Here is a 221,636-nt window from a genome sequence, read left to right on the forward strand (position 1 = left end):
GCGTGGTCAATATGTTTCCCCACACGTCGCACGTGGAGTCGATTGCGGTATTCGACCGCGACTGACCGCGCCGTGCGCCAAAAGAAAAAGCCGGCCTTGGCCGTAATGCCGTTCAGTTAAGTCTGAACGGCATTTTTCTTTGCAGGGGTTGTAAACAAGGTGTCGAGCTGTTAACTTGCCGTTCCGATGCTATCGGAACAAGTCCACGCCACCCTTGAGCTTAGTGAGCCGGCCAGTTTTGCCCGGCTCAGCGAGCACCTGCCGATGGCTTGGATTGAGCAAGCGCTGGCAGCCTCGGGGACAGCGTCCGTTCGCCGGCGCCGACTGCCAGCAGAGCAGGTGGTCTGGCTGGTCATCGCGCTGGCGCTCTATCGGCACCAATCGATTCCCGATGTGCTGGAGACGCTGGACCTGGCACTGCCCAACGATGCCAACGCCTGTGTCAGCAAGAGCGGGATCGCCCAAGCCCGCGAGCGGCTTGGAGACAAGCCTCTGTTGTGGCTGTTCGAGCAGACCGCACGGGCGTGGGTGGCTCAGGATGCTGCGCACTACAAATGGAAGGGCTTGGCGCTTTACGCCATGGATGGGACCACCTTCCGCACTGCCGATAGCCCTGAGAATCGCCTCCACTTTGGCGCGCAGAGCTACGCCAGCGGCAAGGTCGCCAGCTATCCACAAGTCCGCGGGGTCTCGCTCACGGCTGTTCCCACCCATCTTGTTGCCGATATCGCCTTTGGCTGCTATGGGCGCAACGAGATGCTCTATGCCAAGGAGCTCATTGAGCGGATCCCGGATCATTCGTTAACGATCTTTGACAAGGGCTTTCTGGCCGCAGAGATCCTGTGGGGCTTGCGCATGGGCGGCAGCGAGCGCCACTTCCTGATCCCCGCTAAGAAGAATCTGCAGTGGGAGTTGCTCTCAGGCAACGAGGGCGATGGCATCGTCCAGATGAAGGTCTCGCCTCAGGCTCGCCGCAAGAATCCTGCCTTGCCAGAGACTTGGACAGCTCGCGCGATCCGGGACGAGGACTCAGACCGCGTCCTGTTGACCTCGTTGACAGACCGTCGGCGCTTCAAGGCAGCCGACATCATTGGGTGCTACAAGCGCCGTTGGGAAATCGAAACCAGCTATCGGCCCCCGTGAAGTCAAAGCCCTGCCTAAGCGCTACACCGTCCGGTTCCTCAGAAAGGACCTTAACTGAACGGCATTACGGCCTTGGCCGGCTTTTTTCATGCCGCGGCGTTTGCCGTCATTCCCGGCTGCCGCCGAAGATGCCCAGCAGCGCCAGCAGGTTGGCGAAGACGTTGTACACGTCGAGGTAGATCGCCAGCGTGGCGGTGATGTAGTTGGTCTCGCCGCCGTTCACCACGCGCTGTACATCGAACAGGATGTAAGCCGAGAAGATACCGATCGCGATCACCGACACCGTGATCATCAGCGACGGCAGCTGCAGCCAGATATTGGCAACGCTGGCCAGGATCAGCAGGATCAGGCCGACGAACAGGAACTTGCCCAGGCCGGAAAAATCGCGCTTGCTGACGGTGGCGATGGTCGCCATCGCGCCGAACACTGCCGCCGTGCCGCCAAAGGCGTACATGATCAGCGCCGGTCCGTTGGAAAACGCCAGCGTTGCGCTGATCAGGCGCGACAGCATCAGTCCCATGAAGAACGTGAATGCCAGCAACAGCACCACGCCCATGCTGCTGTTCTTGGTTTTCTCGATGGCGAAGAAGAACCCGAACGCGATGGCCAGGAACAGGATTAGCGACAGGCCGGGGCTGCCCGCCATGAAGCTGAAGCCGGTGGCCACGCCGACCCATGCACCCAGCACGGTGGGGATCATCGAAAGGGCCAGCAGCCAGTAAGTGTTGCGCAAGACCCGGTTGCGAACGACGACGTCAGTGACGGTCGACGCACTGTTGCCGAAACCGTAGGTATTCAGCTTGTTATCCATGGTGACTCCTGTCTCGAAACGGTGAGGCGCCGGGCCTGTCCGAAATAAAGAGAATTTTCGGATCGACCGCGGACGGAACCATCGTCAATGTGGCATCTGGTTGGCCGAATTGCAAGGGCGGGGTAATCCCGCAGGCACCCGCGCCCCTGTTTCGGCCTGTTCCGTGCTGCCTTCGTTTGACGGACGCCGGGGCGCCACGTTCCAGACATGACGAGGATGTAATGTGCAGCCAGTGCTACTTGCGGCCAGGATGTGGCTTTTGACCGGTGACACCCGCGCCAGAGCGGCCCAGACCCTCGAAAGGGTCATCGTCTTCGTGCTAGAATTGCACGTTTAATCCATTTGTAACCCCTTCATTTTTCGGAGTTTTTCATGGCGATCGAACGCACCCTGTCGATTATCAAGCCGGATGCCGTGGCCAAGAACGTCATCGGCCAGATCTACGCCCGTTTCGAGGCCGCCGGCCTGAAGATCGTTGCTGCCAAGATGGTGCACCTGTCGCGCGGTGAAGCCGAGCAGTTCTATGCTGTGCACAAGGAGCGTCCGTTCTTCAAGGATCTGGTCGACTTCATGGTTTCCGGTCCGGTCATGATCCAGGCCCTGGAAGGCGATAACGCCATCGCCAAGAACCGTGACCTGATGGGCGCCACCGACCCGAAGAAGGCCGAGAAGGGCACCATCCGCGCCGACTTCGCCGACAGCATCGACGCCAACGCCGTGCACGGCTCGGACGCCGCCGAAACCGCTGCCGTGGAAGTTTCCTTCTTCTTCCCGAGCATGAACGTCTACAGCCGCTAATTGGCTGCTGACTGAACTGAAGCCGAGTTTGCCGTCATGAACGATCTCGTCAACCTGCTCGACCTCGACGCGGACGCGCTCACCGCCTATTGCGGCGAGCTCGGCGAGAAGCCGTTCCGTGCGCGGCAACTGCAACGCTGGATCCACCACTACGGTGCCAGCCGTTTCGACGCCATGTCGGATCTCGCCAAGTCGCTGCGCGAAAAGCTCTCGACCCGGGCCGAGATCCGCGCGCCTGCCGCCATCACCGACAACCTGTCGGCCGACGGCACGCGCAAGTGGCTGCTCGACGTCGGTGAGGGCAATGCGGTGGAAACGGTGTACATCCCCGAGGAAACGCGCGGCACGCTGTGCGTCTCCTCGCAGGCGGGCTGCGCGGTCAACTGCCGCTTCTGCTCGACCGGCAAGCAGGGCTTTTCGCGCAACCTGACCACGGGCGAAATCATTGGCCAGCTGTGGATGGCGGAGTTTGCCATGCGCGAGCAGCTGGGCCGAGGCCCCAAGGACGACCGCGTCATCTCCAACGTGGTGATGATGGGCATGGGCGAGCCGCTGCTGAACTACGATGCCGTGGTGCCGGCCATGCGGCTGATGCTGGACGACAACGCCTACGGCCTGTCGCGCCGCCGCGTGACCCTGTCCACTTCCGGCGTGGTGCCGATGATGGACCGGCTGTCCAAGGACCTGCCGGTGGCGCTCGCCGTGTCGCTGCACGCGTCCAACGACGCCTTGCGCGACGTGCTGGTGCCGCTGAACAAGAAATACCCGCTGGCCGAACTGATGGCGGCATGCCGCCGCTACCTGGAATTCGCGCCGCGCGATTTCATTACTTTCGAATACTGCATGCTGGACGGCGTCAACGATGGCGTCGAGCATGCGCGGGAACTGCTGAAGCTTGTCGCCGACGTGCCGTGCAAGTTCAACCTGATCCCGTTCAACCCGTTCCCCGAATCGGGCCTGAAGCGTTCCAACAACGAGCAGATCCGGCGCTTCGCGCAGGTGCTGATGGACGCGGGCATCGTGACCACCATCCGCAAGACGCGCGGCGACGATATCGACGCCGCCTGCGGACAGCTGGCCGGGGAAGTGAAGGACCGTACCCGCCTGGCCGAGCGCGGCAAGTTCGGCAAGATCACGCCACTGGTGCCGGTCAACAGCGCCGGCCAGCCTCGGGAGGCTCGCCCTGCATGATCCGTCTGATCGCTGCGGCCCTGTTCGGGCTGCTGATGTTGTCCGGCTGCCAGCTGCCGCACTCGCCGGCTCAGGATCTCCAGACCGCTTCCGACCAGACCGATGCAAGGCGCCGCGCCGGCATCCGGCTGCAGCTGGCCACCAACTATCTCGAAGCCGGCCAGAATGCGGTCGCGCTTGACGAGATCAAGCAGGCGATCGCCATCGATCCGTCGCTCGCGGATGCCTACCATGTGCGCGCGCTGATCTACATGAATATGAACGAGCAGGCGCTGGCCGACGACAGCTTCCGCACCGCGGTATCGATGCGCGGCAACGACGGCGACCTGCTCAACAACTATGGCTGGTTCCTGTGCCAGTCGGGCCGCTATGGCGAGGCCGTGCCGATGCTGCAGCGCGCCGTGTCGGCGCCGTCGGCCGGTGGTCCGGTGAAACCGCTGATCAGCCTGGGTGCGTGCGAGCTGCGTCGCGGCAACAGCGCCGATGCGGAAAAGAATCTGAAGGCCGCACTAGGCTACGACCGCAACAATCCGGTGGCAAACACCAATCTGGCGCTGGTCTACTACCGGCGCGGCGATTTCGCGCAGGCCCGGCAGTATGCCCAGCGCGTCAACAGCAGCCAATTTGCCAGTGCGCAATCCCTCTGGCTGGGAGCGCGCATTGCACACCGCCAGGGCGATGGCCGCACGCAGGATGCGCTGGTCGCGCAGCTGCGCAGCCGCTTCCCCGATTCGCGTGAGTTGACCGCATACGAACAAGGAGCATGGGATGAGTGAGCACGACCGCGCCGCAGGCCAGGCCGTACCGACGCAATACGTCGGCGGTGGCGCGCACGAAGGAGAACGCGAAGCCGCAGCGCGCGAGATTGGCGCGGCACTGGCGCGCGAGCGCGAAGCGCAGCGGCTGTCGGTGGAAGATGTCAGCGCACGCCTGAAAGTGGCGGCGCCAAAGCTGCGCGCGATCGAAGCCGGCGACCTGCAGTCGCTGCCCGACGTCACTTTCGCCAAGGGCGTGATGCGGGCCTACGCGCGCATGCTGCATGTCGATATCGACGCGCTGCTGGCGCGCTTCCAGCCTCCGGTGGCACCGGTCAACGAAATCGCGCGCCAGCGCGAGGGCAGCCTCAATGCGGCGTTCGACGACCGCAAGCGCTTCCGCAGCGGCGGAGCTGGCGGCCGCTGGGTCTGGCTGGCGCTGGTGGCGGTGGTGCTGGCCGCCGGTGGCTGGTTCGGCCTGGACCATATCCGCCAGTGGATCGAGACCCGCAGCAGCGCGACCGAGACTGCCGTGACGGAAGAACATGCCGCCGCGCAACCGACCGAGCCCGGCACGGTGACCGCAGCGCTGCCGCCGGTAATGGCCGCCGCCGACTCGCCGGCGCCCTCGGCCGAAACCACGCCGGTCAGCGCCGCGGTCGCGACTGCCGCGCCGGCGTCGGCCGTGGCTGCCGTGCCAGTTGTAGCGCCCATTGTTGCGCCGGCCGCAGCAACGCCCGCGCCGGTGCCCGCAGCGCCTGCGGGCGCCGGCGAACTGCAGATCCGCTTCGCCGCCGACACCTGGTATGAAGTCCGCGACAGCAGCGGCAAGATCGTGCTGGGCGGCACGGCCAAGGCCGGCCAGGCCGTGGCCGGCGGCGGCAAGGCCCCGTACAAGGTGGTGATCGGCAACGTCAAGGGTGTCGAGTCGATGACGCGCAACGGCGAGCCGGTCGACCTGAAGGCAGCCAACCGCAACAACGTGGCGCGCCTGACGCTGCCCTGATCCGGGCCGGCGAAAGGTGCGGCGCAGTGCGTCTTTGCAAGGTGGTAATGCTATGAACCAACAGCTCTGTCTCCCGGTCCTGCCCGGCTCGCTGCCGCGCCGCCAGACGCGCCAGGCGCGCGTCGTGTGGGGCGATAACGTGGTGACCATCGGCGGCGATGCGCCGGTGCGCGTGCAGTCGATGACCAACACGGACACGGTCGACGCCATCGGCACGGCGATCCAGGTGAAGGACCTGGCGCGCGCGGGTTCGGAAATCGTGCGCATCACGGTGAACACGCCCGAGGCCGCCGCCGCGGTGCCGTCGATCCGTGAGCAGCTCGACCGCATGGGCGTCGACGTGCCGCTGGTGGGCGACTTCCACTACAACGGCCACAAGCTGCTGCAGGACTATCCGGCCTGCGCCGAGGCGCTGTCCAAGTACCGCATCAACCCGGGCAACGTGGGGCAGGGCGCCAAGCGCGACACGCAGTTCGCGCAGATGATCGAGATGGCGTGCCGCTACAACAAGCCGGTGCGCATTGGCGTGAACTGGGGCAGCCTGGACCAGGACCTGCTGGCGCGCATCATGGACGAGAACGCGTCGCGCGCCGAGCCTTGGCCGGCGCAGAGCGTGATGATCGAGGCGCTGATCACCTCGGCGATCGATTCGGCGAAAAAGGCTGAAGAGATCGGCCTGCCGGGCAGCCAGATCATCCTGTCGTGCAAGGTATCGCAGGTGCAGGAGCTGATCGCGGTCTACCGCGAACTGGCGCGCCGCTGCGACTATGCGCTGCACCTGGGCCTGACCGAGGCCGGCATGGGCAGCAAGGGCATCGTCGCCTCCACGGCGGCGCTGTCGGTGCTGCTGCAGGAAGGCATCGGCGACACGGTCCGCATCTCGCTGACGCCGGAACCCGGCGCGCCGCGCGAGAAGGAAGTGTATGTGGGGCAGGAAATCCTGCAGACCATGGGCCTGCGCAACTTCACCCCGATGGTGATTGCATGCCCGGGATGTGGCCGCACCACCAGCACGGTGTTCCAGGAGCTCGCGGCAAGCATCCAGACGTACCTGCGCGAGCAGATGCCGCATTGGAAAACCGCCTATCCGGGCGTCGAGGAAATGGATGTGGCCGTGATGGGCTGCATCGTCAACGGCCCGGGCGAGAGCAAGCACGCCAATATCGGCATTTCGCTGCCGGGCTCGGGCGAGTCGCCCGCGGCGCCGGTGTTCGTCGACGGCGTCAAGGTAAAGACGCTGCGCGGCGAGCGCATTGCCGAGGAATTTCAGGCGATCGTCGACGAGTACGTTCGCACGCATTACGGCCCGGGTGCTGCACGGGCCGATAAAGAAGTGGCAGCCTGAGCCGCACCGGCCAGGCCCCAGAAGCTGACAAGAACAGAATGACGCAATCCGACAACGCAGCCGCCGCCGGCGCTGCCAAGACTGAACCGAAGGCTGAACTGAAAGCCGAGCAGAAGGTGAAGCCCGCCAAGGCGCTGCAGGGCGTGAAGGGCATGAACGACATGCTTCCGGCCGACGCGCCGCTGTGGGAGCATTTCGAGAATGCCGCCCGCGCCATGTTGCGCGCCTACGGCTACCAGCAGCTGCGCACGCCGATCGTCGAGCACACGCAGCTGTTCGTGCGCGGCATCGGCGAGGTGACCGACATCGTCGAGAAGGAGATGTACTCCTTCACCGATGCGCTCAACGGCGAGCAGCTGACGTTGCGTCCCGAAGGGACCGCCGCCGCCGTGCGCGCGACCATCGAGCACAACCTTCTGTACGACGGCCCCAAGCGCCTGTGGTACACCGGCCCGATGTTCCGCCACGAGCGCCCGCAGCGCGGCCGCTATCGCCAGTTCCACCAGCTGGGCGCCGAGGCGCTGGGCTTTGCCGGTCCGGACGTCGACGCCGAGATCATCCTGATGTGCCAGCGCCTGTGGGACGACCTGGGCCTGGTCGGCGTGCGCCTGGAGATCAATTCGCTGGGGCAGGCCAATGAGCGTGCCGCCCACCGCGAGGAGCTGATCAAGTACCTGGAGGGCTTCCAGGACATCCTGGACGATGACAGCAAGCGCCGCCTGTACACCAACCCGCTGCGCGTGCTGGATACCAAGAATCCGGCGCTGCAGGAAATGGCCGCCAATGCGCCCAAGCTGATCGACTTCCTGGGCGAAGAGTCGCTGGCTCACTTCGAGGGCGTGCAGCGCCTGCTCAAGGCCAACAACATCCCCTTCAAGATCAATCCGCGCCTGGTGCGCGGGCTGGACTACTACAACCTGACGGTGTTCGAGTGGATCACCGACAAGCTCGGCGCGCAGGGCACCATCGCCGGCGGCGGCCGCTATGACCCGCTGATCGCGCAGATGGGCGGCAAGCCGGCACCGGCTTGCGGCTGGGCCATGGGCGTCGAGCGCATCATCGAGCTGATCCGCGAAGAGGGCGTGGTGCCCGACGCCGCGGGTTGCGATGTCTACCTCGTGCACCAGGGCGAAGCCGCCGCGCAGCAGGCGATGGTCGCGGCCGAGCGGCTGCGCGACGCCGGCCTGGACGTGGTGCTCCACGCCAGCCCCGACGGCAAGGGCGGCAGCTTTAAGTCGCAGATGAAGCGCGCCGACGCAAGCGGCGCGGCCTATGCCGTTATCATTGGCGACGACGAAGTGGCCGCTGGCGTGGTCCAGGTCAAGGAACTTCGCCAGCGCGATCAGGCCGAAGGCGGTGGGCAACAGGCCACCGTGCAGGCCGAGGGCCTGGTCGACTACCTGATCGACGCCATGGTCGGCGCCAGCGAATAAGCGCGCCCGCCGCACCGTCATCCAAGACGCCCGTATCCAACCAACGCAGGTGATTGCCTCGACATGGCTTACGATCTAGAAGAACAGGAACAGCTTGAGAATCTGAAGGCCTGGTGGCGCCAGTACGGCAATGCGCTGACCTGGGTGGTCATCGCCGCGCTGCTGGCGTTTGCCGGCTGGAACGGCTGGAAGTACTGGGAGCGCAAGCAGGCCGGCGAGGCCGCGGTGCTGTACGAGCAGGTGCTCAAGGCCGCCGAGGCACGCGATGTCGAACGCATCAAGCGTGCGGCAACCGACCTCGAGGACAAGTACGGGCGTACCGCCTATGGCCAGATGAGCGCACTGGTCGCCGGCCGCGTGTTGTATGACGCGGGCGACCTGGCCGCGGCCAAGACCCAGCTGCAGTGGGCCATCGACCACGGCGACGAAGAATACGCGCATCTGGCGCGGGTGCGCCTGGCCGGCGTGCTGCTCGACGAAAAGGCTTATGACAAAGGCCTGGCGTTGCTGAAGGACGAACCGCCGGCAGCGTTCATGTCGCTGTATGCCGACCGCCGCGGCGACCTGCTCGCCGCGCAGGACAAGCGCGACGACGCGCGCGCCGCCTATCGCAAGGCGCTGGACAAGCTGGGCGAGGCCGAGCCGGCCACGCGCCAGATCATCCAGTTCAAGCTCGATGCGCTGGGCGCGGCCTGATGCGGCCGCGCGCGCTTTATAGCATCACGCAAAACCAGGACCGTAACCTTATGACGTCAGTGCTTTCCCGTGCCGTACACCGCCAGCGCGCCCGCGCCGTGACCCGTGCGCTGGTGGCGGCTGCCTGCCTGGCCGCGCTGGGCGGCTGCTCGCTGTTCAGCAAGGAAAACAAGCACCCGCCCGCCGAACTCAAGCCGGTCTCGGCCACGCTGACCGTGCGCCAGGCGTGGAAGGCCGATGTGGGCAAGAGCGGCCCGTATTCGATGCAGCCCGCCGCGGCGGGCAACAATGTCTATGTGTCGTCCAACAACGGCAACGTGATGGCGCTGGAAGGCGCCTCCGGGCGCGTGCTGTGGAAGGCCAAGACCGACCTGGACCTGACCTCCGGCCCGGGCAGCGATGGCTCGGTGACCGCGGTCGCCGGCGAGAAGGGCGCGATCTACGCCTTCGACGCCAGCGGCAAGCAGATCTGGAAGAAGCAGGTCAACGGCGAGGTGCTGTCCGCGCCGCTGGTCGGCAACGGCCTGGTGGTGGTGCGCACCACCGACACGCGCGTGTTCGGCCTCGACGCCGGGACCGGCGAGCGCCGCTGGATCTACCAGCGCTCGCAGACGCCGCTGAACCTGCGTGCCGCGATGGGGATGGTGTTTGCCGGTGACGGCATCGTGATGGGCTTTCCCGGCGGCAAGCTGGGCGTGCTGACGCCGGGCAACGGCGTGCTGCGTTGGGAAAGCACGATCTCCTATCCCAAGGGCGTATCCGAGATCGAGCGCCTGAACGATGTCACCGGCCAGCCGATGATCAGCGGCCGCCAGGTCTGCGCCACCACCTTCCAGGGACGCGTGGCCTGCCTTGAGCTGGCCAGCGGCCAGCCACAGTGGGGCAAGGATTTCTCGTCGCCGAGCGGCCCCGCGCAGGATGACAATGCCATCTATGCCAGCGACGAGCAGTCGGTGGTGCATGCCTTCGACCGCCAGAACGGCACCGAGCGCTGGAAGAACGACCAGATGCGCAACCGCCGCCTGGGTGCGCCGCTGGCACTGGGCCGCTCGGTGGTGATGGGCGACTTCGAAGGCTATGTCCACTTCCTGTCGCGCGAGGACGGCCAGGTCGTCGCCCGCATGAAGACCGATGGCAGCGCCATCACCGCCGCGCCGGTGGTGGCGGGGCAGACGCTGGTGATCCAGACCCGCGACGGCGACGTCTTCGGGTTCCAGCCGGGCTGACCAGCAAGCAGTGCGCGCTGCCGTACACCTGTCGGTACGGTGCGCGCCGAATCCGGTAGCATGATCCCTGGTCGTGCGGCAAATTGCGCAGCGGGTTGCTGACCGGCGCCGCGCCCCGACAGGACAAGCGGCAAGGGCGCCCACGGGTGCGCGTGCCGTCGGATCCATTGACTCCGGAGTAACCGGGGGGCGGCAGGTGCCGGCCCCCGTTTCCGTTTATTGCATGAAACCAGTTATCGCACTTGTCGGCCGTCCCAATGTGGGGAAGTCGACGCTATTCAACCGCATGACCCGCTCGCGCGACGCCCTCGTCGCCGACCTGCCGGGCCTGACGCGCGACCGCCACTATGGCGAGGGCCGCGTCGGCGAGCGTCCGTTCATCGCCATCGACACCGGCGGCTTCGAGCCGGTGGTCAAGGAAGGCATCGTCGCCGAGATGGCCAAGCAGACCAAGCAGGCGGTGGTCGAGGCCGACGTGGTGATCTTTATCGTCGACGGCCGCCTCGGCCTGGCGCCGCAGGACCGCGCCATTGCCGACTACCTGCGCAAGACCGGCCGGCGCATCATGCTGGCGGTGAACAAGGCCGAGGGCATGAAGTACACCTCGGTTGCCGCGGATTTCTACGAGCTCGGCATGGGCGATCCGTACGCGATCTCCGCTGCCCACGGCGACGGCGTGCGCGAGCTGGTCGACGAAGCGATCGAGCTGGCGGTGCAGGAGCGCCCGGAACTGGCCGCCGAAGAGCCCGTGGACGGCAAGGGCGTCAAGATCGCCATCGTCGGGCGCCCCAATGTGGGGAAGTCCACGCTGGTCAATACGCTGATCGGCGAGGAGCGCGTGATCGCGTTCGACATGCCAGGCACGACCCGCGACGCCATCTACGTGGAATTCGAACGCGGCGGCAAGCCTTATACGCTGATCGACACGGCGGGCCTGCGCCGGCGCGGCAAGGTGTTCGAGGCGATTGAAAAATTTTCAGTGGTCAAGACGCTGCAATCGATCGCCGATGCCAACGTCGTGATCCTGCTGCTGGATGCGCAACAGGACATCTCCGACCAGGACGCGCATATCGCGGGCTTTATCGTTGAATCCGGCCGCGCGCTGGTGGTCGGCGTCAATAAATGGGACGGGCTGGACGGCCATACCCGCGACCGCATCAAGCACGACCTCGAGCGCAAGCTGCAATTCCTGAATTTCGCGAATTTCCACTTTGTGTCGGCGCGCGAGCGCACCGGCATCGGCGCGCTGATGCGTTCCGTCGACGACGCCTATGCCGCGGCCATGGTCAAGCTGCCGACGCCGCAGCTGACGCGCGTGCTGCAGGAAGCGGTCGAATTCCAGCAGCCCAAGCGCGTCGGCGCATCGCGTCCCAAGCTGCGCTATGCGCACCAGGGGGGCTCGAATCCGCCGATCATCGTGATCCATGGCAACGCGCTGTCAGGGGTTGCGGAGACCTATCGGCGGTATCTGGAAAACCGTTTCCGTGCGGCCTTCAAGCTCAAGGGCACCCCCCTGCGCATCGAATTCCGTACGAACAAAAATCCGTACGCGGACTCGAAGGATTGAGTCCGGAATCGGATCCTTGGCGGGGCCAGTTTTCGTTTGCGTTCGTTTGGAACTGCGGCTAAATTCACGGTAGCAGGGGGTTCCCTGTGCATTGACGCCGACTTGGTACCGTTTTTGATCTTTTTTCTGGCGCGTTTTTGCGCCGCTTGACTTGAACCGGGGAGTTCCATCCCCATCATTCACCACTAAACCTATAAATTTGGAGTGTGCCATGAGCAACAAAGGGCAACTGCTACAAGACCCGTTCCTGAACGCGCTGCGCAAAGAGCACGTGCCGGTGTCCATCTACCTCGTCAATGGCATCAAGCTGCAAGGCAATATCGAATCGTTCGATCAGTACGTCGTGCTGCTGCGTAACACTGTGACGCAGATGGTTTACAAGCATGCGATTTCCACCGTCGTTCCGGCGCGCGCGGTCAATTTCCGCGTGGATGATTCCTCCGAGAACTGATCTGCCTCACGGCCGCGGCAACCCGCGGTCGCGGACCCAAGGCATCGGCCTGGCGCCCTTCAGGGTTGCACCGGTGCCCGGTACCGGTGCGCCAGCGCGGCCGGTGCCTGCCGGACCGGCCGCGCATCTCGCCGCCGTGGCTTCCCGCCCGGTGCGGGCAGCCATCCCGGCCGGGGACAGGGCAGGGCGGGACTTCCGCCGGCCATCCCTGGAAACCATCGGAAAGCGTTCCGCTATTCCTTGCTATTCCTCTCGCTACCGCTAATTCCCAGCGCATTCGCGCCATCCCTTGGATCCCAGAGCTACTTCCAACACTGCCCCGTCGCGCGCCATCCTCGTCGGCGTCGATTTCGGCAAGCATGATTTCGAGGAAAGCCTCAGCGAGCTCGCCTTGCTGACCTCCACCGCCGGCTCGCTGCCGGTGCATACGCTGACGGGCCGCCGCTCGCGGCCGGATCCGGCGCTGTTTATCGGCTCGGGCAAGGCCGAGGAACTGAAGGAAGCCGCCGACGCGCTCGATGCCGACGTGGTCGTGTTCAACCACGCACTCAGCCCGGCGCAGCAGCGTAACCTCGAGCGCTTCCTGAACCGCCACGTGATCGACCGTACCGGCCTGATCCTGGACATCTTCGGGCAGCGCGCGCAGAGCCACGTCGGCAAGGTGCAGGTCGAGCTGGCGCAGGTGACGTACCGCGCCTCGCGGCTGGTGCGCGCGTGGAGCCACCTGGAGCGGCAGAAGGGCGGTATCGGCATGCGCGGCGGCCCCGGCGAGCGCCAGCTCGAGCTGGACCGGCGCATGCTGGACGACCGTGCCAAGCGGCTCAGGGCGGACCTTTCGCGGCTGCAGCGCCAGCACAGCACGCAGCGGCGCGCACGCGCGCGCAACGACACGCTCAGCATTTCGCTGGTGGGCTATACCAATGCCGGCAAGTCGACGCTGTTCAACGCGCTGACCAAGGCGCGCGCCTATGCCGCCGACCAGCTGTTCGCCACGCTCGATACCACCTCGCGGCGGCTGTTCCTGGACGGGCTGGGCAACGTGGTGCTGAGCGACACGGTCGGATTTATCCGCGACCTGCCCACGCAGCTGGTGGCGGCGTTCCGTGCCACGCTCGAGGAAACGGTCCATGCCGACCTGCTGCTCCATGTGGTCGATGCATCTAGTCCGGTGCGCCATGAGCAGATCGAACAGGTCAACCGCGTGCTGGCCGAGATCGACGCGTCCGACATCCCGCAGATCGTGGTGATGAACAAGATCGATGCGGCGCCCGAGTTGCTGGACCAGGGCCCGCGCACCGAGCGCGATGAAGACGGCATTCCCACCCGGGTGTTCCTGAGCGCGCGCGAAGGGATCGGCCTGGATGCGCTGCGCGAAGCGGTGGTCGAGGTGGCCCAGTGGCTGGCCAGCCGCCCGCCGGAGCCCGCGCCCTACGACCAGAGGCTGGGCGACGCCCATCTGTATGAGGGCAACGGCGACAGCGGCGATCTGGCAGGCGATGGCGCCGACGACGACCAGCTGGGGGCCAGGCCCTGAGCCGGGCCAGCGCGGAGTCTTGCGCGGCTCAGGTGCCGCAGTGGTGCCGCAGCGGCGCATCTGCGGCCCGATTCGGAGCGCCTTTCCACGGATTGGTCGCGATTTGGGTAAATGTGGCGCAGATGACTGCTAGAATCCCCCTGTTACAAACTTCCCCGGACCCGTGCACTTCATGCCCCAGTTTCCCCGGAATGCTGATTCGAGCCTGACACCAGGCAGCCGCTTCGCGCCACGCGCGGGCTGGCAGCGCCTGCGCGCCATCTTCTCGCTGAACGATCCGCGCTGGGGTCGCAATGGTGACGACGACGACAAGAAGGACGGCCGCGACGACAACCGCCAGCAGAACCAGCGCCCGCAGCAGGATGGCGGCCCGCCGGATCTGGACGAACTGTGGCGCGACTTCAACCGCCGCCTGAACGGCCTGCTCGGCCGCAAGGAAAACGGCGGTGGCGGCAACCAGGGATTCGGCGGCCCGCGCACCCCGGGCAAGGGCTCGGGCGTGGGCGTCGGCGTGATCGTGGCCGCGGTGGTCGGCATCTGGCTGGCCAGCGGCTTCTTCATGGTGCAGGAAGGCCAGACCGCCGTGATCCTGCAGTTCGGCAAGTTCAAGTATTCGGCCGGTCCCGGCATCAACTGGCGGCTGCCCTGGCCGATCCAGTCGGCCGAGGTTGTCAACCTGTCGGCGGTGCGCTCGGTCGAAGTGGGCCGTTCCACCTCGATCAAGGACAGCAACCTGAAAGACTCGTCGATGCTGACGCAGGACGAGAACATCATCGACGTGCGCTTCACCGTGCAGTACGTCATCCAGGACGCGACCGAGTTCCTGTTCTTCAACAAGACCGACCGCGGCGGCGACGAGGAGCTGGTGACCCAGGCCGCCGAGACCTCGGTGCGCGAGATCGTCGGCCGCAACAAGATGGATGCGGTGCTGTACGAGAACCGCGAGCAGATCGCGCAGGGGCTGGCCAAGTCGATCCAGGCCATCCTGTCGGCCTACAAGACTGGCATCCGCGTGCTGTCGGTCAACGTGCAGAGCGTGCAGCCGCCCGAGCAGGTGCAGGCCGCGTTCGATGACGTCAACAAGGCCAGCCAGGACCGCGAGCGCGCGATCAGCGAAGGCCAGGCCTATGCCAATGACATCATCCCCCGCGCCAAGGGTACCGCGGCGCGCCTGATGGAAGAGGCCGAAGCCTACCGCTCGCGCGTGGTGGCGCAGGCCGAGGGCGATGCCTCGCGCTTCCGCTCGGTGCAGGCCGAATACGCCAAGGCGCCGCAGGTGACGCGCGACCGGATCTATCTCGAAACCATGCAGCAGATCTACACCAATTCGACCAAGGTGCTGGTGGACGCGCGCCAGGGCAACAATCTTCTTTACCTGCCGCTGGACAAGCTGATGGCACAAGCTGGCGACGGCCGAGCGGCCACCCCTGGCCAGCCGGGAGCCGGCACGCCGGCGCCGGCTCCCGAGACTTCGCCGGATACCCGGTCGCGCGAATCGCTGCGCAACCGTGACCGCGACTCGCGCTGAGGAGACCCGTCATGAACCGACTGATTTCCTTCGCGATCGGCTTTTTCATCCTGCTGGCCGTGCTGTCGTCGATGCTGTTCGTGGTCGACCAGCGCCAGTACGCCGTGGTGTTCGCCTTCGGCGAGATCAAGCAGGTGGTGCGCGAGCCCGGCCTGCATTTCAAGCTGCCGCCGCCGTTCCAGAACGTGGTCTTCATGGACCGCCGCCTGCAGACCATCGACGTGGCCGCCAACGAGCGCTTCCTGACCGCCGAGAAGAAGAGCATGGTGGTGGACTGGTTCGTCAAGTGGCGCATCACCGATCCGCGCAAGTTCTTCGTCGCCTTCGGCGGCAACCTGCGCGGCGCCCAGGACCGCATGACCCAGCGTATCGATGCCGTGGCGCGCGAGGAGTTCGGCAGGCGCACCGTGGCCGACGTGGTCGCGGGCGAGCGCGAGCAGGTGATGCAGGCCATCCGCAGCGGCATGGTCGAATACGCCAAGTCGGTGGGTGTCGAGATCCTGGACGTGCGCCTGAAGCGCGTCGACCTGCTGCCGGCGATCAGCGAATCGGTGTACCGCCGCATGGAGGCCGAGCGCAAGCGCGTGGCCAACGAGCTGCGCTCCACCGGCGCCGCCGAGGGCGAAAAGATCCGCGCCGACGCCGACCGCCAGCGCGAAGTGGTGCTGGCCGAGGCCTATCGCGATGCCCAGGTGATCAAGGGCAACGGCGATGCCAAGGCGTCGCAGATCTACGGCGATGCCTTTGGCCGCGACCCGCAGTTCGCGCAGTTCTGGCGCAGCATGGAAGCGTATCGCAACACCTTCCGCGACAAGCGCGACGTGCTGGTGCTGGAGCCCAATTCCGAGTTCTTCCGCTATATGCGTTCCAGCGGCGGCGCCGCGGCGGCCGCGTCCGGCGGGTCCGGAGGCAAGCGCTAGAACGTCCGCTTGTCCGTGTGGCGAATTGACAAAACCCCGGCTTGCCGGGGTTTTGTCCGGCTGGAGCCATCATTGCCGAGTGATGGACCGGGCGCGCGGAGAGGCAGGGCTGCGGCAACAATGTGCCCGGGCGTGGCCCGGCACCGCGGGCGCGGAGCCCGCGGGGTAACCGAATGACCGAGAAGAGATTCACCATGTCCAACCATTGGCTGCTACCAGAAAACATTGCCGACGTGCTGCCGTCGGAAGCGCGCAAGATCGAAGAACTGCGTCGCCGCATGCTGGACCTGTTCCGCACCTACGGCTACGAGCTGGTCATGCCGCCGATGCTGGAATACCTGGAGTCGCTGCTGACCGGCACCGGGCATGACCTGGACCTGCGCACGCTCAAGCTGGTGGACCAGCTGTCGGGCCGCACCATGGGCCTGCGCGCCGATATCACGCCGCAGGTGGCGCGCATCGACGCCCACCTGCTGAACCGGCCAGGCGTGACGCGCCTGTGCTATGCCGGCAACGTGCTGCATGCGCGGCCGGCGGGCTTCCATGCCACGCGCGAGCCGATCCAGATCGGTGCCGAAATCTACGGCCACGCCGGCCTCGAAGCCGACGTCGAGATCCAGGAGCTGATGCTGGCTGCGCTGCAGGCTGCGGGCCTGTCGGAGATCCGCATCGACCTGTGCCACGCCGGCATCCTGGAAGCGCTGCTGGCCGGACTGCCGTCGATCCGCAAGATCGAGGACGCACTCTTTGCTGCGCTCGAGACCAAGGACGTGCCCGCGCTGCGCGAGCTGACCGTGGGCATGCCGCAGACCGAACGCGATGCGCTGCTGGCGCTGCCGACGCTGTACGGCGGGGTCGAAGTGCTGGACCGCGCCCGCGCCACGCTGCCGCCGAGCCCGGCGATCGGCCGCGCGCTGGACGAACTGGCCGCGCTGGCGGTGCAGGTGCGTGGCGCCAGCGTCAATATCGACCTGTCGGACCTGCGCGGTTACCACTATCACAGCGGTGTGATGTTCGCCGCCTATGTGGCGGGCCTGCCCAACTACGTGGCCCGCGGCGGGCGCTATGACAAGGTGGGCGAAGCCTTCGGCCGCGCCCGCCCGGCGACGGGCTTTTCGCTCGACCTGCGCGAAGTGGCGTCGCTGTCACCGGTGGAAGTGCGCGCCCAGGCGATTTTCGCGCCCTGGGATGCGGATCCGGCACTGCGTGCCGCGATTTCCGCGCTGCGTGCCGCTGGCGAGATCGTGATCCAGTCGTTGCCGGGCCATACTCACGAGCTCGACGAATTCAACTGTGATCGCCAGCTGGTGCGCCAGGATTCCGGCTGGGCCGTGGTGCCGCGCTGACGCCGGGCGAGCAATCCCGCCCAAAAATCGGGAATCGCCCTGCAACAAGAGTAGAATACGTTTTTAACCTATTGACCAAAGCAATATGTCCGCATCCGCAGTAGGCCAGGGACGCAATGTCGTCGTGATCGGCACCCAGTGGGGTGACGAAGGCAAAGGAAAAATCGTCGATTGGCTTACCGACCATGCAAAGGGCGTGGTGCGGTTCCAGGGAGGCCACAACGCTGGCCACACCCTGATCATCGGCGGCAAGAAGACCATTCTCCGCCTGATCCCGTCGGGCATCATGCGCGAAGGCACGATCTGCTACATCGGCAACGGTGTGGTGCTGTCGCCCGAGGCGCTGTTCCGTGAAATCGAAGAACTCGAAGCCGCCGGCCTGCAGGTGCAGAGCCGCCTGCGCATCTCCGAGGCGGCAACGCTGATCCTGCCGTACCACGTTGCCATCGACAAGGCGCGCGAAGCCCGTCGCGGCGCGGCCAAGATCGGCACCACCGGCCGCGGCATCGGCCCGGCATATGAGGACAAGGTTGCCCGCCGCGCGCTGCGTGTGCAGGACCTGTTCGATCCCGAGCAGTTTGCCGAGCGCCTGCGCGAGAACCTGGACTACCACAACTTCATGCTGACCCAGTACCTGGGCGCCGAAGCGGTGGACTTCCAGCAGACGCTGGACGATGCGCTGGCCTTCGCGCCGCGCCTGGCCCCGATGGTGGCCGACGTCTCGGCCGAGCTGTACGCGGTCAACGCCGCCGGTGGCAACCTGATGTTCGAAGGCGCGCAAGGCACGCTGCTCGACGTCGACCACGGCACCTATCCGTTCGTGACCTCGAGCAACTGCGTGGCCGGTGCGGCCGCCGCGGGTGCCGGCGTCGGTCCGGGCCGCCTGAACTACATCCTGGGCATCACCAAGGCCTATTGCACGCGCGTGGGCTCGGGCCCGTTCCCCAGCGAGCTGTACGACAACGACAACCCGCAGCGCCAGGACCAGGTCGGCGTGCGCCTGGCCAACGTCGGCAAGGAATTCGGTTCGGTCACCGGCCGTCCGCGCCGCACCGGCTGGCTCGATGCGGCCGCGCTCAAGCGCTCGGTGCAGATCAACGGCGTGTCGGGTCTGTGCCTGACCAAGCTGGACGTGCTCGATGGCCTGGACAGCATCAAGCTGTGCGTCGGCTACAAGCTCGACGGCACGACTGTCGACATCCTGCCGCGCGGCTCCGACGCCGTGGCGCGCTGCGAGCCGGTCTATGAAGAGTTCCCGGGCTGGAACGAATCGACCTTCGGCGTGAAGTCGTGGGACGCGCTGCCGGAGGCGGCCCGCGTCTACCTGAAGCGCGTGGAAGAAGTGGTGGGCATCCCGATCGACATGATCTCGACCGGCCCGGACCGCGACGAGACCATCCTGCTGCGTCACCCGTACAAGGCCTGACCCGGCAACCAGAAGCACGACGTAGTGCCGCGGCGTCACGAACGCCGCGGCCTGAAACAGACCATCGGCCCGCGCAAGCGGGCCGAGCCTTATTTGCCATCCGGGCCATCCGGGCCAACGGGCCACGAAGATATCTAGAGCAAAACGATGAACCTGCCAACCAACGATGAAGAGAACCTGTGGGTCTCGTGGGACGAATACCACCGCCTGATCGCACGCCTGTCGCTGAACGTGCATGAGTCTGGCTGGAAGTTCGACAAGATCCTGTGCCTGGCGCGCGGCGGCCTGCGCGTGGGCGACCAGATGTCGCGCATCTTCGACGTGCCGCTGGCGATCCTGGCTACCAGCAGCTATCGCGAGGCGGCTGGCACGCAGCAGGGCGACCTGGATATCGCGCAATACATCACAATGACGCGCGGCGAGCTGTCGGGCAAGATCCTGCTGGTCGACGACCTGGTCGATTCGGGCATCACGCTGGAACGCGTGGGCCGCCACCTGAAGGAGCGCTATCCGGCGGTGACCGAGGTGCGCTCGGCGGTGCTGTGGTACAAGGCCTGCTCGAAGATCGAGCCGGACTATCACGTGACCTTCCTGCCGTCGAACCCCTGGATCCACCAGCCGTTCGAAGAGTACGACACGCTGCGTCCCCACAACCTGGGCGCCTGGCTCAAGCGCGGCAAGCGCGCCAGCCTGCTCGACGACGACGCGAGCGCCTGAGCGTCGTCCCGCTTCATCTGTGCCCGCGGCGCCCGCCGCGCGGCACGGGAACCGGTGGCGTCGGTAGCCGGCCGTGCCCGCGGAATGCCGGAATCGCCACTGAAGCTGTTACACTCCTCGGCATTGCCGGACCGATGTGGTTCGGTTGCCGCGCAAGGCAATTGTGCGCGGTTCCAAGGGCGGGAGAAAACCCGTACGCTGATGTATGACACCGCGGCAAGTTGCCGCCAAGCAAGGAGTGGAAGTTGCCGGATCTGGTACGCCAACAAAGCGCCGAAAACAAAAAACCCGCAGGGCTCGAAAGCGCTGCGGGTTTCCCGGTGATCTGGTGCCCAGGAGAGGACTCGAACCTCCACAGTGTTGCCACCGCTAGGACCTGAACCTAGTGCGTCTACCAATTCCGCCACCTGGGCAGGTGTCGAAACAACCGAAGCGCTCATTATAGAGAGCGCGAGAATTTTGTCAAATAGTTTCCAGAAAAAATTGAATCAGAACAACTATCCGATCCCCAGCCGGGAAGAAATCCTGGGCGTGCTGAGAACGTCGGGATCTCCGCAGTCGGCAGGCGATATCGCCAAGGCCCTGTCGGTCACGCGCAAGGAGCATGACGGCTTCCAGAAGCGCCTGGCAGCGATGGAACGCGACGGCCAGATCGAACTGAACCGCAAGGGCCGCTATGAACTGGCCCACCAGCCCAACTTCGTCACCGGCCGCGTGCAGGGCCACCGCGACGGCTTCGGCTTCCTGATCCGCGACGATGGCGAGGACGATATCTTCCTGCCCGAGCGCGAACTGCAGAAGGCCATGCACAACGACCGCGCGCAAGTGCGCGTGGTGGGCTACGACCGCCGCGGCCGGCCCGAGGGCCAGATCGTCGAGATCATCGAGCGCGCCAACCGCTACGTGATCGGGCGGCTACTCAGCGAGGGCGGCGTGCTGGTGGTCGCACCGGAAGACAAGCGCATCAGCCAGGACATCCTGATTCCGCCCAAGGCGCAGGGTAAGGCCCGCGTGGGGCAGGTGGTCAGCGTCGAGCTGATCGAATATCCCGACCGCTATGTGCAGCCGGTGGGCCGCGTGGTGGAGATCCTCGGCGAGATCGACGATCCCGGCATGGAGATCGAGATCGCGGTGCGCAAGTATGGCGTGCCGCATGCCTTCTCGCCGACCGCGGCCAAGGAAGCCGCCGCGTTGCCGGACGAAGTACGCCAGGCCGACCTGGACCACCGCATCGACCTGCGTGACATTCCGCTGGTGACCATCGACGGCGAAGACGCGCGCGACTTCGACGACGCGGTCTACTGCGAGCCGGTCAAGATCGGCCGTGCCAAGGGCTGGCGCCTGATCGTGGCGATCGCCGATGTGTCGCACTACGTGCGCCCCGGCACGCCGCTGGATGCCGATGCGCTGGACCGCGCCACCTCGGTCTACTTCCCCCGCCGCGTGATTCCGATGCTGCCGGAGAAGCTGTCCAACGGGCTGTGCTCGCTCAATCCCAACGTCGACCGGCTGTGCATGGTCTGCGATGCGGTGCTCACGGCCAAGGGCGAACTCAAGGGCTACCAGTTCTATCCCGCGGTGATGCACTCGACCGCGCGCCTGACCTACAACGAGGTCTGGTCGGTCCTGTCCAACACCAAGGGTCCCGAGGCGCACAAGCGCGCCGAACTGGTGCCGCACCTGCAGAACCTGTACGAGCTGTTCCAGGTCCTGCTGAAGGCGCGGCGCGAGCGCGGCGCGATCGACTTCGACACCACCGAGACCTATATCGTCTGCAATGCGCAGGGCAAGATCGAACAGATCCTGCCGCGCACCCGCAACGATGCGCACCGGCTGATCGAGGAATGCATGCTGACCGCCAACGTGTGCGCGGCGGATTTCCTCGAGCGCTTCAAGCACCCGGCGCTGTACCGCATCCACGCCGGCCCCAGCGAAGAGAAGCTGAAGAACCTGCGCGAGTTCCTGAAGACCGCCGGCCTGTCGCTGGGCGGCGGCGACAAGCCGCAGGCGTCCGACTATGCCGAGGTGATGGACAAGATCAAGTCCCGCCCCGATGCGCCGATGCTGCAGACCATGCTGCTGCGCTCGATGCAGCAGGCGGTGTACAGCCCAGACAATATCGGCCACTTCGGCCTGGCGTACGGGGCCTACGCGCACTTCACCAGCCCGATCCGCCGCTATCCCGACCTGCTGGTGCACCGCGCCATCAAGGCGGTGCTGGCGCATACCAAGTACCAGCCGGCGTTTGCCCACGGCACCGAGCTGAATACCGCGATCTCGCCTAAGGCGCGCCGCCTGCAGGCCAAGGACGCCGAGCAGAAGGCGGAGCTCGCCGCGGCGCGCGCCAAGCGCAACGAGGCGATCTGGGACGAGCTCGGCCTGCATTGCTCGGCCAACGAGCGCCGTGCCGACGAGGCTTCGCGCGATGTCGAGGCCTGGCTCAAGTGCTACTTCATGCGCGACAAGCTGGGCAGCGATTTTGCCGGCACCGTCAGCGCCGTGACGTCGTTCGGCATCTTCGTGCAGCTCGACGAGCTGTATGTCGAAGGGCTGGTGCACGTGACCGAACTGGGCAGCGATTACTTCCAGTACGACGAGGCGCGCAACGAACTGCGCGGCGAGCGCACCGGCATCCGCTATCGCCTGACCGACCGCGTGCGCGTGCAGGTCTCTCGTGTGGACCTCGATGCTCGCAAGATCGACTTCCGCCTGGTGCAGGAACCGTCGGCCAAGACCTTGCGTGCGCGCGCAACCGGTGCCGACACCCAGCCGCGCGTCCCGGCCGCCCATGCGGTGCCGGCGCGCAAGAAGGGGCGCCAGCTGGCGGCGCTGCTGGGCGGTTCGTCCAAGCCGGAAGAGTCGTTCGACGAGACGCTCGACCGCGTGATCGAGGAGCAGCCGGTGTTCGAAGCGGTGATCACTCCGCTCAAGCCGCACGTCAGGACCGGCGGCAAGCCGGCCAAGCGCGCGGCCAAGCCCAAGCCCGCGCACCTGGAGAAGCCGCGCAAGCCGGCGTCGAAGTCGCGTCCCGCCAAGACGGCCGGCAAGTCTGCCGCCAAGCGCACCCCGCGCAAGCGTTAAGGCGAGCCAGGACGATTAAAGGCGCAAGTCAGGGCCAACCGCCGTCCCCGCCCGCGCGGGGACGGCGCACGGGCGAGTACAATCGCGCCCATGGCTAAACAAAAACTCCTGATCGGCTTCCACGCCGTGACCGCGCGCCTGCGGCAAGATCCCAAGGGCGTGTCGGATATCTACATCGAATCCGCCCGCCGCGACCGGCGCATGCAAGACTTCGTCCGCCTGGCCGAAAGCCTGGGCGTGCGCTTGCACCCCGTCGATGCCGAGCGCCTGCGCGGCATGGCCGGCACCGACCGGCACCAGGGCGTGGTGGCGCGCGCCGAGGACGTCGCGCTGGCACTGAACCTGGACGAACTGCTGGATGGCATCGAAGGCACGCCTCTGCTGCTGGTGCTCGACGGCGTCACCGACCCGCACAACCTTGGCGCCTGCCTGCGCGTGGCCGACGGCGCCGGCGCGCACGCGGTGATCGCGCCCAAGGACCGCAGCGTCGGACTCAATGCAACCGTGGCCAAGGTGGCCAGCGGCGCGGCCGAGACCGTGCCGTATATCACCGTGACCAACCTCGCGCGCACGCTGCGCGAGCTGCAGGAGCGCGGCATCTGGGTGATCGGCACCGCCGACGGTACCGAGAAATCCCTCTACGACATCGACTTCAAGGGCCCGACCGCGATCGTGATGGGCGCCGAAGGCGAGGGCATGCGCCGGCTGACGCGCGAGACCTGCGATGAACTGGTCGGCATCCCGATGGCCGGCGGCGTCGAGAGCCTCAACGTCTCGGTGGCCAGCGGCGTCTGCCTGTACGAAGCGGTGCGCCAGCGGCGCCTGCCGCGCTGAAGCCATGGTGGCCGATCCGCTACGTTCCACCTCTGAGCCCTGGCCGGGGATGGAAGAGGCGCGTCGGCTGATCGCGCAGGCGCGCCGCATCTTCGTGCTGACCGGTGCCGGCATTTCGGCCGAGTCGGGCGTGCCGACCTTCCGCGAAGCGATGACTGGCCTGTGGGAACGGTTCAATCCGGAGGAGCTCGCCAGCGAAGAGGCTTACCGGCGCCAGCCCGAACTGGTGTGGGAGTGGTATCTGCACCGGCGCGCGCTCGTGGCGGCCGCGCATCCCAATCCGGCGCACCACGCGCTGGTGGCGCTGGCCGCGCAGAAGACCGTCACGCTGGTGACGCAGAACGTCGACGGCCTGCACCAGCGTGCCGGCAGCCAGCATGTGATCGAACTGCATGGCAACCTGTTTGCCAACAAATGGCTGGACGGGTGCGGGCGCTGCGAGGAAGCCAGCGCGGTGCCCGGCATGCCGCCGCGCTGCCATTTGTGCGGGGCACTGATGCGCCCGGGCGTGGTGTGGTTCGGCGAAGACCTGCCGCGCGTGGCGCGCTTTCGCGCCGAGCATGCGGCGGAGACTTCGGACCTGTGCCTGGTGGTGGGGACGTCGGGACTGGTTTATCCGGCTGCCGCGCTGCCGGGGCTGGCGAAGGAGCACGGCGCGCCCGTCATCGTGATCAACCCGCTGCCGTCCGCGCTGGACCAGACCGCGGACCTGGTGGTGCCGGCAGCGGCAGGCGCCTTGCTGCCGCTGCTGTGGCCGCAACCGGGGGTGGAGCCGGACTGAGCCGGCCCCGCCGGCTTATTTGGCAATCTCGCCGATCAGCTTTTCCAGCTTGACTGCATCCGCCGCGAACAGGCGGATGCCTTCGGCCAGCTTCTCGGTGGCCATTGCGTCTTCATTCAGCTGCCAGCGGAACGACGGCTCGTCCGCCGTGATGCGGGCGATATTGGCGGCCTGGGCCTGGTCGACCGACAGCTTGCGCTCTGGCGCACCCTGACCGGCGGCCAGCTGCTCCAGCAGTTCCGGGCTGATGGTCAGCAGGTCGCAGCCGGCCAGCGACAGGATCTGCGCGGTGCTGCGGAAGCTCGCGCCCATCACCTCGGTCGGGTAGCCGAACTTCTTGTAGTAGTCATAGATCTGGCGCACCGAGCGCACGCCGGGATCGTTGTCGCCGCCGTTGGCGACCGGGTCCCACTGCTCGCCGGCCTGCTTCTTGTACCAGTCGAAGATGCGGCCGACGAAGGGCGAGATCAGCTGTGCGCCGGCCTCGGCGCAGGCCACCGCCTGCACCAGCGAGAACAGCAGCGTCATGTTGCAGCGGATGCCGTCGCGCTGCAGGATCTCGGCCGCGCGGATGCCTTCCCAGGTCGAGGCGATCTTGATCAGCACGCGCTCGCGCGCGATGCCGCGCTGCTCGTACAGCTGGATCAGGTGGCGGGCCTTGTTGACGGTGGCGGTGGTGTCAAAGGACAGGCGCGCGTCGACTTCGGTCGAGACGCGGCCCGGCACGATCGCCAGGATCTCGCAGCCGAAGGCGATCAGCACTTCGTCCATCACCGCATCGACGCCGCCGTTGCCATGGTGATCCTGCACCGCCTTTTCCAGCAAGTGCCGGTATTCGGGCTTCTGCACGGCCTTCAGGATCAGCGAGGGGTTCGTGGTCGCGTCCTGCGGGGTGTATTGCTTCATCAGCTGGAAGTCGCCGGTGTCGGCCACTACCGTGGTGAACTGCCTGAGTTGTTCGAGCTGGTTCATGTCGCTTAGTCGTTGGCGCTGAATTGGCGCTGAATCGTTGGCGATTCGGTTTGCGGTGGCAGGGCGGCAAGCACCGGCCCCGGCCAATCCATTGTACCGCCGGTGACGGGGGATGCCGCTCAATCCGCTACACTATGCGTTTCCTCCACCGCAATCTGGCTGTTGTCATGACTCAGGATGAACTCAAGGCGTTGGTGGCGCAGGCCGCCGCCGACTATGTGAAGCAGGAAGTTCCCGAAGGTGCCGTGCTGGGCGTGGGCACCGGCTCCACCGCGAACCTCTTCATTGATGCCGTGGCGGCGTTCAAGGAGCGCTTCGCGGGTGCCGTGTCGAGCTCCGAGGCTTCCACGCGCCGCCTGCAGCAGCACGGGTTCAAGGTGCTCGACCTGAACGAGGTCGACGAGATCCCCGTGTACGTCGACGGCGCCGACGAGATCGATGCCAGCGGCGCCATGATCAAGGGCGGGGGCGGCGCGCTGACGCGCGAGAAGATCGTTGCCTCGGTGGCGAAGCGCTTTGTCTGCATCGCCGACGGCAGCAAGCTGGTCGGCACCATGGGAGCCTTCCCGCTGCCGGTCGAGGTGATTCCGATGGCACGTGCGGCAGTCGCGCGCAAGCTGCAGGCGCTGGGCGGCCAGCCGAAGCTGCGCATGACCAAGGAAGGCGGCATCTACAAGACCGACAACGGCAATGTGATTCTGGACGTCGCCGGCCTGAAGATCGACGATCCGCGCGGGCTGGAGCAGACCGTCAACCAGGTGCCGGGCGTGGTCACCGTGGGCCTGTTCGCGCTGCGTGGCGCGGACGTGCTGCTGCTTGGCACCGGCGACGGTGTGCAGCGCACGGACTACTGATCCGGCTGGCCGGCCCGTCAGCGGCCAGACGACAAAGGGGCGCCTCGGGCACCCCTTTGTCGTCTGATGCGGTCCGGAATCAGGACTGCGGCGGCACGTAGCCCTGGGCCTGATCGGCGCCTTCGCCGAAGAAGTATTTTTCGGTCTGCTTGATCAGGTACTGGCGCGCACGCGTGTCGGCCATATTCAGGCGGTTCTCGTTGATCAGCATGGTCTGGTGCTTGAGCCAGCCGGCCCACGCTTCCTTCGACACGCTCTGCCAGATCTTCTTGCCCAGCTCGCCGGGCAGCGGCGGGAAGTCGAGGCCTTCGGCTTCCTTGTTCAGCTTGATGCAATGGACCATGCGGGCCATGGGGGACTCCTTGTACGTTCGTTAGACTGGGCTCAGGGCGCTGGCGCTATTGTAGCCAAGCAGGGCGGCTGGCCGCGGCGCGGCGGCCATTGACCCTACGCCGTCACAGTTTTTTCATCAGCACCATCGACTTGCGCTGCCAGTTATAGAGCTTGCGCTTGTCTTCTGGCAGGTCGTCCACATTGGCGTGGACGAAGCCGCGCTTGAGGAACCAGTGCTCGGTGCGCGTGGTGAGCACGAACAGGCGCTCCAGGCCGAGCGCGCGGGCGCGGCGCTCGATGCGCTTGAGCAGGCGCTCGCCGTCGCCTGTGCCCTGGGCTTCAGCGGAGACCGTCAGGCAAGCCATCTCGCCCATGTTCTCGCGCGGGTAGTCATAGAGCGCGGCGCAGCCGAACAGCACGCCATCGTGCTCGATCACCGAGAAATTGGCGATATCGCGCTCGATCAGGTGGCGTCCGCGCGGCACCAGGGTGCCGTCCGCTTCCAGCGGCGCGATCAGCTGCAGGATGCCGCCGACGTCGTCCAGCGTGGCTTCGCGCAGGCTTTCGAGGTCGGTATCGGACAGCATGGTGCCGACGCCATCGTGCAGGAACAGTTCCAGCAGTACCGACCCGTCCAGCGCGTAGGGGATCAGGTGCGCGCGCGGCACGCCGCCCTTGAGCGCCTTGACCAGGTGGCGCAGGTAGTCGGCCACGTCGTGCGGCAGGTGGTTGTTCTGCAGGCGCTCCACGGCCGTGCGCAGCGACATTTCCGGCATCAGCTTGCCGACCGGGTCGGGCACGCCCGGCACCTCGGTGATAAAGATCAGCTTGTCGGCCTTGAGCGCGGTGGCGGTGGCGCTGGCCACGTCCTCCATCGACAGGTTGAAGGCCTGGCCGGTCGGCGAGAAGCCCAGCGGCGACAGCAGCACCACCTTGCCGTGCGACAGCGACATGCGCACCGACTCGGCGTCGATCTTGCGCACCAGCCCGGTGTGCTGGTAGTCGGTGCCGTTGACGATGCCGACCGGGCGCGCGGTGACGAAGTTGCCGGAAATCACCGACAGCTGCGCACCGGCCATCGGCGTATTGGGCAGGCCCTGGCTGAAGGCGGCCTCGATGTCAAGGCGCAGTTCGCCGGCGGCTTCCTTGGCGCATTCGAGCGCGGCGTTGTCGGTGATGCGCACGCCGTCGACGAATTGAGACTCGACATGGCGCAGTGCCAGTTGCTCTTCCACTTGCGGGCGCGAGCCGTGCACCAGCACGATCTGCATGCCCATCGCGTGCAGCAGCGCGACGTCGTTGACCAGCGCGTTGAGCACGCCCGACTTGACCAGTTCGCCCGCGAATGCGATCACGAAGGTCTTGCCGCGGAAGGCATGGATATACGGCGCCACCATGCGCAGCCAGTCGACGAACTGCTGGTGATCGGGGCCGCCGCGTTCGATGGCGTCGGCAGCCGCCGGCGCCGGTGCGGTGGCGGGCGTGGTGGAAGTCGGGGCGGGCGGGGGGAGTTCGGCCGTGGCGGGCGGCTCCGCCGCCATAGCGGCTGCCGTGTCGGAAGGGGTCGCCGGCTGCGGCGTATCGGTTCTGGCGTTCATCCCGCGGATTATAATCCCGGCCAATGTCAGAACAACGCCCCTTCAAGGCTGTAAAGCCCGCCAGGCCAGGTCAACCCGCCGCCCCGCAGATGCCGGCCGGTGCCGGCCAGTCCACGCCATCCAATCTGTCCCGGCCGCCTAAAGGGCAGACCGCGGGCCAGACCGCGGGCCAGACCGCGGGGCAGACCCGAGGGCAGGCCCAGCGCCCGGTCCGGCCGCCGGCCGGACGCCCGGACCCCGCTGCCGCCCGTCCGGCCGACGCATCCGGCCAGCGCCAGCCGCGAGGCTTGCGCCAGGAGCGCGCGCCGCGTGCGCCACAGCCACCGCGCGCGGTCAACCCGCTGCCGCCGATCACGTTCCCCGAGGCCCTGCCGGTCTCAGCCCGCCGCGACGAGATCGCCGCGGCGCTGCTGGCCAACCAGGTCGTGATCGTGTCGGGCGAGACCGGCTCGGGCAAGACCACGCAGCTGCCCAAGATCTGCCTGTCGATCGGGCGCGGGCCGGGGCGCGAGGGCGGGGGGCTGATCGGCCACACCCAGCCGCGCCGCATCGCCGCCACCTCCACCGCCAAGCGCATCGCGCAGGAGCTGGGGTCGCCGGTGGGCGAGCATGTCGGCTACCAGGTGCGCTTCAACGACACCATGTCGGCGGGCGCGTCGGTCAAGCTGATGACCGACGGCATCCTGCTGGCCGAGACGCAGAACGACCCGCTGCTGCGCGCCTACGACACCCTCATCATCGACGAGGCGCACGAGCGCAGCCTGAACATCGACTTCCTGATCGGCTACCTGCGCCAGATCCTGCCGAAGCGGCCTGACCTGAAGGTGATCATCACCTCGGCCACCATCGATGCGCAGCGCTTTGCCGAGCATTTCACGCTCAACGGCAAGCCCGCGCCGGTGATCGAGGTCAGCGGCCGGCTGTACCCCGTGGAAGTGCGCTACCGCCCGGTTACCGACGACGCGCCGCCGGGCGCCGCGCCGCGCAGCGCGCAGGCGCGCGAGCGCGACCTGTACGACGGCATCGTCGATGCCGTCGATGAGCTGTGCCGCGTCGGCCCGGGCGACGTGCTGGTGTTCCTGCCGGGCGAGCGCGAGATCCGCGAGGCCGCCGAGGCGCTGCGCAAGCACCATCCGCCGCATACCGAGATCCTGCCGCTGTTCGCGCGGCTGTCGGTGCAGGAGCAGGAGCGGGTGTTCAAGCCGTCCAACACGCGCCGCATCGTGCTGGCGACCAACGTCGCCGAAACTTCGCTGACGGTGCCGGGCATCCGCTACGTGGTCGATACCGGGATGGCGCGCGTCAAGCGCTATTCGTACCGCAACAAGGTCGAACAGCTGCAGGTCGAGTCGATCTCGCAGGCCGCCGCCAACCAGCGCGCCGGCCGTTGCGGCCGCGTGGCCAACGGCGTGTGCATCCGGCTGTACGAAGAGTCGGATTTCACCGGTCGCCCGCGCTTTACCGATCCGGAAATCCTGCGCTCGTCGCTGGCGGCGGTGATCCTGCGCATGAAGGCGCTGCGGCTGACCGATATCGAGTCGTTCCCGTTTATCGAACCGCCGCTGGGCCGCGCGGTCGCCGACGGCTACCAGCTGCTGCAGGAGCTGGGCGCGGTCGACGACGGCAACCAGCTCACGCCGACGGGGCGGCAGCTGGCCAAGCTGCCGCTGGACCCGCGCGTGGGCCGCATGATCCTGGCCGCGCGCGAGCACCAGTGCCTGCGCGAGGTGCTGATCATCGCCAGCGCGCTGTCGGTGCAGGACCCGCGCGACCGCCCGCAGGAGGCGCAGGAAGCCGCCGACCAGGCGCACCGCAAGTTCATGGACGAGAGGTCCGAGTTCCTGGGCTGGGTCAAGCTGTGGAAGTGGTTCGAGGAGGCGGTCACGCACAAGAAGTCGAACCGCCAGCTGCAGGACCAGTGCCGCGCCAGCTTCCTGTCGCACCTGCGCCTGCGCGAATGGCGCGACGTGCATTCGCAGCTGCTGACCACGGTGACCGAGCAGGGCTGGCGCCTGAACGAAAGCGAGCCGACCTACGAGCAGGTGCACAAGGCGCTGCTGACTGGCCTGCTCGGCAACGTCGGCGTGCGTATCGAGGACGGCGACGGCAAGGGCCGCGAGTACCTGGGCGCGCGTGGCATCAAGTTCCACCTGTGGCCGGGCTCGCTGATCGCGCGCAAGGTCGGCCGCTGGATCGTGGCGGCCGAGCTGGTCGAGACCAGCCGCCTGTTCGCGCGCACGCTGGCGCGGATCGAGCCGGAATGGCTGGAGCAGATCGGCGGCCACCTGCTCAAGGTGAGCTGGAGCGATCCGCACTGGGAAAAGAAGGCCGGCCAGGTGTTGGCGCTGGAACGGGCCACGCTGTACGGCCTGGTGGTCTACCAGCACCGCCGCGTCCACTACGGGCCGATGAACCCGCAGGAAGCGCGCGAGCTCTTTATCCGCCGCGCGCTGGTCGAGGGCGAATTCGATACGCGCCTGCCGTTCTTCGCGCACAACCAGCGCCTGGTGCGGGAGATCGAAAACCTGGAGCACAAGTCGCGCCGGCAGGACGTGCTGGTCGACGACGAGCTGATCTACGCCTTCTACGATCGCGCCATCCCGGCGGAGATCAACCAGCAGACCACCTTCGAACAGTGGTACCAGGCCGAAAGCGCCAAGGACCGCAAGCTGCTCTACCTCAACCGCGACGAGCTGATGCGGCACGAGGCGGCCGGCATCACCACCGACCTGTTTCCCAAGACCATGAACGTGGCTGGGGTGGACATGGGGCTGACGTACCACTTCGAGCCCGGCAGCCACCGCGACGGCGTGACGCTGACCGTGCCGTTGTACGCGCTCAACCAGGTGCGGCAGGAGCGTGCCGACTGGCTGGTCCCCGGCATGATCAAGGAAAAGGTCCACCTGCTGCTGAAGTCGCTGCCGCAGAAGCTGCGCCGCCATTGCGTTCCATTGCCGGACTTTGCCGCCGGCTTTGTCTCGCGCCAGCGGTTCGGCGAGGGCGAGCTGCTGGACGTGCTGATCGCCGATATCCGCGGCGAGACCGGCACCATGGTCAAGCGCGCCGACTTCAAGCTGGAAACGCTGCCGGCACACCATGCGATGAACTTCAAGGTCATCGACGAGCACGGCCGCCAGCTCGACATGGGCCGCAACCTGGCGCAACTGCGCGCCGAGCTGGGCGGCCAGGCGCAGCAGTCGTTCCAGCGCGTTGCAGCGCAGGCGGCCGCGCAAGCCGGCTCGCCCGACCAGGCCGCGCAGCTGCCGGCGGCCGAGCCCGGCCAGTACGAGAACCTGACCGGCTGGACCTTCGGCGAGCTGCCCGAGCTGCTGGAGATCCGCAAGGGCAGCCAGACGCTGTTCGGCTACCCGGCGCTGGTCGACCGCGGCACGCACTGCGACGTCGAGGTCTTCGACGATCCGCAGGAAGCCGCGCGCATCCACCACCTGGGGCTGCGCCGGCTGTTCGCGCTGCAACTGCGCGAGCAGGTCAAGTTCATCGAGAAGAACATCCCCGGGCTGCAGCAGATGGCGATGCAGTACATGACGCTGGGTACGCAGGAAATGCTGCGCGACCAGATCGTGATGCTGGCGCTGGAACGCGCCTGCATGCAGTCGCCGCTGCCGCGCAACGAGGCAGAGTTCAACGCCCGCAAGGACGAGGGCCGCACGCGGCTGTCGCTGCTGGCGCAGGAGATCGCACGGCTTGCCGGCGCGATCCTTGCCGAATACGCCGGGCTGCCGCGCAAGCTGCTGCAGGCCAAGCCGTTCGCCGCCGCCTACGCCGACATGGAAGCGCAGCTCGGCCGGCTGGTGGGCAAGCGCTTTATCGATGAGACGCCGTACACGCAACTGGTCCACTTCCCGCGCTACCTGAAGGGCATCGCCATGCGCATCGACAAGCTCAAGGGCGATCCGGCGCGCGATACCCAGCGCATTCAGGAGATGGCGCCGCTGCTGCAGCAATGGCAGCGCGCCGAAAAGCAACTGCGCACGCAAGGCCGTGGCGGCGAGGACGCGCGGCTGGAAGAGTTCCGCTGGATGCTGGAGGAGCTGCGCATCGCGCTGTTCGCGCAGGAGCTGCGCACGCCGGTGCCAATGTCGGTGAAGCGGCTGCAGAAGGTTTGGGAATCGATGCAGCGCTGAGGCTCGGGCGCCGGTACGGCCGCAAATGGTCGTGCCGGCGCAACAATCTGCCAAATTCTTGTTCGCCGTCAGCCGCGACGTCAGCGGAATTAGCCGCCCAAACGTTAGAATCGCCGATTCAGTTCTTCTTGTAGCGGGTCTTATGTTTGCATTGCGTCGGTTGGTGGCTGGTAGGATCACGGTGGGCGCGCTCGCGCTGGGCCTGATGGCCGCGCCGGCATCGGCGGAAGTGGTGGTGATCCTCAATTCGGGTGATGCAACCGTCACGCTGATCGACAAGGATACGCAGAAGGTGCTGGAGACCTTTCCGATCGGCAAGGAGCCGCACCACCTGATCGCGACGCCCGATGAAAAGTCGCTGATCGTCGCCAACGCGGTCGGCAATGACCTGGTGTTCCTGGACCCGGCGACCGGCAAGGTGCAGCAGCGTGTTCCCAATATCGACGACCCCTACCAGATCGGCTTTTCGCCCGACCAGAAGTGGTTTGTCGCCACCGGCAACCGGCTCGACCGGGTCGATGTCTACCGCTGGGACGGCAAGGCGCTGAAGCTGGCCAAGCAATACCCGCTGGCCAAGACGCCAAGCCATATCGCCTTTACCGCCGACAGCCGCATCGCCTTTATCACGCTGCAGGACTCGAATGAGGTCGTGGCGATCGACCTGATCACGCAGAACGTGTTGTGGCGCATGGAGGCCGGCTCCGCGCCGGCCGGCATCTGGCTGACGCCGGACCAGAAATACCTGCTGGTCGGCATGACCGGTGCGGACTATATTGCCGTGATCGACTGGCGCACCCGCACCGTGGTCAAGCAGATCCAGACCGGCAAGGGCGCGCATAACTTCCGCGCGGTGGGCGACAAGCGCCACCTGTTCCTGAGCAATCGCGTGACCGGAAGCATCAGCATCATCGACCAGCAGACGCTGGCCAAGATCGGCGACATCACGGGTCTGCCACCCGGGCCGGACGACATGGAGCTGACCGCCGACGGCAAGACCTTGTGGGTGACGTTCCGCTGGGCGCGCTCGGTCGGGCTGATCGACGTGCCGAGCCGCAAGCTGGTCAAGACCGTGCGCGTCGGCCGCTCGCCGCACGGCATCTACTTCCGCACGCGCGCGCCGCTGTACTAGACGGGGCGGGGCAGGATCATGCGCGATACCAGGGCTTCGCGTTTCGGACGGTTCGGACGCCTGGGACGATTCAGACGATTCGGCAGGATGCTGGCCGGGCTCGCGCTTGCCTGCGCCTTGCCCTCTGCGCTGCATGCGGCGGATGCAACCGGGGCCGCGGCAAAAGCCTGCCCGGCCGGCACGCTCTACCTGACCTTCGATACCGGCAGCATGAGCCAGGCCCAGCTGATCGCCGACGCGCTGCGCCGCCACAGGATCCGCGCGACCTTCTTCCTGGCCAATGAACCCACGGTGCGGCAGGACAGCTCGCTCGACCCGTCATGGGCGCCGTACTGGAAGGCGTTGGCCGCTGATGGCCATGCCTTCGGCACGCATACCTTCGACCATGTTTACCTGCGCGGCGTGCGTGCGGGCCAGGTGACCATGCGGCCGCAGTTCGGCGCGCAGGCCGGCAAGGACACGGTGATGGATGCTGCCGGCTTCTGCCGCGAACTGCGCCGCAGCGCCGACGCCTTCCGTGACATGACCGGTGCCGAGATGATGCCGATCTGGCGCGCCCCGGGCGGCCGCACCGCGCCGCAGACGCTGCAATGGGCCGAGCAGTGCGGCTTCCGCCATGTCGGCTGGGCGCCGGCCGGCTTCCTGGGCGATGAGCTGGCGTCGGATCGCTACCCGAATGCCATGCTGCTCGAGCGCGCGCTCGACAGGCTGCGCGATGGCGACATCACCATGGCGCACCTGGGCATCTGGTCGCGCAAGGACCCGTGGGCGCCGGGCGTGCTGGAGCCGCTGCTGTCCGGGCTGGAGCGCAAGGGCTTCTGCTTCGCGACGCTGCGCGAGCACCCGGCCTACCGCGACTGGATCGCCCGGCATGCCATCGGAGAACAGGAGGGCAGGCGGTAATGTGGGAGTCGCTCAACGGCTGGATCGGACAGGTCGAAGGCACGCTGTTCCAGGACGTGGTGCTGCCGGTGGTCTATGACCTCGGGTTTGGCCGCTATGCCGAAGAGGCCTTCACCGGCACCGAGTGGCTGCTGGTGGGGCTGGTGCAAATCGCGGCGATGTTCCTGATCCTGGGCCCGCTGGAAAAATGGCGTCCGGTCGAGCCGGTGGCCGACCGCGCGGCGATCCGCACCGACATGCTGTACACGGCGATCCACCGCCTCGGGCTGTTCCGCCTCGCCATGTTCTTCCTGCTGGCGCCGCTGACGGATTCGCTCGAAGGGCATCTGCGCCTGATGGGCTGGCACCGGGTCAATGTCGAGGACTGGTGGCCGGGCGTGACCTCGGTGCCGCTGGTCAGCTTCTTCGTCTACCTGCTGCTGTTCGACCTGCTCGACTACTGGTACCACCGCCTGTCGCATACGTTCCGCTGGTGGTGGCATTTGCATGCGGTGCACCACAGCCAGCGCCAGATGACGCTGTGGAGCGACAACCGCAACCACCTGCTGGACGACATGCTGCGCGACCTGGTGTTTGCGCTGGTGGCACTGGGCGTGGGTGTCGAGCCGTCGCAGTATGTGCTGCTGGTGGCGCTGTCGCAGCTGCTGCAGAGCCTGCAGCATGCCAATGTGCGGCTGCATTTCGGCGCCATCGGCGAACGCCTGCTGATCTCGCCGCGCTTCCACCGCACCCACCATGCCGTGGGCATCGGCCATGAAGCCGACGGCGCCCCGGCACGGCTGGGCGGCTGCAACTACGGCGTGATCTTTCCCTGGTGGGACATGCTGTTCGGCACCGCGGTCTTCACCGAGACCTATCACCCCACCGGTATCCGCGACCAGCTGCCGCCGCCGCTGGGCAAGGGCCACGACTACGGGGCTGGCTTCCTCGCCCACCAGTGGTACGGCATCAAGCGCCTGCTGCGGCTGCGCTGAAGCGATCCTCTACTGCCGGCGCGGCAGTCCGCGTGGCCGCGGCAAGTGGCGTATGCTAGTGTTCCGGTTTGCCGCCGGCCCCGGCGCCGGCTCGAATGCCGGCTCGAATGTCGGCTGTTTCCGCCTTCCACTGCATAATCGCCGAATTCACGCTCGGCCCCACGCTGCATGAACGATATCTTCCGCTCGTTTGGCCGCGCGCTCGTCAGCCAGCTGCATCCCCGCATGCTGCTGCTGACCGTGCTGCCTTTCGTCCTGGCCACGCTCTTCTGGGGCGGGCTGCTCTGGTGGGGCTGGGATCCCATCATGACCGCCACGCGCGGTTTTCTCGAAACCTCGGTGCTGACCAGCTGGATCTACAGCGCACTGGACTGGCTCAGCCTGCAATCGATGCGGGCCGTGGTGGCGCCGCTGTTCGTCGCCGCGCTGGTGGTGCCGCTGGTGATCGCATCGATGCTGATGTTTATCGGCGTGTTCTCGGTGCCAGCCGTGGTGCGCCACCTCGAGCGCAGCTACCCGGACTTGTCCAAGGCCCACGGCGGCAGCGTGCTCGGCAGCGTGTTCCAGTCCCTGGGCAGCACCGTCGTGTTCCTGTTGCTGGTGCTGGTGACGCTGCCGCTATGGCTGGTGCCGCCGTTCTTCGCGCTGATCCCGCCGGTGCTGTGGGGCTGGCTGACCTACCGGGTGATGACCTATGACGCGCTGTCCGACCACGCCAGCGCGGAAGAGCGCAAGACGCTGATGCGGCGCCATCGCACGCCGCTGCTGGTGATCGGCGTGGCGGTGGGTCTGCTGGGCTCGGCGCCGACACTGCTGTGGGTGTCGTCCGCGGCGGTGATCTTCCTGTTCCCGTTCGTGCTGGCGGGCACGCTGTGGCTGTACGTGCTGATCTTTATCTTTTCGGCGCTGTGGTTCGGCCACTTCTGCCTGCGCGCGCTGGCGCAGCTGCGCGCCGAACGTGCTGCAGATCGCGCACCGCCGCCGGCACAGCAGCCGACCGGTCCGTCCGCGGGCGGCGACATCATCGACCTGGCGCCCTCCGACGTGCGGCGCATCGAACATTCCTGAAGCGAGGGCAACATGGGTTTCGGCCTGATCATCATCGGCGACGAGATTCTGTCGGGGCGGCGCGAAGACAAGCATCTGCGCCGCACCATCGAACTGCTGGGCGCGCGCGGCCTGGCGCTGGACTGGGCGCAGTATGTCGGCGACGACCGCGGCCGCATCACCGCCACGCTCAAGCGCACCTTCGCCGGCACTGACGTGGTGTTCTGCACCGGCGGCATCGGCGCAACGCCTGACGACCATACGCGCCAGTGCGCTGCCGCGGCGCTGGGCGTGCCGCTGCAGCTGCATCCCGAGGCGCGCGAGCAGATCGCGCTGCGCATTGCGGAGACCGCAGGCGGCGATCCCGTCAAGGCCGACCTGAGCCAGCCGGAAAACCAGCACCGGTTCAAGATGGGCGAGTTTCCCGAAGGCGCGCGCATCATCCCCAACAGCTACAACCGCATCCCGGGCTTCTCCGTGGGACATCACCACTTCATGCCCGGCTTCCCGGTGATGGCATGGCCGATGATGGAGTGGGTGCTCGACCATGAGTACGCGCACCTGTTCCACCAGGTGCAGCACCAGGAACGCGCCTTCTATGTGTTCGAGGCGCCCGAGTCCACGCTGACCCCGCTGATGGAGACAGTAGAAGCCGCCTTTGCCGGCATCCGCGTGTTCAGCCTGCCTTCGGTCGGCGACGTGCAGCGCGGCGACCGCTTCGCACGCCGGCACATCGACCTGGGCGTCAAGGGGCCGGCCGACCTGGTGCCGCCCGCCTATGCCATGCTGCTGGACGGGGTGCGCGCGATGGGGTTTGAAGTCGTCGAGCAGCCGGCGCGGGAATCGGCGCAGGCCTGAGCGTTCGCAATAGCGGACCAACAAAAAGGGGGGGCAGCCTACGCTGCCCCTTTCGTCATTCCGGCGCGGCGGCGCTCAGGCGCCGTGCCACGGCAGGCCGCGCACGCACCAGCCTTCGACCGTCTTGCGGTGGTGATGCTCGTCGCGATTGCCCTCGAAGCCTTCCAGCACGTCCATGGCGAAGTGGTAGCCGGCTTCGGTCGCCACGCGCGCGGCATGCTTGGAGCGCGCCGCGCTGCGGCACAGGAACAGCACCGGCACGTCGGCCGGCACGCGCGCCTTCAGTTCCTCGATGAAGCGGGCGTTCTGCGCGCCGCCCGGGTACGCCATCCATTCGACATGGGCGAACTGCGCGTCGGGCACATCGACGCCGCCGACCCAGTCCAGCTCGGCCTGCGTGCGCACGTCGACCAGCACCGCCGCGGGATCGTTCTGCAGGAGGGCATAGGCTTCCTGCGGCGACAGCGCGCCGAAGTACGGGAGCTGGTTCTGTTGCTGGCGCTGCTGGGCGGCCTGGAGAAGATCGTCTCGGGTGGTCATCTGCGTGACAAATGAAATGGATGAAATTGAGGGCGCGAAGGCCGTAACCCGGTATTCTATAGCGCCGCGGCAACCCGGCGGCCGTAACACGCACCGCGCTGGCTGTATGGCATCACGACCGGGCACGCTATGACCGATTTTGGTGCCACTGCACTAATGCGGTGCGATTACTTGCTCATTGCACCATTGTGGTGTTTTATTGGTGGGCGGAACCCGAGTGTGCATGTCGATGGTGCGCCACCCCGGCGCTTTCTGGCACGGCCCTCCGGATCGCGCCTACCCCGCGACGGTGCGCGGTTCGCCGGAGTTGCACATTTTTCGGGCCGGGAAAAGCAGTGGGGCGTTTGCTTGGCATGCTTTCTGCTAACATTCCCCCGTCCTTTCGTGGCGAGGTCGGCAAGCGCGGCGACATGCAGCGGCGCCGCCGGCGACAGGCCCAAGAATTGGCTTTCACAGACATTTGCCGAATACCCAGGAGATTGGCATGGCCCACAGCGTTGCAGACGTGATGAAGCTGGTGAAGGAAAACGACGTCAAGTTCGTCGACTTCCGTTTCACCGATACCAAAGGCAAGGAGCAACACGTGTCCGTGCCCGTGTCGCACTTCGATGAAGACAAGTTCGAAAGCGGCCACGCTTTCGACGGCTCGTCGATCGCCGGCTGGAAGGGTATCGAGGCTTCGGACATGCTGCTGATGCCGGATTCGAACACGGCTCACATCGACCCGTTCTATGAAGAGCCGACGCTGGTGCTGTCGTGCGACGTGATCGAGCCGTCGGATGGCAAGGGCTATGACCGCGACCCGCGTTCGATCGCCAAGCGCGCCGAAGCCTACCTGAAGAGCACCGGCCTGGGCGACACCGCCTTCTTCGGTCCGGAACCCGAGTTCTTCATCTTCGACGGTGTGACCTGGAACGTCGACATGCAAGGCTGCTTCGTGAAGATCCATTCCGAAGAAGCCCCGTGGTCGTCGGGCAAGGAGTTCGAGCACGGCAACGCCGGCCACCGTCCGGGCAAGAAGGGCGGCTACTTCCCGGTCGCCCCGATCGACACGTTCCAGGACATGCGTTCGGAAATGTGCCTGATCCTGGAATCGCTGGGCATCCCCGTTGAAGTCCACCACCACGAAGTGGCTGGCCAGGGCCAGAACGAAATCGGCACCAGGTTCAGCACGCTGGTGCAGCGCGCCGACTGGACCCAGCTGCAGAAGTACGTGATCCAGAACGTCGCTCACACCTACGGCAAGACCGCCACGTTCATGCCGAAGCCGGTCGTCGGCGACAACGGCTCGGGCATGCACGTGCACCAGTCCGTGTGGAAGGACGGCCAGAACCTGTTCGCCGGCAACGGCTACGCCGGCCTGTCGGAATTCGCGCTGTACTACATCGGCGGCATCATCAAGCACGCCCGCGCGCTGAACGCCATCACCAACCCGGGCACGAACTCGTACAAGCGCCTGGTGCCGGGCTTCGAAGCCCCGGTCAAGCTGGCCTACTCGGCCCGCAACCGTTCGGCTTCGATCCGTATCCCGTATGTGGCCAACCCGAAGGGCCGCCGCATCGAGACCCGCTTCCCGGATCCGCTGATGAACCCGTACCTGGGCTTCTCGGCGCTGCTGATGGCCGGCCTGGACGGCGTGATGAACAAGATCCACCCGGGCGAAGCCGCCGACAAGAACCTGTACGACCTGCCGCCGGAAGAGGATGCAAAGATCCCGACCGTCTGCTCGAGCCTGGATCAGTCGCTGGAGTACCTGGACAACGACCGCGAGTTCCTGACCCGCGGCGGCGTGTTCTCGAACTCGATGATCGATGCGTACATCGAACTGAAGATGGAAGAAGTCACGCGTTTCCGCATGACCACGCACCCGGTCGAGTTCGAGATGTACTACTCGCTGTAAGCGGCCCTTGCCCGGGAATGACGCAGGTTGTGACCGGGCAACAGTTGCACCAGAAAGGGGCGGCTTCGGCTGTCCCTTTTTGCTTTGCTCGCTAGAATGGGGAATCCGATCCCATCCCGATCCATCCCTGTTCACACCTAACGCCATGTCCATGGACGCTTCTTCGCGCAAGGCCAGCCGGGCCGCGTCGCCGCACCAATTTCGTGTTCGATTCCCTGTTCTGGTGAGTGCCGTGGCATTGACACTGGGTGCCTGGGCCGGGCTGTCGCAGGCGCAGTCGTCTTCCGACGTCTACGTTTGCACCGGACCCAACGGCGTACCCGAGTATCGCAACGGCAGCGCCGGCAAGGGATGCAAGAAGCTGAGCCTGCCCGATGTGGTGACCGTGCCGGGCGGGCGAAGCGCGCCGGCGCCGGCGGCGGCCAAGGGCGGTGCTGCCACGGCCGGCAACGCCAGCTTCCCGCGCGTGGACAGTGCCACGCAGCGCAGCCGCGACAGCGAGCGCCGTACCGTGCTCACGCAGGAACTGCAGAGCGAAGAGGCCAAGCTGCAGGCGCTGCGCGCCGAATACAACAACGGCCAGCCCGAGCGCCAGGGCAATGAGCGCAACTATCAGAAATACCTGGATCGCACCGCGGCGCTGCGCGACGACATCGCGCGCAGCGAGGCCAACGCGGCATCGCTGCGGCGCGAGCTTGGCAACCTGAAGGATTAAGTCTTATGCGTCGCCTGATTCGAGGTGTGTCGCGCAAGGTCGGTGGTGCCGACAGCGCCCGTGGCGAGACCGCCGCGCCGGACCTCGTGCAATCGGGCGGCAGCGCCCAGGTGTTGCCCATGGGCGTGGTGGCCTTCCATGCCGGCCTCGACGTGGTGGCCAACCCGGTGCTGCTGGTGCGGCAGCCCGGCCTGCGCGTGGTCTACGCCAACCCCGCCGCCGAGGCGACCTTCGGCGTGTCGCGCCGGGGCATGGTGGAGCTGTCGCTGCCGGACCTGTTCGGCCACTCGGACGAGCTGCACAGCATGCTCGACACCGTGGTCGCGCGCCAGTTCGACGTGCGCCGGCAGGACCTGGTGCTGCACCCGCCGCTGCAGGAACCCATCCATGCGCACGTAGTGATCGCCGCATTGGAAGCGTCCGGCGACACCGTGGTGGTGGAAATCCTCCCCAACGAGCAGAAGGTGCGCAGCGACCGCGAGGAGCGCATCCTCGACCTGACCTCGGCCAACAAGGAACTGATCCGCAACCTGGCGCACGAGATCAAGAACCCGCTTGGCGGCATCCGCGGCGCCGCGCAGCTGCTGGAGTTCGAGCTGCCGGAGCGCTCGCTGCGCGAATACACGCAGGTCATCATCAAGGAGTCGGACCGGCTGCAGACGCTGGTGGACCGGCTGCTGGAGCCGCACCGCCATCCGCATATCGTATCGAGCCTGAATATCCACGAGGTGCTGGAGCGCGTGCGCTCGGTGGTGCTGGCCGAATTCCCGAACGGGCTCGATATCGTGCGCGACTACGATGCCAGCCTGCCCGAGCTGCAGGGCGACATGGAGCAGCTGATCCAGGCGGTGCTCAACATCGTGCACAACGCCGCGCAGGCGCTGGCCGACCGCATTGCGCGCGGCGATGCGCAGATCGTGCTGCGCACGCGCGTGGCGCGCCAGGTCACCATCGCCAAGCGCCTGTTCAAGCTGGCATTGGACTTGCATGTGATCGACAACGGCCCGGGAATCCCCGAAGACATTCGCGAGCGCATTTTCTATCCGCTGGTATCGGGTAGGGATGGCGGCAGCGGTCTCGGTCTCACACTCGCTCAAACCTTCGTGCAGCAGCACGAGGGCTTGATCGAATGCGAGAGCCGGCCGGGCTGTACCGACTTCCGCATCCTGCTGCCGTTGCACTAGCTGTCCGCGAGCGATCGCGCCGCAGTGCCGGGTATGTGGAAGACCAAATGACACCGAGCAGACAAGCGACGCACATGAAGCCGATCTGGATAGTCGACGACGATCAATCAATCCGCTGGGTCCTGGAAAAGGCCCTTGCCCGTGAAAGCCTGCTCTCGCGCAGCTTCACCAATGTGCGAGACGTGCTGGCCGCGCTGGAAGAAGACCAGCCGCAGGTGCTGATTTCCGATATCCGCATGCCCGGCGGCTCCGGGCTGGATCTGCTGCAGGCCATCAAGGCGCGGCACCCGGGGCTGCCGGTCATCGTGATGACCGCCTACTCGGACCTGGACAGCGCCGTGGCGGCGTTCCAGGGCGGCGCCTTCGAATACCTGGCCAAGCCGTTCGATGTCGACAAGGCGGTCGAGCTGATCCGCCGTGCGCTCGAAGAAAGCCTGCGCGAAGAGGAGATGGACGACCGGCTGGTCGATGCGCCGGAGATCCTCGGCCAGGCGCCGGCGATGCAGGATGTGTTCCGCGCCATCGGGCGGCTGTCGCAGTCGAATGTCACGGTGATGATCACCGGCGAGTCGGGCACCGGCAAGGAACTGGTTGCGCGCGCGCTTCACAAGCACAGCCCGCGTGCCAACGGCCCGTTCATCGCGCTCAATACCGCGGCCATTCCCAAGGACCTGCTCGAATCCGAACTGTTCGGCCACGAGCGCGGCGCCTTCACCGGTGCGCAGACCATGCGCCGCGGCCGCTTCGAACAGGCCGAGGGCGGCACGCTGTTCCTCGATGAAATCGGCGACATGCCGTTCGATTTGCAGACCCGCCTGCTGCGCGTGCTGTCCGACGGCAACTTCTATCGCGTCGGCGGCCACAACCCGTTGCGCGCCAATGTGCGGGTCATCGCCGCGACGCACCAGAACCTGGAGCTGCGCGTCAAGGAAGGCCTGTTCCGCGAGGACTTGTTCCACCGCCTGAACGTGATCCGGCTGCGCTTGCCGCCGCTGCGCGAACGGCCCGAGGACATCACGCTGCTGGCGCGCCATTTCCTGCAGAAGAGCGCCAAGGAACTGGGCGTCGAGCCCAAGCGCATGTCGGACGAGGCGCTGGCCTATGTCAGCACGCTGCCGTTCCCCGGCAACGTGCGCCAGCTCGAGAACCTGTGCAACTGGCTGACGGTGATGGCACCGGCGCAGACCATCGAGGTCAAGGACCTGCCGCGCGAAATGCTGGAGGCTGGCGTCAGCGAGCCGATCAATGCGCCGCGGCCCGAGCGCGTGGTCGAGGCGCGTGCCGCCGAGTACGAAGCCGGTCATGAGCTGGCCGACTACGGCGGCTTTGCCATGCCGGTGGCGGAGGCGGATACGGCGACCGTGGTGCGGCCGGCGCCGGCTGTCAGCGCCGCGCCGGCCGGCACTGCCGCCGGCTGGGAGCACCTGCTGGCCGGCGAAGCGCGCGCCATGCTCGAGGCCGGGCAGCCGGAGGTCATGGATGTGCTGACACGCCGGTTCGAGAAGGCGGTGCTGGAGGCCGCGCTGGGTGTCACACGCGGGCGTAGGGTCGAGGCCGCGACGCGACTGGGCATCGGGCGAAATACCATTACGCGCAAGCTGCAGGAATTGGGATTCGACTGAGCGGGCAGAGCGGAAAAAAACGGCCGGGCATGTGCCCGGCCGTTTTGCTTTTTGCCTTGCCAGATCTCAGCCGCGCGCCTGCACCAGCCGCTGCGCCATCTCGGCGAAACCTTCGCCACCCGCCGCCGCAGTGATGAAGGCCGGCGGCACCGGCAACTGCGGCAGGATATCCCGCACATTGGCCACTCCGACCGACAGCGGAAAATGCGCGAACATGCTGGCATCGTTGGCTGAATCGCCGATAAACAGCCATTCATCGCGGCAAGCATCCAGATCTTCTCCGAGCAGTTCCGCCACGCACAGCTTGCTCATCGAGAGCTTGTCATGCTCTCCGAACCAGCCGTTGACATGGATGGAGCTGACCGTGGCAGTCATGCCGGCCTCGCGCATCAAGGCGGCAATGCGTGCCACCGCTTCCTGCGGCAGTGGCGGCACGTCTTCGGCATGATCGATCGCCAGGTCGGCGGCGTGCCAGGCCTGGTCCGACGCCAGCGCGCAGCCCGGCACCTCAAGCAGGATGCGCTGGCCAAGCGCATCGATGCGCTCGAGGTTGCGCGTCCGGGTGGCCGCATCGTCCAGGAAGCGGGTATGCAGCCGGCCATCGCGCAGGTGCGAATAGAAGGCACCGTTCTCGCCGATGATCGCGTCCACCGGCCACAGCCGGGTCAGGATCTCGGCCCACGCAATGCAGCGCCCCGTTACCGGGATGACGTGCAGGCCAGCCTGGCGCAGGCCGTCCAGCGCCAGATAAGTGGAAGCGGGCAGCCGCCCGTCGGTCGTCAGCGTGCCGTCGATATCGGTCAGCACGCCGCGCACGCGCTGCAGCACGGAATTAGAGAGCTTGTTCAGGGATTGCATGGCGGGCCATTGTAACCGTCGTCCTGCCGTCTTCGTCGGCTAACTCGCTTATTGCACCGCAAAACGGCGGAGATCCGTGAAGTTGCTGATTTGCTTGCCCGGGTGCGACCGGCGTAACATGCCGCTGTCACAAAAGAATCACATGCGGTCGGACTTTTCCTACCGCACAAAACAGACAGACCAAGGAGAGCATCGATGTCCGTATCCCGTACCGCGCTCAAACTTGCCGTGCTTGCCGCCCTGACCGGGGCCGGCAGCGCGCAGGCCGCCGTTGAAATCCAGTGGTGGCACGCCATGCAAGGCGCCCTGAACGACAAGGTGAACGAGATCGCCAACAAGTTCAACGCCAGCCAGTCCGACTACAAGGTGGTGCCAGTTAACAAGGGCAACTACGACGAAACCATGGCGGCCGGCATCGCCGCCTTCCGTGCCGGCGGCGCGCCGGCCATCCTGCAAGTGTTCGAAGTCGGCACCGCCACCATGATGAGCGCCAAGGGCGCGATCAAGCCGGTGTCGACGGTCATGAAGGACGCCGGCGAGAAATTCGACCAGAAGGCCTACATCCCGGCAGTGGCGGGTTACTACACCTCGTCCAAGGGCGAGATGCTGTCGTTCCCGTTCAACAGTTCGACCACGGTCTTCTACTACAACAAAGATGCCTTCAAGAAGGCCGGCCTGGACCCGGAGAAGGCGCCCAAGACCTGGCCGGAGGTGATGCAGTACTCGGCCAAGCTGAAGGCATCGGGCAGCAACTGCGCGTACACCACCGACTGGCAGGGCTGGGTCCACCTGGAAAGCTTCTCGGCCTGGCACAACACGCTGTATGCCACCAAGAATAACGGCTTCGGCGGCACCGACACGCGCCTGGTCTTCAACAGCCCGCTGCACGTCAAGCACATCACCAACCTGCAGGACATGGTGAAGAAGGGCTACTTCAGCTATGGCGGCCGCAAGGCGGAATCGCAGGCCAAGTTCTATAACGGCGAGTGCGCGATGTTTACCGGCTCGTCGGCCTCGCTGGCCAATATCCGCAAGAACGCCAAGTTCGCGTTCGCGGTGGCCCAGCTGCCGTACTACCCGGACGTGCAGGGCGCCCCGCAGAACACCATCATCGGCGGCGCTTCGCTGTGGGTGATGGGCGGCAAGAAGCCGGACGAGTACAAGGGCGTGGCCAAGTTCTTCAACTTCCTGTCGCGTCCGGAGATCCAGTCGGACTGGCACCAGGCCACCGGCTATCTGCCGGTAACGATGGCCGCCTACGAGATGACCAAGAAGTCCGGCTACTACGACAAAAACCCGGGTGCCGATGTGTCGGTGCAGCAGATGGTGGTCAAGACCACCGACAAGTCGCGCGGCGTGCGCCTGGGCAACATGGTGCAGATCCGTACCGTGGTGGACGAGGAACTGGAAGCCGTCTGGGCCGGCAAGAAGGAGCCCAAGGCAGCGCTGGACTCGGCTGTGGCCCGTGGCAACGATCTGCTGGAGCGCTTCCAGAAGACCGCGCGCGAATAAGCGCGGGCTGACAGCAAGCTGATAGGAAAGGGCGGGCGGCGGCGAAACCTCCGCCCGCTTGCATTGTGGCCGGCCGCATCCGGCCGTACCTGGAACGATGCCGCGACCCGCGGCATCCGCCGGAATCCGTTCATGGAAAAACGCGTTGTTTTCCGCTCGCCGTGGCTGCCGTATCTGCTGGTCTTGCCGCAGATCGCGATCACGCTGATCTTCTTTTTCCTGCCCGCGGGGCAGGCGCTGTATCAATCGATGCTGCAACAGGATGCCTTCGGCATCAACCTGGAGTTTGTTGGCCTCGATAACTTCCGCATGCTGTGGAACGACCCGCTGTATGTGGAGTCATTCCAGACCACTGCGATCTTCGCCATCGGCGTCACCGTGGTGGGCCTGACCACCGCGCTGGCGCTGGCCTATTTTGCCGATCGCGTGATCCGCGCCGCGGTCGGCTACAAGACCTTGCTGATCTGGCCGTATGCGGTCGCGCCGGCGGTGGCGGGCGTGCTGTGGATGTTCATGTTCAACCCGACGCTGGGCGTGGTCTCGTACGCACTGCGCAAGATGGGCGTGGAATGGAATTTCCTGCTCAACGGCAACCAGGCGCTGCTGCTGGTGGTGCTGGCCGCGGCATGGAAGCAGATCAGCTACAACTTCCTGTTCTTCCTGGCCGGGCTGCAGAGCATCCCGCGCTCGCTGATCGAGGCCGCGGCCATCGACGGCGCCGGGCCGTGGCGCCGCTTCTGGTCGATCATCTTCCCGCTGCTGTCGCCGACCACTTTTTTCCTGATGGTGATCAACGTGGTCTACGCCTTCTTCGATACCTTCGCCATCATCGACGCGGTCACGCATGGCGGCCCGTTCAACTCGACCAACACGCTGGTGTACAAGGTTTTCCATGACGGCTTCCGCGGCATGGATATTGGTGGCTCGGCCGCGCAGTCGGTGGTGCTGATGGTGATCGTGATCGCGCTGACCGTGGTGCAGTTCCGCTACGTGGAACGCAAGGTCCAGTACTGACGGAGGCAGCCATGGTAGAACGACGTCCTTTCCTTGATTTCCTGACCCACGCGGTGCTGATTCTCGGCATCGTGGTGGTGGTGTTCCCGGTGTACCTGACCTTCGTCGCGTCGACGCTGACTGCGGAAGAAGTGCTGGACGCGCCGATGACGCTGATCCCGGGCAGCCACCTGATCGAGAACTATCGCACCGTGCTGTTCCAGGGCGTGGGCGAGGCCGCATCGCCGGTCTCGACCATGATGAAGAACAGCCTGATCATGGCGCTCGGCATTGCGCTGGGCAAGATCGCGATCTCGATCATCTCGGCCTTTGCCATCGTCTATTTCAAGTTCCCGCTGCGCAAGACCTTCTTCTGGCTGATCTTCATCACGCTGATGCTGCCGGTCGAGGTGCGGATCCTGCCGACCTACAAGGTCGTGTCGGACCTTGGGCTGCTCGACAGCTACTTCGGGTTGACCATTCCGATCATCGCGTCGGCGACCGCGACCTTCCTGTTCCGCCAGTTCTTCCTGACCATTCCCGATGAACTGGCGGAAGCCGCGCGCATCGACGGCGCGGGGCCACTGCGCTTTTTCTGGGACGTGGTGCTGCCGCTGTCGCGCACCAGCATCGCCGCGCTGTTCGTGATCCAGTTCATCTACGGCTGGAACCAGTACCTGTGGCCGCTGCTGATCACCACGCAGAAGTCGATGACGCCGGTGGTGGTGGGCGTGACGCAGATGATCTCGCGCTCGGGCGATGCCGCCACCGACTGGAACCTGGTGATGGCCACGGTGATGCTGGCGATGATCCCGCCCGCGGTGGTGGTGGTGCTGATGCAGAAGTGGTTCGTCAAGGGCCTGGTCGAAACCGAAAAATAAGCGGAACAACAAGGCGTGGCGCGCCACCCGCGCGCGCGCAGGACAACAGCAATGGCAAAACTGTCGCTTCGCAACGTTCAGAAAACCTACGCCGGCGGTACCCAGGTGGTGCACGGCATCGACATGGAAATCGCCGACGGCGAGTTCATCGTCATCGTCGGCCCTTCGGGCTGCGGCAAGTCAACGCTGCTGCGCATGGTGGCGGGGCTGGAAACCATCACCGGGGGCGAGATCCATATCGGCGACAAGATCGTCAACAACCTGGAGCCGGCCGAGCGGGACATCGCCATGGTGTTCCAGAACTACGCGCTCTACCCGCACATGAGCGTGTACGACAACATGGCCTACGGCCTGAAGATCCGCGGCATGGCCAAGGCCGAGATCCAGCAGCGCGTGGAGCATGCCGCCGGCATCCTGGAGCTGTCGCCGCTGCTGGACCGCAAGCCGCGCCAGCTGTCGGGCGGGCAGCGCCAGCGCGTGGCCATGGGCCGTGCCATCGTGCGCGAGCCGGCGGTGTTCCTGTTCGACGAGCCGCTGTCCAACCTCGACGCCAAGCTGCGCGTGCAGATGCGGCTGGAACTGAAGGACCTGCATCGCCGCCTCGGCACCACCAGCCTGTACGTGACCCACGACCAGGTCGAGGCGATGACGCTGGCCGACCGCATGATGGTGCTCAACGCGGGCCGCGTGGAGCAGATCGGCACGCCGCTGCAAGTCTATTCGAAGCCGGCCAGCACCTTTGTTGCGGGCTTTATCGGTTCGCCGCCGATGAACCTGATCCCGGTGGTTCGCAACGGCGCGGGCAATGGTGGCGCGCAGATGCGGGTGGTGGCGAAGGAGGGCGCCGACAGCGCTCCCGCCACGCTCGGCCACCTGCCGATGGGACTGCACCTGCCCGAACAGGCGTTGCTGGGACTGCGGCCGGAACATATCGAGCCGTGCGCCGCGCACGAGGCCATCGCCGAGGTCGATGTGCGCGTGGTGGAGGCGCTCGGCGCCGACTCGTTCGCCTATGGTTCGCTCGGCGGCCAGCCGGTGGTGGTGCGGCTGGAGAGCCATGCGCGCGTGAGCGCAGGCGACCGCCTGCCTGTGACCTCGTCGCCTGACCACCTCCATTTCTTCGCGCCGGATACCGGCAAGCGCATCGAGGCCTGACATGCCAGCCATCGCAGACACCCAGTCCTGGCCGTACCCGCGCCATATCGCGCATCGCGGCGCGGGCAAGCTGGCGCCCGAGAACACGCTCGCCGCGTTCCGCCACGGCGCCGCCTTTGGGTACCGGATGTTCGAGTTCGACGTCAAGCTGACTGCCGACGACAAGCCGGTGCTGATGCACGACGCGACGCTCGACCGCACCACCAGCGGCAAGGGCAGGGTCGATGCGCTGACGCTTGGCGAGTTGGCGCTGCTCGATGCCGGCAGCTGGCACGGCCCGGCCTGGGCCGGAGAGCCGGTGCCGACGCTGGCCGCCATCGCCCGCTATACGCAGGCCAACGGCTTCCTGGCCAATATCGAGATCAAGCCGGTGCCCGGCACCGAAGCGCGCACCGGCGCGGCGGTCGCGCTAGATGCCGCGGCGCTGTGGGCTGGCGCTGCGGTGCCGCCGCTGCTGTCGTCGTTCTCGGAAGAGACACTGACTGCGGCAGCACGCGTGGCGCCAGACCTGCCGCGAGCGCTGCTGCTCGACAAGCTGCCGGCCGACTGGCTCGAGCGGTTGCGCCGGCTCGGCTGCGTGGCACTCGATGCGAATTACCGAGAGCTGGACGAGGGCGTCATTGCGTCCGCGCACGCGGCCGGCTACCGCGTCCTCAGCTATACCGTGAACGACCCGGCGAAGGCCGCGCAACTGCTGGGCTGGGGGCTGGACGGGCTGATCACCGATGCCGTCGACAAGATAGAGCCGCACGTCTGATTGTTGTGTGGCTGTTGCTAAAACGCCGATGGCGATGCGAGTTGTCGTGCGATGAAGTTCCGCATCGCGAAAAGTCCACATCCCGTTCAGGCAAACATGCTATTCTTACCGCCGTGAAGACTTAGGTCCTTCCCCGCACAACTTGCCCTTTCGGGCCTTGTGAGGAAGCCAGCACATGCGGCACCCCGGTGGCGCCGTTTGCGCAGGGTCCTCAGTTGGGCTCCCAAGAGTTGTTTGCAATCCGCTAACCGGTCAAGCCGTGTCGCGGAAGGTTGAATAACCCGCTGAACTCCGGCATACCCGGAGAATAGTGAGCGTCCCATGATGCAGCAGTACCAGAGCAGTTCGTACCTCTTCGGCGGTAACGCCCCGTATGTCGAAGAACTGTACGAAGCCTACCTCCAGAATCCCGCCTCGGTTCCCGACAACTGGCGTTCTTACTTCGACGCCATGCAGAACGTTCCTGCCGTCGACGGCACGAACGGCCGGGATGTCGCCCACGCTCCCATCGTTGCCTCGTTCGCCGAGCGCGCCAAAGCAGGCCCCATCAAGACCATCGTTGCCTCGGCCGATTCCGACATGGGCCGCAAGCGCGTCGCTGCCACCCAGCTGATCGCCGCCTACCGCAACATCGGTTCGCACTGGGCCGACCTGGACCCGCTCAAGCGCCAGGAGCGTCCGCCCCTGCCGGATCTGGACCCCGCGTTCTACGGTTTTTCCGAAGCTGACCTCGACATCGTCTTTAATGCCAGCAATACGTACTTTGGCAAGGAGTCGATGAGCCTGCGCGAGCTGCTGAACAACCTGCGCGAAACCTACTGCGGCACCATCGGCGCCGAATTCATGTACGTGAGCGACCAGGCGCAGAAGCGCTGGTGGCAGGAGCGCCTGGAAACCACGCGTTCCAAGCCGGTCTTCACGCTGGAGAAGAAGAAGCACATCCTCGACCGCCTGACCGCGGCCGAAGGCCTGGAGCGCTTCCTCCACACCAAGTACGTCGGCCAGAAGCGCTTCTCGCTGGAAGGCGGCGAAAGCTTCATCGCCGCGATGGACGAACTGATCCAGCGCGCCGGTACCAAGGGTGTGCAGGAAATCGTGATCGGCATGGCCCACCGCGGCCGCCTGAACGTGCTGGTCAACACGCTGGGCAAGATGCCGGCCGATCTGTTCGCCGAATTCGAAGGCAAGCACGTCGACGACCTGCCGGCCGGTGACGTCAAGTACCACAAGGGCTTCTCGAGCGATGTCTCGACCGAAGGCGGCCCGGTGCACCTGTCGCTGGCGTTCAACCCGTCGCACCTGGAAATCGTCAACCCGGTGGTGGAAGGCTCGGCCAAGGCCCGCCAGGAACGCCGCGGCGAAGTCGGCCACAAGGAAGTGCTGCCGGTGCAGGTGCACGGCGACGCCGCCTTTGCCGGCCAGGGCGTGGTCATGGAGACGCTGAATCTCGCGCAGACCCGCGGCTACGGCACGGGCGGCACGATGCACATCGTCATCAACAACCAGATCGGCTTCACCACCTCCGACCCGCGCGACGCCCGCTCGACGCTGTACTGCACGGACGTGGTCAAGATGATCGAGGCCCCGGTGCTGCACGTGAACGGCGACGATCCCGAAGCCGTGGTGTACGCCATGCAGCTGGCGGTTGATTTCCGCATGGAATTCAACAAGGACGTCGTGGTCGACATCATCTGCTTCCGCAAGCTGGGCCACAACGAGCAGGATACCCCGGCGGTCACGCAGCCGCTGATGTACAAGAAGATCAGCCAGCACCCCGGCACGCGCAAGGTGTACGCCGAGAAGCTGGCCGCGCAGAAGCTGGTCCCGGCCGAGTTTGGCGACGAGAAGGTCAAGGAATACCGCGCTGCGATGGACGCCGGCAAGCACACCGCCGACCCCGTCCTGTCGAACTTCAAGAACAAGTTCGCGGTGGACTGGATGCCGTTCCTGAACCGCAAGTGGACCGACGCCGCCGACACCGCGGTGCCGGTGACCGAACTGAAGCGCCTGGCCGAGCGCATCACCACCACGCCTGAGACGCTGAAGCTGCACCCGCTGGTGGAGAAGGTCGTCAAGGACCGCGCCAACATGGGCCGTGGCGACCAGCCGCTGGACTGGGGCATGGGTGAGCACCTGGCCTTCGCCTCGCTGGTGTCCTCGGGCTACCCGGTGCGCATCACCGGCCAGGACGCCGGCCGCGGCACCTTTACCCACCGCCACGCCGTGCTGCACGACCAGGCGCGCGAGCGCTGGGATGCCGGCTCGTACGTGCCGCTGCAGAACGTGTCGGAAAACCAGGCACCGTTCACGGTGATCGACTCGGTGCTGTCGGAAGAAGCCGTGCTCGGCTTCGAATACGGCTACTCCGCAGCCGAGCCGAACGCGCTGGTGATCTGGGAAGCCCAGTTCGGCGACTTCGTCAACGGCGCCCAGGTGGTGATCGACCAGTTCATCTCGTCGGGTGAAGTGAAGTGGGGCCGCGCCTCGGGCCTGACCCTGATGCTGCCGCACGGCTACGAAGGCCAGGGTCCGGAGCACAGCTCGGCTCGTATCGAACGTTTTCTGCAGCTCTGCGCGGACCACAACATGCAGGTCTGCCAGCCGACCACGCCGGCCCAGATCTTCCACCTGCTGCGCCGCCAGATGATCCGCCTGTTCCGCAAGCCGCTGGTGATCATGACGCCGAAGTCGCTGCTGCGTAACAAGGACGCCGTGTCGTCGCTGTCTGAACTGGCCAAGGGCCACTTCGAGACCGTGATTGCCGACCAGGAAGAACTGAACGCCAGCAAGGTCAAGCGCGTCATCATGTGCTCGGGCAAGGTCTACTACGACCTGGTCAACACGCGCAAGGAACGCGAGGCCAACGACACCGCGATTATCCGCCTGGAACAGCTGTATCCGTTCCCGCACAAGGCTGTTGCCGCGGAACTGAAGAAATATCCGAACGCCACCGAGATCGTGTGGTGCCAGGACGAGCCGCAGAACCAGGGTGCCTGGTTCTTCGTGCAGCACTACATCATGGAAAACATGACGGATGGCCAGAAGCTCGGTTATGCCGGTCGTCCCGCCTCGGCTTCGCCGGCGGTGGGCTACTACGCAAAGCACAACGAGCAACAGAAGGCTCTGCTGGAAGCTGCCTTCGCCAAGCTCAAGGGCTTTGTTCTGACCAAGTAATCAGAGGCAGCCACGGCGACGCGCGCAGTTGCGCCGTGGCTTGCCGATATAAAGACAACACGCATAACACGAGGAATTCACAACCATGGCTATTGTTGACGTCAAGGTTCCGCAGCTGTCCGAATCGGTCGCCGAAGCGACCATGCTCAACTGGAAGAAGAAGCCTGGCGAAGCCGTTGCCCAGGACGAGATCCTGATCGAGATCGAAACCGACAAGGTCGTGCTGGAAGTGCCGGCCCCGTCGGCAGGCGTCCTGTCGATCATCGTCAAGAACGACGGCGATACCGTCGTGGCCGATGAAATCATCGCCAAGATCGATACCGAAGCCACTGCTGGTGCCGCCGCCCCGGCTGCTGCCGCTCCGGCGCCCGCCGCCGCTGCCCCGGCACCGGCTGCTGCTGCTGCTGCCGCTCCTGCCGCCGCAGGCGGCGTGGCCATGCCGTCTGCTGCCAAGCTGATGGCCGAAGCCGGCCTGTCGGCTGGCCAGGTTGCCGGCACCGGCAAGGACGGCCGCATCACCAAGGGTGACGCGCTGGCTGCTGCTGCTGCTCCGGCCGCCAAGGCCGCCCCGGCTCCGGCCGCCGCCAAGCCGGCGCTGCAGCAGGTTTCGGCTCCGGTCGACTTCGCCGCACTGGGCGACCGCCCGGAAGAGCGCGTGCCGATGAGCCGCCTGCGCGCCCGTATCGCCGAGCGCCTGCTGCAGTCGCAAGCCACCAACGCCATCCTCACCACCTTCAATGAAGTCAATATGAAGCCGGTGATGGACCTGCGCAACAAGTACAAGGACCGCTTCGAGAAGGAACACGGCGTGAAGCTGGGCTTCATGTCGTTCTTCGTCAAGGCCGCGGTGCACGCGCTGAAGAAGTTCCCGCTGATCAATGCCTCGATCGACGGCAACGACATCGTCTACCACGGCTATTTCGACATCGGTATCGCCGTGGGCTCGCCGCGCGGCCTGGTGGTGCCCATCCTGCGCAATGCCGACCAGATGAGCCTGGCCGACATCGAGAAGAAGATCGCCGAGTTTGGCGTGAAGGCCCGTGACGGCAAGCTGTCGCTGGACGAGCTGAGCGGCGGGACCTTCTCGATCTCCAACGGTGGCGTGTTCGGTTCGATGCTGTCGACCCCGATCATCAACCCGCCGCAATCGGCCATCCTGGGCGTGCACGCCACCAAGGATCGCCCGGTGGTGGAAGACGGCCAGATCGTGATCCGCCCGATGAACTACCTGGCCATGTCCTACGACCACCGCATCATCGACGGCCGCGAAGCCGTGCTGGGCCTGGTCGCCATGAAGGACGCGCTGGAAGATCCGGCCCGCCTGCTGCTGGACCTGTAATCGACGGTCCCCCCTGCGCGCGTTGGTTCATGCCGGCGCGCGCGGTGCGCATCTCCAGAGTTGATCGCGCGCCGGCACACGCTGCCGGTGCCACAAAGGAATCCCCATGAGCAAACAATTCGACGTGCTGGTGATCGGCGCCGGCCCCGGCGGCTATATCGCCGCGATCCGCGCCGGCCAGCTCGGCCTGAACGTGGCCTGCTGCGAAGGCAACGCCTACGACGATCCCAAGAACGAGCCGCGCCTGGGCGGCACCTGCCTGAACGTGGGCTGCATCCCGTCAAAGGCACTGCTGGCTTCCTCGGAAGAATTCGAGAACGCCCAGCACCACCTGGCGGACCACGGCATCACCGTGGGCGACGTCAAGGTCGACGTGTCCAAGATGCTCAAGCGCAAGGACGATATCGTCGGCAAGATGACCAAGGGCATCGAGTTCCTGTTCCGCAAGAACAAGGTGACGCTGCTCAAGGGCTACGGCAAGTTCGTCGGCAAGACCGCCGAGGGCTTCCAGGTCGAGATCGCCGGTGAAGTCGTGACCGCCAAGCAGGTCATCATCGCCACCGGTTCGAAGGCCCGCCACCTGCCGGGCATCAAGGTCGACAACGACCTGGTCAGCGATAACGAGGGTGCGCTCAAGTTCCCCGCAGTGCCGAAGAAGCTGGGCGTGATCGGCGCCGGCGTGATCGGCCTGGAGCTGGGTTCGGTGTGGCGCCGCCTGGGCTCGGACGTGACCGTGCTGGAAGCGCTGCCCGCGTTCCTGGGCGCCGCCGACGAAGGCGTGGCCAAGGAAGCCCAGAAGCAGCTGACCAAGCAAGGCCTGAAGTTCAGCCTCGGCGTGAACGTGAGCGAAGTGACCACCGGCAAGAACGGCGTCACCGTCAAGTACACCGACAAGGACGGCGCCGCCCAGACCCTGGAAGTCGATCGCCTGATCGTGTCGGTCGGCCGCGTGCCCAACACCGACAACCTGGGCCTGGATGCTGTCGGCCTGGCCGCCGACCAGCGCGGTTTCATCGAGGTGGACGACCACTGCGCCACCAAGGTGCCGGGCCTGTGGGCCATCGGCGACGTGGTGCGCGGCCCGATGCTGGCGCACAAGGCCGAGGACGAAGGCGTGGCCGTGGCCGAGCGCATCGCCGGCCAGAAGCCGCATATCGACTACAACTGCGTGCCGTGGGTGATCTACACCTTCCCGGAAATCGCATGGGTCGGCAAGACCGAAGCCCAGCTCAAGGCAGAAGGCCGCGAGTTCAAGGCTGGCCAGTTCCCGTTCATGGCCAACGGCCGTGCGCTGGGCATGGGTCACGCCGATGGCTTCGTCAAGATGCTGGCCGACGCCAAGACCGACGAGATCCTGGGCGTGCACATCGTGGCTGCCAACGCGTCGGACCTGATCGCCGAAGCCGTGGTGGCGATGGAGTTCAAGGCCGCCAGCGAAGATATCGGCCGCGTCTGCCATCCGCACCCGTCGATGTCGGAAGTCATGCGTGAAGCCGCGCTGGCTGTCGACAAGCGTCAACTCAATATGTAAGGCGCATGCCTCGCATTGTTTGAGTACCGGCGCGCCGCACCAGCGGCGCGCCGTTTTCACTTGCGGCGCGTGCCGCGTGAGCCCCCAGCATGAACGTCACTGAGTACTACAAAAAGGAACTGAAGGAGCGCGGCTACACATCCGACGAGGCGCAGTTGCGTGCCGTGGCGCGGCTGCAGCAGTGCTACGACGAATGGGTGGCCTACAAGAGCCGCCGCAACAACGCGCTGAAGAAGCTGCTGGTCCGTCCCGACGTGCCCAAGGGCGTCTACATGTGGGGCGGGGTGGGGCGCGGCAAGTCTTTCCTGATGGACAGCTTCTATACCTGCGTGCCGGTGGTGCGCAAGACGCGGCTGCACTTCCACGAATTCATGCGCGAGGTCCATCGCCAGCTGGAAGAGCTGCGCGGCCGCCCGGACCCGCTGGATGAACTGGCCAGGCGCATCGCGCGCCGGTTCCGGCTGATCTGTTTCGACGAGTTCCATGTCAGCGACGTCGCCGACGCGATGATCCTGCACCGCCTGCTGCAGCAGCTGTTCGACAACGGCGTGCAGTTCGTGATGACTTCCAACTACCGGCCGGACCTGCTCTATACGGACGGCCTGCACCGCGACCGGGTGCTGCCTGCCATCGCGCTGATCCAGCAGAAGATGGACGTGCTCAACGTCGATGCCGGCATCGACTACCGCAAGCGCGCACTGGAACAGGTGCAGGCTTACCACACGCCGCTCGACGCCAGCGCGAACTCGGCGCTGCGCGATGCCTTCACGTCGATTGCCGGCGTGGCCGACGAGTCGCCGCTGCTGCATATCGAGCACCGCGAACTGCGCTCGCTGCGCAAGGCCAATGGCGTGGTGTGGTTCGACTTCGCCACGCTATGCGGCGGGCCGCGCTCGCAGAACGATTACCTGGAGCTGGCTTCGCAGTTCCATACCGTGATCCTGTCCGACGTGCCGCGCATGACGCCGCGCATGTCGTCGGAAGCACGGCGCTTTACCTGGCTGATCGACGTCTTCTACGACCACAAGGTCAAGCTGCTGATGTCGGCAGAAGTGCCGGCGGACGAACTCTACACAGAGGGGCAGATGGCCAACGAATTCCACCGGACCGTGTCGCGCATCATCGAGATGCAGTCGCGCGAGTACCTGGAATCCGAGCGCCGCACCATGGACACGTCGCTCACCTGAGCGTCGGCAAGCGTTGTATTTCGGCCCGGCGCGACGATAGCCGGGCCGCATTGACCTAAATCAAGGCCGATGCCGGGACCGCCCTATACCCTGCAGGGGGTAGAAAAAGGTCCCCATGTCGTCCCCAGCCACCATCCCTTCCGCCAGCGTGCTGGCCTTGCATGCAGCGTCCGCGGCGCCTGCCGCCAACGCTGGCACGGCCGCTGTTGGGGCGCAACTCGCATGCTTCCATTGCGGCCTGCCCGTCGCGCAGGCCGAGCCACTGGCTGCCGAACTGGACGGCGCCCGCCGGGTCTTCTGCTGTGGCGGCTGCCAGGCCCTGGCGCAGACCCTCCACGCAGCCGGATTTGCCCATCTATATGGTGACGAGGCCCGCTTTGCCCGTCCGATCGACGACGCGGCGCGGCGCGAAGCCGAGCCGATCTGGGGCGCCTATGACACCCCCGAATTGCGCACCCAGTTCGTGCGCCCGCTCGACAACGGCCGCGCCGAGATCACGCTGGCGCCGGAGAACATCCGCTGCGCCGCCTGCGCCTGGCTGATCGAGCAGCACCTGACGCGCCAGCCCGGCGTGGAATCCGCGGTTGCCAATGTCGCCACCCGCCGCGTGGTGGTGCGCTGGCGCGAAGGCACGCAGTCCGTGGCCGGATTGCTGGCCGCGCTCGCCGGCATCGGCTACATGGCGTGGCCGTTCGAGGTCTCGCGCACCGACCAGCAGGACCGTCGCGCGCGCCGCAGCCTGCTGATGCGCATGGCCGTGGCCATGCTCGGCATGATGCAGGTAATGATGTACGCATGGCCGATCTACACGCACGAGGCCACCATCGACCCCGGCCAGTTGCAGCTGATGCGCTGGGCCAGTTTTGCGCTGACGTTGCCGGTGGTCTTCTATTCCGCATCGCCGATCTTTGGCGGCGCCTGGCGCAGCCTGCGCCAGCGCCATATGGGCATGGACGTGCCGGTCGCCATCGGCGTGGGCGCGGGATTTATCGCCAGTGCGCTCGCCACCGTGCGCGGCATCGGCGAGGTCTATTTCGATTCGGTGACGATGTTCGTCGCCTTCCTGCTGCTGGCGCGCTACCTCGAACTGCGGGTGCGCCAGGCATCGCGCAGCGGTGCCGAGATGCTCGCGCGCCAGCTTCCCGCCACCTGCGAGCGGCTTGCCGGAATAGGGGCCACGGGTGAACGCATCCCGGTGGCACGTTTGCGCCAGGGCGACCTGATCCGCGTGAAGGCGGGCGAGATCGTTCCCGCCGACGGGACCGTCGTCGCCGGCGCCAGCGAACTGGACGAGTCCATGCTGACCGGCGAAAGCCGGCCGGTGCGCCGCCGTGCCGGTGAAACCGTGCTGGCCGGCTGCTTCAACACCGCCAGCCCGCTGGAGCTGCGCGTGTCGCGCGTGGGCGCCGGCACACGGCTGGCCGAGATCGTGGCGGTGCTCGACCGCGCACTGGCGGAGAAGCCCCGCCTGGCCACGCTGGCCGACCGTGTCGCCGGCTGGTTCGTGGCGACGCTGCTGGTGCTGGCGGCGCTGACCGGGCTGGTGTGGGGGCTGTGGATCGATCCGTCACGCGCGCTGCTGGTGACGATCGCCGTGCTGGTGGTCAGCTGTCCGTGCGCGCTGTCGCTGGCCACGCCGGCCGCGCTGGCCGCCGCGGGCGCCGCGCTGTCGCGGCGCGGCGTACTGCTGACGCGCGGCCATGCGCTGGAGACGCTGGCGCGCGTGACCGATGTGGTGCTGGACAAGACCGGCACGCTGACTGAAGGACGCTTTGCCGTGGCGGCAGTGCAGCCGCTGGCCGACCTGAGCGAGGCGCAATGCCTTGCACTGGCCGCGGCGATGGAGCGCGGCGGCGAGCACCCCATCGCACGCGCACTGCTCGCGGCCGTGCCCGATGGAGGGGGCCATGCCGTGGCGGTCACCGGCATCCGCAACGTGCCCGGACAGGGCCTTGAAGCCACGGTCGACGGACGCCGCCTGCGGCTCGGCCGGCTGGATTTCGCGCGCGGGCTCGTTAGCGGCGGCTCATCCGTGCCAGTGCCGGCGGTTGCGGGCCCGGCCCATCCCGGCGCCACGGTCGTGTGGCTGGCGGCACAGGACGGCGTGCTCGCCAGCTTCGTGCTGGCCGATGTCGAGCGCGCGCAGACGTCCGCGCTGCTGGCGCGGCTCGGTGCGCTGGGCGTGCGCTGCCACCTCGTCTCCGGCGATAACGCCGCGGCCGTGCGCTGGTGGGCAGAGCACTTCGGCATCGGCCATGCCGCCGGCGAAGTGACACCCGAGGGCAAGCGCGACTACGTCGCGCGGCTGCAGCAGGGCGGGGCGGTAGTGCTGGCCGTGGGCGACGGCATCAACGACGCCCCGGTGCTGGCGCAGGCGCAGGTCTCGATCGCGATCGGCAGCGGCGCGCCGCTGGCGCAGGCCGGCGCCGACGCCGTGCTGACACACGGCGGCATCGACGAGATCGCAACCGCGCTGGCGGTGTCGCGCAAGGCGCGGCGCGTGGTGCGGCAGAACCTGGGCTGGTCCTTTTTCTACAACGTGGTGGCGATCCCGCTGGCGGCGACCGGGCTGGTGATGGCATGGATGGCCGGTATCGGCATGTCACTGTCGTCGCTGCTGGTGGTGGCCAACGCCTGGCGTCTGCTGCGCGCCGGCCGCAAGTCGGTCTAGGAGCCTCATGGAAACGCTTTACCTGCTCGTGCCGATGAGCCTGGTACTCGTCGTCGTGATCGCCGCCGCGCTGTGGTGGGCATTGCATGCGGGCCAGTACGACGATCTCGACCGGCCCGCGGAATCGATCCTGCTGGACAACGACAAGCCTTGATGCGCGCATGTCCTGGGATGACATCGGTCTGGGACCGGGGCGCGCCGCGAGGTTCATTGCCGGTCCTGAGCGACTTGATAAAGATCAACACACCGGTGGCGGGGTTTTTCTAAAGTCACAACGTCAGTAGGTTTTTTCTCTTCTCTAAGCTTTGGGGGTCTGAATGGATGTCACTGCCGCGTCTTCACGCGTCGACACCTTCAATTACGGCGTCGTAAGACAGTTCGCTGTCATGACGGTAGTCTGGGGGATCGTCGGCATGGCCGTCGGCGTGCTGCTGGCAGCACAGCTGATCTGGCCTGAACTCAACTTCAACACGCCCTGGCTGTCGTTCGGCCGCCTGCGGCCGCTGCATACCAATGCGGTGATCTTTGCCTTCGGCGGCAGCGCGCTGTTCGCGACCTCGTACTACGTGGTCCAGCGCACCTGCCAGGCCCGCCTGTTCTGCGGCCCGCTCGCGGCGTTCACGTTCTGGGGCTGGCAACTGGTTATCGTCGCCGCGGCCATCACGCTGCCGCTGGGCATTACCTCCTCGAAGGAATACGCCGAACTGGAATGGCCGATCGACCTGCTGATCACCGCGGTCTGGGTGGCCTATGCGATCGTGTTCTTCGGCACCATCGTCAAGCGCAAGACACGGCATATTTATGTCGCCAACTGGTTCTTCGGCGCCTACATCCTGACCATCGCGCTGTTGCACATCGTCAACAACATTGAGATGCCGGTGTCGCTGTGGAAGTCCTACTCGGCCTATGCCGGCGTGCAGGACGCAATGATCCAGTGGTGGTATGGCCATAACGCGGTGGGCTTCTTCCTGACCACCAGCTTCCTCGGGATGATGTACTACTTCATTCCCAAGCAGGCCGAGCGTCCGATCTATTCATACCGCCTGTCCATCGTCCACTTCTGGGCGTTGAACTTCACCTACATGTGGGCCGGCCCGCACCACCTGCAGTACACCGCGCTGCCAGACTGGGCGCAGTCGCTCGGCATGGTGTTCTCGCTGATTCTGCTGGCGCCGTCGTGGGGCGGCATGATCAACGGCATCATGACCCTGTCGGGCGCCTGGCACAAGCTGCGCACCGACCCGATACTGAAGTTCCTGGTGGTGGCGCTGTCGTTCTATGGCATGTCCACGTTCGAAGGCTCGATGATGTCGATCAAGACCGTCAATGCGCTGTCGCACTACACGGACTGGACCATCGGCCACGTGCACTCCGGCGCGCTGGGCTGGGTCGCAATGATCTCGATTGGTTCGCTCTACTACCTGATCCCGCGGCTGTTCGGCGAGAAGCAGATGTACAGCGTGCGCCTGATCGAATGGCACTTCTGGATCGCGACCATCGGCGTGGTGCTGTATATCGCCTCGATGTGGATCGCCGGCGTGATGGAAGGCCTGATGTGGCGCGCCACGCAGCCTGACGGCACGCTGACCTATGCCTTCGTCGAAGCGGTCAAGGCCAAGTACCCGTTCTACCTGATCCGTTTGCTGGGTGGCATCTGTTTCCTCTCCGGCATGCTGCTGATGGCCTACAACGTCGCCAAGACCATCGTCGGCAAGCGTGCCGTGGATGCGCCGATCCCGGCCAGCATCCCGGCCTCCGCACACTGATCATTCCAGGATAGAAAGATGTCGGAAAAACAAAGATTCTTTTCCCACGAAACGCTGGAGAAGAACATCGGCTGGCTGATCATCTGCACGATCCTCGTGGTCAGCATCGCGGGTCTGGTGCAGATCGTGCCGCTGTTCTTCCAGCACTCCACGACCAAGCCGGATCCGGGTATCACGCCGTATTCGCCGCTGCGGCTGATGGGCCGGGATATCTATATCCGCGAAGGCTGCGTCGGCTGCCACTCGCAGCAGGTGCGGACACTGCAGGCCGAAACCGAGCGTTACGGCCATTTCTCCACCGCGGGCGAGGCCGTCTACGATCACCCGTTCCTGTGGGGCTCGAAGCGTACCGGTCCCGACCTGGCACGCGTCGGCGGCCGCTACTCGGACGACTGGCAACGCATCCACCTGCGCAACCCGCGTGACGTGGTGCCCGAGTCGGTGATGCCTTCCTACCCGTGGCTGGAGAAGGCCGCGCTGCCGACCAACGATATCCAGGCGCGCATGCGGGCGCTGGCGAAGCTGGGCGTGCCATACACCGAGGCCGACATCGCCAAGGCGCCGGACGAGCTCCAGGGCAAGACCGAGGAAGACGCGCTGGTGGCTTACCTCCAGGCTCTGGGCACCAACCGCCGCAATGTCCGCGTGGACACCGCTGCAGCAGTTGCACCGGCGAAGGAGTAAGCCATGGCCATGATCACCGCTATTGCGACCGTCGTGTCGATGGTCGTCTTCCTTGGCATCTGCTGGTGGGCGTGGTCGGCCGGCCGGCAGGCCGCCAACCGGGAATCCGCCATGCTGCCGTTCGCGCTGCCTGACGAAACCACGACAACATCGAGCCGGAACACCTAGCCATGAGCGATTTCTTTTCCGATTTCTGGAGTTACTACATTGCCGCGATCGCGCTCGTCGGCATCGTCTGGTGCGTATGGCTGCTGTTCTCGCAACGCAAGATCACCAAGACCGCCAGCGGGGGCGACGACACCGGCCACGTCTGGGACGACGACCTGCGCGAACTGAACAACCCGCTGCCGCGCTGGTGGATGTGGATGTTCCTGCTGGCCTGTATCTTCGGCCTGGTCTACCTCGTGTTGTATCCGGGTCTGGGCAAGTACTCAGGCGTGCTGAAGTTCTCGACGCAGGGCGAACTGGCCGCGCATCGTGCCGCGCAGGAGCAGATGCAGAACGAGATCTATGCCAAGTACCTGAAGATGGATGTCAAGCAGGTGGCTGGAGATCCGCAGGCGCGCGAAATTGGCCAGCGGCTGTTCCTGAACTACTGCGCGCAATGCCATGGTTCGGATGCGCGCGGCAGCCGCGGCTTTCCCAACCTGACGGACGGCGACTGGCTGTATGGCGGCGAACCCGAGACCATCCAGCAGACCATTGCCAAGGGCCGCAATGGCGTGATGCCGCCGTTCGCATCCACCATCGACGGCAAGCTGGCAGGCGACGTGGCGCAGTATGTCCGCTCGCTGTCGGGGCTGTCTTCGGATCCCATCCGCGCCTCGCGTGGCGAGAGCACTTTCAAGTCGACCTGCGCGGCTTGCCACGGTGCCGGCGGCAAGGGCAACCAGGCACTGGGCGCGCCGAACCTGTCCGATAACGTGTGGCTGTATGGCAGTTCGGAAGGCAGCATCGTCGACGCCATCCTGAAGGGGCATAACAACCATATGCCGGCACATGAAGAGATCCTGACGCCAGAGCGGATCCGCATGCTGACGGCCTATGTCTGGGGTCTGTCGAATACCGGCGGGGGTGCCGGCCAATGACAGGCGACTCATCTGAGCGGGCGCGGGCCGCCCGCAGGAGAAACCATCCATGAACGCACCCGGGACCGAAGAAATGGCCCGGGCGGCCGACCGCCAGCGGTCGGCCGCTGCGCCTGCCGAGACCTCGGATGAAACGCTGTACGAGGTCCGCCGCAAGATCTATCCGCGCTCCGTTACGGGCGCTTTCTCCAGTTGGCGCGTCTGGCTGGTCCTCTTCACGCAGCTGATCTACTACGGCACGCCCTGGCTCCAGTGGAACGGACGCCAGGCCGTGCTGTTCGACCTTGGCGAACGCAAGTTCTACATCTTCGGGCTGGTGTTGTGGCCTCAGGATGTCATCTATCTCGCCGTGCTGCTGGTCATCTCGGCGCTGGCGCTGTTCCTGTTCACGGCGATCGCCGGGCGGCTGTTCTGCGGTTACGCCTGTCCACAGACGGTCTATACCGAGATCTTCATGTGGATCGAGCGGCGGATCGAAGGCGACCGGATCGCCCGCATCCGTCTCGACGGCGACCCCTGGAGCCTGCGCAAACTGCGTATCAAGGCCACCAAGCACTTCCTGTGGGTACTGATCGCGCTGTGGACCGGCTTCACCTTCATCGGCTACTTCGCGCCGATCCGTGAGCTGGGTGGCGAGCTGGCGAGCCTGTCGCTGGGCCCGTGGCAGACGTTCTGGATGCTGTTCTATGCGTTCGCCACCTGGGGCAACGCTGGCTTCATGCGCGAGCAGGTGTGCAAGTACATGTGCCCGTATGCGCGTTTCCAGAGCGTGATGGTCGACCGCGACACCTACGTCGTGACCTACGACGTCGGCCGGGGCGAGCCGCGCGGCAGCCGTTCGCGCAAGACCGACCATCGCCAGGCGGGCCTGGGCGATTGCGTCAACTGCAGCATCTGCGTGCAGGTGTGCCCGACCGGCATCGATATCCGCGATGGCCTGCAGTATGAATGCATCGGCTGCGGCGCGTGCATCGACGCCTGCAACCAGGTCATGGACAAGATGTCCTACCCGCGCGGGCTGATCCGATACACCTCGGAGAATGCCATGCGCAAGGCGCTGTCCGCGGCAGCATCGCGCAAGCGCCTGCTGCGTCCGCGTGTCATCATCTATTCCGTGATCTGGGTCGCGCTGCTCGCTGGCTTTGTGGCTTCGATCGCGCTGCGCACGCCGCTGAAGGTGGACATCATCCGCGACCGCGGCGCGCTGGGCCGGGAGGTCGAAGGCCGCTGGATCGAGAATGTGTATCGCCTGCAGCTGATCAACACGACCGAGGGGCCGATGCATATCAGCGTGCGAGCCGACAGCGACGAGCTGAAGCACCTGACGGTCGAATATGACAAGCAGGCCGAATCGCTGGCGCCGACCTCGAACCGGCTGTTGCCGATCCGCATACGCGTGCCGATCGAAGACGCGGCGCAGGGTACGCACAAGATCAGCGTGACGGTGACCAGCGAAGGATCGGAGCAGGGCAACGCCGAGATCCGGCAGAGCACCAGCTTTATCGTGCCGCGCGACCTGTGACGCCAGGCGCTCGGTGCAGAACTCAAGGGGGCATGATGAATCAGCAAGGCAATCCGTGGTGGAAAGAGCCGTGGCCGTGGCTGTTGATGAGCGGCCCGCTGGTCGCGATGGTGGCGTGCGGCGTCACCATCTGGCTTGCGTCGGCGCATCCTGACGTGCCGGTGCAGGGCGCAGCGCGCCATGGACTGGTGGTCGAGAAGGCCGAGGCGGTGCGGCCTCAGCCGAGCGCAGCGAGGCAGCCATGAGGTTGCGCTGGCTGATGTGGGTCTTGTGGCCCGGGTTCCTGATGGCGGGCTTCGCCACCGCGACGGTGTTCTCGGTCGTGGACCCCGGTGATCTGAAGTTCTTCGGGCATCCGATCGAGGCGTCGCGCGAATCGATCTACACGATGAGCTTCCTGCTAGCGTGGATCTTCTGCGCGCTGTCCAGCGGGTTGACGCTGTACACGATGCCGACGCGGCTCAGCGATACCGACGAGTTGGAGTGAATGCCGATGCCTGCGCCGCCCCGCGCGGCGCAGGCGCAAAGCGGCGGGTGGTGGGAAGGGTCAGCAGCTACGGCTGTAGAGCTGCTTGATGCCGGCGAGATCCACCAGCTTGACGTGGCGCTGGCGAATCTGGATCAGGCCGGCCTCAGCGAAACGCGAGAACAGGCGGCTGACGGTTTCCAGCTTCAGGCCCAGGTAGCTGCCGATTTCCTCGCGGCTCATGCGCATCACGAATTCGGTCGACGAGTAGCCGCGCGCCGACAGGCGCTCAGACAGGTTGATCAGGAAAGCGGCCAGGCGTTCTTCGGCGCGCATCGAACCGAGTGTCACCAGCATCATCTGGTCGTGCGTGATTTCCTTGCCCATCAGCCGCAGGAACTGATGCTGCAGCGAAGGCAGGTCTGCAGACAGCGTCTGCAGGTCCCCAAGGCGGACTACACAGACCTCGGTATCTTCCAGCGCGGTGGCGTCCGAGGCATGCTGCATCTCACCGAGGCCGTCGAGGCCGACGATTTCGCCTGGCAGGTGGAAACCGGTAATCTGTGAACGGCCGTCTTCGGTCGTGACATGGGTCTTCAGCGTGCCGAAGCGAACGGCGTAAACCGCGGTGAGGGGATCGCCCATGCGATACAAGGTCTCACCCTTATGGACCCGGATGCGTTCCTGCACCAGCGTGTCCATCTTGGTGAGGTCTTGCTGGGACATGCCAACCGGAAGGCACAGTTGCCCCATCGCGCAAGTGGAGCAACGAGGCGACATCTCAGTGATTGGAATGGAGGTGAGCAATTGGAACCTGCAAGAGTGGATGCGAGGGCGCGACCCCGCCATTTTACCGTGCGATGTGATGAGGCAGGGAGTCAGATTTGCCATTTGGTGTGCTAATTAGCGTTTTTATGCTGGCATTGCTGGGCGGCGTGCACTGCGCGGCAATGTGTGGCGGCATCGCACTGGCGGTTGAACAGCCGCGTGGCGGCGTCGCGGCCCTGACCTTCGTGCGTAGCCGCGCTGCCTGGGCCGGCGAGTTGCTGGCAATGCACCTGGGCAGGATTTCGACCTATGTGCTGCTTGGCGCGCTGTTGGGCGCGATTGGCGCCGGCGCGTGGAAGCAGGACTACCTGCCGTTGCAGCGCTGGTTGTTTGGTGCCGGCAGTGCCATGCTGCTGTGGTCGGGCTGGCGCGTGCTGCGCGGCAATGCCTTTACCGTCGCGTGGCTCGAGCGGCTGGCGGTGCGGGCAGGCAGCGTGCTGGCGCGGCAGCTTGGGCGGCTGGGCGGCGGCGCCATGCCCACCTTCGTGCGTGCGCATGGGGGGCTTGCCAGGCGCTATGGTGTTGGCCTGGCGTGGGGGCTGGTGCCGTGCGGCATGGTCTATGGAGCGCTGACGCTGGCGCTGCTCGCCGGCAATGCCGGTTCCGGTGCGCTGGTGATGGGTGTGTTTGGCATCGGTACGCTGCCCAACCTGCTGGTGCTGTCGGGGCTGTCCGGCTACCTGCGCAGCCTGTCGCGGCGGCGCGCGGTGCGCGTGGGCGCGGGCGTGGCGGTCATGGTGTTCGGGGCCCTTGGTCTGGCGCGCGCGGTGTTGTTGCCACATTCGCTGGCAGAGCAGGGTTTCTGCCTGGTCTTTTGAGACGTATGCGGCGCTCGGCGCGTCGGATGGTGGTTGCGGGCGAGGGCGGGAATGCCATACAATCGCCAGCATTGCGGTATCGCGCGGTGTTTTGTAAGCAGCGGCGAGCAGCGCCAGCGGCCTTCCTGCCAGAAGGTGCGCCCAGGGCGGCGGGGAGTGTTGGTAGTTCGATTCCTGGCCCGTCCCGCGGTCCATCCGGTTCAAATGATCTGGTTCAAAAGCCCGGCTGGCACTGCGGTGTTGGAGATGCCGGCCTTGCTCCCGATACCCGTTTTTCTTGCGTCCGAGGCGTTCAGTTCGCCGACAGCGGCGTCCGTTGTGCGGACGCGCCACGCAAGAGGTTCGCTGACCGGCCCATGGCGGCATGCGAACGATCTCCTGCCGGAGTGACCCGGCAACTCGATGCAAAGAAAGGGAAGTGCACGGCTTGGATGCAGCAGGCATCCGGGTGAGCTGCGCAATGAGATGGCGATGGCATTGGCATCGCTGTATCCAAAATCTCCGGTGCCCCGGATCCGTCCGGGAGCAGGTGCAAAGACAGGCTGCACACCATCAACATGAATACCCAAGAGGCGAAGATCGTCCTCGAGACGGCGCTGATCTGCGCGCAGGAGCCTTTGCGCGTCAATGATCTGCGACGGTTGTTCGCCGACGACGTCGGCGCGGACACCGTCCGCGTGCTGCTGGAGGAACTGCGCCAGGACTGGCGCCCGCGCGGCGTGGAGCTTGTGTCGCTGGCCAGCGGCTGGCGCTTCCAGAGCCGCCCCGAGATGCGTGAATACCTTGATCGCCTGAATCCGGAAAAGCCGCCGAAATACTCGCGCGCCGTGATGGAGACGCTGGCGATCATCGCTTATCGCCAGCCGGTGACGCGTGGCGATATCGAGGAAATCCGCGGCGTGACGGTCAGCACGGAAGTCATCAAGAAGCTGGAAGACCGCAGCTGGATCGAGGTGATCGGGCACCGCGACGTGCCGGGGCGTCCGGCCCTGTATGCCACCACCAAGGCGTTCCTGGACGACCTCGGGCTGCGCACGCTGGACGAGCTGCCCCCGCTCGAGGATGCCCAGGCGCAGGCGCAGGCAACGCTGCTGGACCAGCAGGCCATCGATTTCGAGGCGCTGGCGGCAGGCAAGCCTGGCAGTGCCGATGAAGAGGCGTTTGCCGAGCCGGCCCGGCCCGAGGCATCCGCCGCAGGCGAGCCCGAAGCCACGGACGCCGGCCAGGCGTCCGCCGACGGCGCAGTCGCCAACGGATTCGACCTGCAGCCGCACCAGCATGGGGCGGAGGAACTGGGTGCCGAAGGCGAACCAACCGAGCTGGGCAATCCTGCCGATTCCGATCCGGACGGGGCACGGGCTGAACTGCCGGAAGACGGCGCCTCGCCGCACCCGAGCGAGCACGACGAACGCGTGCCGAACTGAACAACATGCAACATCCGATAGTGAATATCTTGTCTGATTCCGTTGAGCAAGACACCCGCCATGCGGGCGCACCCGCCGATTCCGGCGCCGCCGAACCCGGATCGGGCAGCGAAGCCGCGCCCCGCCGCAAGGGGCTGCGCCGCGGGCTGAGGAACCTGGTGGCGTCGCGCCGCCAGGCCACGCAAGATCGCGATGCCGGCCGCGCCGAAGGCGCCGAGGCCGGTATGCCCGGCGACGCCGCGGAAGCGGCCCCGGCGCCAGCGGCGGCCGGCGGGCGCGGTGCCCAGCGCGGCCGCGGCAAGCGCAAGCCGGCTCAGGGCGATGGCGGCCAGTCGGCGCAGGCCCCGGCCGACAAGGCGCACAAGGCGCACAAGGCTGAAAGCGGCGAGAAAGCCGAAAGAGCCGAGAGGGCGGACAAGGGTGAGCAGGCGCCCCGCAAGCGCAAGCCGAACCCGCGCAGCGGCAAGTCAGCCGCTCCGGCCGAGGGCCAGGGCGCTGCCGGCCGGCAGCCGCAGGGCCGCCGCAAGGAGGGTGCCAAGCCGCAGGGCCAGCGCAAGGGCCAGGGCCAGGGTGGTGGCGACAAGGCCGCGGCCAGCAGCGAGGACCTGTTCCGCTTCGTGATTTCCGAGCAGTACGACAAGGAAGACACGGTCATCCCGCGCACCAAGGCGAAGCCGGTGCGTGAGCTGTCGGCCGAGGACGACGCCCCGAAGCTGCACAAGGTGCTGGCCGAAGGCGGCCTGGGCTCGCGCCGCGAAATGGAAGAGCTGATCCTGCAGGGACGGGTCTCGGTCAACGGGCTGCCGGCGCATATCGGCCAGCGCATCCTGCCGGCCGACCAGGTGCGCGTCAACGGCAAGCTGATTCACCGCAAGGTCTCGACCAAGCCGCCGCGCGTGCTGCTGTACCACAAGCCGGCCGGCGAAATCGTCAGCCAGTCGGACCCGGAAGGCCGTCCGACCGTGTTCGACAGCCTGCCGCGCATCAAGTCCGGCAAGTGGGTCGCCATTGGCCGGCTGGACTTCAATACCGAGGGCCTGCTGATCTTCACCACCTCGGGCGATATCGCCAACCGCTTCATGCACCCGCGCTACGGCGTCGAACGTGAATACGCGGTGCGCACGCTGGGCGAGCTGGCCGAAGCCGACCGCCAGCGCCTGCTGCACGGCATCAAGCTGGACGACGGCGAGGCCAACTTCCTGCGCATCGCGGACGGCGGCGGCGAGGGCGTCAACCAGTGGTACCACGTGGCGCTGACCGAAGGCCGCAACCGCGAAGTGCGGCGCATGTTCGAGGCGGTCGGCCTGACCGTGTCGCGCCTGATCCGTACGCGCTACGGGCAGTTCCTGCTTCCGCGCGGCCTCAAGCGCGGCCGCTGGCAGGAGGTCGAGCCCAATGACGTCAAGGCGCTGATGACCGCCGTCGGCCTGAAGGTGCCAGGCAAGGGCGAGCAGTCCGGCAAGGGCGCGACCAAGGTCGGGGGGCGCAAGCAGCGTACCGAAGCGGCGATTGCCGGCATGCCGATGCATACCGGCATGGACGGCCTGCCGCGCTACGAGCAGGGCGGTGCGCGGGGCGGCAGCCGCGGCGGCCAGCCGGATCCGATGAAGACGTCGATGGGCTACATCAGCCACGGCCCCACGCTGCTGACCTCGCACGCGGCCAACCTTGGCGGCGGCCGCGGCACCGGCGCGCGCCAGGCGCGTGGTGGCGGTGGCGCCGGGCTTGGCGGGCAAGGCAAGCCGCAGCGTCGTGGCGGCGGCGAGGCGAACGGAAACGTCATGCCGAAGGCGGCGAAGGCAGGCGGAAATCGCGGCCAGCGTGGCGGCGGCGGCGGTGGTGGCAATCGCGGAGGCAGCCGCGGGGGCAATCGCGGCGGCAATCGCTGAGTGCCTGATGCCGCGCACGGCGGGGTGACGACCCGCCGGCGCGGCGCGTAATCCGCGAGTATGTCTGGCTTTTGCCTTTTCGACATAATCCGCGTATAATTCAAGTCTATTCAAAAAGCCATCCTCGCCGAGGGTGGGCGAATGATGGGCATTGCGCCCATTTTTTTTTGGTTCGCCCGAATTCGGTCCCGCGCCCCGGCGCGTGCGGGATGGCGGACAGGCAGCACTGCAGCAGGGTCGTCCCGGACGGCAGCGGCGGGTTTGCCTGCCAACGGTGTTGATGGCCATTACTCGGGATAACAGTGCATCTGGCAGATTTGATCGAAACCACCCTTAACGGCATGGGATATGAGCTGGTTGAGCTCGAGCGTGCCCCGGCCGGATTGCTGCGTGTCTATATCGATCAGCCTGAAACCGGCATCGCCATCGAGGATTGTGAAAAGGTGAGCCGCCAGCTCACCCACGTGTTCACGGTCGAGAACGTCGACTACGAACGCCTCGAGGTCTCGTCGCCCGGACTGGACCGGCCGCTGAAGAAGCTGGCCGACTACGTCCGCTTTGCCGGCGCCGAGGCGCGCGTGACGCTGCGCCTGCCGGTGAACGGGCAGAAGAACTTCACGGGCATCCTGCGCGAACCGGCCGGCGAGGCTGGCGCGGAGAAGGTCGGCCTGGAGTTCGAGGGCAAGGATGGCCCGGCACTGCTGGAATTTGCCGTATCCGATGTCGACAAGGCACGCCTGGTGCCGGTATTCGACTTCAAAGGAAATCAAAGAAAAGGGAACAAGCAATGAGCCGCGAAGTTCTGTTGCTCGTCGATGCGCTTGCGCGTGAGAAGAACGTCGACAAGGATGTGGTATTCGGTGCCCTGGAGGCGGCGCTCGCCTCGGCCACCAAGAAGCGTTTCGAAGAAGACGTGGATATCCGGGTCGCGATCGATCGCGAGTCGGGCGAGCATGAAACCTTCCGCCGCTGGCTGGTCGTTCCCGACGAGCAGGGCCTGCAGGAGCCGGACAAGCAAATCCTTCTGTTCGAAGCCCGCGATGAGAACCCCAGCCTTGAGCTTGGCGACTACATCGAGCAGCAGATCGAGTCGGTCGAGTTCGGCCGTATCGGCGCGCAGGCCGCCAAGCAGGTGATCCTGCAGCGCATCCGCGACGCCGAGCGCGAGCAGATCCTGAACGACTACCTGGATCGCGGCGAGAAGATCATGACCGGCACGGTCAAGCGCGCCGACAAGAAGGGCCTGATCGTGGAATCCGGCCGCGTCGAAGCGCTGCTGGCCCGCGACCAGATCATCCCGAAGGAAAACCTGCGCACCGGCGATCGCGTGCGTGCCTATATCCTGAACGTGGACCGCGCCGCGCGCGGCCCGCAGATCGAGTTGTCGCGCACGGCCCCCGAGTTCCTGATCAAGCTCTTCGAAAACGAAGTGCCGGAAATGGAGCAGGGCCTGCTGGAAATCAAGGCCGCCGCGCGTGATCCGGGCGTGCGTGCCAAGATCGCGGTGGTGGCGCATGACAAGCGCATCGACCCGATCGGCACCTGCGTGGGCGTGCGCGGTACGCGCGTGACCGCGGTGCGCAACGAGATCGGCGGCGAGGCCGTGGATATCGTGCTGTGGTCGGAAGACCCGGCGCAGTTTGTGATCGGCGCACTGGCACCTGCGCAAGTGCAGTCGATCGTGGTCGATGAAGAGAAGCACAGCATGGACGTGGTGGTCGACGAGGAAAACCTCGCCGTCGCCATCGGCCGCAGTGGTCAGAACGTACGCCTGGCGTCCGAGCTGACCGGCTGGCAGATCAACATCATGACGCAGGAAGAATCGGCGCAGAAGCAGGCCGAAGAGAGCGATGTCGTGCGCAAGCTGTTCATGTCCAAGCTGGACGTGGATGAGGAAGTGGCAGACATCCTGATCGAGGAAGGCTTCTCCACGCTGGAAGAAGTGGCCTATGTCCCCATCAGTGAAATGATGGAGATCGAGGCCTTTGACGAAGACACCGTCAACGAGCTGCGCAACCGCGCGCGTGATGCGCTCCTGACGATGGAACTGGCCCGGGAAGAAAAGGTGGAAGAGGTGTCGCAGGATCTGCGCTCGCTCGACGGCCTGAACCCGGAACTGATCGGCAAGCTGGCCGAAGGTGATATCCACACGCGTGACGACCTGGCCGAACTGGCCGTCGACGAACTGGTCGAGATGACCGGCGTCACCGAGGAAGAAGCCAAGGCGCTGATCATGAAAGCACGGGAACATTGGTTCAACTGAGGGACACGGGGCCGGGCTGGCCAATACCAGCCCGGGCGCGCTTTCCGCATACGATTTGTCCCGACGAAGACACCAAGCATTGAAAGGGTTTGAATGGCAAGCACAACAGTTGCCCAACTGGCCGCAGAACTGAGTCGCAGCGCAGCTGCCCTGCTGGAACAATTGCAGGCGGCTGGGGTGGGCAAAGCTGCGCCAGAAGACATCATCACGGAATCGGATAAGACCAGGCTGCTGGACTATCTGAAGCGTTCGCACGGCCAGGCCGACGACAGCTCCCGGAAGAAGATCACGCTGACGAAGCGCGAGACGTCCGAGATCCGCCAGTCGGATGGCGCCGGCAAGACCCGCACGGTCCAGGTCGAAGTGCGCAAGAAGCGCGTCCTGATCAAGCGCGACGAAGCCCACCCCGAGGCGCACGCTGATACGGCCGAGGCTCAGCCCCCGGTTGTCGACACGGCCGAGCAGGCACGCCGCGAAGAGGAAGAACGACGCCAGGCCGAACTGCTGGCGCGCCAGGAAGCCGAAGCCAAGGCCGCCCGCGAGGCTGCCGAGCGCGAGGAAGCCGAGCGCCGTGCCCGCCAGGAAGCCCTGGAAGCGGAACAGCGCCGCCAGGCCGAACTCGCCGCCAAGAAGGCGGAGGAAGAGGCTGCGGCGTCGCGTGCCGTGACCGAGGCTGCGGAAGACTCCTCGCGCAAGAAGGCCGAGGACGAGAAGGCCCGTGTGGCCGCCGAGCGCGCCGAGGCCCAGAAGGCCGCCGACGAGGCCAAGGCTGCCGCCGACAAGGCCCGTGCCGAACAAGAGATTGCCGCACGCAAGCGCCGCGAGGCTGCCGAAGCCGAAGCCCGCGCCATCCAGCAGATGCTGAATGCGCCGGCTCGCGTGTTGAAGGCGCCGTCCGAGCGCAAGGCCGAAGAAAAGAAGGCCGAGCAGACCGGCACGCTGCACAAGCCGGTCAAGCCGGCTTCCGCGACCGCGACCGAAGCCAAGGCTGGCGACAAGAAGCCCGCCACCACGGCCACGACCACCACCACCGCCGACAAGAAGGGCAAGGTGGGTAAGCCTGGCACGTGGCAGGACGAAGGCAGCCGCAAGAAGGGCGGTGGCCTGAAGACGCGCGGCGATTCGTCGGGCGGCGTGGGCGGCTGGCGCGGTGGCCCGCGTGGCCGCGGCGGCCGTCAGCAGCAGCATGACGACAGCCGCAGCAGCTTCCAGGCGCCGACCGAACCGGTGGTGCGTGAAGTGCACGTGCCGGAAACCATCTCGGTGGCGGATCTCGCCCACAAGATGGCCGTGAAGGCGTCCGAGGTCATCAAGCAGATGATGAAGCTCGGCCAGATGGTGACGATCAACCAGGTGCTGGACCAGGAAACCGCCATGATCGTGGTGGAAGAAATGGGCCACAAGGCGTTCGCCGCCAAGCTGGACGATCCGGAAGCGCTGCTGGTGGTGGACGGTGAAGAGCACACCGACGCCGAACTGCTGCCGCGTCCGCCGGTGGTGACCGTGATGGGTCACGTCGACCACGGCAAGACCTCGCTGCTGGACTACATCCGCCGCACCAAGGTTGCCGCGGGCGAAGCCGGCGGCATTACGCAGCACATCGGTGCCTACCACGTGGAAACCGACCGCGGCGTGATCACCTTCCTGGACACCCCGGGTCACGAGGCCTTTACGGCCATGCGTGCCCGCGGTGCCAAGGCGACCGACATCGTGATCCTGGTGGTCGCGGCCGACGACGGCGTGATGCCGCAGACCAAGGAAGCGATTGCGCACGCCAAGGCTGCCGGCGTGCCCATCGTGGTGGCGATCAACAAGATCGACAAGCCCGAAGCCAACCCGGACCGCGTCAAGCAGGAACTGGTGGCCGAGCAGGTGGTGCCGGAAGAATACGGCGGCGATTCGCCGTTCGTGCCGGTGTCCGCCAAGGCCGGTACCGGTATCGAAGACCTGCTGGAGCAGGTGTCGCTGCAAGCTGAAGTGCTGGAACTGAAGGCGCCGGTCGACGCCCCGGCCAAGGGCCTGGTGGTGGAAGCCCAGCTCGACAAGGGCAAGGGCCCGATCGCTACCATCCTGGTCAGCAGCGGCACGCTCAAGCGTGGCGACGTGGTCCTGGCTGGCAGCGCCTATGGCCGCGTGCGTGCCATGCTGGACGAGAACGGCAAGCCGACCAAGGAAGCCGGCCCGTCGATCCCGGTGGAAATCCAGGGCCTGTCGGAAGTGCCTGCCGCCGGCGAGGAAGTGCTGGTGCTGCCGGACGAGCGCAAGGCGCGCGAAATCGCGCTGTTCCGCCAGGGCAAGTTCCGCGACGTGAAGCTGGCCAAGCAACAGGCCGCCAAGCTGGAGAACATGCTCGAGCAGATGACGGAAGGCGAAGTGCAAACGCTGCCGCTGATCGTCAAGGCCGACGTGCAGGGTTCGCAGGAAGCGCTGGTGCAATCGCTGCAGAAGCTGTCGACCGCCGAAGTGCGCGTGCAGATCGTGCACGGCGGCGTGGGTGGCATCTCCGAGTCCGACGTCAACCTGGCGACGGCCTCGAAGGCGGTCATCATCGGCTTCAACGTGCGTGCCGACGCTGGCGCGCGCAAGCTGGCCGAGCACAACGGCATCGATATCCGCTACTACAACATCATTTACGATGCGGTAGACGAGATCAAGGCGGCGATGTCGGGCATGCTGGCGCCGGAGAAGCGCGAGACCACGACCGGCACGGTCGAGGTGCGCCAGGTCTTCCGCGTGCCGAAGGTCGGTGCGGTGGCGGGCTGTATGGTCACCGACGGCGTGGTCAAGCGGAGTTCGCTGGTGCGCGTGCTGCGCAACAACGTGGTCATCTTCAGCGGCGAGCTCGATTCGCTGAAGCGCTTCAAGGACGACGTCAAGGAAGTGAAGCAAGGCTTCGAGTGCGGTCTGTCGATCAAGAACTTCAACGATGTTCAGGAAGGCGACCAGCTCGAAGTGTACGAAATCACCGAGGTGGCGCGTACGCTGTAAGCGTCGCAAGCAACGGCAGGCCTCGGCCTGCCGTTGTCATCTCAGCAGAACAGTATTGAATGGCCAAGAAAGGCAATATCTCCTCCCGCAACCTCCGCATCTCCGACCAGATCCAGAAGGACCTGGCCGAGATGATCCAGCGCGAGCTGCGCGACCCGCGCCTGGGCCTGGTCACGCTGCAGTCGGTCACGCTGACGCCGGACTATGCCCACGCCAAGGTGCACTTCACCGTGCTGGGTGCCGAGCCGGCGACGGCCGAAGCCATCCTCAACGAGAAGGCCGGCTTCCTGCACTCGCTGCTGTACAAGCGCCTGCACATCCATACCGTGCCGACGCTGCGCTTCCTGCACGACACCTCGGTCGAACACGCGATTGAGATGTCCAAGCTGATCAACGAAGCGAACGCCACGCGTTCGAAAGACGACTGAGCCGGTGCCCGTGCCGCCAGGCATGGGCAACGCGACCGCCAGGGTCGCACGCCGCGCCGCATCAGCGTCGCTCCTGTTTCCTCCGATGACCGATTCCAACGCCGCCCGTCCGCCGCGCCTGCCGCGCCGCGATGTCCATGGTGTGCTGCTGCTCGACAAGCCGCTGGGCCTGTCGTCCAACGATGCGCTGGTGCGCGCCAAGCGCCTGTTGCGCGCCAACAAGGCCGGGCATACCGGCACGCTTGATCCGCTGGCCACCGGCCTGCTGCCACTGTGCTTTGGCGAGGCCACCAAGTTTTCGCAGGACCTGCTGGAAGCGGACAAGACCTATGACGCCGTGGTGCGGCTGGGTGCGCGCTCCAGTACCGGCGACGCCGAGGGCGAGTTGCTCGATGTCCGTGAGGTGACCTGCGACCGCGCCGCGGTGGAGCAGGCGCTGGCGCGCTTTACCGGCGAGATCGAACAGGTGCCGCCGATGCATTCGGCGCTGAAGAAGGATGGCCGCCCGCTGTACGAGTACGCGCGCGCTGGGCAGACGGTCGAGCGCGCCGCGCGCCGCGTCACCATCCATGCGATCGAACTGCTGGGTTGCGCGCTGCCCCCGGCGTTCACCACGGCCGCGTTCACCATGCGCGTGACCTGCAGCAAGGGCACCTACATCCGCACGCTGGCCGAGGATATCGGCGAGGCGCTGGGCTGCGGCGCCCACCTGACCGGCCTGCGCCGCATTGCCGTGGGCGACCTGACGCTGGACGGCGCGGTGACGCTCGAGCAGATCGAGCAACAGGACGATGCCGCGCGGCCGGACATGCTGGCCCCCGTCGACGCCTTGCTGCAGAAAAGTCCGCCCGTGACGCTGGACGAAGCTGCCGCTGCGCGCTTCCTGCAGGGACAGCGCATTGCGCACCGGGACCTGCCCGATGGCACCGATATCGCGGAAGGCGTGCTGGCGCGCGTCTATGCCGGCGCGCCGGCGCGCCTGCTCGGCGTTGCTCGCATGCGCGAGGGAGCCTTGCGGCCGGAGCGGCTGGTCAAGCTGTAGGCGCCGCTCCTCGCCGGGAGCGGATCAGTCGAGCGTGATTTTTGCTGCCTTGATCACGTCGGCCCACATCTTGCGATCCTGCGCCAGGAACCCGGCGAAGTGCTCGGGCGTGCCGCCGACCGGCTCGGAGCCGAACTCCGCCATCTTCTTCTTCACTTCCGGATTCGCCAGCGCCTTCACCAGTGCCTGGTTGTAGCGGGCCACGATCGGCTTGGGCAGGTCCTTCGGGCCGAAGATCCCTTGCCAGGTCGGCATATTGAAATCCTTCAGGCCGCTCTCGGCCAGCGTCGGCACGTCGGGCAACAGCGGCGAGCGCTTGCTGCCGGTGACGGCGATGGCGCGGACCTTGCCGGACTTGGCCAGCGATGCCGCCGTGGTGATGTTGTCCACGGTCATGGCGATATGGCCGCCCATCAGGTCGGTGATCACCGGCGTGGCGCCCTTGTACGGCGCGTGGACCATGTCGACGCCGAGGCGGTGCAGCATGGTCTCGGCGATCAGGTGGTTGGACGTGCCGACGCCCGCCGTGCCATAGGTGACCTGCGGCGTCTTCTTCACGTACGCGGTGAAGTCGGCCATCGACCTGACCGGCAATGCCGGGTTGATGATCACTACGTTGGGCTGCGTCGCCAGCATGGCGATCGGCGTGAAATCGTCCGGCTTGTACGGCGTGCCCTTCGCGTTGAGCACATGCGTGACCGCCATCGCACCGGCCGCGCCCATGCCGATGGTGTAGCCATCAGCCGGCGCCTTGGCCAGCTTGTCGGCAGCGATGTTGCCGCCCGCGCCCGGGACGTTTTCCACCACCACCGGCACACCGAGGCTTTCGGACAACGGTCCCTGCACCAGCCGCGCCAGCAGGTCGGCAGAACCGCCCGGCGCGAAGCCCACCAGCAACCGCACCGGCTTCGACGGCTTCCACTCCTGTGCATGCGCGCCCGTGGCCGCTACCGCGCCCAGGCTCATGCACACCATGCCGCGCAGCAGCGGCCCCATCCACTTCGCCACCTTTTCCATCGTTACTTCCACTCCAGCAGTGTCACGGGCAATCTGTCAGCGGGCTTGCCCTTACCCGTAAGCCACATCACAGGCGGCTTCCGGCGCGGCCTTCCAGCACCTGGCCGAGCAGCCTGGCCACCATCCGGTTCGAGAGCAGCACCGGCGCGCCGGCATGGCGCGCGACTTCGGCCCGCATCGCCTCGGTGTAGCCCATGCAGTGCATCACCACCAGGTCGCAGCCGCGCAGCGTCTCGCCTGCCTGTGCGAAGCGCCCCGTGCCCATATCGGTATAAGGCGAGGCATGCGTGACGCGCAGTTCGCAGGACACCGCCTCGATCAGGTGAAAACTGTCGACCTGGCCTTCGAGCGGCAGCACGATGCCGAGCCGCTTGCATCCCTGGGCGAGCGCGACGGTCAGGTGGTCCACCACCTGCTGCGGCTCAATTACCAGCGTGCGCATCGGTGGCAGCGCGGTGCCCGTGCATAGCGGCACGAGTGCGTCGAAGCGGCCATCGTCCAGCGATGCCATCAGCCGCGCCAGCATCGCCTCGGCCACGGGCTTGCCCATCACGGCCTGCGAGCCGTCGCGCAGGCGGCTGGCAAAGCGGTATTCGCCAGCGGCCGGAGCGAGTGCGGCGATCTGGTCCGCGTCGAGGTCGTCGAGGATGCCGAATTCTTCCGCCGCCACCGGCAGTCCCAGGTCGGCCAGCATCTGCGGGACCACGTCGGTCCGCGGCGCCTGGCCGATGGTGACGAAGGCCACGCGCGGCAGCCGTTCGGCCGTGGCGGTCATGCAGCCACCCCGACGGTTTGCAGGTGCGCCAGCGAGCCGTAGCGCCGTTGCAGTTCGGCCCACTCGTCCACGTCGTAGAAGGCGCACTGGCCCTGGCCGAACAGCTTCGCGACCTCGATACAGAAGCGCGTGGCCACATCCAGGTCATGGGCATTGGTCACGCCGGTCGCGCAGCCAGGCACCGTGGTCTGCGCGGTCAGCGCCACGCCGACCACCGGCGCATCGGTGACGATGGCCGGCTGCATGATCGAATTGACGTGCCACAGCCCGTTCTCGTAGGGCGTGATGTCCTGCGTGGTCAGCGGCAGCACCACCGGCAGCTCGCCGCTGACCCAGCCGATCAGGTCCAGCATGCGTTCGGGCAGGCGCAGCAGCCAGCCCTCCTTGGCCACCGGCGTCAGCGCGACGCCGCGCCGGTTGACGAAGCGGTTGCCGCGCGTGGTGTCGACCGACAGGATCGCCGCCATTTGCGGATGGACCTCGTGCGACATCATCGTGCGCATGGCGAAGGGCGACTTCATCATTGGCACCGGCTGGTGCGGCCGCGTGGCGGCATGCGGGCAGATGTGGGTGTGGATGCGGACCGGGCCGGCCAGCACGTCGCCGCCGGCGGCCATGTCGGCCAGCTTTAGCGCGGTGGCGACCGCGACGATCGCACCGTCGGCATCGGACACCAGGCCGGTCACTGCCGGGCGCGCGCCCACGCCGCCAAGGCGGCCGACCACGCCCAGCGCGGGCGCGTCGGGGTTGCGGCCGGGCAGGGTGCAGGCGAGGAAGTCGGTGCAGAGGCCGTTCTCTTCCACGCGCGTCACCGTTACGTCGCTGATGCCGCGCGCGCGCAGCAAAGCGGCAACGGCTGCGCCGTCGACATTGGCTGCGGACAGCAGCTCGATCGATTCAATCACCTGCTTGATGGACATCTTGCTTGGGTTCCTTGCTTTCCTGTATTGCGATGGCTCAGATGGCAGCGGCGCAGGCCGGCACGGACAATGCGCCGGGGGCGACGTCTACGATCTCCTGGCCAAGGAACCAGCGTGCGCCATGCGCGCCGCCCATCTCCATGCGATCGCCCGATACGCGCACCCAGTTGCCTTCGGGCAAGCCCAGCACCGGCATCTGCGGCTGCAGCACCGTGAACTCGGCCAGCCGCTGGTCACGCGTTTCGCCGCGGAAGCCGGGCACCATCAGGTTGAAGTAGTGCGGGTTGATCTGGAATGGGACCAGCGCGAGCGCATCGAGGCCGCCGGGGTCGGCGACCGGCATGTCGTTGGTGGTGCGGATGGTCGGGCAAGCGACGTTGGTGCCGGCGCTCCAGCCGATATAGCGCGCCGCGCCCGCAGCCACCTGGCGCGCGATGACGGGCAGCAGGCCGCGTTCGCGCAGGCATTGGAGCAGGCGGAAGGTGTTGCCGCCACCGATGACGATCAGTTCGGCCGCTTCCACCGCCCACGCGCATTCGGCATCGGAGAGCCGGTGGGGCGAGTGCGCTTCGATGCCGGCCGGGGCCAGCGCGTCGCGCACCAGCGCTTCATAGGTGTCCCAGTCGCGCGTGACGCCGGCGAACGGGAGGAAGCAGGCGCGGGTGCGCCCGCCGGCCAGTTCGCGGAGCGCGTCGTGGGCATGGACGAGGTAGCCCGCGTCGCTGGTGGAGTTGCTGAGTAACAGGAGTTCCATGGGATTGAGCTGCCGGGATTGCTATTGCCCGGCGGTGTCGCCGGGATGAAGCCAGAGCGGATCGCCGATGCGCTGCCCGACCGGCGCCACTGCCTGCACCAGCGTTTCACGCAGCGCGTGGGCCTGGGCCTGGCTGACCTGCATCGCGGTGAACGACAGGCACAGGCCGCGCACATCTCCGGAAAGCGGATCGGCCAGCGTGGTGGCCACGGCGCCAATGCCCGGCATGCCTTCATTCACGGCGATCGCGCTGCGCTCGCGGCTGGCGCTTGCCACGCGCTCGGCCAGTTCGGCCACGGTAGCGGGGCAGCCAGCCGGCGCCTCGGGCAATTTGCGCGCGCCGGAAGTGCCATAGCGTGCGCTGAATTCGGCTTCCGGCAGGCGCGAGAGCAGGACGCGGCCCATCGCGGTGGTGAATGCCGGCCGGCGCGCGCCTGGCGGCGACAGCACTTGCACCGGGTTGCTGCCGTTCAGGCGCTGCAGCACCACGGTGTCGGTGCCGTCGAGCATCGACAGGTAGGCGGTGAAGCCGGTGGAGTCAGACAGCGCGGCCAGGATCGCCCGGCATTGCTCGTCGAACGGATGCGCCTGTGTCGCCGCCTGGGCGGCGCGGATCAGCAGTGTCCCGGGGCGGTAGCGCCGCGTCGATGGCTGCAGCTCCAGCAGCCGGTAGCGCACCATCTGCGCCAGCAGCCGCGAAGCCGAACTCTTGGCCAGGCCGAGTTCGTCAATGACGTCGTTGAACGTGACCTCGTGCCGGCCTTGTTCGAACATGGCCAGCACGCTTTCCACGCCCTCGAGAATGCTCACACCGTCGCTCCGTCTCTTTGGTTTTCCGTTTGGTTCCGTTTTTCGGAACCGTGGTTCGGTAAATCGGTTTGGAAATCATAGGACGGCCGAGGCCGGAATACAAGGGGTGCCGGTGGGTTCCGGCGAGAAGACAAAAAAGGGACGCTCGCAAGCGTCCCTTTGTCCCTAAGCAGGTGTATGCGTCAGTGTGCCGCCATCGCGTCCGCCGAACCGCCGCCGCCCTTGGCTGGCCGCGTGAGCCAGACAAAGCCGATCAGCACGAAGAACAGCATCCCCGAAATCCAGAAGATATCGTTGGCGCCCAGCATGGCTGCCTGCTGGCTGATGTTGCGCTCGATCACCCCCACGGCCTGCGCCTGGCTCATGCCCATCTGCGTCAGGTGGCTGAGCTGGCCCTGATAGGCCGGGTTGTACGGGTTCACCTGCTCGACCAGCTGCGCGTGGTGCAGCGCCGTGCGGTTTTCCCATACCGTGGTCGAGATCGAGGCGCCGATGCCGCCGAAGGTAATCCGCACGAAGTTCGACAAGCCCGATGCCGCCGGAATCTTCTCGGCCGGCTGTCCCGACAGGATGATCGACGTCAGCGGGATAAAGAACATCGCCATCGCCGCGCCCTGGATCAGCGTCGGCACCATCAGCGTCCAGGTATCGACCTGCGTGGTGAAGCCCGAACGCATCAGGCTGACGATGCCGAAGGTGATGAACGCGGCCGTTGCGACCCAGCGCGCATCCATCTTCGGCAGGTTGCGCCCGATCACCGGCGACAGCAGGATCGCGAAGATCCCCACCGGCGCCATCACGATGCCGGCATCCGTCGCCGTATAGCCGATGATGGTCTGCAGCCACAGCGGCAGGATTACCAGGTTGCCGAAGAACAGCCCATATGCCACCGAGATGGCGATCACCCCCGAGCTGAAGTTGCGGCCCTTGAACAGGCTGATGTCGACGATCGGATGCTTCTCATAGCTCTCCCATGCCAGGAAGAACAGGAAGCCGACAATGGCGACCAGCGTCAGCACCACGATCTCGGTGGAGTGGAACCAGTCCAGCTCCTTGCCCTTGTCGAGCATCAGCTGCATCGACCCCACCCAGATCACCAGCAGCGCCAGGCCGATGCGGTCGATCGGCAGCACCTTGGTCGGCGTCTCGCGGTCCTTGTAGATGGCCCAGGTGGCGTAGGCGGTGATGATCCCCACCGGCACGTTGATGTAGAAGATCCACGGCCACGTCATGTTGTCGGAGATCCAGCCGCCCAGCAGCGGGCCCATGATGGGCGCCACCAGCGTGGTCATGCCCCACAGCGCCAGCGCCATGGTGCTTTTCGCGGGTGGATAGCTCGACAGCAGCAGCGACTGCGACAGCGGGATCATCGGCCCCGCCACCGCCCCTTGCAGGACCCGCGCGGCCAGCAGCGTTTCCAGGTTGGGCGCGACGCCGCACAGCCACGACGCCAGCACGAACAGCAGGATCGACGTGATGAACAGCCGCACCGCACCGAAGCGCGTGGTCAGCCAGCCGGTCAGCGGCACCGAGATCGCATTGGCCACCGCGAACGAGGTGATGACCCAGGTGCCCTGGTTGGGCGCCACGCCGAGGTCGCCCGAGATTGCCGGGATCGACACGTTGGCGATCGACGAGTCCAGCACGTTCATGAACGTGGCCAGCGACAGCGCGATGGTGCCGATCACCAGCTTGCCGCCGGTCAGCGGCTGCGGCTGCTGCGGCGCCAGCGGCGCGGCAGGCCGCGCCGGCGAGCCGGCGCCGTGCTGCGCGGCGGTGATGGAGTTGGCCATGATCAGGTGCGGGCAGGCTTGGCGTTGGCGTTGTTGGCCGCGCTGGCGCCGTCGGTCCCATTGGTGGCGGGCAGGCTGACGGCGCGGCCGCCGTTGTTGGCGGTGATGATCTGGGCGATCAGCTGGTCGGCGTCCTGCGCCACCTTGTCATAGACGTCGGTCTGCATCGGCCTGGCCGGCGCGGCGTTGGCCATGGCGGCGCCTTCCTCGCGGCGCACGTCGACCTTCACCGTCATCGACAGGCCCACGCGCAGCGGGTGGTCCTTGAGCTGCTGCGGATCCAGCGCGATACGCACCGGCAGGCGCTGCACCACCTTGATCCAGTTGCCGGTGGCGTTCTGTGCCGGCAGCAGCGAGAAGGCGGAACCGGTACCGGCCGAGAAGCCCGCGACCTTGCCCTTGTACTCGACCTTGGAGCCGTACACGTCAGCCTCCAGCGTCACCGGCTGGCCGATGCGCATATGGGTGATCTGCACTTCCTTGAAGTTGGCGTCGACCCAGACCTGGTCCAGCGGCACCACCGCCATCAGCGGCGCGCCCGCGGCCACGCGCTGGCCCACCTGCACCGAGCGCTTGGCCACGTAGCCGGTCACCGGCGCCGGCATGGTCGAGCGCGCGAACGACAGGTAGGCCGAGCGCAGGTTGGCGGCGGCGCGCTGCACGTTAGGGTGCTTTTCCACGGTGGTCTGGTCGGTCAGCACCTTGTTCGAGGCCAGCTGCTCGCGCGCTGCCAGCAGCGCCGATTCGGCGGCCTTGACCGCCGCCTGCGCGTGCGAGATTTCTTCATTGGAGACCGCGCCCGAGCCGGCGATGGCCTGGCGGCGGCGCAGGTCTTCGCGCGCCTTGGCGACATCGGCCTCGCGCAGCGCCACATTGGCGGCGAGCGAGCCGTTGTTGACGTACAGCGTGCGCACCTCGCGCACGGCCTGCGCCAGCTGCGCCTCGGCCTGTTCCAGCGACACCTGGGTATCGGCGCGGTCCAGCTGGATCAGCGGCTGGCCGGCGGTGACGAGTTGCGTGTCGTCGGCGGCGATCGACACCACCGTACCGGCGACCAGCGGGGTCACCTGCACCACGTTGCCGGCGACGTAGGCATCGTCGGTGGTTTCGAAATGGCGGGCGTACATGCCCCAGTACACGCCGTAGCCGATGCCGGCGACAACGATCGCCGCGGTCAGCGACAGCAGCATGCGCTTGCGCTGGCCGTTGCCGTTGGGGGCCGGGGCTTGCTGGGGATTGCTGGTGCCGGCCGCTTGCTGGTTGTTGCTCATGATGTTCTCTGGTGAATCCTGTCTGCAATCACCGGGTGCGCGGATCAGCCGCGGGCGCCCGCCTGGGTCTTGTCCTGTTGCTGCGCCGTGCCGGCCTGGCTGTGGCCGGCGTGGCTCTCTTCGCCTTCGGCAGGTTCCTGGTAGCCGCCGCCGAGGGCCTTCATCAGGCCCATCTGCAAGTCGAGGCGGCGTGCCTGCAGGTCGGTCGCGAGCCGGCGCTGCTGCAGCACGTTGCTTTCCGCGTTCAGCACGGTCAGCTGCGTGCCCAGGCCCGCCTTGTAGCGCGTGGTCGCCAGTACGTAGGCGTGCTCGGCCAGGTCCAGTGCTTCGCGCTGGCTCTCGATCTGCTTGTCGACGCTGCGGATGCTGGTCATGGTGTCGGCGGTTTCGCGCAGCGCATCGACCAGCGCCTGGTTGTAGTTGGCCACGGCGATGTCATAGCCGGCATACTTGCCCTTCAGGTTGGCGCGCAGCCTGCCGCCCTCGAAGATCGGCAGACGGATGGTCGGGCCGATGCCGAAGGTGCGGCTGATGCCCATCAGCAGATTGGACGGGTCCAGCGCGGCCAGGCCGGCGAACGCTGTCAGGCTGACGTCGGGCAGGAATTCCTTCTTGGCGACATTGATGTCCTTGGATGCCGCTTCGACGCGCCAGCGCGCAGCCACCAGGTCGGGACGGCGGCCAAGCAGGCCGATGGTCAGGTCGTCGGGCAGGGTGGGTGTGGACTGGGCCAGCAGCACCGGCGGCTGGATCTGCAAGCCGCGGTCCGGGCCCTTGCCCAGCAGCGCGGCGAGCTGGTTGCGGGCCAGCGCGATCTCTTCGTCGACGCGCTGCAGGTCGGTCTGCGACGCGGCCACGGTGCCGCGTGCCTGCGTGGTCTCGACCTGCGTGTCCAGGCCGGCGGCCAGCCGCTGGCGCGACAGCTCGGTCAGGTCGCGGCGCTGCGCGATGGCGCGCTCGGCGACGTCGCGCTGGGCATACAGCGCGGCCAGGCGGGCGTAGTTGCGCGCGATCGAGGTCGCCAGGATCAGGCGCGAGGCCTGGCTTTCCGCCTCGGCGGCACGGTCGTCCGACAGCGCGGCTTCGAGCGCGTCGCGGTTCTTGCCCCAGAAGTCGAAGTCATAGGAGAGGCCGACCTGCAGCCGCGACTGGTTCTGCCACGAGCCGGCCAGCGGCGTGCCTTCGAACAGATCCTTCTCGGAGAAGCGCTGGCGGATCAGGCTGCCTTCGAACTCCACGTGCGGATATAGCGCGCTGCGGGTGGCATCGGCCATGGCGCGCGAAGCTTCCACACGCGCAAACGCAGCCTGCAGGCTGGGGTTGTCCTTGACCGCTTCATCAACCAGCGCGCTCAGCTGCGGGTCCTTGAACTGGTCTACCCAGTCCTGCGTGGGCCACTGGCCGTGTTCGCCGGGCAGGGTTTGCGAGCTGGCCATCGCGGCCGGCTCGGCCATGGTCTGCGTGCTGTGCGAATTGCCGAGCGCGGCGCAGCCGGCCAGCACCGCCGCGGCCACGACGGTGAATGCCAGCGTGCCCGCGCGGCGTGCCAGCTGGCGCGGGCGTGCCGACAGGGGGGCTTGTGAAGAGAGTGCTTGTTTCATGGTGTCGCTCCGTGTGCGGAGCCATGCTTTGTGACGGGTGGTGCGGTGTGGTCCGGCGTGCCGGACGGTCTGCCTTGCCGGGTTCCGGCCGGCATGCCGCTAGCCGCTGTTGTTATCGATGACCCGGCGCAGCATGGTCTTCAGCAACTGGAGTTCGTCGGCGGAAAACCCCCTGAAGTGCTGGGAAAGTACTTTGCAGAAGATGGTCGGCAGCCGGTCTGCCAGGGCCTGGCCCTGTTCGGTCAGCAACAGGTCGACAACGCGGCGGTCGTCGTCGCGGCGCTGGCGTTCGACCAGGCCGCGTTTTTCCATGCGGCTCAGCAGACGCGTAACCGAGCCCATGTCGGTGTTCAGTTCGCGCCCCAGGTCTGTGACGGTAGCGGCACGCCCGGTGGCAATCATGATCAGGCAGCTGGCCTGCGCATGCGTGATGTCCAGGCTGCTGACCTCCTGCTCGACGCTATGTGCCAGCGTGTTCTTCGCGCGTTGCAGCAGATAGCCGACGCTGTCGCACATCTGGTACTTGGCGGGATCGAACAGTGTGGTATCTGCTGCCGACGGTCCGGAGGTAGGGTCCTTTGACATCTTTGCCTTTGCAATCTTTGCTGAGGCAAATATATGTTCATGTTTAAGGATGCGCAAGAACGGAAATTCGTTATTTCGTTTTGTGAAATAATATTTGCTAAGGGAGTGACGGTTGAGTCAACGCATCTTGCGCCGCAACATGCTAGAATGTTGGGTTACCTCAGATTCTCCGACCCTCCTTGCGAGGGCCGCTCTTAGCGAGACGCAGCAATGACCCGCGCCATCCGAAACATCGCCATCATCGCCCACGTCGATCATGGCAAGACCACCCTGGTCGACCAGCTCCTGCGCCAGGCAGGCACCTTCCGCGACAACCAGCAAGTCGCCGAGCGGGTGATGGACTCGAACGACCTGGAAAAGGAACGCGGGATCACGATTCTCGCGAAGAACTGTGCCGTCGAATACAACGGCACCCATATCAACATCGTCGACACCCCGGGCCACGCCGACTTCGGCGGTGAAGTGGAGCGCGTGCTGTCGATGGTCGACGGCGTGCTGCTGCTGGTCGACGCGGTCGAGGGCCCGATGCCCCAGACCCGCTTCGTCACGCGCAAGGCGCTGGCGCTGGGCCTGAAGCCGATCGTGGTGGTCAACAAGATCGACCGTCCGGGCGCGCGCCCGGACTGGGTCATCAACCAGACCTTCGACCTGTTCGACAAGCTGGGTGCGACCGATGAGCAGCTCGACTTCCCGGTGATCTACGCATCGGGCCTGAACGGCTTTGCCGGCCTCACCGAAGACGTGCGCGACGGCGACATGAAGCCGCTGTTCGAGACCGTGCTGGACAAGGTGCCGGTGCGTGACGACGACCGGGACGGCCCCCTGCAGCTGCAGATCATTTCGCTGGACTACTCCAGCTACGTCGGCAAGATCGGCGTGGGCCGCATCTCGCGTGGCCGCGCCCGTCCGCTGCAGGACGTGGTGGTCAAGTTCGGCCCGGAAGGCAACCCGATCAAGGGCCGCATCAACCAGGTGCTGAAGTTCCAGGGCCTGGAGCGCGAGATCGTGCCCGAGGCCGAAGCCGGCGACATCGTGCTGATCAACGGCATCGAAGAACTGGGCATCGGCTGCACCGTGTGTGCGCCGGACGCCCAGGACGCGCTGCCGATGCTGAAGGTGGACGAGCCGACGCTGACCATGAACTTCTGCGTCAACACTTCGCCGCTGGCAGGCCGTGAAGGCAAGTTCGTGACCAGCCGCCAGCTGCGCGAGCGCCTTGACCGCGAACTGAAGTCGAACGTGGCGCTGCGCGTGGCCGATACCGGCGACGACACCGTCTTCGAAGTGTCGGGCCGCGGCGAACTGCACCTGACCATCCTGCTGGAAAACATGCGCCGCGAAGGCTACGAGCTGGCCGTGTCGCGTCCGCGCGTGGTGTTCAAGGAAATCGACGGCGTCAAGCACGAGCCGTACGAACTGCTGACCGTGGACGTCGAAGACAGCCACCAGGGCGGCGTGATGGAAGAGCTGGGCCGCCGCAAGGGCGAACTGCTCGACATGGCGTCGGACGGCAAGGGCCGTACCCGCCTGGAATACCGCATCCCGGCCCGCGGCCTGATCGGCTTCCAGGGCGAGTTCCTGACGCTGACGCGCGGCACCGGCCTGATCAGCCATATCTTCGACGACTACGCGCCGGTGCGCGAAGGCGGCCTGGGCGAGCGCCACAACGGCGTGCTGATCTCGCAGGACGACGGCGATGCGGTGGCCTACGCGCTGTGGAAGCTGCAGGACCGTGGCCGCATGTTCGTCAAGCCGGGCGATGCGCTGTACGAAGGCATGATCATCGGCATCCACAGCCGCGACAACGACCTGGTGGTCAACCCGATCAAGGGCAAGCAGCTGACCAACGTGCGCGCTTCGGGTACCGATGAAGCCGTGCGCCTGGTGCCGCCGATCCAGATGTCGCTCGAGTACGCGGTGGAATTCATCGCCGACGACGAACTGGTCGAGCTCACGCCGAAGAGCATCCGCCTGCGCAAGCGCCACCTGAAGGAGCATGAGCGCAAGCGTGCCGCACGCGAAGGCGCATAAGCGCTTTCGGTGTCAAAAAAACCGCGCTTTCGAGCGCGGTTTTTTTATTCCCGCCGCGTCACCAGATGCATCTGGCTCCTACGTTCCCGGAAGCACCTCCGTGGCAGACGCACGCGGGCTGCGCCATTCCGGCGGCTTCCACAGGTAGCGCAAATCCCGGTCGCGCCACGCATCCACGAACATGTCGCGCCATTCGTGGAAGGTCAGCGTCAGCGGATTGTGCGTGCGCACCTGCCGCGTGATGCCGTACACCGGCGCCTCCCGCTCGGGGACGAAGGTGCCGAAGAGCCTGTCCCATACCGTCAGCACGCCGGCGTAGTTGCGGTCGATGTACCGCGGGTTCCTGGCGTGATGCACGCGATGGACCGAAGGCGTATTGAACACCGATTCGATCCACGGCCGGCGCCGCCCCAGCCGCGTATGGACGAAGAACTGGAATGCCAGATTCAGGCCCACGGCCAGGATCACCCAGTCCGGCGTGAAGCCGATATACGCCAGCGGAATCCAGAACAGCCACATCCCGGACAGCGGATATGTCAGGCTCTGCCGGAACGCCGTCGAGAAATTCATGCCTTCCGACGAGTGATGCGTCACGTGCGACGCCCATAGCCAGCGCACGCGATGGCTGGCGCGGTGGAACCAGTAGTACAGGAAGTCCTGCAACAGCAGCAACAGCGCGAACGACCACGCCGTCTCCGGGACTGCATGCAATCCATGCCGGTAACACCAGCTATACACCGTCCGGATCATCAGCCAGAGGAAGAAGGCGTCCGAGGCCTGGTGCATTAGCGCGAGCGTCGCATTGGAGACGGTATTGCGCAGGCTGTACACCGACCGGTCGCGGCGTGCCCAGTACCAGGCCTCGCCGGCAATGGCCAACAGGAAGACCGGCGCAAACGCCAGCAGCACGAGTTCGGGATCGAGCGATTCGGTGGTCATCCCGCAAGTGTGCACATTTCATGCGGAATTGCTACGAGGAGTTCCTCCAAACATGCGCGATGACGCGGGTGAGCCGCATCGGGCGTATCCCCGCATTGCTGTACTGATGCGCAGTTGTGTCGCGCATTGGAAGGCAAGTAATCCGGGTTAAGGAACCGTTGTGCGCGCCGTAGATGAGCAGGGGGGCGGCATGCCACGTCCCCTGGTTTCGCAAACGCCTTCGCCCCGCATTTTTCGCCCTTCTAACCCCGGAGCTTCAATGTTCAAGAACACCACCATCGGAGCCAGATTGTGGTTCCTGACCATCGTTACCAACTTGTTGCTTCTGATTGTCGGTGCCGTCGGTTGGCTCGGCATGTCGCGCAGCAACGATGCCACGCGCCAGATCTATTCGCAGCAGCTGTCGGCAGCGGTGCATCTTGCCGAGGCGCGCTCGAACCAGCTGCTGGTGCGGGTGCTGCTCGACCAGGCCACCTTTGCCACGGACCCCGCCGACGCCAAGGCCCGCGCCGCGACCGCCGAGGGTTTTGCGCGCGATTCCGAGAAAGCATGGAAGGCCTACCTTGCGCTGCAGCGCCCGGCTGATGAGGAGAGAATGGTCGATGATGTCACCGCCAAGCGCGACGCACTGTTCAAGCAAGGTGTGGCACCCATGATCGCCGCGTTGCACGCGGCCGATCGCGATGCCGTGATGAAGTACGTGCTCGAGGAAATCCCCAGGCTCGACATCGCCTTCACCGCGGCCAATGCCGAACTCAACAAGCTGCAGCTGGCCAGCGCGAGGGAGGTCTACGAAGCGTCGCAGCACCGTTATCGCAACCTGTTCACGCTGTCGGTCATGGCACTGGTGCTCGGGCTGGCGTTCAGTACCGTGGTGGCGTGGCGCCTGCGCGGTTCGATCGTGCAGCCCCTCGATGTCGCCATCGCGCGCTTCGACAGGATCGCCGGCGGCGACCTGAGTGTCCAGGCAGCGGACGGCGGTGGCGTGCAGGCCGATGAGTCGGCGCGCAACGAAACCGCGCGCATGCTCGGCATGCTGGGCCGCATGCAATACAGCCTGGTGGCGATGGTGGGTGAAGTGCGCGGTGGTGCCGATGCCATTGCCTCGGCCAGCAAGCAGATCGCCAGCGGCAACGCCGACCTGTCGCAGCGTACCGAGCAACAGGCCGCATCGCTGGAAGAAACCGCATCGAGCATGGAAGAGCTGACCAGTACCGTGCGCCAGAATGCCGACAGCGCGCGTGAGGCGCGCACGCTGGCCACCGACGCCAGCGCGCTGGCAGAGCGGGGCAGCGAGGCGGTGTCGCGCGTGGTCGATACCATGCGTTCGATCGACGGCAGTTCGAGCAAGATCGTGGACATCATCGACGTGATCGAGAAGATCGCGTTCCAGACCAATATCCTCGCGCTCAATGCCGCCGTCGAAGCGGCGCGCGCCGGCGAGCACGGCCGCGGCTTCGCGGTGGTCGCGGGCGACGTGCGCGACCTGGCGCAGCGCTGCGCCGGCGCATCGAAGGAAATCCGCACGCTGATCGGCGCTTCGGTGGCGAACGTGCGCGAAGGAACGGGACTGGTCGACGATGCCGGCCGCGCCATGGAGGACATCGTCCACGCCGTGCGGCGCGTGAGCGGCATCATCGGCGATATCAGCGCGGCGTCGGACGAACAGTCGCACGGCATCGAGCAGGTCAACGTGGCGGTGTCGCAGATGGACAGCATGACCCAGCAGAACGCGGCGCTGGTCGAGCAGGCCGCCGCCGCGGCCGCTTCGCTGGAAGACCAGGCGCAGCGCCTGACGGCGCTGGTGGCGACGTTCAGGCTGGCCTGAACGCGGCCGCCGGCGGCGCACGCGCATGGCCCTTGCATGCGCCGCAAGCCGCCCACGGGGTACGCCTGCCGGTGCGACTGGCGTAAAATCGCCAGTTGCATTGGAGGAGCAAGACATGACTGAATTCGTCACGACCGAAGTCCACGGTGGCATCGGATACCTGACGCTGAATCGTCCGCAGGCGCTCAACGCACTGTCGCTGGACATGATCCGCGCCATGACCCAGGCGCTGCAGGCGTGGGCTTCGGCGCCCGAAGTGGTGGCGGTGGTGGTTGCCGGTGCCGGCGGCAAGGCATTCTGCGCTGGCGGCGATATCCGCTACTTCCACAAGGCGGCGCATGAAGGCGATCCGCTGCTCGACCAGTTCTTTGTCGAGGAATACGCGCTCAATTTCCTGATCCACCGCTACGCCAAGCCTTATATCGCGCTGATGGACGGCGTGGTGATGGGTGGCGGCATGGGTATTTCGCAAGGGGCCCGGCTGCGCCTGGTCACCGAGCGCACCAGGGTGGCCATGCCCGAGACCAATATCGGCCTGTTCCCCGATGTCGGCGGCGGCTGGTTCCTGGCACGCACGCCGGGCCATATCGGCGAATACCTGGGGCTGACCGGCACCGCGATCAGCGCGGCCGATGCGCTGTACGCAGGCCTGGCCGATGCCTACCTGCCGGGCAACCGGCTGGCCGAGCTGGTCGCTTCGCTGCGCGCGCAGCAGTTTGCCAGCGGCGAGGCCGTCGTCGCGCATATCGATGGCTTCACCGCACCGCACCGCGCAGACTGCCTGCCTGCGCAAAGCACGCTGGCTGGCCTGTCCGCACAGATCGACGCATTGTTCTCCGGCAATACCGCGCAGGACATCCTGGCGGCCGTCAGCGATGCGCCGGGCGACTGGGCCGCGCAGACCGCTGCCATGCTGCGCAGCCGCTCGCCGCTGATGCTGTGCGTGTCGCTGGAGCAGATCCGGCGCGCGCGCGGCATGTCGCTCGAAGATGAGCTGCGCATGGAACTGGACATGATGTACTACGTGTTCCGCAATGGCGACGGCGTCGAAGGCATCCGCGCCCTGGCGATCGACAAGGACCACAAGCCGCGCTGGCAGCATGCCCGGCTGGATGAGGTTGGCCGCGAGACGATCCAGTCGTTCTTCGACAGCCCGTGGCGTACGGAAGACCATCCGCTGGCCGCGCTGGGCAAGGGCGCCTGACCGCCCGTTCACATGGCCGGGCGGCCGTGCGCGCCGCTCGCTTCGCGGCGGACCAGTCGCGACTCGGGTAGAGTGGTGGCTGGACCGGCGCGGCTAGCCATGCCAGCCATGGCGCCCGCACCGTCCGCTTCAAGTGTCCACACAGACAAGGGAGCCGTGATGAGCAATCCTCGTGATGTCGTTGTACTGGTGGGAAGCCTGCGCAAGGAGTCGTATAACCGCAAGCTGGCCAAGGCGCTGATCGCGCAGGCGCCGGCACAACTCAAGCTGGAGATCGTCGAGATCGGCGACCTGCAGCTCTACAACCAGGACCTGGACGACAAGCCGCCGCAGACCTGGGTCGCATTCCGCGACCGTGTGCGTCGCGCCGATGCGGTGCTGTTCGTCACGCCCGAGTACAACCGCTCGGTCCCCGCACCGTTGAAGAACGCCATCGACGTGGGCTCGCGCCCCTATGGCAGCAGCGTCTGGGACGGCAAGCCCGGCGCCATCATCAGTGCCTCGCCGGGTGCCGTCGGCGGGTTTGGCGCAAATCATCACCTGCGGCAGTCGATGGTTTTCCTCAATGTTCCGGTCCTGCAGCAGCCCGAGGCCTATATCAGCGGTGTCGACAAACTGCTCGACGAGCAGGGCGGCATTGCCAACGAATCCACGCGGGGGTTCCTCGACAAGTTCCTGACCGCGTTCGCCACGTGGATCGACAAGACTGCTGCCACACGATGAGCCCCTGGGCCCGGCCGCGTCCGGGCATTACTGATCGTTCATGGTCAGGATCGTCGAGTAGATTCAGATTTCGCCGCGCCGGCTGCGACCTTCGTTGCAGCCTGGTCGTGGCGGCCTGCGTCTCAGGCGAAAGATCTGCCAGGGTGGTAAACTCGTGCGCCTCCCGAAAAGCCGCAATACTGCTGCGGCTGCATTGTGCGACGCCTCCGCCGCACGGGAATCGCCTCCACCGGGCGTTGTTGATATCTGCGAGTAGCATGAGGATTGGTCGCGCCGATCCGTTCCAAGATGACCCATTTTCAAGGTAAACCTGCCGCGGCAAGTCCGCGCCGCGTCTCCGTGGCGCCGATGATGGATTGGACTGACCGCCATTGCCGCACCTTCCATCGCCAGCTCAGCCGCCATGCCTGGCTGTACACCGAGATGGTGACCACCGGTGCGCTGCTGCATGGCGACGTGCCGCGCCACCTGGATTTCGATGCGGCCGAGCAGCCTGTCGCGCTGCAACTTGGCGGGAGCGAGCCGGCAGACCTGGCCGCGGCGGCGAAGTTGGGTGAGCAATGGGGCTACAAGGAGATCAACCTGAATTGCGGCTGCCCGTCCGAACGCGTGCAGCGCGGCGCTTTCGGCGCCTGCCTGATGGCGGAGCCCGAACTGGTTGCCGATTGCGTGAAGGCGATGCGCGATGCGGTCAGCATCCCGGTGACGGTAAAGCATCGCATCGGCATCGATACCATCGAGCACTACGATTTCGTGCGGGATTTTGTCGGCATGGTCGCGGAGGCGGGCTGCGACACATTTATCGTCCATGCGCGCAATGCCATCCTGAAAGGCCTGAGTCCAAAGGAAAACCGCGAGATCCCGCCGCTGCGCTATGAAGTGGCATACCAGCTGAAACAGGAATTTCCGCAGCTGGAGATCCTGATCAATGGCGGCATCGCCACCTATGACGAGATGGCTCGGCACCTGCAGCACGTCGATGGCGTGATGATTGGCCGCGAGGCCTACCACCAGCCCTATCTGCTGGCGGAAGTGGACGTACGCTTCTATGGCGACGCCGAGGCGGCAGTGCGATCGCGGCTGGATGTAGAACTATCGATGCAGGGTTACATCGGCGACATGGTCGAGCGCGGCGGGTACATGGGCGCCGCTACTCGGCATATGCTGGGGCTGTACCGCGGCGTTGCGGGAGGACGAGGCTGGCGCCGCGTGCTGTCCGATGCAAAGCGCATGCATGCCGCGCGCACTCGCGCCGATGTGGATGCACTGTTTGCAGAGGCGCGTACACACCTGCGTCCCCTGGCGTCACAGCCGCTGGCGGCATAGGGCGAGTCGCGCTGAGCGATCGAGCACCGGCCTGCTTTTGGGCGCTTGAATCGCTGCTCTAACACCGAATCGCCAAACTGTGCATGCCTCCCGGGAGCGTAGCGCACGCGACACTTGCAATGTCCGATCGCTCCGGAACTGGCGCCCGCAAAGGGATTCCCCTAATTCGCCGAGGCAGGGCACTTTTTTACACTGTGCCTGCCCTCGAATACAGGGCTTTCTTCAACTGATTATTCGGCCCGCTTCGGCGGGCTTTTTTTCGTCGGCGCGTCCGGCGCTCTTCGTTTACCCGAATGGTGCAATCCCCGGATGACAGTTACATTGCAACGGCCTTCAGGGCATTTGAGATCGCTAAAGTTAAGAGTCCGCGCTGCGGACTCTTTTTTTGGCCTTCTGCGGCCTTCTGCGATCGCGCCAGTCGAGCCGGTTTGACCGGACTGCATGAAAAAGAGTTCCATCGGTCATGCCGGCAGCGCTGGATCTATCGCGAAGTACGGCTGATGCCCACGTCCAGCGTTCCGTAGGCCGTAATTCCCGACTCCTGTCCATCGGCTCCGCCGGCCGCACAGCCCCCCAGGGCCGCGACCATCCCCAGCAGCAGCAAGACTCCCGCCAGACGTCCAAGCATCGTTGGCATGCTCCTTCCCCGCAATTCATCCTGAAGATGGTTGGGCCACTGCCAGTGCGCCAGGTTCCAGCGAATCATTGCAATAGCGAACCCCCGATGGGGCGGGCCGCCTGAGGGGAAGATCGAGGGGGGTCAATATCCCTCGGAGCAGAGTATCGCTGTGCGCACGACCGGCAAGAACCCTGCAGAGGTGGGGCTGTGCACGCCAAATCGCCTGTGGATTGGTGACTTACCGCAAAGGCCTCTCGCTGCCGCGCTCCGCGCCCATGTCTGGCGCCCTGGCCTGCGTGCTACGATTCTTCGCATCGCCACGGGCGAACGGACGGCAGCAAGCGTGGACAAAGGGAACGCAAACAACGAAGAGTCATTCGGCGAAGTGTTTGAGGACTTCAGGCTGGTCTGGGTCGCCGAACAACTGCAGGATGGCAAATGGACGGCGCGCTACTGCTGGCACCACGGCACCTCGGCAGCCGCGGCCAGGGCATTGCAGGAAGCCGTCCTCAACGGAAAGTCGCGCCGGTTGCTGGGCCACTTCGACACCGAGGCGGAGACCATTGCTGCAATCAAGGAGGCAGTGCTGCTGGAGGCCAAGTGGCAGCCGCGCAAGGCGTGATGCAAGCCCCGTAAAAAATTTGTGCGGGATACTAGCCATCTCGGAAAAGTGTTTGTATAATCTTGGTTTTCGTCGATCAGCGCTTCGCTGATGACCTCTACGGTGGCTGTAGCTCAGTTGGTAGAGTCCAGGATTGTGATTCCTGTCGTCGTGGGTTCGAGTCCCATCAGCCACCCCAAAAATTCTTTGCAAAACAGCCGCTTACAAAAGCGGCTGTTTTGCTTTCTGGACATCCATACAGTGGTCTGTTCCCGCCATATTCCCACGGTGGGAATAGCCTTCCAATCTCGCCCCGGTCTCATGTTACTTTTCCGTAACAATGAGGAGAGAACATGGCGGGCGCGAAGGACTGGCAGAAGCTCGAGCACTTGGTCGCGGAAATTCAAGCGCGGTTGGCGCCTGGTGCGAAGGTCACGCACAACGCTAAGTTCCCGGGCTATGAATCGGAGACGCTCCGCCTTGACGCTGCACGGCTCTAGAGTGCCTTGCGTCTGACCATTTTGCTCCGGTCGTAGACCCGCGCTGTAATTGCTGGGTAGGCGTGTAGATCGGGCAGGGTACCGCGCTCGGATTTATGCGTCCCTGTGTTGCGGGGTTGTCTCGATGATATTTCGCGGGTCCGGTCAGGCGGTGTACGGCCGCGGTTGGACTGTGGCCGCGACGTAGAGCGGATGCCTTGGACTGCCGTCATGGTTGAGTCCGAGGTGGTAAAGCAGGTTGCCGCGGCCGCACATGCGGACGATTCGCAGCACTTCCGCCGCACGCGCCGGTGCCGCTCTGTGCGATCCCCACGCGCAGATGACCGTCGAGCAGCCATCGATTGCATCCATGACAGCGCCGTCGTTGCGACCCGGCGGATCTCCGAGCGGATCCGGATGACTCAGCAGGCCATCCGGATCCGTCGATCGCAGTGGGAACAGGTTGACGACTTCGAGCCGGCCATACTTGCCGGCCAGCGCGCGCTGCAGGCACCTGGTGATGGTCGGGTCGCTGACGTGGTGGTCGGCCGTCGACGGGTTCAGCATGATGAAGCCGAGCGCTGGGCGGTTGTCGTCCCAGGCGCGCCAGAGGCGGTACCGGTACTGCTCGCAATCCGACAGGATGCATCCGCCCTCACCGTCCAGCGTGGTCTCGGTCAGTCGTTTCATAGCGGTTCCTGGGGGATTTGATCATGCTACGATCCTGAGACATTAGAAGTGGAGGCTGCCATGGAAGATGAGCTTTTTGCCACGGACACGCATGTGGCCCGGATAGCGGTTATGGAGACCGCTCCTGGACGGTTCAGAGGGTATGTGTATATCCGCCGTTTGGAAGAAGAGCCGGATGCAGAAGTGCCACACCAAACCGTGGAGGATTTCCCAACTAGAGATGAGGCGAAGGAAGCTGCGACATACCTGGCCACCAGGACGCTGAAAGAACTCGAGTTTTAAGTCTGTCGCTCGACCCTCCTGAACCCCACCACCCACACCGACGGATCGGGCGTCCCGCGCGCCGGCGCCGGTGATCGGGTCCGGCGAAGAGGGGATCCAGGACCAGTTCCTCCTCGACGTCGCCATTAACCCCGATGGCTGTGGCGATGCACGCCATGAACGATCATCAACGGGACACGATTTCTTACAACTGGGGGAGTCGCCCGTCGGTATTCTTGCGGCAAATTCGCCAACCGCAAACGCAGGTCACCATGAAACCCCCTCTCGTGCTCACCGTAGCTACGGCAGCACTTCTCACCGGCTGTGCTGTCGCTCCCTACGATGACGGCTACTACCACGGCGGATACTCGCGCCCATACTACGGCGGAGGTTACTCTGATTGGAGCGGCGCCAGGTACTACGGCGGTAATCGCAAATGGGATGGTGACTGGAATCGCGGCTGGGACCGGGACGAGAAACGCAGCAGGGGCCGCGATTGGAACGACGGTGACAACCGCAGTTGGAATCGTGGTGGAAATCAAGGCGAAAACCGCGGTGAGAAGCGTGGGTGGAATCGCGGCGATGAGCGAGCGGAGAATCGCGGCTCGGACCGCCGCGCCGAGCGTGGCGAAGACAGAAGCAGTGGCCGCGGCGGCAACCGCGCTGATGACCGTGGAGGAAATCGCGGGGGCGACGGCGGTAGAGGTCGAGGCGGAGATCGTGGCAACGATTGACAGGCCTGGAGCGCACAGAAGGTCGCGGATGTGGAAGCAAATTGCGCCGACTGCTCGCCAAAGGAACGCAAGATGAGGCAATCCAGCTTTCCGTACTTGGTCATGTTTGTTCCTGCTACGTTTGTAAGCGTGCCGGTCTCTGCCGGCTGTCACGCCTGGTTCTCACACGCGCGGCGCTCCGCTCTCAGGGGTTTAGTCGTCGCCTTTCTTCAGGCGCTCGAATTCCGCTCGAAGCTCATCCTGTTGCACCATGTCGGGCACGTACCTGACAGGTCTGCGGCGAGGTTCAAGGCTTCCACGGTCGTCGCCTGCTACAGTCCATGACCTGCGCGAAAGTCAGGGCGTCTTCCTGTGACAGTTGCAGGGCAATCTGATACGAGTAAAGGAGTTGAGCAGGTCATTTACGTCCGGATTGCGCATGCGCAGGCCGATGTCGCGCGACTCCTCGTCCGTGAGGGCCGGCACATCCAGAGGTAGCGCTTTGCTTGGCATGGGCCGTCAGCGCAGGGAAAAACGAATGGTGGTGTCGTCCAGCGCAGCCCAAGCACCGACGGCGAGCCACACCTCAAGGGGGTGATCGATGGCCCACGCCGGGAATTGTCCATCCCTCGTTGTGCGGCACGGCACAGCACTGGTTGACTCTGTTGTGTCGCAAACAGATCAGGGCACGTTTCTTAAATGAAACTTAGGCCTAAGGCTACCGTGACGATGAGGGTCTGCCAGGCGCACCATTGCATCCGGATTGGACCACCAATCTCCTGCTGTGCCTGATGTTGACCCCAAGCAGGTTGCAAGACGCAGGCCGGCCGTAAGGCCGATTTGACAATCGCCGGGGACACACTGTGAGTTCAACCAAAACCGTGCCTTGCTTACTATGCGCTGCACTCGCGCGACGCTGGCTTGACCGACAAGATCGCCTGCGCGGTAGTCAAATATACCGCTGCGCTGCCTGTGGCGGGAGATTCGCAGTTACTGGCGACGCTCTGGGTGCTATCGAGCAGGGGCGTTGGGATGTTCCTGAATTGAAGGCTGCGGTTCGGCAGAACATTGCTTCGGGCGCCCTGCCGCGCATCGAGGATGTTGAAGGTAGGCCCCGCTTGATCGCGGTCGGCCGCCAGGCATCCTGAACTCCGGCGCATGAATTGCGGTGCTATGAGCCAACGTATGTAGCGAAGCTACGGGCAGGCAAGCAGTGGGCGCCGATCGCTCTGAAGGCGCGTGCCGATTTGCGCGTTCTCTGTGGGTAGGCGAGGGGGCTCCGTTGCCTCGCAAACATTTCTTGCTCACCTCGGGCCGACACGCGTCGATGTCCTGCAGGGCGAGAACAGCGGCGCTGCTACCCATTGGCGGATCCCTCCTTCTGCCGTCGGGTGTATTCGCTGACCTCGCCGCTTGCACAGAATGGAGTGGGCCTTGGCTGCATAGGCCAAGGCCCGTTTGGGCTACCGAAATTCCCCCGTCAAAACAGATATGAGGCCTTGGCTGCATGGGCCCAAGGCTCTTACTACAGGTCCCCCGTTACATCATATGCCGCATCGCACAAGAGCTTCGTTATGAATTGTGATGCAGCGCACAATATTGTCGCGAGTCACTTTATGGCGCTCGTCGATCGCTTGCTCGGCGCGGTAAGCCGACCAGTAGAAGTGGGAATATCGGCCGTGCCATAAAAAGCCATTCTCCGCTGGACTACTGCGAAGAGACGGCCGAGAAGGGAGGAAATTCCGTTCGTGCGTTTTGCGCTGGCGGGTATGCGACCGAGTGCGGTGACCGAGCAGATGGACGAGGGCGATGAGGCTTGCCGTTGAAGCGGATGGGGCGTTCTTTCATCATGCTAGGATTCCTCTGAAACGATGGGAGCGCGCCATGTCGAGCCATGCCTTGGTCGAAGAAGGGGAGTATTTCTGCCACTGCACGGTCTGGAAGTCGAAATCTGGATCCTGGGAGGCATCGGTATTGTTCGAGCGCAGAATCGATCACGCAAACGAGTTTGTCCCAGGCTTGCGACACAAGATCAAAGCCACGTTCAATAGCGAGGAAGAGGCGATGGCTGAAGCAATTGCTTACGCAAAGGCTTGCGTCGAGAACACTAAGACCGGGCTGTAGCCTCATGCGGCCACTCCGAAGCATTTTGATTCCTTCGCCGACCAACTCGCCATCTCAGGCGCGTTGGCGCTTACCAGTGCCGCCGCCTTACACGCGCGGCGTTTCGGCCAGCTTCCTATGCAGGCGAACTGCACTTAGAGAATCGGAATAGACGGCGGCGCTGCGGCATGCTGCGGACGCTGCGCGAGCGGGACGACTTGGTCTTAAAGGGCTACGATGGGATAAGAGCTTTCGGCAATTCGCTCCATGAGACCTCACATCCCTCATTCCCATCATGCATACCGTACCGGTGATCCGAGGCACGGCTGGCGCCACTATTTGATCCTCGCGGCGGTGGTGCTCGGGCTGGGCCTACTCTTCCTGGCGTGGCCTGGCTAAACGCGCTTGCGCGGAGGGGATGGAGATCCCTGCGTCATCGTCTTGGACGCTCCTTTCAGTGCCAGCGACGCCCACAATCGATGTGGCTCCTGTACCATACGCGCCTTGCATTCCAAAGGGGTCGTATGTTCTTTCGAGCAGCGGTAATAGGGGCTGGCGTGGCAGTGGCCGCGATGATGGCCGGATGCGCCACCGGCACATCGGAGAAAGATATTCGTGCGCGTCCGCCGATGCGCTTGTTCACGCCGGCAAAAATGGCTGACGTTGCCAAATGCCTGCGCAACAATCTCGGCGACGAAGCCACGATGGTCAACCTGCCGGCACAGAACCAGATGGAAATCCGGATCGGACAGCCAAAGATCAGTGGCGAATTTGCGTATGCCTACCTGATCTCGCTGACCGCCAGGCCGGATGGCACGGCGGTCGAGTTGCGCAAGACTAATACATGGTTCCCGCAGATGACTCCGGAAGAACTGGAGACGGAAACCAAGGCGTGCGCGCGTAGCTGATCAGGCCAGCTTGCTAGTGGTTTCCAGTTCAAGCATCCTGCAGATCGCGGCCATGCTGCCTACCATGGTCCGGCGCTGCGCGCCCTGATAGACGCGCACGCCCTTGCACTGGCGGAAGGGCACCGGCTTGACCGGGCGGCGGGCGGCGACGTGGTGGGTTTGCGGCATGGTTGCACCTCTTTTTCAGGCAAAAGCGGGGTCAACACCCGGCAAGCCGGGCGGCGTCTGCAAAGCAATGGAAGCGGGTGGGTCCGCGCAGGCGAAGCGCCTGCCGTGACCGGCTAGAAGCCGGAGGATCGGATCAGGCCGACCGCGATGCCTTCCAGCGAAAACTCTTCGCGCCCCGGTTCAACGATGATGTTGGCGAAGTCCGGGTTTTCCGCGATCAGCTCGATATGGCCGCCGCGCCGTTGCAGGCGCTTGACCGTGACATCGTCGCCGAGTCGCGCCACCACGATCTTGCCGTTGGGCGCTTCGCTGGCCCGGCGCACGGCGAGCAGGTCGCCGTCGAGAATGCCGGCGTCGCGCATGCTCAGGCCGCGCACGCGCAGCAGGTAGTCGGGGCGTTCATCGAAGACCGAGGCGTCCACCTGGTATTGGCGGTCGATATGTTCGGCGGCAAGGATGGGACTGCCGGCTGCGACGCGGCCAACCAACGGCAGCGTCAGCTGCAAAACGTCGGGGATGGGTAGCGAGAACTGGTCCGGCATTTCCGAGTCGCTGCGCGAAACCTTCAGGCGGATGCCGCGCGAGGCGCCAGGCGTCAGCTCGATCACGCCTTTGCGGGCCAACGCGCGCAGGTGCTCTTCCGCGGCATTTGGCGAGGAAAAGCCAAATTCGGCAGCAATCTCGGCACGCGTCGGCGGGAAGCCGGTACGGCGGATCGTATTGCGGATCAGATCGAAAATCTGCTGCTGCCGGGGTGTCAGGGTCGCCATGGGATCGCCGTTCCGTGCGGGCGCGCTGGGCAGGGTTGGATGGGCTGCCCAACGGACTGGGCGGTCCCCGAAATCCTGCATCCGGCGGGCCGGGCACTGTATGTTTAAACAGTATGCTGTGATTTTATACAGTATCGGCGTCAGCGCAAGCAGAATTTTTGCTGGCGCGCGTGAACCGATCGGCCTCGGCGCGGGCCATTCCGGTGGAAGTCCGCCGTTACAATCGCGATTCCATCGCCCGGCGCATGTATTCCCTTCTGTTTCCTGAGCCCCAGCATCCATGACCCAATTGCCTCGCATCGTTGTATTGGCTACCGGCGGCACCATTGCCGGCGCTTCCGGCAACCCCGCCAGCAGCGCGCACTACCAGGCGGCCACCGTGCCCGTGTCGTCGTTGCTTGCGGCGGTGCCGGCGCTGCAGTCGGTGGCACGGATCGAAGCCGAGCAGGTGGCGCAGGTCGACAGCAAGGACATGACCTTTGCGCTGTGGGTCGCGCTGGCCGCTCGCGTCGAGCACTGGTCGGCGCAGGCGGATGTGGCGGGCATCGTGATCACGCACGGCACCGATACGCTGGAAGAAACGGCGATGGCGCTGCACCTGACCCAGGCGTGCCCGGTCCCGGTGGTGATGACGGCGGCGATGCGGCCGTCCACCTCGCTGTCGGCCGACGGGCCGCTCAACCTGCTCGACGCGGTACGGGTGGCGGCGTATCCGGATGCGCGCGGAAAGGGCGTGCTGGTGGTGCTGAACCAGCAGATCCATGCGGCGCGCGATGTTGCCAAGGCGCATACCTCGGCGGTGGATGCCTTCGTGTCCCAGTGCGGGCCGCTCGGGCTGGTGCAGGACGACTACGTGGGCTTTGCCCGCACGCCCCGGCAGGCATGGGCGATCGGTCCGATGCCGGGCGCATGGCCGGTGGTCGAGATCGTGGCGAGCTACGCGCAGCCGGGCCGGATCGCCGTCGATGCGCTGGTGCAGGCTGGCGTGGCGGGCCTGGTGGTGGCCGCCGCCGGCAATGGCTCGATACACGAAGTGCTGGCGGAGGCCCTGGTGGATGCCGCCGCCGCCGGAGTGGCGGTGGTGCGCAGTTCGCGCACCGGGGCAGGTCATGTGGCGATTCCGGCGCATCCCAGCCCGTCCGATGGCGTTTTTGTCTCCGCCTCGGACCTGAATCCGTATAAGGCGAGGGTACTGCTGGCATTGGCGCTTGCGGCGGATCCTGCGCTGGCACGGGATCCCGTGCGCCTGCAGGCCGCCTTTGCCAAAGCCTGAGCCAGCCTTGCCGCTTGCGCGCCCCGTTGGCGCCGGGCTATAATTTAAGGCTATTCAACCTTGCCGCACCGGACTCGTGACGCCCGGGTGGCTAATCCCAAAAGGAGCGTCAATGCGTCATTACGAAATCGTCTTCATCGTCCACCCGGACCAGAGCGAGCAAGTGCCGGCCATGATCGAGCGCTACAAGCAGCTCGTGACCTCGCAGAACGGCAACGTTCACCGCGTGGAAGACTGGGGCCGTCGCCAGATGGCCTACATGATCCAGAAGCTGGCCAAGGCTCACTACGTTTGCCTGAACATCGAATGCGGCAAGGACACGCTGGCTGAACTGGAACACGCCTTCAAGTTCAACGACGCCGTTCTGCGCCACCTGATCGTGCAGACCAAGAAGGCTGAAACCGCTCCTTCGCCGATGATGAAGGAAGTGCAGCGCGAAGAAGCCCGCAAGGCCGCGCAAACGACCACCGAAGGCCAGGCCGCCTGAGTGCGGACTGCGGTGCGCGCCCAGGCTGACCATGTCGGCCCTGGCGGCACGGATGGCAAACGGCAAGAGGCCCCGCGTTGAACCAACTTCGGCTTGCCGCCACTTTGGCGGAACGCGATGCCCTGCGCTATACCCCGGCCGGAGTGCCCGTCGTGAACTGCATCCTGCAGTACAGCGGCGAGACGGTCGAGGCGGAAACGCCACGGCAGGTTGAGTTTGCCATCGCGGCAATGGGGATCGGGCCGGTGGGTCAGCGGCTTGAGCGGTTACCGCTCGGCACGCTGCTCGACTGCGAAGGATTCCTCGCCCGCAAGCACCGCAACAGCAAGGCTCTCGTCTTTCACATCACCGGATGTAAAGCATTCGTAAAGGATTGAATCATGGCATTCGTCAAACGTGACAACAAGAACAAGAAGCGCTTCCAGCAACAGAACCCGCTGTTCAAGCGCAAGCGCTTCTGCCGCTTCACCGTGGCTGGCGTGGAACAGATCGACTACAAGGATCTGGACACCCTGAAGGACTTCATCGGCGACAACGGCAAGATCACGCCGGCCCGCCTGACCGGTACCAAGGCCCACTATCAGCGTCAGCTGGATACGGCGATCAAGCGTGCGCGTTTCCTCGCGCTGCTGCCGTACACCGACCTGCACAAGAACTGATAGGCCCTAGGTCCGTAACGGAGAAAACACGATGCAAGTCATTCTGCTGGAAAAAGTCATCAACCTGGGCAACCTGGGTGACATCGTCAAGGTGAAGGACGGTTACGCTCGTAACTTCCTGATCCCGTCGAAGAAGGCGCGCCGCGCCACGCAAACCGCGATCGCCGAATTCGAAGTCAAGCGCGCCGAGCTGGAAAAGGCCGCCGCCGAGAAGCTGGTCGCGGCGCAAGCCGAAGGCGAGAAGCTGAACGGCCTGACCGTCCAGGTCAGCCAGAAGTCGGGTGTGGACGGCCGTCTGTTCGGCTCGGTCACCAACGCCGACATCGCCGTGGCCCTGGAAGGCCAAGGCTTCAAGGTCGAGAAGGCTCAGGTTCGCCTGCCGAACGGCCCGCTGAAGATGGTGGGCGACCACCCGATCAGCGTCGCGCTGCACACCGACGTCGTGGTCGACGTGACCGTGTCGGTGCTGGGCGAGCAGGTCTAAGACCCGCTGCAGCGGTGCCGCTGCGCGGCGCCGCCCGAAGCACTGCAAGCAGAAAAGGCAGGAGCCCTGGCTCCTGCCTTTTTTGTTGCCCGCTGGCGCTGGCCGGCAGATGTTGGACGCACGTCCGGCAAATGTCCGGTGTAGTGCGTCCTCCTGCCAGCGTCCCGCCGTTATAATCCCTCCCCATGAACGCGCCCGTCGCCGACCCCCAACTCGACAACCTCAAGGTCCCGCCGCATTCCATCGAAGCCGAGCAGTCGGTGCTCGGTGGCCTGCTGCTGGACAATGCCGCCTGGGACCGCATTGCGGACTTCCTTTCGGAGGCGGATTTCTACCGCTTCGACCACCGGATGATCTTCCAGAGCATCGCCCGGTTGATCTCGGCCACAAAGCCGGCCGACGTGATCACGGTCTATGAAATGCTGCAGGTTGCGGGCAAGGCCGAGGAAGTTGGCGGGCTGGCGTACCTGAATTCGCTGGCACAGAACACGCCCAGCGCGGCCAATATCCGCCGCTATGCGGAAATCGTGCGCGAGCGTGCGGTGCTGCGCAAGCTGGTTACGGTGGCCGACGATATCGCCTCGGCCGCCTTCGCGCCCAAGGGGCGGGAAGTCCGCGAGCTGCTGGACGAAGCTGAATCCAAGGTCTTTGCGATCGCCGAGGAAGGCGCGCGCGGCCAGGCCGGCTTCCAGGAAATCCAGCCGCTGCTGACGCAGGTGGTGGAGCGCATCGACGAGCTTTACCATCGCGACAGCACCAGCGACGTGACCGGCGTGCCCACGGGCTTCGTGGACCTGGACCGGATGACCAGCGGCATGCAGGGCGGCGACCTGATCATCGTCGCCGGCCGCCCGTCGATGGGTAAGACCGCGTTCTCGCTGAACATCGGCGAGCATGTGGCGGTGGAGCAGGGCCTGCCAGTGGCAGTGTTCTCGATGGAAATGGCCGGCACGCAGCTGGCCATGCGTATGCTCGGCTCGGTCGGGCGGCTGGACCAGCACCGGTTGCGTACCGGCCGCCTGCTGGATGAAGACTGGCCACGCCTGACGCATGCCATCCAGCGCATGAACGATGCGCAGCTGTTCATCGACGAAACTCCCGCGCTGAACCCGATGGAACTGCGCGCGCGCTCGCGCCGGCTGGCGCGCCAGTGCGGGCAGCTCGGCCTGATCATCATCGACTACCTGCAGCTGATGTCGGGCTCCGGCGGCGGTGAGAACCGCGCGACGGAAATTTCAGAGATTTCCCGTTCTCTGAAGGGCTTGGCCAAGGAACTCAACTGCCCGGTGATCGCGCTGTCGCAGCTGAACCGAAGCCTGGAACAGCGTCCCAACAAGCGTCCGGTGATGTCCGACCTGCGTGAATCCGGCGCTATCGAACAGGATGCCGACGTGATCCTGTTCATCTACCGCGACGAGGTCTACAACCCCGATTCGCAGGACAAGGGCACCGCCGAAATCATTATCGGCAAGCAGCGTAACGGCCCGATCGGCACGGTGCGGCTGACCTTCCTGGGCCAGTTCACCAAGTTCGACAACTTCACCGGCGGCCCGGCGTTCTTCGACAACGACACCTGACGAAGTCAAGCCGCCTGCAGAGATCGCACCGCTGGCCGTCTCGTTTGTGCCAAATCGGCGGGCAATGTCCGCGTAACCCTGTAAAATATTGCGCTTTGATGACAGCCGCCGACCCGGCGGCTGTCGTGCTTCGCGTTCAATCCATCTGCAACACATCAGCAGCGCTACACGCGCCGCCTTAAGGAACATTCCATGTTCGGCCGATTCATGCCCACCGAGGGCAAGTTCTTCGAATATTTCAACCAGCACGCCGACTGCGCGGTGACCGCCGCCCACGAGCTCCAGGCCCTGGTCAACGACCTGCCCAACGCCGAGGCCCATGCCCGCCGCGTCCAGGCCACCGAGAAGAAGGCCGACCGGATCACGCACGACACCATCGACCTGCTGCACAAGACCTTCATCACGCCGCTGGACCGCGACGAGATCCACAAGCTCATCACGACCATGGACGATATCCTGGACCTGATGGAAGACGTGGCCGAGACCATCTCGCTGTACGACGTGACCAACCTGACCGAAGAGGCGCTGCGCCTGGCCGCAATCTGCGTGCAGTGCTGCGACCAGGTCAAGATCGCGGTGGGCCTGCTCGAGGACATGGGGAATGCCAGCACCATCCTGAAGACCGCCCAGCAGATCGACCAGCTCGAGTCCGAGGCCGACCGCGTGATGCGCTCGGCGATGTCGAAGCTGTTCCGCGACGAGACCGACGTGAAGCGCCTGATCAAGCTGAAGGCCATCTACGAACAGCTCGAGACGATCACCGACAAGTGCGAGGACGTCGCCAACATCATCGAAGGCATCGTCCTGGAAAACGCCTGAGGCGGCAATCGGCATGCAGACCATTCAAATGAGCCTGTGGGTGATTGCCCTGCTGGTGGCGCTCGCGCTGCTGTTCGACTTCATGAACGGCTTCCATGACGCGGCCAACTCGATCGCCACGGTGGTGTCCACCGGCGTGCTCAAGCCGCACCATGCGGTCGCTATGGCGGCGATGTGCAACGTCGTCGCCATCTTCGTCTTTCACCTGAAGGTGGCGGCCACCGTCGGCACCGGCACCATCGATGTCGGGATCGTCGACCACTACGTCATCTTCGGCGCCCTGGTCGGGGCGATCGCCTGGAACGTCATTACCTGGTACTACGGCATCCCGTCGTCGTCGTCGCACGCACTGATCGGCGGGCTGGTCGGCGCGGCGGTGGCCAAGGCCGGCACAGGTGCGCTGGTTGGCAGCGGTCTGCTGAAGACGGTGGCCTTTATCCTGATCTCGCCGTTCCTGGGTTTCGTGCTTGGCTCGATCATGATGGTGATGGTGGGCTGGACCTTCTTCCGCACCCCGCCGTCGCGTGTAGACCGCTGGTTCCGCCGGCTGCAGCTGGTGTCGGCCTCGCTGTACAGCCTGGGCCATGGCGGCAATGATGCGCAGAAGACCATCGGCATCATCTGGATGCTGCTGATCGCCAGTGGCCACGTGATGGCTGGCGGCCAACCCCCGACATGGGTGATCGTGAGCTGCTATGTGGCCATCGGCATGGGCACGCTGTTCGGCGGCTGGCGCATCGTGCGAACCATGGGGCAGAAGATCACCAAGCTCAAGCCGGTGGGCGGCTTCTGTGCCGAGACCGGGGGAGCGCTGACGCTGTTCTTTGCCTCGGCGCTGGGCGTGCCGGTATCGACCACGCATACGATCACAGGGGCCATCGTCGGCGTCGGTTCGGCGCAGAAGATGTCCGCGGTGCGCTGGGGCGTGGCCGGCAATATCGTGTGGGCCTGGGTGCTGACGATCCCGGCATCGGCCTTCATGGCGGCGATCGCATGGTGGATCGGGCGCCATATCCTGTAACGCAGGGTTGGACGGTCATGCAAAAAGCCAGGCAGCTGCCTGGCTTTTTGTTTGCCCGCGTGCCAGGCGCTCAGCGGTTGGCGAAGGCGGCGATGGGATCGTCGTCGTCGGGCAGCGGGGCCGGTTCCGGTACCGGCGGCGCTGGTGCAGGGGCCGGTATAGCAGGCGGCGGCAGGTTGATCGCGCCGGAAACCACGCGCCGCGCGCCGTTGTAGCGCGAGGCCCAGTATGGCTTGCCCATGTCTTCCAGCCGCACGGTGCCGCCGGACGATGGCGCATGGACAAAGCGGTTCTGGCCGACGTAGATGCCGACATGCGAGTTGGCGCGTCCGGTGGTGTTGAAGAACACCAGGTCGCCGGAGGCGACTTCGCTGCGGTCGAGCGTGGTGCCGCGGGTGCCCATGGCTTCGGTGGTGCGCGGCAGGTCCACGCTGGCGGCACGGGATACCACATAGCGTACCAAGCCGCTGCAGTCAAAGCCGGCATCCGGCGTGTTGCCGCCGTAGCGGTAGGGCGTGCCGACCAGCGACATCGCCTGGATCGAGATCTCCTCGAGTCCGGCGCTGGGATCGACCATGGGCTTGCCGGGCGTACGCGGCAAGCTGCCATGGCGAGAGGGTGGGGAACTGGCGCACGCTGCCAGCAGCAGTGCGGCGGCGCAGAGCAGCGGCATGCCGGCCCGGGCAAGCGGGCCTGGCAGTGCGGGAGGACTGGAAGAGCTAGGGGTACGGGGCAATGGCATCGCTGGATTCCGGTCGCCGGCCTGCCGGCGCACCGGAAGCCTTGACGCTACCAGCGTAGCTGGGCGTTGCGCGTACCGGTGCTGACCTTGATCGACTTGGCCTGGCCCTTGTAACTGGCTTCGATATTGTAGCTGCCTTCCGGCGCACGTATCAGGCAGCGGGGGCCGGCGGCGCGGAAGGTTGCGACCTCCTGTTCGTCGCGTACCAGCTTGACCGCGACGTCGGACAGGAACTCGCCCGCGGCGCCTTGCGTGAACAGGATGCCGATATTGAAATCCTTCTCGCGCGCGGCCAGCGCATCGCGCTCGTCTTCGGCGATACCGCCGCAGACATAGCTGACCGGACCCATGGTGCGGATCACCAGGTCGTCAGCCGCTGCGCGCGCCTGAAGCGGGCCGGCCAGGACCATGGCAGCGCCAATCAGCGCGGCCAGGCGGAGATGCTGTTGGTTCATCGACGCCTCCGGTTGGGGGTGCGGGACAACAAGCGGATGTGCGGACATCATAGCCGCATTGTGCTTGCCGTTCACGACAGCGGGCCGGGGCGCCCGCCCGCAAGGCAGGCGCCCCGGCTGCCGCCCGCGTCAGAGCACGTCGCCGGCGTGGTCGGCCAGGCGCGAGCGCTCGCCGCGCGCCAGCGTGATATGCCCGCTGTGGCTCCAGCCCTTGAAGCGGTCCACCACGTAGGTCAGGCCGGACGAGCCTTCGGTCAGGTACGGCGTGTCGATCTGCGCGATATTGCCCAGGCAGATGATCTTGGTGCCGGGGCCCGCGCGCGTCACCAGCGTCTTCATCTGCTTGGGCGTCAGGTTCTGTGCCTCGTCGATGATGACGAACTTGTTGACGAAGGTGCGGCCGCGCATGAAGTTCATGCTCTTGACCTTGATGCGCGAGCGGATCAGCTCCTGGGTGGCGGCGCGGCCCCAGTCGCCGGCGCTGTCGTCGCTCTTCTGCAGCACTTCAAGGTTGTCGTCGAACGCGCCCATCCACGGCTGCATCTTCTCTTCCTCGGTGCCGGGCAGGAAGCCGATGTCCTCGCCGACCGGCACGGTGGCGCGGGTGACGATGATCTCGTTGTAGAGCTTCTGGTCGAGCACCTGCTCCAGGCCTGCCGCCAGCGCCAGCAGCGTCTTGCCGGTACCGGCCTGGCCCAGCAGCGTGACGAAGTCGATGTCGGGATTCATCAGCAGGTTGAGCGCGAAGTTCTGCTCGCGATTGCGCGCGGTCACGCTCCACACATTGTTCTTGTGGTGCGTGTAATCCTTGAGCGTCTGCAGCAGTGCGGTCTTGCCGTTGATTTCCTTGACCTGCGCGTACAGCGGCAGGCTGCCGTCGACCGGTTCCAGGTAGACGAACTGGTTGACCAGGAAGGAAGGCACCAGCGGTCCGGTCAGGCGATAGAACATCGCGCCGGACTTGGGATCCTGCCAGCTTTCCACGCCCTTGCCGTGCTTGGCCCAGAAGTCGCCGGGCAACTGCATGACGCCGGCGTAGAGCAGGTCCTTGTCTTCCAGGACCTGGTCGTTGTAGTAGTCCTCCGCCGGCAGCCCCAGTGCGCGCGCCTTGATGCGCATGTTGATGTCTTTGGACACCAGCACGACCTGGCGCTCGGGGTATTGCTGCTGCAGCGCGCTGACCACGCCCAGGATCTGGTTGTCGGCCTTGCCCTGCGGCAGGCCCTCGGGCAGCTTGATGTCGTTCAGCCGCGTCTGGAAGAACAGCTTGCCCTGCGCGTCGCGGTTGCCGAGCTTCTCCAGCGGCAGGCCCTCGTCGAGTACGCCGTCGGTGCCGCCCACCAGCGAATCGAGCGTGCGGCTGACCATGCGCGCGTTGCGCGCGACTTCGCTCATGCCCTTCTTGTGGTTGTCCAGTTCTTCGAGCGTCATCATCGGCAGATAGATGTCGTGTTCCTCGAAGCGGAAGAGCGAGCTCGGGTCGTGCATCAGCACGTTGGTGTCGAGCACGAACAGCTTGCTCGGGCCTTCGGCCTTGCGCGCGCGGCGCGAGGTGCCGGCCACGGGCTTGACCAGGCTGACCGGCGGCGCGCTGGCCGTGGGCGCGGGCCCGGCTGGGGTCTCGGTGCTGCGGGCGCGGGTACCACCGGCGGCGCGCGCCTTCACGGCAGGCGCCCTGGCCTCGCCGGTTTCCAGCAATGCCACGCGCTCGAGTGCCGGCACAGGTTTCTTCAACTGTGTGGCGGACTTGGCCTTGGGCACCGCGGAGACCGGAGCGAATTCGCTCGGGTCCAGCAATTGGGCAGGCTTGGCGGGCATGGTAGGCAGCGGCATGCTTGGCTTTCCTTTCAGGGGGACGAGAGAGGGGCTAAGGCGTCCGTGCCGCGACGCGCGACTGCGTCGTGGTCATGGGCCGGGGCATGCATGCGCGAGGCACCCGGCGCGGACAGGCGTGAGCGCAAACAAAAAAGCCGCCATGCCTGCATAACAGGGTTGGCGGCTTCTTTGCGGACCGGCGACACGGCAGGTCCGCGACCGGCCTGTGGCGCGAACCGCCTGGGCCGGGAAGTCGAATCAGCGTGGCATCCGGAATCTGAACTCATTACGGGCCAATGTATCCGAAGGTCCCGGGTTTGGCAATTGGGTTTGGCAACCCTTTGCGGCGCCGGCTGTACGCGGTGTCGCAGCCACGCAAAACACGCAGGACCTCAGATGGCGCGCACCAGTTCCAAAATTTCGTCGACATGGTTCGGCACCTTGATGCCGCGCAGCTCGTGCCGCAGGATGCCCTTGCCGTCGATGACAAAGGTGCTGCGCTCGATGCCGCGATACTCCTTGCCATAAAGCTTTTTCATCTTGATGACATCGAACAGTGCGCACACCGCTTCGTCGGCATCGGAGATCAGTTCGAACGGCAGCTCGAGCTTGGCCTTGAAGTTCTCGTGCGAACGGATGCTGTCGCGCGAGATGCCGAACACCTGCACGCCGGCCTTGGTGAAATCCTCGTACTGGTCGCGGAAGTTCATGGCCTCCGTGGTGCAACCCGGCGTGTTGTCCTTCGGGTAGAAGTACAGCACCACCGTCTTGCCGCGGAAGTCGGCAAGGCGGAAGGTGGCGTCGCCGGTCATCGGCGCGCTGAAGTCGGGTACGGCCTTGTTGAGACTGATCGTCATTCTTGTGGCTCCTGGGCAAGGGGCAGGGAGATTCGGGAAGGGGGTGCTGCCACCTTAGCGGGAGCAGATTGGGGCGCGCACCCGGACTTCAAGCGTGGCGTGGGCTCAACATCGGCGTGGGCGCACCACGCGATCCCGCTTCGACCTCAGGCAGCGCCGGCGGCCGGCTCGATCAGCAGCACCGCAGCCACCTTGCGGCCCTCGGCCATCAGGATGTTGTAGGTGCGGCAGGCGGCCTGCATGTCCATCGCGTCGACGCCCACATGGCGGCGCGAGAGCGATGCGGTCAGGCGCGGGTGCGGGAAGCGCAGGCGCGAGCCGGTGCCAAGCAGCACCACTTCGGGATTGAGTTCGGCCAGCTGTTCGAAATGAGCCGGCTCGAGTTCTTCGAAGCGGTTCACCGGCCAGGGCCGGATTTCGCCCTCGGGCATGACCAGGATCGAGGTGGTGTGGCGGACGAGGTTGATCTCGATATAGTCCGGCCCATAGGCCGTGACGGTATTCAGCGACTGGGGCTGGTCGGCGTGGAGTTTCACTTGGAGGCCTCTGCGGCGGCCGCCGCGGATTGCATGGCCGGCCCGTGGGGCGGAAGGCCGGCAGCGCGGGCGGTCGTGGTGTGACGGGCAGGACAGGCGCAGGGCCGGGCCATGGCCCGCGTTCGCTTGCCGTACGCGCCGGTGGCGTACGCTGCAATGCAAGAATCCCTGCCGAAGTCTGTCATAATCCGATAAATTATAGCTTTTGCCTCCCTGTTTGCCACGCCTGTGCCACGCGCGCGTTGCATTGCAGCGGACGGCGCCTCCGCGTTCTTCCAGATTTAGCCAGGTTTTCTGCCCGGTGCCGCCGACGCGGCACACTATGCCTGCCCGACAGCCTGACCGACAGCTTGCCCCGACATCGCCGTGAAACCCATCCAGAAATCCAACAAACTCAATAACGTTTGCTACGACATCCGCGGTCCGGTGCTGGAAAAGGCCAAGCAGATGGAGGAAGAAGGGCACAAGATCATCAAGCTGAATATTGGCAACCTCGCCGTATTCGGTTTTGACGCGCCGGAAGAGATTCAGCAGGACATGATGCGAAATCTGCCGAATTCGGCAGGTTATTCTGATTCCAAGGGCATTTTCGCTGCACGCAAGGCGATCATGCACTATACCCAGCAAAAAAATATCGAAGGCGTTGGCCTGGACGATATTTATGTCGGCAACGGCGCCTCCGAGCTGATCGTGATGGCGGTCAATGCGCTGCTCAACACCGGCGACGAAGTGCTGGTGCCGGCGCCGGACTACCCGCTGTGGACCGCCGCGGTCAGCCTGTCCGGCGGCACGCCGGTGCACTATATCTGCGACGAGGCCAACGAGTGGATGCCCGATCCGGCCGATATCCGCGCCCGCATCACGCCGCATACCAAGGCCATCGTCATCATCAACCCGAACAACCCCACCGGGGCGCTGTATTCGGATGAGCTGCTGCTCGAGATCGTCGCCATCGCGCGCGAGCATGGCCTGATCATCTTCGCCGACGAGATCTACGACAAGGTCCTGTACGACGGCGTCACCCACACCTCGATTGCCTCGCTGTCGACCGACGTGCTGACGGTGACCTTCAACGGCCTGTCCAAGAACTACCGCTCGTGCGGCTACCGCGCGGGCTGGATGGTGGTGTCGGGCGACAAGCGCCCGGCCATCGACTACATCGAAGGCCTGAACATGCTGTCGTCGATGCGCCTGTGCGCCAACGTGCCGGGCCAGTGGGCGATCCAGACCGCGCTGGGCGGCTACCAGAGCATCAATGACCTGGTCGCGGAAGGCGGGCGCCTGCGCCGCCAGCGCGACCTGGCCTATGAACTGATCACCGCGATCCCGGGCGTGACCTGCGTCAAGCCCAAGGCGGCGCTGTACCTGTTCCCGAAGCTGGACCTGTCGATGTACCCGGTGCAGGACGACCAGGAGTTCATCTACGAACTGCTGCAGGAGTCCAAGGTGCTGCTGGTGCAGGGCTCCGGCTTCAACTGGGCCAAGCCCGACCATTTCCGCATCGTGTTCCTGCCGCATGAGGAAGACCTGCGCGAGGCCATCGGCCGTATCGCGCGCTTCCTCGAGGCGTACCGGAAACGCCACGGCAAGGCAGCGGCCTGATTTCGCGGGCTGCGCCGCAACCCATCCTTAGCAACTCAGAAGATTGTCCATGAACCCCATCAAAGTTGGCCTGCTCGGCATCGGTACCGTCGGTAGCGGCACGTTCAACGTGCTCAAGCGCAACCAGGAAGAAATTCGTCGCCGCGCCGGCCGCGGCATCGAGATTGCCGTGGTGGCCGATCTCAACACTGAACGCGCGCGCGAACTGACCAACGGGGAAGTGGAGATCGTCAGCGACGCTCACCAGGTGGTGACGCGCCCCGACATCGACATCGTCATCGAACTGATCGGCGGCTACGGCGTGGCGCGCGAGCTGGTGCTCAAGGCCATCGAGAACGGCAAGCACGTGGTCACCGCCAACAAGGCGCTGCTGGCCGTGCATGGCAACGAGATCTTCGAAGCCGCGCGCAAGAAGGGCGTGATCGTGGCCTTCGAAGCCGCGGTCGCCGGTGGCATCCCCATCATCAAGGCGCTGCGCGAAGGCCTGACCGCCAACCGCATCCAGTGGATCGCCGGCATCATCAACGGCACCACCAACTTCATCCTGTCCGAGATGCGCGACAAGGGCCTGGATTTCGACGTGGTCCTGAAGGAAGCGCAGCAGCTGGGCTACGCGGAAGCCGATCCCACCTTCGACATCGAGGGCGTCGATGCCGCGCACAAGGTCACGCTGATGAGCGCGATCGCCTTCGGCATGCCGGTGCAGTTCGACCGCGCGCACGTGGAGGGCATCACGAAGCTGTCCGCCACCGACATCAAGTACGCCGAGGAACTGGGCTACCGCATCAAGCTGCTGGGCATCACGCGCCGCCGCGACGACGGCGTGGAGCTGCGCGTGCATCCGACCCTGGTGCCGGCCGCGCGCCTGATCGCGAACGTGGAAGGTGCGATGAACGCCGTGCTGGTGCAGGGCGACGCCGTGGGCGCCACGCTGTACTACGGCAAGGGTGCCGGCGCCGAGCCGACCGCCTCGGCCGTGATCGCCGACCTGGTCGACGTGACCCGCCTGCACACCGCCGACCCGAACCACCGCGTGCCGCACCTGGCGTTCCAGCCCGACGAGCTGTCGAGCGTGCCGGTGCTGCCGATCGAAGAGATCAACAGCTCGTACTACCTGCGCATGCGCGTGGCCGACGAGACCGGCGTGCTGGCCGAGATCACCCGCATCCTGGCCGAGGGCGGCATCTCGATCGACGCCATGCTGCAGAAGGAATCGCGCGAAGGCGAGCCGCAGACCGACATCATCATCCTCACGCACATCACGCGCGAGAAGCACGTCAACGCCGCCATCGCCAAGATCGAGGCGCTGTCGACCGTGCTGTCCGACGTGACGCGCCTGCGCATGGAAGAACTGAACTAAGCGCAGCCACCGCATAGCCACAGCAGAGCCACATGAAATACCAGTCGACCCGCGGCCATGACATGCCGCAATCGTTCTCCGAGATCCTGCTCGGCGGCCTGGCCCCCGATGGCGGCCTGTACCTGCCCAAGCAGTATCCGCAAGTCACGGCCGACGAGCTGGAGGCCTGGCGCAAGCTGCCGTATGCCGACCTGGCCTACGAGGTCCTGCGCAAGTTCTGCGACGACATTCCTGCCGAGGACCTGCGCGCGCTGACGCGCAAGACCTATACCGCCGAGGTGTACTGCAACGCGCGCGAGGGCGATAACACCGCCGACATCACGCCGCTGCGCACGCTGGGCGAAGAAGGCGGTACGAAGCTGCAACTGCTGGGCCTGTCCAACGGCCCGACGCTGGCCTTCAAGGACATGGCGATGCAGTTGCTCGGCAACCTGTTCGAGTACGCGCTCGCCCGTGCCGGGCAGGAGCTGAACATCCTGGGCGCGACCTCCGGCGACACCGGCAGCGCCGCCGAATACGCGATGCGCGGCAAGCGCGGCATCCGTGTGTTCATGCTGAGCCCGCACCGCAAGATGAGCGCGTTCCAGACCGCGCAGATGTTCAGCCTGCAGGACCCGAATATCTTCAACATCGCCATTGAAGGCGTGTTCGACGACGCGCAGGACATCGTCAAGGCCGTCTCCAACGACCACGAATTCAAGGCCCGCCAGAAGATCGGCACGGTCAATTCGATCAACTGGGCGCGCGTGGTGGCCCAGGTGGTTTACTACTTCAAGGGCTGGCTGCTGGCGACCGACGGCCCGGGCCAGAAGGTCTCGTTCTGCGTGCCGTCGGGCAACTTCGGCAATGTCTGCGCCGGCCATATCGCGCGCATGATGGGGCTGCCGATCGACAGGCTGGTGGTCGCCACCAACGAGAACGACGTGCTCGACGAGTTCTTCCGCACCGGCGCCTACCGCGTGCGCAAGTCGGCCGAGACGTATCACACCTCCAGCCCGAGCATGGATATCTCCAAGGCCTCGAACTTCGAGCGCTTCGTGTTCGACCTGCTGGGCCAGGACGCCGGCAAGCTGGCTGCGCTGTTCCGCGACGTGGATGAGAAGGGCGGCTTCGACCTGGCGGGCACGCCGGAATTCGACCGCATCCGCGCATTCGGCTTTGTCTCGGGCCGCAGCACGCACGAGGACCGGCTGGCGACCATCCGCGACCTGTCGTCGCGCTATGGCATCACCATCGATACCCACACCGCCGATGGCGTCAAGGTGGCGCGCGAGCATCTCAGCGCCGGCGTGCCGATGGTGGTGCTGGAAACCGCGCTGCCGGCCAAGTTCGCCGACACCATCCGCGAGGCGCTCGGCCACGAGCCGGAGCGTCCGGCCAGGTTCGAGGGCATCGAGAGCCTGCCGCAGCGCTTTGAAGTGATGCCGGCCGACGCCGCCAGGGTCAAGGCCTATATCGCCGGCCACACCGGCCTGTAAGCACGCTGGCGCCAAGGGCACGCTGCGGCACCGCGGCGTGCCGTGTCCGCGCCAACTCGCTACAATCAGGCTGCGGGCCCGATCCCCGGCCCCCGGATTGCTTCCTGCTGTCATGGCGGAGGCGATGCGCGGGCCGTTTCTTTTTGGCCAACCCGCATGGGCCAACCCTTCCTGCACATCGCACCATGACCCAAGCCGCAGCACCTTCCCGTCCCCCGATGCTGACCATGGCCCAGGCGCTCGATGCGCTGCTGTCCGCCGCGCGCCCGCTGGCGCAGGTAGAGCAGGTCGACACGCTTGACGCCAATGGCCGCGTGCTGGCCGCGCCCGTGACCAGCACGCTGCGCGTGCCGCCGGCGGACAACACCTCGATGGATGGCTACGCCATGCGCGCCGCCGATGTCCCGGCAGCGGGCACGCGGCTGCGCGTGTCGCAGCGGATTCCGGCGGGGCATGTCGGCACCGAACTGCAGCCGGGCACCGCCGCGCGCATCTTTACCGGCGGCCTGATTCCGCCAGGCGCCGACGCCGTCGTGATGCAGGAGCAATGCACGGCGGAGGGCGAGGACGTGATCGTCAACCACGTGCCGCAATCCGGTGAATGGATCCGGCGCGCAGGCGAGGACATCGAGGCCGGCAGCGTGATCCTGCCCGCGGGCACGCGGCTGACGCCGCAGGCGCTGGGCCTGGCCGCGTCGGTCGGGCAGGCGAAGCTGGACGTGGTGCGCCGCGTGCGCGTCGCGGTGTTTTTCACCGGCGACGAACTGGCGATGCCGGGCGAGCCGCTCAAGCCGGGCGCGATCTACAACTCGAATCGCTTCACGCTGCGCGGCCTGCTGGAAAACCTGGGCTGCGAGGTCAGCGACTTCGGCATCGTGCCCGATACGCTGGCGGCCACGCGCGAGACGCTGCGCCGCGCGGCGCAGGGGCACGACCTGATCATCACGTCGGGTGGCGTGTCGGTCGGCGAGGAAGACCATATCAAGCCCGCGGTCGAGGCGGAAGGTCGCCTCGACATGTGGCAGATCGCAATCAAGCCGGGCAAGCCGCTGGCGTTCGGCCAGGTCAACAGCGCAGGGCCCGACCGGGCGTTTTTCCTGGGCCTGCCGGGCAACCCGGTGTCGAGCTTCGTTACCTTCCTGCTGTTCGTGCGGCCGTTCATCCTGCGCCTGCAGGGCGTTGCCGACGTGGCGCCGCGCCGCCTGCCGCTGCGCGCCGATTTCGAACTGAACAAGGGCGACCGCCGCAACGAGTTCCTGCGCGCGCGCATCAATACCGAAGGCGGGCTGGACCTGTTTCCCAACCAGAGTTCCGGCGTGCTCACGTCCACGGTATGGGGCGACGGGCTGATCGACAACCCTCCCAACCAGGCCATCGCGCGCGGCGAGACCGTGCAGTTCATTCCGTTTGACGGCCTGCTCGCATAGCCGGCCCGCATTACCAGCATGTACACAGAGGCAGTCATGACCATCGAACTACGATTCTTCGCCAGCGTGCGCGAACAACTCGGCGTGGCCGAGGAGCGCGCCGAGGTGCCGGCCGAGGTCCGCACCGTGGGCGAGCTGCGCCAGTGGCTGCGCCAGCGCGGCGGCGCCTGGGCCGAGACCCTGGCCGAAGGCCGCGCGCTGCGCATGGCCGTCGACCACGCGGTGGCGCGCCCCGACACGGCGATCACCGATGGCTGCGAGGTTGCCTTCTTCCCGCCCGTTACCGGAGGCTGAGATGAGCGTCAGGGTTCAGCGCGAGGATTTCGACCTGGGCGCCGAGGTGGCGGCACTGCGCGCCGGCAACCCGCAGGTCGGCGCCGTGGCCAGCTTTATCGGCACAGTGCGCGATGTCAGCGAGGGCAGCGCCATCAGCGCGATGGAGCTGGAGCACTACCCGGGCATGACCGAGAAGGCGCTGGCGCAGATCGAGGCGGCGGCGTGCGCGCGCTGGGAACTGCTGGGCGTCACCGTCATCCATCGCGTCGGCCCGCTGCTGCCGCTGGACCAGATTGTGCTGGTCGCGGTCGCATCGAAGCATCGCGGCAATGCGTTCGCGGCTTGCGAATTCATCATGGACTACCTCAAGTCCGAAGCGCCGTTCTGGAAGAAGGAAGAAACGCCGGAAGGCGCGCGCTGGGTCGATGCACGCGTGACCGATGAGGACGCGCTGAAGCGCTGGGGTATCCAGTCGCTCAACGCCAGCGGAGAGGGTGGAGAGGGCAGCGAGGGCAAGCCCTGATGGGCCCATTGGGGTTTGTCGCCGTCGGCGTCGGCGCCGCGGCGGGGGCATGGCTGCGCTGGGGTTTCTCGGTGCTGTGGAATGCGCTCAACCCCGCGCTGCCGTACGGCACGCTGGCCGCCAACCTGCTGGGCGGCTACCTGATCGGGCTTGCCGTCGGTTTTTTCGATACCCATGCCGGCCTGCCGCCGGAATGGCGCCTGCTGGCCATCACCGGTTTCCTTGGCGGCCTGACCACGTTCTCGACCTTTTCCAGCGAGGTGCTTGCCAACCTGCTCGCCGGCGACTACGGCTGGGCAGCGATGCACCTGCTGCTGCACCTGGGCGGCTCGCTGCTGCTGACCGCGCTGGGACTCTGGACTTACCGCGTGCTGGCCTGAGCCACCAGCGCGCGCAGCGCGGCGTTGAATACCTGCGCCTGCTCCATGTGCGGACTGTGGCCGGCGCCGGCGATCACGGTGAGGCCCGCGTCGGGCCGCAAGCCGTGGGTGGCGATGCCTACTGCCGGGGCATACAGCCGGCTGGCCTCGCCATACAGGTGGAACAGCGGCAGGCGCGCCGTGCGCAGCGTGTCGCGGAAGTCCTGCCTTGCCATGTCTTCCCATAGCGCGGCCAGCGTGGCGGCCTCGCAGCTCTGCGCCATCCGCGCAATGCGCTGCATCGCCGCGCCGTCGGGGCGCCGTCCTGCCGCCCACAGTCCCAATACCACCGAAGGCGCCAGCCGCGGCCAGTCGGCGCGGATGCGCGCCGCCATCTGCCTGGCCTGGGTCATGTCGTAATGGCCGTGGAGTCCGTGCGGCCATTGCGGGTCGGTGACCAGCCGGGGCGTCATGTCGATGCTGCCAACTGCCGCCAGTGGACAACCCGGATGGTCACGCAGCAGCGTCCATGCCACCATCGCGCCCATCGACCAGCCCGCCACGACCACATCGTCCAGCCCGAGATGGCCGACCAGCGCCGCGGCATCGCGCGCCAGCGCCGCGATGGTGGTGCCGGTGCCGTGCCGCGACAGCCCGTGGCCGGCATGGTCGGGCGCAATCACCCTGAATCCCGCCCGCGCCAGCGCGCGCTGGCCGTCGAAGGCTTCGCCGGTGACGGACCAGCCGTGCAGCAGCAGCAGCGGCCGGCCGGCGCCGGCTTCGCGCCAGCCCGGCAAGGCGCCATGCGCCGGATGTGTGGAAAAGGGCGGGGCGGCGGCGCTGTCACAAGCCGAATCGGGAGCGTCCAACGACGTGTCTCTCCAGGCGGTAGGTGGGGGGGCGATGCAAGCGAGGGCAGGGTGCGCCTCTATTGACATCCACGCCGGTCAATTTATACGATGAAACATGAATCAGATATCAGGTTTTGCCTGCATATCGGTTTCCGGGGTGGCGGCAGGGGCGAGGAGGAGTAGGAGGAGGTGCCTGCGGCATGACCCGAAGCGGCTGGCATTCCCATGACAAGGCGCGCAGCGCCACCGGAGACAAGATGTCCCAGACCGAGACTGGCGAAGTCGGCGAAGCCACCGACATGGCCCACGCCGGCGGCATGTGCCCGCCCAAGACCGCGCGCGGGCAGAAGACCCGTGCAGCGTTGCTGCGCGCCGCCGAAAAGGTGTTCGGCGAGAAGGGCTACTACGCCGCGTCGATCTCCGAGATCACGCAGGAAGCCAAGGTCGCCATGGGCACCTTCTACCTGTACTTCAAGGACAAGGAAGATATTTTCCGAGCGCTGGTCGGCCACATGCTGGAACTGGTGCGCACCCACCTGCGCAAGCACGTGGCCAACGCCGCCAGCCAGATGGAAGCCGAGCGGCTGGGCCTGAAGGCCTTTCTCTCCTTCGTTTCGCGCCACAAGAACCTGTACCGCATTGTGCTGGACTCGTACTCGGTGGACGAAACCATCTACAGCAGCTATTTCCAGGTCTTTGCCGAGCTCTACAGCCGGCGGCTGGAGCGCGCCGAAGAGCAGGGCGAAATCGTCCCCGGCGATGCCGAGGTGCGCGCGTGGTGCCTGATCGGCATCAGCAACTTCCTCGGCATGCGCTATGCGCGCTGGAAGCGTCCGGCCTCCATGGAGAAGGTGGTCGATACCGCCTTCGACCTGATCGCCCACGGCCTGCAGCCGCGATGACCACGGCCGCAGATCCGCTGGTCTTGCTCGAACGCCGGGACGGCGTGGCCCTGCTGCGCCTCAACCGGCCGCAGCGGCACAACAGCCTCGTGCCGGCGTTGCTGGAAGCCTTGCTGGCCGCACTGGACGAGGTCGAAGCCGACACGTCGGTCCGTGCCGTGGTGCTGACGCATGCAGGGCGCAATTTCTCGACTGGCGGCGACGTGGCGGCCTTTGCGGCGCAAGGCGATGGCATTGCCGCCTACGCCAGCGAGTTGCTCGCGCTGCTGAACCGTTCGATCCTGCGCCTCACGGCACTGCGTTGCCCGGTGGTGGCGGCCGTCGAAGGCTGGCTGACCGGCGGCTCGCTCGGGCTGGCGCTGGCCTGCGACATGGCCGTACTGGCGCAGGATGCGCGCATCGCGCCGTTCTACACGGTGGTGGGCTTCAGCCCGGACGGCGGCTGGACGGCGATGCTGCCGCAGCTGGCCGGTCCGGCACGGGCGCGCGCCTGGCAACTGAACAACACGGTCGTGGCGGCGCCGGATGCCGTCATGCATGGCCTGGCCTCTGCGCTGTCCGCACCCGGTGCGGCAGAGGCCGATGCAATCGCGCTGGCGCGCGGCGTGGCGGACAAGTTGCCCGGCAGCGTGGCGCATACCCGCGCGCTGCTGCGCTGGGACGCCGACGCGCTGGCAGCGGGCCTGGAACGCGAGCGCGCTGCCTTCGTCGCGCAAATTGCCAGCGCGGAAACTGCCGACGGCATGCGCCGCTTCCTTGCCGGGCGCACGCGGGAGTAGCCGGGCAGTAGAAATTCCCGCAGTTGCAGCAGGTTCCAGCCCTTCTAACGCAAAACAACCCGAACACAGGAGACAGCCATGCAAAGCAACCCCCTCGCCGTACGCGCCCTGGTCATGGCCGCCGGCCTTCTTGCCACCGGCGCCGCGCTGGCCAAGGATATCCGCATCGCCCACGTCTACGACAAGACCGGCGCGCTGGAAGCGTATGCCAAGCAGACCCAGACCGGCCTGCTGATGGGCCTGGAATACGCCACCAACGGCACCATGACCGTCAACGGCAACAAGCTGGTGGTGATCGAAAAGGATACGCAGGGCAAGCCTGACGTGGCCAAGGCGCAGCTTGCCGCCGCCTACAGCGACGACCGCGCCGATATCGCCGTCGGCCCGACGTCGTCCGGCACCGCGCTGGCGATGCTGTCGGTGGCGGAGGAATACAAGAAGGTGCTGCTGGTCGAGCCCGCCGTCGCCGATTCGATCACCGGCGACAAATGGAACCGCTATATCTTCCGCACCGGCCGCAATTCGTCGCAGGACGCGATCTCCAATGCCGTGGCGCTGGACAAGCCGGGCGTGACCATCGCCACGCTGGCGCAGGACTATGCCTTCGGCCGCGACGGCGTGAAAGCGTTCAAGGGCGCGCTCAAGAACGCGAAGATCGTCCATGAGGAATACCTGCCCACCAACACCACGGACTTCACTGCCGGTGCGCAGCGCTTGTTCGATTCGCTCAAGGACAAGCCTGGCCGCAAGGTGATCTTCATCATCTGGGCCGGCGCCGGCAATCCGTTCAAGATCGCGGACCTCGATCCCAAGCGCTACGGCATCGAGATCGCCACCGGCGGCAATATCCTCCCGGCGATGACCAGCTACAAGAACTTCCCCGGCATGGAAGGGGCCACGTACTACTACTTCGGCATCCCGAAGAACAAGGCCAACGAGTGGCTGGTGTCGAACCACTACAGCAAGTTCAAGGCACCGCCCGATTTCTTCACCGCCGGCGGCATGACCGCTGGCATCGCGCTGGTCGAGGCGCTGAAGAAGACCAACGGAGACACCGGCACCGACAAGCTGATCATGGCGATGGAAGGCATGTCTTTCGAGACCCCCAAGGGCAAGATGACCTTCCGCAAGGAAGACCACCAGGCGATGCAGTCGATGTACCACTTCAAGATCAAGGTGGACCCGGCCTTTGCCTGGGGCGTGCCCGAGCTCGTGCGCGAGATCAAGCCCGAAGAGATGAACGTGCCCGTGCGCAACCAACGCTGATGAACGCGCCAGCCCCCTCCGCCCCCTCGGCCTCCTCCGCCCGCTCTGCCGGCCTGCCGGCGTCGCAGTCGCCCGCTGCGCAGCGCGGCACGGCCGCGGCGGCCGGCGCCCGGCCGCTGCTCGAGACGCGCGACCTGACCATCCGCTTCGGCGGCCATGTCGCGGTCAATGCGGTGTCGTGCGCATTCCGGCCGGGCGAGCTGACCTGCATCGTCGGCCCGAACGGCGCCGGCAAGACCACGTACTTCAACCTGGTCTCGGGGCAGTTGCCGCCCTCCGCCGGGCAGATCCTGCTCGACGGCGAGGACGTGACGCGCCTGCCGGTGTCGCAGAAGACCCGGCGCGGCATCGGCCGGGCCTTCCAGCTGACCAGCCTGTTCCCGCAGCTGTCCGTGCTGGAGAACGTGCGGCTGGCGGTGCAGGCGCGGCAGCAGCGCGGCATCGACCTGATCTCGATGTGGACCAGTCACCGCGACATACGCGCGCAGGCGCTGGCGATCCTGGAGCGGGTCGCGCTGGCGGGCAAGCAGCACCTGGCGGTGGCGTCGCTGCCGCATGGCGACCAGCGCAAGCTGGAAGTCGGCATCCTGCTGGCGCTGCAGCCGCGCGTGTTCATGTTCGACGAACCCACCGCGGGGATGAGCGTGGACGAAGTGCCGGTGATCCTGGACCTGATCCGCGAGATCCGCCAGGACCGCAGCAAGACGGTGCTGCTGGTCGAGCACAAGATGGATGTGGTGCGCTCGCTGGCGGATCGCATCATCGTGCTGCACAACGGCACGCTGGTGGCCGACGGCGACCCCGCCGAGGTGATCGCATCGCCGGTAGTGCAGCAGGCTTACCTGGGCATGGCGGAGGAAGAGAAGGAGGGCGGCAACCATGGCTGACGCGCAACACGCCACGCCGATCCTGCGGCTGCAGGGCGTGCAGACCCATATCGGCCCGTACCACATCCTGCACGGCGTCAGCTTCGACGTGCCGCGCGGCGGCGTGACCATGCTGCTGGGGCGCAACGGCGCCGGCAAGACCACCACGCTGCGCACCATCATGGGTTTGTGGCAGGCAAGCGCCGGCACGGTGAGCTTCGACGGCACGGACATCACGCGCCACAGCACGCCGTCGATCGCGCAGGCAGGCATTGCCTACGTGCCGGAGAACATGAGCGTGTTTTCCGACCTCACCGTGGCCGAGAACATGCGCCTGGCCGCGCGCAGCGGGGCCATCGACGAGCGGCGGCTGGACTGGGTCTTTCGCATGTTCCCGGCACTGAAGACCTTCTGGCACCAGCGTGCCGGCGTGCTGTCGGGCGGGCAGAAGCAGATGCTGTCGGTGGCGCGCGCGATCATCGAGCCGCGCAAGCTGCTGATCGTCGACGAGCCCACCAAGGGGCTGGCACCCGCGATCATCCAGAACATGATCCATGTCTTCCGCGAGCTCAAGCAGACCGAAGTGTCGATCCTGCTGGTGGAGCAGAACTTCAACATGGCAAAGTCGGTGGGGGATACGGTGGCAGTGATGGATGACGGACGCACCGTGCATGCGGGAACGATGGCGGCGCTGGCGGGGGATGACGGGCTGCAGCAGCAATTGCTGGGGCTGTCGCTGGCGGCACACCAGTAGCGCCGTGCAGGACTGATGGTTTGCTCCCCTCTCCCGCGTGCGGGAGAGGGGAGCAAACAACGTGCGGCCGATACGCCCGCCGCAGGATGGAGACCCATGACAACTTCAACGACCTTACCTACCGCACCGCCGGCAGCCCTGCCCAAGGTCCGGCTCGACTGGACCCCGCTGGCCCTGGCGCCGCTGCTGATGCTGCTAGCCTTCCCGCTGGTCGGCAGCCCTTCGACCTGGCTCACGCTGACCATCGCCGGCCTGGCGATGGGGATGATCATCTTCGTGGTGTCCTCCGGCCTGACGCTGGTCTTCGGCCTGATGGACGTGCTCAATTTCGGCCACGGCGCCTTCATCGCGCTGGGCGCCTACGTGGCGGCATCGGTGCTGCTGCCGATGGCAGGCTGGGTGGAGGCGGACAGCCTCGTGCAGAACCTGGCGGTCTTCGCGCTGGCGATTGCCGCGGCCATGGTCGCGGCCGGCGCGGTCGGGCTGTTCTTCGAGCGCGTGGTGGTGCGCCCCGTCTATGGCCAGCACCTGAAGCAGATCCTGATCACCATGGGCGGCATGATTGTCGCCGAGCAGCTGATCAAGGCGATCTGGGGCCCGGAAACCATTGCGCTGCAGGTGCCCACCACCTTCCGCGGCGCGGTGCTGCTGGGCGATGCCGCGATCGAGAAATACCGGCTGATCGCGATGGCCCTCGGGCTGGTGATCTTTATCGCGATGGTGCTGCTGCTCAACCGCACCCGCATCGGCCTGCTGATCCGCGCGGGCGTGGAGAACCGCGAGATGGTCGAGGCGCTCGGCTATCGCATCCGCCGGCTGTTTATCGGCGTGTTCGTGGTCGGCGCTGGGCTCGCCGGGCTGGGCGGCGTGCTGTGGGGGCTGTACCAGCAGAACATCACCGCGGCGATCGGCGCGCAGGTGAACGTGCTGATCTTCATCGTCATCATCATCGGCGGGCTGGGTTCGACCACGGGCTGCTTTGTCGGCGCGCTGCTGGTCGGCCTGATGGCCAACTACACCGGTTTCCTGTACCCGAAGGTTGCGCTGTTCTCCAACATCCTGCTGATGATGCTGATCCTGCTGTGGCGCCCGCAAGGACTGTTCCCGGTGGCACGGCGCTGAACGGAGCGACACGACCATGATCCGACTTCTCTCCGGCGATCTGCCGCGCAGCCGCGTGCTCACCGTGATCCTGCTGCTGATCCTGCTGGCGCTGGCCTGCGCGCCGTTCGCCTTTCCCGGCGCGCGCGCACTGAACATGGCGGCCAAGATCTGCATCTTCGTGGTGCTGGTGGCCAGCTATGACCTGCTGCTGGGCTACACCGGCATCGTCTCGTTTGCGCACACCATGTTCTTCGGCATCGGCGGCTATGGCGTGGCCATCGCGATGTCGCGCATGGAGCCGGGCTGGGGCGCGCTCGCCGTGGGCGCCGCGGGCGCGCTGGCGGTCTCGGCGCTGCTGGCTTTCCTGATCGGCCTGTTCTCGCTGCGCGTGCGTGCGATCTTCTTCGCGATGATCACGCTGGCGGTGGCGACCGCCTTCGCCACGCTGGTGTCGCAGCTGTCGGAATGGACCGGCGGCGAGGACGGGCTGACCTTCAAGGTGCCCGAGGTGCTGCGCCCGGGCTTCTCGTTCGGCGACGCCGAGCTGCTGGGCGTGCCGCTGACCGGCAAGCTGCTGAGCTACTACCTGGTGTTTGCCGGCGCGCTGGTGCTGTTCCTGGCGCTGCTGCGCGTCGTCAATTCGCCGTTCGGCCGCGTGCTGCAGGCGATCCGCGAGAATGACTTCCGTGCCGAGGCCATCGGCTACCGCACTGTGGTCTACCGCACGGTGTCGACGGTCTTGTCTGCGATGTTCGCCACGCTGGCCGGGGTGCTGATGGCGGTTTGGCTGCGCTATAACGGTCCTGACACCTCGCTGTCATTCGAGATCATGGTCGACATCCTGCTGATCGTGGTGATCGGCGGCATGGGCACGATCTATGGCGCGGTGATCGGCACGGTGCTGTTCCTGGTGGCGCAGACCTACCTGCAGGACGTGATGAAGCTGGCGAGCGACGCCACCACGGCGCTGCCGCTGCTGTCGTCGCTGCTGCATCCGGACCGCTGGCTGCTGTGGCTCGGCCTGCTGTTTATCCTGAGCGTCTACTACTTCCCGCAGGGCGTGGTGGGGCGGCTGCGCGGCAATCGGGCCGTGCAGGACGTGGCAACCTGAGCGGAGGCCCGCGCAATGTACGTAATCGACTGGCTGCACAAGAACGCGCAGCACACCCCCGACAAGATCGCGCTGATGGACGTGGAAAGCGGCCGCCGGGTGACCTATCGCCAGTTCGACGAGCGCGCCAGCCGCTTCGCCGAATACCTGGCCGAAGGCCTGCAGCTGGCGCCAGGCACGCGCGTCGCCGTGCTGGCGCACAACAGCTCCGACTATTTCGAGATGCTGTACGGCTGCGCCAAGGCCGGCATGGTGATGGTGTGCCTGAACTGGCGCCTGCCCGCGGCGGAATTGCTGCCGATCCTGCAGGACTGCACGCCCGAGGTGTTGGTCGCCGGCGATGGCTTCCTGGCCGTGGCCGCCGAACTGGCGCGCACCTTGCCGCTGCGCGCGGTGCTGCATCTTGCCGACGACGAGGCGGCCGATGTACCCGGTGGCTGGACCGAGTACGAAGCCGTGCTCGACGCGGCCTCGGGGCGCATCCTCGAGATGCCGTGCCGCGACGAGTCCGAGGTATGGCACCTGCTGTACACCTCCGGCACCACCGGCAAGCCCAAGGGCGTGATCCAGACCTATGGCATGGTGTTCTTCAACGCCGTCAACGCCATGCTGGCCAACAAGATCACGCGCGACGACGTGTTCCTGAACGTGCTGCCGTTCTTTCATACCGGCGGCCTGAACCTGTATGCCAACCCGGTGCTGCATGCCGGCGGCACGGTGCACATCATGCGGCAGTTCGAGCCGCAGGTCGTGCTGGACCGGCTCGACCGCAAATCGGGCGAGGGCATCACCATGTTCTTCGCGGTGCCGGCGGTGTACCTGTTCCTGAGCCAGCATGCCGGCTTTGCGCAAGCGGACTTCTCCGGCGTGCGCAACATGTCGGCGGGCGGCTCGCCGGTGCCGCGGCCGCTGCTGGAAGCCTACCTGGCCAAGGGCGTGACCATCTGCTTCGGCTTCGGCATGACCGAAACCGGGCCCACGGTCTTTGTCTGCGACGAAGACACCGCGCGCAGCAAGATCGGCACCATCGGCAAGCCGGTGGGGTCGATGCTGACGCGCATCATCGACCCCGTGGGCAATGATGTCGCGCCCGGCGAGCGGGGCGAGCTGCTGATCAAGGGGCCGGGGGTCACGCCCGGCTACTGGAACCTGCCGGGAGCGACTGCCAATGCGATCCGCGACGGCTGGCTGCATTCCGGCGACATCGCCTGGCGCGACGAGGACGGCGACTACTACATCGTCGATCGCGCCAAGGACATGTACATCTCCGGCGGCGAGAACGTCTATCCCGCCGAAGTCGAAAATGTACTGTTCCAGCTGCCGGGCGTGGCCGAGGCCGCCGTGATCGGCGCGCCGGACGCACGCTGGGGCGAGACGGGCATGGCGCTGGTGGTGCTGCGCGCTGGCGCCTCGCTCGATGCGGAGCAGGTCATCGCCCATTGCAAGGCGCAGCTTGCCGGCTACAAGGTGCCGCGCCATGTGCGCTTTGTCGACGCGTTACCGCGCACGCCGTCGGGCAAGGTGGAGAAGCACAAGCTGCGCGCCAGGTTTGCCGGCTGACGCGCCGCGTCCCGCCATACGAATTTCCTGCATTTCCTGCATTTCCTGCAGTCCCCGCAGTCCCGCTGTCCGCAGTCTCCGCTGTTCCTCATTGACGTACGTCTCTACCGCCCCGACGCGGGCGACAGAAGGAGGGTGACATGCATTCCAAGCAGTTTCCGCCGCCGCAACAAGGCAGCTTGCGCGGTACGGTGTTCGCCGTCGCGGCAGCGATGCTGGCCGCTGCCTGTGGCTCGGGCGATGACAACAATGGCAACGGCAACAACCCCAACACCAAGCCCGCATATATCGGCGCGGTCAACATCATCAGCTACAACGGCAGCAGCGACGACCTGCTGACCGCGGGGCTGGGCAAGGACGGACTTGCCAGTGCCACCGCGCCGCTGCCGGCCAATGCCACCGCCCCGACCGCGGCGGAACTGCGGCGCTACGCGATCTACTCCAACTACCGAGCCATCGTCGACACCACCGCGGCTGGCGGCTATGGCTCGCTGTACGGCCCCAACGTGGACGCGCAGGGCAATGTCACCGGCTCGGAGGGCAAGATCGCCGGCGTGGAATACCTGGCGTATTCGGACGACGGCACGGGCCAGCAGAACGTGACCATGCTGGTGCAGATCCCGGCCGGCTTCGATACGGCCAGGCCGTGCGTGATCACCGCCACGTCGTCGGGCTCGCGCGGCGTGTACGGCGCCATCGCCACCGGCGAATGGGGGCTGAAGCGCGGCTGCGCGGTCGCCTACACCGACAAGGGCACCGGCGCCGCGCCGCACGACCTGGATACCGATACCGTGCCGCTGATCGACGGCACCCGCGCCACGCGCGCGGCCGCCGGCAAGAATGCGCAGTTCGCCGCGCCCGCAGGCGCCACGTCGCTGGCGGATTTCACCGCCGCCAGCCCGCACCGGCTCGCGTTCAAGCACGCGCATTCGCAGCGCAATCCGGAGAAGGACTGGGGCAAGTTCACATTGCAGGCGGTGGAGTTCGCGATCTGGGCGATCAATGACCGCTTCGGCGCGGTGTCCGCCAACGGCACGCGCCAGCGCAGCATGGACAAGGGCAAGATCCTGGTGATCGCGTCGAGCGTGTCGAACGGTGGCGGCGCCGCGGTGGCCGCTGCCGAGCAGGACACCGATGGCCTGATCGATGGCGTGGCCGTGGGCGAGCCCAACCTCAACATGCCACCGGATACAGGCGTGGTGGTGCGGCGCGGCGGCGTGCAGGTGCCGTCTTCGGGCCGCACGCTGTATGACTACACCAGCACGGCAAACCTGCTGCAGCACTGCGCCGCGCGCACCACTGCGCTGACGCAGTCACCGTTCTACGACAACCCGACCATGGCGCCGTTCTTCGCGGCGCGCTGCACCACGCTGGCGGAAAAGGGACTGGTCACCGGCACCAATACCAGCGAGCAAAGCGCCAGCGCGCTGCAGGCGCTGCATGAAGCGGGCTGGGAGTCCGAATCCGATGACCTGCACCCGTCGCTGGCCGCCTTCGACACCGCTGCCGCGATCACCGTGACCTACGCCAACGCCTACGCGCAGGCCAGCGTGACCGACAAGCTGTGCGGATACAGCTTCGCCAATACGCTGACCGACCTGAAGCCGGCGGCGATCGCCCCGGCAGCGCTGGCGTCGATGTTCGCCACCGGCAATGGCATCCCGCCGCAGCCGCCCTCGGTGCAGCTGATCAACGACCTCGACCCGACGCACGGCCCGTACCTGAACCTGTTCTCCGTGTCGGCATCGAACGGCCGCACCGATCTCAACTACGATGGCGCCGATTGCCTGCGCAAGCTGCTGGCCGGGACCGACGCCGCGGCGCGCGCCTTGCAGGCTGGCCAGGCGCTGACGCTGCGCAACGGCAACCTGCGCGGCAAGCCGGCGGTGATCGTGCACGGCCGCAGCGACGGCCTGCTGCCGGTGAACCATACCTCGCGCCCGTACCTGGGGCTGAACCGGCAGAAGGAGGGGCTGGCCAGCAAGCTGGCTTACATCGAGGTGGAGAATGCCCAGCATTTCGATGCCTTCATCGGGCTGGTGGCGGGCTACAGCAACCGCTACGTGCCGCTCCATGTGTACCTGAACCGCGCGCTCGACGCCGTGTACGACAATCTGACGACCGGCAAGCCGCTGCCGCCGTCGCAGGTGGTGCGCACCACGCCGCGCGGCGGCACTGTCAACACGCCGGCGCCGACGCTGCTGCCGTCCAATGTCCCGCCGATCGCCGCCACGCCCGCACCCGGCAATGCGATCACCGTCAACGCCTTGACCGTGGAGGTGCCCAACTGATGACCGACGCCATGCCGCGCGTGCTGACGCAACGCGATTTCGACCGCTTCGCCGCGCTGTCGCGCGACGACAACCCGATCCACTGCGATCCGGCCTTTGCCCGCGGCACGCACTTCGGTGCCACGGTGGCGCACGGCATGTTCCTGTTTTCGCTGCTGTGCGCGCATACGTGGCGGGAGCTGGCCGCACCTGCGCTGCCGGTGGCGCAGACGCTGATGTTCCCGACGCCGGCCTTCGCCGGCGATGCGGTGGCGTTTGCGCTGGTGCCGCAGCCGCAGGCGGGGCCGGCGGGTTTTGGCACCACGGTCAGCGCGGGCATCCCCGGCGCGGCGCCGCGCGTCGCGGCCGCCGGTGAATCGTCGTGGCTGGCGGAGGCTGCACCGGGCCGGCTGCCGGCATGGCCAGGCGCGCAGCCGGAGGCCGCGGGCGATCCCGCGCTGTACGGCTTGCGTCCCGGGCAGTCGGCCAGCGCCACGCGCGCCTTCACCGCGGCCGATATCGCCGAGTACGTTGCCCTGACCGGCGATGCCAATCCGTACCATGCTGACGCCGCCTTCGCCCGCGCGCGCGGCTTCGGCGAGGCGGTGGTGCCGCTGCCGCTGCTGGCCGGCATGTTTTCCGACCTGCTCGGCACACGGCTGCCGGGGCGCGGCACCGGGTGGATGAAGCAATCGCTGCGGCTGGCCTCGGCAGCGCGGCTGGACGAGCCGCTGACCGCGCAGGTGCGCATCGTCCGGCTGCGCGCCGGCAAGGACCTGGTCAACCTGGCGAGCGTCGTCACCGGCGCGGATGGCCGGGTGGTCGTGCAGGGCGAATCGCTGGTGCTGGTGCGCAACCTGGCGGACAAGGGCAGCGAGAGCCGGGCGGCATAGCCTGTTTGTGGCGGCTTCACGTACCGTTTGCTGCACTCAAAGCCTTATCTCCGCGGGTCCTTGAAATGTCGCGACAAAGCCTTATCTTTCGGATATCCAGTGTCCGGCAGGGCATCCAGGCACCCCGGCGGTGAAGCCGGGGCCAGCGCCCCCCGCATCAGGACACGACCTATCCGAGAGAGGGAATCCTATGCGTCTTGACAAGCTGACCACCCGGTTCCAGGAAGCGCTCGCTGAAGCGCAAAGCCTGGCCCTGGCCAACGACAACCAATACATCGACCCGCAGCACGTGCTGCGCGCGCTGCTGTCGCAGGACGACGGCGCCGCCCGCGCACTGCTCGCACGCGCCGGCGTCAACGTGCAGGGCCTGCAGACGGCGCTGGACGCCGCCATCAAGCGCCTGCCGCAAGTGCAGGGCACCAACGAGGTCCAGATCGGCCGCGACCTGGTCAACCTGCTCAATGCCACCGAGAAAGAAGCGCTCAAGCGCGGCGACCAGTTCATCGCAAGCGAGCTATTCCTGCTGGCCGTGTCCGACGACAAGGGTGACGCCGGGCGCATCGCGCGCGAGAACGGCCTGAACCGCAAGTCGCTCGAATCGGCCATTCAGGCCGTGCGCGGCGGCGAATCGGTCAACAGCGCCGAGGCCGAGGGCCAGCGCGAGGCACTGAAGAAGTACACCATCGACCTGACCGAGCGCGCTCGCATCGGCAAGCTCGATCCCGTGATCGGCCGCGACGACGAGATCCGCCGCGCGATCCAGATCCTGCAGCGCCGCACCAAGAACAACCCGGTGCTGATCGGCGAGCCGGGCGTGGGCAAGACCGCGATCGTGGAAGGGCTGGCGCAGCGCATCGTCAACGGCGAAGTGCCCGAGAGCCTGAAGAACAAGCGCGTGCTGGTGCTGGACATGGCCGGGCTGCTGGCCGGCGCCAAGTACCGCGGCGAGTTCGAGGAACGCCTGAAGGCCGTGCTGAACGACGTCGCCAAGGACGAGGGCCAGACCATCGTCTTCATCGACGAGATCCATACCATGGTGGGCGCGGGCAAGGCCGAGGGCGCGATCGACGCGGGCAACATGCTCAAGCCCGCGCTGGCGCGCGGCGAGCTGCACTGCATCGGCGCGACCACGCTTGACGAATACCGCAAGTACATCGAGAAGGATGCCGCGCTGGAGCGCCGCTTCCAGAAAGTGCTGGTCGACGAGCCGACCGTGGAAGCGACCATCGCCATCCTGCGCGGCCTGCAGGAGAAGTATGAGCTGCACCACGGCGTCGAGATCACCGATCCGGCCATCGTCGCCGCGGCGGAGCTGTCGCATCGCTATATCACCGACCGCTTCCTGCCCGACAAGGCCATCGACCTGATCGACGAGGCCGCCGCGCGTATCAAGATGGAAATCGACTCCAAGCCGGAGGCGATGGACAAGCTCGAGCGCCGCACCATCCAGCTCAAGATCGAGCGCGAAGCGGTCAAGAAAGAGACCGACGAGGCTTCGCTCAAGCGCCTGGACCTGATCGAGCAGGAGATCGCGCGCCTGGAGAAGGAGTACGCGGACCTCGACGAGATCTGGAAGGCCGAGAAGGGTGCCGCGCAGGGCACGGCCGCGCTGAAGGAAGAGATCGAGAAGGTCAAGCTCGAGATCGCGAAGCTGCAGCGCGAAGGCAAGCTCGACAAGGTGGCCGAGCTGCAGTACGGCAAGCTGCCGGGACTGGAAGGCAAGCTCAAGGCCGCCACCGATGCCGAAGCCAGCGAGCAGAAGCAGCCCAACAAGCTGCTGCGCACGCAGGTGGGCGCCGAGGAAATCGCCGAAGTGGTGAGCCGCGCGACCGGCATCCCGGTGTCGAAGATGATGCAGGGCGAGCGCGAGAAGCTGCTGAAGATGGAGGACCGCCTGCACAACCGCGTGGTCGGCCAGGACGAGGCCGTGCGGCTGGTGTCCGATGCCATCCGCCGTTCGCGCGCAGGGCTGGCGGACGAGAACAAGCCCTATGGCTCGTTCCTGTTCCTGGGACCGACCGGTGTCGGCAAGACCGAGCTGTGCAAGGCGCTGGCCGAGTTCATGTTCGATTCGGAAGAGCATCTGATCCGCATCGACATGAGCGAATTCATGGAGAAGCACAGCGTCAGCCGCCTGATCGGCGCGCCGCCGGGATACGTGGGCTACGAGGAAGGTGGCTACCTGACCGAGGCCGTGCGCCGCAAGCCGTACAGCGTGGTGCTGCTCGATGAAGTGGAGAAGGCCCACCCCGACGTCTTCAACGTGCTGCTGCAGGTGCTGGACGACGGCCGCCTGACCGATGGCCAGGGCCGCACGGTGGACTTCAAGAACACGGTGATCGTGATGACGTCCAACCTGGGTTCGCAGATGATCCAGTCGATGGCCGGCGAGCCGCAGGAAGCGATCAAGGGCGCGGTCTGGCAGGAAGTGCGCACGCATTTCCGGCCGGAGTTCCTGAACCGGATCGATGAAGTGGTGGTGTTCCACGCGCTCGACCAGAAGAATATCGAGTCGATCGCGCGCATCCAGTTGCAGCGCCTGCAGGCCCGCCTGGCCCGCATGGACATGACGCTGGAGGTCAGCGACTATGCGCTGGAGAAGATCGCCAGCGCGGGCTACGACCCGGTGTTCGGGGCGCGTCCGCTCAAGCGGGCGATCCAGCAGCAGATCGAGAACCCGGTGGCGCGCGCCATCCTGGAAGGCAAGTTCGCGGCAAAGGATGTGGTGCCGGTGGACTATGTGGATGGCGAGTTCACCTTCGGGCAGGCCGTGCAGTAAGCCCGGTTTCGAGACTCTTCGGTGTCACAGGCAGGCCCTTGCGGATTCCCGCAAGGGCCTTTTTGCATGGCCGCGCCCTGCCATGTAAGGGAGTGCCGCGCCGTGCAATTTTTTCACGGCGATCCCGCGCTTCGCTCCGTCAGTTGCCGTGCTGCATGCGATTCTCCAAGTGGCATGCTTTTCGCGTTGCAAAAGGGTTGAGTTTCCTTGCAAAGCGCTGCGCCTCCACGCAGCCTGTCCCCACAGGAGCCAATCCATGACCGACAAGCCTTTCCTCACCGACGTCAAGACCCTGCGCGCGCGGGCCCGCCAGCATATCGAAGAGGGTGCGGTGACCTCCGGTTACACCGCCGACCGCGAGGCCGTGCTGAAGCTGCTCAACGACGCGCTGGCGACCGAGATCGTCTGCGTGCTGCGCTATCGCCGCCACTATTTCATGGCCCAGGGCCCGAACTCGAAGAGCGTCGCCGAAGAATTCCTGGCCCACTCGAATGAAGAGCAGGGCCATGCCGACCAGATCGCCGAGCGCATCGTCCAGCTGGGCGGCGAGCCCGACTTCGCGCCGGACGGCCTGACCAGCCGCTCGCACGCCGAGTATGTCCCGGGCAACAGCCTGACCGAGATGATCAAGGAAGATTTGGTGGCCGAGCGCATCGCCATCGACAGCTATCGCGAGATCATCACGTTCCTGGGCGAGCGTGACCCGACGTCGCGCCGCATGATGGAAGAGATCCTGGCGGTGGAAGAGGAGCACGCCGACGAAATGGCGGACCTGCTGGCGCGCCAGGGCGGCTGAAGCCTGCATGGCGAATTTCTGCGGGTTGTCCCGGACTTGACCGCGATCAAATCGGACTCGGCGGCGAGCCGATACCATTTACTTGTCATGGAGATGCGGGGGCGCTCTTCATGACTTGTCTACCCGTTTCCGGAATGGAAACTTCGCCCGCACCGGTTTGCCGGTGCGGGCGTTTTCTTTTGGGTGTGCCGATTGCGCAACCTCGCGCCACCTCACGCCACCTCACGCGCACCTTGCGTCCCGTCGTCCCCATATGACGGCATGCCGATATTTCCGTCCGATCTTATGCAAAAAACAGTAAAGGATCGGCGAAACCATTCGTTCCGTTCAGATAGCCCCGTCGGTAGTCTTGCTCCTGACACAAGCCCGCCCCCGGCGGCGGGCACAGCAACCAGAGGCGCCTGGCGCCCATTCACGACAGACGGGAGCAACACGAATGATCCGCAAACTGGCCATCGGCCTGGCAGTCCTGGGCGCCCTGGGCGCGGCGCAGACCGCTTCGGCGACCAACCTGCTCAATGTTTCCTACGACCCGACCCGCGAACTGTATGTCGACGTCAACGCGGCCTTCGCCAAGGCCTGGAAGGCCCAGGGCGGCGATGCCGTGACCGTGCGCCAGTCGCATGGCGGATCCGGCAAGCAGGCCCGTTCGGTGATCGACGGGCTGGATGCTGACGTGGTGACGCTGGCGCTGGGCTACGACGTTGACGCCATCGCAGAGAAGGGACTGATCAAGCCGGACTGGCAAAAGCGCCTGCCGCACAACGCCGCGCCGTACACCTCGACCATTGTGTTCCTGGTGCGCAAGGGCAACCCGAAGGGCATCAAGGACTGGGGCGACCTGGTCAAGCCCGGCGTGCAGGTGATCACGCCGAACCCGAAGACCTCGGGCGGCGCACGCTGGAACTACCTGGCCGCGTGGGGCTATGCGCTGCGCCAGCCTGGCGGCAATGAGACCAAGGCGCGCGAGTTCGTCGGCGAACTGCTCAAGCATGTGCCGGTGCTGGACTCTGGCGCGCGCGGCGCCACCACCACCTTCGTCGAGCGCGGCCTGGGCGACGTGCTGCTGGCCTGGGAGAACGAAGCCATCCTGGCCATCAAGGAGCTGGGTCCGGACAAGTTCGAGATCGTCGCGCCGTCGATCTCGATCCTGGCCGAGCCGCCGGTGGCCGTGGTCGACAAGGTGGTCGACAAGAAGGGCACGCGCAAGGCCGCCGAGGCCTACCTGCAGTTCCTGTACACCGACGAAGGCCAGGAGATCGCCGCGAAGAACTACTACCGCCCGATCTCGCAGAAGGTGGCGGCCAAGTACGCGGCCAACTTCCCCAAGGTCAAGCTGTTCACCATCGATGAGGTGTTCGGCGGCTGGCAGAAGGCCCAGAAGACCCACTTCGCCGACGGCGGCTCGTTCGACCAGGTTTATCAACCCGGCAAGAAATAATCCATGAGGCTGGCGGGCCGGGCCGCGTGGGGCGGCCCGGCACCGAGCCGGCCCACCAGAAGAAGGAAGCCCCGATGTCCATCCTGACGCTCTCCGGCAGCCCGTCAGTCCAGTCCCGCTCCGGCCTTGTGCTGGCGCACCTGCGCACCGCGCTGGAAGCTGCCGGCGAACGCACCCGCCACCTGGACCTGCGCGACCTGCCGGCGGGCCCGCTGCTGGCGGCGCGCGTGGACGACGACGCCATTGCCGCCGCCACCCGCGCGGTGGCCGAGGCCCAGGTGGTGGTGCTGGCCACGCCGGTCTACAAGGCCGCCTACAGCGGCCTGCTCAAGGCCTTCCTGGACCTGCTGCCGCAAACCGGCCTGCGCGACAAGATCGTGCTGCCGATCGCCACCGGCGGCAGCCTCGCCCATGCGCTGGCGATCGACTACGCGCTGCGCCCGGTGCTGTCCGCGCTGGGCTCGCGCCAGATCCTGCCCGGCATCTTTGCCGTGGACCAGCAGATCGACACCTCCGCCTCCTCCGCCTCCTCCGATGGCGGCGGCGTGCGCCAGGCGCGCTTCGACGCCGCGCTGTCCGCCCGCCTCGACGAAGGCCTGCTGCGCGTGCGCGACGCACTGGCGCACGCCCGCATCGAGGTCCCGCTCGACGCGCTCGACGTTGTGCCCGGCGCCTTCGTGCAGCGCGCCGCCGCTGCCGCCGTGGTGGCGGAGCGATGTACCGCCTGATCTGAATTCCTGATGCATTGGCGCCGGCCAGTCCGGCGCCGCGGCAGCAACGCCGCCAGCCATGCCACCGGCAACCCGGGCGGGCAGGGCGGGATGCTGCCCGCGTTTGCACGCAGTCCGACTTCAGAACATTCGCCGGCGCCCTGGCCGGCCACGGAGAAATCGCATGACCACCACCATCAAGCCGGCCGGCTCGCTGCGCCGCCGCCTGTTCATTGCCGCGCTGGTCGCCGCCACCGGCCTGGCCTACGGGCTGCTGCCCGGCCGCGCCGAAGCGCAGTCGAAGATCGATGCCAAGGTGCTGCGCATCGGCTACCAGAAATACGGCACGCTGACGCTGCTGAAGGCGCGCGGTACGCTGGAAAAGCGGCTGGCGCCGCAAGGCATCACCGTCAAATGGACCGAATTCCCGGCCGGCCCGCAACTGCTGGAAGGCCTCAATGTCGGCGCGGTCGACTTCGGCACCGTGGGCGAAGCCCCGCCGATCTTCGCGCAGGCCGCGGGCGCGCAACTGGTCTATGTCGGCAACGAGCCGCCGGCGCCGACCGCCGAGGCCATCGTCGTGCCGAAGTCGTCGACGCTGCGCTCGGTGGCCGATTTGCGCGGCAAGCGTGTGGCCTTCAACAAGGGCTCGAACGTGCATTACCTGCTGGTGCGCCAGCTGGACAAGGCTGGCCTGCAGTACAGCGATATCCAGCCGGTCTACCTGCCGCCCGCCGATGCGCGCGCTGCCTTCGAGCGCGGCTCGGTCGATGCCTGGGTGATCTGGGACCCGTTCCTCGCCGCCGCCGAAAAGCAGCTCGGCGCGCGCGTACTGGCCGATGGCCGTGGCGCCGACGGCAAGAACGTGGTCAGCAACCACCAGTTCTACCTGGCGTCGCGTCCCTACGCACAGGCCAAGCCCGAAATCGTGCGCCTGATCCTCGATGAACTCGCCACGCTGGGCACCTGGGCAGAAAAGAACCCGAAGGACGCGACCGCGGTGCTGACCGGCGAAGTCGGCCTGCCTGCCGACGTGCTGGAACTGGCGGTCTCGCGCTTCTCTTACGGCGCGCGCCCGGTCAGCGCCGACGTGCTGGCCGAGCAGCAGCGCATCGCCGATGCGTTTCACGCGCTCAGGCTGATTCCCAAGCCGGTCAAGGTGGCCGACGCGCGCTGGGAGGAGGCGCAACAGAGGCCGCAACAGCAAGCACAGCGCTGATGCGTCGCGACGGCATCGCATAACAACAAGGAGCACGACATGCACGTATTCTGGTTTATCCCCACCCACGGCGACAGCCGCTACCTCGGCACCTCCGAAGGCGCGCGCGAAGTCAGCTTCGACTACATGAAGCAGGTCGCCGTGGCCGCCGATACGCTCGGCTACGAAGGGGTGCTGATTCCCACCGGGCGTTCCTGCGAAGACCCGTGGGTGGCAGCATCGGCGCTGTCGGCCGTGACGCAGCGCCTGAAATTCCTGGTCGCGGTGCGGCCGGGCCTGATGGCGCCGACGCTTGCCGCGCGCATGGCAGCGACGTTCGACCGGCTTTCCAACGGCCGGCTGCTGATCAATCTCGTCACCGGCGGTGACACCGCCGAGCTAGAAGGCGACGGCCTGTTCCTCGACCACAGCGAGCGCTACGAGGCCTCGGCCGAATTCCTGCGGATCTGGCGCGACGTACTGGCGGCCAGCCATGACAATGGCCAGATCGACTACCAGGGCAAGCACCTGAGCGTGAAGGGCGCGCGCGTCCTCTATCCGCCACTGCAGCGGCCGCATCCGCCGGTGTACTTCGGCGGTTCGTCGGCGCCGGCGCATGCGCTGGCGGGCGAGCAGGTCGATACCTACCTGACCTGGGGCGAACCGCCGGCCGACGTGGCGCAGAAGCTGGAAGACGTGCGCCGGCATGCGGCGAAGCATGGACGCACCGTCAGGTTCGGCATCCGCCTGCACGTGATCGTGCGCGAGACCGATGCCGCCGCGTGGGCCGCCGCCGATGACCTGATCAGCCGCCTCGACGACGAGACCGTGGCGCGCGCGCAGGCGGTGTTCGCCAGGATGGATTCGGAAGGGCAGCGCCGCATGGCCGCGCTGCATGCGGGAGGTGCGCGCCGCACGCGCGAGGCGCTGGAAATCAGCCCCAACCTGTGGGCCGGCGTCGGCCTGGTGCGCGGCGGCGCCGGCACCGCGCTGGTGGGCGATCCGCACACCGTCGCCGAGCGCATGCGCGAGTACGCGGAGCTGGGCATCGACACTTTCGTGCTGTCCGGCTACCCGCACCTGGAAGAGGCCTACCGCTTTGCCGAACTCGTGTTCCCGCTGCTGCCGCGTTCGGTGCGCGAGAAGTTGCCAGGCAAGGTGCTGTCGGGCCCGTTCGGCGAAGTCATGGCGACCGGCATCGTGCCGCGCGCCGCGCAGAGCTGAAGGAGGGCGGCATGAGCGCTCCGCATCTTCCGCCGCCGCGCCGGCATCCCGCCGCGCTGGCGCGCGCCGTGGCACCGTGGATCGTGCCGATGCTGCTGATCGTGGTGTGGCAGGCGGCCTCGCAGAACGGCTGGCTGTCGAACCGCGTGCTGCCGGCCCCACTGGCCGTGCTGCACGCTGCCTGGGACCTGGCCCGTTCGGGCGAGTTGTGGAAACACGTAGGTGTCAGCACCTGGCGCGCGCTGGCCGGGTTTGCCATCGGCGGCGGGCTTGGCCTGCTGCTCGGTCTGCTGACGGGCGCGTTCCGCAGCGCGGCCACGCTGCTCGACAGCACGCTGCAGATGGTGCGCAACATCCCGCCGCTGGCGCTGATCCCGCTGGTGATCCTGTGGTTCGGCATCGACGAATCCGCCAAGCTGTTCCTGGTGTCGCTGGGCGTGTTCTTCCCGGTGTATCTGAACACCTACCACGGCATCCGCTCGGTCGACACCGGGCTGGTGGAGATGGCGCGCAGCTACGGGCTGTCGGGCTGGCAGCTGTACCGTGAAGTGATCCTCCCAGGCGCGTTGCCCGGGATCCTGGTGGGCGTGCGTTTTTCGCTCGGGCTGATGTGGGTGATCCTGATCGTCGCGGAAACCATCTCCGCGCAGTCCGGCATCGGCTACATGACCATGAACGCGCGCGAGTTCCTGCAGACCGACGTGGTGCTGGTGGGCATCCTGCTATACGCGCTGCTGGGCAAGCTGGCCGACCTGCTGTCGCGCGGGCTAGAGCGCTACTGGCTGCGCTGGCACCCGGGCTACGCAGCCGCCTGAACCACGCAACGCCGCACGTTCGGCAAGGAGATCGACATGCAGATGTATCCGGTGGAACAGGCCGCGCTGGCCGAACTTGAAGCGGGCCTCGCGCGCCGCGAGGCGGTCAGGCACGAGGCAGCGGCGCCGCGCCGCCGCCATGGTGGCGTCGCGCTGCGCTTGTGCCAGGTGGTCAAGCGCTATGACGACCGCGAGGTGCTGCACGATGTGGCGCTCGACGTGGCGCCGGGCGAGTTCGTCGCCATCGTCGGGCGCAGCGGCTGCGGCAAGAGCACGCTGCTGCGGCTGGTGGCGGGGCTGGAAGGCGCCGATGGCGGCAGCATCGCCATCGACGGTGACACGCAGGAGCAGGGCAAGGGCAGCCGCAAGCGCGGCGCCGACGTGCGCGTGATGTTCCAGGATGCGCGCCTGCTGCCGTGGAAGCGCGTGCTGGACAACGTGGCGCTGGGCCTGCCGCGCGCGCGGCGCGGCGAGGCGGCCGAGGTGCTGGCGCAGGTGGGCCTGGCCGAGCGCGCGCAGGCGTGGCCTGCACGGCTGTCCGGCGGGCAACGGCAGCGCGTGGCACTGGCGCGCGCGCTGGTGCATCACCCGCAGTTGCTGCTGCTCGATGAGCCGCTGGGCGCGCTGGATGCGCTGACGCGCATCGAAATGCAGGGATTGATCGAAGGTCTGTGGCGGCGGCTTGGCTTCACGGCGCTGCTGGTGACGCATGACGTCTCCGAGGCCGTGGCGCTGGCCGACCGCATCGTGCTGATCGAGGATGGCCGCATCGCGATGGACGAGCGCGTGGCGCTGGCGCGGCCGCGCGAGCGCGGCGCCGCCGGCTTCGCGCAACTGGAAGCCGCGGTGCTGCAGCGGGTGATGCGGCAAGCGCCAGCGGCCTCTTCGCCCCTCGATGCGGGCACGAAGCGCCGTGCGCAGCGCATCGACATCGGTGCGCACATCGACAGCTCGGAATCTTCATTCGCTGCCGCCCGCTGAACTCCTATCATGAGCAGGCAGGGCGTGCGCTGCGGCAGCACGCCGTTGCCATCAACAACCCGACCATGGGACCCGACGCGGTCCGGTCAACCGAAGGAAATCGCCATGCCAGGCGTGCATGAACCCGCCAGCGCAGCCAATCCGCTGCAACGCTATCTGGAATCGCTGCCGCGCCAGCCGCTGGCCGACCGGCAACTGTGGCGCGACGCGCGCGGGCAGGTGCAGGGACAGTTCTTCAATTGCTCGCTGACCAGCGCCTTCGAGCCGCTGGTGACCCTGGCCGAGCGCGAGGTGGTCGCGCACGAAGGCTCGATCCATACCTACGCCGACGATGGCGTGGGCCTGGCCGCGTGGAAGTTGTTCGCAATGGCTGCCGACGACACCACGCTGGTGTCGCTGGACCGCCTGTCGCGGCTGCTGCACGCGATCAACTACTTTGCCGCCGACGGCGCGCACAAGCTGGTGCTGAACGTGCACAACCGGCTGCTCGCGGCAGTTGCCGACGACCATGGCGCCGCGTTCCGGCGCGCGTTGCAGTCGCTGGGGTTGCCGCTGGAGCGCTTCGTGATCCAGGTGCCGGCCAGCGCCAACGACGACCTGCCGCTGCTGCTGCACGTGGTCGGCAATTACCGCCGCAACGGCTTCGCGGTCAGCCTGCAGGCGTCGGACCCGGCCGAGGCGGGCGCGCTGATGGCGCATGCGTTGCCGGACTGGCTCAAGCTCGATATGCGCCGCACCTGGACCGACCGCCAGCTGTCGGGGCTGCGCGCCAGCGCCGCCAATGCCGGCGTCACGCTGATCGGGCGGCGGCTGCAGGACGCCGAAAGCGTGGAGCGGCTGCAGGCCGCCGGCATCGACCTGGGGCAGGGCGCTTTCGCCGGCGCGCTGGTCAGCACGGCCGGACTGCGGGCGCAGGGCGCAGGAGCGGCATCGGCAGCGGCACACCAATTTAGCAAGGAGCCGGTATGACGCAAGCGATCGGGCCATCGGCAGGGCCATCATCGGCGGCGCACGGTACGCGCCTGGAAATCCCGCGGCACCTGCAGGTGCTGACCGTGCCGGGCCTGCATGGCAGCGGCCCGGGGCACTGGCAAAGCCGCTGGGAGCAGCGCTTCCCGGACTGGCAGCGCGTCGAGCAGCATGACTGGTCGCGCCCGAGCCTGCCGCTGTGGGCCGAGCGCGTCTCGGAAGGCGTGATGCGGGCGCAGCGCGTGGCCTCGCGCGGGGCGCTGCTGGTGGCGCACAGCTTTGGCTGCCTGGCGGCCCTGCGGCAGGCGTCGCTGGACCCGGCCGGTATCGCCGGCGCGCTGCTGGTGGCGCCGGCCGATCCCGACAAGTTCGGCGTCGCCAGCCTGCTGCCGACCTACCGCCTGCCGTTCCCCACCATCATGGTCGCCAGCCGCAACGATCCCTGGATGCCGCAGCGCACCGCCTTCAGCTGGGGCACGCTGTGGGGCAGCGAACTGGTCGATGCCGGCAACCTGGGGCATATCAATTCCGATTCCGGCCTGGGCGACTGGGACGAGGGCCTGGCGTTGCTGGGTACGCTGGTGCAACGTATCGCTGACGCATGTGATGCCGGAGCCATTGAAGTGACGCCTGCGCCATGGGAAGCCGGCGTGGAAGTGGCGCCGGGCGCTCCATATATCTAAACCGTCTAAGAAAATTCAGAAAGATTCGTTCTGTTTATAAGAGCGGATCTGCAGAATCTGTCTCGTAAGCCGGCGCAATATGCGCCGGCGTCATAAAGAACCGGCGCCACAAGCCGGCCACCACAGACGAGACCGACATGCCACCATCCCTATCCCTGGCGGATGCCCCCACGCCAGGCGCCCCCGATGCGCCGGCGTCGCGTGCGCCCCGCCGCCCCGCCAAGCAGCGCTTCACGGTGCTTCCCGGCTTTGGCCTGTCGCTGGGCTTCACGCTGTTCTACCTGACGCTGATCGTCCTGATTCCGCTGTCGGCCACGTTCCTGAAGACGTTCACGATGACGTGGGACGCGTTCTGGACGTCGATCACGGCGCCGCGCGTGGTGGCATCGCTGCAACTGAGCTTCGGCGCATCGCTGGTGGCGGCCATTGTCAATACGGTGTTCGGGCTGATTGTCGCCTGGGTGCTGGTGCGCTACCGCTTTTTCGGCAAGCGCTTGATCGATGCGCTGGTCGACCTGCCGTTTGCGCTGCCGACCGCGGTGGCCGGCATCGCGCTGACCGCGCTGTTTGCCGGCAACGGCTGGATCGGCCGCTACCTGGAGCCGCTCGGCATCAAGGTCGCGTTCACGCCGCTGGGCGTGGTGGTGGCGCTGACGTTTATCGGCCTGCCGTTCGTGGTGCGCACGGTGCAGCCGGTGCTGGAAGACGTGGAGCAGGAACTGGAAGAGGCCGCCGCCAGCCTGGGAGCCAACCGGCTGCAGACCTTCCGGCGCGTGATCCTGCCGGCGATCCTGCCGGCGCTGCTGACCGGGTTCGCGCTGTCCTTCGCGCGCGCCACCGGCGAGTACGGCTCGGTGGTTTTTATCTCCGGCAACATGCCGATGGTGTCCGAGATCGCGCCGCTGATGATTTATTCCAAGCTGGAGCAATACGACTACGCCGGCGCCACCGCGGTGGCCGTGGTGATGCTGGTGATCTCGTTCGGACTGCTGCTGTTGATCAACCTGCTGCAGGCCTGGACGCGCCGCCACCAGTCGGGTGCGCGCGCTGCGCTGGCACCGGAAGCGCCCGCGACGGGCAAGGAGTTCTGACATGGCGGGCGCAGTTTCGGGACGCCTGGGCGCGCAGCGCCAGGCCAAGGCCCACCACGCATTCGATGCCACCGGCGAGGCGCCATGGGTGCGCTACACGCTGATCACGGTGGCGGTGCTGTTCCTCACGCTGTTCCTGTTCGTGCCGCTGGCTTCGGTGTTCTACGAAGCGCTGCGCAAGGGCGTGCAGACCTACTTTGAAGCGCTGGTCGAACCCGATGCCGTGGCCGCGATCCAGCTCACGCTGACGGTGGCGGCGATCGCGGTGCCGCTGAACGTGGTGTTCGGCGTGGCGGCGGCATGGGCCATCGCCAAGTTCGAGTTCCGCGGCAAGAACCTGCTGATCACGCTGATCGACCTGCCGTTCTCGGTGTCGCCGGTGATCTCCGGCCTGGTCTATGTGCTGCTGTTTGGCGCGCAGGGCTGGTTCGGCCCGTGGCTGGAAGCGCACGACATCAAGATCATGTTCGCGGTGCCCGGCATCGTGCTGGCGACGATCTTCGTGACCTTCCCCTTCGTGGCGCGCGAACTGATCCCGCTGATGCAGGCGCAGGGCAGCGAAGAGGAAGAGGCCGCGATCGTGCTGGGCGCCTCGGGCTGGCAGACCTTCCGCCATATCACGCTGCCCAATATCCGCTGGGGCCTGCTGTACGGCGTGATCCTTTGCAATGCGCGCGCGATGGGCGAGTTCGGCGCGGTATCGGTGGTGTCGGGCCATATCCGCGGGCTGACCAACACCATGCCGCTGCACGTAGAGATCCTCTACAACGAATACAACTTCGCGGCGGCCTTCGCGGTGGCCTCGCTGCTGACGCTGCTGGCGCTGGTCACCCTCGGCATCAAGACGCTGGTGGAATGGCGCGCGCGCAAAGAGACGGAAGAGGCCGTGATCGAGCGGCCGATTGGTACAGCTGGTACAGCAGGAACCCCCCTGCAGGCATCCGTGTAAGGAACGGCATCATGAGTATCCAGGTCAAGAACGTAGAGAAGCGCTTTGGCGATTTCGTCGCGCTGGACAATGTCTCGCTCGATTTCGACGAAGGCGAGCTGACCGCGCTGCTGGGGCCGTCTGGTTGCGGCAAGACCACGCTGCTGCGCATCATCGCCGGCCTGGAGCGCGCCGACGCGGGCCAGATCGTGCTGTCCGGGCGGGACGCCTCGGACCAGCATGTGCGCCAGCGCCAGGTGGGCTTCGTATTCCAGCACTACGCGCTGTTCAAGCACATGAGCGTGTTCGAGAACGTGGCCTTCGGCCTGCGCGTGAAGCCGCGCGCCGAGCGCCCGAGCGAAGCGCAGATCCGCGAGAAGGTGCATTCGCTGCTCGACCTGGTGCAGCTGGACTGGCTGGCCGACCGCTACCCGTCGCAGCTGTCGGGTGGCCAGCGCCAGCGCATCGCGCTGGCGCGCGCGCTGGCGGTGGAGCCGCGCGTGCTGCTGCTCGACGAACCGTTCGGTGCGCTCGACGCCAAGGTGCGCAAGGAGCTGCGCCGCTGGCTGCGCCGCCTGCACGATGAACTGCATGTGACCAGCGTGTTCGTCACGCACGACCAGGAAGAAGCGCTGGAAGTGGCCGACCAGGTGGTGCTGATGAACCGCGGCCACGTCGAGCAGTATGGCTCGCCCGAGGCGGTCTACAACCATCCGGCCACGCCGTTCGTGTTCGGCTTCCTCGGCAATGTGAACCTGTTCCACGGCCGGCTGGAAGTGGGCGAGAGCGGCGGCCTGCTGCATACCGGCGAAGCGGTGCTGCCGGTGGTCGGCAGCGGGCACGAGACCGCAGGTGATGCGGTGGCGTATGTGCGTCCGCACGACCTGGACCTGGAGCGCTATTCGCCCGGCGCCGACGGCATTGCCGTGACGCTGCGCCGCGCGCTGACGCTCGGCCCGGTGGCCCAGCTCGAACTCGAGCGTGAAGACAACCAGGACGTGATCGAGGTGGCGCTGCCGCTCGAGCGCTTCCGCCGCGCGGGCTTCCGCGAGGGCGAGCTGCTCGCCGTGCGGCCGCGCCAGCTGCGCGTCTTTACGCAGGCCAACGGCACTGCCCCCATCAAAAAACAAGAGGCCGCACGATGAACTTCCAGCAACTCCGATCGATCCGCGAGGCGGTGCGCCGCCAGTTCAACCTGACCGAGGTCGCCAACGCGCTCTACACCTCGCAGCCCGGCGTGTCGCGCCAGATCCGCGAACTGGAAGAAGAGCTGGGCGTGGAGATCTTCGAGCGCTACGGCAAGCGCCTGACCGGGCTGACCGAGCCCGGCCGCGAGATCGTGCGCATCGTCGAGCGCCTGCTGCTTGAGGCCGAGAACCTGCGCCAGGCCGGCGACGAGTTCGCCGGCCGCCATACCGGGCGCCTGACCGTGGCCACCACCCACACGCAGGCCCGCTACGCGCTGCCGCGCGTGGTGCAGGCCTTCCGCCGCGAGTATCCGCACGTGACCCTCGCGCTGCAGGAAGCGTCGCCCACGCATATCGTTGAGCTGCTGCTGACGGGGCAGGCCGATATCGGCATCGCCACCGAAGCGCTGGCGACCGAAGCCGGGCTGACCTCGTTCGAGGCTTACAGCTGGCAGCACGTGCTGGTGGTTTCGCCCGACCATCCGCTGACGCGCCTGCCCGAGCCGACGCTCGAGGACGTGGCCGGTTTCCAGCTCATCACTTACGACGCCGGCTTTACCGGCCGCCGCAAGATCGACAGCGCCTTCGCCGAAGCCGGGCTGCAGCCGGAGATCGTGCTGACCGCGCTCGACGCCGACGTGATCAAGACCTATGCCGAGCTGGAGCTGGGCGTGGGCATCATCGCGTCGATGGCGTACGACGAGCGCAAGGATTCTGGCCTGGTGCGCATCAAGGCCGACCACCTGTTCGCGCCCAACACCACCAGCGTGGCCGTGCGCCGTGGTTCCTACCTGCGCGGCTATGCGCACGCCTTCATCAATATGTTCGCGCCGCACCTGTCGCGCGACACCGTCAGCAGCGCGCTGTCGGAGCAGGAGCGGCAGGCGCTGGCGGCCTGAGCGCCGCCCGTATCTCGGCCCGGCGCCGGGCTTTGCCCGGCGCCGGATGGCGTTGGCTGCACCTCGCCGCCTTCCGCGCGCGCCGTCCGCCCCCGCACGGTGCCGTTCGCGCCCCGTTTCCACCGTTCGTCGCAACAGGCTTTCTTCGCAGCCGGGTGAAGGGTAAAGTCCGTGCACGTGCCACGCATGGCCTTCCGCATCCGGATTGAACTTGCGCGGCGCTTTCCCGCAGTGCAACAGATATTGCGCGCGGCTGCCCCTTCGGCCCCTGGCCGGGCGATGTAGGCGGGCAGAAAAAGGGCAAGGGAGAGAGACGATCATGCGCAAAGAACCGCTGCTGCGCTGGCAGTGGCGCGGCTATGGCCGCAACCACCAGCATCCCCGCAACCTGCTGCTGCATATCGTGGCCGTGCCGATGTTCATGGCGGGCACGGTGCTGGGCGCCTATGGCATCCTGCGGCTGCGCCTGCCCGCGGTGGCGCTGGGGCTGGTGTGCATGGGCATGTCGCTGGCGCTGCAAGGGCGCGGGCACCGGCTCGAGGCCAACGCGCCGGAGCCGTTTGCCGGACCGGCGGACATCGCCGGACGCATCTTCGCCGAGCAATGGATCACCTTCCCGCGCTATGTGCTGTCAGGGCAGTGGTGGCGTGCGCTGACCGGTGAGTGTGGCACGCGCGTCACCTCGGGGGATTGCGCCGAGACGAGCCAACGCTAACATACCGCCATGAACCGCTGCATCTCCACCGTCGCCACCGCGCCCCCGTCGCGGCTTACCATCCTCGGGCGCGACCTGCTGTTCGTGCTGTGCATGAACACGGTCATCGCCGTCAGCCTCAACTACGGCTTCCAGACCGGCGGCACGCTCTGGCACAACTTTGTCTACAGCCAGCTGATCGGCCTGTCGATCTGGCTGCTGATCGATATCCCCCGCGTCGGCATCTGGTGGAACGACCGGCCGCGGCGCTGGCCTTTCCTGCTGCTGGCCGCCGCCGCGGTGCCGACCGGCGTGGTGATCGGCGGCTGGGCCACGCGCGTGGCGCTGGACCTGCCGCCCAAGTCGGTGGCCGAAACCGGCGACATGCTGCGCATGTGCCTGGTGGTGGGCATGCTGGCATCGGCGTCGATGATCTATTTTTACTGGTCGCGCGAGAAGCTCGCCTACCTGGAGCGCCAGGCCGCGCTCGACGCGCTGCAGCGCGAGGAAGCCGAAAAGCAACTGGTGCGCGCGCAGCTGATGGCGCTGCAGGCGCAGATCGAGCCGCACTTCCTGTTCAACTCGCTGGCCAACCTCGACGGCCTGATCGCCACCGACCCGCCCGCCGCGCGCCAGCTGCTGCAGCGCCTGATCGGATTCCTGCGCATGTCACTGGCCCACACCCGCGCCGAGCAATGCACGCTGCGGCAGGAGTTCGAGCTGCTGCGCAGCTACCTGGATATCCAGGGCATGCGCTTCGGCCAGCGGCTGTCGTATGACATCGACCTGCCGCGCGAGCTGGCCAAGGTCGAAATTCCGCCGATGCTGATCCAGCCGCTGGTGGAAAACGCGGTGACGCACGGTATCGAGCCTTGCATGATCGGCGGGCATATCCGCCTGTCGGCGCGCGCCGCCGGCGACGATGCGGTGCAGGTCATCATTGCCGATACCGGCGTGGGCTTTGGCCAGGCCTCGGGCAAGGGCTCGGGGCTGGGCATCACCCATGTGCGCGAGCGGCTGGCACGGATCTTCGGGGCCGCCGCCAGCATGCAGATGGAAGAAAACACGCCGCGCGGCGTGGTGGTGCGGCTGACGCTGCCGCTGGTGCGCCCGGTCGAGGCGCCGACCCTGACGCAGACGGTCACGCTGCCGGAGAGCATGCCGGTGTCGCCGGCGATCCAGCGGACCTGAACGCGCTGCTGGCGATCGCCGGTGCGAAGACAACGAGGGGCGCTGCGTAGGGCGGCGCCCCCAGCATCGCCCAGATTTTTTCACTGCCCCCAACCTCGCCCCCATGACCCCGACCCTTCTGATCGCCGACGACGAAGCGCTGCTCGCGCGCGTGCTGGAATCCGAACTGAAGTCGCTGTGGCCCGAGGCCCGTATCGTCTCGGTCGTGCACGACGGCATGGCCGCGCTGGCCGCCGCGCGCGAGCACCAGCCGCGCGTGGTGTTCCTGGACATCCGCATGCCGGGCATGAGCGGCATGGACGTGGCGCGCGAGCTGATCGAGTTTGATATCCCGCCGCTGGTGGTCTTTGTCACCGCCTATGACCAGTTTGCACTGGAGGCCTTCGAGCGCGCCGCGGTCGACTATGTGCTCAAGCCGGTGCAGCGCGAGCGGTTGGAGGCGACCGTGTGCCGCCTCAAGGAACGCCTGCAGGCGATGTCGGACACGGAGGACGACGCAGACGAGGAGACGGATGAGGGCGCCGCCATGCTCGACACCGACCGCCTGGGGCAACTGCTGGCGCGGCTCGAATCCCTGGAGCACGCCACGCCCGGCGGCGCGTCGCAGCGCCAGTACCTGCGCTTTATCAAGGCGCTGGTCGGTCAGGAGGTCCGCATCATCCCGGTCGACGAGGTGATCTACCTGGAGGCAACCGACAAGTACGTCAACGTGGTCTCCAGCGCCGGCGAGGCGCTGATCCGCACCAGCCTGCGCGAACTGACCCAGCAACTGGATCCGGAGCGTTTCTGGCAGGTCCACCGCGGCACGGTGGTCAACATCGACTGCGTGGCCAGCGCGGTCAACCAGTCGCTGGGGCGGCTGTCGCTGCGGCTGCGCGACCGGCCCGAGCTGCTGCCGGTGGCGCGCCAGTACGCGCACCTGTTCAAGCAGATGTAAGGATCGCAGCAAGCGGCGGTACCGCCACCCGGCTGCAGCGTGGCGCGGTTTTCCTCTATGATGCGGGCTTCGGCCCGCATTTTTTGCTGGCTCGCCGCATCTACTCCGCAGCCCGCAACCGCACCTTCCGCCCGCGCCATGTCCACCGCCGCCATCGATCCCGCCCGCAATCCGCTTCGCCATGACGCCCAGGTGATCGGGCTGGTCGGGCTGGCGCATGGGGTCTCGCATTTCTATCATTTGCTGCTGGCGCCGCTGTTCCCGTGGATCAAGGCCGAGTTCGGCCTGAGCTATGCGGAGCTCGGCCTGCTGATGACGGTGTTCTTCGCCGTGTCGGCGGTAGTGCAGACCGCCTCGGGTTTCGTGGTGGACCGCTTCGGCGCGCGTCCGGTGCTGTTTGCCGGGCTGGCCTTCCTGGGCAGTGCGGCGCTGCTGCTATCGGCCAGCAACGGCTATGCCGCGCTGCTGGCCGGCGCGGCGGTGGCGGGGCTGGGCAACGGCGTGTTCCACCCGGCTGATTTCACGCTGCTGAACAAGCACGTATCGCAGCCGCGGCTGGGCCATGCGTTCTCGGCCCACGGCATTTCCGGCAACCTGGGCTGGGCGGCGGCGCCGCTGTTCCTGGTCACCATCGCCAACCTGGCCAGCTGGCGCGTGGCGCTGGCGGCGGCTTCGGTCGTGGCCTTCGCGGTGCTGGCCGTGCTGGTGGTGCTGCGCCATGTGCTGGATCCGCGCGAGGTGCGCGACTCCGTGGGCCGTCCCGCCGCCAGGGCCGCCGGCGGCAGCCTGCTGGGCTTCCTGCGGCTGCCGCAGGTATGGGTGTGCTGGGCGTTCTTTCTGCTGACCACGTTCTCCGCCGCGGGCATCCAGAGCTTTGCGCCGACCGCGCTGACCTACCTGTACGGCATGCCGTTCACGCTGGCCACGGCTTCATACACCATTTACATGCTGTGCAGCGCCGGCGGCATGGTGGTCGGCGGCTTTGCCGCCAGCCGCACCAGCAACCATGACCGGCTCATCGCCCTCAGCTTTACCGTCTCCGGCCTGTTCGCCATCCTGGTCGGGTTGAACCTGTTCCCCGCGCTGCTGGTGCCGGTGCTGATGGGGGTGATCGGGTTTGGCGCCGGCATCGCCGGTCCGTCGCGCGACCTGCTGGTGCGTGCCGCCGCGCCCGCCGGCGCCACCGGCCGTGTCTATGGCGTGGTCTATTCCGGCCTCGACATCGGGCTGGCCTGCGGGCCGCTGTTCTTTGGCGCGCTGATGGATGCGCGGCTGCCGGCCTGGGTGTTCTTCATGATCGGCGGCTTCCAGCTGATCTCGATCTTTACCGCGGTGACGGTGGGCAACGGCAACCGCTCGCGCCGCGGCGCCGCGGCGCCGGCAGCCTGAACCGGGCCGGCGCCGCCGGCCGCCATTGCCTGCCCTCTGCGCGTCTCGCCTTGTTCCAGCCTGCCTCGAGGATGTTTCCATGACTTTCACGCCGGGCCATTCGAACCCTGACACTCCCCATTCGCACGAAGCCGGCGAGGTGCCGATGCTGGGCGGCCATATCCTGGTCGACGCGCTGCTGGCGCATGGCGCCGAGCTGGCCTTCGGCGTGCCGGGTGAAAGCTACCTGGCGGTGCTCGACGGCTTCCATCGCCGCCGCGACCAGCTGCGCTTTATCGTCTGCCGGCAGGAAGGCGGCGCCGCGGTCATGGCCGAGGCCTACGGCAAGCTGACTGGCCGTCCCGGGCTGGCTTTCTGCACGCGCGGTCCTGGCGCCACCAATGCCAGCATCGGCGTGCATACCGCGTTCCAGGATTCGACGCCGATGATCCTGTTCATCGGACAGGTTGGTACCGATTTCATGGATCGCGAAGCCTTCCAGGAAATCGACTACCGCCGCATGTACGGCGAGATGGCCAAGTGGGTGGCGCAGATCGACCGGGTCGAGCGCATCCCCGAATACATCGCGCGCGCCTACCAGACCGCCACCTCGGGCCGGCCCGGCCCGGTGGTGCTGGCGCTGCCGGAGGACATGCTGGCGCAGACGGCCGTGGTGCCGCAGCTACGCGGCTACGAGCGCGTGCTGAGCTGGCCGGGCGATCCCGGGATGGCGCGCCTCCAGCAAATGCTTGAAGCCGCCGAGCGGCCCTTCGTGCTGGCCGGCGGCAGCGGCTGGACGCCGCAGGCCTGCGCCGACCTGCAGGCCTTTGCCGAACGCTTCGCGCTGCCGGTAGGCTGCGCCTTCCGCGGGCAGGACCTGTTCGACAACCGCCATCCCAACTATGCCGGCGATGTCGGCATCGGCATCAACCCGGCGCTGGCCGAGCGCATCCGGCAATCGGACCTGGTGCTGGCCATCGGCCCGCGCCTGGGCGAGATGACCACCGGCGGCTACGCGCTGATCGCCGCGCCGCGGCCCGCGCAAACGCTGGTGCACGTGCACGCCGGTGCCGAGGAACTGGGCAGCGTCTACCAGGCCGACCTGATGATCCACGCCTCGATGCCGGCCATCGCCGCGCGCCTGGCCGCGCTGGAGCCCGCCGCGGCGCCGCGCTGGCAGCCCTGGACCGAAGCGGCCCATGCCGATTACGAGCGCTACCTGCAGCCGCCTGCGTATGCGGGGCAGGGCGTCGACATGGCCGAGGTCATCCGCACGCTCGACCAGATGCTGCCGGACGATGCGGTGGTCACCAACGGAGCCGGCAACTACGCTGGCTGGCTGCACCGCTACTTCCGTTATCGCCCGTTCCGCAACGGCGGCCGCGGCCAGCTGGCGCCGACCAGCGGCGCGATGGGCTATGGCGTGCCCGCCGCGGTCGGCGCCAAGATTGCCTTCCCGCGGCGCACCGTAGTGGCGCTGGCCGGCGACGGCTGCTTCCTGATGAATGGCCAGGAACTTGCTACCGCCATGCAGTACCAGGCGCCGGTGGTGTTTATCGTCGTCAATAACGGCATGTACGGCACCATCCGGATGCACCAGGAACGCGAATACCCGACCCATGTATCGGGCACCGAATTGCACAACCCGGACTTTGCCGCGCTGGCGCGCGCCTATGGTGCGCGCGGCGAGACCGTGACCTCCACCGAGGCCTTCGCCCCGGCGCTGCGCGCCGCGCTGGACGCGCCGGTGTCGACGCTGATCGAGATCCGCGTCGATCCGGACGTGATCACGCCGCGCACCACGCTCAGCGCGATCCGCGCGCAGGCGCTGGCCGGCGGGCAGCACTGAACCCGGCGCGGCCGCAACGGATCCTTACCATCCATCAGGAGACCATTGATGAAGCCTGTCACCACCGACCTGTGTGACGCCCATGAAGACCGCCTCGCGGCCGGCACCCTGCGCGTGATGGCGCCGGTGTTCCGCGCCTGGGGCAAGCAGGGTGCCTTTGCCGGCCCGGCCGCGACGCTGAAGGTGTTCGAAGACAATGCACTCGTGCGCACCGTGCTGGAAGCGCCCGGCCAGGGCCGGGTCCTGGTGGTCGACGGCGGCGGCTCGCTGCGCTGCGCGCTGGTCGGCGGCAATCTCGGCCTGCTGGCCGAGAAGAATGGCTGGGCCGGCATCGTCGTCAATGGCTGCGTGCGCGACAGCGCCGAGCTGGATGTGTGCGACATCGGCATCCGCGCGCTCGCGGCGCATCCGCAGAAGAGCCAGAAGCGCAACGCCGGCGAAAGCGAAGTCACGGTGCAGATGCCCGGTGCGGTCGTGCGTCCGGGCAACTGGATCTATGTCGACGCCGACGGCGTGCTGGTCTCGGACGACAAGCTGGAGGGCTGAGCATGCCGCGCGTCTTCGTCTACGGCACGCTGCGCGCCGGCGAGGTCAACGACCTGAATGCGGCCGCGCGGCGGCACGGCATTGCCGCGCCCACTCTGCTGGGCACGGCGACGGTGTCAGGCCGGCTCTATGACTTCGGCACCTATCCCGGGCTGGTGCTGGATGCGGCGGCCGGGCCGGTTGTCGGGGATATCTACGACATTGCCGATGCACTGCTGCCGGTCCTGGACGAGATCGAAGAGGTGTACCCGGGTCAGGCTACGCTGTTCGTGCGCGAGGAATGCGCGGTGCAGCAGGATGGCAAGCCCGTTGCCTGCCTGCTGTATCCGGTGGCGGAAGCCGCCGTGGCCGCGTTGCCGCATATTGGCAGCGGCGACTGGGTGGCCTACCGCCGCGCGCGCGATCCTGCCAGCCCCTGAAAGCGGTCAGGCAAAGTCATCCGGTCAACGGCGCCCTTGAGGCGCCGTTTCCTTTTGGCTCGCTTGCGACCAATCACGCGCATGCATGCCATTCCTGCGATTTTTCACGATGTGGAAAGCTGTTGCGGTCCGCAAAAATACATGGTTTGCGGAGCACAACTCCATTTCTCATGATGGAAGATTATGTCCCGCATCGTGAAATAAATTTCATAAGCATATGAATTTATTGAAGAAAAAAACTAAGCGGCAACTTCAGTTCAGGGTTGTTGCAACGCGGGAGCATTCCCTACACTCTTATATAAGACACATGACCTGAGACGCAAAAAACGCCCCCACAGGCGGCGCCCCAAGGCAGGTGATCAAGAGATTCTCAGCCATCCAGGCATCTTCAGGAGAGTGACCATGAACCGCCAAGAACAGATCCAGGCACTGCAAAAAGACTGGGATACCAATCCCCGCTGGAAAGGTATCAAGCGCAACTTCACCGCTGAAGACGTTGTGCGCCTGCGTGGTTCGGTCCAGGTCGAGCATACCCTGGCCCGCCGTGGTTCCGAGAAGCTGTGGAACCTGCTGCACACCGAGCCGTTCGTCAACTCGCTGGGCGCGCTGACCGGCAACCAGGCCATGCAGCAAGTGAAGGCCGGCCTGAAGGCCATCTACCTGTCGGGCTGGCAGGTTGCCGGCGACGCAAACCTGGCCGGCGAAATGTACCCCGACCAGTCGCTGTACCCGGCCAACTCGGTGCCGCAGGTGGTCAAGCGCATCAACAACACCTTCCAGCGCGCCGACCAGATCCAGTGGAGCGAAGGCAAGGGCGACACCGACTTCTTCGCCCCGATCGTGGCTGACGCCGAAGCCGGCTTTGGCGGCGTGCTTAACGCGTTCGAACTGATGAAGGCCATGATCGAAGCGGGCGCCGCCGGCGTTCACTTCGAAGACCAGCTGGCTTCGGTCAAGAAGTGCGGCCACATGGGCGGCAAGGTGCTGGTGCCGACCCGCGAAGCCGTCGCCAAGCTGACCGCCGCGCGCCTGGCTGCCGACGTCTCGGGCGTGCCGACCCTGGTGATCGCTCGTACCGACGCAGAAGCCGCCGACCTGCTGACCTCCGACGTCGACGACAACGACAAGCCGTTCTGCACCGGCGAGCGCACCGTGGAAGGCTTCTACCGCGTCCGCAACGGCCTGGAGCAGTCGATCTCGCGCGCGCTGGCGTACGCTGAAGTGGCCGACCTGGTGTGGTGCGAAACCGGCAAGCCGGACCTCGAGTTCGCCAAGAAGTTTGCCGAAGCCGTGCACGCCAGGTTCCCGGGCAAGATGCTGGCGTACAACTGCTCGCCGTCGTTCAACTGGAAGAAGAACCTGGACGACGCCACCATCGCCAAGTTCCAGAAGGAACTGGGTGCGATGGGCTACAAGTTCCAGTTCATCACGCTGGCCGGCTTCCACTCGCTGAACTACTCGATGTTCAACCTGGCCTACGGCTACGCCCGCAACCAGATGAGCGCATTCGTGGAACTGCAGGAAGCCGAGTTCAAGGCGGCCGAGAAGGGCTTCACCGCGGTCAAGCACCAGCGCGAAGTCGGCACCGGCTACTTCGATGCCGTGACCCAGACCATCGAAGGCGGCCAGTCGTCGACTACCGCGCTGAAGGGTTCGACCGAAGACGAGCAGTTCTTCGAAGACAAGAAAGTGGCCTGACTCTCCTGGTCACTCCGCCGGCTAGTGGGTCCGGCGGATCGGGGGGCGTGCGATCATCACGTCCTCCTTTTTAGGCGACGCGCCGTTCTCTCTCAGGGACGGCGCGCTTTTTTTATTCCCAATGCTGGAGCGGGTTAGCGGGTAGGTGTTCAAAACTTGTTCAAAATTCGTTTAAAACCTACGCAGCGTTGATGCTCACTTTGATCGGCTCCAAGCCGCGATTGTTGGCGTAGAGATCCGCGATAGCATCGCTCATGTGGCCAAGCAGCGCCTTGGTATCGATGCCGCCCTGTTCCATGTAGAGCCGCTTGCAGAGGCTACGAATCTCATGAAACGTGGGCGCGTCCTCGCCGTGGATGCCGGCCAATTCCCTGGCCTCAGCAAACGAGATCGAGATAGTGCTGAGGCGTACCGGGTCGCCTCGCTTGGTCGTGCCGATCGACCTGACATGGTGGATCAGGTACTTGCTGACGACGCCTGTGGATTTGCAGCGCGCAATCACGTCTGCCAGCGACATGCCGACAGCGTCCATGCGCAAAGCTGTCGGAATGGCAATCCGTACCGCGGTCTTCGACCGCTGCAGGACGGCGACCTCGCCCTTGACGAACGAGCGCTCCCAACGCGCGACAGTTGACCGATCCTGGCCTGACACCAGCGCCAGCAGCATCGCATTCGGTAACCAGTCCGCTACCTCCGGGGCCTTGTCCAAGATCGCGTTGAACTCGGCCAGCGTCAGGCGTCGACGCATCACCTTCACCTTGACCTTCTCAGTCAGGGCGGCGGGGTTCCTGTCCATCCAGCCGAGCGCAATGCCCTTCGTGCATATTGTGGTGACGCGTGTCCTTATCTTCTTTGCATAGGCCAACGTGCCTTTTTCCTTGATGGCTTCGAGCATGTCGGCAATGTCCTTGGTGGTCAGCGCTGCGCATTCGATATGCCCGATGGCGTTGCGGATCACCCGGTCAAAGCCGTTCCGCGCGACCACAGTGGAATGCTTTACCCCATCGGTTGGCATCTTCTCGATCAGCTGCGTGACCGTCTCCTTGCCGGCTGACACTCGCACTGCGAGAGCGCGGTCTACCGCGCCGCGCTCGACTACCAGGTTTGCCTCCAGCGCTTCGTGAATCGCCTGAGCTGTCGGCACCCGGCCGATGACATGGGTCTTGCCGTCGCGAGGGTCGCGCCAGGTGAAATACCCGGGCCGCGGCTCGTGGAGGTTGGGCGGGAAGTGTGCACGCTTGCGGATACGGGGACGGGCGGCCATGGCTCTTTATTGTGGGATGCGGCTGGCGAGGGAAGGGCGGGCGACACCGTTTTGGAAGACCGCGTTTTCCTCCACATAGTAGGAACGGCCGACCTTTACGGGAGCCGGATAGATCTTGCCGTCGCGGATCCATAGCCGCGCGGTGCGGATTGCTGGCGGCGGGTCGAATTGCGACTTAAGCCATTCGTCCAGGCGCTTCTTCATTTGCTCTCTCCAATCCGCCAAGCCCGGCGGGTCAATTCGATGATTCGTTCTGCTTGCTGCATTTACAGGCTATACGTTGTATTTCAAGATTACAGGCTATCGGCTGTGAAACGCTCCGGCCGCGTCTTTGCCGCGATGTAGAGCGGATGTTTTGGGCTGCCGTCCTGATTCAGGCCGAGGTGATGGAGTCGGTTGCCACGGCCGCACATGCGGACGATTCGCAACACTTCCGCCGCGCGCACCGGCGCCGCCTTGTGCGCGCCCCAGGCGCAGATCACCAGCGAGCAGTTGTCGATCGCGTCCATGATTGCCACGTTATTCCGGTCGGGCCGATCGCCAAGCGGCGCCGGATGTGACAACAGCCCGTCGGGATCTGTCGATCGCAGCGGAAATAGGTTGACGACCTCCAGCCCGCCGTACCTGCCGGCAAGCGCCCGCTGCATGCACCTGGTGATGGTCGGATCGTTGACCTGGTGGTCAGCCGTCGAAGGGTTGAGCATGATGAAGCCGAGCGCTGGCCGGCTGTCGTCCCAGACGCGCCAGAGGCGGTATCGGTACTGCTCACAGTCGGATAGGAGGCAGCCGGACTCGCCGTCGAGGGTCTGGATGGTCAGGTGCTTCATGCTACGATCTTCCGAAACAGGGGGCTACCATGGGCATTGAGAGCTACAAGGACTACACAGTTCGTGGCTTTGCGAAGCAACTGGCTGATGGCTCGTTCGAAGCCTTTGGCACCGTGCAAAAGGACCATCTCGTTCTGGAGGCGTCGGAGCCTCTGGGCTCTTACGCAACGTTCAACCTTGCCGTCGCGGCAGGCATCGCATGGGCGAAGGCGTGGGTCGAGAATCAACGCGGAACCCTCCTGAATTCCACCACCCACACCCACGGGTTGGCCTCCCAGGCGCCGGCGCCATTGATGCTGTCCCACAGCGCGCGATACGAGGCTCGCGGCGAGTAGGTGCCGTCCACACCGGCCTGGCCGTAGAGGCTCCAGAATCCATTCGTGGTCTTCTCGATGCCCTCGGCGATCGCGTCGGCCTCGCTGCAGTCGTTCAGCCGCTCGACGCGCACGCCGGTGACTTCCAGCCGCAGACGGCACAGCGCGCGCGGCATGTGGATGCTTGGCTTCCAGGTAATCTCGTCGGCCGTAGGAATGCGCTCGTAGCCGGGTGGCACGCACGCCGGGTAATCAGCTCGGTAGACTGTGGGGCCCGGGTCCAACGGGACCGGCTGTGCCCACGTCTCGCGCACCCACAGGCGGTCGCCGTGCTGGCCATAAGGGCTGCACAGGCACTCTCCGGTGCGCGTATGCCAGATGGCGCCCTGCAGCGGTACGGTTTCGCCTGCGGCGGTCCGGCCGCCGTTCTCTCCGCCCATCGTGGTCGGCTCCCACACGCCGAGCGGGTTGTTGTGCGGCAGCTTCACGATGCGCCGGGTTTGAGTTTTCCGGCCGTCCAGGATGGCGCGCACCATGGAGCCGCTGAAGAGGATGGGGCGTTCTTTCGTCATGCTAGGATGCCTTCAAAGGACTGGAGACGGCCATGGAGCGCGTGATCGAGTATCGTGGATTCAACATTCACCTCGATGTGCAAAAGGTGTCCACGGACATGTTCAACGTCTGGTTCGAGATTGAAGGACCTATGAGCCCGCCTGGGGTCGCGGCCATAGGCAAGCGCATCAAGGTGTTCGGTGGGCCATACACCGAGCGTTGGGCATACCTTGTCGCCGAGTTGGCTGGCAGGGCCGCAGTGGACGTGATTCTGGGCACCGAGGATTAGGCCGCGCCCAGCAGTACGGAGGGAGCCATGGAACGACGTGTCACGATCGGCGAATATGAGGTTTCGATTCAGGCCGACCAGAACAATGACTCGAGTAGGCCAGGCTACGTAGTTCGCTATTCGATCATTCGCACCGATGGCCGACCTGTCCGAGGCGACCTTCTCCAGGTCCAGTCCTACGATCTCATCGACGGTACCGACTATTTTGTGAGCGTCGCTGCCGCCCTCGACTACGGCGAAGAAAAGGCGCGCCAAGATGTTGCGACCTTTTGATTGGCGGGTCCTGGCTCGCAGCACGGCGCTGGCGTTGTCCGGCATGGGGTGGATGTAATTCTTGGCGTGGAGGAATAGGCTTACCTCGCCATCCCTATCCGCCTTTCTTCCTTCGCGTGCTACGCTACTTTGGAGCGATAGGAGGCAAGCCATGGCGAACTTCGAAACCGATGCCGAAATACTCGAGTGGATTGATAAACACAGCGAGGACGAATTTCGGCAGAACGTAGAGCGCCACGCATTCGGTGACAGACGTTTAGAGAACGCTCGTGCATATCTCGATAGGATCGACAGCGAGCGAGCCGAGATACGCGAGGAACGAGCGCTTTTGGCGACGGAGCGGGCAGTTGAGGCGGCGCAGGACCAAGCCGAGACTGCGCAGCAAGCACTCCGCATTTCGAAATGGGCTCTTGGTATAGCTCTCGTTTCCGCATTTGTGGCCGTTGCCGGGTTGGTCGGAAAATAGGCCATCACATCGCCTCCGCATGCTGTGCCACAGACAGCGCCACGGCCACCGGCCGCACCCAGACCGGCGTGGCCGAAAGCATGAAATTCTCGCCCGTCTCGGCCAGAAGTAGGGTGGTGCCCATCACCTCGGCGATAGCCTGGGCGGCGTCCGGCGGCACCGCGTTGCCGATGCGCTCGCGCCAAGCCTGATCGCTGAGGCCGTCCAACTCCAGGTACTCCTCCGGCTCGATCAGCGACTGGATGGCTGCGAGCTCCAGCGTGGTGAAAGGACGGTGCCAGGTGCCGTCGAGCGCGCGGATGATGGCCACCAGCTTGTCGTTCGCCGCCGGCAGTCGCGGATCTGCGACCGACCAGCGGCCGTTGTCGTGGCCAGCAGCTGCCGACACCGCGCCGCTGGGCTGATCCCAGCCCACCACGCCGTAATGCCCGCCCGTCAGGTAGTGATCGCCGGGCTCGCGACGCATTCCGGGGCGGGGGTCCGCCACTGCATATGCGCCCTGGCCGGTATCGCTGCGCCCGATGACCGTGCCGGCCGGCTCGTCGTAGCCGGTGATGCGGTACTTTCCCGCACCCTCGAATCCAGTCGATGCGCGCGGGTCCTGCACGCACTGACCAGTGCCGTGCGCACTGGTGACCGCGCCGACGGCTTGCTGCCACGGAACGATCCGGAACTCGTTATTGTGCTTGGCCGGGCCAGCGTGGCGCGGGTCGGCGACGCTGAACGTGCCTTGACCAGGTGACTTAACGCCGATGATTGCGCCCGACGCCTCGCCCCAGCGAAGCACGCCGTACTGCTGGTACTGTGCCGCGTTGGCCGGGCCGCGCGGGTCCGCAATTGAGAAGGTGCCGTTGCTGGGCAGCGACTCGCCAGCCACCGCGCCGGCATGCTCTTCCCAGTTCAGGACACCCAGCGCGCCGTTGCGGCGCTCGGGCATGATCAAGTAGTCCCGCAGATGCCCGTCGACCACCTCCAGGCGGTTCAGGCTGCGCCAGTCGCTGCCGGCCTCGACGAACGCCAGGCGCACCCACGTTTTCCACTGCAGAGACGGCACGCGGTGCATCGGGCCGCCGGTGGCGTCACCAGGTTGCGGCATGCGACCGAGCACGGTACCGACGCCCTGCAGACGCCGCAGCTCGGGCTCGTACAGGAAGGCCGGCACCTTCTCCATGTGGCGCGCCACCAGCAAGAAGCGCTTGCGGCTCTGCGCAAGGCCACCGAGCTCGCCGCAGTCGTGGGTGGTCTCGTTCACGGCATAGCCGTAGTGGCGCAGGATCTGGTTAATCTGGTCCAGAAGGTGCCGGCCGCGCGTAGCCAGCCGCGGCACGTTCTCGAACACGATCAACTCGACCGGATCATCCTTCCAGGCTTCACACATTAGCCAGACGCAGCGCAGCGTCAGCTCGTTCAGCGCCTGGTACTTCGGCGTGCGGCTTAGCGTCTCAGACAGAAGGCCTGAGGCACCCTTGCACGGCGACGAGATGAAGACGCAGTTCGGCCGTTCGTGCCCAGCAGCGCGCACGATGTCGTTCGACGTGGCCTCGCGCCAGCCGACCGGCGGCTCTTTGCCGTGGAAGGCCGTGTACTGCTGGCGGGTGAACAGATCCATGACCGTGCATGGCACGCCGACCAGTTGCTGGAAGTCGCGGGCCGCTGCCGGGTCGACATCGATGCCCCCGATGCAGCGCCACTTCGCGACCATGTTCCCCACCCGGGATGCGGCCTTCTTAAAACCCTTGGCACCGCCGCCGAGGCCGCAGCAGAAGCCGAATGTCTTGTACTCGTGAATGATCATGCTAGGATGCCTCGCAAAAAATTGGAGAGTGGGGAAAATGCTTCGGCGTGCATGGCAGTGGTTGGAATTCGGATTTGCTCTTTCGGCGCTCACCGTCATTACTTTGGCTTGTCACGCAATGTGGCCAGACAAGGACGGCATGGCTGCTTGGTTCCAGGCAATTGGTTCCGTAATAGCGATCTGCGTCGCGATTTGGATTCCCGCGAGGCAGCGGAAACTGGAGCGGGAAGCACTCGTTCTGGAGCAGCTTGAAGCGTCGGTTGTCTTGGCGAACCGAATGAACGTCCTCGCGAACGATTTTGTGTTCCTGCTCCTTGCTATGGGGGCCAAAGTGCGCGGCCCATGGACCTTCGAGCTTGACGTTGTGGCAGTTAATGATTTGCTTGCGCGGCTGCGCGACTATGAACGTGATGAAGTTGATTCGGTTCGCGCAGGGCTTGCATTCGATGTTCGACACCTCGCGCGCGAACTCCAGATGCGTTTTCCGTTGAAGAACGGCGCCCCCCAACCCTTTGAGGACAAAGAGCGGGCCATCGCTAACCTTCTCGAAAGAGCAGACGGGCTGGTCGAGCAGACCAAGATTTTCTGCTGTCGAGCAGAGGTCCTTTTCAAGGATGCTCAAAATAACCGCGGTGCAGGCCTCTTTCATAGTTGATCCTTGATCGATACGAGGAGGGCGGCCATCGGCCCGAACTTCACCCAGCGCGCGAGCGGCCAGTGGGGCTGCTTCACTGCGGCGCGCTTGATCTCGTGCGCCAGCTTCTCCAACTGGGCGAGTTGAAGGGACATGACGGCGTGCGCCTGGCGGCTGATGGCCAGCGCTTCCTCGGCGAGTGCTGCCGCGCGCTGGGCCGTCATCAACTGGCGGCGCAGTTCAGCGTTCTCGCGCTTCAGCGCCGTGGAGTCGCGCGCGAGGTCAACGACGTCTTCGTTCAGTCGGCGCGTGGCCATGCTGACTGTGGTTCCGATGGGCCAGGACATGCTGTTATGCCTCCACGTTGGTAGCTGCTTGCTGAACGTCCGCTGCGAGCTGCTGGTCTGCTACGGAAGCGAACAGCCGGGAGTAATTCCACGTCGTGTCGCGAAAGACACGGCCGTCGCAGAAGTCTTCCAGGCAGGCCAACACGTCGTTGGCGATGTCCTTGTCCTCGGTGGTCTCGATCTGGAAGCGGTCCAGGGCATCGCGCACGCGATATGTGCCTTCTGACCAGTCGCCGCGCGTCTGCTGCATAGCGACCGCCAGATCCAGGCGCTGGTCCTTCGAGCGCAGCGCTTCCAGGATGTCCGGCCAATCCGAATCCTCGTCCAAGCCGTGGCGCAGAATGATCGACACCAGGGCGATGTTCTTGCGCCGCTCTTCCTTCTGGCGATCCGCTTCGGCCGCGCGCTGCTGCTCGGCACGTTGCGCTTCTTGCGCCGCGGTCGCTGCATATTCCTCGTAGCGCTTCTTCAGCGACTCATAGGTCGAAGTGGCGGAGGCAAAGCCGTCGGAAACAGCCACATGCTTGGCGAGATCGCTCAGGTATCCGGCGGACACGGTCTTGCTCTTCGGATAGCGCGCACGCGAGGCGTGGTCGCGCTCTGACCAACTATCGGGGATGCCGGCCGCCTTCATCATGCTCACGATCCGATCCCGCAGCGCCTGGTTGTGTGCCAGTGCGGAAATGTTCTTCTCGTGCGCCTCGACGTCTTTCGTGCGCGCAGCTTCCAGCGTCTGCATGGCATAGGCAGCGATGCGCGACGCGCTCGGTTTGGAATAGCCGAGCTTCGCAGCGTGCTCATACCCGCTCGGGTGGCTCTGGCATTTGCCGACGTGGCCGACCATCTCGATCGGCATTGCCTTGGTGATCTCTTCCATGTCTAGTGCGCTGGTAGGGTGGGCGGGCCGGCGACTTTCGAACCAAAGGAGAAAGGTGTCGCGCGCTCTTTTTCAGGACTCGGCGTTGTCCCGCCGCCGGCCTGCCCGTTGAAAAGGTGGGGTACTCGCTGCACTGTCTGCGCCGCCTACCGCGCATAGCGGCTGACTCGGCATCTCCCGGCTACGGGCTTCACGCTCAGCCGCGGTCGGACAGAATCCGCTTTCCCCCGTTGATCGTCAGGCCGCTTCCTTCAGCTGCGCCGGCTCGTCGAAGTGCAGGCTCATGTGAACTTCCTGCCCCAGCAGCGACAGCAGCTTCGCGGTGGTGGTCTCGTCCGGGTGCGCCTGCACGCGAAAGTTGACGAACACGGTGCCGCCCTCCTGGAAGTCGAAGGCGACCTTGTTGACCTTCGACTCGTCCAGCACGATGTCGAATTCTTCGCGCACGCCGTTGTGGATGCGTAGCACCTGGTGCTCCCAGTCGCCTTCCCACTTCACCGCGCCGAGCTTCGGGTTCTTCAGATTCGGTAGGTAGCAGGCATCCGTCACCAGATCGCCCTGCACGGCCTCGTCCTTGTGGTAGAAGGCCGCCTTCAGCGTCGGCGAGAACTGTGACAGCACGTCGTTCGACAGACGCGCCTGCAGCTTCAGGTCCACGCCCAGCACGTTGTCGTCGCCGTGCTTCTCGTTGCGTGTGTTGATGTGGAGGATCTTGACCAGTTCGGTATCGAGTTCGAGCATGGGTATGGCTCCGGTGATTAAGAGGTGGGTCAGGCCGCGCGCGCGGACATCACCGCGTCGGGGTAGGCTTCAACGCCGGGCAGGCGCATGGCGTCTTTCTGAGCCTTGGCGAGCTGATTCAGGCCGGACTGGTTGACGTCGAGCAGATGCTGGTGCTCGGGGTGCTCGGCGACGAAGCGGATCAGGGCCATCTTGTCGGTCAGGCGCGCCTTCCAGTTCTGGCGCGTAGACAGGCCGGCGACCTTCGGCGCCGCGGTCACGACCGGCACGGGTGCCGCGACAACCATGTCAGCCGTGTTGGCGATTGCCTCGGCTTCAGCCGCGCCGGCGGCGGCCGTCTGCTCGGCCTGCTGCTTCAGTTCCTCGGCCTTGCCCTGATCGCCGGCCGCGGCGGCGGCGATCGCTTCCTTCGCGATGCGGTCAGCCTCTTCCTGTGCCTTACGAGCGGTCTCGCGCGCCTCTGCTTCGATGCGCTCGCGCTCTTCACGCGCCAGGCGCTCGGCTTCGCGACGCGCTTCATCTGCCTTGCGCTGCTGCTCGCGGTCGTAGGCCAGCATGGCGCCCTTCAGCGCGGTTTCGGCTGACTGCAGGAAGTCTTTCGGCGCGCGGAACAGGTCGTTGACAGCCTTCACGGCTTGGTTAAGAGGCCCGGTGATGGCGGTGCGCTTCTCCTCGACGTCCTTGGACAGCGCCTTGACGGTTCGAAGGTCATCGGCGGCCAGCTCGTACATGGTCGGGCTGTCGATGGTGAAGGACTGCGCGCTGACAAGCAGCTTCTGCGCCTTGCCCGTCAGCACGATGGCTGCGCTGGCGTCATAGGCGACGGTGCCTTGGGCGTTGGTGGTGTCGGTCATGGTCTTGATCTCCGGAGGCCGCGCTCAGGCGGCGTGCTTGGTCTTGAAGCGGTGCAGGGCGAGGCAGCCGAGGAAGGTCGGCCAGTCGTCCGGATCGGTCATTTCATGCAGGCGGTAAGTACCGTCGTCGCGCAGTTCCACCGTGTAGCGGCCCTCCACGCGCTTGCCACTTACCTTCTCCACGGCGTTCTTGTAGGCGGCGGTCTGCGGGCCGTAGCTGGGAAACATGCCGCCGGTCTTCAGATCCCAGACGCAGCGCTTACCGTCGAGCAGCACCAGGCGGTCGTACGTGCCGGCGTAGCGATGCGACGGGTGATAGACGCGCTCCTCCATGCCCAGAATTTCAAAGGGCAATTCGGTGCGGAGGCGGATCCACGCGTCCAGATAGGGCTGCACGACTTCAGGCACCGTCGACTCGTCCAGTTCGCCCTGGTCGTACAGTTCCGTCGCTTTGTGCACGGCCGTCCCGAGCTGGCGCTTGTAGGCCAGCACGTCGGGCTTGATGAACGACAGGTCGTTCAGCGGCGCGAGGATCTGCGTCACGCTGGGGATGCGCTCACCGTCGACGGTGTAGGTGTGCGACGCCTCGTCGAAGAGCAGGGCGGACATCAGCAGCTCTCCTTGATGTAGTCCTGCAGCGCCACGAAGCCGTCGCGCGTCAGGCCGTCGAGGGACTCGGGCGTCGACAGGCCAATCGCCTGCAGTGCATCGGCGACCGCGATGTCGGCGCTGCCGAGCTTGCTGCGCACCCACTGCTTCTCGCCGTCGGTGGCCAGGTCGTTCGCTTCGACATCTTCGAACTCGCGCGACTGCTGCGTGCGGCGGGCCGGCTGTTCGGTGGCTGCGCGCTCGACCGGTTCGGCCTGCTGCTGGGAGCGAGCGGGCTGCTGCAGCGTCGTCGCTTCTTGGTGCTCGATCTGCTTTGCCTTGGGCTTCGCTTGCGGCATGGCAACTACCTGGCCGGCGACGGGCCGTGCCACGTCCGCGGCGCCCATGTCGCGCTCAACGATGCGCTGGGCTTCGTCTTCGTCGTAGATGCCGGCGAAGCCAAATGCGAGGCGCGCCGACTGGATGAGCGACTTATGCCGATGCATGCGCTTCGGGTGGGTGTCCCATGGCGTGGCGAAATTCAGTTCGCGCACGACTTCATCGAAGTACTCGCGAACAGCAGTCGGGCGGTTGCGGTCCTTACGATGGATCACGCATTCGATCCACAGGAAGGACAGCTTCCCTTTGTGCTGCGCAGTTTCGTCGGAGTAGATGAACTCGTAGCCGTCGAACTGTGGGTGTTCGTTGATGATCCGGGACCAACCGTCCACGCTGACTACGGGAACGATGCCGTTGTTCTTGTCGGGATAGGCGTAGATCTCCTTGGTGAAGGGATTCAGTCCATGCTGATCGGCAACGATCAGCAGAGCCGCCATTTGCTCGTCGGTGATCTGCGCGTCGCCGCGCTGGCGGAATGCCGTGGCCTTGAGCGTGGCCATCAGCTTGTTCGCATCGATGCTGTAGCGGTTGGCAAATTTGGCAACGAGGCTTTGGTTCGGAGCCGGGCGCTCGACGGCGGCAGTGCTCATGGTGCGGATCTCCTGTTGATGGTGGGATTCAGGCTGCCGGCGCGGCTTCAACCTTCACGTACGGGTACTTCTTGTCGTGCGGCTTGATCTGCTTGTGGAAGTGCGAGCCGATGGACTCGGCATCGCGCAGCGCAGCGAAGTCGTCGGCCGTGACGTTGCTGTAGTGGTAGAGCGAGGTGGCCTTGCCGTCGTAGCTCTTGAAGCGGATGGCCAGCGTGTTTGTCTCGGCGTCGTGGCCAATGCTGTGGATCTTCGAGGACTCGACTTCTGCATGTCGATCTGGGGTGCGGCTTGTTCCATGGTGGTCTCCAGGTAGAGCGGGGTTACAGGGCGCCGGCGCGGATCGCGACGGTCAGGTACCAGATCACGCCGGCGGCCAGGCCGAAGCCAATGGCGCCGGCCCATTGCCGGCCGCGCGTGCACTTTGCGCAGGCCAGCAGGTCGTTGGATGCGGGGTCGTAGGTCATGCGAGCCCCAGCGCCTGAATTGCGTTGGCCAGCAGCAGCACGCCGATCGCGAGCCAGGTGGCGGTGCGCAGGCGCTGCAGGTTCTTCGCCTGGCGCTCGCGCAGCGCGTTGAAGTCGCTCATGTCGATCACAGCGATGCTCCTTTCGATACGCAGCCGATGATCAGGACTGCCAGCAGGCACACGCCGGTCGGCACCAGGTAGATCAGCACCGCTAGCAGTAAGGCGTAGCGCTTCACGCTTGCTCTCCACGAGCTTTGGCAAGGACAGATCTGGCCGCCGAGATGGCCTGGATCTGCGGCCAGATGACGCCCGGCTTATCAAACTGATCCAGCAAGGCCGTCAGTGCTGCGATGAGTTCTTGCTGCAGGTTTGCGCGTGCTGCCTGGCGGGCGGCGGCTTCGGTCGTGGTCATCACGCAGCCCTCCACACGCGCTGAACTTGAGCAGCAGCTTCTGCGGCCTCTTCGGCCACCGCTTCCTGCAGCAGCAGCTCGGCGTAGAGCAGCACTTCGGTCTTGTCGATCGAGCCCCAGGCGACGCGCTTCTCCGCCGCGGCGATGTAGTTGCGCAGCAGCATGGTTGCTGCCTTGCCGCCGGCGAGGCGCTGGAGGAACGCCTTCTCGGCGCTGGTGCCGTACGACAGTTCGGCGATGACGGCGGTGGTCATGCTGCGTACCTCCGCGAGAGGGCCAGGTCATCGGCGGCCAGCGCTTCGAGGTGACGCACATAGGCCGGCGCGAGGTTGTCGATCATGTCGATCGTCTCGCTGCCATCGACCATCAGCTGGCGGATGTCGTGTGCGACGAAGGCCGGCGTGCGGCCCGGGGTAGGGGTGGTGAATTCGCCGATGACAGCCCAATACAGGCCGTCGGCGGTAACTACTGCGCGCTCCTGATCCGCGCGCACCACTGGGCGGCGGCAGATCTTGGCGTAGGTGGCGGGGCTGGACATTGCTGGCTCCATCGGTGAGGCACCGGGGTCGGTGCTGATGGAGAAATATTAGGCAATGCCATATTTATATGTCAAGAGGCATTGCCGTATTTTTTGAGAGGCAGTGCCTTATGAGGGTGCCGAACGTTACCTACCCCGCAGTCGGTCTATGTCTGTTGTGGGCGGGCAACAAAAAACCCGCCTCATGGGCGGGCTATTGGCAATGGCCGGCGAGGGTTAGTCGCCCGGCTTGATGGTTCGGAAGATCGCGATGGGGGTCACCCCGAAAGCACTGCTCTTGCGACCCATGAACGTCCTCATGGCATTGAGGATGTTGATCATGCCGTCCTCCAGGTCTAGCTGCTCCCCGGGGATAGGTTGGGGCAGTGAATCTTCGGGAAGCGCGTCGATAACACCCAGAAGGTGCCATTCTCCCGCAATCTCAGCCCCATGCTTCAATGCAAGGTCCTCTGGATTGATCAGCATGTTCTCCGGAGGAAGGGTCGTCCAGAGTTGCTTGTCGTCCACATAGAAGGTTGCTTGCAGCGCGTGAGGCATCTTGGCGATCACGCTCGCCATCAGGTCGTTTTCTTTCTTTTTCGCCGCAAGGAACTGTTGCTTGATCTTATGATTTCCTCCGTTTGGCAGCGCTTCCGCTACTTGCTTAGTGACCATCTCACCGACAAATGGCCATAGTTCTTTCAGGAAGCGAATATCGATGATGCGCATCCGACCAGTAAGCAGCGCAAGCCCTCCAATTCGGGCTTCTTCCAGGTTCGTGGAGATGTAGTTCAACTCATCGAGCTTCTGCATGGCTTCGATGGGGAGGAGCCACGTGGGATCAAACTGCCCCTCAAGGGACCGCTCGAACTGGCTGTTGCCGGCGAACTCCGTGGCTATCAGCTTCGGGATACCTACAGTTAACTTGTCCCCGTCTGTGCCACCGTGCTTCTCCGTCCGCTTTACTTGGGTCGGAGCACCACTTTCTGGATTGAGCTGCGAGAAATATAGAGCGGCGCGATTTCTGTCTAGGTACGCGAAATCACAGAGGTATTCGGTGCTTTGTGAGTCTGACGCCACGTTGGATCCTTTCTTCCGCTTGTTTTTTTTCGGAGTCAAACGCAGCCCGCCGCTCGCGCATCGCGCGGATCATAGCTTCAGCACCCTTTACTACCTCCTTCGAGGCAGTCTGGTCGGCTTTGATGATCTGCTCGAGGTCGTCGAGGGGCGTGGATTTCATGGTGTCATCCCTGATGGTCCACTTGATTATAGGCTACGTCTGTTTTTGGCTTGTTACTGGTCGGTAGGCTTACGCCTGCTCGCAACTCTTAGTCATGTTTATCCCCAGGTGTTAGTTCTTGCTCGCGCCGTACTTGACTGGTTCGGGTAGGGGGTCGGGCTTCGCTGTGGTGCAGCCCTTTTCGATGGCTGCCGCCTCAAGCTGCTGCGCACGCTGGTTTGCACTGTCGACCGCTTCCGAATACGCGATGTGATTGCCGATGCCGAAATTCCAAGGCACGAAGTCGCGAGCGTCAAGTCGTACCGATTGCCCTTCGATTTTTGCCCGGAAGCCTTGCACCTTTGCCTGCTCAATCTCAATCTCGCGGCAGGTGAGCGTCTGCCGCTCGAAATCAGTCAGGGGCGACTGGGTGCCGTAGTTCTTCGTAGCACATCCCTGAAGTGTCAGCAGGCCGAGGCCTACCGCAACGATAGCCTTGTGCATAGCTTCCCCCTTGGCGGATCGTTATTGCGGAATAAGCTTGCACCCGCAGTGCTTGCACTTCCGAGCGTCGCGGAGCACGAGCTCACGACAGTCAGGGCATTTGACGTGCGTTTCAGGCGTTGGTGTGCCAGTCGCAATCGCCTTACTGGGCAGGACCAGTACGAAGATGAAGCCGATAAGAGGCGAGAACAGGAGGGAGATCAGGAACCAGCCGAATCCTGATCGGCCCCGGCGCGCAGCGAGAAATGCGCAAGCGATGCTTAGTGCGACCCAAAGAAAGGCGACTTCCATCTACGGCTCCCTTGTCACAGAAGGCTGTCGGTCCAGACGGCACGGCCAGCGATCATGGTTCGGTCGTCAGGAGGCAGAATTTTGTCCGGAAAGGCAATCTTGTCCTGGTTGTCGCTCTTGATCATCCAGACTTGTGCGCCCGCGGCTGGGTTGTACTCGCGCACCAAGCGCTTCAATACCAGGCCATCGTATGGAGTGCAGATCGCGTAGATCTTGTTCTCCTTGGGTTCCGTGTCTTCGATGTTCACGAGGACTTTGCGGCCGTCCTGGATGGTAGGGCGCATGCTTCCGCCGGACACGTGAATCATTCGAGCTGCTCGCTCAGGGACGCCGAGCTCTCTGAGCTGCTCGCGCGAGAACACGTGCCCACCGCTTACCAGTACGTGATCATGGAAACAACCATCGCCACAAGAGGCGACAACATCAAGCTGCGGGACCAAAACCGAATCTTCTTTTGTTGGGGAGGGCCAATCTTGTCCGGCCGGGCCGGGCAGGGGATTGTAAGCGCCCGCAGAAGAAGTTTGTCCGCTGGGCTGCACCAGAGTGGTCATCGGAAAAGACCCTTGCGCAAAATCTAATCCCCAGTGCTCGGGGCCGACAACGTCGGAAAAGTACGCGACGAGGTCGTTGATCCGCTCCTTTGCGATGCGGCCGAATTTCACCCAATCCTGCACAGACGCGGGCTTCACGCCCATGGCATCCGCCAGCGCCTTCTTCGAGACGCCCTTCTTTAGCCTGGCCTGCTCTATCGCAGCGCCGAGTTTTTCACCAGTAAGCATTGCCTAATTTGACTCGCTACGGGCCACATGCGGCAATGCCTTGCAATAATAAGGCAATGCCATATAATTGCTCTCATGAGCACGAAACCCATCACCTCCATTCAGCGGGCCAGCGAAGCAGTCGGCGGTAAGGCTGCTCTCGCTCGCCTGGTCGGCGTGAAGCCTCCCACGGTTCAGCAATGGGCGACGGGTGCCCGGTCTGTGCCTATCGAGCGATGCGTTGCCATCGAGCGTGCCACAAAGGGCGCCGTGACCCGCAAGGATCTTCGGCCAGACGACTGGCAGCTGATCTGGCCGGAGCTCGAAGCGGACAACGAACGGCTGAAAGCGACCGACGACGTTCAGCCACCCACGGGACGATCCACCCGTCGCGAGGCGGTCTAGCTCTCGGGATCTTCCTTGGCGACCTGAACCATGGCCCGCGTCCCGCGCAGCTTCTTTCGGAATTCTGTCAGCCAGGGGTCCCCGAGGATCACGGGGCCGCCGCACAAGCGGCATGTCTTGGCATCGGCGGCGATGTCCGTCTGATTGCCGCAGGTAGCGCAGTGCGAAATCTCGATCTTTTCGGCTTTGGGCATGGTGGTCTCGGTCCATGGCGCGGGTAGTGGGCAGTTTAGCGGCATCGCTCTGATGCCTTCTTTTTTACGGGAGACCTAAGTGTCATTTCCAGTGTCAAGTGTTGCCACTCAGGAAGAGCTGCCCCTGATGTGCCTGATGGAAAAGCCCCGCGCCATCGAAGAAGGCATCGTTGCGTCTATTGCCGACGAATCTGGCCTGATCCGCAAGGCCATCGAGCTGAGCCGCTTCAAGTTCATGGAGAAGACGTACGCGGGCTACCTTGGCCTGTCGCCGTCGCAATTCTCCAAGATCAAGAACGGCAGGGACGGCGCCGGCAAGGTATGGCACCTGCCCATCACCAAGATTGCCCGCTTCGAATGCCTGGTCGGCCATACGTTGCTCACGCAGTGGATCGCTCACCAGCGCGAGCTGATGTTCTGCGAAGACCTGCGCGAGCTCCACGAGGCTGAACAGAAGGCCGCGGCACTGCGCGCGAAGCTGCTGGGGCGGGCCGCATGACCCTGATGGAACAGATCAACGAGTTACTGCACAGGATCACCGTAGCCGAGACCCGCGAGGTCCGCATGGCCCTGTGCTCGCAGATTAAGCAGTTGCTTGCCCAGCTTCAGGGCACGACTGGGGGAAGGTAGTAATGGCTGGACTCGACTGGCTACGGCTTTGGCATGACATGCCCAACGATCCCAAGTGGCGAACCGTTGCTCGGGCATCTGGGCAACCGATTGCGCTGGTGATCGCGACTTACCTTCACATGCTGGTCGATGCGTCACGAGGTGTCACGCAATGTCACGACGCGTCACGTAGTGTCACGCGCGGTGTCACGGATGTCACGAACGAGGATATCGCGAGCGCGCTGGACGTCGAAGAAGGCGCCATTTCTGCCATCCGTGAGGCCATGCAGGGTCGCGTTCTTGACGGTGATCGCCTGACCGGATGGGATAAGAGGCAACCGAAACGCGAGGACTCTGGCAACCCGGAAACCGGCGCCAAATCTAGCGCTCAGCGGAAAAGGGAACAGCGGGAAAGAGAGCGGGCAGATCGTCGGACGGATGAAGGTCACGACATGTCACGCGATGTCACGCAAGGTCACGATAGAGAAGAGGAGAGTAGAGAAGAGTTAACTACAACTACTACTACCCCTAACGGGGTAGTTGTCGACAGCGCCCCCGCTGACGACCTTATCGGCGACGCCGGGGGCAACAAGCAGCCCAAGGCTGCCTGTCCGCATCAGGAAATTATCGCTCTGTACCACGAGCTGCTGCCGATGGGACGAGCGGTTCGTGACTGGACACCTGCTAGGTCTTCCCACCTGCGCACTCGGTGGAACGAAGACCCCAAGCGGCAAAACCTGGATTACTGGCGCCGCTTTTTTGGCTATGTCGCCAACTCCCCATTCTTGACCGGCAAGGTCACGCCTCGCGATGGTCGCAAGCCTTTTCTGGTCAGCCTCGACTGGATCGTCAAGGCTGAGAATTTCGCCAAGATCCGCGAGGGTCAATACCACGAGGAGGCCGCGGCATGAACGCCCCCGATGATTTCCCGCAGTCCCGTGCGCTGTTCAGCATCGAGGCCGAGCAGGCCGTACTGGGTGGCCTGCTGCTCGACAACAGCGCTATCGATCGCATCAGCGGTCTGGAGCCGGCGCACTTCTACCGCGACGACCACCGCGAGGTCTATGGCGCGATCTACCGCCAGGTTCTGTCCAATCGGCCAGCCGACGTCGTGACCGTGTTCGAGGTGCTGCAGTCGCAGGGGAAGGCCGAGCGCGTCGGCGGCCTCGGCTACCTGACGCAGCTGGCCCACAACACGCCCAGCGCCGCGAACGTCGCGCGCTACGCCGAGATCATCCGCGACCGAGCCATGCTGCGCGAGACCGCCGTGGCGGCGCGCAAGGTGCTCGAGCTGGTCGAGACGCCGAGCGCCATGAAGGGGGCGGAAATCCTCGACCGTGCGCAGGCGCTGATCGGCGGTGTCGCACAGATCGGCGTGCGCCGCGAAGCGAAGTTCCTGCGCGACTTGGCCACGCCGTTCGTCGAGGGCGTCGACGAGCGCTATCACGGCTCCGGTGACCGGGCTATCCCGACCGGCATCGGCTCGCTCGACCGTGCGCTCAATGGCGGCCTGCGCGGCGGCAACCTGGTAATCGTGGCCGGGCGCCCCTCAATGGGCAAGACGGCGCTGACGACGGACATCGGCCTGAACATGTCGACCGACTACAGCGTGCTGCTGCAGTCGATGGAAATGTCCGATCAGGAGATCGTCGGCCGGGCCATGGCCAACCGCGGCGGGATTCACCTGTCGGCGCTGCTGTCCGGGCGCCTCACGGATGCCGACTGGCCACGCCTGACGTACGCCGTGCAGCACACCTGTGACCTGAACTTTGCGATCGACGACTCGCCGGCCCTGACGATGCTGGAGGTCCGCATGAAGGCCAAGGCCCACAAGCGCAAGCACGGCCTGGACGTGCTGATCGTCGACTACATCGGCCTGATGACCGGCGGCGAGGAAAAGATGCGCACGCAGCAGATCGGCGCCTACTCGCGCGGGCTGAAGGCGCTGGCCAAGGAACTGAACATTCCGGTCATCGCGCTGGCGCAGCTCAGCCGCAAGAACGAGGAACGGCCAGACAAGCGGCCGATCCTGTCCGACCTGCGCGACTCCGGCGACATCGAGCAGGACGCCGACGTCGTGATGTTCGTGCACCGCCCGGAGATGTACGACCCGAACAACGACGAGCTCAAGGGCTATGCCGAGGTGTTGATCCGCAAGCAGCGCAATGGCGCGCTCGGAGACGTGCCGCTGCTGTACCGCGGCGCCGTGACCAAGTTCGACGAGTGGACGGGCCCGCTGCCGATGCTGTCGGCCGGTCCAGCAGTGCGCAAGCGCGGCATCGCCGCAGATCTGTGAGGACAGCATGACCGACTTCTTCGAAACGGTGACCGCAACGGAAGCGCCTGATTTGCAAGGGAATGCCCCCGCAGCATTGGGTACGCCGGCGTGCAACCTGAACATCCTGGCCATCGACATCGGCACCACCACCGGCTGGGCGCTGGGCATGCGCGACGGCGCGCTGCACAGCGGTAGCGAGTCCTTCGCGCCGCGCCGCAACGACGGCCCTGGCCAGCGCTGGCTGAAGTTCTCTGCGTGGCTGGGCGAGCGTGCGCGCCAGGCCGGCGAAATTCACGCCGTCTACTACGAGCTGGTGCTGCGCCACACCGCGGTGCAGGCCGCACACGTGTACGGCGGCTTCGAGGCGCACCTGCAGGCGTGGGCCGACCGCAACCGGATCCGCCTGGTCGGTGTCCCGGTGCCAGTAATAAAAAAGGCGGCGACGGGGAAGGGCAACGCCGACAAGGACGCCATGATCGCCGCCATGCGCGCGCGCGGCTATCGAGTGGTCGACGACAACCATGCGGATGCACTGGCGTTGCTGGACCACGCCCGCAAGCAGGAGGCCGAGTAATGGGAACCGTCGTCCAACCCATGTCGCTGCAGGAGGCCTTGCGTGCCGCGTTCCTGCGCGGCGAGAAGGTCATCGCGCACCGGTTTGCCGTGCAACACGGTTTCTCCCGCCAAGGTGTGAGCGATGGACTCAAAGTCATGCAGAAGCGCGGGCTGCTGACCTGTCGAGAACTTGTTCCGGAATTGCCGCGCAAGCCGCCGCTGGAATTCACCTGCATCGACATGGCCGGTATGCAGGCCTTCCAACCGAGACAGCAAAACCAAAACCCCATGATCAGCCGGCGCAGAAAGCCGGGACCGTTCAGCGCGCTGCTGGATGTCTGGGGAATCGGCCACGCCGACATCCGGCTGCCGGCGATTCGGCATCTCATGAACGACCCGGAGGTATCGCTATGAACTGGAACGGCTACTGCTGCTACTGCTGCTACTGCGGCGCCTTCGGGCACCGCGCGGACAACTGCCGCTGGAACCGTGGCGTGCGACTGGTGAGGCCGCTATGAGCAACGGTCATGGAACGTGTCTGAAGTGCCGGGGCGATGTCCAGGTGTTTGGCTCGCGCTGGTGTAAGGAATGTTGGTACCCCGGCATCGATGAGACCTACCAGCAGTATCGCGACCTGATCGAGGAAGGGTACAGCCGCTACCAGGCGAAGGTCATGTCTGGCTGGGGCGACCCGGACGAGGCGAGGGAGGCCTGAGCGATGGCCGCGCTATACCGCGAGTTCACTCTCAAGTCGCCGGGCATCTGGCCGACGGTGCTGGCCTTCATCAAGGCCAATGCGGCTGCCTGTGCCGAGAAGGGCCGCCCGCTGCGCATCATCGTGACGGCGGAGGAACGGCGCCGGACGGGCGAGCAGAACGCCTTTTACTTCGGGCCGGTGCTGCGCGACATTGAGGAGCAGGCCTGGATCGACGGCCGCCAGTTCAAGCGCGACACCTGGCACGAGTACTTCGCCGACTTGTTCGCGCCGAAGGTCGAGATCGCGCTGCCGGACGGTCGGCTGTTCACGCGTCGCAAGTCGACGTCGGAGTTCTCGGTCGGCGAGTTCAGCGAGTACGTGGCCAAGGTGCAGGCGCACGCGGCCAACGAGTTCGGCGTAAGTTTTGACGGGGTGCACGGATGAGTGTCGTTCACGTTGTTTCAATGTCCGGCGGCAAGGACAGCACGGCCACTGCCATCATGGCGATCGAGCAGCACGGCCGGGAAAACTGTCGCTTCGTATTCGCGGACACAGGTAATGAGCACACTGCGACCTACGATTACGCCTTGGACTACCTGCCCGGCGCTCTGGGAATCCAGGTGGATGTCGTGCGGGCTGATTTCGCCGACGAGTTTGCGACCAAGCGAGCTAACCTGGCGCGGCTGGCTGCCGGCGAGCCGGAGAGCGCCGTCTACGGCCGGCGCAAGTTCGACTACCCGTGGACTCGGGAAGCAGCTGCGCGCGCGCTTGAACTGCTGCATCCGACCGGCAATCCGTATTTGGACATGTGCATGCTGAAGGGCGGCTTCCCATCCAGAAAGCGCCAATACTGCACCGACTATCTCAAGACCCAACCGCTCACGGCCTACGCACTGGACATCATCGATGAGGGCTATGCCGTCTGGTCTTGGCAGGGCGTAAGGCTCGACGAAAGTCATTCGCGCCGTGTGCGATTGCAGGGCTCGGGCGCGTGCGTGAAGTCTTTCGAGGAAGTCGGTGGCGGGCTATACAACTACCGCCCCATCTTGCGTTGGGCCGTGCGAGACGTCTTCCAGGCACACGAGTTGGCCGGCATCAAGCCGAACCCGTTGTACCTCCAGGGCATGGACCGGGTGGGCTGCATGCCGTGCATCAACTGCAGCAAAGGCGAGCTGCGAGAGATTGCGCGCCGCTTCCCTGCCGAGGTCGAGCGCATTGCCGAATGGGAGCGCCTGGTGTCCGCAGTGTGCCGACCACGTTCGCCGGTCTCGTTCTTCCACCTGGGGACTCAAGGACATACGGGGCAGGACTCCACCATCCACGCGGTGGTGGAATGGAGCCGCACCACCCGCGGCGGCCGGCAGTTCAGCCTGCTTGAGCAACTGGAGGATGCTACGGCGTGCTCGTCTGCCTATGGGCTGTGCGAATGACGTTGCCCGCCTACATGTTCCGCGACCCTGCGGTGGTGTACGAGCAGACCGAGGCCCGCAGCTGCAAGGGCTGCATCCACGAGAAGACCGCGCGCCTGATGGGCACCACGCACACGGTCTGCACCGAGCTGCTGCCGGGCGGCAAACGAAGGAATCACGGCAAGCGTTGCCAAAGCTACAAAGACGGGGGAACCAAAGAATGACACCACACAAGCAACTGATTTCGCACGATCCGGAGCACGGCTTCTACGGCGATTGCTGGCGCACCTGCATCGCCTGCCTGCTCGACCTGCATCCCTCCCAGGTGCCGAACTTCGTTGAGGGCGTCGATCAGCCCGCCGCAGAGAAGGCTGCAAGGGCGTGGCTGAAGGCGCGCGGCTACAACCTCATCAAGCTCTGCATGCTGGCCGACTATCCTGATGCCGCGGCTGAGTGGTTCGACGACATGCCGTACATCCTAGTCGGGCAGAGTCCGAACATCCCCGGCATCGGGCATTGCGTCATCGGTCGCGGGGCATTCGAGATGCTCTGGGATCCAGCTCTGAGTGGGCTCGGCCTGGCCGGCCCTTGGCAGGATGAGAACGGCAACCGGGTGTACTGGATCGAGTTCATCGTGCCGCTGCAATTGCCGGAACTGAAGGAGTCCGCATGAGGGTATCTGAACTGGAAGGGGCGCTGCTTGATCTCTGGGTGGCGATTGCGGAGGGCGAGCGGCAAGCCCCACAGCATCTGGCACCGGATCCTGACACTGGCCGCTACTGGTTGCAGCAGGGCAACTATGGCAGCGTGAAGGAATGCCCGCGCTACTCGAGCGACTGGGCAGCGGGCGGGCCGATCATCGAGCGCGATGAAATCTTCCTGAATCCGCCCGGTGCGGTCCACTACAACGGTGGCCCGAACAACGGCTGGAAGGTCTACGGACACTGGCGCGCCACGGTCTCGGCATCCACCCGCACGCTGCCGCCGCGGAACGCAACCCAGGAAGCGCTAAATGTGCGGCCGGTCGGGCGCGGTGCTGGCGCGACGGTGCTGGTTGCTGCCATGCGCGCGAAGGTGGCGAGCCACTACGGCGAAGAAGTCCCGGAGGTGACCCAATGACGAAGCCCATGTTCGCAGACGTCTCGCACGCCCTGCACGTGTCCTACCTGGTGCTGTCACTGCCGCCGCGGCAGAAGGCGCCGTTCCGCAACATGCTGATCCAGCTGCTGGAAGCGATCGACGAGCCGACCGCTGCGCAGGAGAAGTGGCTGGCCGAGCTGCGCGGGCCGGCGGGGGAGTACGATCCCGACCGGCTGACCATGGACGAATACCGGGCGCAGTACGCCATGATCACCGACGCGGCGAAGACCCGGCTGCCCAGCCCGGAGTACGCCGCGGTGCTGGCGCGCTACGCCCACGGGCAGGAAAAGCTGGCCGGCTGCAAGCGACTGGCCATGTTCGCCCGACGGTCGTGCGGCATTACTGCGCTCGGCCTGCTGCTCGACCTGACGATCCGCCACTACCTGCCGCGCAAGCAGCGCGACCTCCGCGCGCTGGCCGAGAAAGCCAAGGTGGGCACCGACCGGGTGTTTCGCGCCGCGCGCTGGATGGACACGAACTTCCGCGCGCTGGAGAACCTAGCGCTGGAGCGGCTGGAGCCGTCGTTCGTCGCCCACGGGCTTGTCCCAGATCGTACAGCGTGCGAGTCGGCGGAATCCGTTGCTGCGTAAGGGATAGCGGGGATATTCCGCTTGCTTTTTTCAAACAAGCGATGTAGATTTCTCCCAGACTCAGCCAAGCCCCGCCCGAAGCATTCGCGGCGGGGCTTTTCTCAGGTTCATGACAGCCACGGAACAATACGCGCTCGGGTTAGGCATCTATTGCCTGATCGGGACTACATGGGGACAAGCCAGCGCCGTGGCGAGCGCCCGACATGAAGGGATACCCCTGCCAATTGGCAATGGGTTGCAGGCACTCATCTTGTTTGCCGCCCTCGGCAGCATCGTCTACGGTTGGTTAGCTCTACGATTCGTAGACGGACCCCATTTTGTCTGGGTGCCTGCGGTCGTTGCATTGTTCATCGGCATCCGGATCGGGAATTTCATTCTACGGGCCGCTGATGACGGTTTTGGCCGCACCCTGTCTGCACTCACCGTCTTCGCGGTCCCTGGCCTTTTTCACCTCGTGCTCTAAGTCGTCAGCCTTTCCAGTTTCCGAAGCCCGCCCGGTTCGCGCCGCGCGGGCTTTTTCGTTGGAGCCGCGCCATGTCCCCTCTCGTGATGCTTTACCTGTGGTGGGGCGTCTGGGTGCAGGCCTGCTGGCCCAACTGCGACGGGTGACCAGGGGCAAGCCCGTACAGCGCGCATCCCTCGCGCGACAGTCGAGGGTTCGCTTGCTGAGCGAGTATTAAAGAAGTCGGCCGGGACCAGACCCACAAGGGCAAAGCTGGGGCGATGCGCGCCTCCCCGGGATGATCACACACGGACGCCACAACGTCGCCGGATGCGTAACCGGCAGATCAAGATGAAGAGCCCGCGCGTGGCGGGCTCTTGGGCGCTCGGGCATTTCTTGTGGTTACTTTGTCGCAGGCTCGAGATTGTGCCAACTGATTCCAGCAGCTTCTGTTACGAGGACGCGAAACTTAACTTTCGTCACCCCTGCCGCGGCCACTGCACGCTCACGCACCTGTTGGCGAGTGAGGTCGACATTGATGTAGTACTCCGCATCGGGCAGCTTATACGTCTTGCCACCGTCGCTAGTTATGGTTTTGCTAAAGCCTTGCTTTTCCATCGCCGGATGCAAGACGTCGGTGTAATCGTCCCAGTCAGCGTCTTGCAAAACGAGACGCACAATGAACATCGCCATTTTTTCTACCTTTTCCAGTTTTAGTTGTTTGGGAAGTTGCCCACACTCACATATGGGGCAAGCCCCGTGTGCAGCAAGATTCACGTAAACCCTTACTCCCCCGGCCGGCGGTGGGTAAAAACACCGGCAGCAACCCGACGCGGTGACAAGCCAGTCTCCTACCTGCGGTGCGGCAGCGCAGGCTCTTTAATGGCGGTGGGCGGGTTGCATTCCCTAGATCAGGCAGACCCACGGAACGTCTAAGCCTTCTTCTTCCGGAGGACGACCTTGCCTGGCGAGGCTTCGATTTCCTCGTAGTCGCGCAACACTGCGAGAATCAGAGTCACTCCAACGAAGATGACAAAGATGATGGTCGCCAACTCCATCCCGGTTAGGCCCACCGCTACGATGCCGGATACTCCATAGGTGAATGGCGTCGCGACGGCCAACGCGCCGATGGCGGCAAGGGCGGCTTTCGAAAGGCTCTGGACCTTGTAGGCCTTACGCACTGTGTCCGCGAGGCTGCCCATCACAATGATTTCGTGTTCGCCTGATTTGGCGGCGCGCTTGAACTCTTCCTTGGTGCGAACAATGGCCATGTCTGATTGCCGATATAGGGGGGAATCAGGCGAGTCTAAAGTGCTGAATTACCGATTCGGTACCCGGCATAGGTGGGGTGAAAATCGCTGACAACCTACCGAGTTGGGGGCGCGGCGATGTGCATAGCCGCTGGCCATTCTGCGAAACAACCCTATGCAATCTCCCTGAGGTCGATCTATGGCACGTTGCGGAGCTAAGACCCGCAGCGGCGCGCCTTGCCAGTCCCCGGCAATGCCGAATGGACGCTGCCGGCTGCACGGTGGTCTCAGTACGGGGCCCGGCAAGGGTAACCAGAACGCCCGGAAGCACGGCATCTACAGTCAGGTGCTGACGGCCGAGGAAGAGGAACTCTGGGATCAGGTTGAACTGGGGAAGGTCGACGACGAGCTGCGCCTGTGCAGGCTGCGCCTGATGCGCGCCATTCGGGCGGAGTCCGAAGCCAAGAACCTGCCGGAACTGGAAGAGCGCGCCGAGAAGCCCGGTAAGCCAGCCAAAGGCAAGCGGAAGGCGCCAGTCGAGCTTGAGCGCAAGTTCAAGCGCCGCGACTATGCGGGCCTGATTGACCGCCTGATGGGCCGGATCGAGAGTCTGGAGCGCACGCGGCTTGACCTGCTCAAGGGCGGCGCCGGTTCCGGCTCGTCCAGCACCTCCAAGGAAGAACTGCTGCGCGAGATCGCGGAAAGGCTGCCGGACTGATGGCCATCAACCTCCTCCTGCAGCGCGAGCTCGACCGCTGGTACAAGCTGATCGACCATCCGGTGCAGACAGCGCTATTGCAGGCGGTGGAGAACGGCGTCCGGTTTCCTGTGGTGCCCGCTGGCCGCCGCTCTGGCAAGACCGAGCGCGCGAAGCGGTTTGTGGCCAAGCAGGCCATGAAGAACCCCCACGAGCGCTACTTTATTGCCGCGCCGACCCGGGATCAGGTCAAGAAAATCTACTGGACGGACATGAAGCGGCTGTGCCTGGCCAGCCTCTGCACCCGCCCGCCGTCCGAGACCGAGCTGATCATCTTCCTCGATAACGGAACCGAGATTCATCTGATCGGGCTGGATCGCCCGGAGCGGATCGAGGGTGTTCTGTGGACCGGTGGCGTTATCGATGAGATCGCTGACATCCACCCGGAAGCCTGGGAGGCGAACATCCGGCCGGCCCTGGATACCTTCAACCCAGAGCGGCCAGACTATCGGGCGTGGTGCTGGCTGATCGGGGTGCCCGATGGTCTGAACCACTACTACGACATGGCGCAGTACGCTGAGAGCGCCAACGACCCGGACTGGCAAGTCTTCCACTGGAAGAGCGCAGAGATCCTGCCGGCAAAGACCATCGCCGCAGCCAAGCGCCAAATGTCGGCCAAGCAGTTCAAGCAGGAATACGAGGCCAGCTTCGAGACGGCTACCGGCCGGATCTACGAGGACTACAGCCGGGACAATTACACGACGGCGACGATTCAGCCGAACGAGCAGCTGCTGTGGTATCACGACTTCAACTTCACGCCGCTGTCATCCGGCATTGGCGTGCGGCGCGGGCAAAGCGGCCGCGACCTCTACCTGCTGGAAGAGATCGTGCTGACCAGCGCGGTGTCGCGACAGTCGGCGCTGGAGTTCGTGGACCGCTTCAAGGGTCACCAGAACCGGAACGTGATCATCTACGGCGATCCGGCGGGGCGCGCTGGCGAGAAGCACGGCCATGCCTCGGACTACACCGAGATGGAGAATATCCTCCGGGAGAACGGCTGGACCTACACCCGTCGCGTGAAGCCCGCCGCGCCGGCCATCAAGGACCGGCAAAACGCTGTGCGTGCCAAGGTAAAGAACGCAGCCGGCGAGGTGTCGCTCTACGTGAACACGACAAAGGCGCCGTACACGCACAAGGGCCTGGCCACCGTGCAGTTCAAGAAGGGCTCCACCTTCCTCGAGGAGGAGACCGACTACCAGCACATCACCACGGCTATCGGCTACATGGTTGACTTCGAATTCCCGGCGGTGAAGACGAACGCCACCGTCGCGCCGCTGCGCGCATAACCCGACCACCACCATGGCAAAAGAAGTTCGAAAGGAGTCCGCAGCCGTCGCGGCGATGAAGACGTCGCTGCCGCTGATCCGGGCGCTGCTGGGCGGCACGGGTGCCATGCGGGCTGCCGGCAAGGACTACCTGCCGCAGTGGCCGAACGAGGAGAAGAAGAGCTACGACGCGCGACTGGGTGTCGCCACGCTGTTCCCGGCGTACAGCCGGACGGTGGAAGTGCTCGCTGGCAAGCCGTTCTCCAAGCCGCTGACCCTGAGCGACGATGTGCCGACCCGGATTCAGGAATGGTGCGAGGACATCGACCTGCAGGGCCGGAACCTGCACTCGTTCGCCGCCAACCTGTGCGAGGAGGCGCTCGGCCCGGGCCTGTGCGGCATCCTGGTCGACTTCCCGACCACCGAAGGTCAAGGCCTGCGCACCCAGGCAGCCGAGCAGGCCGCCGGCGTTCGCCCTTACTGGATCGAGGTCAAGCTGGACAACCTGCTCGGCTGGCGGTCGAAGCGGATCAACGGCGTCGACATGCTCACGCAGCTGCGGCTGCTGGAGGTCGTCACCGAGGATGATGGCGAGTTCGGCGAGAAGCACGTCGAGCAGGTTCGCGTGCTGACGCCTGGTGCCTGGGCGACGTACCGCAAGGTCGAGGGAAGCACCGACAAGGACGACTGGTCGCTGTTCGACCAGGGCGCCACCACACTGAAGGTGATCCCGTTCGTGCCGGTCTACGGCAAGCGCAAGGCCTTCATGATCGGCGTGCCGCCGCTGCTGGACCTGGCGCACATGAACGTCGAGCATTGGCAGTCCAAGAGCGACCAGCAGACCATCCTGCACGTCGCCCGGGTGCCGATCCTGTTCGCCAAGCTGCTGGGCAGCGAGACCGAGATTACCGTGGGCGCCAATTCGGCGGTAAAGGCCGAGGACCGCGACGCCGACATGAAGTTTGTGGAGCACGGTGGCCAGGCCATCGAGGCAGGCCGCAAGTCGCTGCTGGATCTGGAGGACCAGATGCGCCAGGCCGGTGCCGAGCTGCTGGTCATCAAGCCGGGCAATATCACCGAGTCGCAGACGCTGGCCGACAACGAGCAGGGCGCGTGCGCGCTGCAGCGGATTGCCGGTGACCTCGAAGACGCGATCGACGCCGCGCTGCAGTTCACCGCCGAGTGGGTGGGCGAGGCCGACGGCGGCCACGTCACCGTGTTCAAGGACTTCGGCGCGGCGACGCTGGCCGAGGCCTCCGCCGACCTGCTGCAGAAGATGAACGTTGCCGGCACGCTGTCCGACGAGACGCTGTTCGAAGAGATGCAGCGCCGCGGCATGATCCGGCCCGACCTCAAGTGGGAAGACGAGCAGATCCGGCTCGGCACGCCTACCCCGGGCCGGGCGCCCGTGACCGCGTAAGCCATGAAGAACCTGTCCGACATCCTCGCCGCGCTGGCCGTCGAGCGTCAGCTGGACCTGAACCGGGTGCTAGGGCACGAGGCGAACCTGGTGCTGGCGGTCATGGAGTCCCTGTTGGACGACGTCGAGGCCAAGATCGGCGCGCGGCCGCTGACCGAGTACCAGAAGGCGCGGCTGAATCAGTTGCTGTCCGACGTCCGAGACCTGGTAGCCGACCGGTACGAGACGCTGCAGGGCGACCTGTTCGACGACTTGAAGGATCTGGCGCGGCAGGAAGCCAAATGGGTGCTGTCGAGCACCAACGGCGCCGTGGGCGTGGATCTAATGCGCGCGCTGGCGCCGACCTCGACGCTGAAGGCGCTGGTCGACACCGGCCTGTTCCAGGGAGCGCCGCTGGGCGACTGGCTGGACCGGCAGGCGGCCGACACCGCGTTCCGGTTCGCCAACGAGATCCGGCTGGGCGTGGCGGCGGGCGAGACCAACGCCAAGATCGTCCAGCGCATCGGTGGCTCGACGCGCACGGGTCTGGTCGGCGTGTTTGAGACCAGCCGGCGCAACGCTGACGCCTTGGTGCGCACCGCGGTGCAGACCGTCAGCACCCGGGCGCGCAACCTGACTTGGCAGGCCAACGAGGACATCGTCAAGGGAAAGCAGCAGGTCAGCACCCTGGACGGCCGGACGACGGACACCTGCATCGCCTACGCCGGCGCGTCGTGGAATCTGGAGAACAAGCCGATCAACGGCACGAAGCTGCCCTACAACGGCGGCGTGCCGCGGCACTGGGGCTGCCGGAGCACAGAGATCCCGGTCCTGAAGACGTTCCGGGACCTGGGGCTGGACGCCGACGAGTTCACGCCGACCACGCGCGCCAGCATGGACGGGCAGGTCGCGGCTGACCTGACGTTCTCCGACTTCCTGGCCGGCAAGAGCACAGCCTTCCAGAACGAGGTGCTGGGTAAGGGCAGGGCGGCGCTGTGGCGCGAGGGCAAGATCACGCTGCAGCAGCTGCTGGACCAGCGCGGCAACCCACTCACGCTGGAGCAGCTGCGCGCCAAGTACGACAAGTAGCACGACGAAATATTCCAGATTTATTCCAGCGCCCGCCGGCTTCGGTCTGCGGGCGCTTTCTCTTTGCCCAGCGCGGTGGATGCCGCAGGGCGCATCGCGGCGGATGCCGCAACAGCATGCGGGCGGATGCCCCAAGGAAAGTCACCATGCCATTCAAGTACGACGAAGCCGGCAACATCGTTCTTCAGGAAGTCAGCGGCAAGAAGCTGCCCGTGTTCATCGGCGCCGACGGCAAAGAAGCGCCGTTCGATGGCGACAGCACGGTAGCGACCATCTCCCGTCTCAACGGCGAGGCCAAGAGCCACCGAGAGCGGGCAGAAGCTGCCGAAACTACCCTGAAAACCTTCGAAGGCATCACCGACCCGGCAGCGGCCATCAAGGCGCTGACGACGGTGAAAAACCTGGACGACAAGAAGCTGGTGGATGCCGGCGAAGTCGAAAAGGTGAAGGCCGAGGCGATCAAGTCGGTGGAGGAGAAGTACGCCCCTGTCGTGAAGAAGGCCGAAGACCTTGAGGCGCAGCTGAATTCCCACCTGGTCGGTGGGGCGTTCTCGCGCTCCAAGTTCATCGCAGAGAAGTTTGCCGCCGAAGGCCCGGCTGGCGTGGAGATCGCGCAAGCGCTCTTCCATAACCGGTTCAAGGTCGAAGATGGCAAGGTCGTGGCCTACGACGCGGCGGGCGGCAAGATCTACTCGCGCACGCGGCACGGCGAGCTGGCCGATGCTGAGGAAGCGATCGAGATCATGGTCGACTCGTACCCCCACAAGGCGCACATCCTGAAGGGATCAGGCGCTTCCGGTGGCGGTGCGCAAGGCGGCGGTGGTGGCACCGGTGGCAAGAAGACGATCACTCGTGCGCAGTTCACGCAGCTCAGCCCGGCGGATCAGGCCGCTGCTGCCCGTGACGCAAACACGGTGATCACCGACTAGGCAACTCCCAAGCAATCCTCGGGCCGCAGATCGCGGCCTTTTCCTTTTTGAGGGTCAAATCATGAAGAGCACTTTCTCCAAGCTGCGCCTGATGGCGCTGGCGGTGGTGTCGTTCGTCGTCGCCCTGTACCCGGTGGCGACCGTGGCCAAGGTCGCGTCCCGCCTGTTCGAGCTGATGGAAGACGCGGTAACGCGGCCGCCGCAGCGTGGCATGATCGCCGGCGCAAACGTCCTGACGCCGCTGATCCCGACGCTGTACGAGGCGCTGAACGTGGTCTCGCGCGAAATGGTGGGTTTCATCCCCGCCGTGAGCCGAGACAGCAATGCCGAACGTGCAGCGGTGGGCCAGACCGTGCGCGTGCCGCTGACAGAGGCCGGTGCGCTCGAGGACATCACCCCGGGTGCGACGCCTGCGAACAGCGGTGACACCACGCCTGGCTATGCGGACATCGTGATCACGAAGTCCAAGGCCGCGCCGATCCGCTGGAACGGCGAAGAGCAGAAGGCTGTGGGCTCGACGGGAACCTACAACAAGATCCTCGCGGACCAGTTCGCCGACGGCATGCGCAAGATCGTCAATGCGATGGAAGTGGACTTGGCCATCGCCGCGAAGCAGGGTGCGTCGCGTGCCTACGGTACCGCCGGTACCACGCCGCTCGGCACCGCTGGCGACCTGTCCGACCTGGCCGGCGTTGCGCGGATCCTGGACGACAACGGCGCGCCTGTCGTCGGTCGACAGATCGTCTTCAATTCGGCGTCGATCGCGAACCTGCGCGGCAAGCAGTCTGTGCTGTTCAAGGTGAACGAGGCGGGTTCGAGCGACATGCTGCGCAACGGCATGACGGATCTGCTGCAGAACATGGCCGTGCGCTACTCGGCCGGCATTGCGCAGCACGTCAAGGGTACCGGCGCGAGCTACGTGACCTCCGGCGCGACCGCCGTTGGCGTGCGCGACATCGCGCTGGTGACCGGTACCGGCACTGTGCTGGCCGGCGATGTGGTCACCTTCGCGGCCGACGCGAACAACAAGTACGTCGTCGGCACCGGCGTTGCTGCACCGGGCACCATCAGCCTGAACCGTCCTGGTGCGCAGATCGTCATCCCCACCGGCAATGCGCTGACCGTGGGCAACAGCTACACCGGCAACTTCGCCTTCAGCCGCAACGCTCTCGTGCTGGCCTGCCGCGCGCCGGCTGTACCCGAGGGGGGTGACTCGGCCGACGACGCCATGATGATCACGGACCCCGTGACCGGCCTCAGCTTCGAGGTTCGTGTGTACCGCCAGTACCGCCAGGTCAAGTTCGAGATCTGCATGGCCTGGGGCACGCAAGCGATCAAGTCGGAGCACATCGCCATGCTGCTGGGCTGATGGAAAGCCGGGGCCTCCGGGCCCTGGCCCCTGAACTGGAGAATCAACATGTCCGAACTGATTCCGGTCGAACTGGCCGGCGAGTACCTCGAAGTGCATCCGACCACCTTTGCCGCCCACGAGGCGCTGGGTTGGCGCAAGTGCGAAAAGCGCGAGGACAAAGATCCCGAGGGCGCCAAGAAGGCGGCCAAGGGCCCGACCGTCGACGAGCTCAAGGCTGCGCTGGCCGAGAAGGGCGTCGAGATCCCCGAGGGCGCCAAGAAGGCGGACCTGCAGGCGCTGCTGGATGCCGCCAACGAGCCGAAGCAGCCCGAGCAACCGACCGAGTAAGCCGCGATGACCATCGACACCAATCCTGGCAGCCCGACGGCCGACAGCTACGTGTCGGTGGCCGAGGCCGACGCCTACTGGTCGAAGCGGCCGGGCAGTGCCTGGGGCGCCGCCGCCGACGCCGCCCGCGAAGGCGCGCTGGTTCGCGCGACGGGCTACGTCGACGCGACCTATGAATGGCGCGGAACGCGCGCCACGGCGGCGCAGGCGCTGGACTGGCCGCGCTATGACGTCGTGGTGGACGGCTACCCACTGGATGGCACCACGATCCCGGCCCGGGTGAAGGACGCCGTCTGCGAGCTGGCGCTGAAGGCGCTGGGCGGCGAACTTGCCGCTGACGTCTCGCCGCAACAGGTGGTCGAGCAGACGGTCGGGCCGATCACTCGGAAGTTTGCGCAGAATGAGCGCAACGGCGGGCAGAAGCGGTACCCCTATGTGGATTCCCTGCTGCGCGGCCTGGTGTCGGGCGGCAGTGGGCAGATCAGGCTGGCGAGGGCATGACATGAGCAACCTGAGACTCCTCCGGGAAACCTCACTACTCGACGTTCCATCTGTGCTGCGCAACCTGGCAGATGCGATGGAGCGTGGCGAACATGACCAGGTGAATGGATGCGTGGTCGTGTGGGACGCCGACACGCTTGAGGTGAGCTATGCCGGCACCGGTGAAGCGGCACCGAACGCGCACCTGCTGCTGCATGCCGGCGCGGCCAAGATGATGGCGCGCGTCATCGAGGGGAAGGGATGAGCTTCTACGACGAGATGGCAGCGCTGGCCGATGAGCTGCTGCGCGAGTTTGGCAAGGCGGTAACGCTGCGTCGCGTGGTGCCCGGCGCCTACGACCCGAGCGCAGGCACCGCGGCAGAGACCGTCACCGACTACCCCGGCACCGGAGCGCTGTTCGATTACGAGACGCTGGGCGCCGGCCAGACGTGGATGCCCAGCACGCTGATCGAGGTGGGCGACAAGCAGTGCTTGCTGTCGCCAGCGGGCATGCCGCTGCCGACCACCGGCGACAAGCTGGTCGATGGCACGGACGTGTGGCAGGTACAGAACGTCAAGGCGGTGAACCCTGCCGGCACGCCGGTTCTGTACGAGCTGCACCTCAGGAAGTGATCCGATGTGTGCTAGATTGCACTTTCCAACCCCGTGGGAGACAGAAAGTGGCAATTCCGTACGAGCATCGAAGAATGGCAGACGCCCAGAATCAGGCTGGGGTCGCCCAACAAATCGTGGATAAGTCGCGGGCGATGGCGGATTTCCTTCTGCGCGAGTTGCCGGCTGGCATCAGAACGCACCGGGTGGAAGTCGTCGTTGTGGATTTCGGTGGCCAGCAGCGAGATATCGTCTTTCGCTCCCCATTCGGGGAGGTTTGGGGTCGATTCGGGTTCCGACTTGTCCAGCAGGAACTGCATGGCGTGTTGGAACTTCTGAAGGTAGACCGCAGCCTTGATGCCTCGATCAGCCTAGTGCCGCTTCATGCCATGTTGTTCGATAGGTTCGGCAATGCCAGCTTTGATGAGTCCAACGCGGCAGGATGGGATTGGGATTGTGAAGGTGACATAGTTCCAGAGGCCGAGGCAGCAAGGACATTTGCGCGCATCATGACGTTGAAACAGTTGGATCTTGTGCGTGCCATCTAATTGAATCACGCTAGATTTGCAGAGCCGCCTGAGGGCGGCTCTTTTCCTTTCTATGGCCGCAAACGACGACTTCCGCCGCAAGTTCGCCGCGTTCGTCGAGCGTGCCAAGGGCAATCAGGAGCAGGTCGTGCGCAAGGTCGCGCTAGACCTGATGACCAGCCTGGTCATGAAGTCGCCGGTCGACACCGGCCGATTCCGGGGAAACTGGCAGGTGCAGTATGTGCTGTCGCCCAGCACCTCGGTGACCATGGACAAGTCCGGCACCGGAACGATTGCCGCGGCGAACGGCGCACTGTCCGCCTTCGCGATCGGGCAGACTTTGCACCTGGTCAACCATCTGCCTTACGCCGTGCCGCTCGAGTACGGCCACTCTGGTCAGTCGCCGGGCGGCATGGTTCGCATCACCCTGGCCGAGTTCGACCAGTACCTGACCCGCGCAGTGGGAGAGCTGAAGAAATGAGCAACGTCGCTGTCCGCAAGGCGCTGGAGACCCGGCTGAACGCCATGGCGCCAGCGCTGGCCACCGCTTGGCAGAACGTCCAGTTCACCCCGGCCGCCGGCGTGCCATACCAACGTGCAGACCTGCTGCTCGGCGCGCCCGAGAACCCTGCCTATGGCGACTATTACCGCGAGGTCGGCGTGCTGCAGGTGTCGCTGATGTACCCATCAGGCGCAGGGCCCGGAGCGGCCGAAGCGCGCGCCGCGGCAATCCGAGACTGGTTCAAGCGCGGCACCACGCTGGTTGCCGACGGCATCGAGGTGGTGGTGCAGCGCACGCCGACCATTGCCGCGGGGTACGCAGACGGCGACCGCTGGCGCGTGCCGGTCAGCATCCCGTTCTTCGCCAGCGCCTGACGCCGGCCCATCTCATCAACGCCTCGCCTTGCGCGGGGCATTTCTGTTTGGAGCAAGAAAATGCCCATCGCAAAGGGGTTGTTCAAGCAACTGCGGTACAAGCTGCAGACCGCGCAGGGCGTCGCGGCCGGCACCTCCGGCGGCCAGATCCTGCGCCGCGTCACGTCGGACATCTCGCTGAACAAGGACACCTACCAGTCCGAGGAGATCCGCTCCGACCAGCAGATTGCCGACTTTCGCCACGGCGTGCGCCGGGTGGCCGGCACGATCAACGGTGAAATCTCGCCGGGCACGTACGCCGACCTGCTCGCCGCAATCCTGCGCCGCGACTTCACCGCGGTGACGGCCATCAGCGGAGCCAGCATCACGATCGCCGTGGGCTCGCTGCTGGGCACCGTCCAGGCCTACATCGTCACGCGCGCTGCAGGCTCGTTCCTGACCGACGGAATCAAGGCAGGCGACGTGGTGCGGCTGACGGCGGGCTCGTTCAATGCCGCCAACCTGAACAAAAACCTTCTGGTGGTGTCGCTCACCGCGCTGGCGCTGACCGTCATCCCGCTGAACGGCGTGGCGATGGTCGCCGAAGGCCCGATCGCCTCGGCCACCGTGTCGGTACCGGGCAAGAAGACGTACGTGCCGACCAGCGCGCACACGGACAAGTACATCACCTTCGAGCACTGGTTCTCGGACGTGGCGCAGTCAGAGCGCTTCACCGACTGCAAGCTGGCGCAGATGGACATCAACCTGCCGGCGACTGGCATGGCGACGCTGGCGGCGCAGGTGCAAGGCCTGGACATGGTTACGGCCACGTCGGTGTACTTCACTGCCCCTGCAGTCGAGACGACGTCCGGCGTGGTGGCTGCGGTCAACGGCGTGCTGCTTGCCGGCGGCGTGCCGGTGGGTCTGGTAACGGGCATGAGCGCGTCGATCAACGCCAACCTGACCGGCGACCCGGTGGTCGGCCAGAACACGCTGCCGGACCTGTACCCGGGCCGCGTGGTGGTCACCGGCCAGTTCACCGCCTACTTTCAGGACGCGGTGCTGCGCGACGCCTTCGTCAACGAGACCGAGATCGGCATCAGCGCGGCTCTGACGACCGGCAACACGGCGGCTGCTGACTTCCTCGCGATGACGATGTCTCGCGTGAAGCTGGGTAGCGCCAGCAAGGACGACGGCGAGAAGGGCCTGATTCAGACCTTCAGCTTCCAGGCGCTGCTGAACGGCGCCGGCGGCGCGGGCGCCGCCAACGAAAAAACGACCATCAGCGTGCAGGACTCGCTGGCGGCATAAGGGACAGCGCTCCCACCCATGGGAAATTCGCGGGCCGGCATGTGCTGGCCCGCATCTTTTTGGAGCAGACGATGGAACAGAACAAGGCAGCCGCGCAGTCGCGCTCGATCGCATCCCTGAACCTGGTGCAGGCCAGCGAGACCGGCTACGAGTTCGAGGTCAAGAACTCGGACGGCATCGGCCTGGGCGTCTTCATCACCGTAAGAGGCGACCACTCGGATACGGTGAAGGCCGCCAACCGCAAGCAGATCAACGAGCGCAGGGAACGTGCTTACGTGGCAGCAAAGAAGGGCGAGAGCCTGGGGCCGGAGGCTGTCGAGGACGACGAAGCACGGGCCATCGCCGGCGCGGTGCTGCGCACGGTGTCATGGCGCGGCCTGGACGAGCCGTGCAATGCGGACAACGCGCGCCTGCTGTACACGGTCAACCCGGAGGTGCGCGCGCAGGTCTACGCCCACGCGGCCGAGTCCGCAAATTTTTTGAAAGTCTGACGGCCGACATCGTCGCGTACGCAGAGCATCAGCTTGCGCTGGACGAGCGCATGCCTGATGGCTCGACCGTCAGGCAGAACCTCGAATCGGTCGCGCGCCAGAGCGGGCGGCGGCCGGAAGGGCTCGACAGCCCGGAATTGCCTCCCGCCGGCTTTCAGCTCTGGGAGTGGTTCATGGAACTGAACAACACTAGGCCGGCCGGCATGGGCCTGTCGCCCATCCCCTACACCGACATTCACGCCTTCTTCACCATGATCGGCGAGCGGCCCGCGCGCTGGCAGCTTGACGCCATCCGGCGACTCGATCGTGTGGTGCTGGGGGCCGCCAACAAACGCAAGGCATAGCATGGACATTGCATCCCTCGGCATCGCCATGGACACCTCCGGGCTGACGCGGGGGGAAGCTGCGCTCAACCGGACGACCCAGTCGGCCAACCGCACCGCCGATGCCATGGACAAGGTCGGCGCGAGCGGTGACAAGGCCTCGGCCGGCATCGGTGGTACCGGCACCGCCGCGGCGGGCGCCAGCACGTCGCTGAACCGCTACGAGCAGTCGGCGCAGCAGGCCGGGAAGGCCATGGGTGATCTGGAGCGTCAGTCGCGTTCGTTCGGGGATTCCCTGAAAGATTTCGCGATCGGTGCGACCGCGGTCAATGCCGTCGCCCAGTCGGTGCGCGCCCTGGTGGACGGCCTGATGGAGATCCCATCGTCCGTCTTCTCGAGCGTGCGAGGCTTTGCCGAGTTGCAGGCGCAGGTCGACAAGATCACCGTTGGGCTGAAATTCGCCGCCGGTGGCGATGCGAACGCTGGCGCGCGAGACCTCGGCTTCCTGCGAGAGGAGGCTAACCGGCTCGGCTTGGACCTGAGCGTCGCCTCGGCATCGTTCGTGAAACTGGCGGCTGCCGCGCGCGAGACGACGCTTGAGGGGAAGGGCGCACGGGAAATCTTCCTGGCGGTCAGTGAAGCCGCAACCGTCATGCACCTGTCGTCGGCGGAAGCCGAGGGCGCACTGATGGCGGTCGGCCAGATGATCAGCAAGGGTACCGTTCAGGCAGAAGAACTGCGCGGCCAGCTCGGCGAGCGCCTGCCCGGCGCGTTCCAGATCGCCGCGCGCGCCATGGGCGTCACCACTGCTGAGTTGGGAAAGATGCTCGAGCAGGGCCAAGTGCTGTCTGATGACTTCCTGCCGAAGTTCGCCGCTCAGCTTCGCAAGGAACTGGCCGGATCGGTCGAGGAGGCCGCAAACAGCACGCAGGCCGCGCTGGGCCGCATCGACAGCGCCTGGGCTGACCTGAAGCGCACGGTGGCGGACTCCGGGCTCGGGCAGGCGGCAGCTGGCCAGCTCAGCATCCTGACGGACGCCATGAACGACGTCTCCTCGTCGATCCGTCGGGCGAAGGCCGAGGGCGCCGGTTTCTGGGGCCAGTTCGGCGCGGGCGCTGGCTCGGCGCTGTCGTTCCTCAACCCGACGAATGCGGTCAACTATCGTGCGCAGTCCCTGAAGGGGATGGAGCAGCAGCGGGCCCAGTTGCAGTCCGAGCTGCAGGATCCGTCGCTCGACCGGTTTCAGCGTGGTCAGAAGGGCTACGACCTGATGCAGCTGGAGAAGCGCCTCGCGGAGGCGCGGCGCCAAGCGGGAGACGATCAGCAGCGCAACACTCCAAACCTGTCCGATGTCATGGGCCTTGGCGTCGAGGCGGCCCGTGAGAGCGCCGCGGAAGCTCGGGCGCGGAAGTTCCTGACCGACGGAAAGAACCTCACGAAGGCGGAGAACCGGGACAAGGATCTCAAGCAGATCGACGACGACTTCAAGGCGGCCACCACCGGCATCGAGAAGGGCAGCGACCTGTACAACCAGGCCGTCGCCGCGGCGGCCGCGCGCAAGCAGGAGGTCTGGGACAAGTTCAACAAGGCTGGGAAGTCGACATCCGCTGCGAGCGCCGCGCGACAGAACGAGCTTGGCGGCGAGATTGCTCAGCTCGAAGGCATGGCGCGCCAGCGCGAAGCCATCCTGAAGGGTGAACTGGCCGATTTGGAGACCTTGCGTAACCAAGGCCTGCTGGACGAACGCCAGTACATCGAAAAGAGCTTCGACGCCAAGCAAAAGGCACTGATCGACGAGCAGGTGATCGCCGAGATGCAGGCGGATGTCGCCGCCGGCCGCAAGCAACTGGCTGAGCGCGAACGGTACGCCGCCAAGGTCGAGGAGATCGAGGAGCGCCTCGCTAACAGCGAAAAGGAGCGGGCCCGGGCGCTGAGCGAGGTCTTCAAGAAGCTGGACGACGCGCGCAAGGAGGTGATGCTCAATGTCGACGCATATGCCGCGTCTCGCCAGCGCGAAGCATCCCGCGATCTGGCCAGCTTCGGCATGGGTGACAACGCCCGTGAGCTCAACGACATCCTGTCTCGCACGGAAGAGGAGTTCCGCAGGCAGCGCGAGACGCTGACCAAGCGCGCGGCGAAGTCGGGACTGCTCGACACCAAGGAGTATCGCGATTCGCTGGCCGAGCTGGACGCCGCAATGCAGGCTCAGCTGGATCGCGAGCGCGGGTACTTCCAGCAGCGGCTGGATCTGCAGGCTGATTGGCAGCTGGGCGCGTCTCGCGCGCTCGAGAACTACCGGGATTCGGCGGCCAATGTGGCGGCCCAGACCGAGGACATGTTCAGCCGTGCGTTCTCGAACATGGAGGATGCGCTGGTCGACTTCGCCATGACTGGGAAGCTCAACTTCAGCGACTTCGCGCACTCAGTGATCTCGGACCTGATTCGGATCCAGACGCGGGCGGCGCTGTCGGGCATCTTCAGCCAGCTCGGCGGTTCGCTGCTTGGCATGGCCGGCGATGCCACTGGCATGTCGATCGGCGGCGTCTACGGCCCCGAGACACAGGCTGGCCTGGACAGTCTGATCAGCAGCGTCAGCACGCGCGCCGGCGGCGGGGATGTGCAGGCCGGCGTGCCGTACCTGGTTGGCGAGCGCGGCCGCGGCGAGATCTTCGTCCCGGACGTGCCTGGCCGCGTGTTGCCAGACACGGCGATGCCTGCGAAGACGCAGCAGGCCGCGCCAATGTCGATCGAGTTCCATAACACCTACAACATCGACAGCCGGACGGACCGCGCCGAGGTGATAGCCGCCATCGAGCGCAGCCAGCAGCAGACGAAGGCCCAGATTCTGGACAGCATCAATCGCGGCGGGCGCTTCTCGCCCAAACGGTAAGCCATGGCAACCCTGACGTTCCCTGACGACATCCTGCCGGCGAGCGCCATGTTCGGGCTGCAGTCCAACACGGAGAGCTTCACGTCCCCGCTGAATCGGGCCATGCAGACCGTGGAGAGGCCGGGCGCCCTGTGGAAGGCGCGCCTGACCTTCACCACCATGAGCCTGCAGCAGCAGCGAAAGCTGCAGGGTTTCCTGGCTGCATTGAACGGTATGGCCGGCCGTGTGTACCTGTGGCCGCATGGGTCGTCGATTGCGGACATCGCCGCAGCGCCGGTCGACGCCACGATGGTGCTCAACTTCCTGTCCCAGTCGTACCAGATCGACGTCGCTCCAGTGGTCAATGGGGCGTTGATCGACTTCAACTACCTGCCGTCGAAGTACTGGCCGGCCAGCACGCTGGTGCTGCGCGCTGGCGAGTATCTGGAGGCTGGCGGCGAATTGAAGATGGTGACGGCGGACGTGGTCAGTGACGCGAACGGTACCGCACTGGTGCCGATTGCCCCGTCCTTCCGCAAGGCACCGGCTGACCTCTCCGTGATCAAGCTGGACAAGCCCAAAGCATTCATGAGGCTTGCCAGCGACGTGTGGGAGTTTGTGAGCACGCCAGCGTTCCGGCATGAGGCCTTTTCGGTCGACTTCATCGAGGTGCTGACATGACGCGCGCGCTGGATGGCGGCAACGTCTCGCTGATCACCGCGGACCACGTTCCCTACGTCTTTTTCGTGCAACTCGACTTCTCGCAACCGCTGCGGGTCTGTAGCGCTGGCTACAACATGGACTGGAACGGTGCGACCTGGCTCGGGCTCGGTGCGCTGGGCAGCATCGAGCCGATTCAGGAGCAGGCGAGCCTGGAGGCTACGGGCGTTCGCTTGACGCTCAGCGGCGTGCCGAGCGAGTACGTGGCAATCATGCTGGCCGAGCAGTATCAGGGCAGGCCCTGCCGCATCTGGTTTGCACCGTTGCGATGGGATCTCCAGCTCGGCTTTGCGCCGATTCCATTGTTCTCGGGTCGCATGGACGTGCCAACGATCGATGTCGGCGAGACCGCGTCTATCACGGTGTCGGCCGAATCGAAGATGGTCGCGTGGGACCGCGCGAGGGTGCGCCGCTACAACAACGAGGACCAGCAGAGCCGGTACCCGGGCGATCGCGGCTTCGAGTTCGTGCCTCAGATGGTAGAGCGTCAGCTTCAGTGGGGAAGGTAGATGCAGCGTTTGGAAGACTGGCCGACTCGGCTTGCCGAGTTCATCGAAGCCCGCCGTGAGCGGGCTTTTTCATGGGGCAATTCGGACTGCTGTCTCTTCGTCTGCGATGCCATCGAAGCGATGACCGGCACCGATCCTGGCGCGCGCTGGCGCGGCCTGTACAGCAGCGAGAAGGGTGCACGGCGCGTGCTTTGTGACAACGGCGGCGTGGATGGAATCGCCGCGCTGGTTCTCGGCCAGGCGATGCCGCCGGCGCTGGCCGGTCGCGGCGACGTGGTGCTGATCGACACGCCGCACGGCCAGGCGCTGGCGCTTTGCCTGGGCGGATTGATTGCCGCGCAGGGGCAGGCCGGCATTGAGTTCATGGAAATGAAGCAGGCGAAGGCGGCCTGGAAGGTATAGGAGAGAAATATGCCGGCAGCAGCCGCAGCGGCACTAGCCTCAGCAGCCTTCTCAGTAGCAGGCGGCGTAGCAGCGGGCACCATCGCCGTCGCTTCGGCGACGATTGCATACGGTGTCGCATACGCGGTCGTCGCTCTCGGGATTTCTTTCGCGGTTGGCTCTCTCATGGGCGCCGTCTTCAAGCCGCGCACCCAGAACGGCTTCGCCGCCGAGGCACAGGGCCGTACGCAGATCGTTCGCTCCAACATCCAGCCGCGCAACATCATCTACGGCCGGGCGATGACCTCGGGCCCGCTGATCTTCGCGGCCAGCACTGACCGCAGCGACGGCAAGAAGAATCAATACATGCACCTGGTGGTCGCTCTGGCTGACCATGAGTGCGATGCGATCGAGGAGGTGTATCTCGGTGAGGATCCAGTCGGGCAATTGCACGAGGACACGGGTATCCCGGTTGGTGGAAAGTTCGTCAAGACATCTGGTGTGGCCACCACCCATTCAAAGTCGATCCCTGGCGGACAATCTCAGGTCACATATGACTTGGACGAGACCGTTCTCCGCGTCGTTTCGGCTGCCGGCTATACCGCGGGCATGGCCTATGTGCAGGATTTCCCATACACGGTTGACTGGTCGCCGGGCTCTAAGACCGTCACGGTGCGAGAAGTTCAGCCCGATACGCGGGTTATCGTGATCACCTACGAGGCGCCGAGGTACAAGGCGCTGGTCAGGGTCAAGAAGCACCTTGGCCGGCCCGATCAGACTGCTGACGGCGACCTCGTCTCCGAGGTGCCAGGCTGGACGTGGGATCACCGCCTCAGCGGCGTCTGCTACGTCTATCTGCGGTTGGAGTATGACGCGGATCTTTTCCCGAACGGCTTGCCTAACGTCAAGGCGGTGGTTCGCGGGAAGCGCCTGTACGACCCGCGCACCGGCGGCACCTACTGGTCGCACAACTGGGCGCTGTGCGTCTACGACTACCTGAGGGACGAGCGCGGCATCGGCTGCACCGATGCCGACATCGACGTCGCCTCAGTGATCGCCGCGGCAAACATCAGCGACGAGCCGGTGCAGACTGACACGGCGGTGTGGCAGGAGCGTTATCTATGCGACGGCATCGTAATGTCCGACAAGTCGCCGCGCGACAACCTCGCCGAGATGGTCACAGCTGGCGCCGGCGTGGCGGTGATAGCCGGCGGCGTATTCCGCGTGTTTGCAGGCGCCTACGATGTCCCGACGGTCACGCTGACGGAATCGGACCTGCGCGGGCCGGTGAAGGTGCAGCCGCGCACGTCCCGCAAAGACCTGTTCAACGTGGTCAAGGGCACATATGTCGACCCCGGCAAGTTCTGGCAGCCGGGCGACTTCCCCGCGATGCGCAACGCCACCTATGCCGCCAACGACGGCGAGGTGATCGAGCGCGACATCGAGCTGCCTTTCACCACCAACACGATCATGGCGCAGCGCATCGCCAAGATCATCCTGGAACGGTCGCGGCAGAGCATCGTCGTCGAGTTCCCGGCCAAGCTGACCGCTCTGCAGCTGACCGCATACAGCACGGTCAAGCTGTCGCTGGCGAAGTTCGGCTGGACCGACAAGGTGTTCCGGGTGATGGACTGGCGCATGAGCGCCGATGGCGGTGTCGACCTGGTCCTGAACGAGGAAGCGGCGGCCGTCTACGACTGGAACCTTGGCAACGCTACGGTAGTAGACCCAGCGCCGGACACGAACCTGCCCAACCCGTTCGTCGTGGAGTCGCTGGGCCAGATCAGCCTGGCCTCGGGAGAGGACCAGCTGATCCTGAGCTCAAGCGGCGTGGTCATGTCTCGGATGCTGATTTCATGGCCAGGGGCGCAAGATCTGGCGCTGTCCCAGACTGGCCGCGTCGAGATGGAGTACAAGCGCGCCGACAGTGCGGTGTGGTCGTCGATGCCGTCGCTCACCGCTGAGACGACGGGCCGGTACCTTTCGCCGGTGGAGGATGGCGCCGCCTATGTCGTGCGCGGCCGCTTCGTCTCGGCCATCGGCGTGCGCAGCAGCGCGTGGACGTATTCGCCGCTGCACGTGGTGACCGGCAAGCTGGCGGCGCCGTCCAACCTCACCGGTCTGTCCATGACGGTGCTGAACGGGTTCGCCAACCTGACATGGGACGCGGCGACCGATCTGGACGTTAGGAACGGCGGGCAGGCGCGGATCCGTCACACCACCGATTTGGTGCAGCCGAGCTGGGGGAGTGCCATCGACATCGGCGGGTACATCTCCGGCGCGGCCAACTCGGCGCAGTTGCCGCTGCTGGAAGGCGTCTATCTGGCGAAGTGGATCGACTCCACTGGCCACGAGTCGCCGGCGGCGGCAATGGTGGTTACCACGGCGCCATCGCTGCTGGCACTGAACGTGGTGGCCACGGTGCAGGAGCAGCCCACGTTCGCCGGCGCCAAGACGAACGTGATCTACGACCCGGCGCTCAATGGCATCAAGCTGACCGGGGCTGGCCTGATAGACGATCAGGGGATGAGTGACGCCAGCGGGCTGTGGGACACGCAGCCGGCCATCAACACGCTCGGACTGATCGATGAAGTGGTTGGGTCGGGTGGGTGGGGGCTGATCGACTCGCTTGGCGGCATCGTCAGTAGCGGCGAGTACGTCTTTGCAGGCTCGCTCGATCTCGGCACGGTAGAGAAGTCGCGCCTAACTGCGACCATTGATGCGCTGTCGTTCGACACCGGCGACCTGATCGACTTCCGGTACGACCTGATCGACAGCTGGGCGTCGATTGATGGCGATCGGATCAACGACACCGCCGTCTCCCTGTACGTGCGCACCACGCCGGACGATCCGGCTGGCTCGCCTACGTGGTCGGCCTGGCAGCGCTTCTCGATGGGTGACTACGAGGCGCGCGCCTTCCAGTGGAAGGTGGTGCTGGAGAGCGGATCGGCCACGCACAACGTGATCGTGACCGGCCTGTCTGTGAACGTCGACATGCCGGATCGGCGCGAGTCCGGGAGGGACATCGTGTCTCCCGCGGGCGCGACGGCGATCACCTTCTCGAAACCGTTTCGGGCGCTGCCAGTGCTCGGGATTACTGCGCAGAACATGGCACAGGGCGACTACTTCGTGGTCAGCAGCAAGTCCGTGTCCGGCTTCTCGGTCACCTTCTTCAACAGCGCCAGCGCGCCGGTCTCACGCCGGTTCGACTGGGATGCGATCAGCTACTAAACCAGAGAGGAAAGCATGTCCCAACACGACATGGACATTGCCAACCAGGCAGGCGCGGCCTTCCGCGCCGACCTGAATTTGGCACTGGGTGCGCTCGTCTCGAACAACTCTGGCGCAGCGGCGCCGACGACGACCTTTGCCTACATGTTCTGGGCCGACACCAACGCCGGCCTGCTGAAGATGCGCAACGGCGCCAATACGGCGTGGGTAACGATCGGCCTGCTCGGTGTGCAGAACTTCGGGCACATCATGCCCGGCACCGTGGTGTACCACGCCGTCAGTTCCGTACCTGCTGGTTTTCTGAAGGCCAACGGCGGCGCGGTCTCGCGAACAACCTATGCGGACCTGTTCGCCGTGCTGGGTACGGGGTATGGGTCTGGCGATGGGTCCACCACCTTCAACCTGCCCGAACTGCGCGGCGAGTTCATCCGGGTGTGGGACGACGGGCGAGGGGTGGATGCGGGCCGCGTGATCGGTTCCGGGCAGCTAGAAGACCTGAAGAGCCATTTGCACACCACGCAATCTGTGGTCGCCGGCGGCGGTGCTGTGACCGGTCTCCAGATCGCGACCAACGGTATCAGCCAGGGCTTCATGTCGACCACGTCCACCGGCGGCGCCGAAACGCGCCCGCGAAACATGGCCCTGATGGCCGTCATCAAATACTGAGGAGCCGGCATGGAAATCTTCAACTACCACCCGCTCACCGGCGAGTTTCTGAGCGTTGGCGTTGCCGACGAGAATCCGCTGGAACCGGAGAACCCCATCGTCTCCGGCTATGCCACGCCGACCGTGCCGCCGGCAGATGAAGCGGGGCGCGTGCGCGTTTATCGGCGCCCGGACGGAACGGCGCCGCAGAACTGGCCGGAAGGCGCCTGGACTCTCGTCCCGGACTATCGCGCCGTGCCGCTGTTCCGGACCAGCGATGGCTCGGTCTTCATGCTCGGCGACGAGTATGCCGGCATCGGCGATCTGCCGGCTTTTCTGACCGACGAGCCGCGCCCGTCGCCGGCGCACAAGTGGGTAGCCGACGAATGGGTGCTGGACGACGGCCTGGTGGAGGATCTGCTCGCTGCCGTACGCTCCGGGAAGAACGCCGAGATCAACGCTGCGCGGTTGGCGGCCAACCGCGGCACGTTCGTGCATGCCGGCAAGGCATTCGCCTGCGACGAGCTGAGCCGCAGCGACATCGACGGCGTCAACGGCTACGTGGTGCTGTTCGGTGCGCTGCCAACGGACTGGCCGGGCGCGTGGAAGGCCGTCGACAACAGCTATGCGCCGATTGCCACGCTGAACGACTGGAAGGCGTTCTACGCCAGCATGGTTGCGGCCGGCAATGCGAATTTCGCGCACGCGCAGGCGCTGAAGGTGCAGCTCGCTGCAGCAACTACGATCGAGCAGGTGCAGGCCATCAGCTGGGAGTGACGATGCGCGCGGCGTTCTATCGTGGCACGCGGCCCGGCATCGCCGGCCTCTACAACCGACTCGTGCGCTGGTGGTGTCGATCGCCGTATTCCCACTGCGAGCTGATCTTCTCCGATGGCATGGCAGCCTCAGCCTCCTACATGGACGGTGGCGTGCGCTTCAAGGCCATCGAGTTCAGCGCCGACCGGTGGGATGTCATCGACCTGTCTGGGGCTGATGAGTCGGCAGCGCTGGCGTGGTTCATTGGCCAAGCGGGCCGGCCCTACGACCTGCTCGGCAACCTCGGCTTCCTGTGGCGACCGATCGCCGGCGCGCGGCGAGCGTGGTTTTGCTCGGAGGCAGTTGCTGCCGCGCTGGGCTATCGGGATCCGTGGCGCTACGATCCCGCAACGCTTGCCTCGGTGCTCACCAGACAGCCGCCTATGGGCGGAGTCACCTCCGGAGTAAAGCATGCTGGGTAACGTTCCCTTTGCCGAACTGATCACGTTCACGCGCGCCAGCGCTGCCTGGCGCTGCAACGCGTCGGGCATCCTGGTGCAGGACGGGAACAACGTGCCACGCTACGACTACGACCCGGTGACGCTGCAGCCGCGGGGGATGCTGGTGGAGGAGGCGCGGACCAACCTGCTCACGCATTCGGCCAACTTCCCTGATGCGTCCTGGCCTAAAACAGGCTGCTCAGTTACAGGAAATGCCGCGCTTTCGCCGGATGGAACTTCTTCGGCGGACAAGATTGTCGAGGACACGTCCACAGGCATTCATGCCGTGGTGCGCAACGTTACCGTGTCGGTGTCCACGACTTACACGTACTCGGTATTCGTGAAGGCCGCCGAGCGCACGGTCGCGCAGGTTCAGCTTGGAAACTTCGGCAACCAGGTCGCATCAAACACCGTCTACATCAACCTCTTGACCGGTGCGTTCACTGCAACGGATGCCAGTCGTACTGTGGTGCGCGATGTTGGCAATGGGTGGTGGTGGGTTGCGACCACGGTCACCACGACCGCGTCAGGCACATCCCTGGCACCAAGCGCATACGCCGTGCAAACAATGGGGACCTCAACCTATACGGGGGACGGTGCCTCTGGCATCTACGTATGGGGAGCGCAGTTGGAGGCGGGGGCGTTTCCAACCAGCCACATCCCGACCACGACGGCCGCCGTTGCGCGGTCGGCGGACTTGGGGCTAATCAGCAACCTCGATGCTTTCGGATTCAACGCAACCGAGGGTACTTTCGTTGTCGACGCGGAAGGCTATCAGCCTGGTGCGAAGTACTCGTTTGGCGTGACAGACGGGACGACGAACAACATGATCGGTGTGTCCCGGCAGTCGAGCAGCATACTGCAGTCGCGGGTCACGACAGCGGGTGTGGTGGCGAGTCTTGGTCTGTCGAGCAGCTATGCCGGTGAACAGGTCAAAGTGGCGCTGACATACGGACAGGGAACCCACACCGCATGTATGAACGGCGGGTCGGTGTTATCGATTGCATCTGGTATCCCGGTCGTCAACCAAATGCGTGTTGGGGCGGTGGGAACAACTGGCCAGATCAACGGATGGCTTCGATCCATTCGCTACTACCCTCGAAAGCTCTCCAACGCCGAGCTGCAGGCCATCACCGCCTGACCGCCGCCTCCTGGCGGCTATTCGTTTCTGGAGCAGACCATGACCATTGGCATGTCCACCGCACTGCGCAATGCGCGCCTCGATGCGATTACCGCGGCCGCAGGCGCTAACGCGAAGCTGCGGCTGTATTCCGGCAGCCGGCCAGCGACTGGCGGCACGGCGACCACGCTGCTGGCCGAACTGACCTGTGGCGCGACGTTTGCGCCGGCGGCGTCCGGCGGTGTGCTGACGCTGAACGCGATCACGTCGGACTCGGCGGCCGATGCCTCCGGCACGGCTACCTGGGCGCGGCTGGTGACGTCCGGCGGCACGCACGTGCTCGACATGGACGTCGGCACCAGCGGTGCTGACCTGAACATGAACTCGGTGGCCATCTCGGCCGGCGCTGCCGTGAGCATCACCTCGGCCACGCTGACCGAAGCGAACGCGTAACCACCACAGCGGAGGACGGCCGTGACGACGATTGTCCTCACAACTGGCACGAGCTGGGACAAGCCGGCCGACTGGAATCCAGACGACAACACCATCGAGTGTTGGGGCGCGAGTGGGGGCGGCGGCGGTGCCAGCGCTTCTTCGTCTGGTTCCGGTGGCGGCGGCGGAGGTGGTGCCTATTCGAAGATCACCAACTTCAACCCAGCCGGCAGCACGGTTTCGTACCAGATCGGCGCCGCCGGCACTGCGGGCACCACGGCACCCACCGCGGGCGGAACTGGCGGCGACACGTGGTTCGGCTCGACTGGCACCGTTTTGGCCAAGGGTGGTGGAGGGGGCCTCAGTGGCAACAGCGGCTATACCGGCGGCAACGGCGGCGCGGCAGCGTCTGGCGTTGGAACGTCGAAGTTCTCTGGCGGCAAGGGCGGCAACTCCGCCGCCGGCACGGCTGCTGGCGGTGGTGGAGGCGCGGCCGGCAAGGATGGCGATGGTGTCGCTGGTAGCAACGGATCGGGCGCGTCGGGCGGAGCGGGCGGGGCCGGTAACAACGGCTCCGGAGGGGCGGGCGGTTCCGGCGGCACGACGGGCGGCGGGGCGGGCACGGCAAACACCGAAGGCGGTGGCGGTGGCGGCGGTGCTGGTGACAGCCACTCAACCCGCACGGGCGGCGCTGGCGGGGCGCCTGGTGGCGGCGGTGGCGGCGGTAACGGCAACGGTGGTGGCCCAGGCAGCGCGGGCACGATCGGCCAGATCCGGATCACCTACACGCCGTTGGCGGCGGGAAATACCGGCACGATCGCCGCGACGCTGGGCAGCGCGACGGCATCGATCGCCGGCGCTCAGCAGTTCAGCGGCACGGTCTCGCGCACGCTCGGCGCTCTCACTGCGGCGGCGAGCGGCGCGCAGGCCTTTTCCGGCACGCTGAGCCAGACGCTCGGCGCGGCGACGGCTGCCGCATCTGGCGGCCAGGCCTTCGCCGGCGCCATCAGCGGCACCGTTGGCGGCGCGAGCATGTCGGCGACTGGTGGCCAGGCGCACACCGGCACTGTCGCTGCAGGCCTCGGGCCTGTCGCTGCTGCGTTCACCGGCACGGCTGTCGACGGCATCGCCGGCCAGATCGCCACGCAGTTGGGAAACACGATTGCCTCAATCGTGGCTGCCCAGACATTCGCCGGCGGCATCGCCCGCGGGCTGGGCGGCGTCACAGCGCAGATCACCGGCGCCGTGCCGGACGACTCGACGCCGCACGAGCCGGTGCGCATCGTGGTCGCCGCCGAGACGCGGGTGCTGCTGGTAGCGGCAGAGCAGCGCGCACTTGCCGTGCCTGCCGATATTCGAGCAAGCGCCATCCCGGCGGAATCCCGCCGGCTGGCCGTGGCCAAGGAACACAGAACCGTGGAGATACCCGCATGAGCATCCCAGCGAAAGACCCGGCGGCCACGCTGGATTACCAGGTCGACTGGTCGGCGTGGCTGGCCGAGGGCGAGACGATCACGGGCACGCCGGTGATCGAGGTAGACGATGGCCTGACGCTGAACCCGCCAGGCAAGAACACCATGGCAGCAGACGGCAAGGTCACGTTCTGGCTGGCTGGCGGCACGGCTGGGCAGGTCTACACCGTGGCCTGCCAGATCACGACGAGCCAGGGTCGCACTGATCAGCGCTCATTCAGGCTTTCCGCTTCCAATAGGTAGGTAAAGCCGTCGTAAGGATGTCAGCACGGGAACCGCTCCCTTAGTGCAAGCAACACGGCTGAGCGCGCGGACATGTCGCCTCTAGTGGGCTTACGGTTTAGCCATTGGAGCAACGCCAGAATCGCTGATTCGTGGCTAACGCCATCTGCAGGCGCACAAAAAGCCTTTTGGCTCCGATAGACACCGACCATGACTGCATGGGTGTCAAGAACGCCGCTGACATAGCCTATGCACCTGAAAAGCCCGACCAGTTCTTCGGCGGTCTTAGCAGTAGACGGGTCTGACGAGCATTCCTTTGCGAGTTGCGCGGCAGTCGTCTCCTGCGCTTGTGCCAGATTCAGGCACAGCATTAGAGCCATCGCAAACAGGGTGTCCCTCATAGCACCTCTCCTCACGGCCATTTGGTTCAAGGACCAACCTAGTCGTCCATGATGGCCAAACATACCACTAGGCCCGCCGCGCGCGGGCCTTTTTCATTCCCGGAGGTTCACATGGAACTCATCGAAGAGGCCAAGAAGCAATTCCCGCGGCTGTGGAGCGTGCGCCTGTCGCTACTGGCGGGCCTGCTGTCCAGCCTGGAGGCCGGCGCCGAACTGTACCTGACCGGCAAGCCGGCTATGGCCGCGATCGCCGCGGCACTGGTGGCGTTCGCTGCGGCGTTCTCGCGCATCGTCGCCCAGCCGGCCCTGAAGGACATGATCGACGCGAGCAAGGGGGCAGCCGAATGAGGACCGGGTCGAAGCGGACTCTGCAGGCGACTGTAGGCGCCGGTGCGGCCGCCTTGCTGCTCACCACAGTCCCGAAGTTCGAAGGCGTGATCCTGCGCGGCTACAAGGATCCGATCGGCATCGTCACTGCCTGCGCCGGCCATACGAAGACGGCGGTGCTGGGCCGGCCGTACTCGCCGGCCGAGTGCACGGTGCTTCTAGACGCGGACCTGGTCGAGCATGCCGACGGCGTCCTTGCCTGCACTCCGGTCCTGAAGGGGCAGACATACCGGCTGGCCGCTGCCACCAGCTTCGCCTTCAACACGGGGGTGGCGGCCTACTGCCGGTCGACCATGGCGCGCAAGTTCAACGCCGGCGACTACGCGGGCGCGTGCGCGGAGTTCTCGCGCTGGACCTACGCCGGCGGCCGCGAGCTGCCGGGACTGGTCAAGCGGCGGGCGTCCGAGCGCGCAATGTGTGAAGGCCGATTGGAGCAGTCCTCATGAACCCTCCCACAAAGGCCGCCATCGTCATCGGCATGCTGCTGGTGCTGGCCGGCGGCGCCGCGGCATGGCGGGCGAGTGTGCACGCCGCCGGCTTTCGGGCCGGCCAGGCAGCACTAAAGGACGCGATCGACAAGCGCGACAAGGAGATCGCGCGCCTGAACAAGCAGGTCGTCGCCAAGGACCAGGACGTGCTCGTGGCCAAGCAGGAGGACCGCGAGAAGATCACGACCATTTACCGCACCATCAGAGAACAATCGGAGGCTCAAATTGTTCAAGTACCTGTGTATCGCGAGTGCCGCATTCCTGCTGACGGCATGTCCCGCATCATTGCCGCCGCAGAGGGCCGAGTGCCAGCCGATCCCCAAGGCGCTGCGGACAATCCCGCCCGCAAAGCTGCCGGTGCCCCGTGACAACACCATGGGCGCGCTGGAGGTGGCCTACATTGGCGCAGCCGAGCAATACCACAAGTCCCGGCGCGACGCGGTCGCTCTGGACGCCGCAATCGAAGCCAGGGAGGGCTGCTATGCAGCAGAGCGATAGCCACGTCGCGGTGAGGATGGAGCGGCCGACGCTCCCATTCTGGGGGCTGCTGGTGGCGCTGGTGGCTGCCTTGTCGGCCTACTTCGGCCAGCGCGAGGCCACGAATGCGGCGCTGATCGAGATCAAAACCGAGATGGTGGCCATGAAGAAGACAATCGAGCGGATGGAGGGGGACCGCTACACCGGCGCCGACGCCCGGAGGGACTTCGCGTGGCGCGATGAGCGAGTCGCGGAGCAGGGAAAGCGGTTGGCGGAGTTGGAGAACGAGGTGCGCGCTCGACGGCGGTAGTGGTGGGCTCGCCTACTGCTTGCAGGTGAACACGTACGACCGCGTGCGCTTCATAAAACCGCCGGCAGTAGGCTGGCTGAGATTTGGGTCGTGAACGAAATCGAAGCCGGCATGGCAAACCTTCGCCGCGAATTTTGTTGCAAATACATGGATGCGCTGCGCAATGGAGCTTTCCGTTTCCATGAGCCCAGGCGATGCAGTCACTGTCAGAAGGTGCTTCGCATTGCCAAGCGGCTCATGCGTATAGCGGATGTCTCCGGTACTACCGACATCTGAATTTGCAGCCATTTGAGTTGGCACCGCCGTATAAGAGCATCCTGCTGCCAACACAATGGACACTAAAAATGCAAGCTGGCGAGCTCGGGAAAACTTAGACATATAGACAGGGCCCGGGCGAATCGGTGGGGCGATCATTATCGCTTAAACCTCTCCGCCGGCACGGCTCCCGGCCGCTTGACCTTCGCCCAGTCGCGCGACCGCTCGCCAGCCTGATACGTCGAACCGGCGCGCTTGCCCACCACACCCTCCAATTCCAGCGCCAACGCGTGGCCGTACAGCCAGGTGCCATCTGGTACGCTGTCCACGAACAGCTGCCCTGGGCGCCGGCGGCCGCGTCAGCGAAGCGAAAAACGAACGGTGGTGTCGCCCAGCGCGGTCCAGCCGCCGACGGCGAGCCGCACCAGCAGGCCGTCCGACCAGTAGGAGACGTAGTCCGGCTGCCAGGCCAGCGCCTGCAGGTGCCTGGTCTCCAAACCGGTCACGACCAGGCCGCCGGCCGTTGCCGCGATCGCATCGCACGGCAGCCGCAGCTCCTCGCTGTCCTCGCCGAAGTAGTGGGCCTCGAGAAAAATGGTGGTAGCCGCCATGGCGCTATCTCGCTTGCTCAGCGCAGTAGGCCGACCAGAAGTAGTGAGAATACCGACCGTGGCGGGCTCGCTTCTTCTCGATGAAAACTCGGACGGTGCCGGCGTGCCCGGCCTCGACCACCACCTCATGGTGGTCTGGAGCCTCGCGCGTGGCTCTGCCCAGCGTCCCGATGGCGGCCGCTATGTACTGGCCATGGATCTGCCCGAGAATCCCGTTCTCCGCAGAGGCGGGCGGGTCGGCCCGATCGCCAGACCGGATGTGGCAGCCGGCGGCAAGCTTGCTGTTGCCCATGGCGTCGAGGTCAGTTGACCCGATTCCAGGCGTCCTGGATCACGCTGAAGGTGATCGGCAACGCTTCGCTGCCCGTGAAGTCGGCTGGCGTGTCGTCCTTCGGGTAGCCCAGAAATGGCGATGACTTGAGCATGCGGAGCAGGTTGGACGAATGCTTCCCCGACTGGGCAACCTCGTGCATGACCTCGTCCTCGATCTGGTGAATGAGCTTCCAGGTGAGGATTCCGGCGGCGCGGTGCTTGGCAACGATGGCCGGCGTGGCCTCGATGATGGACGTTTCTGCGGCTGCGAGCGAGGGCATGGTTGGGTGGGGTTACTGTATGTATATACAGTGTAGCTGCGAACGCCCACGTTGTTCAAAACGTCCGGTAAGTTCTTGATTCTAATAGGACGTATTGGCCGGTTTTTCCCCCTCATTTCGGGGGCGAAATGAGAGGTAACGCATTGAATTTATTAAGAAAAATCCATGTGAGTGTTGCCTGCTCTCTCAGGGACGGCGCGCTTTTTTTTAACGCCCCATGCGGTGATCGTAGCTGCTAGAAATGCGCGCCATCAGCGCTGGATCGTTTTCGCCCATGCTGTCGAATGTCACCCGCACGTGGCCGTCTGGCAGCTGGTCCACACCCGCCATCACCGTCCGGCTTTCCAGGCTGCCGACCACCACGCCCCTGACCGGATCCGCGAGACTGATCGCCAGCCCCTGGTCATGCATTGCCCCCGCTGCCGCGGTGAAGGTGCGATCGAAGCTGGCCGGCGTCATCACCGTAAAAGAGCCTCTGTCATCGGAGGTCGAGGCACATGCCGAAAGCGCCAGGATGCCGACGCAGGCTATGAGTGAAAGTCGCATGATCACACCTTCCGTCTGCCCCCGACCGAAAATGTACGCGTTGCGACTTGGTGCGAATTTCCACTCGCTGATCGCCCTCCCACAAGCTTAGGTGACCTTGGCGAAGATTCCATCCGAGGTCGGTCGATGCGCCGCGGAGTGCCGGGGCGGAAATCAGTGCCAAATGCAATAAATTGTTATATCTGACGATTTATTGCATTTGGGTGATGCCGTCAGCAAGTGGATGCCATAAAGTGCCCGGGCCTTTGTCGGCACATTCTGAGCCTCCACCAAGAACAACATCATGAAAGCATCATTCTCTCTCGCTACCTGCGCCGTCGCGGCCGCACTGCTGGCCGGCTGTTCCGGCGGCATGCCCACCAACATCGACGGCATGGTGTCCGCCGGCTCCTCGCTGGCCAAGGCCGCGACGCTGAGCGACGCGGACGTCAAGAGCCTGTCCGACCAGGCCTGCGCCGAATCGGACAAGACCAACAGGATCGCCGGCGCCAATACCACCTACGGCAAGCGCCTGGCCAAGATCATGAGCGGCCTGAACGGCAGCAACGTGCCCAACGTCAACGCCAAGGTGTACATGACCAAGGACGTCAACGCCTGGGCCATGGCCAACGGCTGCGTGCGCGTCTACAGCGGCCTGATGGACATGATGACCGACGATGAAGTGCGGGGCGTGCTGGGCCACGAGCTGGGCCATGTCGCGCTGGGCCACACCAAAAAGGCCATGCAGGTCGCCTACACGGCAACCGCCGCGCGTGGCGCGGCCGCGTCGGCCGGCAACGGCGCGGTGGCCGCGCTGTCGTCGTCGCAACTGGGCGAACTGGGCGAGAAGCTGGTCAACGCGCAGTTCTCGCAGTCGCAGGAAAGCGCGGCGGATGACTACTCGCTCGACCTGCTGACCAAAAACAAGGCCAACACGCGCGGACTGGTGACGGCGTTCCAGAAGCTGGCCAGGCTCGATGGCGGCAAGTCGAGCATGTTCTCGTCGCACCCGGGTTCGGATGACCGCGCCAGGCATATGGAGGAGCGGATCCGCAAGGCTTCGTAAGCTACCGGCCGCACCCATGACAACGCCCGCACCGGGGAGCCCGGTGCGGGCGTTGTGCCTTCTGCCGAAGCAGGCCGGGGGTCACCGATACACGATCACCGGGATGTCGGTATGCGTCAGCACCTTCTGCGTTTCGCTGCCGAGCAGCAGGCCGGACAGCCCGCGCCGGCCATGCGACGCCATGAAGATCACGTCGCAGCCATGGCGCTCGGCCGCGTCAATGATGCCGAGGTAGGGCACCGCGAAAGTCGACATGTCGGCGTCGAAGACGACGCCGGCCGCGCTCGCCAGGTTCTCGACTTCCTTCAGGTAGAGCTTGGCCTGGTTCTCGATGCGGTCCTTGAAGGCCTGCGGCGCCTCGACCACGATTTCGCTGAACGGGGTGTAGGGATACTCCTCCAGGCAGACATAGGCCGTGACGCGCGCGCCGATGGCCTTGGCGAGTTCCAGCCCGCCGTTGATGGCTTTCTTGGAGAGTTCCGAGCCGTCGGTGGGTAGCAGGATGTGTTGGAACATGCGGGGCTCCTTTTCTGACTAGGGAATAGGGAAGGGGGCAGGGCGGCCGCCCGGCGCCGGGGGGCGATGCCGGGGCAGTGAAAGCGCCTGTCTGAATCCATTGTAGTCAGGGTGCCGAGTACGGCATTGTGCAAAATCAATTGCAACAAAAGCGCCTCAGCCTGAGCCTTGCGCTGCCGGTCAGCCTGCCAGCGCCGCTGCCGCCGGCATGGATGCCGCCTGCTCCGCCCGTCGCCAGTAAGCCGGGTTGCCGTAGGTGTTCTTCAGGTGATCGATAAACAGCCGCACCCGCAGCGGCAGGTGCTTGCGCTGCGGGAACACCGCATGGATGCCGATCGGCGGCGCCTGGAACTCGTCCAGCACCGTGACCAGCCGGCCGCTGGCGATTTCGTTGCCGACTTCCCACCACGACCGCCACGCCAGGCCGTTGCCCTGCAGGCACCACTCGTGCAGCACCGCGCCGTCGGTGCATTCCATGGTGCCGCCCACCTTGACCGTCACCGAGCGCCCGTCTTCGGTGAAGACCCAGCCGCGCTGCACGTTGGCGCTGGCGCCGAAGGCCAGGCAGTTGTGCCGCTGCAGTTCGTCCGGCGTGCCGGGCCGGCCGGCGCGGGCCAGGTAGTCGGGCGAGGCCACCACCACGCGCCGGGTCTCGGCCAGCCGGATTGAAACGAGGCTGGAGTCGGGCAGGTCGCCCAGCCGGATCGCGCAGTCGAAGCCTTCATTGACCAGGTCGACCACGCGGTCGGACAGGTCCAGCGTGATCGATACGTCAGGGTGCGATTCAATGAACAGCGGCACCAGCGGCGCCACGTGCTTGCGGCCATAGCCGGCCGGCGCTGTCACGCGCAGGTGGCCGCTGGCCTTGACGCCGCCGGCCGAAACGCTGGCCTCGGCGTTGTGCAGGTCGTTCAGGATGCGCTGGCAGTCCTCGAGGAAGGCCGAGCCTTCGAAGGTCAGGCTGATCTTGCGCGTGGTACGTACCAGCAACTTGACGCCCAGCCGCTCTTCCAGCGCATCGATGCGGCGCCCGATGATGGCCGGCGCCACGCCTTCCGCCGCTGCTGCCGCCGACAGGCTGCCGCGCGAGGCGACGGATACAAAAGTCTCCAGCTGTTTGAAATGGTCCACAAATGTTCGCCGAGTAGTGCCCGAGTAATACGCACTCGCGCGCTTTGTGCCGGCCCGGTCACGCCCAATGCGTTGCAGGGTGCTGCCGGCGGCCAATGCGCAAGGATTTAGTGCGGAGTATCGTTTTAGTCAGCCAAGATTAGTGGCCGAAAAGTAAAAGATCAAGTGACCCGGGGCACCTTTGCCGCAGTGCAGCGTCTCCCTACAATGCGATGCATTCATCGGTGTACAGGGCCACGCAGTTGTGGTCCGGCACCGACACACTTTGCAGAGTCAGGTTGCCAGCGCCCACATGAACAAGATCCGCGCAGTCGTCTTCGATGCCTACGGCACGCTGTTCGACGTGTATTCCGTCACCGCGCGCGCGGAACAGCTGTTCCCGGGCCGCGGCGAGGCGCTGGCGCTGCTGTGGCGCGACCGCCAGATCGACTACACCCGCATCCGCACCATGGCCGGGCACGACGGCGCGCACTACAAGCCGTTCTGGGCCATCACCGTGGACGCGCTGCGCTATGCCGCCGAGCGCCTGGGTCTGGCGCTGGATGAAGCGACGGAAGCCCAGCTGCTCAAGGAATACGCCTGCCTGTCGGCCTTCCCGGAAAACCTGGGTGCGCTCAAGCGCCTGCGCAAGGCGGGGCTGCCGCTGGGCATCCTGTCCAACGGCAATGCCGAGATGCTCGACATCTCGGTCAAGAGTGCCGGCATGCATGGCCTGTTCGACCACGTGCTGTCGGTCGATGCGGTGCGCCAGTACAAGACCGCGCCCGCCGCCTATGCACTGGGGCCGCTGGCCTTCGGGCTGGACGCGCAGGAGATGCTGTTCGTCTCGTCCAACGGCTGGGACGCCTGCGGCGCCACCTGGTTTGGCTACACCACCTTCTGGATCAACCGTGCCGGCCACCCGGCGGAGCGGCTCGACGTAGCCCCCTCCGGCACCGGGCACGACATGAACGACCTGCTCGAATTCGTCCGCGCCCATGGCGTGGCGGCATAGCAGGGCGCCCAACAACCAAAGCTATCGCTATCGTTTAACAGGAGAACACTGATGGCTATCACGCTGCCCGCGGGCATGAAGATTACCGGCGAAATCCTGCCGGCCTACGAAGATATCCTCACGCCGGAAGCCCTGGCCCTGGTAGACAAGCTGCACCGCGCCTTCGAGCCGCGCCGTCAGGAACTGCTGGCCGCGCGCGTGGAGCGCGCCAAGCGCCTGGACGCCGGCGAAGTCCCTGATTTCCTGCCGGAAACCAAGAGCATCCGCGAAGGCGACTGGAAGGTTGCGCCGGTGCCCAAGGCGCTGGAATGCCGCCGCGTGGAAATCACCGGCCCGGTCGAAGCCAAGATGGTGATCAACGCCTTCAACTCGGGCGCTGACAGCTACATGACCGACTTCGAGGATTCCAACACCCCCAACTGGCACAACCAGCTGCAGGGCCAGGTCAACCTGAAGGCCGCCGTGCGCCGCACGCTGACCCTGGAATCGAAGGGCAAGCAATACAAGCTGAACGACAAGATCGCCACGCTGCAGGTGCGTCCGCGCGGCTGGCACCTGGACGAAAAGCACGTCACCATCGACGGCAAGCGCGTCTCGGGCGGCATCTTCGACTTCGCGCTGTTCCTGTTCCACAACGCCAAGGAACAGATCGCGCGCGGCGCCGGCCCGTTCTTCTACCTGCCGAAGATGGAAAGCCATCGGGAAGCGCGCCTGTGGAACGACATCTTCGTGATGGCGCAGAACGAAATCGGCCTGCCGCAAGGCACCATCAAGGCCACCGTGCTGATCGAGACCATCCTCGCCGCGTTCGAGATGGAAGAAATCCTGTATGAGCTGCGCGAGCACAGCGCCGGCCTGAACGCCGGCCGCTGGGACTACATCTTCTCGTGCATCAAGAAGTTCAAGAACGACAAGGACTTCTGCCTGGCCGACCGCGCCAAGGTCACCATGACCGCGCCGTTCATGCGTGCCTACGCGCTGCTGCTGCTGAAGACCTGCCACTCGCGCGGCGCCCCCGCCATCGGCGGCATGAGCGCGCTGATCCCGATCAAGAACGATCCGGAGAAGAACGCCATCGCCATGGAAGGCATCATCAGCGACAAGCGCCGCGATGCCACCGACGGCTACGACGGCGGCTGGGTGGCACACCCGGGCCTGGTCGAGCCGGCCATGAAGGAATTCGTGGCAGTGCTGGGCGACAAGCCGAACCAGTTCGAGAAGCAGCGTCCGGACGTGCAGGTGAAGGGCGCCGACCTGCTCGACTTCAAGCCGGAAACGCCGATCACCGAGCACGGCCTGCGCATGAACATCAACGTCGGCATCCACTACCTGGGCGCCTGGCTGGCCGGCAACGGCTGCGTGCCGATCCACAACCTGATGGAAGACGCCGCCACCGCCGAGATCTCGCGCTCGCAGGTGTGGCAGTGGATCCGCTCGCCGAAGGGCAAGCTGGAAGACGGCACCAAGGTCACGGCCGAGCTGGTGCGCAAGCTGATCCCGGAAGAACTGGCCAAGGTGAAGGAACTGGTCGGTGGCGACACCAAGACCTATGACCGCGCTGCCGAGATCTTCGAGCAGATGTCGACATCGGAGGATTTCGCCGAGTTCCTGACGCTGCCGCTGTACGAAGAAGTCTGAGCGGGGCGCACTGCTCCGGCATGACCAGGAACCGCAGCCTGATGGCTGCGGTTTTTTTGTCTTCGTTTTACAGCGGCCCGGGCAGCCTCTTCAGCCCGATCCAGACCACCATGATGACCACATTGACCGGCACGCTGAGCGCGCCCGGCACGTAGAACAGCGCCGACAGCACGGGCGCGCACAGCACGCCTTCCACTACGCTGCCCGCGGCATAGAAGAAGACCCCGCACCACAGCCAGCGCCGCATATACGTCGGCAGCCAGTGCGCACGCGCCTTGTTGAAATGCCAGGCGTGGGCCCGTTCGGCCCGGCTTCCCTGGCTGGCGTCGCGGAACAGCCAGTTGAAGAAAAAGTAGCGGTACAGCAGGGTGCGGAAGGCCAGCTCTTGCATGATCACTCCTTTGGCCGTGCCGGGCAGATAGCGCGCAATGTTCATACCAGCGTGGGCATGCAGGGGCGGCGGCTTACCTAGCAGCGTAGCAAGAAGTCGCCGGGACAGACCAGCCGCCGGCCGCAATCCGGATCCGCGTCATGCTGGAAAACCCCGCATGTCCCGCGCGGCAACACTCTCTAATATGAAGTACCCGCCGCCAGCGCGGACCACAACATCAAAGCGGAGACTTCAGATATGGACCGTCGACAGTTCCTGGGCACCGCCGCCGTTGCCGCAGCCGTTGCCGCAACCGCCGGCGTGGCGCCGTACGCCATGGCGCAGCAGTGGCCCGCGCGGCCGATCCGGCTGGTGGTGGCGTATCCGCCCGGCGGCGGTACGGACGTGGTGGCGCGGCTGTTTGCCGACTATCTTGGCCGCGTGACGGGCCAGTCGGTGGTGGTGGAGAACAAGCCGGGCGGCGCCACCGTTCCCGCCACGCAGGACGTGATCCGCGCCAGGAACGACGGCCAGACACTGCTGGTGACGCTGGGATCGTCCGCCACCTCGGGCGCGCATATCAACCGCGTGCCCTACGATCCGCTGACCGACCTGACTGCGCTGGCCGAACTCGGCCGCGCCCCGGTGCTGCTTGCCGCCAACAAGGACGCCCCGTATTCCACGCTGAAGGAACTGATCGCCTATTCCAAGGCCAACCCGGGCAAGCCGATCCATTCCGCCTCTTATGGCCCGGGCACGTCGTCGCACTTTGGCCCGCTGCTGTTCAACCGGCTGGCAGGCACCAACCTGGAGCCGGTGCTGTACAAGGGCTCGGCGCCCGCCACGCAGGACCTGGTGGGCGGCGTGGTGCCGCTGATGATCGACGGCCTGACCACCGGCGTGCCGCTGTACCAGGCCGGCAAGACCAAGGTGCTGGCGACCACCATGCCGGAGCGGTCGGACATGGCGCCCGGCGCTCCAACATTCCGTGAGCTCGGTTTCCAGGAAATGGAGCAACTTAGCGGATATTTTGCGCTGTTCGGGCCCAAGGCCATGCCCAAGGCAACGGTCGATGCCGTCTCGGAGGCCGTGCGCAAGGTGCTGGCCGATCCCGCGTACCAGAAGCGGCTGGCCGGCGTTGGCGTGCTGCCGGCGCAGGCGGTCACGCCGGAAGCATTTGCCGCGCAGATCCGGACCGATCATGCGCGCTGGGGCCAATTTATCAAGGACATCGGCTTCAAGATCGAGAATTGAGCCTGCCAGGCCGGTCCCGGAGACGGTCAACGCTGCCGGAGCTGAACGCCGGGATCTGCCGCCAGGCGATTTCTTGTCCATACTGGACTTGTTGCGGCGCCATGCCGCGGCAATCAAGAATCAGCAGCCTATGGAGGGAATCGTGTTCAAGCACATCTTGCTGGCCACCGATGGCTCGGAGCTTTCCAAGGTCGCCATGGCGGCCGCGATCAATTTCGTCAAGGCGGGCGGCGCGAAGCTGACGGCGTATACGTGCATGGAGGAATATCCCTACCTGTCCTCGGGGGATGCCGGCCATCCGCGGCGAAAGGCGTATGAGGAACATGAGGCCGAGCGGGCCAGCGCGGTGCTGGCCGAGGTTGTCGCGGCGGCCACCGAGGCGGGCGTGACCTGCCAGACCGACATGAGCACGTCGGTGCCGTACAAGGGCATCATCGATGCCGCCGCCAAGCACGGCTGCGACGTGATCTTCATGGCGTCGCACGGACGGCGCGGGCTGGAGGGGCTGCTGGTCGGGAGCGAAACGCAGAAGGTGCTGACCCACTGCAGGATCCCCGTGCTGGTCTATCGCTGAGCTTGCGCAATCCGCCAGCGGATCAGAAGCGGTAGCCCCGGCTTGGATTCACTTTCCAGCCGCCGGCGCCATCGAGTTCCAGCACCTGGTGGTGGTACTTGAGCAGCGAGGGGCGGTGGCTGACGCTGACCAGCGTCGCGTCCATGCCGGCCAGCAACCGGTACATGCCTTCCTCGTTGGCGATATCGAGCGCGCTGGTGGCCTCGTCAAGCATCACATAGCGGGGCCGCGACAGCAGCACGCGCCCGATCGTCAGCCGCTGCTGCTCGCCCAGCGACAGCACCTTGCCCCAGTCCACTTCGGTATCGAGGCCGCCGAAGCGGTCGACAATGCCGCCAAGATTCACCAGCTCGAGCAGCCGGATCAGCTCGTCGTCGGCGATGTGCTGCCCGATGTGGTTGGGGTAGAGCAGCTGGCCGCGCAGGCTGCCGACCACCATGTACGGGTGCTGTGGCAGGAACAGCATGTCCTGCGGCCTGGGGCGCATGATGCAGCCGGTGCCGCTGGTCCACAAACCGGCGATGGCGCGCATCAGCGAGCTCTTGCCGCCGCCGCTGGCGCCGACGATCAGCAGCCCTTCGCCGGGATCGGCCGACACCGTCAGGTCGCGCACCAGCGTGCGTTCCAGGTTCGGCGTGTGCAGCGTCACATGCAGCAGCGACAGGCGCGAGTCCTGCACGGACTCGATCTTGTGCGCCGGCTCGGCGAGTTTGTCCGGTTTGGCCGGCGTGTCGGCCAGCGTGCTGGCGAAGGTATCCAGCCGGTCCAGCCCGGCGACAAAGCGGGCCAGCTCTTCGAAGTTGTCGACAATCACCGTCAGCGCATTCAACACTGCGGCGAACGCCCCCGCAGCCTGGATCGCGCGCCCGACCTCCATTTCACCGGACAGCACATGCGAGGCGACGATGGCGCTGGGCAGCAGGATGGTCAGGAAGCCGTAGCCGTACTGGAACGTGTTCAGGCTGAGCTGCCACTTGATGAGCTTGTCGAAGTTGCGGAAGGCCTGCTCGAAGCGGCCGCTGACATGCGACGATTCCAGCGCCTCGCCGCGGTAGAAGGCGATCGATTCGGCGTTCTCGCGCACACGGATCAGGCTGAAGCGGAAATCCGCCTCGCGCTTGAGCTGGAAGAAATTCAACCCGATCAGCACGCGCCCGAAGAAGTACATCGAGACGAAACTCCCGGCGATGGCGTAGACCACCAGGAAGTAGACCAGCATCTGGGAAATCGACCACAGCACGGCGCTGAAGGCGATCAGCTGCAGCAGCGCGCCGATGCCGATCGACAGGAAATACAGCGATTGCTTGGTAAAGGTGTTGATGTCTTCGGTGATGCGCTGGTCCGGATTGTCGATCGCCGCGTTGGCGTTGAGCTTGTAATAGGTCCGGTCCCTGAAGTACCCGTCGAGGTAGTGACGGGTGAGCCATCGTCGCCACAGCAGGCCCAGCTTGTTGCGCAGGAAGTAGTAGGAGGAATAGATGGGAACGGCGCCGAGCAGGATATAGAGGCACTTCTGGATCGAGCCCCAGAAGCGGTCGGCATCTTGCGCCGCCAGGGCCGAAGTGAATTCGCCGGTCTGTTCGTTGATCCAGACTTCGGCCTGCGTCTGGCCGAGCAGCAGCAGGATCAGCAGGAGCAGCAGGCCGGACGCCTTCCATCGCTCACGCGAAAACCAGTAGGGGCGGGCAATGGCCCAGTAACGGGTCCACACGTGGCGCGTGGGGACGCCCGGACGTTTCTTGCGGGCCGAAGTGGTGCCGGCAATCCTTGGCTCGGGCACGACGCTCATCTGACTCTCCAGCGCAGACGGATTCCCCGCCGCCACGCACATTCGTCGTGCTGCAACGAAGCGGACCAGCAGGAGAATCTCTGGATGAAATATAGGCCAGCAATATCCACGCCTGACCAGAAATCATCCGCCCGGCCCTCGTTTTTTTCGTGCCCGCGCGCGGTGTGCGGTGTTGGCGGCAACGTCGAACCAGGTTGCGGCTGGAGGGTGACCGAGCCGCTATAGGCGAACCCTGCAAGCTTTTTCAAAGGTACCTGCAGTTTCAGGCGCGGCTGCGGCGGCGGGGCGTGCCCGCCGGTCGCGGCCGCAGCGCCGGCCTCAGTCGAGGGTAATCTTTCCCGCCTTGACGATCTGGCCATAGCGAGCGATGTCGCGCTCGATCACCTTGCGGAATTCCTCGGAGGAACCGCCTACCGGCACGAAGCCCAGGTCGGTCAGCCTCCTGGCCACTTCGGGGCTGCGCGTTGCCGCGGCGATTTCCTTTGCCATGCGGTCAACCACAGGCGCGGGCGTGCCGGCAGGCGCCAGCAGGCCGGTCCAGGAACTCATCACGAAGCCCGGGAAGCCCGACTCTTCCATGGTCGGGATATTCGGCTCGCCCGGCCAGCGCTTGGCCGAGGCGACGGCCAGCACATTGATCTTGCCCGACTTCACGTGCGGCATCGGCACCAGCAGCGGATCGAATGCGACCGACACCTCGCCGGAAACGAGCGCCGGCAGGATCGGTGCGCTGCCGTTGTACGGCACGTGGGTCATCTTGACCTTGGACTCCATCGCCAGCCGCTCGCCCGTCAGGTGCGCCGAGCTACCCACGCCGCTCGAGCCGAATGTCAGCGTGTTGGGATGCTTCTTGCCATAGTCGACCAGTTCGGCAACAGTCTTCGCGGGCACCTTCTTGCTCGCGAACAGGAACAGCGGCAGCTCCGCCATCTCCGCCACCGGCACGAGGTCCGAAGGCTTGTAGCTCAGCTTGGAATACAGCGACATGTTGGCGCTGTAGGCCGCGAGAACCGAGACAAAGGTATAGCCGTCCGCCGCCGAGCGCGCGGCCACGCCAACGCCAAGCGTGCTGTTCGCGCCCGGCTTGTTCTCGATGATGATGGGCTGCCCGAGGCTTTGCGAGACCTTTTCGAACACGACCCGGGATACCGTGTCGGTGGACCCGCCGGGGGTATAGGGAACGATGACCTTGATCGGCCTGGTCGGCCAGGCATCGGCCGCCAATGCTGCATGGCCGAAAACGACACTCGTGATGGCGAGCGTCACCAGTCGTGCGCTGCGCGCCGCGCGATTCGAAATGCTCAACTACGTCTCCTGCTTTGGCAAATTTTCCTCCCGCCTTTGCGGCGGGTTCCAGCGGTGATTCCGCCGGGTGATTATGCCGGAGCGGTCGAAGCGGGTACGTGCCAAGAGGCTGCGGTAGGGCGCTTTCCGTGAAGTCAGTGTGCGATAAGCGGTCGGGCACTGAGTGGCGCGCGGTCTTCTTTCAGGCCCGGTATTTCTCCCACAGTTCGCGCAGAACCGATTCCGGCGGCGGCGCCGGTGCGAAGCCCGCGACATTGCCGAACATGCCAAGAAGGCGGCGCCTGAAGGCATTGAGGTCCATCGTCGGTTCAGGCGATGCACTGGCGGTATCGATGATCGTATGCAGCTGCTCGGCGGAGAGGCCGGCGATGGCAGACCACAGGTCGTCGGGGCTGGCGCAGGTGCACGGCAAAGATCGGGCAAACATCGGTCATCCTCAACGTGGATCCATGATCGCTAACGCACCGCCGCGCCGCGCTTGCTGCCGTCCGGGTACACGGCCGCCTGGAACGGCTCGAGGCCGATCCGCGCGACCACATCGACGAAGCGCTCGGCTTCGCTGTCGCGGTGCGCGAGGTAGGTGCCGATCAGCCGCTCGACCACGTCCGGCACCTGCTCCTGCGCGAACGACGGGCCGATGATGCGGCCGATCGCCGCGCCGCCGCCGGCGCCGTGGCTGTCCTGGCTGTCTGCGCCGTTCTGCCGCCCGCCGATGGTGACCTGGTACCAGGCTTCACCCGCCTTGTCGACACCGAGGATGCCGATATGGCCGACATGGTGGTGCCCGCAGGAGTTGATGCAGCCCGAGATGTTCAGGTCGAGCTCGCCGATGTCGTGCACGTGGTCGAGGTCTTCGAACCGTTCCTGGATCGCCTGGGCCAGCGGTATCGACACGGCGTTGGCGAGCGAGCAGAAATCGCCGCCGGGGCAGGCGATGATATTAGTGATCCTGCCGACGTTGGGCGTGGCGAGGCCGGCCGCATCCAGCGCGCGCCACAGCGCGGGCAGGCCGCTGCGCCGCACGTCGGCGAGGATCAGGTTCTGTTCGTGCGAGACCCGCAACTCGCCAAAGCCGTGGCGCTCGGCGAGGTCGGCCATCAGCTCCATCTGGTCGGCGGTAATGTCGCCGGGCGCGCGGCCGGTGGCCTTGAGCGATGCGGTCACCGCGGCGTAGCCCGGTACGCGGTGCGGATGGACGTTGCTGCGCAGCCAGAGCCGGAATGCGCGGTCGGTTCGCGCGAGTTCGGCGCTTTCATCGACGCTTTCATCGGCATCCTGTGCCGCGGCGGGGTCATAAGGCGGCACCGTGAAGCGCGCGGCCACCGACGCGACGAAGTCTTCGGTGACGGTATCCGGGCCACCCCGGATGCGCTGCCACTGCTCCGCGACCTGTTCGCGAAATACTTCCGGCGTGAGATCCTTCACCAGGATCTTGATGCGCGCCTTGTACTTGTTGTCGCGCCTGCCATGCAGGTTGTAGACGCGCAGCGTGGCCTGCAGGTAGGTCAGCAGGTCCTGCCAGGCGACAAAGGGGTTGATCAGCTTGCCGACCATGGGCGTGCGCCCCATGCCGCCCCCGACCCACACGCGAAATCCGACCTGGCCGTCTTCCTCGACCGCCTGCAGCCCGATATCGTGGACGCCGACCGCGGCCCGGTCGGTGGTGGCGCCGCTGATCGCGATCTTGAACTTGCGCGGCAGGTAGGCGAACTCGGGGTGCAGCATCGACCATTGCCGCACGATCTCGCACCACACCAGCGGGTTCACCAGCTCGTCGGGCGCGA

At 65.6% G+C, this 221,636-nt stretch carries 235 protein-coding genes, 2 tRNA genes and 1 pseudogene (2 of these 238 cut by a window edge); 174 read left to right on the plus strand and 64 right to left on the minus strand.

Annotated elements, in window-relative coordinates; all coding sequences use genetic code 11:
- Positions 1-65, plus strand: the 3' portion of a protein-coding gene (gene rlmD, locus ACAD63_RS06915) for a 23S rRNA (uracil(1939)-C(5))-methyltransferase RlmD (RefSeq protein WP_255519963.1). 1,240 nt of this gene lie to the left of the window's left edge; only the last 65 of its 1,305 coding nucleotides appear in the window; the start codon falls outside the window, past its left edge; its stop codon occupies positions 63-65.
- A 121-nt stretch (positions 66-186) separates the two neighbouring features.
- Positions 187-1,134, plus strand: a pseudogene (locus ACAD63_RS06920) (IS4 family transposase); the annotation flags it as partial.
- Positions 1,135-1,249: 115 nt separating this feature from the next.
- On the opposite strand, the gene ACAD63_RS06925 reads toward ACAD63_RS06920, so the two are convergent.
- Entirely contained in the window at positions 1,250-1,954 is a 705-nt protein-coding gene (locus ACAD63_RS06925; protein ID WP_133096535.1) for a Bax inhibitor-1/YccA family protein, read from the minus strand.
- A gap of 372 nt (positions 1,955-2,326) precedes the next feature.
- On the opposite strand from ACAD63_RS06925, the gene ndk reads away from it, so the two are divergent.
- The 16 genes from ndk (at position 2,327) to ACAD63_RS07005 (ending at position 19,893) form a co-directional block, all read left to right on the plus strand.
- Complete coding sequence (gene ndk / locus ACAD63_RS06930) at positions 2,327-2,752, plus strand: nucleoside-diphosphate kinase (RefSeq protein WP_434033635.1); 426 nt, start codon at positions 2,327-2,329, stop codon at positions 2,750-2,752.
- 36 nt (positions 2,753-2,788) lie between these two features.
- Positions 2,789-3,943 (plus strand): 23S rRNA (adenine(2503)-C(2))-methyltransferase RlmN, encoded by a 1,155-nt coding sequence (gene rlmN / locus ACAD63_RS06935; RefSeq protein WP_195431953.1) that lies wholly within the window; start codon positions 2,789-2,791, stop codon positions 3,941-3,943.
- On the plus strand, positions 3,940-4,719 hold the full coding sequence (pilW, locus tag ACAD63_RS06940) for a type IV pilus biogenesis/stability protein PilW (RefSeq protein WP_434033636.1): 780 nt from the start codon (positions 3,940-3,942) through the stop codon (positions 4,717-4,719). The genes rlmN and pilW overlap by 4 nt, the downstream gene beginning before the upstream one ends.
- Entirely contained in the window at positions 4,712-5,704 is a 993-nt protein-coding gene (locus tag ACAD63_RS06945) for a RodZ domain-containing protein (protein ID WP_133096532.1), read from the plus strand. The genes pilW and ACAD63_RS06945 overlap by 8 nt, the downstream gene beginning before the upstream one ends.
- A 52-nt stretch (positions 5,705-5,756) precedes the next feature.
- Entirely contained in the window at positions 5,757-7,049 is a 1,293-nt protein-coding gene (gene ispG / locus ACAD63_RS06950) for a flavodoxin-dependent (E)-4-hydroxy-3-methylbut-2-enyl-diphosphate synthase (RefSeq protein ID WP_133096531.1), read from the plus strand.
- A gap of 38 nt (positions 7,050-7,087) precedes the next feature.
- The gene (gene hisS / locus ACAD63_RS06955; RefSeq protein ID WP_133096530.1) at positions 7,088-8,482 is read left to right on the plus strand and encodes a histidine--tRNA ligase; all 1,395 of its coding nucleotides are present in this window, start codon (positions 7,088-7,090) and stop codon (positions 8,480-8,482) included.
- 63 nt (positions 8,483-8,545) lie between these two features.
- On the plus strand, positions 8,546-9,178 hold the full coding sequence (locus ACAD63_RS06960; protein WP_135705507.1) for a YfgM family protein: 633 nt from the start codon (positions 8,546-8,548) through the stop codon (positions 9,176-9,178).
- A 50-nt stretch (positions 9,179-9,228) separates the two neighbouring features.
- Positions 9,229-10,404 carry an outer membrane protein assembly factor BamB gene (gene bamB / locus ACAD63_RS06965; RefSeq protein WP_133096528.1) on the plus strand — a complete coding sequence of 392 codons (1,176 nt, stop codon included), beginning with the start codon at positions 9,229-9,231 and terminating at the stop codon, positions 10,402-10,404.
- A gap of 223 nt (positions 10,405-10,627) precedes the next feature.
- The gene (der, locus tag ACAD63_RS06970) at positions 10,628-11,971 is read left to right on the plus strand and encodes a ribosome biogenesis GTPase Der (RefSeq protein ID WP_133096527.1); all 1,344 of its coding nucleotides are present in this window, start codon (positions 10,628-10,630) and stop codon (positions 11,969-11,971) included.
- Positions 11,972-12,182: 211 nt separating this feature from the next.
- On the plus strand, positions 12,183-12,422 hold the full coding sequence (hfq, locus tag ACAD63_RS06975) for an RNA chaperone Hfq (protein WP_029046151.1): 240 nt from the start codon (positions 12,183-12,185) through the stop codon (positions 12,420-12,422).
- 289 nt (positions 12,423-12,711) lie between these two features.
- Positions 12,712-13,956, plus strand: coding sequence for a GTPase HflX (gene hflX, locus ACAD63_RS06980; protein WP_135705506.1), 1,245 nt, complete (start codon positions 12,712-12,714; stop codon positions 13,954-13,956).
- A gap of 172 nt (positions 13,957-14,128) precedes the next feature.
- Complete coding sequence (hflK, locus tag ACAD63_RS06985; RefSeq protein WP_135705505.1) at positions 14,129-15,484, plus strand: FtsH protease activity modulator HflK; 1,356 nt, start codon at positions 14,129-14,131, stop codon at positions 15,482-15,484.
- Between the two features lie 11 nt (positions 15,485-15,495).
- On the plus strand, positions 15,496-16,404 hold the full coding sequence (gene hflC, locus ACAD63_RS06990; RefSeq protein WP_133096524.1) for a protease modulator HflC: 909 nt from the start codon (positions 15,496-15,498) through the stop codon (positions 16,402-16,404).
- A 194-nt stretch (positions 16,405-16,598) separates the two neighbouring features.
- Positions 16,599-17,750, plus strand: a complete 1,152-nt coding sequence (locus tag ACAD63_RS06995) for an ATP phosphoribosyltransferase regulatory subunit (RefSeq protein ID WP_135705504.1) — start codon at positions 16,599-16,601, stop codon at positions 17,748-17,750.
- Positions 17,751-17,835: 85 nt separating this feature from the next.
- Positions 17,836-19,176 carry an adenylosuccinate synthase gene (locus tag ACAD63_RS07000; protein ID WP_135705503.1) on the plus strand — a complete coding sequence of 447 codons (1,341 nt, stop codon included), beginning with the start codon at positions 17,836-17,838 and terminating at the stop codon, positions 19,174-19,176.
- A gap of 147 nt (positions 19,177-19,323) precedes the next feature.
- Positions 19,324-19,893, plus strand: coding sequence for a phosphoribosyltransferase (locus ACAD63_RS07005; protein ID WP_029046156.1), 570 nt, complete (start codon positions 19,324-19,326; stop codon positions 19,891-19,893).
- A 326-nt stretch (positions 19,894-20,219) separates the two neighbouring features.
- Here ACAD63_RS07005 and ACAD63_RS07010 read toward each other — a convergent pair.
- Positions 20,220-20,306, minus strand: a tRNA-Leu gene (locus ACAD63_RS07010).
- 70 nt (positions 20,307-20,376) lie between these two features.
- Here ACAD63_RS07010 and rnr point away from each other — a divergent pair.
- From rnr to ACAD63_RS07025, 3 genes are all read left to right on the plus strand, one after another.
- Positions 20,377-22,974, plus strand: a complete 2,598-nt coding sequence (rnr, locus tag ACAD63_RS07015) for a ribonuclease R (RefSeq protein ID WP_135705502.1) — start codon at positions 20,377-20,379, stop codon at positions 22,972-22,974.
- 90 nt (positions 22,975-23,064) lie between these two features.
- Positions 23,065-23,808 (plus strand): 23S rRNA (guanosine(2251)-2'-O)-methyltransferase RlmB, encoded by a 744-nt coding sequence (gene rlmB / locus ACAD63_RS07020; RefSeq protein WP_012353149.1) that lies wholly within the window; start codon positions 23,065-23,067, stop codon positions 23,806-23,808.
- Between the two features lie 49 nt (positions 23,809-23,857).
- The gene (locus tag ACAD63_RS07025) at positions 23,858-24,589 is read left to right on the plus strand and encodes an SIR2 family NAD-dependent protein deacylase (RefSeq protein ID WP_240745883.1); all 732 of its coding nucleotides are present in this window, start codon (positions 23,858-23,860) and stop codon (positions 24,587-24,589) included.
- A 15-nt stretch (positions 24,590-24,604) separates the two neighbouring features.
- Here the strand turns inward: ACAD63_RS07025 and tal are convergent, their stop codons facing one another.
- Positions 24,605-25,561 carry a transaldolase gene (tal, locus tag ACAD63_RS07030; RefSeq protein ID WP_133096519.1) on the minus strand — a complete coding sequence of 319 codons (957 nt, stop codon included), beginning with the start codon at positions 25,559-25,561 and terminating at the stop codon, positions 24,605-24,607.
- A 167-nt stretch (positions 25,562-25,728) separates the two neighbouring features.
- Here tal and rpiA point away from each other — a divergent pair, with 167 nt between their 5' ends.
- The gene (rpiA, locus tag ACAD63_RS07035; protein WP_029046162.1) at positions 25,729-26,415 is read left to right on the plus strand and encodes a ribose-5-phosphate isomerase RpiA; all 687 of its coding nucleotides are present in this window, start codon (positions 25,729-25,731) and stop codon (positions 26,413-26,415) included.
- A 79-nt stretch (positions 26,416-26,494) separates the two neighbouring features.
- Here rpiA and ACAD63_RS07040 read toward each other — a convergent pair whose 3' ends face one another.
- Together ACAD63_RS07040 and argA are read right to left on the minus strand one after the other, a co-directional pair.
- Complete coding sequence (locus ACAD63_RS07040) at positions 26,495-26,767, minus strand: oxidative damage protection protein (RefSeq protein ID WP_029046163.1); 273 nt, start codon at positions 26,765-26,767, stop codon at positions 26,495-26,497.
- Between the two features lie 103 nt (positions 26,768-26,870).
- Positions 26,871-28,289, minus strand: a complete 1,419-nt coding sequence (argA, locus tag ACAD63_RS07045; RefSeq protein ID WP_434033967.1) for an amino-acid N-acetyltransferase — start codon at positions 28,287-28,289, stop codon at positions 26,871-26,873.
- Between the two features lie 80 nt (positions 28,290-28,369).
- Between argA and hrpA the strand changes: the two genes are divergently transcribed.
- The 6 genes from hrpA to ACAD63_RS07075 all read left to right on the plus strand — a co-directional run bounded on the left by hrpA (position 28,370) and on the right by ACAD63_RS07075 (position 37,402).
- Positions 28,370-32,491, plus strand: coding sequence for an ATP-dependent RNA helicase HrpA (hrpA, locus tag ACAD63_RS07050; RefSeq protein WP_434033637.1), 4,122 nt, complete (start codon positions 28,370-28,372; stop codon positions 32,489-32,491).
- Between the two features lie 142 nt (positions 32,492-32,633).
- Positions 32,634-33,620 carry a beta-propeller fold lactonase family protein gene (locus ACAD63_RS07055; RefSeq protein ID WP_434033638.1) on the plus strand — a complete coding sequence of 329 codons (987 nt, stop codon included), beginning with the start codon at positions 32,634-32,636 and terminating at the stop codon, positions 33,618-33,620.
- Between the two features lie 87 nt (positions 33,621-33,707).
- Positions 33,708-34,523, plus strand: a complete 816-nt coding sequence (locus ACAD63_RS07060; protein WP_255519687.1) for a polysaccharide deacetylase family protein — start codon at positions 33,708-33,710, stop codon at positions 34,521-34,523.
- Positions 34,523-35,497 carry a sterol desaturase family protein gene (locus ACAD63_RS07065; RefSeq protein ID WP_133096514.1) on the plus strand — a complete coding sequence of 325 codons (975 nt, stop codon included), beginning with the start codon at positions 34,523-34,525 and terminating at the stop codon, positions 35,495-35,497. Before ACAD63_RS07060 ends, ACAD63_RS07065 begins: the two co-directional genes overlap by 1 nt.
- A 168-nt stretch (positions 35,498-35,665) precedes the next feature.
- Positions 35,666-36,565, plus strand: a complete 900-nt coding sequence (locus tag ACAD63_RS07070; protein ID WP_135705496.1) for an EI24 domain-containing protein — start codon at positions 35,666-35,668, stop codon at positions 36,563-36,565.
- A gap of 12 nt (positions 36,566-36,577) precedes the next feature.
- Positions 36,578-37,402: a competence/damage-inducible protein A gene (locus tag ACAD63_RS07075; protein WP_135705495.1), complete on the plus strand. Its 825-nt coding sequence runs from the start codon at positions 36,578-36,580 to the stop codon at positions 37,400-37,402.
- A gap of 75 nt (positions 37,403-37,477) precedes the next feature.
- Here ACAD63_RS07075 and ACAD63_RS07080 read toward each other — a convergent pair whose 3' ends face one another.
- The gene (locus ACAD63_RS07080) at positions 37,478-37,942 is read right to left on the minus strand and encodes a rhodanese-like domain-containing protein (protein ID WP_133096511.1); all 465 of its coding nucleotides are present in this window, start codon (positions 37,940-37,942) and stop codon (positions 37,478-37,480) included.
- A gap of 484 nt (positions 37,943-38,426) precedes the next feature.
- Between ACAD63_RS07080 and ACAD63_RS07085 the strand changes: the two genes are divergently transcribed.
- From ACAD63_RS07085 to ntrC, 4 genes are all read left to right on the plus strand, one after another.
- On the plus strand, positions 38,427-39,842 hold the full coding sequence (locus ACAD63_RS07085) for a 3-hydroxylaminophenol mutase (RefSeq protein ID WP_116320415.1): 1,416 nt from the start codon (positions 38,427-38,429) through the stop codon (positions 39,840-39,842).
- A 151-nt stretch (positions 39,843-39,993) separates the two neighbouring features.
- Positions 39,994-40,557 carry a DUF4124 domain-containing protein gene (locus ACAD63_RS07090; RefSeq protein ID WP_133096510.1) on the plus strand — a complete coding sequence of 188 codons (564 nt, stop codon included), beginning with the start codon at positions 39,994-39,996 and terminating at the stop codon, positions 40,555-40,557.
- Positions 40,558-40,562: 5 nt separating this feature from the next.
- Positions 40,563-41,741, plus strand: a complete 1,179-nt coding sequence (gene glnL / locus ACAD63_RS07095; protein WP_133096509.1) for a nitrogen regulation protein NR(II) — start codon at positions 40,563-40,565, stop codon at positions 41,739-41,741.
- Positions 41,742-41,815: 74 nt separating this feature from the next.
- A complete protein-coding gene (gene ntrC / locus ACAD63_RS07100) occupies positions 41,816-43,363 on the plus strand; it encodes a nitrogen regulation protein NR(I) (RefSeq protein ID WP_133096508.1) in 1,548 nt (515 codons plus the stop codon).
- A 66-nt stretch (positions 43,364-43,429) separates the two neighbouring features.
- Here ntrC and ACAD63_RS07105 read toward each other — a convergent pair whose 3' ends face one another.
- Positions 43,430-44,221, minus strand: coding sequence for an HAD-IIB family hydrolase (locus ACAD63_RS07105; RefSeq protein WP_434033639.1), 792 nt, complete (start codon positions 44,219-44,221; stop codon positions 43,430-43,432).
- Positions 44,222-44,416: 195 nt separating this feature from the next.
- On the opposite strand from ACAD63_RS07105, the gene ugpB reads away from it, so the two are divergent.
- The 18 genes from ugpB (at position 44,417) to ACAD63_RS07195 (ending at position 64,968) form a co-directional block, all read left to right on the plus strand.
- The gene (gene ugpB / locus ACAD63_RS07110; RefSeq protein WP_434033640.1) at positions 44,417-45,733 is read left to right on the plus strand and encodes a sn-glycerol-3-phosphate ABC transporter substrate-binding protein UgpB; all 1,317 of its coding nucleotides are present in this window, start codon (positions 44,417-44,419) and stop codon (positions 45,731-45,733) included.
- 132 nt (positions 45,734-45,865) lie between these two features.
- Complete coding sequence (gene ugpA, locus ACAD63_RS07115; RefSeq protein WP_029046178.1) at positions 45,866-46,747, plus strand: sn-glycerol-3-phosphate ABC transporter permease UgpA; 882 nt, start codon at positions 45,866-45,868, stop codon at positions 46,745-46,747.
- 11 nt (positions 46,748-46,758) lie between these two features.
- The gene (gene ugpE, locus ACAD63_RS07120; RefSeq protein ID WP_133096505.1) at positions 46,759-47,607 is read left to right on the plus strand and encodes a sn-glycerol-3-phosphate ABC transporter permease UgpE; all 849 of its coding nucleotides are present in this window, start codon (positions 46,759-46,761) and stop codon (positions 47,605-47,607) included.
- 51 nt (positions 47,608-47,658) lie between these two features.
- Positions 47,659-48,762, plus strand: a complete 1,104-nt coding sequence (locus ACAD63_RS07125; RefSeq protein WP_133096504.1) for a sn-glycerol-3-phosphate import ATP-binding protein UgpC — start codon at positions 47,659-47,661, stop codon at positions 48,760-48,762.
- A gap of 1 nt (position 48,763) precedes the next feature.
- A complete protein-coding gene (gene ugpQ, locus ACAD63_RS07130; protein WP_434033641.1) occupies positions 48,764-49,519 on the plus strand; it encodes a glycerophosphodiester phosphodiesterase in 756 nt (251 codons plus the stop codon).
- Positions 49,520-49,840: 321 nt separating this feature from the next.
- Positions 49,841-52,693: a 2-oxoglutarate dehydrogenase E1 component gene (locus ACAD63_RS07135; RefSeq protein WP_195427491.1), complete on the plus strand. Its 2,853-nt coding sequence runs from the start codon at positions 49,841-49,843 to the stop codon at positions 52,691-52,693.
- A gap of 85 nt (positions 52,694-52,778) precedes the next feature.
- Positions 52,779-54,032 carry a 2-oxoglutarate dehydrogenase complex dihydrolipoyllysine-residue succinyltransferase gene (gene odhB, locus ACAD63_RS07140; protein WP_135705491.1) on the plus strand — a complete coding sequence of 418 codons (1,254 nt, stop codon included), beginning with the start codon at positions 52,779-52,781 and terminating at the stop codon, positions 54,030-54,032.
- A gap of 106 nt (positions 54,033-54,138) precedes the next feature.
- Positions 54,139-55,563, plus strand: coding sequence for a dihydrolipoyl dehydrogenase (gene lpdA, locus ACAD63_RS07145; protein ID WP_133096500.1), 1,425 nt, complete (start codon positions 54,139-54,141; stop codon positions 55,561-55,563).
- 89 nt (positions 55,564-55,652) lie between these two features.
- A complete protein-coding gene (zapE, locus tag ACAD63_RS07150; RefSeq protein ID WP_133096499.1) occupies positions 55,653-56,750 on the plus strand; it encodes a cell division protein ZapE in 1,098 nt (365 codons plus the stop codon).
- A 115-nt stretch (positions 56,751-56,865) separates the two neighbouring features.
- Positions 56,866-59,421: a heavy metal translocating P-type ATPase gene (locus ACAD63_RS07155; RefSeq protein WP_133096498.1), complete on the plus strand. Its 2,556-nt coding sequence runs from the start codon at positions 56,866-56,868 to the stop codon at positions 59,419-59,421.
- Between the two features lie 7 nt (positions 59,422-59,428).
- Complete coding sequence (ccoS, locus tag ACAD63_RS07160) at positions 59,429-59,575, plus strand: cbb3-type cytochrome oxidase assembly protein CcoS (RefSeq protein WP_063238066.1); 147 nt, start codon at positions 59,429-59,431, stop codon at positions 59,573-59,575.
- Positions 59,576-59,738: 163 nt separating this feature from the next.
- Entirely contained in the window at positions 59,739-61,187 is a 1,449-nt protein-coding gene (gene ccoN, locus ACAD63_RS07165) for a cytochrome-c oxidase, cbb3-type subunit I (protein ID WP_133096497.1), read from the plus strand.
- Positions 61,188-61,205: 18 nt separating this feature from the next.
- On the plus strand, positions 61,206-61,871 hold the full coding sequence (gene ccoO / locus ACAD63_RS07170; RefSeq protein WP_135705490.1) for a cytochrome-c oxidase, cbb3-type subunit II: 666 nt from the start codon (positions 61,206-61,208) through the stop codon (positions 61,869-61,871).
- Positions 61,872-61,874: 3 nt separating this feature from the next.
- Positions 61,875-62,039, plus strand: a complete 165-nt coding sequence (locus ACAD63_RS07175) for a cbb3-type cytochrome oxidase subunit 3 (RefSeq protein WP_010809472.1) — start codon at positions 61,875-61,877, stop codon at positions 62,037-62,039.
- 2 nt (positions 62,040-62,041) lie between these two features.
- Positions 62,042-62,959 carry a cytochrome-c oxidase, cbb3-type subunit III gene (gene ccoP, locus ACAD63_RS07180; protein WP_133096495.1) on the plus strand — a complete coding sequence of 306 codons (918 nt, stop codon included), beginning with the start codon at positions 62,042-62,044 and terminating at the stop codon, positions 62,957-62,959.
- Positions 62,960-63,008: 49 nt separating this feature from the next.
- Complete coding sequence (gene ccoG / locus ACAD63_RS07185) at positions 63,009-64,481, plus strand: cytochrome c oxidase accessory protein CcoG (RefSeq protein WP_133096494.1); 1,473 nt, start codon at positions 63,009-63,011, stop codon at positions 64,479-64,481.
- A gap of 35 nt (positions 64,482-64,516) precedes the next feature.
- Positions 64,517-64,726 carry a hypothetical protein gene (locus ACAD63_RS07190; protein WP_135706288.1) on the plus strand — a complete coding sequence of 70 codons (210 nt, stop codon included), beginning with the start codon at positions 64,517-64,519 and terminating at the stop codon, positions 64,724-64,726.
- A complete protein-coding gene (locus tag ACAD63_RS07195) occupies positions 64,723-64,968 on the plus strand; it encodes a hypothetical protein (protein WP_029046193.1) in 246 nt (81 codons plus the stop codon). Before ACAD63_RS07190 ends, ACAD63_RS07195 begins: the two co-directional genes overlap by 4 nt.
- A 60-nt stretch (positions 64,969-65,028) precedes the next feature.
- On the opposite strand, the gene fnr is transcribed toward ACAD63_RS07195, so the two are convergent.
- Positions 65,029-65,754, minus strand: coding sequence for a fumarate/nitrate reduction transcriptional regulator Fnr (gene fnr / locus ACAD63_RS07200; protein ID WP_063238060.1), 726 nt, complete (start codon positions 65,752-65,754; stop codon positions 65,029-65,031).
- 77 nt (positions 65,755-65,831) lie between these two features.
- Between fnr and ACAD63_RS07205 the strand changes: the two genes are divergently transcribed.
- The 8 genes from ACAD63_RS07205 (at position 65,832) to truB (ending at position 76,627) form a co-directional block, all read left to right on the plus strand.
- Positions 65,832-66,593, plus strand: a complete 762-nt coding sequence (locus ACAD63_RS07205; RefSeq protein ID WP_133096493.1) for a sulfite exporter TauE/SafE family protein — start codon at positions 65,832-65,834, stop codon at positions 66,591-66,593.
- A gap of 557 nt (positions 66,594-67,150) precedes the next feature.
- A complete protein-coding gene (gene scpB, locus ACAD63_RS07210; RefSeq protein WP_434033642.1) occupies positions 67,151-68,017 on the plus strand; it encodes an SMC-Scp complex subunit ScpB in 867 nt (288 codons plus the stop codon).
- A 5-nt stretch (positions 68,018-68,022) separates the two neighbouring features.
- Positions 68,023-69,906 (plus strand): 23S rRNA pseudouridine(2605) synthase RluB, encoded by a 1,884-nt coding sequence (gene rluB, locus ACAD63_RS07215; RefSeq protein ID WP_434033643.1) that lies wholly within the window; start codon positions 68,023-68,025, stop codon positions 69,904-69,906.
- A gap of 302 nt (positions 69,907-70,208) precedes the next feature.
- Positions 70,209-70,697 carry a ribosome maturation factor RimP gene (gene rimP, locus ACAD63_RS07220; protein WP_029046198.1) on the plus strand — a complete coding sequence of 163 codons (489 nt, stop codon included), beginning with the start codon at positions 70,209-70,211 and terminating at the stop codon, positions 70,695-70,697.
- A complete protein-coding gene (gene nusA, locus ACAD63_RS07225; RefSeq protein WP_029046199.1) occupies positions 70,694-72,169 on the plus strand; it encodes a transcription termination factor NusA in 1,476 nt (491 codons plus the stop codon). The genes rimP and nusA overlap by 4 nt, the downstream gene beginning before the upstream one ends.
- 93 nt (positions 72,170-72,262) lie before the next feature.
- Positions 72,263-75,157, plus strand: coding sequence for a translation initiation factor IF-2 (gene infB / locus ACAD63_RS07230; RefSeq protein ID WP_133096490.1), 2,895 nt, complete (start codon positions 72,263-72,265; stop codon positions 75,155-75,157).
- A 59-nt stretch (positions 75,158-75,216) separates the two neighbouring features.
- Positions 75,217-75,585 (plus strand): 30S ribosome-binding factor RbfA, encoded by a 369-nt coding sequence (gene rbfA / locus ACAD63_RS07235; protein WP_029046201.1) that lies wholly within the window; start codon positions 75,217-75,219, stop codon positions 75,583-75,585.
- Between the two features lie 85 nt (positions 75,586-75,670).
- Positions 75,671-76,627: a tRNA pseudouridine(55) synthase TruB gene (gene truB / locus ACAD63_RS07240; protein ID WP_135705486.1), complete on the plus strand. Its 957-nt coding sequence runs from the start codon at positions 75,671-75,673 to the stop codon at positions 76,625-76,627.
- 24 nt (positions 76,628-76,651) lie between these two features.
- Here the strand turns inward: truB and ACAD63_RS07245 are convergent, their stop codons facing one another.
- The 9 genes from ACAD63_RS07245 to ACAD63_RS07285 all read right to left on the minus strand — a co-directional run bounded on the left by ACAD63_RS07245 (position 76,652) and on the right by ACAD63_RS07285 (position 86,153).
- Positions 76,652-77,644 (minus strand): Bug family tripartite tricarboxylate transporter substrate binding protein, encoded by a 993-nt coding sequence (locus tag ACAD63_RS07245; protein ID WP_434033644.1) that lies wholly within the window; start codon positions 77,642-77,644, stop codon positions 76,652-76,654.
- Between the two features lie 67 nt (positions 77,645-77,711).
- Positions 77,712-78,419 (minus strand): AroM family protein, encoded by a 708-nt coding sequence (locus tag ACAD63_RS07250; RefSeq protein WP_434033645.1) that lies wholly within the window; start codon positions 78,417-78,419, stop codon positions 77,712-77,714.
- The gene (locus ACAD63_RS07255) at positions 78,416-79,339 is read right to left on the minus strand and encodes a DUF1177 domain-containing protein (protein WP_135705483.1); all 924 of its coding nucleotides are present in this window, start codon (positions 79,337-79,339) and stop codon (positions 78,416-78,418) included. Before ACAD63_RS07255 ends, ACAD63_RS07250 begins: the two co-directional genes overlap by 4 nt.
- Before the next feature lie 37 nt (positions 79,340-79,376).
- Entirely contained in the window at positions 79,377-80,093 is a 717-nt protein-coding gene (gene pepE / locus ACAD63_RS07260) for a dipeptidase PepE (protein WP_195427500.1), read from the minus strand.
- A 21-nt stretch (positions 80,094-80,114) separates the two neighbouring features.
- Positions 80,115-80,903 (minus strand): IclR family transcriptional regulator, encoded by a 789-nt coding sequence (locus tag ACAD63_RS07265; RefSeq protein ID WP_133096483.1) that lies wholly within the window; start codon positions 80,901-80,903, stop codon positions 80,115-80,117.
- A 182-nt stretch (positions 80,904-81,085) separates the two neighbouring features.
- Positions 81,086-82,696 (minus strand): DHA2 family efflux MFS transporter permease subunit, encoded by a 1,611-nt coding sequence (locus tag ACAD63_RS07270; protein WP_255519689.1) that lies wholly within the window; start codon positions 82,694-82,696, stop codon positions 81,086-81,088.
- Between the two features lie 2 nt (positions 82,697-82,698).
- Positions 82,699-83,967 carry an HlyD family efflux transporter periplasmic adaptor subunit gene (locus ACAD63_RS07275; protein WP_434033646.1) on the minus strand — a complete coding sequence of 423 codons (1,269 nt, stop codon included), beginning with the start codon at positions 83,965-83,967 and terminating at the stop codon, positions 82,699-82,701.
- 44 nt (positions 83,968-84,011) lie between these two features.
- A complete protein-coding gene (locus tag ACAD63_RS07280) occupies positions 84,012-85,568 on the minus strand; it encodes an AdeC/AdeK/OprM family multidrug efflux complex outer membrane factor (protein ID WP_135705481.1) in 1,557 nt (518 codons plus the stop codon).
- A 99-nt stretch (positions 85,569-85,667) separates the two neighbouring features.
- Positions 85,668-86,153 (minus strand): MarR family winged helix-turn-helix transcriptional regulator, encoded by a 486-nt coding sequence (locus ACAD63_RS07285; protein ID WP_133096479.1) that lies wholly within the window; start codon positions 86,151-86,153, stop codon positions 85,668-85,670.
- A 210-nt stretch (positions 86,154-86,363) separates the two neighbouring features.
- On the opposite strand from ACAD63_RS07285, the gene typA reads away from it, so the two are divergent.
- Positions 86,364-88,184 (plus strand): translational GTPase TypA, encoded by a 1,821-nt coding sequence (gene typA / locus ACAD63_RS07290; RefSeq protein WP_133096478.1) that lies wholly within the window; start codon positions 86,364-86,366, stop codon positions 88,182-88,184.
- 78 nt (positions 88,185-88,262) lie between these two features.
- Here typA and ACAD63_RS07295 read toward each other — a convergent pair whose 3' ends face one another.
- A complete protein-coding gene (locus ACAD63_RS07295) occupies positions 88,263-89,123 on the minus strand; it encodes a sterol desaturase family protein (protein WP_434033647.1) in 861 nt (286 codons plus the stop codon).
- 259 nt (positions 89,124-89,382) lie between these two features.
- Here ACAD63_RS07295 and ACAD63_RS07300 point away from each other — a divergent pair, with 259 nt between their 5' ends.
- From ACAD63_RS07300 to ACAD63_RS07330, 7 genes are all read left to right on the plus strand, one after another.
- A complete protein-coding gene (locus ACAD63_RS07300) occupies positions 89,383-90,951 on the plus strand; it encodes a methyl-accepting chemotaxis protein (RefSeq protein WP_434033648.1) in 1,569 nt (522 codons plus the stop codon).
- A gap of 115 nt (positions 90,952-91,066) precedes the next feature.
- Positions 91,067-92,155: an enoyl-CoA hydratase/isomerase family protein gene (locus ACAD63_RS07305; RefSeq protein ID WP_434033649.1), complete on the plus strand. Its 1,089-nt coding sequence runs from the start codon at positions 91,067-91,069 to the stop codon at positions 92,153-92,155.
- Between the two features lie 159 nt (positions 92,156-92,314).
- Positions 92,315-92,878, plus strand: coding sequence for an NADPH-dependent FMN reductase (locus ACAD63_RS07310; protein ID WP_133096474.1), 564 nt, complete (start codon positions 92,315-92,317; stop codon positions 92,876-92,878).
- 348 nt (positions 92,879-93,226) lie between these two features.
- Entirely contained in the window at positions 93,227-94,204 is a 978-nt protein-coding gene (gene dusA, locus ACAD63_RS07315; RefSeq protein WP_434033650.1) for a tRNA dihydrouridine(20/20a) synthase DusA, read from the plus strand.
- A 962-nt stretch (positions 94,205-95,166) separates the two neighbouring features.
- A complete protein-coding gene (locus ACAD63_RS07320) occupies positions 95,167-95,445 on the plus strand; it encodes a hypothetical protein (protein WP_195427693.1) in 279 nt (92 codons plus the stop codon).
- Positions 95,446-95,547: 102 nt separating this feature from the next.
- Positions 95,548-95,623 (plus strand) — tRNA-His (locus tag ACAD63_RS07325).
- 154 nt (positions 95,624-95,777) lie between these two features.
- On the plus strand, positions 95,778-95,924 hold the full coding sequence (locus tag ACAD63_RS07330; protein WP_167884591.1) for a hypothetical protein: 147 nt from the start codon (positions 95,778-95,780) through the stop codon (positions 95,922-95,924).
- A 144-nt stretch (positions 95,925-96,068) separates the two neighbouring features.
- Here ACAD63_RS07330 and ACAD63_RS07335 read toward each other — a convergent pair whose 3' ends face one another.
- Entirely contained in the window at positions 96,069-96,593 is a 525-nt protein-coding gene (locus tag ACAD63_RS07335) for a DUF1643 domain-containing protein (RefSeq protein ID WP_135705476.1), read from the minus strand.
- A gap of 60 nt (positions 96,594-96,653) precedes the next feature.
- Between ACAD63_RS07335 and ACAD63_RS07340 the strand changes: the two genes are divergently transcribed.
- The 4 genes from ACAD63_RS07340 (at position 96,654) to ACAD63_RS07355 (ending at position 100,578) form a co-directional block, all read left to right on the plus strand.
- A complete protein-coding gene (locus ACAD63_RS07340) occupies positions 96,654-96,875 on the plus strand; it encodes a hypothetical protein (protein ID WP_133096470.1) in 222 nt (73 codons plus the stop codon).
- A 420-nt stretch (positions 96,876-97,295) separates the two neighbouring features.
- Entirely contained in the window at positions 97,296-97,664 is a 369-nt protein-coding gene (locus ACAD63_RS07345) for a hypothetical protein (RefSeq protein WP_167884590.1), read from the plus strand.
- A 1,787-nt stretch (positions 97,665-99,451) separates the two neighbouring features.
- A complete protein-coding gene (locus ACAD63_RS07350) occupies positions 99,452-99,691 on the plus strand; it encodes a hypothetical protein (protein WP_133096468.1) in 240 nt (79 codons plus the stop codon).
- Positions 99,692-100,227: 536 nt separating this feature from the next.
- A complete protein-coding gene (locus ACAD63_RS07355) occupies positions 100,228-100,578 on the plus strand; it encodes a hypothetical protein (RefSeq protein ID WP_240745881.1) in 351 nt (116 codons plus the stop codon).
- Here the strand turns inward: ACAD63_RS07355 and ACAD63_RS07360 are convergent, their stop codons facing one another.
- Together ACAD63_RS07360 and lexA are read right to left on the minus strand one after the other, a co-directional pair.
- Positions 100,579-100,746: a hypothetical protein gene (locus tag ACAD63_RS07360; protein WP_165971523.1), complete on the minus strand. Its 168-nt coding sequence runs from the start codon at positions 100,744-100,746 to the stop codon at positions 100,579-100,581.
- Between the two features lie 113 nt (positions 100,747-100,859).
- Positions 100,860-101,516, minus strand: coding sequence for a transcriptional repressor LexA (gene lexA / locus ACAD63_RS07365; RefSeq protein WP_434033651.1), 657 nt, complete (start codon positions 101,514-101,516; stop codon positions 100,860-100,862).
- 280 nt (positions 101,517-101,796) lie between these two features.
- Between lexA and ACAD63_RS07370 the strand changes: the two genes are divergently transcribed.
- The 8 genes from ACAD63_RS07370 (at position 101,797) to ACAD63_RS07405 (ending at position 107,836) form a co-directional block, all read left to right on the plus strand.
- Positions 101,797-102,789 carry an asparaginase gene (locus ACAD63_RS07370; protein ID WP_195427574.1) on the plus strand — a complete coding sequence of 331 codons (993 nt, stop codon included), beginning with the start codon at positions 101,797-101,799 and terminating at the stop codon, positions 102,787-102,789.
- Between the two features lie 112 nt (positions 102,790-102,901).
- The gene (gene rpsF, locus ACAD63_RS07375; RefSeq protein ID WP_029048699.1) at positions 102,902-103,276 is read left to right on the plus strand and encodes a 30S ribosomal protein S6; all 375 of its coding nucleotides are present in this window, start codon (positions 102,902-102,904) and stop codon (positions 103,274-103,276) included.
- Positions 103,277-103,353: 77 nt separating this feature from the next.
- The gene (gene priB / locus ACAD63_RS07380; RefSeq protein WP_133096466.1) at positions 103,354-103,653 is read left to right on the plus strand and encodes a primosomal replication protein N; all 300 of its coding nucleotides are present in this window, start codon (positions 103,354-103,356) and stop codon (positions 103,651-103,653) included.
- Positions 103,654-103,656: 3 nt separating this feature from the next.
- Positions 103,657-103,935: a 30S ribosomal protein S18 gene (gene rpsR, locus ACAD63_RS07385; protein ID WP_006575387.1), complete on the plus strand. Its 279-nt coding sequence runs from the start codon at positions 103,657-103,659 to the stop codon at positions 103,933-103,935.
- Positions 103,936-103,966: 31 nt separating this feature from the next.
- Positions 103,967-104,419 carry a 50S ribosomal protein L9 gene (rplI, locus tag ACAD63_RS07390; RefSeq protein ID WP_135705474.1) on the plus strand — a complete coding sequence of 151 codons (453 nt, stop codon included), beginning with the start codon at positions 103,967-103,969 and terminating at the stop codon, positions 104,417-104,419.
- Positions 104,420-104,604: 185 nt separating this feature from the next.
- Complete coding sequence (locus ACAD63_RS07395) at positions 104,605-105,996, plus strand: replicative DNA helicase (protein ID WP_063238032.1); 1,392 nt, start codon at positions 104,605-104,607, stop codon at positions 105,994-105,996.
- 192 nt (positions 105,997-106,188) lie between these two features.
- Positions 106,189-106,815, plus strand: a complete 627-nt coding sequence (locus ACAD63_RS07400) for a DUF47 domain-containing protein (RefSeq protein WP_029048703.1) — start codon at positions 106,189-106,191, stop codon at positions 106,813-106,815.
- A 13-nt stretch (positions 106,816-106,828) separates the two neighbouring features.
- Entirely contained in the window at positions 106,829-107,836 is a 1,008-nt protein-coding gene (locus ACAD63_RS07405) for an inorganic phosphate transporter (RefSeq protein ID WP_133096464.1), read from the plus strand.
- 70 nt (positions 107,837-107,906) lie between these two features.
- On the opposite strand, the gene ACAD63_RS07410 is transcribed toward ACAD63_RS07405, so the two are convergent.
- The 5 genes from ACAD63_RS07410 to ACAD63_RS07430 all read right to left on the minus strand — a co-directional run bounded on the left by ACAD63_RS07410 (position 107,907) and on the right by ACAD63_RS07430 (position 112,241).
- Positions 107,907-108,578 carry a C40 family peptidase gene (locus ACAD63_RS07410; RefSeq protein ID WP_135705473.1) on the minus strand — a complete coding sequence of 224 codons (672 nt, stop codon included), beginning with the start codon at positions 108,576-108,578 and terminating at the stop codon, positions 107,907-107,909.
- A gap of 47 nt (positions 108,579-108,625) precedes the next feature.
- Positions 108,626-109,033: a hypothetical protein gene (locus tag ACAD63_RS07415; protein WP_434033652.1), complete on the minus strand. Its 408-nt coding sequence runs from the start codon at positions 109,031-109,033 to the stop codon at positions 108,626-108,628.
- Positions 109,034-109,162: 129 nt separating this feature from the next.
- On the minus strand, positions 109,163-110,866 hold the full coding sequence (locus ACAD63_RS07420; RefSeq protein ID WP_133096461.1) for a PhoH family protein: 1,704 nt from the start codon (positions 110,864-110,866) through the stop codon (positions 109,163-109,165).
- A 374-nt stretch (positions 110,867-111,240) separates the two neighbouring features.
- Positions 111,241-111,705 (minus strand): peroxiredoxin, encoded by a 465-nt coding sequence (locus tag ACAD63_RS07425; protein ID WP_133096460.1) that lies wholly within the window; start codon positions 111,703-111,705, stop codon positions 111,241-111,243.
- Positions 111,706-111,851: 146 nt separating this feature from the next.
- Positions 111,852-112,241: an Mth938-like domain-containing protein gene (locus ACAD63_RS07430; RefSeq protein WP_133096459.1), complete on the minus strand. Its 390-nt coding sequence runs from the start codon at positions 112,239-112,241 to the stop codon at positions 111,852-111,854.
- A gap of 366 nt (positions 112,242-112,607) precedes the next feature.
- On the opposite strand from ACAD63_RS07430, the gene ACAD63_RS07435 reads away from it, so the two are divergent.
- From ACAD63_RS07435 to crcB, 7 genes are all read left to right on the plus strand, one after another.
- Positions 112,608-113,843 (plus strand): pyridoxal phosphate-dependent aminotransferase, encoded by a 1,236-nt coding sequence (locus ACAD63_RS07435; protein ID WP_133096458.1) that lies wholly within the window; start codon positions 112,608-112,610, stop codon positions 113,841-113,843.
- 49 nt (positions 113,844-113,892) lie between these two features.
- Positions 113,893-115,203: a homoserine dehydrogenase gene (locus ACAD63_RS07440; RefSeq protein ID WP_135705472.1), complete on the plus strand. Its 1,311-nt coding sequence runs from the start codon at positions 113,893-113,895 to the stop codon at positions 115,201-115,203.
- A 32-nt stretch (positions 115,204-115,235) separates the two neighbouring features.
- On the plus strand, positions 115,236-116,681 hold the full coding sequence (gene thrC, locus ACAD63_RS07445) for a threonine synthase (RefSeq protein WP_133096456.1): 1,446 nt from the start codon (positions 115,236-115,238) through the stop codon (positions 116,679-116,681).
- Between the two features lie 185 nt (positions 116,682-116,866).
- Positions 116,867-118,108, plus strand: a complete 1,242-nt coding sequence (locus tag ACAD63_RS07450) for a molybdopterin molybdotransferase MoeA (protein WP_195427576.1) — start codon at positions 116,867-116,869, stop codon at positions 118,106-118,108.
- A gap of 36 nt (positions 118,109-118,144) precedes the next feature.
- Positions 118,145-118,402 carry a molybdopterin converting factor subunit 1 gene (moaD, locus tag ACAD63_RS07455; protein ID WP_029048714.1) on the plus strand — a complete coding sequence of 86 codons (258 nt, stop codon included), beginning with the start codon at positions 118,145-118,147 and terminating at the stop codon, positions 118,400-118,402.
- 1 nt (position 118,403) lies between these two features.
- Positions 118,404-118,907, plus strand: a complete 504-nt coding sequence (moaE, locus tag ACAD63_RS07460) for a molybdopterin synthase catalytic subunit MoaE (RefSeq protein ID WP_133096454.1) — start codon at positions 118,404-118,406, stop codon at positions 118,905-118,907.
- Positions 118,907-119,287 (plus strand): fluoride efflux transporter CrcB, encoded by a 381-nt coding sequence (gene crcB / locus ACAD63_RS07465; RefSeq protein WP_133096453.1) that lies wholly within the window; start codon positions 118,907-118,909, stop codon positions 119,285-119,287. The genes moaE and crcB overlap by 1 nt, the downstream gene beginning before the upstream one ends.
- Here crcB and ACAD63_RS07470 read toward each other — a convergent pair.
- Positions 119,269-120,135 (minus strand): alpha/beta fold hydrolase, encoded by an 867-nt coding sequence (locus ACAD63_RS07470; RefSeq protein WP_434033653.1) that lies wholly within the window; start codon positions 120,133-120,135, stop codon positions 119,269-119,271. The genes crcB and ACAD63_RS07470 overlap by 19 nt on opposite strands.
- Before the next feature lie 239 nt (positions 120,136-120,374).
- On the opposite strand from ACAD63_RS07470, the gene ACAD63_RS07475 reads away from it, so the two are divergent.
- From ACAD63_RS07475 to aceA, 32 genes are all read left to right on the plus strand, one after another.
- Positions 120,375-121,019, plus strand: a complete 645-nt coding sequence (locus ACAD63_RS07475) for a TetR/AcrR family transcriptional regulator (RefSeq protein WP_135705470.1) — start codon at positions 120,375-120,377, stop codon at positions 121,017-121,019.
- The gene (locus ACAD63_RS07480; RefSeq protein ID WP_434033654.1) at positions 121,016-121,798 is read left to right on the plus strand and encodes an enoyl-CoA hydratase/isomerase family protein; all 783 of its coding nucleotides are present in this window, start codon (positions 121,016-121,018) and stop codon (positions 121,796-121,798) included. The genes ACAD63_RS07475 and ACAD63_RS07480 overlap by 4 nt, the downstream gene beginning before the upstream one ends.
- 78 nt (positions 121,799-121,876) lie before the next feature.
- On the plus strand, positions 121,877-123,064 hold the full coding sequence (locus ACAD63_RS07485; RefSeq protein WP_133096449.1) for a substrate-binding domain-containing protein: 1,188 nt from the start codon (positions 121,877-121,879) through the stop codon (positions 123,062-123,064).
- Positions 123,065-123,180: 116 nt separating this feature from the next.
- Complete coding sequence (locus ACAD63_RS07490; RefSeq protein ID WP_133096562.1) at positions 123,181-123,951, plus strand: ABC transporter ATP-binding protein; 771 nt, start codon at positions 123,181-123,183, stop codon at positions 123,949-123,951.
- Positions 123,944-124,684, plus strand: a complete 741-nt coding sequence (locus ACAD63_RS07495) for a branched-chain amino acid ABC transporter ATP-binding protein (RefSeq protein ID WP_133096448.1) — start codon at positions 123,944-123,946, stop codon at positions 124,682-124,684. The genes ACAD63_RS07490 and ACAD63_RS07495 overlap by 8 nt, the downstream gene beginning before the upstream one ends.
- Positions 124,685-124,780: 96 nt before the next feature.
- Entirely contained in the window at positions 124,781-125,806 is a 1,026-nt protein-coding gene (locus ACAD63_RS07500) for a branched-chain amino acid ABC transporter permease (RefSeq protein WP_135705468.1), read from the plus strand.
- Positions 125,807-125,822: 16 nt separating this feature from the next.
- Positions 125,823-126,899, plus strand: coding sequence for a branched-chain amino acid ABC transporter permease (locus tag ACAD63_RS07505; RefSeq protein ID WP_434033655.1), 1,077 nt, complete (start codon positions 125,823-125,825; stop codon positions 126,897-126,899).
- Positions 126,900-126,914: 15 nt separating this feature from the next.
- Complete coding sequence (locus tag ACAD63_RS07510; protein ID WP_434033656.1) at positions 126,915-128,459, plus strand: acyl-CoA synthetase; 1,545 nt, start codon at positions 126,915-126,917, stop codon at positions 128,457-128,459.
- A gap of 140 nt (positions 128,460-128,599) precedes the next feature.
- Positions 128,600-130,750 (plus strand): D-(-)-3-hydroxybutyrate oligomer hydrolase, encoded by a 2,151-nt coding sequence (locus tag ACAD63_RS07515; protein ID WP_195427580.1) that lies wholly within the window; start codon positions 128,600-128,602, stop codon positions 130,748-130,750.
- Positions 130,750-131,622, plus strand: coding sequence for a MaoC/PaaZ C-terminal domain-containing protein (locus ACAD63_RS07520; RefSeq protein WP_434033657.1), 873 nt, complete (start codon positions 130,750-130,752; stop codon positions 131,620-131,622). The genes ACAD63_RS07515 and ACAD63_RS07520 overlap by 1 nt, the downstream gene beginning before the upstream one ends.
- A gap of 190 nt (positions 131,623-131,812) precedes the next feature.
- Entirely contained in the window at positions 131,813-134,401 is a 2,589-nt protein-coding gene (clpB, locus tag ACAD63_RS07525; protein ID WP_133096442.1) for an ATP-dependent chaperone ClpB, read from the plus strand.
- Positions 134,402-134,657: 256 nt separating this feature from the next.
- Positions 134,658-135,197 (plus strand): ferritin-like domain-containing protein, encoded by a 540-nt coding sequence (locus tag ACAD63_RS07530; RefSeq protein WP_135705464.1) that lies wholly within the window; start codon positions 134,658-134,660, stop codon positions 135,195-135,197.
- Positions 135,198-135,633: 436 nt separating this feature from the next.
- Positions 135,634-136,638: a sulfate ABC transporter substrate-binding protein gene (locus ACAD63_RS07535; protein ID WP_133096440.1), complete on the plus strand. Its 1,005-nt coding sequence runs from the start codon at positions 135,634-135,636 to the stop codon at positions 136,636-136,638.
- A gap of 74 nt (positions 136,639-136,712) precedes the next feature.
- On the plus strand, positions 136,713-137,366 hold the full coding sequence (gene ssuE / locus ACAD63_RS07540; RefSeq protein WP_135705462.1) for an NADPH-dependent FMN reductase: 654 nt from the start codon (positions 136,713-136,715) through the stop codon (positions 137,364-137,366).
- 166 nt (positions 137,367-137,532) lie between these two features.
- On the plus strand, positions 137,533-138,567 hold the full coding sequence (locus ACAD63_RS07545) for a sulfonate ABC transporter substrate-binding protein (protein ID WP_434033658.1): 1,035 nt from the start codon (positions 137,533-137,535) through the stop codon (positions 138,565-138,567).
- A gap of 39 nt (positions 138,568-138,606) precedes the next feature.
- On the plus strand, positions 138,607-139,770 hold the full coding sequence (gene ssuD, locus ACAD63_RS07550) for an FMNH2-dependent alkanesulfonate monooxygenase (protein ID WP_434033659.1): 1,164 nt from the start codon (positions 138,607-138,609) through the stop codon (positions 139,768-139,770).
- 11 nt (positions 139,771-139,781) lie between these two features.
- On the plus strand, positions 139,782-140,585 hold the full coding sequence (gene ssuC / locus ACAD63_RS07555) for an aliphatic sulfonate ABC transporter permease SsuC (RefSeq protein ID WP_195427583.1): 804 nt from the start codon (positions 139,782-139,784) through the stop codon (positions 140,583-140,585).
- Between the two features lie 36 nt (positions 140,586-140,621).
- The gene (locus ACAD63_RS07560) at positions 140,622-141,566 is read left to right on the plus strand and encodes an ATP-binding cassette domain-containing protein (RefSeq protein WP_434033660.1); all 945 of its coding nucleotides are present in this window, start codon (positions 140,622-140,624) and stop codon (positions 141,564-141,566) included.
- 105 nt (positions 141,567-141,671) lie between these two features.
- Positions 141,672-142,535, plus strand: a complete 864-nt coding sequence (locus ACAD63_RS07565; protein WP_434033661.1) for an EAL domain-containing protein — start codon at positions 141,672-141,674, stop codon at positions 142,533-142,535.
- Positions 142,532-143,218, plus strand: coding sequence for an RBBP9/YdeN family alpha/beta hydrolase (locus ACAD63_RS07570; protein WP_133096434.1), 687 nt, complete (start codon positions 142,532-142,534; stop codon positions 143,216-143,218). The genes ACAD63_RS07565 and ACAD63_RS07570 overlap by 4 nt, the downstream gene beginning before the upstream one ends.
- A 137-nt stretch (positions 143,219-143,355) precedes the next feature.
- A complete protein-coding gene (gene cysT, locus ACAD63_RS07575; RefSeq protein WP_135705455.1) occupies positions 143,356-144,309 on the plus strand; it encodes a sulfate ABC transporter permease subunit CysT in 954 nt (317 codons plus the stop codon).
- A gap of 1 nt (position 144,310) precedes the next feature.
- Positions 144,311-145,258, plus strand: coding sequence for a sulfate ABC transporter permease subunit CysW (gene cysW, locus ACAD63_RS07580; protein WP_135705454.1), 948 nt, complete (start codon positions 144,311-144,313; stop codon positions 145,256-145,258).
- Positions 145,259-145,269: 11 nt separating this feature from the next.
- On the plus strand, positions 145,270-146,382 hold the full coding sequence (locus ACAD63_RS07585) for a sulfate/molybdate ABC transporter ATP-binding protein (protein ID WP_434033662.1): 1,113 nt from the start codon (positions 145,270-145,272) through the stop codon (positions 146,380-146,382).
- A complete protein-coding gene (locus ACAD63_RS07590) occupies positions 146,379-147,323 on the plus strand; it encodes a CysB family HTH-type transcriptional regulator (RefSeq protein ID WP_133096430.1) in 945 nt (314 codons plus the stop codon). Before ACAD63_RS07585 ends, ACAD63_RS07590 begins: the two co-directional genes overlap by 4 nt.
- Positions 147,324-147,642: 319 nt before the next feature.
- Positions 147,643-148,038 (plus strand): terminase, encoded by a 396-nt coding sequence (locus tag ACAD63_RS07595; RefSeq protein ID WP_434033663.1) that lies wholly within the window; start codon positions 147,643-147,645, stop codon positions 148,036-148,038.
- A 9-nt stretch (positions 148,039-148,047) separates the two neighbouring features.
- On the plus strand, positions 148,048-149,208 hold the full coding sequence (locus tag ACAD63_RS07600; RefSeq protein WP_135705451.1) for a sensor histidine kinase: 1,161 nt from the start codon (positions 148,048-148,050) through the stop codon (positions 149,206-149,208).
- 103 nt (positions 149,209-149,311) lie between these two features.
- Entirely contained in the window at positions 149,312-150,145 is an 834-nt protein-coding gene (locus tag ACAD63_RS07605) for a LytR/AlgR family response regulator transcription factor (protein ID WP_135705450.1), read from the plus strand.
- A gap of 138 nt (positions 150,146-150,283) precedes the next feature.
- Positions 150,284-151,534: an MFS transporter gene (locus ACAD63_RS07610; RefSeq protein ID WP_195427588.1), complete on the plus strand. Its 1,251-nt coding sequence runs from the start codon at positions 150,284-150,286 to the stop codon at positions 151,532-151,534.
- A gap of 79 nt (positions 151,535-151,613) precedes the next feature.
- Positions 151,614-153,362: a thiamine pyrophosphate-binding protein gene (locus ACAD63_RS07615; RefSeq protein ID WP_431189881.1), complete on the plus strand. Its 1,749-nt coding sequence runs from the start codon at positions 151,614-151,616 to the stop codon at positions 153,360-153,362.
- Between the two features lie 48 nt (positions 153,363-153,410).
- A complete protein-coding gene (rraA, locus tag ACAD63_RS07620) occupies positions 153,411-153,908 on the plus strand; it encodes a ribonuclease E activity regulator RraA (RefSeq protein ID WP_135705448.1) in 498 nt (165 codons plus the stop codon).
- Between the two features lie 2 nt (positions 153,909-153,910).
- Positions 153,911-154,327: a gamma-glutamylcyclotransferase family protein gene (locus tag ACAD63_RS07625; protein WP_133096424.1), complete on the plus strand. Its 417-nt coding sequence runs from the start codon at positions 153,911-153,913 to the stop codon at positions 154,325-154,327.
- Between the two features lie 402 nt (positions 154,328-154,729).
- Entirely contained in the window at positions 154,730-156,025 is a 1,296-nt protein-coding gene (aceA, locus tag ACAD63_RS07630) for an isocitrate lyase (RefSeq protein WP_135705447.1), read from the plus strand.
- A 178-nt stretch (positions 156,026-156,203) separates the two neighbouring features.
- Here aceA and ACAD63_RS07635 read toward each other — a convergent pair whose 3' ends face one another.
- The 4 genes from ACAD63_RS07635 to ACAD63_RS07650 all read right to left on the minus strand — a co-directional run bounded on the left by ACAD63_RS07635 (position 156,204) and on the right by ACAD63_RS07650 (position 159,002).
- Entirely contained in the window at positions 156,204-157,289 is a 1,086-nt protein-coding gene (locus ACAD63_RS07635; protein WP_434033664.1) for a phage integrase Arm DNA-binding domain-containing protein, read from the minus strand.
- 6 nt (positions 157,290-157,295) lie between these two features.
- Positions 157,296-157,493 carry an excisionase gene (locus ACAD63_RS07640; protein WP_434033665.1) on the minus strand — a complete coding sequence of 66 codons (198 nt, stop codon included), beginning with the start codon at positions 157,491-157,493 and terminating at the stop codon, positions 157,296-157,298.
- Positions 157,494-157,582: 89 nt separating this feature from the next.
- Positions 157,583-158,116 (minus strand): DUF1643 domain-containing protein, encoded by a 534-nt coding sequence (locus ACAD63_RS07645; RefSeq protein WP_434033666.1) that lies wholly within the window; start codon positions 158,114-158,116, stop codon positions 157,583-157,585.
- Positions 158,117-158,339: 223 nt separating this feature from the next.
- Positions 158,340-159,002 carry a hypothetical protein gene (locus ACAD63_RS07650; protein ID WP_434033667.1) on the minus strand — a complete coding sequence of 221 codons (663 nt, stop codon included), beginning with the start codon at positions 159,000-159,002 and terminating at the stop codon, positions 158,340-158,342.
- A gap of 32 nt (positions 159,003-159,034) precedes the next feature.
- Here ACAD63_RS07650 and ACAD63_RS07655 point away from each other — a divergent pair, with 32 nt between their 5' ends.
- The 3 genes from ACAD63_RS07655 to ACAD63_RS07665 all read left to right on the plus strand — a co-directional run bounded on the left by ACAD63_RS07655 (position 159,035) and on the right by ACAD63_RS07665 (position 160,010).
- Positions 159,035-159,271, plus strand: coding sequence for a hypothetical protein (locus ACAD63_RS07655; protein WP_434033668.1), 237 nt, complete (start codon positions 159,035-159,037; stop codon positions 159,269-159,271).
- 27 nt (positions 159,272-159,298) lie between these two features.
- Positions 159,299-159,544, plus strand: coding sequence for a hypothetical protein (locus ACAD63_RS07660; RefSeq protein ID WP_434033669.1), 246 nt, complete (start codon positions 159,299-159,301; stop codon positions 159,542-159,544).
- Between the two features lie 151 nt (positions 159,545-159,695).
- Complete coding sequence (locus ACAD63_RS07665) at positions 159,696-160,010, plus strand: hypothetical protein (protein WP_434033670.1); 315 nt, start codon at positions 159,696-159,698, stop codon at positions 160,008-160,010.
- A gap of 4 nt (positions 160,011-160,014) precedes the next feature.
- Here ACAD63_RS07665 and ACAD63_RS07670 read toward each other — a convergent pair whose 3' ends face one another.
- Positions 160,015-161,805, minus strand: coding sequence for a DNA cytosine methyltransferase (locus ACAD63_RS07670; protein ID WP_434033671.1), 1,791 nt, complete (start codon positions 161,803-161,805; stop codon positions 160,015-160,017).
- Positions 161,806-161,842: 37 nt separating this feature from the next.
- Here ACAD63_RS07670 and ACAD63_RS07675 point away from each other — a divergent pair, with 37 nt between their 5' ends.
- Positions 161,843-162,460: a hypothetical protein gene (locus ACAD63_RS07675; protein ID WP_434033672.1), complete on the plus strand. Its 618-nt coding sequence runs from the start codon at positions 161,843-161,845 to the stop codon at positions 162,458-162,460.
- Here ACAD63_RS07675 and ACAD63_RS07680 read toward each other — a convergent pair.
- The 16 genes from ACAD63_RS07680 to ACAD63_RS07755 form a co-directional block, all read right to left on the minus strand.
- The gene (locus tag ACAD63_RS07680; protein ID WP_434033673.1) at positions 162,451-162,786 is read right to left on the minus strand and encodes a hypothetical protein; all 336 of its coding nucleotides are present in this window, start codon (positions 162,784-162,786) and stop codon (positions 162,451-162,453) included. The genes ACAD63_RS07675 and ACAD63_RS07680 overlap by 10 nt on opposite strands.
- 4 nt (positions 162,787-162,790) lie before the next feature.
- A complete protein-coding gene (locus tag ACAD63_RS07685) occupies positions 162,791-163,663 on the minus strand; it encodes a hypothetical protein (protein ID WP_434033674.1) in 873 nt (290 codons plus the stop codon).
- Positions 163,664-163,900: 237 nt separating this feature from the next.
- The gene (locus tag ACAD63_RS07690) at positions 163,901-164,404 is read right to left on the minus strand and encodes a hypothetical protein (RefSeq protein WP_434033675.1); all 504 of its coding nucleotides are present in this window, start codon (positions 164,402-164,404) and stop codon (positions 163,901-163,903) included.
- Positions 164,405-164,433: 29 nt separating this feature from the next.
- A complete protein-coding gene (locus tag ACAD63_RS07695) occupies positions 164,434-165,258 on the minus strand; it encodes a hypothetical protein (protein ID WP_434033676.1) in 825 nt (274 codons plus the stop codon).
- A 24-nt stretch (positions 165,259-165,282) separates the two neighbouring features.
- Entirely contained in the window at positions 165,283-165,867 is a 585-nt protein-coding gene (locus tag ACAD63_RS07700; RefSeq protein WP_434033677.1) for a PD-(D/E)XK nuclease family protein, read from the minus strand.
- Complete coding sequence (gene bet / locus ACAD63_RS07705) at positions 165,867-166,835, minus strand: phage recombination protein Bet (protein WP_434033678.1); 969 nt, start codon at positions 166,833-166,835, stop codon at positions 165,867-165,869. Before bet ends, ACAD63_RS07700 begins: the two co-directional genes overlap by 1 nt.
- Positions 166,836-166,863: 28 nt before the next feature.
- Entirely contained in the window at positions 166,864-167,085 is a 222-nt protein-coding gene (locus tag ACAD63_RS07710; protein WP_434033968.1) for a KTSC domain-containing protein, read from the minus strand.
- 73 nt (positions 167,086-167,158) lie between these two features.
- Complete coding sequence (locus ACAD63_RS07715; RefSeq protein WP_434033679.1) at positions 167,159-167,302, minus strand: hypothetical protein; 144 nt, start codon at positions 167,300-167,302, stop codon at positions 167,159-167,161.
- On the minus strand, positions 167,299-167,433 hold the full coding sequence (locus ACAD63_RS07720; protein ID WP_434033680.1) for a hypothetical protein: 135 nt from the start codon (positions 167,431-167,433) through the stop codon (positions 167,299-167,301). Before ACAD63_RS07720 ends, ACAD63_RS07715 begins: the two co-directional genes overlap by 4 nt.
- Positions 167,434-167,536: 103 nt before the next feature.
- On the minus strand, positions 167,537-167,716 hold the full coding sequence (locus tag ACAD63_RS07725) for a hypothetical protein (RefSeq protein ID WP_434033681.1): 180 nt from the start codon (positions 167,714-167,716) through the stop codon (positions 167,537-167,539).
- Positions 167,716-167,970, minus strand: a complete 255-nt coding sequence (locus ACAD63_RS07730) for a hypothetical protein (RefSeq protein WP_434033682.1) — start codon at positions 167,968-167,970, stop codon at positions 167,716-167,718. The genes ACAD63_RS07725 and ACAD63_RS07730 overlap by 1 nt, the downstream gene beginning before the upstream one ends.
- A complete protein-coding gene (locus ACAD63_RS07735) occupies positions 167,967-168,254 on the minus strand; it encodes a hypothetical protein (RefSeq protein WP_434033683.1) in 288 nt (95 codons plus the stop codon). The genes ACAD63_RS07730 and ACAD63_RS07735 overlap by 4 nt, the downstream gene beginning before the upstream one ends.
- A 216-nt stretch (positions 168,255-168,470) precedes the next feature.
- Positions 168,471-169,313 (minus strand): hypothetical protein, encoded by an 843-nt coding sequence (locus ACAD63_RS07740; RefSeq protein ID WP_434033684.1) that lies wholly within the window; start codon positions 169,311-169,313, stop codon positions 168,471-168,473.
- Entirely contained in the window at positions 169,276-169,473 is a 198-nt protein-coding gene (locus ACAD63_RS07745; protein ID WP_434033685.1) for a hypothetical protein, read from the minus strand. Before ACAD63_RS07745 ends, ACAD63_RS07740 begins: the two co-directional genes overlap by 38 nt.
- A gap of 111 nt (positions 169,474-169,584) precedes the next feature.
- Positions 169,585-169,956, minus strand: a complete 372-nt coding sequence (locus ACAD63_RS07750; RefSeq protein ID WP_434033686.1) for a hypothetical protein — start codon at positions 169,954-169,956, stop codon at positions 169,585-169,587.
- A gap of 305 nt (positions 169,957-170,261) precedes the next feature.
- Positions 170,262-171,026, minus strand: coding sequence for a LexA family transcriptional regulator (locus ACAD63_RS07755; protein ID WP_434033687.1), 765 nt, complete (start codon positions 171,024-171,026; stop codon positions 170,262-170,264).
- Between the two features lie 75 nt (positions 171,027-171,101).
- Here ACAD63_RS07755 and ACAD63_RS07760 point away from each other — a divergent pair, with 75 nt between their 5' ends.
- Complete coding sequence (locus tag ACAD63_RS07760; RefSeq protein WP_434033688.1) at positions 171,102-171,410, plus strand: transcriptional regulator; 309 nt, start codon at positions 171,102-171,104, stop codon at positions 171,408-171,410.
- Here ACAD63_RS07760 and ACAD63_RS07765 read toward each other — a convergent pair.
- Positions 171,407-171,604 (minus strand): hypothetical protein, encoded by a 198-nt coding sequence (locus ACAD63_RS07765; protein ID WP_434033689.1) that lies wholly within the window; start codon positions 171,602-171,604, stop codon positions 171,407-171,409. The genes ACAD63_RS07760 and ACAD63_RS07765 overlap by 4 nt on opposite strands.
- 136 nt (positions 171,605-171,740) lie before the next feature.
- Here ACAD63_RS07765 and ACAD63_RS07770 point away from each other — a divergent pair, with 136 nt between their 5' ends.
- The 14 genes from ACAD63_RS07770 to ACAD63_RS07835 all read left to right on the plus strand — a co-directional run bounded on the left by ACAD63_RS07770 (position 171,741) and on the right by ACAD63_RS07835 (position 179,345).
- On the plus strand, positions 171,741-172,103 hold the full coding sequence (locus ACAD63_RS07770; protein ID WP_434033690.1) for a hypothetical protein: 363 nt from the start codon (positions 171,741-171,743) through the stop codon (positions 172,101-172,103).
- Positions 172,100-172,234, plus strand: a complete 135-nt coding sequence (locus ACAD63_RS07775; protein WP_434033691.1) for a hypothetical protein — start codon at positions 172,100-172,102, stop codon at positions 172,232-172,234. The genes ACAD63_RS07770 and ACAD63_RS07775 overlap by 4 nt, the downstream gene beginning before the upstream one ends.
- 2 nt (positions 172,235-172,236) lie before the next feature.
- Positions 172,237-173,124 (plus strand): hypothetical protein, encoded by an 888-nt coding sequence (locus tag ACAD63_RS07780; RefSeq protein ID WP_434033692.1) that lies wholly within the window; start codon positions 172,237-172,239, stop codon positions 173,122-173,124.
- Positions 173,121-174,509 (plus strand): replicative DNA helicase, encoded by a 1,389-nt coding sequence (gene dnaB / locus ACAD63_RS07785; RefSeq protein WP_434033693.1) that lies wholly within the window; start codon positions 173,121-173,123, stop codon positions 174,507-174,509. The genes ACAD63_RS07780 and dnaB overlap by 4 nt, the downstream gene beginning before the upstream one ends.
- Before the next feature lie 7 nt (positions 174,510-174,516).
- Positions 174,517-175,065 (plus strand): hypothetical protein, encoded by a 549-nt coding sequence (locus ACAD63_RS07790; RefSeq protein WP_434033694.1) that lies wholly within the window; start codon positions 174,517-174,519, stop codon positions 175,063-175,065.
- Positions 175,065-175,460: a hypothetical protein gene (locus ACAD63_RS07795; protein WP_434033695.1), complete on the plus strand. Its 396-nt coding sequence runs from the start codon at positions 175,065-175,067 to the stop codon at positions 175,458-175,460. The genes ACAD63_RS07790 and ACAD63_RS07795 overlap by 1 nt, the downstream gene beginning before the upstream one ends.
- A 100-nt stretch (positions 175,461-175,560) precedes the next feature.
- A complete protein-coding gene (locus tag ACAD63_RS07800; protein ID WP_434033696.1) occupies positions 175,561-175,761 on the plus strand; it encodes a hypothetical protein in 201 nt (66 codons plus the stop codon).
- A gap of 3 nt (positions 175,762-175,764) precedes the next feature.
- The gene (locus tag ACAD63_RS07805; protein WP_434033697.1) at positions 175,765-176,187 is read left to right on the plus strand and encodes a recombination protein NinB; all 423 of its coding nucleotides are present in this window, start codon (positions 175,765-175,767) and stop codon (positions 176,185-176,187) included.
- Complete coding sequence (locus ACAD63_RS07810) at positions 176,184-177,173, plus strand: phosphoadenosine phosphosulfate reductase family protein (RefSeq protein ID WP_434033698.1); 990 nt, start codon at positions 176,184-176,186, stop codon at positions 177,171-177,173. Before ACAD63_RS07805 ends, ACAD63_RS07810 begins: the two co-directional genes overlap by 4 nt.
- Positions 177,170-177,376 (plus strand): hypothetical protein, encoded by a 207-nt coding sequence (locus ACAD63_RS07815; RefSeq protein WP_434033699.1) that lies wholly within the window; start codon positions 177,170-177,172, stop codon positions 177,374-177,376. Before ACAD63_RS07810 ends, ACAD63_RS07815 begins: the two co-directional genes overlap by 4 nt.
- On the plus strand, positions 177,373-177,825 hold the full coding sequence (locus ACAD63_RS07820; RefSeq protein ID WP_434033700.1) for a hypothetical protein: 453 nt from the start codon (positions 177,373-177,375) through the stop codon (positions 177,823-177,825). Before ACAD63_RS07815 ends, ACAD63_RS07820 begins: the two co-directional genes overlap by 4 nt.
- On the plus strand, positions 177,822-178,271 hold the full coding sequence (locus ACAD63_RS07825) for a phage protein NinX family protein (protein ID WP_434033701.1): 450 nt from the start codon (positions 177,822-177,824) through the stop codon (positions 178,269-178,271). The genes ACAD63_RS07820 and ACAD63_RS07825 overlap by 4 nt, the downstream gene beginning before the upstream one ends.
- The gene (locus ACAD63_RS07830) at positions 178,268-178,882 is read left to right on the plus strand and encodes a hypothetical protein (protein WP_434033702.1); all 615 of its coding nucleotides are present in this window, start codon (positions 178,268-178,270) and stop codon (positions 178,880-178,882) included. Before ACAD63_RS07825 ends, ACAD63_RS07830 begins: the two co-directional genes overlap by 4 nt.
- 109 nt (positions 178,883-178,991) lie before the next feature.
- Positions 178,992-179,345 (plus strand): hypothetical protein, encoded by a 354-nt coding sequence (locus ACAD63_RS07835; protein WP_434033703.1) that lies wholly within the window; start codon positions 178,992-178,994, stop codon positions 179,343-179,345.
- Between the two features lie 381 nt (positions 179,346-179,726).
- Here the strand turns inward: ACAD63_RS07835 and ACAD63_RS07840 are convergent, their stop codons facing one another.
- Together ACAD63_RS07840 and ACAD63_RS07845 are read right to left on the minus strand one after the other, a co-directional pair.
- Positions 179,727-180,017 (minus strand): hypothetical protein, encoded by a 291-nt coding sequence (locus ACAD63_RS07840; protein WP_434033704.1) that lies wholly within the window; start codon positions 180,015-180,017, stop codon positions 179,727-179,729.
- Positions 180,018-180,256: 239 nt separating this feature from the next.
- Positions 180,257-180,595 carry a hypothetical protein gene (locus ACAD63_RS07845; protein WP_434033705.1) on the minus strand — a complete coding sequence of 113 codons (339 nt, stop codon included), beginning with the start codon at positions 180,593-180,595 and terminating at the stop codon, positions 180,257-180,259.
- Between the two features lie 232 nt (positions 180,596-180,827).
- Here ACAD63_RS07845 and ACAD63_RS07850 point away from each other — a divergent pair, with 232 nt between their 5' ends.
- The 28 genes from ACAD63_RS07850 (at position 180,828) to ACAD63_RS07985 (ending at position 205,189) form a co-directional block, all read left to right on the plus strand.
- Positions 180,828-181,292: a hypothetical protein gene (locus tag ACAD63_RS07850; protein ID WP_434033706.1), complete on the plus strand. Its 465-nt coding sequence runs from the start codon at positions 180,828-180,830 to the stop codon at positions 181,290-181,292.
- On the plus strand, positions 181,292-182,617 hold the full coding sequence (locus tag ACAD63_RS07855) for a terminase large subunit domain-containing protein (protein WP_434033707.1): 1,326 nt from the start codon (positions 181,292-181,294) through the stop codon (positions 182,615-182,617). The genes ACAD63_RS07850 and ACAD63_RS07855 overlap by 1 nt, the downstream gene beginning before the upstream one ends.
- A gap of 13 nt (positions 182,618-182,630) precedes the next feature.
- Complete coding sequence (locus ACAD63_RS07860; RefSeq protein ID WP_434033708.1) at positions 182,631-184,016, plus strand: DUF4055 domain-containing protein; 1,386 nt, start codon at positions 182,631-182,633, stop codon at positions 184,014-184,016.
- Positions 184,017-184,019: 3 nt separating this feature from the next.
- Positions 184,020-185,084, plus strand: coding sequence for a hypothetical protein (locus tag ACAD63_RS07865; RefSeq protein WP_434033709.1), 1,065 nt, complete (start codon positions 184,020-184,022; stop codon positions 185,082-185,084).
- 146 nt (positions 185,085-185,230) lie between these two features.
- Positions 185,231-186,013 carry a DUF6651 domain-containing protein gene (locus ACAD63_RS07870; protein ID WP_434033710.1) on the plus strand — a complete coding sequence of 261 codons (783 nt, stop codon included), beginning with the start codon at positions 185,231-185,233 and terminating at the stop codon, positions 186,011-186,013.
- 61 nt (positions 186,014-186,074) lie between these two features.
- Complete coding sequence (locus ACAD63_RS07875) at positions 186,075-187,382, plus strand: P22 coat - protein 5 family protein (protein WP_434033711.1); 1,308 nt, start codon at positions 186,075-186,077, stop codon at positions 187,380-187,382.
- Between the two features lie 48 nt (positions 187,383-187,430).
- Entirely contained in the window at positions 187,431-187,712 is a 282-nt protein-coding gene (locus tag ACAD63_RS07880; RefSeq protein ID WP_434033712.1) for a HeH/LEM domain-containing protein, read from the plus strand.
- A 6-nt stretch (positions 187,713-187,718) separates the two neighbouring features.
- The gene (locus tag ACAD63_RS07885; protein ID WP_434033713.1) at positions 187,719-188,213 is read left to right on the plus strand and encodes a DnaT-like ssDNA-binding protein; all 495 of its coding nucleotides are present in this window, start codon (positions 187,719-187,721) and stop codon (positions 188,211-188,213) included.
- A 1-nt stretch (position 188,214) separates the two neighbouring features.
- The gene (locus ACAD63_RS07890; RefSeq protein ID WP_434033714.1) at positions 188,215-188,457 is read left to right on the plus strand and encodes a hypothetical protein; all 243 of its coding nucleotides are present in this window, start codon (positions 188,215-188,217) and stop codon (positions 188,455-188,457) included.
- A complete protein-coding gene (locus ACAD63_RS07895; protein ID WP_434033715.1) occupies positions 188,454-188,825 on the plus strand; it encodes a hypothetical protein in 372 nt (123 codons plus the stop codon). The genes ACAD63_RS07890 and ACAD63_RS07895 overlap by 4 nt, the downstream gene beginning before the upstream one ends.
- 74 nt (positions 188,826-188,899) lie before the next feature.
- Positions 188,900-189,352: a hypothetical protein gene (locus tag ACAD63_RS07900; protein ID WP_434033716.1), complete on the plus strand. Its 453-nt coding sequence runs from the start codon at positions 188,900-188,902 to the stop codon at positions 189,350-189,352.
- A gap of 52 nt (positions 189,353-189,404) precedes the next feature.
- Positions 189,405-189,812, plus strand: a complete 408-nt coding sequence (locus tag ACAD63_RS07905; protein WP_434033717.1) for an HK97 gp10 family phage protein — start codon at positions 189,405-189,407, stop codon at positions 189,810-189,812.
- The gene (locus ACAD63_RS07910) at positions 189,809-190,207 is read left to right on the plus strand and encodes a phage tail terminator-like protein (RefSeq protein WP_434033718.1); all 399 of its coding nucleotides are present in this window, start codon (positions 189,809-189,811) and stop codon (positions 190,205-190,207) included. The genes ACAD63_RS07905 and ACAD63_RS07910 overlap by 4 nt, the downstream gene beginning before the upstream one ends.
- 60 nt (positions 190,208-190,267) lie before the next feature.
- The gene (locus ACAD63_RS07915; protein WP_434033719.1) at positions 190,268-191,497 is read left to right on the plus strand and encodes a phage tail tube protein; all 1,230 of its coding nucleotides are present in this window, start codon (positions 190,268-190,270) and stop codon (positions 191,495-191,497) included.
- A gap of 71 nt (positions 191,498-191,568) precedes the next feature.
- Entirely contained in the window at positions 191,569-191,988 is a 420-nt protein-coding gene (locus ACAD63_RS07920) for a hypothetical protein (protein WP_434033720.1), read from the plus strand.
- Positions 191,989-192,038: 50 nt separating this feature from the next.
- On the plus strand, positions 192,039-192,332 hold the full coding sequence (locus tag ACAD63_RS07925) for a phage tail assembly chaperone (RefSeq protein ID WP_434033721.1): 294 nt from the start codon (positions 192,039-192,041) through the stop codon (positions 192,330-192,332).
- A 1-nt stretch (position 192,333) separates the two neighbouring features.
- Positions 192,334-195,201: a phage tail tape measure protein gene (locus ACAD63_RS07930; protein ID WP_434033722.1), complete on the plus strand. Its 2,868-nt coding sequence runs from the start codon at positions 192,334-192,336 to the stop codon at positions 195,199-195,201.
- 3 nt (positions 195,202-195,204) lie between these two features.
- Positions 195,205-195,861: a hypothetical protein gene (locus tag ACAD63_RS07935; RefSeq protein ID WP_434033723.1), complete on the plus strand. Its 657-nt coding sequence runs from the start codon at positions 195,205-195,207 to the stop codon at positions 195,859-195,861.
- A complete protein-coding gene (locus ACAD63_RS07940; protein ID WP_434033724.1) occupies positions 195,858-196,409 on the plus strand; it encodes a hypothetical protein in 552 nt (183 codons plus the stop codon). Before ACAD63_RS07935 ends, ACAD63_RS07940 begins: the two co-directional genes overlap by 4 nt.
- Positions 196,410-196,811 (plus strand): DUF6950 family protein, encoded by a 402-nt coding sequence (locus ACAD63_RS07945; RefSeq protein WP_434033725.1) that lies wholly within the window; start codon positions 196,410-196,412, stop codon positions 196,809-196,811. It abuts the gene before it with no gap.
- Between the two features lie 9 nt (positions 196,812-196,820).
- Entirely contained in the window at positions 196,821-200,021 is a 3,201-nt protein-coding gene (locus ACAD63_RS07950; RefSeq protein ID WP_434033726.1) for a phage tail protein, read from the plus strand.
- 15 nt (positions 200,022-200,036) lie between these two features.
- Positions 200,037-200,687, plus strand: a complete 651-nt coding sequence (locus ACAD63_RS07955) for a phage tail protein (protein ID WP_434033727.1) — start codon at positions 200,037-200,039, stop codon at positions 200,685-200,687.
- 9 nt (positions 200,688-200,696) lie between these two features.
- Positions 200,697-201,443 carry a DUF4376 domain-containing protein gene (locus ACAD63_RS07960; protein WP_434033728.1) on the plus strand — a complete coding sequence of 249 codons (747 nt, stop codon included), beginning with the start codon at positions 200,697-200,699 and terminating at the stop codon, positions 201,441-201,443.
- A 2-nt stretch (positions 201,444-201,445) separates the two neighbouring features.
- Positions 201,446-201,904: a hypothetical protein gene (locus ACAD63_RS07965; RefSeq protein WP_434033729.1), complete on the plus strand. Its 459-nt coding sequence runs from the start codon at positions 201,446-201,448 to the stop codon at positions 201,902-201,904.
- Positions 201,894-203,063, plus strand: coding sequence for a phage head spike fiber domain-containing protein (locus ACAD63_RS07970; RefSeq protein WP_434033730.1), 1,170 nt, complete (start codon positions 201,894-201,896; stop codon positions 203,061-203,063). Before ACAD63_RS07965 ends, ACAD63_RS07970 begins: the two co-directional genes overlap by 11 nt.
- Positions 203,064-203,102: 39 nt before the next feature.
- Entirely contained in the window at positions 203,103-203,495 is a 393-nt protein-coding gene (locus ACAD63_RS07975) for a hypothetical protein (protein WP_434033731.1), read from the plus strand.
- Between the two features lie 21 nt (positions 203,496-203,516).
- Positions 203,517-204,908 (plus strand): hypothetical protein, encoded by a 1,392-nt coding sequence (locus ACAD63_RS07980; protein WP_434033732.1) that lies wholly within the window; start codon positions 203,517-203,519, stop codon positions 204,906-204,908.
- Entirely contained in the window at positions 204,905-205,189 is a 285-nt protein-coding gene (locus ACAD63_RS07985; RefSeq protein ID WP_434033733.1) for a hypothetical protein, read from the plus strand. The genes ACAD63_RS07980 and ACAD63_RS07985 overlap by 4 nt, the downstream gene beginning before the upstream one ends.
- A gap of 20 nt (positions 205,190-205,209) precedes the next feature.
- On the opposite strand, the gene ACAD63_RS07990 is transcribed toward ACAD63_RS07985, so the two are convergent.
- Entirely contained in the window at positions 205,210-205,569 is a 360-nt protein-coding gene (locus ACAD63_RS07990) for a Rap1a/Tai family immunity protein (protein ID WP_434033734.1), read from the minus strand.
- Between the two features lie 111 nt (positions 205,570-205,680).
- On the opposite strand from ACAD63_RS07990, the gene ACAD63_RS07995 reads away from it, so the two are divergent.
- The 4 genes from ACAD63_RS07995 to ACAD63_RS08010 all read left to right on the plus strand — a co-directional run bounded on the left by ACAD63_RS07995 (position 205,681) and on the right by ACAD63_RS08010 (position 207,231).
- Positions 205,681-205,917, plus strand: a complete 237-nt coding sequence (locus ACAD63_RS07995; RefSeq protein ID WP_434033735.1) for a hypothetical protein — start codon at positions 205,681-205,683, stop codon at positions 205,915-205,917.
- Entirely contained in the window at positions 205,914-206,402 is a 489-nt protein-coding gene (locus ACAD63_RS08000) for a lysozyme (protein WP_434033736.1), read from the plus strand. Before ACAD63_RS07995 ends, ACAD63_RS08000 begins: the two co-directional genes overlap by 4 nt.
- Positions 206,399-206,812: a hypothetical protein gene (locus ACAD63_RS08005; RefSeq protein WP_434033737.1), complete on the plus strand. Its 414-nt coding sequence runs from the start codon at positions 206,399-206,401 to the stop codon at positions 206,810-206,812. Before ACAD63_RS08000 ends, ACAD63_RS08005 begins: the two co-directional genes overlap by 4 nt.
- A 113-nt stretch (positions 206,813-206,925) precedes the next feature.
- The gene (locus ACAD63_RS08010) at positions 206,926-207,231 is read left to right on the plus strand and encodes a hypothetical protein (protein ID WP_434033738.1); all 306 of its coding nucleotides are present in this window, start codon (positions 206,926-206,928) and stop codon (positions 207,229-207,231) included.
- A 12-nt stretch (positions 207,232-207,243) separates the two neighbouring features.
- Here ACAD63_RS08010 and ACAD63_RS08015 read toward each other — a convergent pair whose 3' ends face one another.
- The 3 genes from ACAD63_RS08015 to ACAD63_RS08025 are packed head-to-tail and all read right to left on the minus strand — an operon-like array spanning position 207,244 to position 208,097.
- Entirely contained in the window at positions 207,244-207,645 is a 402-nt protein-coding gene (locus ACAD63_RS08015) for a hypothetical protein (protein WP_434033739.1), read from the minus strand.
- Positions 207,645-207,815 carry a hypothetical protein gene (locus ACAD63_RS08020; protein ID WP_434033740.1) on the minus strand — a complete coding sequence of 57 codons (171 nt, stop codon included), beginning with the start codon at positions 207,813-207,815 and terminating at the stop codon, positions 207,645-207,647. Before ACAD63_RS08020 ends, ACAD63_RS08015 begins: the two co-directional genes overlap by 1 nt.
- Positions 207,816-207,845: 30 nt before the next feature.
- Complete coding sequence (locus tag ACAD63_RS08025; protein WP_434033741.1) at positions 207,846-208,097, minus strand: hypothetical protein; 252 nt, start codon at positions 208,095-208,097, stop codon at positions 207,846-207,848.
- 58 nt (positions 208,098-208,155) lie between these two features.
- On the opposite strand from ACAD63_RS08025, the gene ACAD63_RS08030 reads away from it, so the two are divergent.
- Complete coding sequence (locus tag ACAD63_RS08030) at positions 208,156-208,407, plus strand: hypothetical protein (protein WP_434033742.1); 252 nt, start codon at positions 208,156-208,158, stop codon at positions 208,405-208,407.
- On the opposite strand, the gene ACAD63_RS08035 is transcribed toward ACAD63_RS08030, so the two are convergent.
- Entirely contained in the window at positions 208,400-208,690 is a 291-nt protein-coding gene (locus ACAD63_RS08035) for a DUF2471 family protein (RefSeq protein ID WP_434033743.1), read from the minus strand. The two genes, ACAD63_RS08030 and ACAD63_RS08035, sit on opposite strands and share 8 nt — an antisense overlap.
- 207 nt (positions 208,691-208,897) lie before the next feature.
- Positions 208,898-209,236 (minus strand): penicillin-binding protein, encoded by a 339-nt coding sequence (locus tag ACAD63_RS08040; protein WP_133096422.1) that lies wholly within the window; start codon positions 209,234-209,236, stop codon positions 208,898-208,900.
- Between the two features lie 283 nt (positions 209,237-209,519).
- Between ACAD63_RS08040 and ACAD63_RS08045 the strand changes: the two genes are divergently transcribed.
- Positions 209,520-210,281 (plus strand): M48 family metalloprotease, encoded by a 762-nt coding sequence (locus tag ACAD63_RS08045; RefSeq protein WP_135705446.1) that lies wholly within the window; start codon positions 209,520-209,522, stop codon positions 210,279-210,281.
- Positions 210,282-210,362: 81 nt separating this feature from the next.
- Here the strand turns inward: ACAD63_RS08045 and ACAD63_RS08050 are convergent, their stop codons facing one another.
- The gene (locus ACAD63_RS08050) at positions 210,363-210,797 is read right to left on the minus strand and encodes a universal stress protein (RefSeq protein WP_133096420.1); all 435 of its coding nucleotides are present in this window, start codon (positions 210,795-210,797) and stop codon (positions 210,363-210,365) included.
- 180 nt (positions 210,798-210,977) lie between these two features.
- Entirely contained in the window at positions 210,978-211,928 is a 951-nt protein-coding gene (locus tag ACAD63_RS08055; protein WP_133096419.1) for a LysR family transcriptional regulator, read from the minus strand.
- Between the two features lie 292 nt (positions 211,929-212,220).
- Between ACAD63_RS08055 and ACAD63_RS08060 the strand changes: the two genes are divergently transcribed.
- Both ACAD63_RS08060 and aceB read left to right on the plus strand, forming a co-directional pair.
- Positions 212,221-212,922 (plus strand): haloacid dehalogenase type II, encoded by a 702-nt coding sequence (locus tag ACAD63_RS08060; protein ID WP_133096418.1) that lies wholly within the window; start codon positions 212,221-212,223, stop codon positions 212,920-212,922.
- Positions 212,923-212,973: 51 nt separating this feature from the next.
- On the plus strand, positions 212,974-214,560 hold the full coding sequence (gene aceB, locus ACAD63_RS08065) for a malate synthase A (RefSeq protein WP_135705445.1): 1,587 nt from the start codon (positions 212,974-212,976) through the stop codon (positions 214,558-214,560).
- A 67-nt stretch (positions 214,561-214,627) separates the two neighbouring features.
- Here the strand turns inward: aceB and ACAD63_RS08070 are convergent, their stop codons facing one another.
- Positions 214,628-214,951, minus strand: coding sequence for a hypothetical protein (locus tag ACAD63_RS08070; RefSeq protein ID WP_133096417.1), 324 nt, complete (start codon positions 214,949-214,951; stop codon positions 214,628-214,630).
- 237 nt (positions 214,952-215,188) lie between these two features.
- Here ACAD63_RS08070 and ACAD63_RS08075 point away from each other — a divergent pair, with 237 nt between their 5' ends.
- Positions 215,189-216,184, plus strand: coding sequence for a Bug family tripartite tricarboxylate transporter substrate binding protein (locus ACAD63_RS08075; RefSeq protein ID WP_135705444.1), 996 nt, complete (start codon positions 215,189-215,191; stop codon positions 216,182-216,184).
- Positions 216,185-216,326: 142 nt separating this feature from the next.
- Complete coding sequence (locus ACAD63_RS08080) at positions 216,327-216,758, plus strand: universal stress protein (RefSeq protein ID WP_133096415.1); 432 nt, start codon at positions 216,327-216,329, stop codon at positions 216,756-216,758.
- Between the two features lie 22 nt (positions 216,759-216,780).
- On the opposite strand, the gene ACAD63_RS08085 is transcribed toward ACAD63_RS08080, so the two are convergent.
- The 4 genes from ACAD63_RS08085 to ACAD63_RS08100 all read right to left on the minus strand — a co-directional run.
- Positions 216,781-218,547, minus strand: a complete 1,767-nt coding sequence (locus ACAD63_RS08085) for an ABC transporter ATP-binding protein/permease (RefSeq protein WP_133096414.1) — start codon at positions 218,545-218,547, stop codon at positions 216,781-216,783.
- 318 nt (positions 218,548-218,865) lie between these two features.
- Positions 218,866-219,852, minus strand: a complete 987-nt coding sequence (locus tag ACAD63_RS08090; protein WP_434033744.1) for a Bug family tripartite tricarboxylate transporter substrate binding protein — start codon at positions 219,850-219,852, stop codon at positions 218,866-218,868.
- 181 nt (positions 219,853-220,033) lie between these two features.
- Positions 220,034-220,279: a hypothetical protein gene (locus ACAD63_RS08095; protein ID WP_133096412.1), complete on the minus strand. Its 246-nt coding sequence runs from the start codon at positions 220,277-220,279 to the stop codon at positions 220,034-220,036.
- Between the two features lie 29 nt (positions 220,280-220,308).
- On the minus strand, positions 220,309-221,636 hold the 3' portion of the coding sequence (locus ACAD63_RS08100; RefSeq protein ID WP_135705441.1) for a nitrite/sulfite reductase. Its footprint extends 400 nt past the window's final position; the window shows 1,328 of its 1,728 coding nt (coding positions 401-1,728); its start codon lies off the right edge, out of view; its stop codon occupies positions 220,309-220,311.

Origin of the sequence: Cupriavidus sp. a3, assembly GCF_051015765.1 — a bacterium.
In the GTDB taxonomy this organism is placed as follows: domain Bacteria; phylum Pseudomonadota; class Gammaproteobacteria; order Burkholderiales; family Burkholderiaceae; genus Cupriavidus; species Cupriavidus oxalaticus_A.

Excerpts from the sequence above, each read along its gene's own strand:
- ACAD63_RS07730 (WP_434033682.1), bottom strand. The coding sequence starts at position 167,970 with ATGACCACCGCCGTCATCGCCGAACTGTCGTACGGCACCAGCGCCGAG.
- ACAD63_RS07330 (WP_167884591.1), top strand. The coding sequence starts at position 95,778 with ATGGCGGGCGCGAAGGACTGGCAGAAGCTCGAGCACTTGGTCGCGGAA.
- ACAD63_RS07995 (WP_434033735.1), top strand. The coding sequence starts at position 205,681 with ATGGAACTCATCGAAGAGGCCAAGAAGCAATTCCCGCGGCTGTGGAGC.
- ACAD63_RS07635 (WP_434033664.1), bottom strand. The coding sequence starts at position 157,289 with ATGGCCGCCCGTCCCCGTATCCGCAAGCGTGCACACTTCCCGCCCAAC.
- ACAD63_RS08060 (WP_133096418.1), top strand. The coding sequence starts at position 212,221 with ATGAACAAGATCCGCGCAGTCGTCTTCGATGCCTACGGCACGCTGTTC.
- ACAD63_RS07945 (WP_434033725.1), top strand. The coding sequence starts at position 196,410 with ATGCAGCGTTTGGAAGACTGGCCGACTCGGCTTGCCGAGTTCATCGAA.
- ACAD63_RS07600 (WP_135705451.1), top strand. The coding sequence starts at position 148,048 with ATGAACCGCTGCATCTCCACCGTCGCCACCGCGCCCCCGTCGCGGCTT.
- ndk (WP_434033635.1), top strand. The coding sequence starts at position 2,327 with ATGGCGATCGAACGCACCCTGTCGATTATCAAGCCGGATGCCGTGGCC.
- moaD (WP_029048714.1), top strand. The coding sequence starts at position 118,145 with ATGACCATCGAACTACGATTCTTCGCCAGCGTGCGCGAACAACTCGGC.
- ACAD63_RS07845 (WP_434033705.1), bottom strand. The coding sequence starts at position 180,595 with ATGGCCATTGTTCGCACCAAGGAAGAGTTCAAGCGCGCCGCCAAATCA.
- ugpE (WP_133096505.1), top strand. The coding sequence starts at position 46,759 with ATGGTAGAACGACGTCCTTTCCTTGATTTCCTGACCCACGCGGTGCTG.
- ACAD63_RS07865 (WP_434033709.1), top strand. The coding sequence starts at position 184,020 with ATGAAGAACCTGTCCGACATCCTCGCCGCGCTGGCCGTCGAGCGTCAG.
- ACAD63_RS07605 (WP_135705450.1), top strand. The coding sequence starts at position 149,312 with ATGACCCCGACCCTTCTGATCGCCGACGACGAAGCGCTGCTCGCGCGC.
- ACAD63_RS07920 (WP_434033720.1), top strand. The coding sequence starts at position 191,569 with ATGGAACAGAACAAGGCAGCCGCGCAGTCGCGCTCGATCGCATCCCTG.
- ACAD63_RS07085 (WP_116320415.1), top strand. The coding sequence starts at position 38,427 with ATGGCCCACAGCGTTGCAGACGTGATGAAGCTGGTGAAGGAAAACGAC.
- ACAD63_RS07860 (WP_434033708.1), top strand. The coding sequence starts at position 182,631 with ATGGCAAAAGAAGTTCGAAAGGAGTCCGCAGCCGTCGCGGCGATGAAG.
- scpB (WP_434033642.1), top strand. The coding sequence starts at position 67,151 with ATGAATACCCAAGAGGCGAAGATCGTCCTCGAGACGGCGCTGATCTGC.
- moaE (WP_133096454.1), top strand. The coding sequence starts at position 118,404 with ATGAGCGTCAGGGTTCAGCGCGAGGATTTCGACCTGGGCGCCGAGGTG.
- ACAD63_RS07665 (WP_434033670.1), top strand. The coding sequence starts at position 159,696 with ATGGCGAACTTCGAAACCGATGCCGAAATACTCGAGTGGATTGATAAA.
- ACAD63_RS07675 (WP_434033672.1), top strand. The coding sequence starts at position 161,843 with ATGCTTCGGCGTGCATGGCAGTGGTTGGAATTCGGATTTGCTCTTTCG.
- ACAD63_RS06995 (WP_135705504.1), top strand. The coding sequence starts at position 16,599 with ATGTCCAACCATTGGCTGCTACCAGAAAACATTGCCGACGTGCTGCCG.
- zapE (WP_133096499.1), top strand. The coding sequence starts at position 55,653 with ATGAACGTCACTGAGTACTACAAAAAGGAACTGAAGGAGCGCGGCTAC.
- ACAD63_RS08085 (WP_133096414.1), bottom strand. The coding sequence starts at position 218,547 with ATGAGCGTCGTGCCCGAGCCAAGGATTGCCGGCACCACTTCGGCCCGC.
- dnaB (WP_434033693.1), top strand. The coding sequence starts at position 173,121 with ATGAACGCCCCCGATGATTTCCCGCAGTCCCGTGCGCTGTTCAGCATC.
- aceA (WP_135705447.1), top strand. The coding sequence starts at position 154,730 with ATGAACCGCCAAGAACAGATCCAGGCACTGCAAAAAGACTGGGATACC.
- pepE (WP_195427500.1), bottom strand. The coding sequence starts at position 80,093 with ATGGAACTCCTGTTACTCAGCAACTCCACCAGCGACGCGGGCTACCTC.
- hflC (WP_133096524.1), top strand. The coding sequence starts at position 15,496 with ATGAACCGACTGATTTCCTTCGCGATCGGCTTTTTCATCCTGCTGGCC.
- ACAD63_RS07005 (WP_029046156.1), top strand. The coding sequence starts at position 19,324 with ATGAACCTGCCAACCAACGATGAAGAGAACCTGTGGGTCTCGTGGGAC.
- ACAD63_RS07450 (WP_195427576.1), top strand. The coding sequence starts at position 116,867 with ATGACCCAAGCCGCAGCACCTTCCCGTCCCCCGATGCTGACCATGGCC.
- ACAD63_RS07175 (WP_010809472.1), top strand. The coding sequence starts at position 61,875 with ATGGCCATGATCACCGCTATTGCGACCGTCGTGTCGATGGTCGTCTTC.
- ACAD63_RS07680 (WP_434033673.1), bottom strand. The coding sequence starts at position 162,786 with ATGTCCTGGCCCATCGGAACCACAGTCAGCATGGCCACGCGCCGACTG.
- ACAD63_RS07245 (WP_434033644.1), bottom strand. The coding sequence starts at position 77,644 with ATGGAAAAGGTGGCGAAGTGGATGGGGCCGCTGCTGCGCGGCATGGTG.
- ACAD63_RS07910 (WP_434033718.1), top strand. The coding sequence starts at position 189,809 with ATGAGCAACGTCGCTGTCCGCAAGGCGCTGGAGACCCGGCTGAACGCC.
- ccoS (WP_063238066.1), top strand. The coding sequence starts at position 59,429 with ATGGAAACGCTTTACCTGCTCGTGCCGATGAGCCTGGTACTCGTCGTC.
- ACAD63_RS07125 (WP_133096504.1), top strand. The coding sequence starts at position 47,659 with ATGGCAAAACTGTCGCTTCGCAACGTTCAGAAAACCTACGCCGGCGGT.
- ACAD63_RS07345 (WP_167884590.1), top strand. The coding sequence starts at position 97,296 with ATGGTGACTGGAATCGCGGCTGGGACCGGGACGAGAAACGCAGCAGGG.
- ACAD63_RS07195 (WP_029046193.1), top strand. The coding sequence starts at position 64,723 with ATGAGGTTGCGCTGGCTGATGTGGGTCTTGTGGCCCGGGTTCCTGATG.
- ACAD63_RS07765 (WP_434033689.1), bottom strand. The coding sequence starts at position 171,604 with ATGCCCAAAGCCGAAAAGATCGAGATTTCGCACTGCGCTACCTGCGGC.
- ACAD63_RS07135 (WP_195427491.1), top strand. The coding sequence starts at position 49,841 with ATGATGCAGCAGTACCAGAGCAGTTCGTACCTCTTCGGCGGTAACGCC.
- ACAD63_RS07530 (WP_135705464.1), top strand. The coding sequence starts at position 134,658 with ATGACCGACAAGCCTTTCCTCACCGACGTCAAGACCCTGCGCGCGCGG.
- ACAD63_RS07855 (WP_434033707.1), top strand. The coding sequence starts at position 181,292 with ATGGCCATCAACCTCCTCCTGCAGCGCGAGCTCGACCGCTGGTACAAG.
- ACAD63_RS08045 (WP_135705446.1), top strand. The coding sequence starts at position 209,520 with ATGAAAGCATCATTCTCTCTCGCTACCTGCGCCGTCGCGGCCGCACTG.
- ACAD63_RS07975 (WP_434033731.1), top strand. The coding sequence starts at position 203,103 with ATGACCATTGGCATGTCCACCGCACTGCGCAATGCGCGCCTCGATGCG.
- ACAD63_RS06945 (WP_133096532.1), top strand. The coding sequence starts at position 4,712 with ATGAGTGAGCACGACCGCGCCGCAGGCCAGGCCGTACCGACGCAATAC.
- ACAD63_RS07800 (WP_434033696.1), top strand. The coding sequence starts at position 175,561 with ATGAGCAACGGTCATGGAACGTGTCTGAAGTGCCGGGGCGATGTCCAG.
- ACAD63_RS07070 (WP_135705496.1), top strand. The coding sequence starts at position 35,666 with ATGAACGATATCTTCCGCTCGTTTGGCCGCGCGCTCGTCAGCCAGCTG.
- ACAD63_RS07950 (WP_434033726.1), top strand. The coding sequence starts at position 196,821 with ATGCCGGCAGCAGCCGCAGCGGCACTAGCCTCAGCAGCCTTCTCAGTA.
- ACAD63_RS07615 (WP_431189881.1), top strand. The coding sequence starts at position 151,614 with ATGACTTTCACGCCGGGCCATTCGAACCCTGACACTCCCCATTCGCAC.
- ACAD63_RS07870 (WP_434033710.1), top strand. The coding sequence starts at position 185,231 with ATGCCATTCAAGTACGACGAAGCCGGCAACATCGTTCTTCAGGAAGTC.
- rlmB (WP_012353149.1), top strand. The coding sequence starts at position 23,065 with ATGGCTAAACAAAAACTCCTGATCGGCTTCCACGCCGTGACCGCGCGC.
- ACAD63_RS07285 (WP_133096479.1), bottom strand. The coding sequence starts at position 86,153 with ATGTCAAAGGACCCTACCTCCGGACCGTCGGCAGCAGATACCACACTG.
- crcB (WP_133096453.1), top strand. The coding sequence starts at position 118,907 with ATGGGCCCATTGGGGTTTGTCGCCGTCGGCGTCGGCGCCGCGGCGGGG.
- ACAD63_RS07610 (WP_195427588.1), top strand. The coding sequence starts at position 150,284 with ATGTCCACCGCCGCCATCGATCCCGCCCGCAATCCGCTTCGCCATGAC.
- ACAD63_RS07750 (WP_434033686.1), bottom strand. The coding sequence starts at position 169,956 with ATGCACAAGGCTATCGTTGCGGTAGGCCTCGGCCTGCTGACACTTCAG.
- hfq (WP_029046151.1), top strand. The coding sequence starts at position 12,183 with ATGAGCAACAAAGGGCAACTGCTACAAGACCCGTTCCTGAACGCGCTG.
- ACAD63_RS07670 (WP_434033671.1), bottom strand. The coding sequence starts at position 161,805 with ATGATCATTCACGAGTACAAGACATTCGGCTTCTGCTGCGGCCTCGGC.
- ispG (WP_133096531.1), top strand. The coding sequence starts at position 5,757 with ATGAACCAACAGCTCTGTCTCCCGGTCCTGCCCGGCTCGCTGCCGCGC.
- rpsR (WP_006575387.1), top strand. The coding sequence starts at position 103,657 with ATGGCATTCGTCAAACGTGACAACAAGAACAAGAAGCGCTTCCAGCAA.
- ACAD63_RS08050 (WP_133096420.1), bottom strand. The coding sequence starts at position 210,797 with ATGTTCCAACACATCCTGCTACCCACCGACGGCTCGGAACTCTCCAAG.
- ACAD63_RS07815 (WP_434033699.1), top strand. The coding sequence starts at position 177,170 with ATGACGTTGCCCGCCTACATGTTCCGCGACCCTGCGGTGGTGTACGAG.
- ACAD63_RS07915 (WP_434033719.1), top strand. The coding sequence starts at position 190,268 with ATGCCCATCGCAAAGGGGTTGTTCAAGCAACTGCGGTACAAGCTGCAG.
- ACAD63_RS07640 (WP_434033665.1), bottom strand. The coding sequence starts at position 157,493 with ATGAAGAAGCGCCTGGACGAATGGCTTAAGTCGCAATTCGACCCGCCG.
- ACAD63_RS07340 (WP_133096470.1), top strand. The coding sequence starts at position 96,654 with ATGGAAGATGAGCTTTTTGCCACGGACACGCATGTGGCCCGGATAGCG.
- ACAD63_RS07425 (WP_133096460.1), bottom strand. The coding sequence starts at position 111,705 with ATGACGATCAGTCTCAACAAGGCCGTACCCGACTTCAGCGCGCCGATG.
- rpiA (WP_029046162.1), top strand. The coding sequence starts at position 25,729 with ATGACTCAGGATGAACTCAAGGCGTTGGTGGCGCAGGCCGCCGCCGAC.
- ACAD63_RS07400 (WP_029048703.1), top strand. The coding sequence starts at position 106,189 with ATGTTCGGCCGATTCATGCCCACCGAGGGCAAGTTCTTCGAATATTTC.
- hrpA (WP_434033637.1), top strand. The coding sequence starts at position 28,370 with ATGTCAGAACAACGCCCCTTCAAGGCTGTAAAGCCCGCCAGGCCAGGT.
- infB (WP_133096490.1), top strand. The coding sequence starts at position 72,263 with ATGGCAAGCACAACAGTTGCCCAACTGGCCGCAGAACTGAGTCGCAGC.
- ACAD63_RS07970 (WP_434033730.1), top strand. The coding sequence starts at position 201,894 with ATGCTGGGTAACGTTCCCTTTGCCGAACTGATCACGTTCACGCGCGCC.
- ACAD63_RS07650 (WP_434033667.1), bottom strand. The coding sequence starts at position 159,002 with ATGACGAAAGAACGCCCCATCCTCTTCAGCGGCTCCATGGTGCGCGCC.
- ACAD63_RS07760 (WP_434033688.1), top strand. The coding sequence starts at position 171,102 with ATGAGCACGAAACCCATCACCTCCATTCAGCGGGCCAGCGAAGCAGTC.
- ACAD63_RS07695 (WP_434033676.1), bottom strand. The coding sequence starts at position 165,258 with ATGACCGACACCACCAACGCCCAAGGCACCGTCGCCTATGACGCCAGC.
- ACAD63_RS07275 (WP_434033646.1), bottom strand. The coding sequence starts at position 83,967 with ATGAGCAACAACCAGCAAGCGGCCGGCACCAGCAATCCCCAGCAAGCC.
- bamB (WP_133096528.1), top strand. The coding sequence starts at position 9,229 with ATGACGTCAGTGCTTTCCCGTGCCGTACACCGCCAGCGCGCCCGCGCC.
- ugpB (WP_434033640.1), top strand. The coding sequence starts at position 44,417 with ATGTCCGTATCCCGTACCGCGCTCAAACTTGCCGTGCTTGCCGCCCTG.
- ACAD63_RS07775 (WP_434033691.1), top strand. The coding sequence starts at position 172,100 with ATGACCCTGATGGAACAGATCAACGAGTTACTGCACAGGATCACCGTA.
- ACAD63_RS07440 (WP_135705472.1), top strand. The coding sequence starts at position 113,893 with ATGAACCCCATCAAAGTTGGCCTGCTCGGCATCGGTACCGTCGGTAGC.
- ACAD63_RS07535 (WP_133096440.1), top strand. The coding sequence starts at position 135,634 with ATGATCCGCAAACTGGCCATCGGCCTGGCAGTCCTGGGCGCCCTGGGC.
- ACAD63_RS07810 (WP_434033698.1), top strand. The coding sequence starts at position 176,184 with ATGAGTGTCGTTCACGTTGTTTCAATGTCCGGCGGCAAGGACAGCACG.
- ACAD63_RS08025 (WP_434033741.1), bottom strand. The coding sequence starts at position 208,097 with ATGGCGGCTACCACCATTTTTCTCGAGGCCCACTACTTCGGCGAGGAC.
- ACAD63_RS07875 (WP_434033711.1), top strand. The coding sequence starts at position 186,075 with ATGAAGAGCACTTTCTCCAAGCTGCGCCTGATGGCGCTGGCGGTGGTG.
- ccoG (WP_133096494.1), top strand. The coding sequence starts at position 63,009 with ATGAACGCACCCGGGACCGAAGAAATGGCCCGGGCGGCCGACCGCCAG.
- ACAD63_RS07885 (WP_434033713.1), top strand. The coding sequence starts at position 187,719 with ATGACCATCGACACCAATCCTGGCAGCCCGACGGCCGACAGCTACGTG.
- lexA (WP_434033651.1), bottom strand. The coding sequence starts at position 101,516 with ATGGCGACCCTGACACCCCGGCAGCAGCAGATTTTCGATCTGATCCGC.
- ACAD63_RS07295 (WP_434033647.1), bottom strand. The coding sequence starts at position 89,123 with ATGACCACCGAATCGCTCGATCCCGAACTCGTGCTGCTGGCGTTTGCG.
- ACAD63_RS07055 (WP_434033638.1), top strand. The coding sequence starts at position 32,634 with ATGTTTGCATTGCGTCGGTTGGTGGCTGGTAGGATCACGGTGGGCGCG.
- ACAD63_RS07965 (WP_434033729.1), top strand. The coding sequence starts at position 201,446 with ATGCGCGCGGCGTTCTATCGTGGCACGCGGCCCGGCATCGCCGGCCTC.
- ACAD63_RS07625 (WP_133096424.1), top strand. The coding sequence starts at position 153,911 with ATGCCGCGCGTCTTCGTCTACGGCACGCTGCGCGCCGGCGAGGTCAAC.
- ACAD63_RS08015 (WP_434033739.1), bottom strand. The coding sequence starts at position 207,645 with ATGATCGCCCCACCGATTCGCCCGGGCCCTGTCTATATGTCTAAGTTT.
- ACAD63_RS07190 (WP_135706288.1), top strand. The coding sequence starts at position 64,517 with ATGAATCAGCAAGGCAATCCGTGGTGGAAAGAGCCGTGGCCGTGGCTG.
- ugpQ (WP_434033641.1), top strand. The coding sequence starts at position 48,764 with ATGCCAGCCATCGCAGACACCCAGTCCTGGCCGTACCCGCGCCATATC.
- nusA (WP_029046199.1), top strand. The coding sequence starts at position 70,694 with ATGAGCCGCGAAGTTCTGTTGCTCGTCGATGCGCTTGCGCGTGAGAAG.
- ACAD63_RS08075 (WP_135705444.1), top strand. The coding sequence starts at position 215,189 with ATGGACCGTCGACAGTTCCTGGGCACCGCCGCCGTTGCCGCAGCCGTT.
- truB (WP_135705486.1), top strand. The coding sequence starts at position 75,671 with ATGACCGATTCCAACGCCGCCCGTCCGCCGCGCCTGCCGCGCCGCGAT.
- ACAD63_RS07060 (WP_255519687.1), top strand. The coding sequence starts at position 33,708 with ATGCTGGCCGGGCTCGCGCTTGCCTGCGCCTTGCCCTCTGCGCTGCAT.
- ACAD63_RS07105 (WP_434033639.1), bottom strand. The coding sequence starts at position 44,221 with ATGCAATCCCTGAACAAGCTCTCTAATTCCGTGCTGCAGCGCGTGCGC.
- ACAD63_RS07310 (WP_133096474.1), top strand. The coding sequence starts at position 92,315 with ATGAGCAATCCTCGTGATGTCGTTGTACTGGTGGGAAGCCTGCGCAAG.
- ACAD63_RS07960 (WP_434033728.1), top strand. The coding sequence starts at position 200,697 with ATGGAAATCTTCAACTACCACCCGCTCACCGGCGAGTTTCTGAGCGTT.
- ccoO (WP_135705490.1), top strand. The coding sequence starts at position 61,206 with ATGTCGGAAAAACAAAGATTCTTTTCCCACGAAACGCTGGAGAAGAAC.
- ACAD63_RS07280 (WP_135705481.1), bottom strand. The coding sequence starts at position 85,568 with ATGAAACAAGCACTCTCTTCACAAGCCCCCCTGTCGGCACGCCCGCGC.
- ACAD63_RS07305 (WP_434033649.1), top strand. The coding sequence starts at position 91,067 with ATGACTGAATTCGTCACGACCGAAGTCCACGGTGGCATCGGATACCTG.
- ssuD (WP_434033659.1), top strand. The coding sequence starts at position 138,607 with ATGCACGTATTCTGGTTTATCCCCACCCACGGCGACAGCCGCTACCTC.
- tal (WP_133096519.1), bottom strand. The coding sequence starts at position 25,561 with ATGAACCAGCTCGAACAACTCAGGCAGTTCACCACGGTAGTGGCCGAC.
- ACAD63_RS07510 (WP_434033656.1), top strand. The coding sequence starts at position 126,915 with ATGTACGTAATCGACTGGCTGCACAAGAACGCGCAGCACACCCCCGAC.
- ACAD63_RS07565 (WP_434033661.1), top strand. The coding sequence starts at position 141,672 with ATGCCAGGCGTGCATGAACCCGCCAGCGCAGCCAATCCGCTGCAACGC.
- ACAD63_RS07080 (WP_133096511.1), bottom strand. The coding sequence starts at position 37,942 with ATGACCACCCGAGACGATCTTCTCCAGGCCGCCCAGCAGCGCCAGCAA.
- ACAD63_RS07745 (WP_434033685.1), bottom strand. The coding sequence starts at position 169,473 with ATGAAATCCACGCCCCTCGACGACCTCGAGCAGATCATCAAAGCCGAC.
- ACAD63_RS07405 (WP_133096464.1), top strand. The coding sequence starts at position 106,829 with ATGCAGACCATTCAAATGAGCCTGTGGGTGATTGCCCTGCTGGTGGCG.
- ACAD63_RS07515 (WP_195427580.1), top strand. The coding sequence starts at position 128,600 with ATGCATTCCAAGCAGTTTCCGCCGCCGCAACAAGGCAGCTTGCGCGGT.
- ACAD63_RS07585 (WP_434033662.1), top strand. The coding sequence starts at position 145,270 with ATGAGTATCCAGGTCAAGAACGTAGAGAAGCGCTTTGGCGATTTCGTC.
- ACAD63_RS07000 (WP_135705503.1), top strand. The coding sequence starts at position 17,836 with ATGTCCGCATCCGCAGTAGGCCAGGGACGCAATGTCGTCGTGATCGGC.
- ACAD63_RS07485 (WP_133096449.1), top strand. The coding sequence starts at position 121,877 with ATGCAAAGCAACCCCCTCGCCGTACGCGCCCTGGTCATGGCCGCCGGC.
- ACAD63_RS07520 (WP_434033657.1), top strand. The coding sequence starts at position 130,750 with ATGACCGACGCCATGCCGCGCGTGCTGACGCAACGCGATTTCGACCGC.
- ACAD63_RS07825 (WP_434033701.1), top strand. The coding sequence starts at position 177,822 with ATGAGGGTATCTGAACTGGAAGGGGCGCTGCTTGATCTCTGGGTGGCG.
- ACAD63_RS07805 (WP_434033697.1), top strand. The coding sequence starts at position 175,765 with ATGGCCGCGCTATACCGCGAGTTCACTCTCAAGTCGCCGGGCATCTGG.
- rpsF (WP_029048699.1), top strand. The coding sequence starts at position 102,902 with ATGCGTCATTACGAAATCGTCTTCATCGTCCACCCGGACCAGAGCGAG.
- ACAD63_RS07935 (WP_434033723.1), top strand. The coding sequence starts at position 195,205 with ATGGCAACCCTGACGTTCCCTGACGACATCCTGCCGGCGAGCGCCATG.
- aceB (WP_135705445.1), top strand. The coding sequence starts at position 212,974 with ATGGCTATCACGCTGCCCGCGGGCATGAAGATTACCGGCGAAATCCTG.
- ACAD63_RS07300 (WP_434033648.1), top strand. The coding sequence starts at position 89,383 with ATGTTCAAGAACACCACCATCGGAGCCAGATTGTGGTTCCTGACCATC.
- ACAD63_RS07850 (WP_434033706.1), top strand. The coding sequence starts at position 180,828 with ATGCCGAATGGACGCTGCCGGCTGCACGGTGGTCTCAGTACGGGGCCC.
- cysT (WP_135705455.1), top strand. The coding sequence starts at position 143,356 with ATGCCACCATCCCTATCCCTGGCGGATGCCCCCACGCCAGGCGCCCCC.
- ACAD63_RS07360 (WP_165971523.1), bottom strand. The coding sequence starts at position 100,746 with ATGCCGCAAACCCACCACGTCGCCGCCCGCCGCCCGGTCAAGCCGGTG.
- ACAD63_RS07570 (WP_133096434.1), top strand. The coding sequence starts at position 142,532 with ATGACGCAAGCGATCGGGCCATCGGCAGGGCCATCATCGGCGGCGCAC.
- hflK (WP_135705505.1), top strand. The coding sequence starts at position 14,129 with ATGCCCCAGTTTCCCCGGAATGCTGATTCGAGCCTGACACCAGGCAGC.
- ACAD63_RS07835 (WP_434033703.1), top strand. The coding sequence starts at position 178,992 with ATGACAGCCACGGAACAATACGCGCTCGGGTTAGGCATCTATTGCCTG.
- rbfA (WP_029046201.1), top strand. The coding sequence starts at position 75,217 with ATGGCCAAGAAAGGCAATATCTCCTCCCGCAACCTCCGCATCTCCGAC.
- ACAD63_RS07410 (WP_135705473.1), bottom strand. The coding sequence starts at position 108,578 with ATGCCATTGCCCCGTACCCCTAGCTCTTCCAGTCCTCCCGCACTGCCA.
- ACAD63_RS07420 (WP_133096461.1), bottom strand. The coding sequence starts at position 110,866 with ATGCCGCTGCCTACCATGCCCGCCAAGCCTGCCCAATTGCTGGACCCG.
- ACAD63_RS07040 (WP_029046163.1), bottom strand. The coding sequence starts at position 26,767 with ATGGCCCGCATGGTCCATTGCATCAAGCTGAACAAGGAAGCCGAAGGC.
- ACAD63_RS07780 (WP_434033692.1), top strand. The coding sequence starts at position 172,237 with ATGGCTGGACTCGACTGGCTACGGCTTTGGCATGACATGCCCAACGAT.
- bet (WP_434033678.1), bottom strand. The coding sequence starts at position 166,835 with ATGAGCACTGCCGCCGTCGAGCGCCCGGCTCCGAACCAAAGCCTCGTT.
- rraA (WP_135705448.1), top strand. The coding sequence starts at position 153,411 with ATGAAGCCTGTCACCACCGACCTGTGTGACGCCCATGAAGACCGCCTC.
- ACAD63_RS07990 (WP_434033734.1), bottom strand. The coding sequence starts at position 205,569 with ATGAGGGACACCCTGTTTGCGATGGCTCTAATGCTGTGCCTGAATCTG.
- ACAD63_RS07690 (WP_434033675.1), bottom strand. The coding sequence starts at position 164,404 with ATGCTCGAACTCGATACCGAACTGGTCAAGATCCTCCACATCAACACA.
- ACAD63_RS07025 (WP_240745883.1), top strand. The coding sequence starts at position 23,858 with ATGGAAGAGGCGCGTCGGCTGATCGCGCAGGCGCGCCGCATCTTCGTG.
- ACAD63_RS07645 (WP_434033666.1), bottom strand. The coding sequence starts at position 158,116 with ATGAAGCACCTGACCATCCAGACCCTCGACGGCGAGTCCGGCTGCCTC.
- ACAD63_RS08000 (WP_434033736.1), top strand. The coding sequence starts at position 205,914 with ATGAGGACCGGGTCGAAGCGGACTCTGCAGGCGACTGTAGGCGCCGGT.
- ACAD63_RS07505 (WP_434033655.1), top strand. The coding sequence starts at position 125,823 with ATGATCCGACTTCTCTCCGGCGATCTGCCGCGCAGCCGCGTGCTCACC.
- ACAD63_RS07415 (WP_434033652.1), bottom strand. The coding sequence starts at position 109,033 with ATGAACCAACAGCATCTCCGCCTGGCCGCGCTGATTGGCGCTGCCATG.
- typA (WP_133096478.1), top strand. The coding sequence starts at position 86,364 with ATGACCCGCGCCATCCGAAACATCGCCATCATCGCCCACGTCGATCAT.
- ssuC (WP_195427583.1), top strand. The coding sequence starts at position 139,782 with ATGAGCGCTCCGCATCTTCCGCCGCCGCGCCGGCATCCCGCCGCGCTG.
- ACAD63_RS07905 (WP_434033717.1), top strand. The coding sequence starts at position 189,405 with ATGGCCGCAAACGACGACTTCCGCCGCAAGTTCGCCGCGTTCGTCGAG.
- rlmN (WP_195431953.1), top strand. The coding sequence starts at position 2,789 with ATGAACGATCTCGTCAACCTGCTCGACCTCGACGCGGACGCGCTCACC.
- ACAD63_RS07840 (WP_434033704.1), bottom strand. The coding sequence starts at position 180,017 with ATGGCGATGTTCATTGTGCGTCTCGTTTTGCAAGACGCTGACTGGGAC.
- ACAD63_RS08095 (WP_133096412.1), bottom strand. The coding sequence starts at position 220,279 with ATGTTTGCCCGATCTTTGCCGTGCACCTGCGCCAGCCCCGACGACCTG.
- rluB (WP_434033643.1), top strand. The coding sequence starts at position 68,023 with ATGCAACATCCGATAGTGAATATCTTGTCTGATTCCGTTGAGCAAGAC.
- ACAD63_RS07755 (WP_434033687.1), bottom strand. The coding sequence starts at position 171,026 with ATGCTTACTGGTGAAAAACTCGGCGCTGCGATAGAGCAGGCCAGGCTA.
- lpdA (WP_133096500.1), top strand. The coding sequence starts at position 54,139 with ATGAGCAAACAATTCGACGTGCTGGTGATCGGCGCCGGCCCCGGCGGC.
- ACAD63_RS07985 (WP_434033733.1), top strand. The coding sequence starts at position 204,905 with ATGAGCATCCCAGCGAAAGACCCGGCGGCCACGCTGGATTACCAGGTC.
- ACAD63_RS07660 (WP_434033669.1), top strand. The coding sequence starts at position 159,299 with ATGGAACGACGTGTCACGATCGGCGAATATGAGGTTTCGATTCAGGCC.
- ACAD63_RS07925 (WP_434033721.1), top strand. The coding sequence starts at position 192,039 with ATGCCTGATGGCTCGACCGTCAGGCAGAACCTCGAATCGGTCGCGCGC.
- odhB (WP_135705491.1), top strand. The coding sequence starts at position 52,779 with ATGGCTATTGTTGACGTCAAGGTTCCGCAGCTGTCCGAATCGGTCGCC.
- rplI (WP_135705474.1), top strand. The coding sequence starts at position 103,967 with ATGCAAGTCATTCTGCTGGAAAAAGTCATCAACCTGGGCAACCTGGGT.
- ccoN (WP_133096497.1), top strand. The coding sequence starts at position 59,739 with ATGGATGTCACTGCCGCGTCTTCACGCGTCGACACCTTCAATTACGGC.
- ACAD63_RS08010 (WP_434033738.1), top strand. The coding sequence starts at position 206,926 with ATGCAGCAGAGCGATAGCCACGTCGCGGTGAGGATGGAGCGGCCGACG.
- ACAD63_RS08040 (WP_133096422.1), bottom strand. The coding sequence starts at position 209,236 with ATGCGACTTTCACTCATAGCCTGCGTCGGCATCCTGGCGCTTTCGGCA.
- ACAD63_RS06925 (WP_133096535.1), bottom strand. The coding sequence starts at position 1,954 with ATGGATAACAAGCTGAATACCTACGGTTTCGGCAACAGTGCGTCGACC.
- ACAD63_RS07475 (WP_135705470.1), top strand. The coding sequence starts at position 120,375 with ATGTCCCAGACCGAGACTGGCGAAGTCGGCGAAGCCACCGACATGGCC.
- ACAD63_RS07880 (WP_434033712.1), top strand. The coding sequence starts at position 187,431 with ATGTCCGAACTGATTCCGGTCGAACTGGCCGGCGAGTACCTCGAAGTG.
- ACAD63_RS07700 (WP_434033677.1), bottom strand. The coding sequence starts at position 165,867 with ATGTCCGCCCTGCTCTTCGACGAGGCGTCGCACACCTACACCGTCGAC.
- ACAD63_RS07370 (WP_195427574.1), top strand. The coding sequence starts at position 101,797 with ATGACCCAATTGCCTCGCATCGTTGTATTGGCTACCGGCGGCACCATT.
- cysW (WP_135705454.1), top strand. The coding sequence starts at position 144,311 with ATGGCGGGCGCAGTTTCGGGACGCCTGGGCGCGCAGCGCCAGGCCAAG.
- ACAD63_RS07595 (WP_434033663.1), top strand. The coding sequence starts at position 147,643 with ATGCGCAAAGAACCGCTGCTGCGCTGGCAGTGGCGCGGCTATGGCCGC.
- ACAD63_RS08005 (WP_434033737.1), top strand. The coding sequence starts at position 206,399 with ATGAACCCTCCCACAAAGGCCGCCATCGTCATCGGCATGCTGCTGGTG.
- argA (WP_434033967.1), bottom strand. The coding sequence starts at position 28,289 with ATGGCGGCGGAGCCGCCCGCCACGGCCGAACTCCCCCCGCCCGCCCCG.
- ACAD63_RS07770 (WP_434033690.1), top strand. The coding sequence starts at position 171,741 with ATGGAAAAGCCCCGCGCCATCGAAGAAGGCATCGTTGCGTCTATTGCC.
- ACAD63_RS07955 (WP_434033727.1), top strand. The coding sequence starts at position 200,037 with ATGTCCCAACACGACATGGACATTGCCAACCAGGCAGGCGCGGCCTTC.
- ACAD63_RS07495 (WP_133096448.1), top strand. The coding sequence starts at position 123,944 with ATGGCTGACGCGCAACACGCCACGCCGATCCTGCGGCTGCAGGGCGTG.
- ACAD63_RS07940 (WP_434033724.1), top strand. The coding sequence starts at position 195,858 with ATGACGCGCGCGCTGGATGGCGGCAACGTCTCGCTGATCACCGCGGAC.
- ACAD63_RS07065 (WP_133096514.1), top strand. The coding sequence starts at position 34,523 with ATGTGGGAGTCGCTCAACGGCTGGATCGGACAGGTCGAAGGCACGCTG.
- ACAD63_RS07590 (WP_133096430.1), top strand. The coding sequence starts at position 146,379 with ATGAACTTCCAGCAACTCCGATCGATCCGCGAGGCGGTGCGCCGCCAG.
- ssuE (WP_135705462.1), top strand. The coding sequence starts at position 136,713 with ATGTCCATCCTGACGCTCTCCGGCAGCCCGTCAGTCCAGTCCCGCTCC.
- ACAD63_RS07685 (WP_434033674.1), bottom strand. The coding sequence starts at position 163,663 with ATGGAAGAGATCACCAAGGCAATGCCGATCGAGATGGTCGGCCACGTC.
- ACAD63_RS07075 (WP_135705495.1), top strand. The coding sequence starts at position 36,578 with ATGGGTTTCGGCCTGATCATCATCGGCGACGAGATTCTGTCGGGGCGG.
- pilW (WP_434033636.1), top strand. The coding sequence starts at position 3,940 with ATGATCCGTCTGATCGCTGCGGCCCTGTTCGGGCTGCTGATGTTGTCC.
- ACAD63_RS07090 (WP_133096510.1), top strand. The coding sequence starts at position 39,994 with ATGGACGCTTCTTCGCGCAAGGCCAGCCGGGCCGCGTCGCCGCACCAA.
- ACAD63_RS07255 (WP_135705483.1), bottom strand. The coding sequence starts at position 79,339 with ATGTCCATCAAGCAGGTGATTGAATCGATCGAGCTGCTGTCCGCAGCC.
- ACAD63_RS07790 (WP_434033694.1), top strand. The coding sequence starts at position 174,517 with ATGACCGACTTCTTCGAAACGGTGACCGCAACGGAAGCGCCTGATTTG.
- ACAD63_RS07725 (WP_434033681.1), bottom strand. The coding sequence starts at position 167,716 with ATGACCACGACCGAAGCCGCCGCCCGCCAGGCAGCACGCGCAAACCTG.
- ACAD63_RS07545 (WP_434033658.1), top strand. The coding sequence starts at position 137,533 with ATGACCACCACCATCAAGCCGGCCGGCTCGCTGCGCCGCCGCCTGTTC.
- ACAD63_RS07895 (WP_434033715.1), top strand. The coding sequence starts at position 188,454 with ATGAGCTTCTACGACGAGATGGCAGCGCTGGCCGATGAGCTGCTGCGC.
- ACAD63_RS07480 (WP_434033654.1), top strand. The coding sequence starts at position 121,016 with ATGACCACGGCCGCAGATCCGCTGGTCTTGCTCGAACGCCGGGACGGC.
- ACAD63_RS07270 (WP_255519689.1), bottom strand. The coding sequence starts at position 82,696 with ATGGCCAACTCCATCACCGCCGCGCAGCACGGCGCCGGCTCGCCGGCG.
- ACAD63_RS07900 (WP_434033716.1), top strand. The coding sequence starts at position 188,900 with ATGGCAGACGCCCAGAATCAGGCTGGGGTCGCCCAACAAATCGTGGAT.
- glnL (WP_133096509.1), top strand. The coding sequence starts at position 40,563 with ATGCGTCGCCTGATTCGAGGTGTGTCGCGCAAGGTCGGTGGTGCCGAC.
- ACAD63_RS07560 (WP_434033660.1), top strand. The coding sequence starts at position 140,622 with ATGCAGATGTATCCGGTGGAACAGGCCGCGCTGGCCGAACTTGAAGCG.
- ACAD63_RS07500 (WP_135705468.1), top strand. The coding sequence starts at position 124,781 with ATGACAACTTCAACGACCTTACCTACCGCACCGCCGGCAGCCCTGCCC.
- ACAD63_RS07795 (WP_434033695.1), top strand. The coding sequence starts at position 175,065 with ATGGGAACCGTCGTCCAACCCATGTCGCTGCAGGAGGCCTTGCGTGCC.
- ACAD63_RS07715 (WP_434033679.1), bottom strand. The coding sequence starts at position 167,302 with ATGACCTACGACCCCGCATCCAACGACCTGCTGGCCTGCGCAAAGTGC.
- ntrC (WP_133096508.1), top strand. The coding sequence starts at position 41,816 with ATGAAGCCGATCTGGATAGTCGACGACGATCAATCAATCCGCTGGGTC.
- ACAD63_RS07335 (WP_135705476.1), bottom strand. The coding sequence starts at position 96,593 with ATGAAACGACTGACCGAGACCACGCTGGACGGTGAGGGCGGATGCATC.
- ACAD63_RS08035 (WP_434033743.1), bottom strand. The coding sequence starts at position 208,690 with ATGCCCTCGCTCGCAGCCGCAGAAACGTCCATCATCGAGGCCACGCCG.
- clpB (WP_133096442.1), top strand. The coding sequence starts at position 131,813 with ATGCGTCTTGACAAGCTGACCACCCGGTTCCAGGAAGCGCTCGCTGAA.
- ACAD63_RS07735 (WP_434033683.1), bottom strand. The coding sequence starts at position 168,254 with ATGTCCAGCCCCGCCACCTACGCCAAGATCTGCCGCCGCCCAGTGGTG.
- hisS (WP_133096530.1), top strand. The coding sequence starts at position 7,088 with ATGACGCAATCCGACAACGCAGCCGCCGCCGGCGCTGCCAAGACTGAA.
- ACAD63_RS07820 (WP_434033700.1), top strand. The coding sequence starts at position 177,373 with ATGACACCACACAAGCAACTGATTTCGCACGATCCGGAGCACGGCTTC.
- ACAD63_RS07395 (WP_063238032.1), top strand. The coding sequence starts at position 104,605 with ATGAACGCGCCCGTCGCCGACCCCCAACTCGACAACCTCAAGGTCCCG.
- ACAD63_RS06960 (WP_135705507.1), top strand. The coding sequence starts at position 8,546 with ATGGCTTACGATCTAGAAGAACAGGAACAGCTTGAGAATCTGAAGGCC.
- ACAD63_RS07655 (WP_434033668.1), top strand. The coding sequence starts at position 159,035 with ATGGAGCGCGTGATCGAGTATCGTGGATTCAACATTCACCTCGATGTG.
- ACAD63_RS07830 (WP_434033702.1), top strand. The coding sequence starts at position 178,268 with ATGACGAAGCCCATGTTCGCAGACGTCTCGCACGCCCTGCACGTGTCC.
- ACAD63_RS07250 (WP_434033645.1), bottom strand. The coding sequence starts at position 78,419 with ATGACCGCCACGGCCGAACGGCTGCCGCGCGTGGCCTTCGTCACCATC.
- dusA (WP_434033650.1), top strand. The coding sequence starts at position 93,227 with ATGATGGATTGGACTGACCGCCATTGCCGCACCTTCCATCGCCAGCTC.
- ACAD63_RS07890 (WP_434033714.1), top strand. The coding sequence starts at position 188,215 with ATGAGCAACCTGAGACTCCTCCGGGAAACCTCACTACTCGACGTTCCA.
- thrC (WP_133096456.1), top strand. The coding sequence starts at position 115,236 with ATGAAATACCAGTCGACCCGCGGCCATGACATGCCGCAATCGTTCTCC.
- ACAD63_RS07930 (WP_434033722.1), top strand. The coding sequence starts at position 192,334 with ATGGACATTGCATCCCTCGGCATCGCCATGGACACCTCCGGGCTGACG.
- der (WP_133096527.1), top strand. The coding sequence starts at position 10,628 with ATGAAACCAGTTATCGCACTTGTCGGCCGTCCCAATGTGGGGAAGTCG.
- ccoP (WP_133096495.1), top strand. The coding sequence starts at position 62,042 with ATGAGCGATTTCTTTTCCGATTTCTGGAGTTACTACATTGCCGCGATC.
- ACAD63_RS07155 (WP_133096498.1), top strand. The coding sequence starts at position 56,866 with ATGTCGTCCCCAGCCACCATCCCTTCCGCCAGCGTGCTGGCCTTGCAT.
- ACAD63_RS08070 (WP_133096417.1), bottom strand. The coding sequence starts at position 214,951 with ATGCAAGAGCTGGCCTTCCGCACCCTGCTGTACCGCTACTTTTTCTTC.
- ugpA (WP_029046178.1), top strand. The coding sequence starts at position 45,866 with ATGGAAAAACGCGTTGTTTTCCGCTCGCCGTGGCTGCCGTATCTGCTG.
- ACAD63_RS07350 (WP_133096468.1), top strand. The coding sequence starts at position 99,452 with ATGTCGAGCCATGCCTTGGTCGAAGAAGGGGAGTATTTCTGCCACTGC.